Here is a 223768-nt window from a genome sequence, read left to right as displayed (position 1 = left end):
TAAGGGTGGTTGGCGGGCCTAATCGGTGTCAACTTTCGGCAATGCGCAACACTCTGATTATCCTCTTTCTGGTTGCGCTGGCGAGTTGTTCTGAACCATCGCCCGCGCCAGATTTTGAACCAGCACCCAGCCGAATCGCCGCCTCCTTTGATGTGGCTTACCAAGTCACGGAGGGCGGGTTCCTGGGCATGTATCTTTTCGCTGATCCGAGGTTGGGTGAAACATGGTCTGAGTACAGAGACGATCGAGAAGCCATAGCGAAGGGCGGGTTCGGCGATCCTCTGACACCATGCAGCCGAGGTTCGATCAGTTGCTATCGGACGTGGGGTGGGCAACCGCTATTGTCGTCACTGCCACCGCCCGATTTTTTGAACGGCGAGTTTCGCTACTCCGCCCGCCCCAGGACATATTGGACGTGGTCGTGCAACGAGATTAGCGCCACTTCCGAACGAGGCACAACGACAAGCGTGGTCTGCCCGGTTGTGGGCTTGGTAGAGTTTTCCATTCCCACAACCGGCGGCCCTAGTTCAGTTGAGCGTTTTGAACTGAGGAGTTTTAACGGCCTCTTCGCTCAACGCTGAAGGTCCGCAATGGGGCGTCAACCGAAGTTCGTTTATGGGGAGTTAGCGGACGTGGGCCATGCTCTCTGACGGCATGACAGCTTGGATAGAAGTTTACCGCCCCGTCTTGGGGGAGGAAATCGCGGGTTTGGTTTGGATGCCGATCACCGCCGATACGGCGCAACTGGCCTCAGAACTGCAAATGGCGTCGTATTCGTTTTCCGGTGCGGCGTTTATCCGCTTTACCAATCAGGATGCCATCAACCTTTCTTGGCAGCAGGTAGAGGATCGTTTCGTTCTGGCGACAGCAAAGGATGCTGCATGGGGCGCGCATTCATTGGATCGCGTTCAGGCTGCTGGTGATTGTTGGATTGGTTTGATCGGCTCGACGCTCACGTCGGTTGAATTTTTTACCTTGCCTGACGACGAACATCAGCGGGTTGTCGGGGTCAAACACGGAACGACCAACGGCTCCTTCTGGGTAGGGACGGGGGACAAAGACTTCGTCGGCGACCAAGATGACCTGTGGGTTGGGGTAGATTGCGACCCGCCCAATTACAGCGACCTCGTCAGCTTAGGTGTTGTCGAGCCCGAGGTCCGCAACGGGTCGTGAAGTGAAGTTCGCTTAAGGGTGGTTAGTGGGCATCGGTATGTTAGTGTTGATGCATCGTCGAGAAACGTCCTGACGCCACAATGCGCAAACATCTGCTTTTGTTATTTGGGATTGTCGCGCTCATTGTCGCGGGATGACTGCTCACTGACGCCCGTAATCGATTGACTCTCTTTCAGCCGAACGGGTTTATTCAGTCTGGTAGTGTATTGGGTGTGGAGGTTGGCGACGCTCGATCAAGCGCGCAGTCAAAGCTGCGAAGCCAGGGCATGACCTTCAGTGCAACGAAGAACGGCGGAACGTGCTTTTTCCGTCCGGTGAAGCCGGATCGCCAGCTTGATATCTTCTTTGTCCAATCGTGGCACGGCGACATGATATGTATCGTATCGCGGAATGAACACGTTGAAGAGTTGATCTGGGCTTTTCAACCCGTGTCGTTCTGAAGTCACCAATGTCCGCAACGGGTCGAAAGCGGCCAACTGCAGGTGGCGGAAATCAGACGTTGGGATATCCATCAAGCTGAACCTCTCCATGCCGGAAGCACGTCGTCTGGTGGTCGTTCACCATGCCCACCGCCTGCATGAAGGCGTAGGTGATGACCGGCCCGCAGAACTTGAAACCGCGCGCCTTCAGGGCCTTGGCCATGGCGAGGCTTTCGGCGGTCTGGGTCGGGGCCTCGCGGAAATGGTCCCACTGGTTCACCAGCGGTTTGCCGTCGACGAAGGACCACAGCCAGGCCGAGAAGTCCTCGCCCTTGTCGCGCATCTCCAGCCAGATGCGGGCGCCGTTGACGGCCGCGTCGATCTTGGTGCCCGAGCGGATGATGCGCGGGTCGGCCAGCAGGCGCGCGCGGTCCGCCTCGCCGTAGCGGGCGACGATCTCGGGATCGAAGCCGTCGAAGGCGTCGCGCATCCCCTCGCGCTTTCGCAGGATGGTGATCCAGGCCAGCCCGGCCTGAAACCCGTCCAGCACCAGCTTCTCCCACAGGGCGCGGGGATCGTATTCCGGCACGCCCCATTCGGTGTCGTGATAGGCGATGTAGAGCGGGTCCGTCGTCCCGCACCAGCCACAGCGCCCTTCGGCCTTTTCGGATTCGGTCATGGCGCGATGTTGCTGGAATGTTCTAGAGGCGCAAGCGAAAAGGCCCGACGTTTCCGCCGGGCCTTCATGGGATGCCGCAGGGCGTCCTACAGCCGCTCGACCGTGAACCCGCGCGCGGTCAGCATGTCGATCACGCTGTCCTGATCCATCAGATGGGCGGCGCCGACGGCGACGAAGGCCGTGCCGGAGCCTTTCATCATCGTCTCGATCTGGTTGGTCCAGTCGGCGTTGCGATCGATCAGGGCGGCGCGGTGGATGTCCTCGTGAATGTCGCGGGTGTTGGCGCGGTTGAGGCGGCCCGTTTCGGCGGCGTCGCCCTCCAACCAGGCGGTCACGGTTCCATCCAGGTTGGCGACGATGCGATCGGTGTTGCGGACATAATGGTTCAGATAGGCGATCTGGGCTTCTTCGCTCATGCCCGCGATCAGGCGCACCTGGATGTCGGCGGTCTCGAAGCCGTGCAGCGCCTTGCCCTGGGCTCTGGCGCGATCCATCAGCGTCTTGTCGACGCCCGCTTCGGGCCGATAGCCCGCATCGGTCGGGCCGGACATGGAGATCATGAAGGCCGCCAGCCAGGGACGATAGGCGTCCAGGGCCGCGCCCGACGCGCCGTTGGCCTGGGCGATCTTGTCGAAGGCGGCGAAGTCCTCCGCCGACAGGACCGACGACAGGGGGCGGGACGGATCGACGCCGTGCTGCTGGATCACCGGCATGACGACGGCCTGGTCGTCCTGATCGGCGATCTCGACCCAGATGTCCGAGGCGCTGGCGAAGGCGGCGTCCACCTTGTCGGAGCTCCAGGCCGTGCCGGGACGCAGCAGATGGACAGTGCCGAACAGATAGACGGTGGAGTCCGCATCCTTGACCACCCACAGCGGCGGGCCGGCGCCCTCGGCGCGGGGGATGGGGGCGACGGCCGGGACAGGGATCGTCGGTTCGGCGTGGGCGGCGCCGGGCGCGGCGGCCAAGGCGGCGGAGGCGGCCAGCGCCGCCAGAAGGCCGGCGGCGAAGCGCGAGACATGGTTGGCCGATTGGCCCATGCGGTGAGCGAGGGTCATTGCAAAGTCCTTGGTTTTGAGAGGTTTGTCTGAAGGAGGGGGCGATCAGGCGATGAAGATGGCTTCGATCGGCCGGCCGAACAGGCGGGATATGCGGAAGGCGAGGGGCAGGGACGGGTCGTAGCGACCCTTCTCCAGCGCCTGGACGGTCTGGCGCGAGACGCCGAGGCGTTCGGCCAGGTCGGCCTGGGTCCAGTCGCGTTCGGCGCGGAAGACCTTGAGGCGGTTGATGAAGGCGCTGGTCATCGGCGGGCGATCCACCAGCCGCACCAGGCGATCAGGGCGGCATCCGTGTGGGGCAGGGCGGCGGGCAACAGGTTCACGCCGGCCAGGGCGGCGATGACGACGGCCGCGCCGCCGGCGACGAGGCCCAGGTTGCCGCCCCACCACCAGGCCCACTTGTGCGCCTCTCTGGCGGCCTCATCCAGGCTGCGCCACCAATAGAGCGTGTGCAGGGCCAGGAAGACGGCCAGACCGGCGGCCAGGATGACGACGCCGATCGACGGCGCGCGGCCCCAGGCTTCGGGCCAGAACGGCGTGGCGGCGGTAGCGCTGACCCCGACCACGGTCAGGGCGCACAGGCCGACGGTCAGGTCGTCCATCGTCTTCTTGTTGCGGGCGGCGGCTGCGCCGGCGGTTATGATTTCGGTGTTCATGACAAGCTCCCCTGTCGTGTTGACAAGTGAGCTTTACCAACAGTGTCGCGTTTACGTCAAGTAACTTTTACATCGCGACAAGCAGGTTTTCCGTTTTGCCGGATTTAACCTTGCCAATCAGGGATCCAGTCGGGCTTCTCGACCCGCACGGGGCGGCCCTCGACGGTCAGGCCGCCGTCCATGCGGTCCAGCCGCATCAGGGCGATGGCGCGTCCTTCGGCGCCGGTCATGACTTCGCCCGCCCGCAGGTCGCCGTTCAGCACCTCGGCGCCGCGCTCGGGGGCGGGGCCGTCGAAGGCGATGGCCATCATGCGGTTCTTGATCGTGCCGCGCCGCTTCATGCGCGAGGTCGTCTCCTGGCCGATGAAACAACCCTTGTGGAAGTCGATGCCGTTCAGCAGGTCGAAGTCCGCCTCGATCGGATAGGTCTTGTCCATCAGGGCGTCCTGGGTCGGATCGGGCACGCCCAGGGCCAGGCGGCGGGCCTGCCAGTCGCTCTCGGCGGCGTCGATCTCGCTCTGATCACCCCAGCGGCGGCCGCCCAGGGCGGACAGGCGGGGATCGGCGACGAAGCCGTCGGGAATATCTGCGCCCCAGGCGACGAAAACCGCGTCGGGGATGGGCATGATCTCGACCTGGGCGCGCAGCCTGTAGAGCGTCAGCCGCTGCACCAGGGCATCGCGCCGCTCGGCCGCGACATCCAGGATGACGCCGTCTTCCTCGCCCCAGATGAACAGATCGAACAGCAGCCGCCCCGGCGGCGACAGCAGGGCGCCGAAGCGAAGCTCGCCCGGCTGCAGGGTCTCTACGTCCTGGGTCAGAAGATTGTGCAGGAAGGGGCGGGCGTCGGGGCCGCTGACGCGGATCAGGGCGCGACTGTCGAGACGAGCGATGGACATGAGGCCAAGATAGGCAGGCGAGGCGACGTCCTCCAGTGCGGCAGGCGTCTAAGTCGGGCGAATGCGAAAAAGGGCTGCGGGACCTCTCCCGCAGCCCTTCACGATCAACGCTTGTCCAGCTTACCAGCGGCGGCCGTTGTGGTCGCGGCGCTCATAGCGGACCTTGGCCGACAGGGCGTCATAGCGGCGATCCAGCTCCATGCGCTCCCGGCGGTTCAGGCCGTTGCGCTGATAGGCCCGCTCCAGCCGCACCAGCTGGTTCAGCTCGTTCTTCAGGCGGCCGGCCTCGCGGACGCTGAGCTGGCGGGTGCGGACGCCCTGGTCGATACGGCGGTCCAGATTGTATTTGCGCTGGCTGATCGACTGCCAGCCGCTGTGGTTCTGCTGATAGGCGGGGGCGTGGCGATAGGTTTGAGCGGCGGCCGGCAGGGCGGCGCCGAGTGCGGCGGCGGCCGTCGTCGCGGCCAGGACGGGGATCATCAGCGTTTTGAACTTGGCCATGGTCGGGCTCCTTTGACTGGACGCAACCGGCGGGCTGCGTTGACGTCAGATGACCCTCCTGCGCCTGAGCCGCGTCTGAACGACGCGTTTCAGATAGGGTTCATCAGGATGACATCGGCGTCATGCGCCTCCTTTTCTCTCGCCGGCATGCGACGGAGATTTCATCTCCCGGCGTTCCTCTTTGGACTGAACGCCGATAGACTGCGTTCAGCCGCTGTTCAGAGGCCCTGGTTTAAACCGCGATCCATGATGCGTATTCGAGCCCTTCTTTTGGCCGGCCTGATCGCCCTCGTCCCGTTGACGGACGCGGCGGCTCAGTCGCGCGGCCGCGACCGGGATCGCGATCAGGATCGCCGGGAGCAACCCCGCAGCTATCCAGGCCAGGGACTGCGCGACGCGCCGCGTCGCGACAGCGGCCCGCGCGCCAACCCCGGCGACGTGGCGCGCCGAGTCCAGTCGGGCCGTCCCGGTCGGATGTTGGGCGTGCGCGAGCGTGGCGACGACTATGTGGTGCGCTGGGAATATCCCGGCGGCCGCGTCTCGGATATCCAGGTCGACGGCCGTTCGGGCCGGGTTCGCGGGGACGACTGAATGCGGGTTCTGCTTGTCGAGGACGACGTCGATCTGTCGCGCCAGTTGAAGACCGCCCTGACCGACGCCGGCTACGCCGTGGATCACGCGCCCGACGGCGAGGAAGCCTGGTTCTTGGGCGACACCGAACCCTATGACGTGGTGGTGCTGGATCTGGGCCTGCCCAAGATCGACGGCGTCTCGGTGCTGGAGCGCTGGCGCCGGGAAGGCAAGGCCACGCCGGTGCTGATCCTGACGGCGCGCGGCGCCTGGTCGGACAAGGTGGCGGGCTTCGACGCCGGGGCCGACGACTATCTGACCAAGCCCTTCCACACCGAGGAGTTGCTGGCGCGCCTGCGCGCCCTGCTACGCCGCTCGGCCGGCCATGCTGCGGCGACGTTGAGCTGCGGCGGTCTGAGGCTGGACCCGCGCGCGGCGCGGGCCACGGTCAACGGCGAGCCGCTGCGCCTGACCAGTCTGGAATACCGCCTGCTGCACTATCTGATGATGCACCAAGGCCGGGTCATCAGCCGCACCGAACTGGTCGAACACCTCTACGATCAGGACTTCGATCGCGACTCCAACACCATCGAGGTCTTCGTCGGCCGCCTGCGCAAGAAGATCGGCGCCGACCGCATCGAGACCGTGCGCGGCCTGGGCTATCGCCTGTCGCCGCTGGCCGGCGAGAGCGACGCGGCCTGAGCGCCGCATGACGGACCCGTCCGAAGGTCAGTCCGAAGGCCTGTCCCAGCCTGATCGACGCCAATGGGGCCGGTGGTTCGGCCGGCCGGGCCGCTCGCTGACGCGGCGGCTGATCTGGCTGGCGGCGGCGTGGATCCTGATCGCCCTGGCGGCGGCGGCCCTGGTGCTGACCGCCGTCTTTCAGGAATCGGCCCTGCGCCGACTGGGCAACATCCTGAGCGACACCATCGACGAGGCCGTGGTCGCCGCGACCATCACGCCCGAGGGCGAGGTCTTCGTCGGCGAGATTCAGGACGCCCGAACCCAGCGCCTGCTGTCCGGCAAATACTGGATGGTGGCCGAGCCCACGCCGCAGGGCGACCTGCAGGTCCTGGCGCGTTCGGCCTCCCTGGGGCCGGCGGAGCTGGAGTATGGCGCGGACCTGCTCAACCGCCTGCGCGCCGCCTTCGGCCAGACCATCAGCTACAACGCCGACGACGGCCCCAAGGGCGAGCCCTTGCGCATCGCCGCCAGCATGAAGCAACTGCCCGGACGCGACCGGCCCGTGGTCTTCTTCGCCGGGATCGACCGCTCGGACGTCGACGCCGACACGCGCCAGTTCGCCACCGTCACCTGGATCGCCATGCTGTTGCTGGGGGCGGGGCTGGTCACGGCGGTCTTCATCCAGGTGCAGGTGGGGCTGCGCCCGCTCTACGACCTGAGGGACGAGATCGCCGACGTTCGTCAGGGCCGTTCGCACCGGGTCGGCGGCGTCTATCCGGTCGAGATCCAGCCCCTGGCCGAACAGGTCAACCGCCTGCTGGCGCATAATCAGGAGACGGTGGAGCGTCAGCGCACCCACGTCGGCAACCTGGCCCACGCCCTGAAGACGCCCCTGGCCGTCATGCTGGCCGAGGCCGGGACGAAGGAGGGGCCGCTGCCGGACCTGATCCGCCGCCAGACCAAGGTGATGCAGGACCAGGTCGACCACCACCTGCGCCGCGCCCGCGCCGCCGCCCGCGCCGCCCATGGCCTGGGCGAGCGCACGGACATAGGCGAGGTCCTGGACGAACTGGCGGTCATGCTGGAGCGGGTGTTCGAGGAGAAGGGCGTCGAGATCGACTGGCGGGCTCCCGACGGCCTGGCCTTCCTGGGCGAGCGCCAGGACCTGCAGGAGATCTTCGGCAATCTGATCGAGAACGCGGCCAAGTGGTGCAAGCGCCGCGTCCGCATCTCGGCCGGGCCGTCCACGCCGGGCCAGATGATCGCCGTGGTCGAGGACGACGGTCCCGGTCTGCCCGCCGACCAGCGCGACACGGCCCTGAAACGCGGCACGCGCATGGACGAGGACACGCCCGGCACGGGCCTGGGGCTGTCGATCGTCGACGAACTGACCCGCGCCTACGGCGGCCGCGTCACCCTGGGCGACAGCGCCATGGGCGGGCTGAAGGTGGTGCTGGAGCTGCCGGCGGCGGAGGGGTGAGCATGGCCCTCTAGGGGCGGTGTTTCAGTGCGCCGCGCCCGCCGGCAAGTGGCTCTTGTCGTGCTTGCCGACTTGGCTGACGAGCGTTCGCGCGGCCTCGTTCATGCCGACCACCTCGACTGTCGCACCTTGCCGGCGATAGCGGAAGACCACCTTGTCGACGGCGGCCACCCCCGTCAGGTCCCACAGGTGGACGTCGGTCATGTCTATCTCGACCTGCGTCGGTTGGCCGTGGTGTTCGAAACTGGCGGCGAAGACGTCGGCCGAGGCGAAAAACAGGTTGCCGGACACGCGGTAGCGCAGGCGCCCTTCCTCAGGCGTTTCAATCTCCTGGACGACGATCGTCTTGCCGACCTTTCGCATGAAGAAGACGGCGGACAGAACGACGCCGAGCAGCACCCCCTTCGACAGGTCGTGGGTCAGAACGACGGTCACGGTGGTGGCGATCATGACGATGGAGGACTGCAGCGGCGTCGCGGGCAGGTTCCGCACCGATTTCCAGTCGAAGGTGCCGACGGAAACCATGATCATCACCGCCACCAGAGCCGCCATCGGTATGCGCGCGACCCAGTCCTGGAGCACCAGGATCAAGAATAGCAGGAAGAGGCCCGCCCACAGGGTCGACAACCGTCCGCGGGCGCCGGAGGTCACGTTGATGATCGACTGGCCGATCATGGCGCACCCGGCCATGCCGCCGAACAGGGGCGACAGGATATTGGCGATCCCCTGGCCCCGCGTCTCGCGATCCTTGTCCGACGGGGTATCGGTGATGTCGTCGATCAGGTTGGCGGTCAGCAGGCTTTCCAGCAGGCCGACGAAGGCCAGGGTGGCCGACACCGGCGCGATGATGGCGAAGGTCTCCCATGTCAGAGGCACGGCGGGCAGATGGAACATCGGCAAGGTCGTGGGCATCTGACCCATGTCGCCCACCGTGCGAACGTCCAGTCCCGTGGCCATCACCACGCCGCTGATGACGACGATGGCGACCAGGGGAGAGGGGACGGCTCGGGTCAGTCGCGGAAAGCCGTAGATGATGGCCAGGGCGGCGACGACCAGGGCGTAGGTCTGCCAATTGGCGCCGACGAGTTCGGGCAGCTGGGCCATGAAAATCAGGATCGCCAGCGCGTTGACAAAGCCCGTCATGACGCTGCGGCTGACGAACCTGATGTACCGGCCCAGCTTCAGCAGGCCTATGCCGATCTGGAAAACGCCGCACAGCAGGGAGGCGGCGAACAGGTATTCCAGGCCGTGCTCGCGCACCAGGGTGGCCATCAGGAGCGCCATGGCGCCGGTGGCGGCCGAGATCATTGCAGGCCTGCCGCCCACAAAGGCGATGGTCACCGCGATGACGAAGCTGGCGTAGAGGCCGACAGCGGGGTCGACGCCGGCGATAATGGAGAAGGCGATAGCCTCGGGAATAAGGGCCAGGGCGACAACGGTTCCCGCGAGCAGGTCGCGGCGTGGATTGCCGAGCCATTGCTGGCGTGCGGAAGCAATGATGGACATTCAGGATTCATCTGGGTGAGCCGCCAAAAATGCGGGCTCGGTTTCCTGACGGATCGGCGGTCAGGATAGCCACCCGCGTCCTGAAGCCAGGTGCGAGTCCAGGGTGATGGGCGCCTAATGCCTGCTGACGGCCGACGGAGCAAGTCTTGAAGACGGCCAAGGTTCGTTGTCGAAAAATCCCCTGTTAACCCGCAGCGGGGCACCCTCGGCGTCTTGGCCGGGAATCGGTTCGGTCGGAGGAGTGGGGATGGCGGACCTGTCGGTCGCCCAGAGGGCCGCCCTGGCCCAGCTGATCGAACGGTGTCCGGACCGGGTCCTGTCGCAGCTTTCGGGGCTGGCGGGGACGATGGCGGGGGACCGGTCGGCGGCCTTGCGCGACATGATCGAGGTCGAGGCGCTGGACCGGCGACGCCGGAACATCGCCTTCGGGCCCCTGCTGCCCATGTTCCAGCCGCGCGCCGACGGTCTGCCGGGGTTCGGCTTTCCGCCCGTCGTGCTGGGACGGTTGTGGCGCAGCGCCACCCGCAATGAGCCGGAGCTTCTGCCTCAACTGGACCGGGACGATGACCTGTCGCGCATGATCGCAGACCGTCTGTGCCTCAGCGCCGCCTTCGCCCTGCGCGACCGGGCGGCCGAGGTCTGGCCGGAGGCTGCGTCGGCGGAGGCGACAGCGCAGGCCCAGGAGCTGGCCGCCTGCCTCGACCTGGCGGCGACGGCGCGGCGGGCCTTGCCGCATCTGCCCGACTGGATCAATCGCTCCGGCCCCGAGGCGGCGGCCGAGTTGAAGCTCGCCCTGCGTCAGGCCGCCGGGATCGCGCCCGAAGGCGCCAGCCGCCTGCTGGAGATCATCTTCGCCCATCTGGAGGATGCGCGGCTGATCCTGCGCATCGCCGCCCTGGCCGCGCCGGGCGGGCGGGAGCTGAGCGTCGAGACGGCTCTGGGCGAAAGCGAACTGGGCCTGTTCGTCGACCGCATCCTGTTGGCGCTGGCGCGGCGAGCCGCCCAGGCCGCCGCCTTCGACCCGACCGGGAGCGGGGCCGATCTGGACGTCTTCAAGGCCGATCTGGACTGGTGCGCCGAGACGCTGGCCGAGATCGACGTCGTCCTGCCGCTCAAGGCCGACAGCGCCTGGGGCAAGGCGGTGCGACAGGCGCGGCTGAAGATGGCGCTCAGCCTGTCCGAACGCTTCAGCGCCGCCGAGCGGGCGGTGGACGCCGTCCTGCCGGTCGAGCGGACCGCCCTGGTCGGGCGCATGACGCGGCCGGCGCCCCGGCTGGACGGAGCGGTCGAAGCGGCCGCCGCTGATCGGGCGCGCGCCCTGGCGGCGCTGGTGGGGCTGGTGCGCGGTCCGGCGGCCGTGTTCGGCTGCGAGGCCGAGCGGCGCCAGACGGCCGAGGCCCTGACCGGCCGCCTCGCCGCCTGGGCCGATGAAGCGATGGAGCGGCTCAACGACGGCCAGGCCGCCGATGAGGCGGCGGCGCGCAAGCGCATCCTCCTGACCGCCGAACTGTTGGGCCTGATCGGCGCGCGCGAGGCCGCCCGCACGGTGCGGCGGCGGTTGATGGCGTCAGGTGCGGCGTCGCGCGCCTCGCCTCCGGCCGCCTGATCCGCTACAGCGACGACCATGACGATCTTCTGGATCATGACGGCCATGGCGACGGCGCTGGCGGGGCTGGCGGTGCTGTCCGCCGCCCGACGCGGAGCCGACGCCGAGAGCGTGGCGGATCGCGACGCCGGCGTGCGCGAACTGGCCGAACTGGACCGGCTGAAGGCGCGCGGCCTGCTGGACGAGGCGGGCTGGACCGCCGCCCGGGCCGAGGCGGGGCGTCGCCTGCTGGCCGCCCGTCGTGCGGATCGCCGCCCGGTCGCGGGTTCGGCCGATCGCTATTGGGTGCTGGGCGGGATCGGAGCGACGGCCGCCGTGTCGCTGGGCCTCTACGCCGTCTTCGGCGCGCCGGGCATGAAGGATCAGGCCTATGAGACGCGCGTGCGCGAATGGGCCTCGGCGCCCGAGACGCTGGAGCCGGCCCAGGTCGCGGCCGTGCTGGGACAGGTGGTCAAGGACCGGCCCGACGACCGTCTGGCCCTGACCATGCTGGGCGCCGCCCGGTTCGAGGCGGGCGACCCCATCGGCGCGGCCTCGGCCTTCCGCCGCGCTCTGGCGATCCAGCCGGACGACGCCCGCAGCTGGGCGCGGCTGGGCGAAAGCCTGGTGCGGGCCAACGGCGGCGCGGTCGACGGCGACGCCGAGGCGGCCTTCCGTCAGGCGATCAAGCTGGACCCGGATCAGCTGGGCGCGCGCTTCTATCTGGGCGAGGCGGCCCTGGCGCGCGGCGACCGGGCCGAGGCCGAGGCCATGTGGACGCCTCTGATCGCCATGCTGGACGCGGCCGATCCGCGCCGCGCCGACCTGCAGCAACGTCTGGCCGGGGCGGGGCGATGAGCCGTTGGCCCGCCCTGGCTCCCGCCCTATACGCGGCGATGTATTCCGCCGTTTCCGGATCGTCGACATGAGTTGGTTGCCCAAATCGCCCAAGGCGCGCCGTCGCCTGTGGGTCGTGATCGCCGCGGCGCCCGTGCTGGCGCTGGCCGTCGGCCTGTCGCTGTGGGCGATGAAGGACAATGTGACCTTCTTCTACTCCCCTTCGGAAGTGACGCCGCAGAAGGTGCCTGCCGGTCAGATGATCCGTCTGGGCGGTCTGGTCGAGGCGGGCAGCGTGACCAAGGCCGCCGACGGCTCGGTCGTCTTCGTCGTCACCGACAACGGGGCGACGGCGCGGGTGATCTATCACGGCGACCTGCCGGACCTGTTCCGCGAGGGGCAGGGGATCGTGGCGCAGGGCGCCTTCCGCCCAGACCGCACCTTCGAGGCCAGCCAGGTGCTGGCCAAGCACGACGAGACCTATATGCCGCGCGAAGTCGCCGACCGGCTGAAGGAAAAGGGCGAGTGGCGGCCTGACGATGCGACGGCGTCCGCCGTCGCCGCGCAGCAGGGGGCCTAAGCCTTGGTCGTCGAACTGGGCGCCTTCGCCCTGATCCTGGCGCTGGCGCTGTCGGTGCTGAGTCTGGCGCTGACCACGGCGGGACGTCTGCGGCTCAGCCCAGTGCTGGCCGGGGCAGGGGGCGGCGCCATGCTGGCCTCGGCCGGGGCGATCGCCCTGGCCTTCGCCGCCCTGATCTACGCCTTCGTGGTCTCGGACTTCTCGGTGTCGAACGTGGCCATGAACAGCCACACCGACAAGCCGGTCTTCTACAAGGTCGCCGCCGCCTGGGGCAGCCATGAGGGCTCGCTGCTGCTGTGGTGTCTGGTGATGACGGTCTTCGGCGGGGCGCTGGCGCTGGCGCGCGGCCTGCCGTTCGGGCTGAAGACCTCGGCCGTGGCGGTGCAGGCGGGCCTGTCGAGCCTGTTTCTGGCCTTCGCCGCCTTCACCTCCAACCCCTTCTTCCGGCTGGAGCCGGCGCCGGTGCAGGGCGCGTCGTTGAACCCCTTGCTGCAGGACCCGGCGCTGGCGGTGCATCCGCCGCTGCTCTACGCGGGCTATGTCGGGTTTTCGGTCTGTTTCTCGCTGGCGGTGGCCGCCCTGATCGAGAAGCGCGTCGATCCGGCGTGGGGGCGCTGGGTGCGGCCGTGGGCGCTGGCGTCGTGGGCTCTGTTGACCGTCGGCATCGCACTGGGGTCGTTCTGGGCCTATTACGAACTCGGCTGGGGCGGCTGGTGGTTCTGGGACCCGGTCGAGAACGCCAGCTTCATGCCGTGGCTGGCGGGCGCGGCCTTGCTGCACTCGGCCATCGTGACTGAGCGGCGCGGGGCGTTGGCGGGCTGGACCGTCTTCCTCGCCATCCTGGCCTTCACCTTCTCCATGCTGGGCGCGTTTCTGGTGCGCTCGGGCGTGCTGACCTCAGTCCACGCCTTCGCCGTCGATCCCCAGCGGGGGATGATGCTGCTGGCCATTCTGGGGCTGGCGGCGGGCGCGGCCTTCATCCTGTTCGCTCTTCGCGCCCCGGCCATCCGTTCGAGCGCCGCCTTCGCTCCGGTCAGCCGGGAGGGGACGTTGGTGCTGAACAACCTGTTCCTGACGGCCGCGGCGGCCACGGTGCTGCTCGGCACCCTCTATCCGCTGATCCTCGAGGCGGCGACGGGGGCGACCATCTCGGTCGGTCCGCCCTATTTCAACGCCGTCTTCAATCCGTTGATGATCGTCGCCTGTCTGATCCTGCCCGCCGGGCCGCTGCTGGCGTGGAAGCGCGGCGATCTGAAGGGCGCCTTGCAGCGCCTGTGGCTGGCCGCCGCCCTGGCGATCGTCGCCGCCTTCGTCGCCTTCTTCCTGTTCGAGCCGCAGAAGGCGCTGGCCGCCGCAGGGCTGGGCGTCGGGGCGTGGCTGATCTGCGGCGCGCTGGCGGAGCTTGGCGTGCGGACCAAGGCCTTTCGCGCGCCTTTGCCTGAGACCCTGCGCCGGGCCAAGGGATTGCCGCTGGGCGCCTGGGGCATGGCGCTCGCCCACGCCGGTCTGGGCGTCTTCATCCTGGGGGCCGTGGTTGAGACCAGCTTCAAGGCCGAGGCCGCCGCCGCCCTTCCGCTGGGCGGCGAAGTCGCCGCCGGGCCGTGGAAGGCGCGGCTGGACGCGGTGCAGGTCATCGAGGGGCCGAACTATCTGGCCGAGCAGGGCCGTCTGACCATCATGTCGGCGGACGGCCGCGCGCCCGAGCGCGTCATCACCGCCGAGCGCCGCTTCTTCCCGGCGGGCGGCCAGACGACGACCGAGGTCGGCCTCGACTTCCGCGGGCTGGACGACGTCTACGCCGTCATGGGCGATCGGGCGGCGACGGACACGGGCGAGCGCGCCTGGATCGTGCGCATCTATTATAATCCCTGGGCGCGGTTGATCTTCCTGGGACCGGCGCTGATGGCGCTGGGCGGGTTGATCTCCCTGCTGGACCGGCGTCTGCGCGTCGGGGCGGGCTCGCGCGTGAAGAAGGCCGCCAAGCGGGTCGAGCCCGTGGAGGCGCAGACATGAGGCGCGCCGCCGCCCTGTTCGCCGCCGTCCTGCTGGCCGGCGCCGCCGCGCCCGCCTTGGCCGAGCCGCCGCCCGCGCCCGACCGGCCTTTGGCCGACCCGGCCCAGGAGGCCCGCGCCCGCGCCCTGTTCGGCGACATCCGCTGCGTCGTCTGCCAGCATGAGTCGATCGCCGACAGTCCGGCCGGCATCGCCGCCGACCTGCGCGGCCTGGTGCGCGAACAGATCGCCGAGGGGAAGACGGACGCCCAGATCAGGGACGATCTGATCCGCCGCTACGGCGACTATGTGCTGTTCAGGCCGCCGGTGCGGATCGGCACCTGGCTGTTGTGGTTCGGCCCGTTCGCCCTGGCGGCGGGGGCGGGCGTGGTGCTGGTTCTGCGGTCGCGTCGTCGCGGGGCAGGGGAGGCCGCTCCCCTGACGCCCGAGGAAGAACGCGCCCTGGCCGCCCTGACGGCGGAAGACGAAGCTGAGCGCTGAGAAGGGGCTTGCTCCTGTCCGTCTGGAAAGCCTTTCGCCGTCTTCCTGACGCAGACGCGCCACACGCCGAACGATGATCAGGAACAATCATCTCGACGGCGTGCATTGGCTTGAGCCGTAACGCCCTATATCCATGGGCGAACGGAGCTTTCCGTGAACGCCAGTAAAAGACTGCAAGGACGACGATGCTGAAACGCAAGGAGTTCATTCTGGGGGCCGCTGTCGGCCTGACCTTCGCCGCCGCCGCGACGGCGGGCGGGGTCATCACCTGGCCGGGCGCCGAGGCTGCGCCCGCCGCCAAGGTCGGACAGCTGGTTCCTTCGGCCGGAGCCGGGGCGTTGGCTTTCGCCCCTCCGCAGGGCGCGCCGCTCAGCTTCGCCGACATCTTCCAGCAGGTCGCGCCCGCCGTGGTGCAGATCGACGTGAAGACCCGCGTCCAGCGTCCGCGCGGCGTGTTCCAGATTCCGGGCTTCGGCGCCGTGCCGATTCCCGGCGCGCCGGGCGGTTCGGGCGAGGGCGAGGAGGCGGACACCCAGTTGGCCGCCGGCGCCGGTTCGGGCTTCTTCATCTCGGGCGACGGCTTCATCGTCACCAACAACCACGTGGTCGAGAACGCCGAGGAAATCTCGGTCAAGCTCAGCGACGGCCGCGAACTCAAGGCCAAGCTGATCGGCCGCGACGAAGGCACGGACCTGGCCGTCATCAAGGTCGAAGGTTCGGCCTTCCCCTTCGTCAGCTTTGAAGAAGCCGCCGAGCCGCGCGTCGGCGACTGGGTCATCGCCGTGGGCAACCCCTTCGGTCTGGGCGGCACGGCGACGGCGGGCATCGTCTCGGCCAAGTCGCGCGATATCGATCCGATCGGCTACAACGAGTATCTGCAGATCGACGCGGCCATCAACCGGGGCAACTCGGGCGGTCCGACGTTCGACATCTATGGTCGCGTGATCGGCGTGAACACGGCGATCTTCTCGCCGTCGGGCGGCTCGGTGGGCATCGGCTTCGCCATTCCGGCGACCACGGCCAAGGCCGTCACCGACAAGCTGATGCGCGGCGAGACGGTGGAGCGCGGCTATCTGGGCGTGCAGATCCAGACCCTGTCCAAGGACGCGGCCGCCGCCCTGGGCCTGAGCGAAGACGTCAAGGGCGCCTATGTCGCCGAGGTGACGGCGGGCGCGCCCGGCGATCGCGGCGGGATGCAGATCGGCGACGTGGTCGTCAGCGTGAACGGCGAGGCGGTCGACAGCTCGACCGAACTGACCCGCCGCGTGGCGCGAGCCAAGCCCGGCGATACCCTGCGGCTTGAAGTCCTGCGCGACGGCAGGCGCCAGACGCTGAACATCCGCGCGGGCACCCGTCCGTCGGAAGCCGAGCTGAACGGCGATCAGGATTCGGGCACCCAGCAACCCGGCGAAGACGGCGCGGCCGTCGGCCAGTCGATCGAGGGCATGACGGTGGCGCCGATCACCTCGGCTCTGCGTCAGCGTTACTCGATTCCTGAAGATATGCAGGGCGTGGTGGTCACCGCTGTCGCTCCGCGTTCGGAAGCGGGCAAGATGCGGATGCCAGTCGGCACGGTGATCCAGCGCGCGAACAATCGCGTGGTCCGCTCCGAGGCCGATCTGAAGGCGGCCGTGGACGAGGCGCGGTCGGCGGGACGGCCGGGGGTCTTCCTGCTGATCCGGGTGCAGGGAACCAACTCTTCGGTGGTTCTGCCCTTCGCCAAGTCTGAATAAGGCGTAACTCACAGGATCGGCGGCGATGCGCTAACATCGCCGCCGAATCTTTTTTGGGAGGCTGCATGCGTATTCTGGTGGTTGAGGACGACGCCGAGGCCGCGACCGCCATGGTGCGCGGCCTGAGCGAGGCCGGGCACGAGGTCACCCACGCCGTGGACGGCGCCTTCGGCCTGCTGGAGTCGCAGAAGGGCGGCTACGACGTCTATGTCGTGGACCGGATGATGCCGCGCCTGGACGGCGTCGGCATGGTCGAGACCATCCGCAAGGGCGGCGATCAGACGCCGGTGCTGTTCCTGTCCGCCCTGGGCGAGGTCGAGGACCGGGTCACGGGCCTGAAGGCCGGCGGCGACGACTATCTGGTCAAGCCCTACGCCCTGGCCGAGCTGGTCGCACGGGTAGAGGCCCTGTCGCGTCGCCGCGAGACGGGCGGGGTCCAGACCGTGCTCAAGGTCGGCGACCTTGAGATGAACCTGATCGCCCGTACGGTCCACCGCGACGGGCAGGAGATCGACCTGCAGCCGCGCGAGTTCCAGCTGCTGGAGTTCCTGATGCGCCACGCGGGCCAGTCGGTGACGCGCACCATGCTGCTGGAGAAGGTCTGGGAATACCACTTCGACCCTCAGACCAACGTCATCGACGTCCACATCAGCCGCCTGCGCTCCAAGATCGACAAGGGCTTCGACAAGGCCATGCTGCAGACCGTGCGCGGCGCGGGGTACCGGCTGGAGGCGTAAACCGCGCCATCGTTCTCCCTCCCCTTCATGGGGAGGGTGGCCGGCGCAGCTGGTCGGGTGGGGAGGGCCTGCAGACCATGGCGATCATCGCCCGAGCCCGCGCCATGCGAAAAGCGCTGACGCCGCCAGAGGCGCGTATGTGGGTACAGTTGAAGCTATTGCGCGCTCAAGGGTTTCATTTTCGGCGGCAGGCGCCGTTTAGAGGCTATTATCTCGACTTCGTCTGCTTCGATCGACGGTTGGTCATAGAGATTGACGGCGTCACCCATGCGATCGAGGCGCGGGCGAACAGAGACAGGGTGAGGGACGCCGTGCTGGCTGGCGAAGGGTTCACGACGCTGAGGTTCGACAACGCCGCCGTTTGCGATGATCTCGATGGCGTGATGGCGGGGGTAATGAGCGCACTTGAAGCCCTCCCCACCCGGTCGCTGCGCGACCACCCTCCCCATGAAGGGGAGGGAGAAAGCTGAAGTGAAACTGCCCTCGCTCTTTCGGCGGACGCCCTTTCGGCTGACGCTGCTGTTCCTGGCGCTGTTCGCGGCGACGGCCAGTGCGGTGCTGGCCTATGTCTACGTCGCTTCGGCGTCCGAGGCGCGGGCGCGGGCCGAGGCCAGCGTCAAGGCCGAGGTCGAGGGCCTGACCGCCGTCTATCGCACGCGCGGCCGCGACGCCCTGAACCAGGTGCTGGTCGAACGCACGCTGAAAGGCGGCCCCTACCTCTATCTGCTGATGGCGCCGGATCGTTCGGTGATCACCGGCAATGTCTCGGAATCGCCGCTGGACCCGCCCAAGGCGGGCGCGCCGCCGTCGACCGCGCGCTGGGACGATTTCCGACTGACCGACACGGACGAGGATGGACGCGTGCGGCGGCGCGGGGCCATCGGCGTCGAGATGACCCTGTCGGGCGGCGAACATCTGTTCGTCGGCGAGGACATCGGCGACATCGAGGCCTATCTGGCTCGCCTGACCCAGGCCCTGTGGGGCGCCATGATCATGGTGTTGTTGCTGGGCGTCGGCGGCGGTCTGTGGATCAGCCGGGGGGTCGAGCGGGCCATGGGCGGGCTGAATCGCGTGGTGACGGCGGTGCAGGAGGGCGATCTGAAGGCGCGCGTTCCGATCCGCCATTCCGGCGATGAACTGGACGAACTGGGCGAGGGGCTGAACGGGATGCTGGACCGGTTGGAAGGCTCCATGGCCTCGATCCGCCACGCCGGCGACGCCATCGCCCATGACCTGCGCACCCCGCTGAACCGGATGAAGGCCAAGATGGAGGTCGCGCTCATCGACGCCGAAGCGGGACGGACGTCGGGCGTCGACGCCCTCAGCGTGGCGCTGGACGAGGCGGACGCCCTGCTCAAGACCTTCAATACCGTGCTGGCCATCGCCCGGTTGCAGGCGGGCGGGGCGCCCGATCCCAAGGTGTTCGACGCCGCCGACCTGGCCGCCGACATGGCCGAGCTCTACGAACCGGCCGGCGAGGACAAGGGGTTGGAGTTCGCCGCCGAGATCGAGAAGGGGCTGATGATCGAGGGCAACCAGCCCTTCCTGGCCCAGGCCCTGGCCAATCTGATCGACAACGCCATCAAATATACGCCCGAAGGCGGGGCGGTGATGTTCCGCGCCCGACGCCGCTCGTCGGGCGATGTGGAGTTTTCCGTCACCGACAACGGGCCGGGCGTACCGGACGAGGATCGCGAACGCGTGCTGCAACGCTTCGTGCGGCTGGACAACAGCCGCACCGAGCCGGGTTCGGGGTTGGGCCTGTCCCTGGTCACGGCGGTGGCCGAGGCGCATGGCGGCCGCATCCAGCTGGACGAGGGACCGGGCGTCTATGACGGACGCGGGCCGGGCCTGCGCGTGGCCCTGATCCTGCCCGCCGCCAGCCGGACGCCCGAGGCGTGAGCGACGCTCTGGCGAGGCGATTGCAGCCGTGCGGCCCCGTACGCGACGCGGAGGCGGCAGGGCGTCTGCATGAACGGCTGATCGAGGCGGCGGACGCCGACGGCTGGCGCGCCACGCTGGATGCGGCGTGGGCGGCGTTGACGCCGGTCTTCGCCGCCTCGCCCTATCTGGCGAGGCTGGCGCGGCGCTGGCCTGAGCGGCTGCGCCGGACGCTGGACAGCGACCCCGAGGCGCGGCTGGCGGAGATACTGACGGCGACTGACGCCTTGGCCGGGGCGCCGGACGAGGCCAAGGCGCCGTTGCGTCGACTGAAGGCGGAACTGCATCTGCTGACGGCGCTGTGCGACCTGGGCGGGGTCTGGGATCTGGATCAGGTGACGGGCGCCCTGTCGCGCTTCGCCGATGCGGCGGCGCGGGCGGCGCTGAGAATTCTGGCCGACGACTGGCGCGGGCGCGGGCGGCTGACCTCGGCGGCCGATGATCCGCGCGGGCCGGTTCCGGGCCTGTTCGTCCTGGCCATGGGCAAGGGCGGGGCGTTCGAGCTGAACTATTCCTCGGACATCGACCTGTCGCTCTTCTATGAGCCGGAGGTGCTGGAGACCGCCCTGGCCGAAGGCGTTGAGGCGCAGGGTTTCGTCAACCGCCTGGCCCAGGGGCTGACGACCCTGCTCGCCGAGCGGACGGCCGACGGTTACGTCTTCCGCGTCGATCTGCGGCTGAGGCCCGATCCGTCCTCGACCCCGCCGGTCGTCGCAGCGCCGATGGCCTTGGCCTACTACGAGTCCGTCGGCCAGAACTGGGAACGGGCGGCCTTCATCAAGGCTCGTGTCTGCGCCGGGGACGAAGCGGAGGGCGCGGCCTTCCTGAAGGCCCTGGTCCCCTATGTCTGGCGCCGCAGCCTGGACTACCAGGCCGTGCTCGACATCCAGTCGATCAAGAAACAGATCCACGTCCACAAGACCGGCGAGGGGCTGGAGGCGGCGGGGGCCAATCTGAAGCTGGGCCGGGGCGGCATCCGCGAGATCGAATTCTATGTCCAGACCCAGCAACTGATCCTGGGCGGACGGAACCGGGCCTTGCGCTCGCCGCGTACGCTGGAGGCGCTGGACGCCCTGACTGTTGCGGGCCATGTGGCGCCCGACGCACGGGACGAACTGCGCGCCGCCTATCTTGAGCTGCGTGCGCTGGAGCATCGAGCCCAGATGCTGGCGGACGAACAGACCCATATTCTGCCTGTCGATCCAGAGCGCCGCGCCGATGTGGCGGCCCTGGCGGGACAGGGCGATCTGGCCGCCTTCGACGCCGGGATCGAGCGCCTGCTGGTGCGGGTCAACGCCCGCTATGGCGAACTGTTCGAGGGCGGCGAAGACCTGTCCTCGCCCTACGGAAGTCTGGTCTTCACGGGGGTGGAGAACGACCCCGGCACCCTGGAGACCCTGGCGCGCATGGGCTTTTCCGAGCCCGCCGGCGTGTCCGACACGATCCGCAGCTGGCACCACGGCCGCATTCAGGCGACGCGCACGGCGCGGGGGCGCGAACTGTTCACCCGACTGGCGCCGCAACTGCTGACGGCGGTGGCCAGGACGGGGGCGCCGGATGCGGCCTTCCGCCGTTTCGCCGTCTTCTTCTCGGGCCTCAGCGCCGGGGTGCAGGTGCAGGCCCTGTTCCTGAACCAGCCGAAGCTGTTCGATCTGGTGGTCGAGGTCATGGCCTTCGCGCCGCGTCTGGCGCGGATGCTGGGGCGGCGGCCGCAGGCGCTGGACGGGGTGCTGGACGCGCGCTTCATGACGGCGCTGGGCACCGACACCGGCGTGGCCGAGCAGGTGGTGCGCGAGGCGGGCGAGGCCGGCGACTTCGAAGGGGCCATGAACGCCGTTCGCCGTCTGCACCGCGAACAGGCCTTTCGTATCGGCATGCACGTCATCACCGGCCGGACCACAGCCGAGCAGGCGGGTTTGACCAACACCTCCCTGGCCGACGCCTGCATGAAGGGTCTGGCCCCCGCCGCGCTGAAGGAGGCCGAGCGCATGGGCGGCGCCTTCGACGGGGCCGTCGCCGTCGTCGCCCTGGGCAAGACGGGCTCGCGAGAGATGTCGGCGGGTTCGGATCTGGACCTGATGACGGTCTATGCGGCGGCGCCCGACGCGGTTTCGGCCGGGCGCGGCTGGAGCGCCGAGACCTTCTATGGCCGTTTCACCCAGCGGTTCATCGCCGCCCTGTCGGCCCACACGGCGGAAGGCGGGCTGTACGAGGTGGACATGCGGCTGCGGCCCACGGGCTCCAAGGGGCCGGTGTCGGTCCGGCTGGAAGCGATGGAGGCCTACTACGCCGAGGAGGCCGACACCTGGGAGTTCATGGCCCTGACGCGCGCGCGACTGGTCTGGGCCAGCGACGAAGCGTTCGGCGCGCGGGTCGAGACGGCGCTGGAGGCGGCGTTGCGGCGGCCCCGCCCCGGCGTCGACCTCGCCGAGGACGTGCGGGCCATGCGCGATCTGATGGATCGCGAGCGGCGGCCCAAGGGCTTCTGGGACCTGAAGCTGTCGCCGGGCGGTCAGGTCGACGCCGAGTTCACGGCCCAGTATCGTCAGTTGACGGCGGCCCAGGCCGGGGCGCCCCTGACGGTCTCGACGCTCGAGGCGCTGGCCGCCGATCCGGTGCTGGCCGAAAGCTGGCGTCTTCATCAGCGACTGGGGCAGTTGATGGCCTGCGCCTTTGAGGGGGCAGGCGATCCGGATCAGGAGCCGTCGGGTTTCCAGATGCGGCTGGCCCGCGCGGCCGGGGCGCCTGATTTCGATACCCTGAAGGCCCGCCTGATCGACCTGCGGCTGCAGGCGAGGCGGGCGTTCGACGCCGCCTTGCCGCCATTGAGCGACGGAATCTGATCCGGGCGCCGTTCTACTTCTCGACAGGGTTGCTTCTTGGCCTTCGGGCCAGATGGAGAACATCGAGATGAAGATGACTTTCGGCGGCGTGGCCGTTCTTGCACTGACGCTGGCGGTCGGCGGGACGGCGATCGCCCAGGACTCCTCCGCTGCGTCGCATCGCGCCCGGACGGCCGAGCCGGTCAGCCAAGCCGATTTCGTGCAGCGTCGGGTCGAGCGCCTGCGCGTGGCGGACGCGAACGGCGACGGTCAAGTGACGGCCGAGGAGATGCGCGCCTACGGCCAGGCGCGCCGCGCTGAACGCCTTTCAGCCCGGTTCGACCGGCTGGACGCCAACAAGGACGGCGCCCTCAGCCGCGCCGAGTTCGAGGCGCCTCAAGCCCGCGGCGACCGTATGGGCGGGGGCCGTCACGACGGCGCGCGCATGATGCGCGGACATCGGGGCCAGGGTGCTCGGGATCGGGGCGGCCGGATGGGAGCGCAGCGCGCCGAGAGCCGCTTCCCCATCGTCATCGCAGAGTCCGAGCGCAAGGCGACCGAGGCCTTCGCGCGAATGGATGCGAACCGCGACGGCGTGCTGACGGTTGAGGAGCGTCGCGCCGCCATGCAGGCCGGCCGCGCCGAGATGCGTCAGAAGCGCGAGCAGCGTCGTTCGAACCCGGCGTCGCCTTCGGCGCCCGCTTCGGAGTAGGGTGATGTCGGGGAAGGCGGTCCGACCGCCCGACCTTTCTGGATGGAGCCAAAGAGGCTGGATTGGCGACAAGCGTCGACCCCGACGAGGATCTGGTGCGCCGCGTGGGCGAAGGCGACCCCGCGGCCATTCAGGCCATGGTCGCGCGCAAGCTGCCGCGCATGCTGTCGCTCGCCCAGCGGATGCTGGGCGATGCGGCGGAGGCTGAGGACGTGGCCCAGGAAGCGATGCTCAGAGCCTGGAGGCAGGCGCCGCGCTGGACCCCTGGCCAGGCGCGCTTCGACACCTGGCTGCACCGGGTGGGGCTCAACCTCTGCTACGACCGTCTGCGGCGCCGGCGCGAGATCGCGACGGACGCCATCCCCGACAGCATCGACGACGGCCCGGCGCCGGATCGGGGCCTGCTGGCCGCCGAGACGGGCGCGCGGGTCGAACAGGCCCTGACGCGCCTGCCGGAGCGGCAGCGCGAGGCCATCGTCCTTTGCCACTATCAGGAGCTGGGCAATATCGAAGCCGCCGCCCTGATGGAGATCAGCGTGGAAGCGCTGGAAAGCCTGTTGTCGCGGGGCCGTCGCGCCTTGCGGACCGCCCTGGCGGACATCGCGCCGCATCCAGGCGCGGGGCGTGATGGGCGACAGGGCATGCGAGGCGGCGGCGCTGCAGCGCGCGCCGAACCACTATGGCGGGGGACGAGATGACGACGATGACCCGAGAACGGTTTGAACACCTGGCCGACGCCTATGGCGGCGACCTGCGCCGCTGGCCGCAGAGCGAGCGCGAGGCGGCGCGCGCCCTGGTCGCGACGGATCTTCAGGCTGCGGCCTTGCTGCGGGATGCGGACGGGCTTGACGCCCTGCTGGACGCGGCTCCGCGCGTGGTCGCATCCCACGCCTTGCGCGAACAGGTGATCGCTGCGGCGGCCGGCGCGGGTCTGGGCCGTCGGCGCGGCGGCATCGGCGTCATGGCCTGGCTGTCGGGCGCCGGCTGGGCGGCGGCCGCCTGCGCCGGGGCCGTTTTCGGCGTGGTTCTGACTGGCCAGATGACGGCCGACATTCGCGCCGACGCGGTGTTGTATCAGGCCAGTCTGACCAGCACTGACGATACGGAGGTTTTGGGCGGATGAGCACGAAAGGCTTGAGGATCGCCCTGGCGGCGTCCGTCGCTCTCAACATCTTCGCCGTCGCCGGAGCGGGCGCGGCCTGGATGGCGGCCAGGCAGGTCCAGGAGGTGGCGACCGAAGCGCGCCGGCCGGGCCGCAGCGAGCCCGTCTGGTCAGTGGTCGAGACGCGCCCCCCCGCCGTGCGCGATCAGGTCAAGCGTGAGCTGCGCGCCACCGCCCTGCAGGCTCGTCCGGATTTCGAAGAGGCGCGGGCGGCCCGTCGCGAGGCCATCGCCCTGACCCGTTCGGATCAGTTCGATGCGGTGGCGGTCGCCGCCTTGCTGGAACGGTCGCGCGCGTCTGAAATGCGAGGGCGGGCGCGGCTGGAAGCGGGGGCGGTCGAGACGCTGAGCCGTCTGGGCCCGACGGACCGTGAGGCCCTTGCGCCGATCCTGTCGCGTCACCGTTCCAAGCCGAAGGACGGGCAGGGCGGAGAGAAGGGCCCGACGGAAGGCGCCGAAAAGCCGGCGGTCTAAGGTCGGGCTAAGCGGCGCGCGGCTGGACCCGCTGGACGGGCGCGCCGACGGGGGCCACGGCCCCTTGGGGCGCGCGAAGCGGCAGGTCGAACCAGACGGTGGTGCCGCGTCCCGGTTCGCTGTCGATGGTCATGGCGCCGCCGTGCAGTTCGATCAGCGACTTGGTCAGGGCCAGGCCGAGACCCGTGCCCTGGGTCGACTTGGAGTGCTGGCCCTCCACCTGCTCGAACGGCTGGGCCAGCCGCTCCAGATCCTTGGCGGAGATGCCGATGCCGGTGTCGGCGACCGATACGCGCACCGTGTCCGCATCCCGCGGAGCGACGATCACCGACACGGCGCCGCCTTCGGGCGTGAACTTCACCGCATTGGAGATCAGATTCAGCAGCACCTGTTTCAGGCCGCGCTGGTCCGCCTCTATGCGCAGGGCCTCAGGACAGTCCAGCGTGAGGGCCAGCCGCGCCTCCTGCGCCTTGCCCCGCATCAGCCGCACCGCCTCGGCGCACAGCACGTCCAGCGCCATCGGCTCATAGTGCAGCGTCAGCTTGCCCGCCTCGATCTTGGCCATGTCGAGGATGTCGTTGATCAGGCTGAGCAGGTGCTGGCCCGAGCCGTGGATGTCGGCGGCGTAGCCCTTGTAGCGGCGGTCGCCCAGGGGGCCGAACATCTCGGCGGCCATGATCTCTGAGAAGCCGTTGATGGCGTTCAGCGGGGTGCGCAGCTCATGGCTCATATTGGCCAGGAACTCGGACTTGGCCTGGTTGGCGGCCTCGGCGCGGGTCATGGCGACCTCATACTTGCGCGCCAGCAGGGCCAGGTTCGCCTGGCTGGCCTCCAGTTCGGCCACCATGGCGCGCAGTTCGTCGGCGGCGCGGCGGCGCTCGGCCTCCTGGCGGCGGATGACGGTGATGTCGGCGCAGATCACCACCGTGCCGCCGTCGCCGGTGAAGCGTTCGGCCATCTGCAGCCAGCGGCCGTCCTTCAGCTCGACCTCACGCACTCCGGCGCGGCCCCCGGCTGACGGATGTTCGGCCTTGATCGCCTCGGCGGCGATGCGGTTCAGTTCGTCCTTCTGGGCGCCGGGCCGAACCACGCCCTCAGGGAAGGCGAAGGCGTCCTGGAATCCCTGATTCCACAGGATCAGCCGTCCGCGCCGGTCGAACAGGACGAAGGCGTCGGACACGCTTTCGATGGCGTCGCGCAGGCGGCTTTCGGCGGCCTGGGCCTGGGCCTTGGTGCGGCGAGCTTCGGTGACGTCCAGCGCCACCCCCATCAGGCTGTCATAGCCGCCGTCGCGACGCGGCTGGCGGGACTGACCGCGCGCGTCTATCCAGCGGACGCCGCCGTTGCTCAACGGCACGGGAAAGGCCGCTTCGAACACGCCGTCGGCCATGGCCTTGTCCAGGGCCTGGACCATCAACTGGCGATAGCGGGGATGGACTCGCTCGACCATGGCTTGGGTGGTCAGGACGGTTCCCGTCTCCACCTCCAGCAGGGCGGCCATGTAGTCGGACAGGGTCGCCTCGCCCTTGGCCAGATCCCATTCCCATACGCCGCAGCGCGCGGCCTCGACGGCCACACGGAAACGGCGCTCGGTGTCGGCCCATCGTCGGCTCGTCCGCATCTGGCGCCAGTTCTGCACGGCGATCACCGCCAGCATCAGCACCACCATCAGCAGGGGCGCGGCCAGCATCCAAGCGTCGTCCAGCCAGGCGGCGAAGGCGTCCGGGCGAGGCAGGGCCGCCACGACAGACAGGCCGGTGTCGCCGATGGGGGCCACGGCGGCGGTCTGAGGGCGTCCGTCCGGCCGCTTGACCGCTTGGTCCGGCGTGGCGGGGGCCTGACCGGACGGCAGGATGCTGAGGCTGGCCTGGGCGAGCGTCGGTTTCAGGGTCGGCAGGGGCGTGCGTGCGACCAGGACATGGCCGTCCGGCGTCGTCCGGCGCGTGGTCAGGCCGTCCTCGCCGACCGATAGGCCGGCCGCCGCGTCGGAGCCCAGACGGGCGCCTTGCGCCGCCAGGACGCGGCCGTCCGCATCGGCGATCAGCAACGCGGCTTCGGGATCTTCCAGGCGGGCGCTGTCCAGGGCCTGGACCGGCTGGTTCGGCGTCTGAGCCAGAACGCGGGCGGCGGCGTCCAGGGCGCGATCCGTCCGCGCGGCGCGGGCTTCGACCTGGGCGGCGGCGAGCCTCGCCTCAAGCGTCAGGGTCTCCAGTCGGGCGGCCTCGACTTCGCGGCTGGGACGGCTGTTCTCGCGCGCGAACAGCATGACATAGGCCGCCAGGGCCAGCGCCACGGCGAGCGCAAGGATACGGACCCAGGGCGCGGAGCGCGCGGCCTGATGATCCGTGGCCCGACGGCCGGGCCCGTAACTGCGGCGCTCGGTGCCCCGCAAGGGCGACCCTCCTGTCCCGATTCACTCGGGAATCTAGGCTGCGTCGCGGAATCCGTCGAGGGGTGGCGCCTAGGATGAGCGTCGGCGAGTCTAGGCGTCCGTCTCCGCGTCCTCATCCGGCCGGGGCGCAGGGGCCGGTGCGGCGATCTCGGTCATGCGACGCAGGATGGACTGGGCCTTGCGGGCCAGGCGCTGGGTTTCGGGCGGGGCGTCGTCCGGAGCCTCGGCCACCGAGGCCATCAGTTCGCGCGCCAGGTCCATCAGGTCGGGCCCTGCCGCGATCAGGCGAGCCTGGAATTCGATGCGCTGCGGGTCGCGATCGTATTCGGCGCCGGGCACGCGCCAGCCGCCCCAGTCGGTCTTGTCGGTGACCACCACCGGGTAACTGCCGGGGTAGGGATGGTGGACGCAGTCGGCGGGGTCCTGCCACTTGTTGCGCGCGCGCAGGATGCGCCAGTCGCCTACGGCGCCGGCGGCGGGATTGTCCGAGGGAACCTGCAGTTCCGCTGCGGCGAACTCGCGGCCCAGGCCCACGTCGTAGGTGATCCGGACCGGCTCGTCGAAACCCTTGGCCCAGACGGGCATGACCTTTTCGACCTGGGCCCAGACGCCGACGCTCTCGACCCAGACCTTCTGGCCCTTCTGGAACTGGGCGCGCGCCATTCCGGACTTCCCTCTTGCAAAGAGGGGAAATGATGCGGCCCGGGCCGTTATCGTCGGGTTCCGTGACGTGGTTAGCGGCGGATTAACCCTGAGGGCGGGAAATCTCCTCCAGCGCCTCGCCGGCGTAGCGTTCCTTGACCCGGGTCGACAGGTCGCCCAGCGAGACGACGCCGACCAGGCGGCCGTCCTTGTCCACCACCGGCAGGCGGCGGATCTGGCGCGACGACATCAGATCCAGCGCGACCTTCAGGTCGTCGTCGGCCCGCACCACCAGAGCGTCGCGCGACAGCACGTCCAGCACCCGCGCTTCCGGTCCGGCGCCCGAGGCCACGCCGCGCACGACGATGTCGCGATCGGTCAGGGCGCCGATCAGCCGGTCGCCGTCGGCCACGGGGATGAAGCCGAAATCGCCCGCGGCCATTCGACCGGCGACGTTCTGCAGGGTGTCTTCCGGACGGGCGACCTGCACGTCCTTGCTCATCACGTCGCGAATCTTCATGGCCTTCTCTCGTGTAGGGGGGGCGCCTGGCGGCCCAGCTTGAGAAACCCGCGCACGGCGTCCGGGGTTCCGGCCGCCGCCAGGACGCGACGCCGCCGAACCTTCCCCCTCGCAATCGATCGTGTTCGCCCCCACTATGAAAAGACAAACGCAAGGGTGAGCGATGGCCGAGGCTGCAACGGGACTGGAACTGGGCCATGTAGCGGCCCTCTTGGCGGCGGGCGTGGTGGCCGTGCCGGTATTCCGCAAGATCGGGTTGGGCTCGGTGCTCGGTTATCTGGCGGCGGGCGTCGCCATCGGTCCCTTCGGCCTGGCCCTGTTCCGCGAGCCTGAAGTCATCCTGCACGTCGCTGAGTTCGGCGTGGTCATCTTCCTGTTCATCATCGGCCTGGAGATGCGGCCCAAGCGCCTGTGGGGGATGCGCAAGGAGATTTTCGGTCTGGGCTCGGCCCAGGTCGGGCTGGCGGGGCTGGCCCTGACCGGCGTCGCCATGGCGGCGGGAGTTTCGGCGCCGGTGGCCTTCGTCGGAGCCATGGGCTTCGTCATGTCCTCAACGGCCGTCATCGTGCAGATGCTGGAGGAGCGCGGCGACCTGCCCACCCCCAGCGGCCAGAGGGCGGTCAGCATCCTGCTGTTCGAGGATCTGGCCATCGTCCCCCTGCTGGCCATCGTCGCCCTGCTGGGCGCCTCCCTCGGCCATGCGGCCGAGAGCACGACGCCGTTGTGGCGGTCGATCGGTCTGGCCCTGGCGGCCCTGGCGGGCGTGCTGGCGGTCGGCGTCTACGCCATCAATCCGGTGTTCCGCTTCCTGGCGCGCAACGGCGGGCGCGAGGTGATGACGGCCGCCGCCCTGCTGGTGGTGGCGGGCACGGCCTGGATCATGGACGAGGTCGGCCTGTCGATGGCCATGGGCGCCTTCCTGGCCGGGGTGCTGCTGTCCGACTCGACCTTCCGGCACCAGTTGGAAGCCGACGTCGAGCCCTTCCGCGCCATCCTGCTGGGCCTGTTCTTCCTGTCGGTCGGCATGGCGCTGGACATCGGCGTGGTCATCAGCGACTGGCGCATCGTCGTCGCCGGGCTGGCGGCCTTCATGGTGGTGAAGGCCCTGGTCATCTATGTCGTCGCCCGCCTGTTCAGGGCGCGTCATCATGAGGCGCTTGAGCGGGCGGCCCTGTTCGCCCAGGGCGGCGAGTTCGCCTTCGTCCTCTACGGCGCGGCGGCCGGCGCCGGGGTGATCGACGCCCAGGCCAGCGCGGCCCTGACGGCCATCGTCATCCTGTCCATGGCTCTGACGCCGCTGACGACGCTGGCGTTGAAGCGCTTCCTGCCGAAGGAGGCGGGCCTGTCGCCGGAAGAGGCCGAGGGCGTCGACGCCGCCGAGGGTCTGGGCGGCCAGGTGTTGATCATCGGCTTCGGCCGCTTCGCCCAGGTGGTGTCCCAGCCCCTGCTGGCGCGCGACGTGGACGTGTCGATCATCGAGAACGACGTGGAGATGATCCAGGCCGCCGGGAACTTCGGCTTCAAGGTCTATTACGGCGACGGCACGCGGCTGGACACGCTCAGGGCCTCGGGCGCGGGCAAGGCCGAGGCGGTGCTGGTCTGCGTCGACAAGCCCGAGACGGCCGACCGCATCGTCCAACTGGTCAAGTCCGAGTTTCCGGGCGTGAAGCTGCTGGTCCGCGCCTTCGACCGGGGCCATTCGCTGCGCCTGATCCAGGCGGGCGTGGACTATCAGGTGCGCGAGACCTTCGAATCCGCCCTGAAGTTCGGCCAGGCGGTGCTGGAGGAACTGGGCTTGCCGCAGGACGAAGCCGCCGAGGTCATCGCCGACGTGCGCCGCCGCGACGAGGCGCGGCTGGACCTGGAGGTCACCGGCGGCCTGGGGGCCGGGCGGGCCATGATGCGGGGCAATATGCCCACGCCCAAGCCGACTCCCTATATCAAGCCCCACCGCGAGGGACGCCTGGTCAACGAGGACGAGGCCCCGGTGGAAGCGGTTCTCGAACCGGCGGAACGAAAGGCGGACTGATCCGGCATGGCGAGCATCGACCTGGCCAAGCGGGCCTATGACCACGGCTGGCGACTGGACCCCATCGTCCGCAGCCTGTTGGACACCGACTTCTACAAGCTGTTGATGCTGCAACTGATCTGGCGCCGATTCCGCGATGTGCCGGTGACCTTCTCTGTCATCAACCGCACCACCTCCGTTCGCTTGGCCGAAGAGGTGGACGAGGCCGAACTGCGCGCCCAACTGGACCACGCCCGGTCCCTGCGTTTCACCAACCGCGAACTGATCTGGCTGGGCGGCAACACCTTCTATGGGGTGAAGTCGATCTTCAGCCCGGACTTTCTGGCCTGGCTGGCCGATTATCGCCTGCCGGACTACGACCTGTCTCGCAGCGCCGACGGACAGTACCGGCTCGAGTTTTCCGGAAGCTGGGCGGACGTCACCCTGTGGGAAATCCCCGCCCTGTCGATCCTGAACGAGCTGCGCAGCCGCCGCGCCTTGCGCCGCATGGGGCGCTTCGAACTGGACATCCTCTATTCGCGCGCCAAGACCAAGCTGTGGAGCAAGATCGAGCGGCTGAGAAAGCTGGAGCCGCTGGCCCTGTCCGACTTCGGCACGCGTCGCCGCCACGGCTTCCTGTGGCAGGGCTGGTGCGTCGAGGCGCTGAAGGAGGGGCTGGGAAGCGCCTTCATCGGCACCTCCAACGTGCTGCTGGCGATGAACAACGACCTTGAGGCCATCGGCACCAACGGCCACGAACTGCCGATGGTGCTGGCCGCGATGGCGGGCGAGGACGAGGCGGCCTTGCGCGCGGCGCCCTATCGGGTGCTGGAGGAATGGCGCGCGGCCTATGATGGTAATCTGCTGATCGCCCTGCCGGACGCCTTCGGCACCGAAGCCTTCCTGAATGACGCGCCTGACTGGCTGGCCGACTGGAAGGGCTTCCGTCCCGATTCCGCTCCGCCGATCGAGGGCGGCGAGATCATCATGAAGTGGTGGGCGTCCAAGGGGCGCGATCCGCGTGAGCGCCTGCTGGTTCTGGCCGACGGGCTGGATGTCGACGGCATCGAGGCGGCCCACGCCCACTTCAAGGGGCGGGTGCGGACCAGCTTCGGCTGGGGCACCAACCTGACCAACGACTTCCGCGACTGCGCCCCCGTAGAGGCGCCCGAATTGCTGCCCCTGTCGCTGGTCTGCAAGGTGACGCAGGCGGCGGGCCGCCCGGCGGTCAAGCTGTCGGACAACGTTGAAAAGGCCACCGGCGACCGAACCGAGATCGAGCGCTATCTGCGGGTGTTCGGCGAGGCGGGGCGAAGTCGCCAGGCCGTGCGCGTCTGATACGGAACCGCCAAGCTTGCTGGGGCATTTCCTCGCCAGCGGCGGCGCACGCCGCCCTCATTCAGCGGGACGCCTATCATGACCACCTACAACGTCGGCTACATCATCGGCAGCCTGGCCAAGGGTTCGATCAACCGCAAGCTGGCCAAGGCCCTGGTCAAGCTCGCGCCCGAGAAGCTGCAGTTCCACGAGATCGGCTTCAGCGAGCTGCCGCTCTATTCCTATGACTATGACGCCGACTATCCGGCCGTCGCCAACGACTTCAAGGCGGCGATCAAGCGCTCCGATGCGATCCTGATCGTCACGCCGGAATACAATCGCTCCATGCCCGGCGGGCTGAAGAACGCCATCGACTGGGCCAGTCGCCCCTATGGAAGCAACGCCTTCAAGAACAAGCCGACGGCGGTGATCGGCGCCTCGATCGGGGCCATCGGCACGGCCCTGGCCCAGCAGGCGCTGCGGCCGGTGCTGGGCTTCCTCCAGGCCCCGCAGATGAATGCGCCCGAAGGCTATATCCAGCTGACGCCGGGCCTGATCGACGACGACGGCAACGTCACTGTGCCCTCCACGGAACAGTTCCTGCGCGACTATATGGAGGCCTTCCACCAGCATATGGCGCGGGTGCTGACCGTCCTGCCCCGGGACGCCTGAGGCGGGCTATAGGTCCAGCGACCAGACCCGCGTGCGTTTGACCTGCTGGTCCTCCAGTTCACGCGTGGTCGGCACGCGGTATTCAGCCAGCAGGCTGAGCCCCTCCTTCGGGAAGTAGGTCCGGCCGGGATCGCCGACCAGCACGCTTGTCCCGGCCGCCCGCGCCTGCTTCAGCCAGGCCAGGACCGCCTCGGCCATCGGCCCTTCATAGAAGACGTCGCCCGCGCAGATGACGTCGAATGCCGGGGGCGGGGCCTCAAGCAGATTGTCCGCGGTGAAGGCGATCTCGACGCCGTTGGCTTCGGCGTTGGCGGCGACGGCGGCGGCGCAGAAGGGGTCGATGTCGGCGGCCAGCACCGACGCGGCGCCCGCCTTCATCGCCGCGATCGCCACCAGTCCCGAGCCGGTCGCGAGATCCAGCACGCGACGCTCCGTGACTTCGTCGGGGTGATCCAGCAGCCAGCGCGCCAGCGCCTGTCCGCCCGCCCAGGCGAAGGCCCAGAAGGGCGGCGGCAGGCCCATCTCGCCCAGTTCTTCTTCGGTCAGCCGCCAGATGGGCGTGACTTCGTCGGCCAGCCACAGGGAAATTTCGGGCGTGTGCGAGACGGGCTGAAGGCGGGTGTTGTCGCGGATGAAACGGACTGGATCGGCGATCCGTCTACTCGAGCTCACGGGCGCCCTCGATCACGGCCTGATAGACCAGCGACCGATCCGGTCCGCGCGTCATGTGCAGCAGCACCCAGGTCGCCCCCTTGCGCGCCACGACCACCCGCAACTGATCGTTGAAGACGCCGTCGGCGAAGCCCGCAGGCGCCACCGTGTCGCTCAGCAGGATCAGCGCTCCCATGCCCGAGCCGCAGCGGGCGATGCCGGTGCAGGCGAAGACGGTCTCATAGCCCCCCTCGCGAAGCGCTTCTTCATAGTGGCGCGCCATGTCGATCGGCGCGACGGCCGGGCGGATGACATAATCCAGATGGCTGATCTGACCCTGAAGCCGCAGAGCGCTCTGCGGCGTGTCGCCTTCGGCGACCGCGCCGGTCGGCAGGGTGATTTCGGCGACGGACAACTGGCGCCAGGCGCGGATGCGCGCGCCGTCCATGCGGGGCAGGTCGTCATGGTCGCGCGCGCCGCGAACATCCTGTTGGACCAGGAAGGGCGGAGGCGGCGAAGCAAGCGCGGCAAGAGGGGCGGCGGCCGTCAGGAAGGCGACGACAAGGGCGGGAACACTACGCATGACTTCAAGCTAGGGGCGGTCGAAGCGGCTGGCAATAATGTCAGGACATGCTGATAAAAAGTAAGGTTGACATGACATGATGGCGTTGTAAGGTTTTCCTTACATAAAGTCAGGAGCGACTGTCATGATGACCCTTTCCAGACAACAGACGCCGTCAGGGCGTCGCTACGTCCTGCGGACGTTCGCCTTCATGGCTCCCTATGTGGCGATCTGCGTGGCGATGATGACCACGGACGCCTTTGACGGGGTCATGGGAAAGCCTGCGGGCTGGGTCCTGGCGGCGGCCGTCTCTGCACCGGTGATCGGTCAGATCTGGGCCACGCTGGCCCTGATGCGTGAAAGCGACGAGTTCGTGCGCATGGTCACGGCCAAGCAGTTCATCATCGCCTCCGGCATGGCGATGGCGGTCGCGACCTTCTGGGGCTTCGGAGAGAGTTTCGCCGGGGCGCCGCACCTGCCGGCTTGGCTGATCTATCCGCTGTTCTGGGCGGCGTTCGGCCTGACGGCGCCCTTCATTCGGACCTCGAACTGATGAGGAACCGGCTGAAGCTGCTGCGCGTCGAACGCAACTGGACCCAGGAACAGCTGGGACAGGCGCTGGGGGTTTCCCGCCAGGCGGTCAACGCCCTGGAGACCGAGAAACACGACCCCTCCCTGGATCTGGCCTATCGCATCGCCGCCCTGTTCGAGCGGCCGATCGAGGACATTTTCGACAACCCGCACATCTGACTCCGACGCAGGGCGGCCGGATCAGAGGGCGCCCGTCACAAAGGCTGCGAATCCCGCCTCATCCTCGAACCGGGCGGCGACGGGCCAGGCGGCGACGGCGGCGCGCTGTTCGGGCGTCAGGCGCACCCAGTCCTTTTCGGTGGTGACGAGGCCTGCGTCGTAGACGGCGGCGCGGTCGTTCAGGAAGGCGAAGTCGCGGTCGGACAGGGCGGCGTGGTCGGGGAAGGGGACGAAATCCTTGAGGTCGCAGCCTGCGGCGATCAGCGACCGCTCGACCTTCCACGGCTTGGCGATGCCCGCGAAGCCGACCTGTGGGCCGGGCGGCGGCGGGGCGGCGGGTTCCAGCCGGGCGATGAAGACGGGCAGGTCGCCGAAGACCTCCAGCAGTTCGGGATCGGCGGCGTCCATGTCGGTCGGCAGCATGACGACCACGCCGTCGGCGCGGGCCAGCCCGGCCTTCAGCGGCTCGCGCATCGGGCCGGAGGGGAAGACCGAGCCGTCGCCGAAGGGCCATTCGTCGCCGCGCGTCTCGCCGTCGACCACGATCAGGCTGAGGGTCTTCTTCAGCGCCGGGTTCTGGTGGCCGTCGTCCAGAACGAGGGCTTGCACGCCCTCTGCGGCGGCGGCGCGGGCGCCCGCCACGCGGTCGCGGGCGATCCATGCGGGGGCGTCCTGCGCCAGCATCAGGGGTTCGTCGCCGACATCGGCGGCGGTGTGTTGGTTCAGGTCGACGTGGACCGGGCCCTCCAGCCTGCCGCCATAGCCGCGCGACAGGGCGGCGGCGTTGACGCCCTGGGCGCGCAGCAGGCGCAGAGTCTCGCGCGCGACGGGGGTCTTGCCCGATCCGCCGACCGTCAGATTGCCGATGGAGATGACCGCTGCGCCCGGATCGACCGGCGTGGCGCGGGCGATCTTGCGCGCCGTCACGCCCGCCCACAGCCATGAGGCGGGCTTCAGCATCATCCGCGTCATCGGGGCGTGGCGACGGTCGCGGCTGTACCACCAGCGGGGGGTGTTCAGTTTCACGGGCGCCTCCGTGACGGGGCGGCGGGCAGGTGGGTCTGAAGCGCCAGCCACAGGCGGTCCAGCCCGGCGGCGGCGGCCTCTGCGGATCGCCGCGCGCGCTCGCCCATGTCGCGGGCGGCCTCGGGGTCGGCCAGCATGGGGCCGACGACCGAGGGCAGTTCGGCGGGCGACAGGACGGAGACGAGGCCGCCCGCCTGCTTCAGCATCCGGGTCACGGCCTGCCAGTTGCTGGCGTCGGGGCCGGTGACGATGGGCTTGGCGAGACGGGCGGGCTCCAGCGGGTTGTGGCCGCCGACCGCGCCGCCGCCCAGCGCCGGGGCGAAGGAGCCGCCCATGACCACCACATCGGCCAGCCGCAGGAACAGCCCCAGCTCGCCCAGGGTGTCGGCCAGATAGATGTCGGTCTGGTCGCAGATCGGCTGGCCCTGACTGCGCCGGGCGAAGCCGTAGCCGTCGTGGCTCAGGGCCTCGGCGATGGCGTCGCCGCGTTCCGGGTGGCGCGGCACGACGATCAGGAACAGGCGGTCGGCCAGATGGTCCAGCGCGCCGACGATGGCCATTTCCTCATGCTCATGGGTGCTGGCGGCGACGACGACGGGGCGGTCGTCGATCAGGGCCGACAGGCGAGCGAATTCGCCCTTGTCATAGGGCAGGGGTTCGCCGGACAGCTTCAGGTTCACCTGACCGTCGACGCGGGCGCCCAGCGCCGTCAGCCGGTCGGCGCTGTCCTGGTCCTGAGGCCAGACGTGCGAAAAGCCGTTCATCAGGGCGCGGGCCATGCCGGGCGCCTTCTTCCAGCCCTGCGCCGTCTTTTTGGTGATGCGGGCGCTGACCAGAGCCAGGGGCACGCCGCGTTTTTGCGCCGTAGTCAGCAGGTTGGGCCACAGCTCGCTCTCGACGAAGACGCCGACGTTGGGCCGCCAGTGGTCGAGGAAGGCCGCGACCGCCGAGGGGGCGTCCACCGGGGCGAACTGGTGGATGACGCCGCGCGGCAGGCGGCTGGCCAGCACCTGGGCTGAGGTCAGGGTGCCGGTGGTGACCAGCACCGTCACGTCGGGCCGATCCTTGCGGATACGCTCGGCCAGCGGAAGGATCGACAGGGCCTCGCCGACGCTGACGCCGTGGATCCAGACCAGAGGGCCGACGGGGCGCGCCATGCCGGGCAGGCCCAGCCGTTCATCGACGCGGGCGGGGTCCTCCTTGCCCTTCTTGACGCGGGCGTCCAGCAGGCGCGGGGCCAGCGGCTCCAGCAGGCGGGTCAGCAGCTGATAGGCGATCAGGGCGGGGCTGAAGGACACGCTCAGACGCGCTCCAGACCGGTGAGAGCGTCGGCGCGGGCCTCGACGGCGGTCAGGCGCTCGCCCCACTCGGCGGCGACGGCGGCCAGATCGCCGCCTTCAGGCCAGTCGACCCGGTCCCAGACCACGGCGCCCTTGCCGAAGGGCAGGGGCAGCAGGGCGCGGTCCCAGCTGTTCAGTCGGATCGCCGGATTGCACGACATGCCGATCAACAGCACGGGCGCGCCCGAGATCTTCGCCATCAGCGGCAGGCCCTCGGCCATCTGACGCGCCGGACCGCGCGGGCCGTCAGGAGTCAGCGCCAGAGCGCCGAGCTTCAACTGCTTCAGACCGTCGCGCAGGGCCTGTGTCCCGCCCTTGGCCTGCTTGGCCTTGTCCTTATTGGCCGAGGAGCCGCGCACGGCGGGGAAGCCCTGGCGTGCGATCGCCTTGGCGATGAACTCGCCGTCAGCGGACAGGGAGATCAGGGCCTTGGCGGGCTGAGCCCGATCCTGGGGCCAGCAGGACGGGGCCAGGGCGATGCGCGAGTGCCAGAAGGCGCACAGCACCCCGCCGCCGTCGCGCCAGACTTCTTCGGCCGCGGCCTCGTTCTCATGGGTCCAGCGGATGGTGGCGATGCAGAAGCGCATCCATTGGGCCAGGGTCCAGGCCATGGCGTTCTGGATGGCGGGGTTGCGCAGCGGCCTCATGCGCCGGTCTCGTCGGGAAGCTCGACCAGAGGCGGCAAAGTCGAAAGAGGCGAGGGGGCGACCGGGTCGCTGTCCAGCGACTGCTGCCGGGCCAGGCGGGCGTAGAGACCGCCGCGCGCCACAAGCGCGTCGTGCGAGCCTTCCTCGACCACGCGGCCGCCGTCGATGACGTAGATGCGGTCGGCGTTCTTCACCGTGGACAGGCGGTGGGCGATCATCAGGGTGGCGCGGCCGTTCATCAGCCGCTCCAGCGCGGCCTGCACCAGGGCCTCGCTCTCGGTGTCCAGCGCGCTGGTGGCCTCGTCCAGCAACAGGATGGGCGCGTCCTTCAGAAAGGCGCGGGCGATGGCGATGCGCTGGCGCTGGCCGCCGGACAGGCGGGCGCCGGCCTCGCCCACGCGGGTGGCGTAGCCGTCGGGTAGGGCGGCGATGAAGTCGTGGGCGGCGGCGGCGCGGGCGGCGGCCACGATGTCCTCGGCCGTGGCGCCGGGGCGGCCATAGGCGATGTTGGCGGCGATGGTGTCGTCGAACAGGAAAGGCTCCTGCGTCACCAGGGCGATGTGGTCGCGTAAGGAAGGCAGGCTCAGCTCGCGGATGTCGCGGCCGTTCAGCGTCACCCGGCCCGCCGTCACGTCATAGAAGCGCGGCAACAGGCTGAGGATAGTCGACTTGCCCCCGCCCGACGGGCCGACCAGGGCGATGGTCTCGCCCGGCGCGACGTGCAGGCTGACGTCCGACAGGGTCGGGGCGGACCCGTCCTCGTCTGCATGATAAGCGAAACTGACATGGTCCAGGGCGACGGTGACGGGGCCGGGCGCGACCACGGCCGCGTCATTGGCCTCGCGAATCTCGGGTTCGATGTCCAGGGCGGCGAACAGGCGGCGGGCGGCCGTGAACCCCTCGCTCAGCACCGTTGTGAGGTTGGTCACCTGGCGCAGGGCCTGGCCGGCCAGCAGCAGCATGCCGATGAAGGAGGCGAAGGCGCCGACCGTCATCTCGCCCTGGCTGGCGCTCCATCCGGCATAGGCCATGACGGCGGCGACGACGCCGTAGGCGACGATGTCGCTGGCCGGGCCGGAGAAGGCGCGGCTGTCGGCGCCCTTGATGACGTGGCGCTGGCGGCGGTCGATGACGGTGGAGACGCGGGCTTCCTCGGCCGCCTCGCGGTTCTCGATCTTGATGACGCGGACGCCGTCCAGGTTCTCCATCAGGGCGCTGGACAGGGCCTCGGTCTCGACCATGGCCCCGCGCGCGGCCTTGCGCGACTTCTTGCCGAAGCGACGGATGATCCAGCTGACGACCGGCACGCCCAGCAGGACGATCAGCGTCAGCGGCAGGTCGATGAAGCCCATGGCGACTATGACGCCCAGCAGCATCAGGGCGTTCTGGGTGTAGTTGACCACGCCCGAGGTGAAGGCTTCGCGCACCAGGTTGGCGTCGAACAGGACGGAGGAGACGAAGGTCCCCGAATGCTGGCTGCGCAGGCGCGACAGGTCGGCCCGGATCATGCCCGAGAACAGCTGCTTCTGGATGTCGCCGACGATGCCGTGACCCAGCCGGTTCACCAGCGCCGCCTGGCCGGCCATGCTCAGCGAACGGATCACCGCCACGACGATGATGAACAGAGGGATGGCGATCAGCACCTTGTCCGCCGGGATGGTGATGGTCTTCCAGATCGTCACGGGCCCTGCGTGCTGGCCGAACAGCAGGTCGATCGCAGGCTCCAGGAACTTGAGCAGCAGGGCCGTCAGGCCGCCCGACACGCCCGCCAGCAGCATGGAGGTGAAGAAGGCCGGCTTGTGCCGCGACAGATACTCGCGCCAGATGCGGGCGAGCAGGGGCCGCAGCGGCTCGCGGGCGTCGGCATGGGGAGCGGGAACGGTCATCGGCCTTCGGTCGAACGGCTGGGGCGTCAAGTCAAGCGGCCGCGCTCAGGAGAGGCGGCGCCGGACGGGTGACGCCGGGTGCAAACGGCGCTATCTGGCCGTCATGGGGCGCTACGATCTGACTACGCCATTCGGCCGTTTCAAGGCGCGCTGGTCCTATTTCTGGAAGGATCACGCCTTCCTGCGCACGGCGTTCACCAACGCCCACTGGCTGGGGCCGGATCTGGTGCGAACCAACCAGCCCTCGCCGCGCCAACTGGCCTGGTGGAAGCGGCAGGGGATCAAGACGGTCGTCAACCTGCGCGGCCAGAGGGACGAAGCCTATTACTGGCTGGAGAAGGACGCCTGCGAACGGCTGGGCCTGACCCTGATCGACGCGCCGCTGGATTCGCGCGACCCGCCGGGCAAGGACCGGGTGCGCCGGGCCAAGGCCCTGTTTCAGACGATGGAGTATCCGGCGCTGATCCACTGCAAGTCGGGCGCGGACCGGGCGGGGATGATGGCGGTCTTCTATCGCCACTTCCACCTGGGCGAGCCGATCTCGGCGGCCATGTCCGAATTGAGCAAGCGCACCCTGCACAGCCGCGAGGGGCTGACCGGCGTGCTGGATTATACGCTCGAGAAATATGTCGCCGAGGTCGAACCCACGGGCGTCAGCTTCGAGGATTGGGTCGAGAGCGACGCCTATGACCCCAGGGCGATCCGCGCCGAGTTCAAGGCCGGATGGTGGGGTAAGCTGGTCGTCGATCGCCTGTTGAGGCGCGAATAGGGCTCAGCCCCAGGGGCCGCGTCCGGCGGCGGGCGGCGGGGTCTTGCGCGTCTGGTTCTTCTTCCACCGCTTGATCTGGCGGACGTGATCGCGCTGGCGCGCCAGAACGACCAGCCACAACGCCAGCACGGCGATCAGGGAGATCAGGCCGAAAATCTGCTGGCCGTCCAGCGTCTGGCCGAACAGCGTCAAGGTCGCGGATCCCGGTCAGCGGGGGTGATGGGGTCGTTCCAGGCGGTGTCCTGGTCCTCGCCGGGGCGGGGGATGTGTTTGGGTCCCTTGCGCACGACCCAGACGATCGCCGCCACGGCGACGACCACCAGAAGCAGAACGATGAGGGTCGGCAGCATGGCGAATCCTGTTCATGAACAAAGGCGGCTGATGGGAAAGCGCATCAGCCGCCCCTGCGGTTCCTGAACAGCGGCCTGACCAGGCCGTGAACGCCGATCAGCCGTCGGTGCGCGGATCGATCAGCTTGTGCGCGTGCAGGATGAAGTAGCGCATGTGGGCGTTGTCGACGGTCGCCTGGGCGCGGGCCTTCCAGGCCTTCTTGGCTTCTTCATAGTTGCCGAAGGCGCCGACGAACTCGACCTGGGACAGGTCGCGGAAGACGGGCTCGGCCGGGTGGCGCATCTCGCCGCCGATGACGAGGTGAAGCAGTTGGGGGTCGTGGGGGGCGTCAGCCATGGAGAGGGGATCCATTGCAGGGGAGATCAGATGGCCAGCGGGATAGGCGCTGTGCGCCTCACGATCAACGGGTGAAGGGCCGGCGCGGCGCATATCAGGCTGGTTTGACGCGGATCGGGGCGATTAAATCGCCATTGACGGCCCATATGGTCGCTGACCCTGGCTCCGGCTTCCTCGGCGATCAGGCAGCCGGCGCAGACGTCCCAGTCCCATTTGGGGCTGATGGCGATGGCGGCATCGAAGGCCCCGGCCGCCACAAGCGCCATGCGATAGGCCAGGGCGTTGCGCTTGGAAAAGCGCATCGGGGGCCAGGGCTCGTCCCATTCGCGGGCCTCCATCAGCCGGGCGTCGGCCAGAAGCTCGGCGTCTTCCAGATCGTCGGTGTCGGACGCGCTGATGGGGCGGCCCTGCAGGCGCGCGCCGCCGCCGAGGGTGGCCTCGAACACCTCGTCCATCATCGGGGCGTGGATGACGGCGGCGACGGGGCGGCCGTCCTCGACCACGGCGATGGGCACGCACCACCACGGCTTGTTCTTCATGAAGGCGACGGTGCCGTCGATCGGATCGACGACGAAGATGCGCTTCTTCGACAGGCGTTCGGTGCTGTCGGCCGTTTCCTCGGACAGCCAGCCGTAGTCGGGACGGGCGGTCAGAAGCGTGTCGCGCAGCAACTGGTCCACCGCCAGATCGGCGCTGGTGACGGGCGAGCCGCCGTCCTTGGACCATACCTTCAGCCCAGCCTCGCGGTGTTCGAGCGCCAGCCGACCCGCAGCCAGCGCCGCGTCGCGGATCAAATCGAGGTCGGCGCTGTAGTCGCTCATTTGCCCGCGATCGCCACCTTGTCGAACAGCAGGGAGGGGCTGTTGAACGCGCCGCGGAACTCCAGATCCCCGGCGCGTTGCAGGCGGGCGTAGAGGTCGATCAGATTGCCCGCCACGGTGACTTCGCTGACCGGATAGGCGCGCTGGCCGTTCTCGAACCAGAAGCCTGACACCCCCGCCGACCAGTCGCCGGTGTTGCCGTTCAGCGAGGGGCCGAACATGGAGGTGATCAGCAGGCCGGTCCCGGCCTGCGCCATCAGGGCGTCCAGATCGCCTTCGCCCGGCGCCAGATGCAGATTGTGGGTCGACACGCCCGACGGTCCCGCCAGCCCGCGCGAGGCGTGGCCGGTGGTCTGCAGACCCAGCTGCGCCGCCGAGGCGGTGTTGAGCAGCCAGGTGGTCAGGACGCCGTCCCTGACGATCTCGCGCCGTTCGACGGCCACGCCCTCGTCGTCGAAGGGGGTGGAGCCGAGGCCGCGCGGGCGGAACGGGTCGTCGATCAGGTCGACGCCGGTCGGCAGGACCGCCTTGTTCAGCTTGTCCTTCAGGAAGGAGCTGCCGCGCGCGATCGACGGGCCGGAGATGGCGCCCAGCAGCGGCGACAGCACCTGCGTCGCCACGCGGTTCTCGAAGATGATGGGGGCGGTGGTCGAGGCGATCTTGCGCGGGCCGACGCGGGCGACGGCGCGTTCGCCCGCCTTCAGGCCGATGGAGGCGGCGTCCGGAAGGTCGGACAGGTGGCGGACGGCGCGGCTTTCGCCGCCGCGCTCCATGGCGCCGTCCTTTTCGGCGATGACGCCGACGCCTAGGGAGAAGGCGCTGCCGCGATGGCGGCCGTCGAAGCCGTGCGAGGTGACGAGGCGCCATTCGCTGGCCGACCATGAGGCGTGGCCGCCCTCGGACTTGGACACGCCCGATACGGCCAGGGCGGCGGCCTCGGCTTCGGCGGCGGCGGCTTCCAGCGCCTCGGCCGAGCGTTCGGCGGGGTCGTAGAGGTCGAGGTCCGCGTGCGGCGCGGCGGCCAGCCGGTCCTGCGGCGCTAGAGAGGCATAGGGGTCTTCCGGCGCCAGCTTGGCCATCGCCACGGCGCGCTCGACCAGACGGGCGCGGGTGGCGTCGGACAGGTCGGAGGCGGATACGGTCGCCTGACGCCGCCCGATGAAGACGCGCAGGCCCAGATCGCGGGCCTCTTCACGCTCGACGTCTTCCAGCGCGCCGTTGCGCACGCCGACGGACAGGGAGGCGCGATGGGCGGACACGGCCTCGGCCGCATCGGCGCCGGCCTTCAGCGCGGCGGAGATCAGATCGTTCAGGATGTCGGGGGGAGGCGTCTTATCGGACATGCCCCGATATGGCGGAGGGGACGCCGGGCTGCAACAGCATACCCTCTCCCGGCGGGAGAGGGCTTGAGCGCACGAGAGCGTTAGCGATCGTTCTTGCGCGAAAGGGTGAGGGGCTTGTCCTGTCCGTCGGCGTAAGCCGTCGCACCATGGCCTTGCGGCCGACTTCACCCGCGAACCCTCACCCTTTCGCCTGTTCCAATCGCTTCGCTCTTGGAGGCTCAAGCCCTCTCCCATCGGGTGAGGGCTTACAGGATCGACCAGGCGATCAGGCTTAGCGCCGCCACCAGAAGCGCCAGCCATGTCAGGATCATGCCGACCGAACGGCCCAGCGACGGGCCTTCCTGGAACAGCAGGCCCAGGGCGTGGATCACCCGTCCGGCGAACAGCATTCCGCCGACCGCATGAATCAGCATGGCCGGGGCGCCGAGGAAGGCCAGCAGGATCAGGCCGCACATTCCGGCGGGGATGTATTCCGCCGCATTGGAGAAGGCGCGGCTGGCGCAGACCAGTTCGCGCACGCCCCCGTCGCCGAACTCGACCAGATGCTGACGACGCCGCCGCACCACCACGCCCGACAGGACGAACAGCAGCAGGATCAGCAGACCGCCCCACAGGGCGGCGGCCTGAATGGTCGGGATCAGGCTCAATTTTCACGCCCCACGGGATAGAGGCGATAGCGCTGATCGTAGAAGGGCGTGCGCTCATAGAACCAGGCCAGACGCGCGTCGCCGTCGGCGGCGAAGGCGGGATCGGCCGCCAGCTTGGCCTCGAACTCGGCCTTTAGCGCCGGGGCGGCGGCCAGCATCTTTTCCGCCAGCGGGGCGATGGCGTAGGCCTCGATGTATTCGACGCGGTTCAGCACCTCGGGGAACAGGCCCCAGGCGAAGAAGCTCTCATTCGACTGCGGCTCCAGCAGCAGGATGGCGACGTCGCCCATCGGCTGATCGGTCGGCACGCGCACCGAACCGACGGGGAAGGTCCAGTCGTGGGCCTCGGGACGGACTTCGCCGACCGAGATCGGCACATGGCCTTCATTGGTGCGGCCCGACACCTTGGGATCGACCAGACGCAGTATGTCGACGGCGACGGTGCGCGGGGCGTCCAGCGTCTCCATCTGCACGCCGTGGACGCGCAGGCGCTCGATCACGTCCTGACGATAGGACGGCACCCAATAGGCGGTCGGCCGCTTCAGCGTCAGCGTGGGGTGCGAGCCGTAGAAGGGCATCTGCCACAGCTCGGCGTCCGGCTGGCCCAGCCAGCGGATCTCGGGGCGGCCCGAGGCGACGCTGTCGAAGGTCTCATAGCGGATGCCCTTGAAGGGGCGGGTGCGCGTGGGCGTGTCGTCGCTGTCGAAATTGGCGGGCAGTTCGGTGGGGCGCAGGGCGCGGTCGGCCGCGATGGCGGCGCGCAGGTCGCCGGACTTTTCGGCCAGCAGCTTCAACGCCTGTTCGAGGAAGACATAGGTGCCCAGCACCCGCTGCTCGTGCGGTTTCAGGCTGTGGTTCTCGATCAGGATGGTCGGGATGTGGGCCGCCGAGCCCCAGCCGTTGGAGAAGCGCTCGCCCAGGCCGCCGTCGTTCAGACCCTTCTTCGGATCGCGGTCGTCGATGGCGAAGACCAGTTCGCCGGGGATGTGGCCTTGAGCCTCCAGCGCCTCATAGATGGCGGGCTTGAAGGCGGCGTCCAGCCATGAGGCGATGGCCGGGCTACGGCTCCAGACGCCGTCCTCGCCGTTGTAGCCGAAGGTGACGTCATACTGATAATCGATGCCGTCGGTGACGTGGATGTCGACGTAGAGGTCCGGCTGATATTTGTGGATCAGGCCCATGACGGCCTGCATCTCGGTCTGATCCAGCTTCATGAAGTCGCGGTTCAGGTTCTGGTTCGTCGCCGTGTGGCGCCAGCCCTGATTGCGCGGCCCGCGCTGATTGGGGCGGGAATAGGGGCCGGTCCGCTCATGCCCGTCGACGCTGAGGATCGGGATCAGGATGAGGTTGGCCCGGTCCAGCAGGCCGTCTTTTCCGTAGAAGGCGATGTCGCGCAGCAGCATCATGCCCGCGTCCTTGCCGTCGATCTCGCCCGGATGGATGCCGGCCTGGGCCAGCAGGACGGGCTTGGACGGATCGAAGGCCGCGCCGTCCTTGGACGCGATCACGGCGTAGATCGGGCGGCCTTCCGGCGAGGTTCCGAACTGTTCGATGCGGATCAGGTCGCTGGCGGCGTCCAGCCGGTCGAACCAGGCGCGGGTGTCGGCGTAGTTGGGCGAGAAATCGTGCGCCGCATCGGCCTCGAACCCCGTGACCCACGGATCGGAAGCGTCGCGCAGCAGGGCGCGGCTGGCGCCGTTCCACGCCGGGGCGGGCGGCAGGAAGGCCTGGTCCCACGGGGCTTCGTTGGGAACGGAAGCGGACGGGGTCTGGGACATGGCGGGGCTCGCGAAACAAACCAGGGCGGCGACGGCCGCTGTGACGAAACGGTCAAGGCGCATAGGCCCTTCGTGATCCGATCACAGCCGTCTGGCAACCCCGACCCACTTCGCGAGGAGCGCGTCCGGCCGCTCGTGACGGCCGGACGCAGGGTCGTCAGGCGGGCAGTTCCACCCGGTTCATGTTGCCGATGGCGCTGTTGTAGCGGTCCACGACCTGCTCGCGGTAGCCGTCCGAGTTGGACTGCTTGAAGTCGCGATAGGCGCCGACCATGCCGCTGAGGTTGTCGGCGATGCTGGACAGGTAGGACTTGTTGCTGTTGTCCGCCGGCATCTTGGCCTGCTCTTCGCGCAGTTTGGCGATGGCGGCTTCCATCGCCGGCAGCTGGGCGTCGGCCTCGGCCTTGTTGTCCTCCATCACCGCATTGGTGAACAGGTCGGCCTTCTGCATGGCGTCCAGCAGGCTGGCTTCCGCGGCGTGGCCGCCCTTGCGCATGACTTCCAGCTTGGCCGCGTTGCTGGCGCGCTGATACTCGCTCAGGGCGACGTCCAGTTCTTCGATCCCGGCGACGCTGCCCTGATAGGCCTGCGTCTGGGCGTCGTGGGCCGCCTTGGCCTTGGCCAGGGCGTCGTCGCGATAGGCGCGGGACTCGAAATAGGGGTCGAGTGCCTGCCACTGGGCCAGCAGGGCCTCCAGTTGCGGGATCAGCTTGTCGGCCGCTTCATCGGCCTTCTTGCCCTGATTGCCGCCGTTCAGCGCCCGGCCTTCCTTCAGCTTCGCGATCGCGCGTTCCAGATGCGAGATGTTCTCCGGGAAGTGCAGCGTCGCCGTCGCGGAGGCGTTCGGGATGTCCAGCTTCTGATAGTCGCCGAAGTATTTCGACACGCCCCAATGTTCGTCGATCAGCGCGTTGAAGGCGTCGATGTAGAGGCTCATCTTCTCCTGGGTGGCCTCGTTGCCCGCCGCCTGGGCGACCGACTTGGGCGCCGGGTTTTCGGCATTGCCCTTGCTGTCGCCGCACGCCGAAAGGCTGAGCGCGGCGGCGAGTGCGAGCGTGGCGACGCCGGCGCTGGTGCGTGAAATCATATGGATTCCCCTAAGCCGATCAGCGCGCCCCAAGCGTCGCCGTTCCTTCGGCCGGGAAACTGAACGCCGATCAGCCTATAGGGTTCTCTCGCGAGACGAGTTTTTGCAAACGGCTCACAGGAACCGCGTCAGGCCTTCCAGATTGGGGACCCATCGCCCGGCAGGCCCAGCGAGGCCCACTTCTCGGAGACACGGTCGATGACGTCCTGCTCCATGCGGATTTCCTCGCCCCATTCGCGCTTGGTTTCCGGCTCCCACTTGTCGGTGGCGTCCAGACCGATCTTGGAGCCCAGCCCGCTCTCGGGAGAGGCGAAGTCCAGATAGTCGATGGGGGTGTTCTCAATCACCGTGATGTCGCGCGCCGGGTCCATCTTGGTCGAGACGGCCCACATGACGTCCCTCCAGTCGCGGGCGTTGATGTCGTCGTCCACGACGATGATCCACTTAGTGTACATGAACTGGCGCAGATAGCTCCAGCAGCCCATCATCACGCGCTTGGCGTGACCCGGATAGGCCTTCTTCATCGACACCACGGCGATGCGATAGCTGCACCCTTCGGGCGGCAGCCAGAAGTCGGTGATCTCGGGGAACTGCTGGCGGATCAGGGGGATGAAGACCTCGTTCAGCGCCTCTCCCAGCACCGACGGTTCATCCGGCGGGCGGCCGGTGAAGGTGGTCAGATAGATGGGGTCCTTGCGCATGGTGATGGCGCTGACCTGGAAGACCGGGAACTTCTCGACCGAGTTGTAGTAGCCGGTGTGGTCGCCGTAGGGGCCTTCGTCCTCGAACTCGTCCAGCAGGACGTGGCCTTCTAGCACGATCTCGGCGTTGGCCGGCACCATCAGAGGCACGGTCTTGCACGGGACCAGTTCAGCCTTGGAGCCGCGCATCAGGCCGGCGAACTGATACTCCGACAGGGTTTCCGGCACCGGGGTCACGGCGGCCAGGATGGTCCCCGGATCGGCGCCGAGCACGACGGCGCAGGGCAGGGGCTCTCGCTTGCCCGCCTTCTTGTGCCGGGCGTAGTGCTGGGCGCCGCCGCGGTGGGCCAGCCAGCGCATGATGGCCTTGTCCTTGCCCAGGACCTGCATCCGATAGATGCCTAGGTTGAAGTCGTCCTCGCGCTCGTCCGACGGCCCCTTGGTCACGACCAGACCCCAGGTGATCAGGGGCGCAGGCTCGCCCGGCCAGCAGCCCTGTATGGGCAGGGCGGTCAGGTCGATCTGATCGCCCTTCAGCACCACGTCCTGAACCGGGGCCTTCTTCACTGTCTTGGGCCGCATGGACATGACGGTCTGGGCCAGCGGCAGCATCTCCATCGCGTCGCCCAGCCCGCGCGGCGGCGTTGGATTGCGCAGGAAGGCCAGCAGTTCGCCGACCTCGCGCAGTTCGCCCGCCGTGGTGCGCTGTTTGCCCTCAAGCGTCACGCCCATGGCGACGCGCTTCACCGTGCCGAACAGATTGGCGAGGCAGGGGATGGGACTGATCGTGCCGTCGGGCATGACCGGCTTTTCGAACAGGACCGCCGGGCCGCCGTTGCGCAGCAGCCGGGTCTGGATCTCGGTCATCTCCAGACGGGTGGAGACAGGCTCGGACACGCGGACCAGTTCGCCGTCGGCTTCGAGGGTCGCAAGAAAATCGCGCAGGGACTTGTAGGCCATGCGCTGACGCTTAGGCGGACGCGAGCCGTCTGTCACGCCGTCCGAACGCGCGATCGATCGCCACGACGACAAGGCCCAGCAGCAGGAAGAAGATCAACAGGCCCGCGAAGCTCGCTGCGGCCCGAGCGAGCCCCAACTCGTCCACATTGATGAACCAGTAGGGCCACCAGCCCGTCATCGCCCCGTGCGCCAGGGTCCAGCCGCCGTAGACCAGCGGAAACGTCAGCCACTTGATCGCGTCGATCCAGCGCAGCCGCCCCTTGGCCGTGAACAGCAGCCAGTCGCCGACGAAGGCCAGCGGCATGACGGTGTGCAGCAGGGTGTCGGCGACCTTCTGCCAGCCCTGCGGATTCCAGGTCTGGGCCAGCAGCAGGTGATAAACGACGCCGACCACGACGATGTACATGGCGACGGCGGCCCGCACGCCCTCGCTTCGGCTCCACCGGCCCAAGGCGCCGTCGGGCGCCAGCGCCGGCCCCGTCAGGGCCAGCGCCGCCAGCAGATTGGTCAGGATGGTGAAGAAGCTGAAGAAGTTCAGCGTCAATATGCCTGCGCCGACACCGGGGTTGTTCTGCAGCAGCAGGGCGTACTGCAGGCCCAACGCGCCCCAGCCGATCACGGCGAACAGCGCGCGATACAGACGCGCGCGCATCAATAGGCCGGGGCGTCCGACACCAGCGCCCACACCGGCAGGCGCAAGACGCGGGTGGCGGCGTCCAGGCGGGCGGAATCCAGCCGCTCGCGTCCCGCCTCGACCCGTCGCAGGGCTTCCGGCGTCAGGTCGATGGCGGCGGCCAGATCAAGGAAGGCGACGCCGCGCCGGTCGCGCCAGCGGCGGATGCGGGCGCCGACGACGGCGTCCTGTGGATCAATCGCCGGAAGGCCCAGAACCGAACCCAAGACCGCCTCCTTCTCGAAGCGCCTGAAACCGTGTCAGATCAGGCATCCTGATCCCATTGGAAAGCCTCGTCCAGCCAGTCGCCGATACGGCCGTCCGGGCGGGCCAGGCCGTGGATGCGCGCCATCTCATCGGCCGACAGCGCGAAGTCGAAGATGCCGAAGTTCTCGGCGGCCCGGCTTTCCCTGGTGGTGCGCGGAATGGCGACGACGCCCTGCTGGATGATCCAGCGCAGGGTGATCTGGCCGTTGGTCTTGCCGTGCGTTGCGGCGATCTCGCCGATCACGGCGTCGTCGGCGATCCTGCCCTGGGCCAGAGGCGACCAGGCGGTGATGGACGAGCCGAGCTCGCGCGCCGACTCGATCAGCGTCTTCTGCGACAGATAGGGATGATACTCGACCTGGTTGGTGATCAGCGGCGCGGTCGACAGGGCGACGGCTTCGCGGAACAGGGCCGAGGGGAAGTTGGACAGGCCCACGTGCTTGGTGAAGCCCTTCTCCTGAGCCTCGTTCAGGGCGCCGATGGTTTCCGACAGCGCCGGCGTCGGCTTGGGCCAGTGCAGCAGCAGCAGGTCGGGCGTCAGGCCCAGGCTGATGGCCGATTCCTCGGCCTGACGCAGCAGGGCGTCGCGATGGAAATGCTCGACCCAGATCTTGGTGGTGACGAAGATGTCGTCACGCGTGACGATCCCTTCAGCCACGGCGTCGGCGATGCCGTCGCCGACCGCCTTCTCGTTCTTGTAGATCCAGGCGGTATCGATGTGGCGATAGCCGATGCGCAGGGCCTCGCGCACCATGCGGCGGGCGTCCTCGGGCTCCAACTGCCAGGTGCCGAATCCGAGCAGCGGAATCTCGACGCCTGAGGCGGTCACGGTCGGCTGGTCGGAATAGGGCATGGGGAGGCTCCGTAAGGGGGGAGCCCTGGATATAGGCGCGCGCTCAGGCCTCGCCATTGTCCAGCCAGTGGAAAATCCGCTCCCACAACGGCTCCATCCCCTTGCGGAAGGCGCCCTCGTGACCGATGCGGCGGACGCCGAAGTCGCCGGGCGCATGGACGCTGATGTCAGAGGGGGCGTGGGGATAGACGCTCAGCAGATCGCGCGCCGTGCCGGGCGTGGCGATGGGGTCGTCGGTGAAGATCCACGACCGGATCGGGGCGGTCACGGCCTCATAGTGATGGGGCCGCAGGCTGGTCTCCAACTCCCTGGAGAAATATTCGCGCTTCATGCACCAGCGCCGCCAGGTGGTGAAGACTCCGCGCGGCAGGTCGGTCCCGGCCCACAGGCCGCCGCCCTTGATATAGCCGTGCCGCATCAGGCTGAACGGCCCGAAGCCCAGCCAGAAGAATAGCTCCGCCGGATTGTAGCTGCGGTGGTGCCCGCCCCACCAACCCGTGCCGACCGAGACGAAGGCGTGCCGCTCGATCCGATCCTGATTGGCCATGAAGCCCAGGAAATGCCCGCCGACGCTGTGGCCGACATGGACGACGGGCAGGTCCGGCGCCGCCTCGATCAGGGCGTCGAGGGCGGCGGGCATGTCCAGACGGCCCCAGTCCGGATAGTCCATCCGCATGGCTTTCAGATCGTCTGGCCGCGACCCGGCGATGCCCCGGAAGTCATACGTCAGCACCGCCGCGCCCCGGCCCGCCAGATAGCGGGCGAAGCGCTCGTAGAAGCCCTTGGGAAAGCCCGTGCCCGAAGAAACCAGCACGGCGATCCGAGGCTGGGCGGCCGAAACCAGCCGCATCGACAGCGGATAGCCGTCGGCGGCCGGGGCGGTGAAGTCGCGCGTGACGAGATCGGTCATCAGGTCCGTCCAGATTGGAAACGAACCCTAGCCGGTTGACGTGGCGTCAGGTCAAGGCTTGGCCGGTGTGTTCAGAGGGGCGCCGATGTGTGCTGCTTTCAGAAGACCCGGTTCACACCGGATGTTCGTCGTCTCCTGCTTCCCGCTCATCCCGGCGGACGCCGGGATCCAGTGCTTTGGCATCAATGCGCACGGCTCAGCGGCAAAGCTTCTGCCCGGCGCTCGTACTGGGTCCCGGCGTCCGCCGGGATGAGCGGGTGTTAACAGCCTGCAACAACATTCAAAGGGAAGTCAGCTGGATCAATAGGCCAGGGCGTTGCCGTCCTTGCGCATCTCGGTCGCCGCGCCGTAGGTCCAGCGGCCCTGTTCGTTGATCTGCTTCATCACGTTCTGATAACCGCCGAAACCGCCGTCGGGCGGGCCGAGGTCCCAGCCCATGGCGGTCAGTTGCTGTTTGGTGGCTTCGGGCACGCCGGATTCGAGGTGCAGCTTGCCGACGCCCTCGGCCGGTTGGCCGGTCGGTTCGGAGGAGCCGTAGTGCTGCCAGCGCGGGCTGTCGCCGGCCTCCTGCGGGTCGAGGCCGTAGTCGACCATGTTGATGATGATTTGGGCCTGGCCCTGCGGCTGCATCCCGCCGCCCATGACGCCATAGGCCAGCCACGGCTCTCCATCCTTGCAGGCGAAGCCGGGGATGATGGTGTGGAAAGGGCGCTTGCCGGGGGCGTAGACGTTCGGGTGGCCGTCGGTGAGGGAGAACAGCTCGCCGCGGTTCTGGAACATGAAGCCCAGCGTCCGGCCGTCCGGGCCGTCCGGCGTCAGGCCGCCGCCCATGCCGCGATAGTTGGACTGGATCCAGCTGACCATCATGCCGTCGCTGTCGGCCACGCTGAAATAGGTGGTGTCGCCCTGCGTCGGCGCGTCGCCGGGGAAGACGCGGTCCATGACCCGGTTGGGGTTGATCAGCTTCGCTCGTTCGGCGGCGTACTCCTTGGAGTTCAGCCAGGCGGTCGGGGCCTTGGCGAAGCGCTCGTCGGCGAAGTAGCGGGCGCGGTCCTCGAAGGCCAGGCGCTTGGCCTCGGCCTGGATGTGGATGGAGGCGGCGGACTGGAAGCCCATCGCCTTCAGGTCGAACTGTTCGCAGATGTTCAGGATCTGGTTGGTCGACAGCCCTTGCGTGTTCGGGCCCAGCGAATAGACCTCGACCCCGCGATAGGTGGTCATCAGCGGCTCGACCCATTCGGTGCGGTGGGCGGCCAGATCGGCGCGGGTCATCCAGCCGCCGATGCGCTTGAAATAGCGCTCGATGTGGTCGGCGATCACCCCGTCGTAGAAGGCGTCGCGGCCCCCCTCCGCGATCAGGCGCAGGGTGCGGCCCAGGTCGGGGTTGGCGAAGATCTCGCCCGTCTTCGGCGTGCGGCCGCCGGTCAGCCAGACCTTCTTGCGGTTGTCGTTCTCCTCGATCGTCGGGGCGCTCCGGTCGAAGTTGGCCATGCCGCGCTCGAGGTAGTAGGCCACCACCTGCGGCACCGGCACGCCCTGTTCGCACAGTTCGGCGACGGGCAGCAGGACGTCCTTCCACGGCAGCTTGCCGTAGCGCTGGTGCGCGCTCCACCAGGCGTCGACCGTGCCGGGCACATTGACCGTCACCGCGCCGTAGCGGGGCAGGTAGCCGTCGGCTCCGGCCCTGGATCGCGCCGTTTCAAGCGACAGGCCGCGAGGGCTGTTTCCTGAACCGTTGAAGCCGACGACCTTCTTCTGGGCCGGGTCCCACATCAGGCAGAAGGCGTCGCCGCCGATGCCGTTGGCGGTCGGCTCCAGGAAGCCCAGGGCGGCGTTGATGGCGATGGCGGCGTCGATGGCCGAGCCGCCGCGCCGCAGGGTGTCCAGGCCGATCATCGTCGCGGCCGGGTGGGCGGTGGCCGCGGCGCCGCTCGCGCCCCAGACGGTCGAACGGCCGACGAAACGCGGCCCGGTGATGCGGTCGCCGATGCCGACGCCGGCGTAGGGATCGGGCGTGGGCGCAGGCTGGACGGAGGTTGCGGCGGGAGGCGGGACGGCGGCGCTTTGCGTCTGCTGGGCGTTGGCGGCCCCCGCCATCAGGGCTCCGGCCGGCAGGGCGGACAGGAAGGTACGACGACGCATGATGATTTACTCCCCCTCAATCGAGGCGCGCATTGAGGCCGGAACGCGGGGAGGGCGCAAGCGCCGAAAAGCCGGACGGGCAAAGAAAAAGGGCCGCCCGAGGGGGCGACCCTTTTCCGTATCCGGCTGAAGACCCGATCAGGTGATGTCTTCGTTCAGCAGGCCGACCTTGAAGTAGCCGTTTTCCTGCAGGGTGTTCATGACTTCCATGAACTGGTTGTATTTCACTTCCGGCTCGGCGCGGACGAAGACGCGCTCGTCACGGCAGTCGGCCACGGCGCCTTGAGCGGCGCAGACGTCAGCGGCCAGCTTGGAGAGGTTGGTTTCCGTTTCGGCGATGTAGAGCGAGCCGGATTCCTGGATGGTGATGTAGACCGGCTCTTTCGGCTCGGCGTCGGCGGCCGGCGGCGTGGCCGGCGGCAGGTCCAGGCGGATCGACACGGTGGCCATCGGGGCCGCGACCATGAAGATGATCAGCAGCACCAGCATGATGTCCACGAACGGCGTCACGTTGATGTCCGCGTTCTGTTGCGCCAGCTTGCCGCCGCCGCCGCCGCTCGAAGAAAGTTTCGCGCCCATTACGCCCTCGTCTCCATCAAGGCCCGCACCCTCCGGCGGACCACACTGAAAGTCTCGCTCGTCTCTTGGCGTCCTGAAGCGGGCTTGTAAAGCCGTCGAATGCGAGGAAATGACGCCGCCGGGGGAATAAGATTGCGAATTCGGCGCAAAGCCGCCTTGGCCGCGATCAATTCAGCCCCGGTTCAACCCCGGATTTCAGCCTCGGGCCAGTTTGAGGAATCGCTCGGCCAGCGCCGGGTCGTCCTTGAAGGCGCCGGTGAAGCGGGTGGTGATGGTCGAGACGTGGCGGTGATGCACGCCGCGCGTCGTCATGCACTGGTGCGCCGCATCGACCAGCACGGCCACGCCCTTGGGCTGCAGGTGCGATTCGATGGCGTCGATGATGTCGTTGGTCAGGGTCTCCTGGTTCTGGAGACGACGGGCGAAGATTTCGACCACCCGCGCCAGCTTGGAGATGCCCACCACCTTCTCGCCCGGCAGATAGGCGACGTAAGCCTTGCCCAGGAAGGGAGCCAGGTGGTGCTCGCAGTGGCTCTCGACCTCGATGTCGCGCAGGATGACCATGTCGTCATAGCCGGTCACGTCCTCGAAGGTGCGGCTCAGCTCCTTGCCCGCGTCGGCGTCATAGCCGTCGAACCACTCGCCATAGGCGTCGACCACGCGCTTGGGCGTGTCCAGCAGGCCGGGGCGGTCAGGGTTGTCGCCGGCCCAGGCGATCAGGGTGCGCACGGCCTCCAGCGCCTGTTCGCGGCTGGGGCGCTTGGACGCCTCATTGGCGACGAGGACGGGCTTGGCGGGGGTGCTGCTCATGAAACGATCCGGCGGCGACGAGAGCGCCTGTTCAGAATACTATTATATAGGGACTTGGGCGCGCGGCCCCGACTGTCTATCAGGCCGCTATATGGGACACCTCGTCCGTCCCGCAAGAAAACTCGCAAAAGACCTGAGCCATGGCCCTGCACATCCACGACACCCTGCGCCGTGAAAAGCGCCTGTTCGCGCCGCGTGATCCGAACCGGGTGAGCCTCTATGTCTGCGGCCCGACGGTCTATGACTACGCCCATATCGGCAACGCGCGGCCGCCGGTGGTGTTCGACGTGCTGGTGCGCCTGCTGCGCCGCACCTATGGCGCCGACAAGGTGGTCTACGCCCGCAACGTCACCGACGTGGACGACAAGATCAACGCCAAGGCCGCCCGTGAAGGCGTCGCCATCGGCGAGATCACTGCCCGCTATGAAGCCGCCTATCTGGCCGACATGGGCCTGTTGAACGTCTCGCCGCCCGATATCGCCCCGCACGTCACCGACTACATCGAGGCGATCACCAAACAGATTCAGGCCATCATCGATTCAGGCTGCGCCTATGCCGCCGAGGGCCATGTGCTGTTCGACGTGTCCTCCTATCCGTCCTACGGCGCGCTGTCGGGGCGCAATCTGGACGACATGATCGCCGGCGCCCGCGTCGAGGTCGCGCCCTACAAAAAGAACCCGCACGACTTCGTGCTGTGGAAGCCGTCCAAGGCGGACGAGCCGTCCTGGCCGTCGCCGTGGGGCGAAGGACGCCCCGGCTGGCACATCGAATGCTCGGCCATGATCGAGGAGACGCTGGGCCTGCCCATCGACATCCACGGCGGCGGCATCGATCTGGTCTTCCCGCACCATGAGAATGAGATCGCGCAGGGCGTTTGCGCCCACGGCCACGCGCATGGCGATGAGGCGCACGACGAATACGCCCGCTACTGGATGCACAACGGCTTCCTGACCGTGGACGCCGAGAAGATGTCCAAGTCGATCGGCAATGTCCTGCTGCTGCACGATCTGGTGCAGGCCATGCCGGGCGAGGTGGTGCGCTGGGCCCTGCTGAGCGCCCACTATCGCCAGCCGCTGGACTGGAACCAGACCCTGCTGGAGCAGAGCCGCAAGAACCTGGACCGCCTCTACGGCGCCCTGCACCGCGCAGCCGGGGTCGAGGCGGCGGACGTTGAGCCGCCGGTCGAGTTCATGAAGTCGATCGAGGACGACCTGAACACGCCGGGCGCCATGGCGGCCCTGTTCGCCCTGTCCAGCGACATCGAGCGCGGCATGACGGCGGGCGACACGGCGGCTGTGGCGACGGCCAAGGGCCAGTTGATCGCGGCGGCCTCGATCCTGGGGGTGCTGCAGGCCAACCCGGCCGAGTGGTTCTCGGGCGTCGACGAAGGGCTGAAGGCCGAGGTCGAGGGCTTGCTGGAGCAACGCGCCGCCGCCCGCACGGCCAAGAACTGGGCCGAGGCCGACCGCATCCGCGACCGGCTGAACGAGCTGAACGTCGTCGTCATGGACGGCCCGCAAGGCGCGACCTGGCGCATGAAGGGCTGAGGCTTCCTTCTCCCCTTGTGGGAGAAGGTGGCAGGCGTAGCCTGACGGATGAGGGGTTGCGGGACGTTAGCCTTGCCACCCTTCATTCGATTTCGGAGAGACCCCTCATCCGGCCCTGACGGGCCACCTTCTCCCGCAAGGGGAGAAGGAAGCGGTCAGCGCGCCCGCCTGATCAGCTCATCCGCCAGCACGTCCGTCAGATAACCGTCGGCCGTGCGCCCGTTCGCCTGTTGCCAGCGGCGAAGGGCGGCGCGGGTGTTGGCGCCGATGACGCCGTCGACGCCTTGCGTGTCGAAGCCCATGCGGGTCAGGGCCTGCTGGGCGCCGACGCGCTGATCCCGCGTCAGAGGGCCGTCGTTGGGCCAGGAGTCCTTCAGCGCCGGCTTGCCCGCCACGCCGTCGGCGATCATGCCGATGGCGAGCGCATAGCTGACCGAGTTGTTGTAGCGGCGAATGACGTAGTGGTTGGGCAGGGCCAGGAAGGCCGGGCCCTTGGCGCCCTGCGGCAGCAGGATGGCCGCGCCCTCGGCCGCCTCGGCGCTGTTGGGCGAGGAACCGTCGGCCAGGCGCACGCCGCGCGCGACCCAATAGGCCCAGGGGTGCTTCGGCCCCTCCGCTTCGGCGAAGTCGAAGTTGGAGGGCAGGGTGACTTCATAGGCCCAGCCCTGACCGCGCTTCCAGCCCGCCTGGGCCAGCAGATTCGCGGCCGAAGCTAGGGCGTCGGCGTCCGAGCCCCAGATGTCGACTTTGCCGTCGCCGTTCTGATCGACGCCCAGCTTCAGATAGTTGTCGGGCATGAACTGGGTCTGGCCCATGGCTCCGGCCCAGCTGCCCTTAAGCCCTGCGCGGTCGCGCTTGCCCGTGACCACGATGTCGAGGGCGTGCTTCAGCTGCTCCTCGGCCCAGGCGCGGCGGCGGCCGTCATAGGCCAGGGTCGCCAGGGAGCGGATGACGTCGAAATCGCCCTGAACCTGGCCGAAGGCGCTTTCCTGGGCCCAGACGCCCAGCAGGATCTCGGTCGGCACGCCGTATTTCTGGGTCACGTCCCATGGCACGCGGTCGACGCGCTGGCGGGCCATGGCGATTCGCGCCGGAGTGGTGGCGTTCTGGATGTAGACCCCGGCGGGGCGCGAGAATTCGGGCTGGTTGCGGTCCAGGCGCACGACGCTGGGGTTGGGCGTCACGCTCTCCAGTTCGCGGGCGTAGTCCCATTTGCGGGCGCCGCCGTGGCGCTCCAGGAAGCTCTGCTTCCAGGCGTCGAAGCTGGCGTGGTCATAGGCGTCGCTGAGATCCGTCTGGGCGGGCGGAGGCGCCGGGACGGGCGTGGCGGGCGCTGGCTCGACCACGGGCGGCGGCGCAGGCTGGGGCTGCGGCGGCGTGGGAACCATGGGGGTGCAGGCGGCGACCGACCCCAGCAACAGAAGGCGATAAGCGATACGCATAAACATAGGCTAACGCCCCCGAATTCCACGACCAATCACAAGCGCGCGAAGGCTCGATCAGTTTCCGTGATAAGGATGAAGGCGCCGTTAACCCTTTTCGGCAGTAGGCGGTTAAGGGGCGACAATTTACATTGCGCCGTTCCCTGAGCACGGCCTGGTGGCGGAGGGGCGACGCGTCGGACGTGCATGTCCGAAGACCCTCCGTTCGACTCGGAGGCCAGGCCTCCAGCGGATTCCCCGCGCGGAATGTTGACGAAAGGCCATGGCCTCTCTATACGACCGCCTCCGCCGCAGGTTCGCCCGCGGCTCTTTTGTTTTACCCGCCCTCACGGGCCTCCAAATCCGGGACGTCCGACCATGAAGGTCCGTAGCTCGCTGAAGTCGCTGAAGGGTCGCCACCGCGACTGCAAGATCGTTCGCCGCAAGGGCGTTCTGTACGTCATCAACAAGACCGACCCGCGCTTCAAGGCCAAGCAAGGCTGATCAGGCGCGCCCGGCGCGCCCTGCCTCTTGCAGGCGAGGCGCGCGCCGACCGTCGGTGGATGGGATGACTATCCACAGGGCCGCGGGCGTTGTCCGCGGCTTTTTCGCGTCCGGCGTTGAGCGCAGGCTCGCGCCTGACTAGTGATTCTTTTTTAGTCGCCCTAACGGCCTTCGGCCTGCTTGAGGGCGTGGTTCTTTCCTGCCCTGACGGCCGTCCGGCCTGATTGAGGGCGCAGCCTGATTTGAGTTCTGGAGTTCAGTCATGGACGACGCTTCCTTCGACGCCAGCCCCGACGTCCTGACCGCCACGGCCCAGGGCCGCTTGCGCTCCATCATCGAACGCCTGGAGCGCCTCGAAGAGGACAAGCAGGCGGTGATGGCCGACATGAAGGAGGTCTTCGCCGAGGCCAAGGGCGAAGGCTATGACGTCAAGGTGCTGCGCAAGGTCATCCGCATTCGCAAGCAGGACAAGGCCAAGCGCCAGGAGGAGGAGGCGATTCTCGACCTCTATCTCTCGGCCCTCGGCGAGGTCTGAGGCGGCCGGCTTGAAGCGCACGCCCTTCAAGCCTCCCAGCGACGGCCCTTCAGGCTCGAGCAGCGTGAAGGGCGGCGGCGCGAAGCTGCGTTCCAGCGGTTTCAAGCCGAAGAGCGGTGGCACCGCTAAACCGCGCTCAAGCAGCCCGAAGGGCGATAGCGCCGCTAAAACCAAGCTGTTGAGCCCCTGGGAGCAACAGCGCGAGGCGGCAAGGCGCTCTGCGCTCAACGCCCTGAAACGCGCCCGCCGCTCGGCAGAGAAGGCAGGCGTTTCCCTGTCCGACTGGGAGGGCGAGTTCCTCGATTCGGTCGGGGAGCGGGTTCGTGAACACGGACGCGCCTTCGCCGATCCGGAAAAGGGCGCGCCGGGCCAGGCCCTGTCGGCCATGCAGGGCCGCAAGCTGAAAGAGATCACCGCCAAGGCCAAGGGCGAGCCGCGTCGATTCGGCCGACGGCCGGGGAGGGCGCCGGAGCGCGAGGCGGACGAATGAGGCAACCGCCTTGCTGGGCCGGACGTTGCGCCTGCGGATTTCCGCCCTTTGAGAGGGAAGACCGATGAAACGCTTCGTTCCCGCCGCCCTGACCGGCGGCCTTATGAGTCTGAGCCTGGCGCTGGCGGCCTGCGGGGACCGGCCGGGCGCTGCGCCCGAGGCCGCATCCGAGGCGACGCCGGATCTCAGCGGCGGCCCAGCGGCCGCGCCCCAGGCGGTCGCTCCGGCGTCCGGGACGACCCAGGCCCTGCCCGCCGTCGACGAGGCGGCGGCGCGCGCCTTCGTCCGCGAGGAAGGCTCCACGTTGGAGACGCTGACCTTCGAGCGGGTCGGGTCGGTGACGAAGGAAGGGATGGTGAAGGGCTATGCGGCGCCGGTTTACGCCGTGCCCGTCGCGTCCGGCCAGACGTTGAGGGTCGCCTTCAAGCCGTCGAACGCCAACCTGTACTTCAACATCAGCGACGCGGCGGATCAGAGCGGCGCCGCCGTGTTCCGGGGCGAGGTCGATGGTGAAACCGCCGAGTTGAAAGCCTCGAAGGACACGACCTACGTCATCACCCCCTATCAGCCTCGCGCCATGGCGCGGCGTGATGAGACGGGCTCCTATACCCTGACGGTCAGCCGAAGCTGATGAGGAGGGGCGGCGAGCGAGATTGCCGCCCTTTCCTTCCTTATGGCAGGGCGTTCAGGCGCATGGCCGACAGGTAGGGCTGATAGGCCGTGCGGGCGGCGGCGGCGCCGGACAACTCATCCTGTTCGATGTGGATGGTCAGGCCGTAGCGGCCCTTGAGCGCGCTCATCAGCGAGCCGACGCGGCCGCCTGAATCCTTGGGTTCGACGCCGATGACGACGGTCTCGCCGGTCGGGCTGTCCATGACCACGGCCAGGTAGTCCTCGCCGCCGATCGAGGCCAGGGCGGGGGGAGACGACAAGGCCATCTCACGCACGCCCTTGGTCATTTCCACGCCTGCGACGACGCTCTTGAAAGCGGTCTCCTGCGCTCCGGCGAGCAGGCCGGAGAGGGGGCCGCTTTCCTCCGGAACGGGCGCCTTGGAATCGATCAGCAGGATTTCGGCGCTGGTTCCCGGCTCGCCATAGGTCATGGAGACGGAGAAGGCCTGGCACTCGATTTCCGTCAGGGGTTTGCCGGCGATGGTCCCGGCCGCGGGCATGGCGGCCAGCAGGGGATGATTCTCGCATTCGGGCGGCAGGACGACCCTGGACGCGGCGGAGGCGGCGGCCTCGGCCTTCGCCGGCGCTTCCGCATTGGAGCAGGCGGCGGTCAGGATGGCGACGGACGCCAGGCTCAAGGCGATGGCGGCAGGACGAAACATGATGGCACGCTCCCCTACGTGAACAGGACGACGAGGTGTGGCCTGTAAAGCTCGCCGTTAAAACCCCGGAAGGGGATCGGTCAGTCCAATTCCTGAACGCCGCCGCCGGAAACGGTCAGGATCTGGCCGCTGATCCATGACGCGGCGGGGGAACACAGGAACAGCGCCGCGCGGGCGATGTCGTCGGGTTGGCCCAGACGGCCCAGAGGCGTGTGTTTCAGCATGGCCTCTTCGATCTCGGGCGTCAGAACGCTGGCCAGGGCGTCGGTCTTGATGGCGCCCGGCGCGACGGCGTTGACGCGAATGCCCCTGGGGCCCAGGTCGAACGCGACGTTGCGGGTCAGATGACTGACCGCCGCCTTGGACGATCCGTAGGACGCCATGCGGGCGTTCTTGTTGTCGCCGGCCATCGAGGTGATGTTGAGGATCGCCCCGCCGCCCGCGTCCTGCATGTGCGGCGCGGCCAACTGCATGAAGCGGAAGGGCGCGAAGACGTTGAGCTGATAGGCGCGCTCGAAATCGCTCATCGGCATGTCGAACGGCTTGGGCCCGCCGCCGCCCGCATTGTTCACCAGCAGGGTCAGCTTGCCGAAGGCCGCGACGACCGCCTCGACGGCGGCGATGCGCTGGGCTTCATCGGTGACGTCGCAGGCCAGGCTGACGGCATGTCCGCCCGCGCGGACCACGCCGTCCGCCACGGCCAGGGCCCTGGCCGCGTCCAGATCGGTGACGGCCACCGCGGCGCCCGCCGCGGCGAAGGTCTCAGCGATGGCGCGGCCGATGCCCGCCCCTGCACCCGTCACCAGGGCGACCTGTCCGTCCAGTCGGAAATGCGCGTCCATCGTCTGCATCGCCTGTTGCTGTTCGTTGCGTTCAGCCAGCAAGCGTGGATCGGCTGCGCACGGTTCCATTCTCAGGGGAATGGCATGACCTTCGCCCCTGGCTGGCGTACCCCTGTGCGTCGAGTTGATTCTGGCAAAGAAGGGGGCGCGCGTGTGGACGATACTGGACGGTTTCAGGCGATTGACGGATTTCAGCGGGCGCGACCGGCGCGGGCGTTTCTGGCCCTATGCCCTGGTGGTCCTGGCGTTGGCCTATGTCGGAATGGCGGCGGTGATGGTTCCGCTGATGGCCGGTGTCTTCGCCGAGGCGACAGCCTATGCCGCTGCAAACCCTGATCAGGCCACGGTGGTGAGCGGGCCGGGCTATTACTCGGTGCAGATCCACGACCCCGAGGCGATCGCCATGCCGGATTTCGGCCTGGTCTTCACGGCGGTCGGCATCGCTGCGGCGCTGACGGTGATCCTGCTGGCGGCGGCGGTGACGCGGCGGCTGCATGACACCGGCCGGGCTGGATGGTGGGGGCTGCCGCCGGTGGTTTTTCTGACGACGGGACTGCTGCTGTTCCCGCGCATGATGGATCAGATGATGCAGTCGGAAGCGGAGGCCCCGTCGATGGACCTCTTCTTCCTGCTGTTCGCCAACAACCTGATCTACATCATCTGTCTGCTGGGGCTGATCGTCCTGTTGGTGCTGGACGGGACGAAGGGGCCGAACCGCTATGGCCCTCCGTCCGACTGACCCGTTTGACCGAGGACGACGTCCTCAGCCCGCTTCCTTGACCTGCTCTTCCAGCCCCTGTTCGCGGACCTTGCGGTAGAGGGTGGAGCGACCGATGCCCAGGCGGCGGGCGATCTCGGACATGTGGCCGGAATAGACCTCGATCGCGTGCTGGATCAGGTCGCGTTCGATCTGCTCCAGGGTGCGGACGTGGCCGCGATCATCGGTGATGCGGACCGGGCTGTCGTGCAGGCCGTCATCGTCGGCGGAGGCGGAATGCGACGCCGCGGCCGAGGCGCTGTCGCCGGCCGGCGCTGCGGCCATGTCGTCCAGCGGCACGGCGACGCCCGAGATGGCCGGGAAGTCGTGCGGCTGCAACAGGGGCGAGTCGGCCAGGACCAGGGCGCGATAGACGGCGTTCTCCAACTGGCGGACGTTGCCGGGCCAGTCGTGGCCCTGCAGCAGGGCCAGGGTCTCGGGCGAGCAGCCGGCGACCCGCTTGCCTTCCTCGACGTTGAAGCGGGCGATGAAATGCTCGACCAGGGCCGGGATGTCCTCGCGCCGTTCGCGCAGGGCCGGGGCCTCGATCGGGAAGACGTTCAGGCGATAGAAGAGGTCTTCGCGGAAGGCGCCTTCCTTCACCTGCTGGGCCGGGTCGCGGTTGGTGGCCGAGACGATGCGGACGTCGACCTTGACCGGGCGTTTGCCGCCGACCGGATCGACCTCGCCCTCCTGAAGGGCGCGCAGCAGCTTGACCTGCATGTCCAGCGGCAGTTCGCCGATCTCGTCCAGGAACAGGGTGCCGCCGTTCGCCTCGACGAACTTGCCGGCGTGTTTCTCATGAGCGCCGGTGAAGGCGCCCTTCTCGTGGCCGAACAGGATGGATTCGACCAGATTGGCGGGCAGGGCGCCGCAGTTGACCGCGACGAAGGGCTTGCCCGCCCGGTCCGAGGCGCCGTGCAGGGCGCGGGCGATGACTTCCTTGCCCACGCCGCTTTCGCCGGTGATCAGGACGGGGATGGAGGACTTGGCCGCCCGCTGGCCCAGCGCCTTGACCATGCGCATGGGCTCGCTGTCGCCGACCATGTCGTCGAACGAGGAGCGGCCCGTGGCCCGCTTCTTCAGACGGCCGATCTCGGCGGTCAACTGGGTCATCTGCAGGGCGTTGCGCACGCCGACCAGCAGGCGTTCGGGGCCGACCGGCTTGACGAAGAAATCCTGGGCCCCGGCCTGCATGGCCCGGACCACCGTCTCGATGCCGCCGTTGGCCGTCAGCACGATGACGGGGGTCGTGACGCCCGCCGTGCGCATCTCGGCCAGGGCTTCCAGGCCCGACAGACCCGGCATGACGAGGTCCAGCAGAACGACGTCGGCGCCGCCGCCCTTGGTCAGGCGGTCGATGGCCTCGCCCCCGCTCTCGGCGTGGACGACCGCATAGCCTTCGCGGTCCAGCACCGCCTGGATCAGGCGGCGCTGCGTGGGATCATCGTCGACGACCAGAACGGTCTTGGCCATAGGAACACACCCTTCAACATCACCATCGAACGGCCGTCCTCGTTAGGTCGGGACTGGCTCGTTTCGACACAAACCTAGAACGGAGGGAATGAAGATGGAGTTTCGGAGACCTGAGTCAGGGGTTAACGGCGACAGGCTTTGGACAGACGGTTTCCGGCTGCAGCCGCCCGGTCACGGCGCCCATGTTCAGATCGGGCCAGGGTGAGGCGGCGGCCTTGAGGTCGGGATGCTTGAGCGCCTCGCGCAGGTCGCGACGGCCGGGGCCGGGGCAATGCGGAACCTGATAGTCGCCCTGATGGACCCAGCGGCCGTCTGCGTCCTGTGCGAACAGAGCGATGTTGTAGGTGGTCGCCAGCAGAATCTCATCGCGGCCGTCGCCGTTCAGGTCGCGCTGCGCGGCGAGGCAGTTGTCTTCGCTGTTGCAGACGTAGCGCGGATCAGGGGGCGCTGTCGGGGCCAGGAAGGCGGCAGGCAGGGGCTTGTCCGCCGGCCAGGGGGCGATGTTCGGCGCGCGCGCGGGCAGGGCGGCTTCCTCGACGTCATAGCGCGAGGTCGAGGTTTGGGCCGCCTTGGCGCGGCGGGCGATCTCTGCGTCGGAGGATTTCGCCAGCTCGGCCAGGGCGGCGCGTCCCGTCTTGCCCGCGCCGAAGCGCAGGAAGGCGTAGTCGAACTGGGCCGCGCTGACGGCGCCGCGCTTCAGCCGGGCCATCTGGTCGTTGACGGACAGGCGGGCCGGGTCGGCCAGGGGGCTGAACAGGGCCAGGATGACCAGCACCGTCAGCACGGCGGCCAGGACGTTGGTGCGCTCCAGCGGCTTCATCCAGGCGCTCTTGCGCCACAGGGGCGACAGGGCGGCCCATCCGTATCCGGCGGCGTAGAGGACGCCGACCAGGGCGCAGGCCGAAGCGATGATGCGGTCGGGCGTCAGGCCGTGCTGGCCGATGCGCAAGGACAGACCCCAGAGCGCGATCAGGATCAGCGGCGTCAGCAGCACTGAGGCGACCCGCACCGCCGCGCGCAGGGCGGCGGGCGGCAGATTGTCCTCGCGCCCGTCCTGATAGGCCGTGTTGATCAGCACGATCAGGGCGGCGGCGGCCGACAGCACCAGGGCCGTGGCGCTGCCCGTCTTCCACAGCCCGTCCAGGCCGGTGAAGGGCAGGGCGGCCAGGAAGCCCGCCACCAGCACGGTGATGACCAGCAGCAGCCAGGACAGCAGCATCAGCGCCACCGTCCGCACGCCCCGGATCAGGCCGCCGCGCGCGTCGGTCAGCTGCACCGCCACGGCGAAGACCAGGCAGGTGACGGGGATGGAGAACCATTCCTCGCCCAGCAGATCGGACAGGAAGCTGAGACCGATGACGCGGAACAGGGCCGCGCCCAGGAACAGCAGCAGCCAGAAGGCGCCGGTGAACCCCAGAGACAGGACCAGTTGCACCCCGGCCTTCCACGCCGTGTCGAAATAGTCGTCGTAGTCGGCGACCCAGCGCCGCCCCTCGACCGCCGGAACGATCAGGTGATGGGCGATGAAGAGGGCCGCCGCCGCGAAGGCGACGACCGGGAAACGCAGATAGGGCGGGCGGAAATAGTCGCTGGCCTGCTGGGCCGCGTCGTGCCAGCCCAGCAGCGCCAGGACCGCCGCCGCGATCGCGCCCCACAGCGCCAGCGCCTTCCATCCCATCCGCCCGACGCCCGCCAGCAGCATGATCGGAGCGAACGTCGCCGCCAGCACCAGGGCGGCGAACAGCGAAGGCTGGGTGGCAGGCCAGGCCAGGGCCGCGTTGTCCGACGCCGAGCGATACAAGAGATAGAGGATCAGCCCCTGGATCAGGCCGATCCCGATACGGACGGCTGCGAGCCCGCGCGCGCCCTCGAGCGAGGCGCGGCCGGTGATGTCGTGGGTGGGGTAGGTCATGGGGCGCCTCTGCTGAGCCTTCGCAGGCAGGGTGACGCTGGATTACGAGGATGGAAAGCCCCGCCTGTTCCTTCTCCCGCAAGGGGAGGAGGAAGAAGAGCGGCTTGCATCGCGCGGCTGGCCTCCCCACAACCAAGGGCATGAACGCCCCTGTCAAACCGACCGAATTCGCTGACGCCCCGCTGTGGGATCTGTCCGACTTCTACGCCTCGCGCGAAGACCCGCGCATCGCCGCCGACCTGGAGCGGGCCAGGGGGCTGGTGGAGCAGATGAACGGATTTCAGGGGCGGCTGGCAGCCCTGTCGGGCGCCGAGCTGGGCCGAGCGCTGGATGAGGCGATCGGGCTTTATGAGCAGGCGGCGGATGTGATGGGGGGGCTGGGCGCCTACGCCTTCCTGGCCGCCTCGACCAACCGCGAGGATGCGGCGGCGCAAGGGTTCGAGGCCGATGTACGCGAGAAGCTGACCGTCATCGCCACGCCGACCGTCTGGCTGACACTGGAGATCAATGCGCTGGACGAGGCGGCGGTGGAGACGGCCCTGACGGCCCATGGGCCTGCCGCGCGCTGGGCGCCGTGGCTGCGCCGGGTGCGGGCGATGAAGCCGCACGAACTGTCGGCCGAGCTTGAGACCTTCATCGCCGAGCGCGGACCGATCCAGGCCCAGTGGCCGCGCCTGTTCGACGAGACCCTGGCCGTGCTGCGCGCACCCGTAGGCGATGAGGAACTGACCCTCGCCGAGGGCCTGAACCGTCTCAGCGACCCCGACGCCGCCAAGCGTCAGGCGGCGGGCCAGGGCCTGTCGACGGCCTTTTCCGGCATCGCCCGGACCATGGCCATGGTGCTGAACACCGTCGCCGCCGAGAAGGCGCTGGAGGACAAGAAGCGCGGCTTCAAACGTCCCGCCGACAGCCGTCATCTGGGCAATGAGGTCGACGGCGAGAGCGTGGACGCCATGGCCGAGGCGGTGGCTGAAGCCTATCCGCGTCTGTCGCATCGCTATTATGCGCTGAAGGCCAGGGCGATGGGCAAGGACAGGCTGGCCCACTGGGACCGCAACGCCCCGATCGAGGCGGCGGCGTCGCGCGCCTATGACTGGGCGGCCGGGCGCGAGGTGGTGCTGTCCAGTTTCGCCGATCTGGGCGGGGATTTCGCCGAGCGGGCGGGCTGGTTCTTCGACCGGCCGTGGATCGACGCGCGGGCGCGGGCGGGCAAGCAGTCCGGCGCCTACGCCCACCCGGTGACGGCGGACCGCCACCCCTATGTCTTCCTGAACTGGATGGGCGAGCGGCGCGACGTGCTGACGCTGGCTCACGAACTGGGCCACGGGGTCCACCAGACGCTGGCGGCGGGGCAGGGCAGTCTGCTGGCCGATACGCCGCTGACGCTGGCCGAGACGGCGTCGATCTTCGCCGAGGGGCTGACTTTCGACCGCCTGCTGGCCGAGGCGACGCCGGACGAACAGCGCGCTCTGTTGGCGGGGCGGATCGAGGACGGGCTGAATACGGTGGTGCGTCAGATCGCCTTCCACCGCTTCGAGACGCGCTTCCACGACGAGCGGGCGGCGGGCGAGGTTCCGGTCGAGCGCATCCGTGAAATCTGGATGGAGGAACTGGGCGCCAGCCTCGGCCCGTCGGTCGACCTGACCGGCTATGAAGACTGGTGGGCCTATGTCAGCCACTTCGTCCACGCGCCCTTCTATGTCTACGCCTATGCGTTCGGCGACCTGCTGGTCGCGGCGCTGATGGAGACGCGGGCAAAGGATCCGGCGGCCTTTACGCCCCTGTATCGCGAGCTGCTGTCCGGCGGCGGGGCGCGGACCTATGTCGAGGCGCTGAAGCCGTTCGGCCTGAACCCGCGCGACCCGGTCTTCTGGACCATCGGGACCAAGCGGCTGGAAGGCCTGATCGACCGGTTCGAGGCGCTGGGCTGACGACTATGCGTTGACAGGGGCGCGTGCGGCGTTGAAGCGTGGCCGCATGAAAATCGCGTCCCGTGTTCTTGTTCTCGCCGCCGTTCTCGCCCTGCCGACGACGGTTCTCGCCCAGACCGAGGCCTCGGCCAACCACCGCGCCCTGGCGGCGGGCTACAAGGCGCTGACGGTGTGCAGCGCCGTTCATTCGGCGCGAGCCGCAGGGGCCGAGCGGACGGTCGCCAGCGTCGAGGCGAACGAACTGGTCGGCATCTATCCTGAACTTCAGTCGCTGGTCGGCGCCATGAAGGTTGAGATGGCGGGCGACCTCGTCACCGTCGCCTGGGATCAGGCCGCGCCGCCGCGTGTCGCGACCTGGACCGACGGACGCGGGTGCGTCATCGAGCCGATGGGCTATGTGCAGGGGAGCGCGCCTGAACGCGCCTCGCTGGCGCGCCGGGGCTCGGCGCCGGATCTGCCGACGGCGCGGCCCAAGGGGAACGCCCGGGCGCTGGAGGCCGCCGTCGGCCGCGCCTTCGATCAGGGCTTCGGCGAAGGAACCAACACCACCGGCGTGGTGGTGATGCAGGGCGGCAAGCGGGTGGCGGAACGCTATGCCCCCGACTTCGGGCCGAACACGCCCCAGCGCACATGGTCGGTGGCCAAGAGCCTGGCCGGAACCGTCATCGGCGCGGCGGTCCAGCGCGGCGAACTGGATGTGAAGGCCCCCGCCGCCATCGCCAATTGGAGCCGCCCCGGTGACCCGCGCGCGGCCATCACGGTCGACGCCCTGATGCGGATGTCTTCGGGCCTGACCAGCGACACGGCGGGCAATCGCACCGACGCCCTCTATTTCGGCGGCACGGCGGCGGACGAGCAGGCGCCGGGCTGGCCGCTGCTGGCGCCGGTCGGGACGGTCTATCGCTACGCCAACAACGACACCCTGCTGGCGGTCATGGCGGCGGCGTCGACGTTCGAGGCCCATCCGCCCGCCGAACTGTTCGACACGCTGGGCATGACTCACACCTGGGCCGAGACCGACTGGCGCGGCAACTACATCCTGTCGAGCCAGGTCTGGACGACGGCGCGCGATCTGGCCCGCTTCGGCCAACTGTATCTGCAGGACGGGATGTGGGAGGGCGAGCGCCTTCTGCCGCAGGGCTGGCGCGACTACGTCACGGCTCCTGCCGGGCCTCAGCCGCCGACGGGCGACTTCGGCTATGGCGCGACCTTCTGGCTGCTGAACCGATCCGAGGGCGTGCCGGCCGACGCCTTCGCCGCCTTCGGCAATCGCGGGCAGTATGTGGTGATCGTGCCCAGCCGTCAGGTGGTCATCGTGCGGCGCGGCGAAGACCCTGCGGGCAAGCCGTTCGACATCGCAGCCTTCGCCCGCTCGGTTCTGGAAAGCCTGGACTGAGGCGCTTGTGGCCGCGACGGGCTTGAGCCGCGCGCAGGCCTCGCTATAAGAGCCGTCGAAATCCCGACTCTTTTTTGGAAGACCCCATGGCCGACCAGCACGCTGAAGCGACCGCCCCCCACGTCCACGGGGAAATGAACATCTCGGAACAGGCCTGGACCTGGAGCCTGTTCATGGGCCTGACCAAGTGGCTGTCGCTGGCCATGGCCGTGCTGATCCTATTCCTGACGGTGTGGTTCGGCGTGGGAGCGGGCTTCGTTCCCGCCTTCATCAGCTCCGCCGTGATGGCGGTGGTCGGCTTCTTTGTTCTGAAGAACAAGGTTTCGGCCTAGGGAGCGCCTTTCTCCCAGATCGGTTTGCACGAGGCCCGTCGGCAGGTTCGGCGGGCCTTTTGCTTGCGCGGATTGCGGCGAAGTGAGCAAGAACCTTGCGACGGCGGGCGGTGAAGCGGCGAAGGTCGCGAAAAAATCGCCTTATCGAGACGACTTGGCTTTGACGCCTGCTCCGGCTTCGGCCTAACGTCGGTTCGACCCTGGGGAGTGGGAGGGATTCGCTTGGCTGTCGCCATCGCCGTCACCCGTGAACGCCGTGAAGGCGAGACGCGTTGCGCTGTAACGCCCGAAACGGTGAAGAAGCTGGTCGCCCTCGGGGCGACGGTGAGCGTCGAGGTCGGGACGGGCCTGGGCTCCTCCCTGCCGGACGCCGACTACGCCGAGGCGGGGGCCAGCGTGAAGCCCGACCTGTCGGCGGCGCTGGCCGGTGCGGACGTCCTTCTGAAGGTGCGCGGCCCGACGGCGTCGGAAATCAGCGCCCTGAAGCCCGGCGCGGTCGTCGTCGGCCTGCTGGACGCCTGGCGCGACAAGGCCACGGTCGAGGCGTTGAGGGGCGCGAACGCCACCGCCTTCGCCATGGAATTCGTGCCGCGCATCACCCGCGCCCAGGTGATGGACGCCCTGTCGTCCCAGGCCAACCTGGCCGGATATCGGGCGGTGATCGAGGCGGCCTACGCCTATGGCAAGGGCTTCCCCATGATGATGACGGCCGCCGGGACGGTGGCCGCCGCCAAGGTCTTCGTCATGGGCGCGGGCGTCGCGGGGCTTCAGGCCATCGCCACCGCGCGGCGTCTGGGGGCGGTCGTCACGGCTACCGACGTACGCCCCGCCGCCAAGGAGCAGGTCGAGAGCCTGGGCGCCAAATTCGTCGCCGTCGAGGACGAGGAGTTCAAGGCGGCAGAGACGGCGGGGGGCTACGCCAAGGCCATGTCGGCCGAATATCAGGCCAAGCAGGCCGACCTGACCGCCGCCCACATCATCAAGCAGGACGTGGTCATCACCACGGCCCTGATCCCCGGCCGCCCCGCCCCGAAGCTGGTGACGGCGGCGCACGTCGGCTCGATGAAGCCCGGCTCGGTCATCGTCGATCTGGCGGTCGAGGCAGGCGGCAATGTCGAGGGCTCCAAGCCGAACGAGGTCGTGACCACGGCCAATGGGGTGAAGATCGTCGGCTGGAGCAACATGCCCGGCCGCATCGCGGCGGACGCCAGCGCCCTTTACGCCCGCAACCTGGTCGCCTTCCTGGGGTTGATGATCAAGGACGACGCCCTGTCGGTCGACCTGGAGGAGGAGATCCTCAAGGCCGCCGTCGTCACCCACGGCGGCGCCGTGGTGCATGAAGGAGTGAGAGGCTGATGGAACACGTCGATCCCACTGTCTTTCGCCTGGCGATCTTCGTCCTGTCGATCTTCGTCGGCTACTATGTCGTCTGGAGCGTGACGCCGGCGCTGCACACGCCGCTGATGGCCGTCACCAACGCCATTTCCAGCGTCATCATCGTCGGCGGCCTGATCGCGGCGGCGGCGCTGAGCGCCCAGGCGGGCGGGCCGAACGCCTGGATCGCCAAGGGCGCGGGCGTGGCCGCCGTCACCTTGGCCAGCGTCAACATCTTCGGCGGCTTCATGGTCACGCGACGGATGCTGGCCATGTACAAGAAGAAGGAAAGGCCCAAGGCCTCGTGATCCTGTCTCCCGTATCGCTGGCCTTCTACCTGTCCTGGGGCGTCACCGTTCTGGGCGTGGCGCTGTGGGTGTGGAGCTGGGTGCGGGTTCGCGACCCGATCGACCGGCTGCGTTTCCAGGATTGCGGCATCGTGCTGGTTTTCGCCGCGATCCTGACCCGGGTCATCATTCAGGATCGGGAGATGACGGTCTTCGACTGGGCGATGATCCTGCTCGGGCCGCTGTTCATCGCGGCGGCGCTGTGGCGTCTGTCGCGTACCCAATCCGTCAAACGCTAACCCCGAAGAGTATCGCGTGATGAAAGCTTCCCTGATTTCCGTCCTGGCCCTGTCGGCCGCCGCCGTCGTCGCGGGCGCCGCCTCGGCCCAGTCCGCCCGCGAGGTGGGCCAGGACCCCTATAGTGGCCTGCACTGGTCGGTGGTCGCGCCGCAGGGCGCCAGCTGGGCGCTGGAATGCGGGTTCCGGCCGGTGACCATTCGCGGCGTGCACATGAACCGCATCAGCCACACGGGCGCCGGTCGGATGGCGGGCCGCCTGCCGGGCGACAACGCGCGTTGCAAGGTGACCAAGACCGGGGGCGACGGCGCGGTCGGGCTGGCCGTGGTCAAGAACGGCGTGGCCACGGCGTCCGGCGCCAACGGCGAGGCGCCCGCCGTCGTGAACGTATTCTGATCTGAGACTGAAAAGAGGGGGAGGGGATGAACGCATCGATCGCGGCGCTGGCCTATCTGGCGGCGGGGGTTCTGTTCATCCTCTCGCTCAGGGGGCTGTCCAGCCCCGAGACCAGCCGCAGGGGCAATACGCTGGGCATGGTCGGCATGGCCCTGGCCGTCGGCGTCACCTTGCTGACGCTGGGGACCAGCGGGGCGCTGGACCCCGTGACCCTGGCCCTGATTGCGGGCGGGGTCGTGGTCGGCGGCGGCGCGGGCGCGGTGATCGCCAACCGCGTGCCGATGACCGCCATGCCGCAGCTGGTCGCGGCGTTTCACTCCCTGGTCGGGCTGGCCGCCTGTCTGGTGGCGGTGGGGGCGGTCTATGCGCCCGACGCCTTCGGCATCATGACGGCGACGGGCGGGATCAAGACCCTGTCCATCGTCGAGCTGAGCCTGGGCGTCGCCATCGGGGCCATCACCTTCACCGGCTCGGTCATCGCCTTCGCCAAGCTGGACGGGCGGATGAGCGGGGCGCCGATCCTTTTGCCCGCGCGGCACCTGATCAACATCGCCCTGGCCCTGGCCCTGGTCTTCCTGATCGGCGTCCTGATCGGGACGGGGGGGACGGCGGTCTGGGCCTTCTGGGGCGTGTTCGCCATCGCCCTGATCCTGGGCGCGACTCTGATCATCCCCATCGGCGGAGCGGACATGCCGGTGGTGGTGTCCATGCTGAACTCCTATTCCGGCTGGGCGGCGGCGGCCCTGGGCTTCACGCTGGAGAACATCGCCCTGATCATCACCGGCGCCCTGGTCGGATCGTCGGGGGCCATCCTCAGCTACATCATGTGCAAGGGGATGAACCGCAGCTTCATCAGCGTCATCCTGGGCGGCTTCGGCGCCGAGGCGGGCGCGGCGGCGGGCGGCGGGGCGGTCGAGACGCGGCCGGTCAAGCAGGGCTCGGCCGAGGACGCCGCCTTCATCATGAAGAACGCCTCCAAGGTCATAATCGTGCCCGGCTACGGCATGGCGGTGGCCCAGGCCCAGCACGCCCTGCGCGAAATGGCCGACACGCTGAAGGAAGAGGGCGTCGAGGTGAAATACGCCATCCACCCCGTCGCGGGCCGGATGCCGGGGCACATGAACGTCCTGCTGGCCGAGGCCAACGTCCCCTATGACGAGGTGTTCGAGCTGGAGGACATCAACAGCGAATTCGCCTCGGCCGACGTGGCCTTCGTCATCGGCGCCAACGACGTGACCAATCCGGCCGCCAAGACCGATCCGCAGTCGCCCATCTACGGCATGCCGGTCCTGGACGTGGAGAAGGCCGGCACAGTCCTGTTCATCAAGCGGTCGATGGGCAGCGGCTACGCCGGGGTCGAGAACGAGCTCTTCTTCCGCGACAACACCATGATGCTGTTCGCCGACGCCAAGAAGATGGTCGAAGGGATCGTGAAGGCCCTTTGAGTTCGCGCAAGAGAACCCATCGCGCCGTGGTGCGTTGGTTGCGACGCTCAACCTGAGCCGTGGAGAGATGATGACTGCATTCCAAGGACTGAAAACGGTCGTCCTGCTGGGCGCCCTTGCGGGACTGTCGGCCTGCGGCCAGGCGGACAAGACGGCTGAAAAGGTCGATACCGCCCCGGCTGAGGCACCCACGGCGGCGGCGTCCGAGGCCGCGCCTGTGGCGGGCGGCGCGCCGACGATCGACCAGATGATGGGGGTGCAGGTCGCCTATCTGGAATCCAAGCTGGGCCCGGCCCGCACGGTTCAGGACAAGGAACGCACCTATGAGATCGGCGACTGCACGGTCCGCGTCAGCGCTGACGGCGGCGAGGTCGTCGGCTACGCCGTGCCGATGACCCCGGCCTGTTCGACCCAGGCCCTGGCGGCGCTGAAGGACTATGACCTGCCGCAGAAGATCGACCTGACGATGGGCGAGTTCGCGGCGGCGCGCGGCAACGTCGACTTCAAGGCCGACTGCCTGACCCTGTGCGGCAATGCGGCCGATCCTTGGGTCCATCTGGAGAGCCCCGGCCCGCGCGCCTTCCCAGGCATCCGCGCCTCGGCCGTGATGGTCAGCGACGCCACCATTGACGCCTCCTTCCGCATCCGCGACGCCATCAAGGCGGCCAAGGGCGAGGACTACGTCATCGACACGACCTTCAATTGCAGCGCCGAGTTCGACCAACTGGCGATCCGCGAACTGAAGACTGTCCGCATCGACGAGATCGAGGTCGGCTACGTCCCCTACGGCGGGTGCTGAGGGCGAGGTGGTGAAGCACGGCGCGGTTCTGCGCGTCGGGGCGGCGCTGGCGGCGGTCGCCGCCGCCCTGGCCGCCTGTTCGGCGATGATCCCGGTGAACATCAGCGGCGACCTGGAGCAGCCGATCGCGACCTTCGGCGTCGATCCCGCAACGCCCGAGAAGGCCTGTCTGGGCGGCCTGGCCGTGCATGAGCGGTCGGACGCCATGATGCGTCCGGTCTGGTTGATCGAGGCGCGCGGTCGCAACTGCCGGGGTCTGAGACAGGTCGTCTACGGCCAGGCGCCCGAGGGGTTCGAGACGACGGTGGAGGCTGCGCCGCTGAAGCCCGGCGAGCGCTACGCCGTGGTCGGCTACGGCTTGACCGGCGGGCCGCTGAGCCGCGTGCCCTGGCGCGGCGGCGGCGAAGTGATGTTCGAGGGCGGACGCTGGCGTCTCGTCCCGCCGCAGCAGCGCGGCCCGCACATGGACGCCGAGGGCGAAGCAGCCCACTAGCGGCCGGATGGAAGGCGCGGATTTCACGCTCGAGGAGGTTGTCGAGAGCCTGGGGTTGCGGCCGCTGGGCGACGGCGGCTGGGGTCGTCTCATGGGCGCCGGGACGAGCGAGCCGGGCGAGACGGTCGGGGCCTATCGCCTGCTGACCCCCGATGCGCCGTCCGACTGGCGCGCGATCGAGGTCGAGGAGCTGTGGACCGCCTATATGGGCGCGCCGCTGGAGGTCGAACTGGCCGCTGAGACGGGCGTGCGACGCGAAACCCTGGCGGCTGGATCGGGTCTGTGGATCACCATTCCGCCCGGCGGCTGGCTGCGGACGCGGGCGGTCGGCGGGTGGTGTCTGGCGGGACGGATCGGGACGGAGCAGAGCCGCCGCGGATGAGGCTTTCCCGTCGGCGGGACATGAAACGCCGCTATTCCTGATGGGCTTGCTGACGGCGGCGAAGAGATTATAGCGGATTCATGCGCACCTTCCTGATCGCCGCCTCCGCCCTGCTGTCCGCCTGCGCCCTGGCGCCGCTGGCCGCCGCCCAAACGCCCGTCCAGCCGGTCGACCTGCTGCTGACCTCGGCCACGGTGGTCGACGTCGAGAAGGGGACGACGACGCCGGATCAACTGGTGGCCGTACGCGGCGGCGATATCGTGGCCGTGGGCCCCGAGGGCGAGGCGGGCCGCTATCAGGCCGCGCGCACCCAGGATCTGGGAGACCGCTACGTCATGCCGGGCTTGTGGGACATGCACGTCCACTTCGGCGGCGGCGAAGCCCTGATCGAGGAGAACGCCGAGCTGATGCCGCTGTTCGTGGTCAACGGCGTGGTCGCGGTGCGCGACGCGGCGGGCGATCTGGCGCAGCAGGTGCTGGACTGGCGCGCGTCGCCGCCGACCGCCGATGCGCCGCGCATCTTCACCTCCGGCCCCAAGATCGAGGGCATCGCCCCCGTCTGGAAGGGCGTGATCGAGACCGGCAGCGAGGCGGACGTGGACGCCGCCCTGGACCGGCTGCAGGCCCTGCGCGTCGACTTCGTCAAGATCACCGACAACACGCTGAAGCCCGAGCTTTTCCTCTACGCCGTGCGTGAGGCGAAGAAGCGGGGCATGAAGACCTCGGCCCACATCCCGGCCAGCATCACGGTGCTGGAGGCCGCCGAGGCGGGCCTGTCGTCGATCGAGCACCTCGACTACGCCATGAAGGCGGGTTCGCGCGACGAGGCGGCCATCGCCGCCGATTATCTGGCGGGCAAATACACCTACGCCCAGACCATGCGCCGCTATGCCGACACCTTCGACGTGGAGACGGCGCGCCGGGTCTATGCGCGTCTGGCGGAACTGGGCACGGCGGTGTCGCCGACGCTCTATGGCTCGACCACTCTGGCCAATCTGGATCTGGACGACCATTCGCATGACGAGGGCCTGGCCTATGTCGGTCCGGGCATCCGGGCGACCTATGACTGGCGTATCCAGCGCGCGGCTCAGGCCACGCCGCAGCAGGTCGAGGACCGTCACTTCGTCAAGGACGTCACCGCGCGCACCCTGCCCATGCTGCGCGATGCGGGCGTGACGATCCTGACCGGGACGGACGCGGGCTTCCTGAACTCGTTCAACTATCCGGGCTTCTCGCTGCACGATGAGCTGGAGCTCTATGTGAAGCTGGGCCTGACGCCGCGCGAAGCGCTGATGGGGTCGGTCGTGGACGGGCCTCGCTTCCTGAACCAGGGCGAACGTTACGGCGCCGTGGCGGCGGGCAAGTCGGCTGACTTGCTGGTGCTGGAGGCCGATCCCCTGAAGGACGTCAGCGCCACGCGCGACGCCGAGGCGGTGGTGCTGCGCGGCCGCCTGATCGATGCGGCGGAACTGGAGCGGATGCGCGCCGAGATCCGCGCTCGGGTCGCGGCGCGCAACGCCAGCTTTACGCCTTCGCCAGCGTCCTGACCTTGAAGGCGACCCAGATCAGCAGCAGGCCGAACAGCACGGCCCACGCCGCGATCAGCCACAGCAGGCCCAGGGCGCCCGCGCCCGGCATGAAGACCAGGATTAGGCCGAAGATCACGGACAGGGCGCCGGCGGCGCCCAGGCTCCACTCATTGGCGATCTCGTTGCGCAGGCGAATGGCGCCGACGATTTCGAGCACGCCGCGCAGGATCGACCAGAAGCCGATCAGATAGACCAGGACCAGGGCCGTCAGTCCCGGCCAGGCGAAGGCGACTCCGGCGGCCAGGATGCTGATCACGCCGCCCAGCGCCAACCACCAGCGCGGGGCGAAGCCGCCGCCCCGGATCGCCGCGATCAGGGCCAGAACCCCATCGACCAGGGCGTAGATCCCATAGACCAGGATCAGGGACACAAGGCTGATCTGCGGCCAGATGAAGGTCAGGACGCCGAAGGCCACGGCGGCGATCCCGCGCAACAGCAGCAGCCACCAGGATCGATGCAGGGCGGATTTCACGAGGCCTTCCAGCGAAGGCGCGGCGGTGTTGGACGAGGACATGTTTGCAACTCCCCTTTGGCGTGGCGGCGTACGGCCACGCTGGGCCAACGCGGCCGCGCGGGGGAGGGTTCCCTGATCCGCCCTCCTGCCCAGTACTGGTCTCAGGCCGCCGCGCGCCAGTCGGAACGGGCGTTGAACGGCGGGGTGTGGAACTCGTCCCACAGGGCGTCTTCGTTGGTGTAGCGGCTGGTCGAGGCGCTGATCACGTCCACCACCTGCTCCTCCTGACGGTCCCAGATGACGGCCAGGTCGCTCTCGGTTTCGCACGGCACGATCATGTAGCGATCGGCGAAGGTCTTGCGGGCGGGCTTCTGGACGGTGGGGGTGCGGACGAAGGCCATGGTGAAAACTCCTGGTGCGAAAGGCGTCGCCTCTTGCTGACAGGATGAATATGAGACAGCATTACGCCAGTTTCGGACGTATCTCTGTGGAGAAGACATCTTGCGGCACGACAAGGCGGCCATGGTCATCGATCTGGCGCGGGGCATGGCGGCCAGTGCCGAGGGGCTGACGCTGAACGAGATGGCCGCCCAGCTGAACGTCGGCCGCCGCACGGCCGAGCGGATGCGCGACGCCGTGCTGATGCTGTTTCCGCAGATCGAGGAGGTGTCCGACCCGCCGACCAAGCGCTGGCGCATCCGCGGCGGGCTGTCGGCCTTTGAACAGGCGCCGACGGCGACCGAGATGCTGGAGCTGACCAAGGCGGCGGCCGCCCTGCGCGCGGCGGGTGAACCGGCGCGGGCGGCGGCGCTGGAAAGCCTTGAGCGCAAGGTGAAGGCGGCGATGCGCTCGACCACCCTGAACCGCATGGCGCCGGACCTGGAGGCCCTGGTGCGGGCCGAGACCATCGCCGTTCAGGCCGGGCCGCGCCCCAGCGCCGACGAGACGGTGCTGGCCGAAATCCGCGGGGCGGTGCTGGCGGAGCGGCCGCTGAACTTCATCTACGCCCGGCCCGGCGCCGAGGCTCGGACCCGCACCATGACGCCGTGCGGCCTGATGTTCGGGCGCGCCAACTATCTGGTGGCCGCCGACCGCGAGAGCGGGCGCATCCAGACCTTCCGCCTGGACCGGATGAGCGCGGTCGAGGCGGGCGAAGGCACGGCGCGTCCGCCTGAAGACTTCGATCTGGGCGCCTTCGCCAGCCAGTCCTTCGGCATCTATCAGGACGAGATCGAAGAGGTCGCCCTGCGCATTGCGCCCGAAGGGGCGGACGAGGCGCGCGGCTGGCGTTGGCACCCGACCCAGACGATCGAGGATCAGGCCGACGGCTCGGTCGTGGTGCGGTTCCGCGCCTCGGGGATGCGCGAATTGGCCTGGCACCTGTTCACCTGGGGCGAGCAGGCGACCATCCTGGGACCGGACCGGCTGAAGGCGGTGATGGCCGAGGCGCTCGCGGCGGCGGGCCGCGCCCTCGAACGGGCGTAAAGCTGAGCAAACCGTAAGGTGACGGGCCGGGTTCGGCCCCCTTAAGCTGCGCCGTTCACTGTGGGAGACTGCTCTTCGTGCGTCTGAAAGTCCTGTCCACGGCGGCCGTTGCAGCCGCCATCCTGCTGACCGCCTGCGCCGCGACGCCGGCGCCCGGCCCCTGGAACGTCGAGGCGGCGCCGCAGGTGACGGTGACGAGTGAGGACGGGCGGCTGACGGTCGACTATGTCTTCAACCGCGACGCCGTGGTCTGGGCCTTCATGGATTCGGCGCTGATCTCTGACGTGCGCGAGCCGTGGCGGCCGCGCCAGTGGACGGTTCAGACGCCCGGCGTGGTGATGGAGCGACGCGGCCACTACGACATCATCCGCAGCACGGACGGCGGTCCCGTGCCGCGCCATGTCCGCTTCAGCGTCCAACCGAAGGCGGTCGAGTTGGAGGCGGAATACAAGACCCTGGTCTTCTCGGACGGGGCGGTGGCGTTGCCGACGCGGCAGATGGACGTCTTCGCCCTGGGCTCGCCCGAGGCGGCGGAGGCGATGCCGGCGGACCTGAACGGAGTCGATCTGGACGGCGGGGCCTCGCGCGTGACCTGGCGCGACCTGGACGGACCGGTGCTGTTCAACGGCGAGCGCCACGCCGAACTGACGACGACGGGCGAGCGGTCCTATGTCCTGCTGGGACAGGCGCGGGTGACGCCGGGCGAGGGGTTGACCACCGTCATGGACCCCAATCTGCCGCCGTGGATCGGCGAGAAGATTCGCGACTTCGCCCCGCGCGTGGGGGAGTTCTACCTGCAACGCCTGGGACGCCCCGGCTCGGGCGGGGACAACCCCGTCGTCATGGTGTCGTGGAATGGCCCGACCGAGCGGATGACCAGCATGGGCGGCAGCGTCCTGCCCGGCCTGATCGTCATGTCGTTCGAGGGGACCGGCGTGACCCGGCCGACGGCGGAGATGGAGCGGGTGTCGCGGTGGTTCATCGGCCATGAGAGCGCGCACTTCTGGCTGGGCCAGACGGTGCGTTACGAGTTCGCGCGCGACGCCTGGATCACCGAGGGCGGGGCCGACCTGATGGCGGTGCGGGCGCTGAAGGCGCTGGACCCGGCCTATGACGACCGCAAGGCCCTGCAGGAAGAGGTCGACGACTGCGTGATCCTGAGCCAGGGGCGCCGCGTGGCCGAGGCGGGCGGACGCGGCGAGCACCGCGCCTATTACGCCTGCGGCGCCGTCTTCGCCATGACGGCCGAGGGCGCGCAGAAACGGCGCGACGGCGGCGACTGGTTCGGCTTCCTGCGGCCCCTGCTGGACGCCAACCGCAGGGACGGGGTGCTGACCCGCGCCGAATGGCTGGACGCCCTGACGCGCGTGTCGGGCGATCCGACGCTGGCGGCCGACATCGGGCGGATGCTGGATCAGGGCGCGGCCGATCCCGCCGCCGAGATCGCCAGTCTGTTCCGGCGGACGGGCGTGCCGCATCGGGTCGAAGGCGGAAGCGTCATCCTGATGAATTGATCCGGCTCAAGGCGCCGAACGGCGGTTTGTGCGTTGATGGCGCATAGTCTCAAGCAGGAGGCGCGCCATGCCCTGGACCAGTCTGATCGTCTATGTCGATGACGAAGTCGACAACCCCGCTCGCCTGACCGAGGCTTGCGCCCTGGCGAAGGCGCACGGGGCGCGGCTGATCGGAGTGTCGGGCTGCGCGCCCGAGACGCCGATGGCCGACGCCTATGGGGCGGGCATACTGCTGGGCGAGGTGATCGCGGCCCAGCAGGCGCGCAACGAAGCCATGCTGAAGACCGCCAGGCAACGGTTCGCCGCCGCCGTCGATACGGCGCAGGTGGCGGGCGAGTGGCGCGGGGATATCGGCGATCCCACGGGGCTGACCTTGCGGCACATGCGGGCGGCGGACGCGGTCCTGGTCGGGCGTGACGCAGGCGGGGCCAGCGCCTGGCGGGCGCCGCACCCGGCGGATCTGGCCATGCGCTCGGGGCGGCCGGTGGTGGTGCTGCCGCCCGATCCGATCCGTTCGATGGTCGATGCGCCGGCGCTGCTGGCCTGGACCGATACGCGCGAGAGCCGCCTGGCGGCGCAGGCCGCCCTGCCTCTGCTGAAGCGCGCCGCCGGGGTCCGCGTGGTCGAGATGTGTCATCCTGAAGACACGGACGGGGCCGGGCTGCGCACGCAGGACGTCGTGCGCTGGCTGGCGGGGCACGGCGTGGCGGCCGAACCGGACGTGCGCGCCCATGACGACCGTATGCACGGCCTGCGCCTCATCGACTGCGCCGAGGAGATGCAGGCGGGACTAATCGTGGCCGGTGCCTGGGGCCACGCGCGGATGCGACAGTGGATTTTCGGCGGCGTGACGCAGACCCTGCTGACCGAGACGCCCGTGGCCGTGATGCTGGCTCATTAGTTCCCTTCTCCCCTTGGGGGAGAAGGTGGCCGAGCGAAGCGAGGTCGGATGAGGGGTCTCTCAACCGACAGCGCTACCCCTCATCCGTCGGCCTGCGGCCGCCACCTTCTCCCACAAGGGGAGAAGGAAGAGCTACGCGAACGGATAGGGGCTGACCGACTTGGACCAGTCGTCGACCGTCAGCGCTCGCCCGACCGGCGGAGCGGCGCGCTCGGCGCAGGGGTGGCGCTCGCACAACCGGCAGGCCGGGCCGATCGGCGTGACCTCCGGCTTCTGAAGGTCCAGGCCGCGCGCGTAGATCAGGCGGTGAGCGTGGCGCAGTTCGCAACCCAGGCCGATAGCCAGGTCGTGCCCCTCGGTGAAGGCGTCCTGACCCTGGCGGTCGACGGTGCGGGCCAGGGTGAACCAGCGGCCGCCATCGGGAGTCTCGATGATCTGGGTGACGATGCGGCCCGGCGTGCGGAAGGCCGAGTGCAGCCGCCAGCGCGGACAGGCGCCGCCGAAGCGCGAGAAGGGGAAGGCGCCCGAGGCGTATCGCTTCGACACATTACCGGCCTGGTCCACCCGCATCAGGAAGAAGGGGACGCCCCGCGCCGTCGGCCGCGACAGGGTAGTCAGCCGGTGCGCGACCTGTTCGAAGCCGACGCCGAAGCGAGCCTGAAGCCGGGCCAGGTCATAGCCGGTGTCCTCCGCCGTGCGCTGGAAGGCGGCGTAGGGCATCAGCACGGCGGCGGCCAGGGTGTTGGTCAGGGACGCCTTCAGCAGATTGCGCGTAGGGGCGTCGGGCGCGTTCGCCGCCTCGGTCAGGGCCTGAAGCTCCGACCCATGCTCCATCAGAACCAGCTGGTTGGCGACGGCGAAGGCGCGCGACGACGGCCCCAGCGCATCGGACAATAGCAGTCGCCCCCGGTGCGGGTCGAAGCGACGGGTCCACTCGACCATGACCTCGGCGGGCAGGGTGCGGACCGTCAGGCCGTGGCGGGCGAACAGGCGCGCGCGGGCCAGGGCCTCGAAGCCTTCGTCGGGGGCGGGGGCTTCGGCGCGCAGGGCGTCATGCAGGCCCTCGCCGAGCGCATCGAGGTCGGGGAAGTGGTTGTGGCGCGCCTGAACGTATTCGCGCACCCACTCCGACGGGCTGTCGGTCGGGGCCGCGCCGCCGCCGGCCTCGACCTCAGCGCGGTCGCGCACGCGACGGTCGGTGAAGGCGCGGTAGAGGCGCAGCACGGCGTCGGCGGCGGCGGGCTGATCCTCGGCCAGTTGCATGATTTCATGGCGCGGCACAGTCAGGCCCTGGAACAGGGGATCGGCGAAGACCTCGGACAGTTCGGCCTCTGACGCCGGGCCGCCGGACTGGCCGAGGTTGCGAAGGTCGACGTCATAGGTCTCGGCCAGGCGCAACAGGAGCTGGGCCGAGACGGGGCGCTGGTTGCGCTCGATATGGTTCAGATAGGAGGGCGAGACGCCCAGGTCCGCCGCCATCGCCGTCTGCGACAGGTCGAGGTCGCGCCGCAGCCGCTTGAGGCGGCCGCCCAGGAACAGCTTGCGGTCAGCGGAGGCGTTCATGGCATGATCATGTCACATCATGACTTCATGACAAGTGTCATGATGTGACTGTTTGACTTGAATGATGTGGCTATGGATGTGTCAATCGTGACGATGACGTGTTCAGGTTTCCGGGACAGCGGCTGCGGCCGCGCCTTATCGAGACCGAGACGAGACATGACGACCTTCGCCGATCTGGTTCCCTCGCCCGCAGGCCGTTTCGACGGCATCGAGCGCCCCTATTCGCCTGAAGACGTCCTGCGTCTGCGCGGGTCGGTGCCGGTCACCCATACGCTGGCCGAGCGCGGCGCCAACCGCCTGTGGGAACTGCTGCATTCCGAGCCCTACATCAACGCCCTGGGCGCCGTGACCGGCAATCAGGCGATGCAGATGGTCCGCGCGGGTCTGAAAGCCATCTATCTGTCGGGCTGGCAGGTCGCGGCCGACGCCAATACGGCCGGCGCCATGTATCCGGACCAGTCGCTGTATCCGGCCAACGCCGCGCCGGAGCTGTGCCGCCGCATCAACCGCACCCTGCAACGCGCCGACCAGATCGAGCACGCCGAAGGCGGCGCCAAGCGCGACTGGTTCGCCCCCATCGTCGCCGACGCCGAGGCCGGTTTCGGCGGGCCGCTGAACAGCTTCGAGATCATGAAGGCCTTCATCGAGGCGGGCGCCGCGGGCGTCCACTTCGAGGACCAGCTGGCCAGCGAGAAGAAGTGCGGCCACCTGGGCGGCAAGGTGCTGATTCCGACCCAGGCGCATGAGCGCAATCTGATCGCAGCGCGTCTGGCGGCCGACGTCTGCGGCACGCCGACCCTGACGGTGGCGCGCACGGATGCGGAATCGGCCCAGCTGATCACCTCGGACATCGACGAGCGGGACCACCCCTTCATCGACCGTGAGAACCGCACGCCGGAGGGATTCTATCGCCTGAAGGCGGGCACGGGTCTGGACCACTGCATCGCGCGGGGCCTGTCCTACGCCAAATACGCCGACCTGCTGTGGTGGGAGACGTCGCATCCCGATCTCGACGATGCGAAGAAGTTCGCCGAGGCCGTTCAGAAAGAGCATCCGGGCAAGCTGATGGCCTACAACTGCTCGCCCTCGTTCAACTGGGAAGCCAAGCTGGACAAGGACACCATCGCCAAGTTCCAGCGCGAGCTGGGGGCCATGGGCTACAAGTTCCAGTTCGTGACCCTGGCGGGCTTCCACAGCCTGAACAACGGCATGTTCGAGCTGGCCAGCGGCTATCGCGACCGCGGCATGGCGGCCTATTCGGAGCTGCAGCAGCGCGAGTTCGCCAATGAGGCGACCGGCTACAACGCCACCCGCCACCAGCGCGAAGTCGGCACCGGCTATTTCGACGATGTCGCCACGGTCATCTCGTCGGGTCAGTCGTCGACCACGGCGCTGAAGGACTCGACCGAGACGGCCCAGTTCCACGCAGCCTGATCACAGGAGATGAACTCATGGAGCCTTTGACCCGACCGCAGGCCATCATCGACTTCTGTCTGGCCCCGCTGGGGCTCGACGGATCGGGCGAGGCCGAACGTGAGACCCGCCGTCGTCTGGAGCATGTCATCAAGACCTTCCAGACCAAGGCCGCCCGGCCGGTGAGCGTGGACTTCTCGTCCATGCCCAGCCAGGTCATCAATGAAGCGGCGCACGGCTACGAATAGGCGGCGCGCCTTCACAAGGACGAAATCTCAGGCCGCGGCTTCTGCGGCCTGAGGCGTTTGCGCCGTCAGGTCGGCGACCATAGCCAGAAGATCCTCGACGCTGAAGGGCTTGGCCATGTGGCGGTCGGCGCCGGCGGCCAGAGCCTCGTCCAGATGCTGGGTCAGGGCGTTGGCGGTCAGCATGACGATGGGAACGCGCGGCAGGCCCAGGACCGCTTCGTGCAGACGGATTTCGCGCACGGCGGTCAGACCGTCCATGACCGGCATCTGCATATCCATCAACACCAGGTCGAAGGTCTGGGCGCGGTAGGTCTCGACCGCCTGGGCGCCGTTCTCCACCGACATGAGATCGAAGGCGGCCCCGTCCAGGATCAGCTCGACCACGCGGCGGTTGGTCGGGTGATCGTCGGCGGCCAGGATACGCAGACGGCGCGGCGCAGCCTCTGCATCGGCCTCGACCGGAGCGGCCACGGCCGGGCGGCTCGGGCGAAGGGGGGCGGCCGGCGCCTGGGCCGGTCTGAGCGGCAGGCTGAGGATGAAGGCGGCGCCCGCGCCGGGCTCGCTTTCGCAGCCCAGGTCGCCGCCCATCATGGCCGCCAGTTCGCGGCAGATCGCCAGGCCTAGGCCCGAACCGCCGTAATGGCGGGTGATGTCGCCGTCGGCCTGTTCGAAGCGGTTGAACAGCCGGGCCTGCGTCTGGGCGTCGAAGCCGATGCCGGTGTCCTGGACGACGAAGCGCAGGGTCTGGGGCGCTTCGGCCGGGACCGCGTCGACGGTCAGGCTGACGAAGCCCGAGGCGGTGAACTTCACCGCATTGGAGACCAGGTTGGTCAGCACCTGTTTCAGGCGGACGACGTCGCCCTGAATCCAGACCCGAGCCTCGGGAGCGACCTCGACCAGGAACTGCAGCCCCTTGTCCCGCGCGGCGGCGGCGTAGAGCAGGGCGGCTTCTTCCACCGTGCGCGCCAGGTCCAGAGGCTCGTCGTTCAGCTCCAGCCGCCCGGACTCGACGCGCGCCAGATCCAGGATGTCGCTGAGCAGGGTCTGGAGGGTGCGGCTGGAGGAGTGGATCAACTCCAGCATGTCCTGCTGCTGCGGAGACAGTTCGGTACGGGCCAGGGCCTGGGCCACCCCGATGACGCCGTTGAGCGGAGTGCGGATCTCGTGGCTCATATTGGCCAGGAAGCGGCTCTTGGCGCGGTTGGCGGCGTTGGCGGCGTCGCGCGCCTCGGCCAGGGCGTCGGCGTTGCGTTTCAGGTCGCTGATGTCCGAACAGACGGTGACGGCGCCGCCGCCGACGGTGGGGCGGTCCTGGACGCGCAGCCAGCGGCCGGCCACCTGCAGTTCTCGCGGTTCTATGGGCGTGCGATGGCTGGCCAGTCGCTGCGTGATCCACGCTTCTTCGCGACCGACGGCGTCCTGATAGACGCCGGCCTTCAGGCCGACCTGCAGGATTTCGCGGAAGGTGACGCCAGGGCGCAGCACCGGGGCGAGGTGGGGGTGAATTTCGCCGTATTGCCTGTTCCACAGGATCAGGCGGTCATCGGCGTCATAGACGCCGACGCCGTCGGGCATGGCCTGGACCGCTTCCAGCAACTGACCCAGGACGCTGCGACGCGACCACCAGATCATGCCGGTGAAAAAGGCGCCCACGCTCAGGGTCAGGGCCACGCCCAGGGCGACCCACAGCGTGACGGCGGCGACGCCGGCGCCCTGGGCTAGGAGCACGCCCGGCGCGGGAGTCAGGCTGACGGCGGTCATGGCGATGAAGTGAAGCCAGGCGACGGCGCCGGCCGACAGGGCCGTGGCGACGGCCAGGCTCAGCCGCTTGTTCATCTCCGGCAGCAGGGCGACCGCGCCGAACAGGACGAAGGCGCCCGTCACGGCCATGGCGACGCGTGGCGCGTTCCAGGTCAGGATCGCTCCGGACAGGCGCATGGCGTCCATGCCGACGAAGTGCATGGCCGCGACACCGGCCGTCACCACGGCGGCGGCGGCCAATCCCGAGCGGCGGCGCCAGCGGCCTTCGGTCGCCCCGGCCAGGTGCAACTGCATGGCGACCCAGAAGGCGGCCGTGACGATCACCAGCGACAGGAAGGTCTGCAGCGGGTCGTAGCGGATATCCGTTCCGGCGTCGTAGGCCAGCATGGCGATGAAGTGGGTGATCCAGACGCCCAGTCCGCCCACCAGCGGCGCCGACAGGGTGTAGGTTCGGCGCGCTCGCGGCGACAGGTGGCGCGCGCGTTCGGACAGAAGCAGGGCGATGCCGATGCTGAAGACGCAGGCCAGCAGGGCGAAGGAGGCGATCCGCCAATCGTGGCGCTCGACCAGGCAGCTCAGGACGCCCCCCATCATGATGCTCCGCCCGCCTCCTGAATTGTTCCGCCGTAAATCCGTGAAGAAACCAAGCTACACATCCCCTGGCGTCGAACCGGCCGACTCAGCGGGCTGTCGACGGACCAGACTAGGTCGCGCTGCTGAACAATGAGATAACGCCGGTCGAAATGCCTTACGATCACTCTCCGTCCCCCGTCGCTCCCACCGCTTCGTCCCGGCTGTGGACGGCCGGCGCCAGCGGCGGCGTGGCCATCCTGGTGATGGCCGTCCTGGCGGTGATGAAGCCGGAGCTGGCGGGGTGGCTGGCGGCCGGGGCGGTTGCGGTTGCGCTGGCGACCTGGCTGGTGAACCGAAATCCGCCCGCGGCCGCCGATGAGACGGAGTTCGATCAGGGGGCGGTCGATCTGGGGCCTGACGCCGCCCTGCTGGGCGATGTGTTCGAGGCGCTGGACGATCCGCTGCTGATCGTCAGCGGCGGGGAGGCGGACGACATCGCCGGGCGCCGCATCGCCCTGGCCAATGCGGCGGCGCGCGATCTGTTCAAGCTGAACGGGGCGGGCGGGGGGCTGCTGGTCTCGGTGCTGCGTGAGCCTCGCGTGCTGGAGGCGGTGGACGAAGCCCTGTTCGGCGCCGTCGGGACCGAGGTCGACTATGTCGGGGGCGGCGTTCAGGAGCGGCATTGGCGGGCCTTCGTCCGACCCTTGCCCGCGCGGGAGAATTCGAACTGGGGCGGCGGGGCGCTGGCCCTGCTGGCCCTACGCGACGAGACGGACGTGCGTCGCATGGAGAAGATGCGGGTCGACTTCCTGGCCAACGCCAGCCACGAGCTGCGCACGCCGCTGGCCTCCCTGTCGGGCTTCATCGAGACGCTGAAGGGTCACGCCAAGGACGATCCCAAGGCGCGCGACAAATTCCTCGACATCATGGCGGTTCAGGCGGACCGGATGCGGCGTCTGGTGGCCGATCTTCTGTCGCTGAGCCGGATCGAGCTGAACGAGCACATCGCGCCCCTGGGCCGGGTCAATCTGGCGCGGGCGACGGCGGATGTGGTCGATGCGGTCAGCGTCATCTCGCACGAGCGGCAGGTGACGATCCATGCGGAGCTGCCGCACGGCGGCGCGGCTGTGACGGGCGACCGGGACGAGATCGCCCAGGTGGTGCAGAACCTGATCGACAACGCGCTGAAATACTCCAGCGCGGGCGGGACCATCGAGGTCGGCATCGAGATCGACCGCACGCTGGACGAGGCCATGGCGGCGCGGATGGCTGAGGGCAACCGTCTGTCCCTGGCCACGCCGGATCGCGAGACGGGCCAGCGCTACGCCGTCGTCACCGTGCGCGACCACGGGCCGGGCATGGCGCGCGAGCACCTGCCGCGCCTGACCGAACGCTTCTATCGCGTCGAGGGCCAGAAGAGCGGCGAGCGGCAGGGCACGGGCCTGGGGCTCGCCATCGTCCGTCACATCATCATCCGTCACCGGGGCGGCCTGTCGGTGGACAGCGCGCCGGGTTGCGGGGCGATCTTCGCGGCCTGCTTTCCCCTGGCCCCGGCGTCGGACGCCTGAACTCCGGGTTCTGAACGATCGTCATGGGCCTGCGACATTGCGGACGGGCGCCGTAACAGAACTGTCATCCAGCCGTCTTAATCCGCTGACGTATCGCAGGCAGTTTCCCGGCCGGAACGCACCGAGCCTGGCGCGTTGCTGATTCCTGCGCTGATCGGACCGGATGATCTGGATTTTCCTGCTGCTGCTGATCGCCTTCGCCGTCCTGGCCTATGTGGCCGGGCGGGCCTTGGCCGTTCGTCGGAGCCGAGGCGCGAAGTCGCATTCGCGTCCCGGTCAACACGGGCTCTACGCCTTCATCTGGGTCGGAGCGCCGGCCCTGGCCATGCTCATCGCCGCCTCGGTCTTCTCGACCTCGATCGAGCAGCAGATGATGCGGGCGGGGGCGCCTGACAGCGTCGCCCAGCTGGAGCCGTTCCGCCGCGAGGCCTTCTTCGCCGACGCCCGACTGGTCGGGGCGGGGCAGGAGGCGCGTCAGATCTGGCCCGCCCCCTACGCCGAGGAACTGCCGGCCGAGGGCCGCCGCGCTCACCGCATCGCCTCGACCCTGAACTGGGGCGGGGGCGTCGCCGCCCTGATCGCCGCCGTGCTGGGCGGCCTGTTCGTCTTCACCCGCATCCGTCCCGACCTGCGCGCGCGCAACAAGGTCGAGGGTTGGATCACCGGCGTGCTGTTCGCCTGTTCGGCGGTGGCAGTGCTGACCACGCTGGGCATCATCTTCTCCCTGGTCATCGACTCCTTGCGCTTCTTCAGCATGGTGCCGATCACCGAGTTCCTGTTCGGAACCAAATGGAGCCCGCAGATCGCCATCCGCGCCGACCAGGTCGGGTCGTCGGGCGCCTTTGGGGCCGTGCCCTTGTTCGCGGGCACCTTCCTGATCATGGCCATCGCCATGGCGGTGGCGGCGCCCATCGGCCTGTTCTCGGCCGTCTATCTGTCGGAGTATTCGGGCAAGAAAACCCGCGCCATGGTCAAGCCGGCGCTGGAGGTCCTGGCCGGGGTGCCGACCGTGGTCTACGGCTTCTTCGCTGCCCTGACGGTGGGGCCGGCGCTGCGCGTCTTCTTCAACGGCATCGGCGACATGCTGATCGGCGGACCGCTGAACGGCCTGGGGATTTACCTGTCCCTGGTGCAGAACCAGATGGCTCTGGTGGCGGGCGCGGTCATGGGGATCATGCTGATCCCCTTCGTCAGCTCCCTGTCCGACGATATTCTGAACGCCGTGCCGCAGAGCTTGCGCGACGGCTCCTACGCCATGGGCGCCACCAAGTCCGAGACGATCAAGAAGGTGCTGCTGCCCGCCGCCCTGCCGGGCGTCGCCGGGGCGCTGCTGCTGGCCGTGTCGCGCGCCATCGGGGAGACCATGATCGTGACCATGGCGGCCGGCCTGGCCGCCAAGCTGACCCTGAACCCGCTGGAGACGGTCACGACCGTCACGGTGCAGATCGTCACCCTGCTGACCGGCGACCAGGAGTTCAACAGCCCCAAGACCCTGGCCGCCTTCGGCCTGGGGCTGACCCTGTTCGTCGTCACCCTGCTGCTCAACATCGTCGCCATGCGCATCGTGCAAGCCTATCGGGAACAGTATGACTGACGCCGCCCAGAACTTGACCGAGCAGGGCACGACCGGCGTCAGCCCGCGCACCCAGCGCCTGAAGGCCCGCCTGCGCGCCCGCTATGCGCGCGAAACCCGCTTCCGCTGGTACGGCCGCGCGGCCATCGGCGTGGCCCTGGCCTTCCTGGTGATCCTGCTTGGCAGCATCATCACCCAGGGCTACACCGCCTTCTACGCCCATACCGTGACCCTGCCGGTCTATATGGACCCGGCGCGGATCGACCGTTCCTATCCGCAGGGCGCCAATTTCGAGCAGATCGTCGCCGAACAGCAGATCCGCCGCCTGGGCGTCCAGGACGACGAGCAGGGGAGCAAGGCCTCGGCCATGAAGGCCCTGCTGTCCTCGGAGCTGAAGTTCCAGGCCGCCAAGATGATCGCGCGCCAGCCCAGCCTGCTGGGTCAGACCGTGCCGGTCGCCGCCCCCCTGTCCGACGACGCCGAGATGTATCTGAAGGGCAAGATCACCCGCGATCAGCCCGAGGACCAGCGCCGCGTCTCCAATGCGCAGATGGACTGGCTGGACCGGATGAAGGCCTCGGGCGCGGTGCGCGCCCACTTCAACTCGGCCCTGTTCACCAAGGGCGACTCGACCCAGCCGGAACTGGCGGGTCTGCTGGGCGCCGTGGTCGGTTCGGCCCTGATGCTGATGGTGACGGCCCTGATCGCCATCCCGGTCGGCGTCGGCGCCGCCGTGTGGCTGGAGGAATACTCCCCGCGCAACCGCATCACGGCGATCATCGAGGTCAACATCAACAACCTGGCCGCCGTGCCGTCCATCGTCTACGGCCTGCTGGGTCTGGCGCTGTTCATCAACTTCATGCACCTGCCGCGCGCCAGTCCGCTGGTCGGGGGTCTGGTGCTGGCGCTGATGGCCCTGCCGACCATCATCATCGCCACCCGTTCGTCGCTGAAGGCGGTGCCGCCGTCGATCCGCGAGGCGGCCCTGGCCATGGGCGCCAGCCGCACCCAGACGGTGTTCGGCCACGTCCTGCCGCTGGCCATGCCCGGCGTGATGACCGGCGCCATCATCTCCATGGCCCACGCGCTTGGCGAGACGGCGCCGTTGCTGCTGATTGGCATGATCAGCTTCGTGCCGGGCGTCCCGCACGCCATTGATGAGCCCGTCGGCGCCCTGCCGTCGCTGATCTACATCTGGGAGAACGCGTCCGAGCGCGCCTTCCACGAACGGACGGCGGCCGCCATCCTTGTCCTTCTCGCCTTCATGATCGTCATGAACGCCGCCGCAGTCCTGCTGCGCCGTCGCTTCGAACGCCGGTGGTAAATCCTATGAAGTCCCGCATCTTCCGCGCTCCCGAAGGCTCGTCGACCGGCGGCGCCTCCGAGGCCGCCACCCTGTCGACCGCCCCGGCCGTCGGCGCCCACGCCTCGGCGCCGCTGGGTCCGATCAAGATCGCCGCGCGCGACGTCAGCGTCTTCTACGGCGAGAAGCAGGCCCTGTTCGACGTCTCGCTGGAGATTCCGGACAAGACGGTGACGGCGCTGATCGGCCCGTCGGGCTGCGGCAAGTCGACCTTCCTGCGGACGATGAACCGCATGAACGACACTATCCCCGGCACCCGCGTGACGGGCCGGATCGAGATGGACGGCGAGGACATCAACGATCGCAAGATCGACCCGGTGCTGCTGCGCGCCCAGGTCGGCATGGTGTTCCAGAAGCCGAACCCCTTCCCCAAGTCCATCTATGAGAACGTGGCCTATGGGCCCAAGATTCACGGCCTGGCCTCGACCAAGGGCGAGATGGACGAGATCGTCCAGAAGTCGCTGAAGCGCGCCGGTCTGTGGGACGAGGTCGCCGACCGTCTGCACTCGCCGGGCACCGGCCTGTCGGGCGGCCAGCAGCAGCGTCTGGTCATCGCCCGCGCCATTGCGGTCGAGCCGGAAGTCATCCTGATGGACGAGCCCTGCTCGGCGCTGGACCCGATCGCCACGGCCAAGATCGAGGAGCTGATCGACGAACTGCGCGAGCGCTACTGCATCGTCATCGTCACCCACTCGATGGCGCAGGCGGCTCGCGTGTCGCAGCGCACGGCCTTCTTCCACATGGGCAAGCTGGTCGAGACCGGCGACACCGAAGAGATCTTCACCAATCCGCGCGAACGGCGCACCCTCGACTACATCACCGGCCGCTTCGGCTGAGGACGCGACGATGAACCAGCATACGGTCAAGGCTTACGGCGACGAGCTGAACCAGTTGACGGCCGAGGTGGTCCGCATGGGCGGCCTGGCCGAAGCGCAGGTGGCGGACGCCATCGAATCCGTCGCCCGCCGCGACGTGGCGCTGGCCAAGGCGGTGGTCGAGCGCGACAACCGCCTGGACGCCCTGCACCGCGATATCGAGAAGAAGGCCATCCGCCTGATCGCCCTGCGCCAGCCGGTCGCCAGCGACCTGCGCCGGACGCTGGGGGCCATGAAGCTGGCCTCGGATCTGGAGCGGACCGGCGATCTGGCCAAGAACATCGCCAAGCGGGCGCTGATCCTGGCCGAGGCCGAGCCGATGCAGCCGCTGACCCGCTCGATCGAGCGCATGGGGCGGCTGGTGTCGAACCGTCTGCGCGACGTGCTGGACGCCTATACGGCGTCTGAAATCGAACGCGCCCTGTCGGTCTGGCAGACCGACGACGAGGTGGACGAGCACTACAACGCCCTGTTCCGCGAACTGCTCACCTATATGATGGGCGACCCGCGCACGATCACGGCCTGCACACACCTGCTGTTCATGGCCAAGAACCTGGAGCGGATCGGCGACCACGCGACCAATATCGCCGAGACGGTCCACTATGAGATCACCGGCGAGGAAATGCTGGGCGAGCGGCCCAAGGCCGTTCCCGGTCCCGGCGAAGAGCCGACGCCGACCCCGCATCTGAACGCCTCGCCCGACGCGGCGGACGACTGAACCCTTCTATTGCTGACGACTTCGACGAACCGGAGAGGCTGACGTGCAACCCTATATTCTGGTGATGGAAGACGAGGACGCCCTGGCCACCTTGCTTCAGTATAATCTGGAGAAGGAAGGCTATGACGTGGCCGTCGCCTCTGACGGCGAGGAAGGGATGCTGCAGGTCGACGAGCGCACGCCCGACCTGATCCTGCTGGACTGGATGCTGCCCAAGCTGTCGGGCATCGAGGTCTGCCGCCGCATCCGCGGCCGGGCCGAGACGCGCAATCTGCCGATCATCATGCTGACCGCGCGCGGCGAGGAGACGGACCGCGTGCGCGGTCTGGACACCGGCGCCGACGACTACATGACCAAGCCCTTCTCGATGACGGAGCTGACCGCGCGCATCCGCGCCGTGCTGCGCCGCATCCGCCCGGGTCTGGCCGACGACCGGGTCAACCACGCCGACATCATCATGGACCGCGTCGCCCACCGCGTCAGCCGCGCGGGCAAGGAGGTGCACCTGGGCCCGACCGAGTTCCGCCTGCTGGACCACTTCCTGAAGCATCCGGGCCGGGTGTTCAGCCGTGAGCAGCTTCTGGACGCGGTCTGGGGCTCGGACGTCTACGTCGAGGCCCGCACCGTGGACGTCCACGTCGGCCGCCTGCGCAAGGCGCTGAACGTCGAAGGCACGGTCAACCCGATCCGCACCGTGCGCTCGGCGGGCTATTCGCTGGACCTGAATAACTGAGCCGATGACCCCTGCGGCGTGGGCTACGGCGCTCTACGACGCTCCACGGCGCCCCACCCCCCGCCGTCATCCTCGGGCTTGACCCGAGGATCCAGCCGTCCGCCTGCACGGCGTTGAACGGGTGAGCGCGCCCTCGCCCTGGATCCTCGGGGCAAGCCCGAGGATGACGGCGTGTAGAGGCGGGCAACGGCCCGTATGGGGCGAGGTTCGAGCGTGTGGGGGCGGTGAGCAGGGAAGCTTAACTTTTCTTCATCTGCATCCGCAGACCCCTCCGGCCGCCTCTGAACGACGACGTCGCATCGGGGGAGGGAAGTCATGCCGGACGCCATTATCGCCATGTCGGGCTGGGTCGGGGCGGTCGCGCTGGCGGGCGGGGCGGTCGCCGTCCTGTCGCGCGGCAAGGTGCGCTGGGGCTGGCTGGCGGCGGCTCTGCTGCTGATGGCCGTCTATGACGCCGTGCTGACGCGCGGCTATGGCCACATCCCGCTGGATTTCGGGCCCTCGCGCTGGAACTGGGAAGGCAAGACGCTGGCCGTGCTGCTGTCCCTGGCCGTCGCCAGCCTGCCCATCGTCGGATGGCGGCGCAGCGGGCTGACCCTGCATCAGGACCGGCAGGGGCTGAAGGGGGCGCTGATCCTGTCGGGTCTTCTGGTCCTGCTGTTCCTCGGCCTGGCGATCTGGGCGCCGGGCGAAGGGTTCGACGCCGACAGCCTGACCTTCCAACTGACCATGCCGGGGCTGGACGAGGAGATCTTCTATCGTGGCGTGCTGCTGCTGATGTTGAACGAGGCGTTCGGGCGGCCGGTCCGCGTGCTGGGCGCGCCGATGGGCTGGGGCGCGGTGCTGACCGCGCTGGCGTTCGGCCTGGCCCACGCCCTGGGCTATCAGGACGGCGGCTTCACCTTCGACTGGACGCCGATGGCGACGACGGGGCTGGCGGGCCTGTTGCTGGCGTGGTTGCGCGAAAAGACCGGCAGCGTGCTGCTGTCGGTCCTGCTGCACAACTACGGCAACGCCGTCTTCATGCTGATCTGAGGGATCAGACCTCGGTCGTCTCCAGCTCGGCCGGGTCGATCTCATAGGCGGTCGAACAGTATTCGCACGTCACGCGGATCTTGCCGTCGTCCTCGACCATCTCGGCGCGCTCCTCGGCGGGGAAGGACTGCAGCACGGTGGCGATGCGGTCCTTCGAGCAGCGGCAGACGGCGACCAGGGCCTTGGCGCCTTCCAGCCGCACGCCGTCCTCGTGGAACAGGCGATACAGCAGGGTCTCGGCGCTGATGGTCGGGTCGATCAGCTCGTCGTCGCCCAGGGTGGCGAATAGGGCGCGGGTGCGCTCCCACACCTCCTCGGTCGAGCCGCGCGACTCGTCGCCGGCGATGACCTGGATCATCGCCCCGCCCGCGCGCCAGGCGCGGCCCGCGTCGGTTTCGACCTCGCCGACGGCCAGGCGCACCTTGGTCGGCACCTGCTCGGACTGTGAGAAATAGTGTTCGGCGCACAGCGACAGGCTCTCGCCCTCGATGGGGGTCACGCCCTGGGTGCGTTCGAAGTCGGCGCCGCGGTCCACCGTCATGATGAAGACGCCGCCGCCCAGCAGGGTCTTGGCCCCCGGACGGGCGAAGCCTTCGGACGCCTTGGCCACTTCTTCCGGGTCGAAGCGGCAGAAACCGCGCAGATGGCCGTCCGTGCCGTAATCGGCGACGACATAGCGCACCGGGCCGTCGCCCTGGGCCTGAACGATCAGGCGGCCGTCGAACTTCAGCGCCGAACCGACGATGGCGGCCAGGACGCAGGCCTCGCCCAGCAGGGCGGCGACCGGCTCGGGATAGGCGTGGGCCGACAGGATCTTGTCGACCGCTTCGCCCAGGCGGACCAGGCGGCCGCGCACCGGCCAGCCTTCGATCTGGAAGGCGGCGGCGAAGTCGTCCGTCGGGGCGGCGATGGGGGCGTCGGGCGCGTGATCGGTCACGGCGTGAAATCCTGAAAACTGTCGGAAGCGGCGCAACATAGGGAGCCGAAGCCCGCTTGGTAAGGGGAGGGCGTGTCGCCCGCGCCACGAGCGAGCGCGGTTCGGCAGGCTTGACCGGGACAAGGGAACTCTTTGTGCTGAAGCTCGCTCCCTTAGCTGAAAATCCGCTTCCTTCCCCATCCGCTTACCAGAGGTCTGACATGATGGATCGTGAGTTCAACGTCGTGGACGAGGTCCGCAAGCACCCAGGCGTCGTGGCGGGCGTCGTGGCCGTCCTGGCGGGCGTGGGTCTGGCGACGATCCTGCTGAACCAGCGCAGCGGCCCGACCCGCTATGAGCGGATCAAGACGCGCATCGACCCGCGCGGCTGGTTCGACGCCGAGGCCCTGCGTCACCGCTTTGACGACATTGCGCGCGGCGTGCGTCACGGGGCGGACGACCTGACCCATCGCGCGGCCGACCTGGGCGACTACGCTCATGAACGGGCCGGACGTTTCGGCGCCGACGCCCGCGATCGGGCCGACCAATGGTATCGCCGGGCCAGGAAGAAATCGCGCCGTCCGATGCGCCGCTACACCAAGCAGGCGCGCCGCTACGCCGAGGACGCCGGAGACTTCGCTCGCGATCACGCCAAGGAAGGGAGCGCCCTTCTGGCCGTGGCCACCATCGCCGCCGCCATCGGGGCCGCGGCTCTGGAAAGCCGTCGTCGCGCTGGAAACAGCGGCCGCTGAGCCGGTTTCGGGGCTTAACTGGAAAAATCGTGCGGAAAGGGGCGCTGCGGCGCCCCTTTTTATTGCTGCGGATGCGAAGAGGGGCTAGAGGCCGCGCATGATCTCGCCCGTCTTCATCTTCGACTTCGATTCCACCCTGGTTCGCATCGAGACGCTGGAGGCTCTGGCCGACCTCGCGCTCAAGGACGCCCCGGACGCCGCCGAGCGCAAGGCCCGGATCGCGGCCCTGACCGACGACGCCATGAACGGCCGCATCGGCTTCGGCGAGGCGCTGAAACAGCGGCTGGAACTGTTGGCCCTGCGTCGTGAACACGTCGAGGCTCTGACCGACCGGATTCTGGACGAGGCGACCGTCTCCATCCGCCGCAACGTCGACTTCTTCCAGCGCCACGCCGAGCGCATCTACATCCTGTCCGGCGGCTTCCGCGAAGTGATCGCGCCCCTGGCCGAGCGGCTGGGCGTGCCGGCGGATCATGTGCTGGCCAACGACCTGATCTATGACGACGAAGGCCGGGTGACGGGCGCCGACGAGGCCAACCCCCTGTCGCGCGAGAACGGCAAGCCGGAGGTGATCCGCGCGCTGAACCTGGAAGGCCCCGTGGTCATGGTCGGCGACGGCTGGACCGACGCCGAGGTCAAGATTCAGGGCGCGGCCGATCGCTTCTACGCCTTCACCGAGATCGTCAGCCGTCCCAAGGTGGTCGAGGCCGCCGACGCCGTCGCCGCCTCTCTGGACGAGGTGCTGTATGCCGAGGGCGTGGCCGGTCGCTGGTCCTATCCGCGCAACCGCATCCGCATGTTGCTGCTGGAGAACGTCCACCCCGCCGCCGTCGAGCGGCTGGAAGAGGCGGGCTATTCCGTCGAGACGATGAAGGGCGCGCTGGATGAGGACGACCTGATCGAGGCGATCAAGGGCGTGCACGTTCTGGGCATCCGCTCCAAAACCAACGTCAGCCGCAGGGTGCTGGACGCAGCGGACCGGCTGATGGCCGTGGCGGCCTTCTGCATCGGCACCAATCAGGTCGATCTGGACGCGGCGGCGGACAAGGGCGTGGCCGTGTTCAACGCCCCCTATTCCAACACGCGCTCGGTGGTCGAACTGGCCATCGGCATGATGATCGTCCTGATGCGAGACGTGGCCGACAAGTCGCGCGAGATGCACAAGGGCAAGTGGAACAAGTCGGCGACCGGATCGCGCGAAGTGCGCGGCAAGACGCTGGGCATCGTCGGCTACGGCGCGATCGGCAGCCAGCTGTCGGTGCTGGCCGAGAACCTGGGCATGAGGGTGCTGTTCTACGACCTGTCCGAGCGGCTGGCGCTGGGCAATGCGCGGCGGATGCGCTCGCTGGACGCTCTGCTGGCCGAGGCGGATGTGGTGACGATGCACGTCGACGGCCGCAAGGATAACACCGCCATCATCGGCGCCGACCAGTTCGCCAGGATGAAGCCGGGCGCCCTGTTCCTGAACCTGTCGCGCGGCCATGTGGTCGACGTGGACGCCATGGCCGAGGCGCTGAAGTCGGGCCGTCTGGGCGGGGCGGCGGTCGACGTCTTCCCCGAGGAGCCGCGCACCAACGCCGACCCGTTCGACAGCCCTCTGGTCGGCCTGGACAAGACCATCCTGACCCCGCACATCGGCGGCTCGACCGAGGAGGCGCAGGAAGCCATCGCCGAGTTCGCGGCGGAGCGCCTGCTGGGCTATCTGAACCGGGGCGACACCACCTTCTGCGTCAACCTGCCGAACGTGCAACTGGCCGAGGTGACGCGCGCGCACCGTCTGCTGCACATCCACCGCAACCAGCCGGGCGTGTTGGCCGAGCTGAACCGCGCCCTGTCGGATGCGGGCCTGAACATTCTGGGCCAGCACCTCAAGACGGACGAGCGGACGGGCTATGTCATCACCGACGTGGACCGCGACTATGACCGCGAGGCGCTGACGGCGCTGAAGCAGCTTCCGGGCACGATCCGCTTCCGGCGGTTGCACTGATCGTCGATCACCTTCCCCGACGTCATCTTTGCGTCCTGACAAAAGCGGCGCAGAGTGGCGGATAACGACCGCATACGGACGGTCGATGGGAGGGAAATCGATGTCTCGTCTTCTTCGCAGTGCGGCGCTGGCCGCCCTGACGCTCGCCGCCGCGTCTGTCGCCGGGGCCGCCTCGGCCCAGACCTATGATCGGCTGGTGGTGTTCGGCGACAGCCTGTCGGACAACGGCAACCTTTATCTGGCGACGGGCGGGTCGACGCCGCCCTCGCCGCCCTTTGGCGCGGGACGATTCTCCAACGGGCCGGTGTTCACCGAGCGGCTGGGCTTCGACGCCGCCAACTTCATGGGGCCGGTGACAGGCAGCATCAACTACGCCTTCGGCGGGGCGCGTACCGACAGCCAGGCCTCGCCGCCGGGAATGCGCGCGCAACTGGGGCAGTATCTGCAACGCGGCGGGACCTTCGGATCGAATGATCTGGTCAGCGTGCTGGGCGGGGCGAACAACATCTTCCAGGGGCTGCCTGTAGCGGGGGCGTCGGCCAATCCGACAGCCGCCATCGCACCGGTGGCGCAGAGCGCGGCGGCGGACATCAACTTCATCGTCAACGGCATCGCCCAGGCCGGGGCGGGAACGGTGCTGGTCACCAACCTGCCCAAGCTGAGCATCACGCCCCAGTTTCGAGGCACGCCGGCCGCGCCGCTGGCCGATTACGCCGTCACCACCTTCAACGGCGCCCTTCTGACCGGACTGACCGCGACGGCGGCCGCCCAGCAGGGGACCAACATCATCCTGATGGATCTGTTCAAGGTCGGGGACGTGGTGGCCGCCAATCCCAGCGCCTTCGGGGTGTCGAACGTGACCCAGGCCTGCTTCGACGGCGCCAGCCTGTGCTCGAACCCGGACGACTACTTCTACTTCGACGGGGTGCATCCGACGGCCAAGGGTCATGCGGTGATCGCGCAACTGGCCAATGACTACCTCTACTACGGCGATCTGGGCAGCCAGACGGCGGTGCTGGGCGAGACGGCCTGGCGTCACCGCGAGGACGCGCTGGACGGCTCGACCGCGGCCCTGTCAGGGCGCGAGGCGTGGACGGGGGGAACTTCGATCTCGGTCGAGGGTCTGGCCGACAAGACCGAGACCGATGCGCGCGGCGCCATCGGCAAGGCGACCTCCGACGGCTACGGCGTGCGCATCGCCCTGGAGTCGGGAACGGACAGCCTGCGCTTCGGCCTGGCCGGCTCCTATCGCAACGCCGACGTGGATGCGGGCGCCCTGCGCGCCGACGTCGACAGCTTCGGGCTGGACGTCTACGGCGGCTGGCGCTCGGGCGACGTCTTCGTCAATGCGGCGGCGGGCGTGGCGCAGGACGACTTCAACGACATCAACCGCCTGACCAGTCTGGCGCCGATCGTCCACAGCGGTTCGACGCGCGGGGTCTCAACGGGCGCACGGCTGCAGGGCGGGATGTGGTTCGACCTGGGCGGCTTCGCCCTGTCGCCTCGCGCGGCGGTGGCCTGGATCAACGCCGATGTCGACGGCTTCCATGAGCAGGGGCCGGCGGCGCAATACGCCTATGCCGACCGCTCGGTGCAGGCGACGACGGCCGAGATCGCCCTGCGCGCCGAGGGCGGGACCGAGCGGGTGCGCTTCTATGCCGAGGGCGGTTATCGCGACAGCCTGAGCGACGACAGCGATGCGGTGCGCACCGGCATCCTGGGCAATCCGGCCCAGGTCCTGGCCCGCGACGTCGACCTGCCGTTCGGCGGGCAGGTGCTGGCCGCCGCCGGAATCGAGGGCACGGTCATGGAGCGGCTGAAGGTGTCGATCGGCTACAAGGGCCGCTTCGGCGACCATGCCGACAGCCATATGGCGGCGGTGAAGCTCAGCCTGCCGCTGTAGGCCGAGAAACGAAGGTTCCCGAGGTGCGACGCCGTGTCGCCCTCGGGGCGCCCCATTCATGTCCCGGTGAAATTGCAAAAGACGGTCAAGTCCGGCCGTCGGCGAACCCTGTTTTCGCCATCTGCGTGCGTATGCGCGCCTTCCTGACGGTTCTCCCGCGCTGACGAAGCGCTCAGAATGAGTCGTTAGAGTATGCGTTTAGTTCCCCCGGCCGTGCGGCCGCATGTGATCCGCTTCGGCCAGACGGGCGCCTTGGCCGGCCTGGCGGTCCTGGCCATGGCGGCTGCGCCCGCCGGCATGATCTCGGCCGCGCCCGAAAAGGTCGCAGAGGTCTCGGCCCCCATCGCCCCGCCGGTGAAGGCGGTGGCCGAGCCCGCCGGTCCCGTCACCCGCAAGATCGTCTTCGAGGCGCCGCTGAAGGGCTATCGCATCAACTCGCCCTTCGGCCTGCGCAAGCTGGCGATCGAGGCCAAGGCGCGGGCGCACAAGGGCGTGGACATCGCCGCCCCCACCGGCACCAGCGTCTTCGCCACGACCGAGGGCAAGGTGTTGCGCGCGGGCTATCAGGCTGGCGGCTACGGCAACTTCATCGAGGTGCAGCACCCCAACGGCATGACCAGCCTGTACGGCCATCTCAGCCGCATCGACGTCCACTCGGGCAAGGCGGTGGCGGCGGGCGAGCGCATCGGTCTGGTAGGTTCGACCGGCTATTCGACCGGCCCGCACCTGCATTTCGAGGTGCGCCGCAACGGCGGCCAGGTCGACCCCGCCAAGATCGTCGGCCAGAGCTTCGACATCCGGGTGAAGGCCCCGGCCTGACCGCATCAGGCGATGCGAGATCATGACCAAACCGTAATGTAAAATACCCTTTCCACAAGGCGCGCCCTGCCGTTAGATTCGATCCTTGGATTATCGCAGGGGGACCGAATGGTCGCGGCGCTGACGCTGGACGGAATCAGCAAGAGATACGGAGGCTTTCAGGCGGTCTCCGACCTGAGCTTTCAGGTCGAGAAGGGCTCGATCTGCGGCTTTCTGGGGCCGAACGGGGCGGGCAAGACCTCGACCCTGCGGATGATCCTGGGCCTGCAGCCGGCCACCAGCGGCCGCATCGACATCCTGGGCGCGGACGACGGGCGCAAGGTGCGCGACCGGATCGGCTTCCTGCCCGAGGAGCGGGGTCTCTACAAGAAGATGACGCCGGTCGACGCCATCGCCTTCTTCGGCGCCCTGAAGGGCCTGCCGCTGCCCGAAGGCCGTCGTCGCGGCCGCGAGATGCTGGAGCAGATGGGTCTGGGCGAGGCCAGCCGGAAGAAGATGAAGGACCTGTCCAAGGGGATGGCGCAGAAGGTCCAGTTGATCGCCTCGGTGGTGCATCAGCCGGAGTTCGTCATTCTGGACGAGCCGTTCTCGGGGCTGGACCCGATGAATCAGCAGGGGCTGGAGGCCATGATCCGCGCTCTGGCCGCCGATGGGGCGACGGTGCTGTTCTCGACCCACGTCATGCAGCACGCAGAGCGCCTGTGCGACAAGGTCGTGCTGCTGGCGCGCGGGCGTAAGGCATTCGAGGGCACGGTGGATGAGGCGCGGGCGACCTCGCCGCGCTTCCTGGAGTTGGAAGGGGCGCTGGATCGGACCGCCGTCGCGGCCCTGCCGGGCGTCAGCGGCATCGAGACCCTGGCTGAGGACGGCGCCGTCAGCACCCTGCGCGTCGGCCTGACGCCGGGAGCCGAAGCGCAAGGCGCCCTGCGCGCCGCCTTCCTGGGCGGACTGGACGTGCGGCGCTTCCAGATGAAGGAGCCGACCCTGCATGACGCCTTCATCGCCCTGACCGGCGACCACCCGGATGAGGACCAGTCCGTCGGCAAGGCTGACACGATGGAGGCCGCCCGATGAGCCGGATTCTTCTGATCGCGCGACGCGAGTTCCTAGCCTACGCCAAGACGGTCGGCTTCTGGCTGTCGTTGCTGGCCTTTCCGCTGTTCGCCGTCCTGGGCGGCGCCATTCCGGTCCTGATGAAGCACGCCGAGCCGGTGCGCGAGGCGGTCATCATCGATGAAACCCCGGCCGGGTCCGGCCTGGCCGCCGCCGTGCGCCAGGCGCTGGAGACGGAACGCGGGCGCGCCGACATCGCCGCCCTGCGCATGGCCGCCGTGCCCGAGGCCGGGACGGCGGGCGGCGACCGCGTGCGCGAGGCCGCCGAGAAGGGCGGTTTCGACGCCGGACTGGAGGCGCTGAAGAAGGAGGCTCCGCGCGCCGGGGCAAGCTTCAAGACGCCCAAGCGCGCGTTCGAACTGGTCGAGGCGCCTGCTGACCTGACGGCCGCCGCGCCGGGCGAGGCGCGCGACGCCTTGGCCCGCCGCTACGTCGACAAGGACGCGCCCGAGGGCGAGAAGCTGAACGCCGTGGTCTTCCTGACCGAGACCGAGGGCAAGCCCGGCGCCCGCGTCTGGACCGGCCGCGCCACCGACGACGTGGTCGAGGACGCCATCCGCGACGCCCTGAAGTCCGCCAACCGCAGCCGCGTCTTCGTCGCCAGCGGCATCGACCCGGCGGTGGTGTCGGATACGGAGACTTTCCGGCCGGAGGTCTCGGTCTTCTCGCCGCGCGCGGCGTCGGGGGGCGAGGTGTCGTTCCGTGACAAGCTGCCGGTCATCGTCGGCCTGGCCGTCGGCTTCATCCTGTGGTCGCTGATCATCACCGGCGCCTCCATCCTGCTGAACAGCGTGATGGAGGAGAAATCGAACAAGATCCTGGAGGTGCTGCTGTCCTCGGCCTCGGCGACCGAGATTCTGGCGGGCAAGGTGCTGGGCGTGGCCTTGCTGACGCTGGCCGTTCTGGGCGCCTGGGGCGGCATCGGCGCCGTCGGCCTGATCGCGACGATGCCCGACGTGGCGCGGGATATCGGCTCGGTGCTGCTGACGGACGGCCTGTTCGTCTACTTCCTGCTGTTCCTGGTCGGCGGCTATCTGATGTATGCGGTGCTGTTCGCCGCCATCGGCGCCTTCTGCGACACGCCGCGTGACGCCCAGACCCTGATGGGGCCGATCATGATGGTGCTGGTCGTGCCGATCCTGGTCATGCAGATGGCCATCCGCACCCCGGACGCCATGGTGGTGAAGGTCATCAGCCTGATCCCGCCCTTCACCCCCTTCGTCATGGCCGCGCGCGCGCCCAGCGGGCCGCCCCTGATCGAGATCATCGGCGGCCTAGTCGGGATGTTCCTGTTCGCGGCCCTGATGATCTGGGCGGCGGGCCGCGCCTTCCGCACGGGCGCCCTGTCGGACGTGAAGCTGAGCTGGAAGAGCTTCATGGGCGCCGTGACCGGACGGTGAGGTTCGGGGGAGGGAGGTCTTGCCCCTCTCCCGCTCATCCCGGCGGTTGCGGGGAGAGTGGAGGCAAACAGACAAAGAAAAAGGCCGCCCCGGCGATCCGGGGCGGCCTTTGATCTTTCAGGCGTCAGCGGGTCTTAGCGACCGCGACCCTTCGGAGCCGGCAGCAGGCCTTCGCGCTGGGCGCGCTTGCGGGCCAGCTTGCGGGCGCGACGGACGGCTTCAGCCTTCTGGCGAGCGCGCTTTTCCGACGGCTTTTCAAAGTGCACGTGACGCTTCATTTCGCGGAAGCTGCCTTCGCGCTGCATCTTCTTCTTCAGGGCTTTCAGCGCCTGATCGACATTGTTGTCGCGGACAAAAATCTGAACCAGGGGTCTCTCTCCTTTGGCCGCCCGCCGCGTCCTTTCCAAGGGAGACGGGCAGACAAAACAAAACCACGCTCGAGAGGAGGGCCTCTCAAGTGAAGGCGCGCTGATACATGATCGGGGGGGGCATGTCCAGATCGTCGCGCCCAATCGTGATGGCTCGAAACGCCCGCCGGATGGGCGTATCGTGCCGCCTATGACCGAGACAGCCGAGACCGCTCCGAAAGGCGATTGGGCCGACCGCACAGAACAGGCCGTTCTGGATGCGGCCATTGAACGCGCGCCCGCGCTGGGCTGGAACGCGCGCCTGACGCGCGCCGCGTGCGAGGCGTGCGGCCTGTCGCTGGGCGACCAGGAACTGCTGCTGCCCAACGGCCCGCGCGATCTGGCGGTCCTGCTGTCGCGTCGTCACGACGCCCGCGCCCTGAAGGCGCTGGAGGCGACGCCCGCCGCCACGATGAAGATTCGCGAACGAATCGCCGCCGCCGTCTCGGCGCGGATGGAGGCGGGGGCGCAGGATATCGAGGCGGCCAAGCGCTGCGCGGGCTTCCTCAGCCTGCCGACCAACGTCGACCTGGGCTTCAAGCTGGCGTGGGAGACGGCGGACCATCTGTGGCGCTGGGCGGGCGATACGGCGACGGACCAGAATCACTACTCCAAACGGGCGATTCTCGGCGGCATCCTGATTCCCGCCCTGACCATGCGCTGGTTCGACGGGCGCGATGCGGCGGAAGCCTTCGTCGCCCGCCGCATCGACAACGTCATGGCCTTCGAGAAGTGGAAGGCGGGCAAGGATTTCGACGCGCCGATCAATGCGATCACCGATGTGCTGGGTCGGCTGAGATACGGCGCGAAGGCATAGGCGACCCTCTCCCGATGGGAGAGGGCTTGAGCCTCCAAGAGCGAAGCGATTGGCAAGGCGAAAGGGTGAGGGTTCCCGGCTTGCCGTTCCCTCTCGTCGTCCGCACAGTCTTCTGATGGCGAACTCGCGAACCGACCATGCGCGGGCGTTGCGCCAGTCTTCAGGGCGCGCGGAGGAGCGTGTCTGGGCGGCTCTGCGCGGCGGAAAGATCGACGGACATAAGTTCCGCCGCCAGCACCCTGTCGGGCCGTATTTTGCGGACTTCGCCTGCGATCGGCTGCGCCTGATCATCGAGATCGACGGCGGGGTGCATCGTTTGGACGAAGTGGCGGCGCGTGATCTTGAGCGGCAGCGCGTGCTTGAGGCGCTGGGCTGGACCGTGATCCGGGTGACGAACGATCAGGCATATGAGGCGCCGGAGCGGCTGATCGAAGCCGTGAAGACGCACGTGAGGCGCCTCAACGGCTGAGCGTCGACCCTCACCCTTTCGCGCAAGAACGATCGCTGCGCTCTCGTGCGCTCAAGCCGTCTCCCATCGGGAGAAGGGTCAGAGAATGCGGTTGATGTGCGCCATCTTCCGCCCCGGCCGGGCGTCGTGCTTGCCGTAGAGGTGCAGGCGGGCGTTGGGCTCGGCGGCCAGCGTCCGCCATTGTTCGACTTCATCGCCCAGCAGATTGGTCATCTCGATGCGGGCGTGGGCGTTGCTCGGGCCCAGCGGCCAGCCGACGACAGCGCGGATGTGCTGCTCGAACTGGTCGCAGACGCAGCCGTCTTGGGTCCAGTGGCCGGTGTTGTGGACGCGCGGGGCGACCTCGTTCACCAGCAGTTCGCCGTCGCCCATGTCGAACAGTTCGATGCCCATGACGCCGATGTAGTCGAGGCCGTCCAGAACGGCGGCGGCGATCGCTTCGGCGCGTTCCTGCGTGGCCGGGTCGACGGCGGCGGGGGCGGTGGTGGTCTTCAGCACCCCGTTCTGGTGGACGTTCTCGCCCAGAGGATAGACGGCGACGGCGCCGTCGCGGCCGCGCGCGGCGATGACCGATAACTCGCGCTGGAACACGGCGGCGGCCTCCAGCACGGCGGGGCGGCGGCCGATGGCGTCGAAGGCGGCAGCCGCATCGGCGGCGTCGCGGATCCAGACCTGGCCTTTGCCGTCATAGCCCTCGCGCCGGGTCTTCAGCAGGGCGGGCAGGCCAAGCGTCGCGATGGCGGCGGTCAGGTCGTCCAGCGTCGTCACGGCGGCGAAGGCCACGGTCGGGGCGCCGACGGCGTTCAGGTAGGTCTTCTCGTCCACCCGGTCCTGGGCCACGGCCAGAGCCGTCGGTCCCGGCGCGACCAGGGCGCCCGCTTCGGCCAGGGTCTCGACCGAGGCGGCGGGGACGTTCTCGAATTCGAAGGTGACGACGTCGCACAGACGGCCCAGAGCCTGAAGCGCGTCGGGGTCGTCATAGGGGGCGGTGATCTGGGCGCGCGAGACGCGGGCGGCCGGGCTGTCGGGCTGGGGGTCGAGAATCACCACGTCGAAGCCGAGACGCGAGGCGGCCTGACTCAGCATCCGTCCCAACTGGCCCCCGCCAAGAATGCCGAGGGTCGAACCGGGAGGCAGAGGAAGATCGGGCATCAGTCCTCGACGCTTTCGGCGACGGATTCGGTCTGGGCGGCGCGGAAGGCCGACAGGCGCTCGGCCAGGGCGGGATCGGACAAGGCCAGGATCTGCGCCGCCAGGATGCCGGCGTTCGCGGCGCCCGCCTCGCCGATGGCCAGGGTGGCGACGGGCACGCCGCCGGGCATCTGGACGATCGACAGTAGGGAATCGAGGCCCTTCAGCGCCTTGGACTGGACCGGCACGCCCAGCACCGGCAGATCGGTCATGGAGGCGGCCATGCCGGGCAGGTGGGCCGCGCCGCCTGCGCCCGCGATGACGACCTTGAAGCCGTTCGCCTTGGCCGTGGTGGCGAAGTCATAGAGGCGGTGGGGCGTGCGGTGGGCGCTGACGACCTTGGCCTCCCAGGCGACGCCCAACTGGTCCAGGCGGTCGGCGGCCAGCTTCATCGTGGGCCAGTCCGAGCGGCTGCCCATGATGATGGCGACCGGAGTCGTTGAAACGGGCGGCGTGGAGGCGGTCATGCGCAAAGGCTCCCCAAGCGGAAAGCGGCCCGTTACAGCACCCGCGTTGCGCCCGCAACCGAGGACGCTAGACTCAGCTGCGTCGCGGGGGCTTGAGTCGGCCGGAAATGCGACGCCGGAGCCCGCCTTGAACCACCTGGCCGAACAGACGACCGCTGCGGGCGCCGATGCGGAATCGCAGGCCGAGATCGCGCGCCTGCGCGCCGAGGTGGCGGCCCTGACCGAACGGGCGGAGCGGGCCGAGGCCTTGGCGGACCACGACGTGCTGACGCCGGCGCTGAACCGGCGGGGCTTCATGGCGGTTCTGGCGCGCAACCTGGCCTATTGCCGACGCCACGGAGTCGAGGCGGCGTTGCTGTATCTCGACCTGGACGGGTTCAAGGGCGTTAACGACGCCTTGGGCCATGCGGCGGGGGACGCCGCCCTGATCGCCGTGGCCGAGCTGCTGCTGGCGAACGTGCGCGAATCCGACGCCGTGGGCCGGATGGGCGGCGATGAGTTCACCGTGGTGCTGATGAACGCAGGTGCCGAGGAGGGACGGGAGAAGGCGCGGCGGTTGAGCGAGGCCCTGAACAGCGACGGCTTTGTCTGGGAAGGCGAGCGTCTGCCCCTGGGCGGCTCGTTCGGTGTGCGCGCATTCGCCGGACAGGCGGACGCCGAGGTCTGGCTGTCTGAAGCGGACGCGGCCATGTGGCTGAGGAAGAAGGCGCGGCCGGAAGCGACCCGATGACGAATTGAAAAGGGCGCCGAGGTCAGCCTCGGCGCCCTTTTTTTCCTTAGACCATTTTCGGTTCAGTCGGGATCGACTGAACCCAGAACAATGGTCCAGAATTATCTGGGGCGAATATCTGAGTTGAGTTGGACATGGGTCCAACTCAACCGATTTCGCTCTAGCCGTTCAGCAGGCTGTTGCGTCGGCTGTAGAGCAGGTAGACGACCACCCCGATCACATTCCAGATGACGAAGTTGATCTGGGTCGAAGCGGGCAGGCTGAAGAACAGATAGACGCAGCCGGCGATGGCCACCGGCCCGACCAGCCACCAGACCGGGGCGCGGAAGACGCGCGGACGACCAGGTTCGCGACGGCGCAGCACGATCAGGCACAGACCCACCGAGGCGAAGGCGACCAGGGTCCCCGCATTGGCCAGGGCGGCCAGATCGCCCAGGGGGATGAAGCCGGCGATGATCGCCATCAGCACGGCGGTGCCGGCGGTGACGCGGACCGGCCCGCCCGAGCGCTTGGAGACATGGGCCAGGCTGCGGGGCAGCAGCCCGTCGCGGGCCATGACGAAGAAGATGCGGCTCTGGCCGAACATGAAGGCCAGGATGACGGTGGGCAGGGCGACGACCGCCGCGCCCGCGATCAGGGTGGCCCACAGGTCCGAGCCGACCGTGCGCGCGATGTGCGACAGGGGTTCGGGCGACTTCATGAACTCGGTGAAGGGCATGGCGCCCAGGGCGGCGATGGCCACGGCCATATAGATGGCGACGCAGGCCACCATCGAACCGATGATGCCGATGGTCAGGTCGCGGGCGGGATTGCGGGTTTCTTCCGCCGCCGTGGCCACGGCGTCGAAGCCGTAGAAGGCGAAGAAGATGATGGCCGCCGCCGCCATGACGCCCATCTGGCCCCCGACCCCGTGCGAGAAGCCGTAGGGCATGAAGGGCTTGAGGTTGTCCGGGTTGAAGTGGGGCAGGGCGATCGCCACGAAGGCGATCAGGGCCGCGATCTTGACCACCACCAGCACGGCGTTGATCGAGGCGCTCTCACGCGTGCCGGCGACCAGCAGGCCCGCCACGGCGGCGACGATGATCACGGCGGGCAGGTTGACGATGCCGCCCTGCGACGGCGCCGAGGTCAGCACGGCGGGCAGGCCCATGCCGATCCCCTCCATCATGCCGGAGAAGTAGCCCGCCCAGCCCACGGCCACTGCGGAGCAGACCACGGTGTATTCCAGGATCAGGCTCCACCCGACCATCCAGGCCGCTCCCTCGCCCAGGGTGGTGTAGGAATAGGTGTAGGCCGAACCCGATTCCGGGATCATGGTCGCCAGCTCGGCGTAGGCCAGGGCGGCGCAGACGCAGACGACGCCCGCGATGACGAAGGCCAGCATGACCGCCGGCCCCGCCCGTTCGGCCCCGACGCCGATCAGGGTGTAGATGCCGGTCCCCACGATGGCGCCGACGCCCAAGGCCACCAGGTGGGGCCAGGACAGGGTCGGCTTGAGCCCGTGGGCTTTGGGCGCTGCGCCCCCCAGCGCAGGCAGAGCCTTGCGGCGTGTCATGAAACTCATGCGTCTCCCCCGGACGATCCTTGGCGGCGATTGTAAAAATATTCGGAATAACGGCGTTTTTCCGTAGCATTATTGGCGATAACCTGGGGGCGCCAAGCTATGCCGCAACAGAAAAAACGACCCTGAAAGGCCGCTTTATATCCTGATCATTGGATCATAAATTCAGATTTACCGCAGAAACAACGCCTCTATCCCGCATTGCGCCTGAAATTGCGCATTTCGAAGATGGCTCAGTTTTTCGAAGCTCTTGTGAATTTTATTTCGTCATAACTGCAATATCCGAAGCTCATGCTTCCCTCGGAATGGTAGCGATTCAAGGAGCCGGCCAAGCGCCGGACAGACGCTTGCAGGGGCTGCGGCCCCCGATCTTGGGAGGGATTGCGGCTTGCGGACCACGACAGGGGCGAAGGCTGTCTTCAAGAGGGCGGGGGCTGTCTGCGCGGCTGCGCTGCTGCTGGCGGGTGCGCCGGGCGCGGTGCTGGCCCAGACCCAAACCCAGGCGGCGCCGGCGCGCGCTACGCTCAATCCGGCCCCGCCGCGGCGCGCCGACGAGGGCTTCGGTCCCTATCCGCTGATGGTGGTGCGCGGCGCCATGCTGATCGACGGCACGGGCGCGCCGCCGATGGGGCCGGTCGATATCGTCATCGAGAACGACAAGATCACCGACATCATCCAGGCGGGCTGGCCGGGCCTGCCGGAGCGCGAGGGGCGACCGCCGCTGAACGCGGCGCACGAGATCGACGCGCGCGGCATGTATGTCATGCCGGGCTTCGTCGACGCCCACGCCCATGGCGGCAGCCCGCAGAAGGCGCCGGACCTGGAGTATGTCTACAAGCTGTGGCTGGCCCACGGGGTGACCACGGTGCGCGGCGTCAGCCTAGCGCCGCAGGACATCGCCGTATCGGAAAAGACCCGCTCGGCGCGCGGCGAGATCGTCGCGCCGCGCATCTTCAACTATCAGACCCTGGGTTCGGGCTGGTCCCGCGGCCGCATCCGCAATGAGCAGATGGCGCGCGAATGGGTGCGCTGGGGCGCGGCCAACGGCATCGACGGGATCAAATTCTTCCTGCGCGGCGATGAAACGCCCGAGGTGGTCCTGGCCGCCATCGACGAGGCCAAGAAGAACGGCATGGGCACGGTGGCCCACATCGCCCAGCCGGGCGTGGCCCAGTTGAACGCACGCGATCTGGCCGAGGCTGGCCTCGGCACGGTGACCCACTTCTACGGCCACTTCGAAGCCCTGCTGGGCGGCCGCAGCATCCAGAACTATCCGACCGACTACAACTTCTACGATGAGCAGATGCGCTTCGGCGAGGCTGCGGAAATCTGGAAGGAGGTCGAGCCCGGCACGCCGCAGTGGTTCGAATACCTGGAGGAGCAGAAGGCGACCGGCGTCGTCTTCGACCCGACGATGACCATCTATGCGGCGTCGCGCGACCTGATGCGGGCGCGCAATGCGCCATGGCATCAGATCTACACCCTGCCGACGCTGGCGGACTATTTCCAGTCCACGCGCGACAACCACGGCAGCTACTTCTTCGACTGGACGACCTCGAACGAGGTGGCGTGGCGCCGCTTCTATGAGCGGTTCATGCGTCTGGTGAACGACTACAAGAAGATCGGCGGCCGGGTGACGGTGGGGTCGGATTCCGGCTTCATCTGGAAGCTCTACGGCTTCGGCTACATTGAAGAGTTGGAGCTGCTGCAGGAGGCGGGCTTCAACCCGCTGGAGATCGTGCGCGCCGCGACGATGGACGGGGCGACGACCCTGACCGAGCCGACGGGCAAGGCGCCGACCTTCGGCGTCGTGCGGCCCGGCATGAGCGCGGATCTGGTCATCACGACCGAGAATCCGCTGGCCAACTTCAAGACCCTTTACGGCACCGGACATGAGCGCCTGAGCCCCGAAAACCGCATCGAGACGGTGGGCGGGGTGCGTTGGACGGTGGCGCGCGGGGTCGCCTACGACGCTCCGGCCCTGCTGGCCGACGTCCGGGCCATGGTCGATCGGCAAAAAGCCGAACGGGGAGAGGCGTCCGCCGGGCGCTGATCCAAAAAAGAGCGACGCAGGCGACGCCGAAATGGGGACGGCGCGCCTGGGTTCAGATCAAAAAACGAGGGGTGATCCAATGAGACTGTCTGCGTATCTGAAGACCGGGACGATAATCGCCGGTCTGGCCGTCACGGCCGCCGCCGCCGCCCAGCCTGCCTGGGCTCAATCCGAAGCGCCGGCCGCCGAGCCGGAAGCCAGCGCCGTCGCCGATATCGTGGTGACCGGCTCGCGTATCCGGCGTCCGAACGTCGAGGCCGCGACCCCGGTCAACGTCGTCGACGCCCAGGAAATCGAGAACACCGGCGTCACCAATCTGATCGACGCCATGACGCGCCAACCGCAGGTCGGCCTGGGCTCCTCGGCCTCCAGCACGACCAACTCGGTGTCGGGCCAGGGCCTGGCCACCCTGAACCTGCGTAATCTGGGGTCGAGCCGCACCCTGGTGCTGGTCAACGGCCGCCGCCACGTCGCCGGTTCGGCGGGCACCAGCGCGGTGGACGTCAACTCCATCTCGAAGACCACGATCGCACGCATCGACACGGTGACGGGCGGCTCCTCGGCCGTCTATGGCGCCGACGCCGTGGCCGGGGTGGTCAACTTCATCACCAAGCAGGACTTCGACGGCGTCGCCTTCCAGTCGCAGTATGGTTCGGCCGACGGCCCGAACACCTACTACGGCTCGGTCGCGGTGGGGCGGAACTTCAACGATGACCGGACCAACATCATGGGCGCCCTGACCTATGACAAGTCCGAGGGCCTGTTCCGCCACGAGCGCGACTACGCCATGAGCGCCCTGGCCGAAATCCCGAACCCGAACAAGAAGAGCCCGGACGACGGCTTGCCTTCCTTCATCCAGGCGCGGGACGTCTACACCAACACCCAGAACAACTTCTTCACCCCGGTCATCGTCGATGCGATCGGCTCCAACAAGGCCTTCGCCCTGACCTTCACGCCGGACGGCAAGCTGGTTCCGTTCGACCGCGGCCAGATCCTGTATGACGGCGCCGGGCGCGAGCAGAAGCAATCGATCGGCGGCGACGGCTTCCAACTGCGCGACGACATGCTGCGCACGCCGGTCGAGCGTTTCGGCGGCGAACTGCAACTGCGTCACCAGTTCCAGCCTTCGGTCGACTTCATCAGCGAACTGAACCTGTTCGCCGAAGCCAAGTATTTCCACATGGAGGCCAGCAGCCAGGCGCGGAACGGCACCTTCGCCGACAGCTCGCCGGGCATGTCCACGGGCAACGCCTATCGCATCCAGGCGGACAACGCCTTCCTGCCCGATGAGCTGAAGACCATGCTGGCTCAGGCCAACATGAAGTTCTTCGACATCACCCGCATCGATACCGACTTCGGCATCCGTACCTCGCGCAGCGTGTACGACACCACCCGCTTCGTGACCGGCGTGGACGGCGCCTTCAGCAACGGCTGGCGGTTCGAGGCCTACGTCAACTACGGCCAGACCGAGTCGGAGTTCACCAACTTCGACCGCCTGCAGAAGGAGTTCTATGAGTCGATCGACGCTATTACGGAGAACGGGCAGATCGTCTGCCGCAGCGTGGATGCGCGGGCGCGGGGCTGTCAGCCGCTGAACCTGTTCGGGGCCTATCAGGGCTCCCCGGAAGCGATCGACTATTCCTACATCTACACCGTCCGCAACGACCGCATCCGCCAGTGGAACGCGGTGGCCAGCGTCAACGGCGAGCTGTTCTCCTATCCCTCGCTGTTCAGCGGAACCAGCCTGCCGGTCGCCTTCGCGGCGGGCGTGGAGTGGCGCAAGGAAGCCAGCAGCGCGATCCCGGACATCCGCTCGCAGCAGGGGCTGATCTTCCAGAACAAACAGGCCCGGACCGAGGGCGCCTATGAGTCCAAGGAAGTCTTCGGCGAGGTCAATCTGCCCCTGCTGGCCGATGTGCCGTTCATCCAATACCTGGATCTGACGGCGGCCTATCGCTACCAGGACTACACCACCACGGGCGGCGACAGCAGCTACGGCCTGGGCATGGAGTGGACGGTCGATCGCAACATCCGGTTCCGCGCCAACTACGCCAAGGCTGTGCGGGCGCCGAACATCAGCGAATTGTTCGACGGCGGCGGCGAAGGCTATAACCTGTTCGATGACCCTTGCGACGCGACGCGCCTGAACATCGGGAACTTCCCTGACAACCGCAAGGCGAACTGCGCGGCCCTGGGCATCGATCCGGGCTTCACCCAGTCGATCGCGACCAAGCCCGCTATCAGCAAGGGCAACCCCGACCTGCGGCCGGAAGAGGGCGAAACCCTGACCCTGGGCGTTGTCCTGACGCCGTCCTTCCTGCCGGGCCTGGCGGTCACCGTCGATCACTACGACATCAAGATCAGCGATGTGATCGCCTCGCTGGGCGCGCGCACCATCATCAACAACTGCGTCGACAGCCCGACCCTGGACAACCAGTTCTGTCCCAATGTCACGCGCGGCCCCGACGGCAACATCGCCAGCGTGGTGAACCAGGTCATGAACGTCGCCGAGTACACCAACTCGGGCTGGGACGTGACTGCGTCCTACCGCACGGATCTGGCGAAGCTGGGTCTGCCGGACTACGGCTCGCTGTCGCTCAGCGCGGCCGCCGGCTTCCTGGACGAGTTGACCTATGATCCGGTTCCGGGCGACGCCAGCGTGCGCGACGAGCAAGCGGGCGAGGCGCCCAATCCCAAGCGCCGGATCAACTTCCGCGTGTCCTGGGACTATGACCGTCTGTCGCTCTCCTACGCCAATCAGTATCTGAGCAGCGTGCTGCGGAGCAACCAGGACAAGGTAGGCGCGTATGAAGTGTGGAAAGCCCCGTCGTGGCTGACGCACGACATCCGGGCTGAATACCGCTTCGACCGCTACTCGGTTTTCGCCGGTGTGAACAATTTCACCAATGAAGCGCCGCCGCAGACCGCATTCACCTGGACCGGGACGGGTCTGTACAATGGCTTCAACGCCAGCATTTACAACAACCTGGGTCGTTACGTTTACGTTGGCGTGAACGCCCGATTCTGATCCAGAGTAGTGAAGCCGCCCGGTGACGGGCGGCTTCTTGCCTTATCGGACGCCGCCCGGCGTCCCTGTGTTTTTCGGGGGGAAAGACGATGAAGTCTCTCACTGCTTTCGGGGCCATGGCGGTCGCTGTCGGGATTCTGGCCGTAGGGGGCCTAGCCGCTCCGCAACAGGCCCGGGCCGCTTCGGCTTCGGCCGCCGCCGCCGCGCCCTCGGCCCTGGACGCCCGGTTCGAGGCCATCGCCGCCGAGGAGTGGGCCTGGCGTCAGAAAGAGATTCCGTCGCGGGCGTCCAAACCCAGCACTCTGCCGGACGTCAGCGCCGCCACCCAGCAGCGTCGTCTGGAATACTGGACGGCCGTGCAGCGCCGTCTCGAGGCCATCTCGCCCGAGCAGTTGTCGCCGAACCAGCGCACCAACTACGCCGTCTACAAGCATCAGATCGACAACTTCGTCGATGACGGCCGCCACCGGCTGTATGAGATGCCGTTCAACTCGGACAGCTCGTTCTGGTCGTCGCTGACGGGGATGGGCAATGCGACCTTCACCTCGGTCGAGGACTATGAGCGCTATCTGTCCCAGATGCGGGACACGCCGCGCTATTTCGATCAGCAGATCACCAGTATGCGCGCCGGCCTGGCGCGCGGCTTCACCCAGCCGAAGGCCTCCCTGGTGGGCCGCGACGTGTCGATCCTGGCGGTCACGGAACCGACGGACGTCACGCAGAATCCTTTCTACAAGCCCTTCCTGACCATGCCCGCGACCATGGCCGAGGCGGACAAGGCGCGTCTGCGCGCCGCTGCCGTTCAGGTGATCCAGCAGCAGGTCGTGCCGGCGCACCGCACCCTGCTGAGCTTCATTCGAGACGAATATGTGCCGGGCGCGCGCGACACCCTGGGCGCCAACCGCCTGCCGGATGGGGACGACTTCTATCAGACGCAGATTCGCCAATACACCAGCGTCAACCTGACGCCGGATCAGATCCATCAGATCGGCCTGGCCGAGGTCGCTCGCATCCGGGCCGAGATGGAGACGGTGATGCGCAGCACCGGCTGGACCGGCGACTTCGCGGGCTTCATCCACTTCCTGAAGACCGACCCGCAGTTCCACTATGACAAGCCGGAACACCTGCTGTGGCACGGCGCCTGGGTCATCAAGAAGGTCGACGGCAAGATCGGCCAGTATTTCAACCTGAAGCCGCGCGACACCTTCAGCCTGATCCCCGTGCCGGACGCCATCGCGCCCTATTACACGGCCGGTCGGGGCGGCAACGGCGTCTGTCTGCTGAACACCTACGACCTGCCGTCGCGGCCGCGCTACAACATCCCGGCGCTGACGGTGCACGAGTGCAACCCCGGCCACGCCTGGCAGGGCAATCTGCGCCGCGAGCATGAGCCCATGCCCGACTATCGCGCCCAGACCTACATCTCGGCGTTCGGCGAGGGCTGGGCCCTCTATACCGAGAAGCTGGCGGTGGAGATGGGAATCTATGAAGACGCCTATGAGGACTTCGGCCGCTTGACCTATGAGATGTGGCGCGCGGCGCGTCTGGTCATCGATACCGGCGTCCACTCCAAGGGCTGGACCCGCGAACAGGCGGTGGCCTTCCTGAGCGAGAACACCGCCCTGTCCGACCATGAGGTCGGCACCGAGATCGACCGCTACATCACCTGGCCGGGTCAGGCTCTGTCCTACAAGCTGGGCGAGATCGAGATCGTGCGCTTGCGCCGTCTGGCCGAGGCGGAACTGGGGGCCGACTTCGACATCCGCGCCTTCCACGACCATCTGCTGGCCATCGGCGTCGCCACCATCCCGGCCATGACCGCCGAGATGGAGGCCTTCATCGCCCAGAGCAAGCAGGCTGCGGCGGCGACCCGTTCTGGACAATAATCGAGACCGGGCCGACGTCGACAGACGTCGACCTTCCGACACTGACAGACGCGTTGCGGATCACGCGCGGCTTTGTCAGTGTCGGGATTCTGTAAAGCGTAGAGGGGGAGAGCGCATGAGCGCTGGGGAATACAAGCTGGACGACGCCGACCGCCGCATCCTGCGGGTGCTGCAGCAGGACGGACGGATCACCAATCAGGATCTGGCCGCCGCCTGCAACATGTCGGCGTCATCCTGTTTCGAGCGGGTGCGCCGCCTGCGCGAGCGCGGCGTCATCACCGGCTATACGGCCCTGATCGACCCGAAGTTCGCCGAGCGCGAACTGCTGATCTTCATCGAGGTGCTGCTGGACCGCACGACCTCGGACATCTTCGACCAGTTCGCCGAGCGCATCCGCCGCTCGCCCGAGGTGCTGGAATGCCACATGGTGGCGGGGGGCTTCGACTATCTGGTCAAGGTTCGGATGAGGGACATGGCCGCCTACCGCGTCTTCCTGGCCGACACCCTCATCGTCATGCCGGGCGTGCGCGAGACCCGCACCTATGCGGTGATGGAAGAGGTCAAGGACACCTCGGTCCTGCCGCTCTAGGGCAAGGGCGCGCCTCAGAGCGTCGCGCGAATTCTCTGCGCCAGTTCCAGGGCGGCGGTCTGGACCTCGGCGGATCGGTTGCTCCAGTCGACCGACCGCGCGCCAAGGTATTCCTCACGAGCCAGGGCGAGCGCGTCAGAGGCGGTGCGCGACAACTGAAGCCGAGCCCACTCTGCCGCCCTTGCCTTGGAGACGAAGGCCCCGTCCTTCGCGGTCCGCCACATGCGCGCGAGCGTCAGCAGCCCGTTGCGTTCATCCTCAGCCAGGGCGGCGAGCAAGATCGGCAGGCTGTCGTGGATGGCGCGCCTTATGTCCTGTCGAGTTATAGCGGGCAGCAGGTCGGCGGCGGGCGGTCCGAAAAGCGGGCGGGCCTCCAGACGGGCCTGGGCCAGCATGAGGGTGAACTCAGGATCCGCCCCGCCTTCGGGCAGACGGCCGGCCTCGAAGGCTTCGCGGAGCCATTCTCCGAAGACGAGCTCGGCGCGGGCGGGGTAGGCGGGGAGATCCAGCTCTCGAAGCAGGAATGCGATGACTTCCAGAGGTCGAAGTCGGGAATCGCCGGGCGGCGCCGAGACGGCGCTCAGATCTTGCAGCAGTTCGCGCCGGGTCTCGTTTGCAATGGGCGCGTTGACGACGATAAGCAGATCGATGTCGCTATGGGCGTGCAGGCCCTGGCTCACCGCCGAGCCATGCAGATAGACAGCCTTGAGAGAGACGCCGAGGCGTTCGCGCAGGAGGGTCAGGGCTTGATGGGCCTGCTCCGGGGCGTCGACGACAATCACGCGATGATGTCGGGCAGGATCTGGTCCTGAAGTTTCACGATGTCGTCGCGCAGGGCCAGCTTCTTGCGCTTCAGACGGGCGATCATCAGCTGATCCGGGGCGGGCATGTGGCCGAGCGCCTCGATGGAGGCGTCCAGGTCGGCGTGCTCCTGGAGCAGGCGGGCCAGTTCGGCGCGCAGCGCCTCGTCTTCTTCGGACAGGTAAGGTTCGTCGTCGTTCATCGTCAGGCCCCGGACCGGGGGATTATAGCTGAGCTGGCGTCAGGTCGGAAGCAGGTCGGACAGGGTTCTGAGCGCCGGACGCGGCACGACGCGATCCCACAGGCGCGCCGTTTCGGCCATGGCGTCGACGGGCGGGCGAGGCGCGCCGGTCGGAGCGGGCGACAGGGCTTCGAGCCCGTTCAGCAGATGGCGCTCGGCGGCCAGTTCGATGGCCTTCACCTGTTCGCGCACGGCCAGGCGAGCGTCGGTCTCCAGGTCCGGCACGGGCGTCTTCAGCGTGCGGCGCACGGCGCGCAGGGGGGCGATGGTCGTGGTCTGCCAGGCGCGGGCGGTGTCGCAGGCGGCCTCGATGGTCTCCTCGTCGGGGCGACGCCCTGTGACGGCGGTCCAGGCGGCCCACAGCAGCAGGGGCACGTTCTGCTCGTGATAATCCTGAAGCGACAGGCAGGCCTCGGCCGCGCCCGGCGCGGCGTAGGCGGCGCAGGCCCAGGTCCACAGATCGTCGCTCATGCCTCGCTCCCGCCTTTCAGGCCTTCCCAGCGGCGCACGGCCGACCAGTCCAGGCCGAAGACGTCCAGCGCCCGCCCGACCGACTGGTCGACCATCTGCTCCAGACTGTCGGGACGGGCGTAGAAGGCGGGCAGGGGCGGGGCGATGACGGCGCCCATCTCGGCCAGGGCCGTCATGGTGCGCAGATGACCCAGGTGCAGCGGCGTCTCGCGCACCATCAGCACCAGGGGGCGGCGCTCCTTCAGCGTCACATCGGCGGCGCGGGTCAAAAGGGTCGAGGTCACGCCGGTGGCGATCTCGCTCATGGTCCGCACCGAGCAGGGCGCCACGATCATGCCCAGGGTGCGGAAGGAGCCGGAGGAGATGGTCGCCCCCACGTCGTTCAGCCGGTGAACCACGTCCGCCTTGGCCGTCAGCTCGTCGGGGGTGAGATCCGTCTCCTGCGACAAGGTGAGCAGGGCGGCGCGGGTGACGACCAGATGGCTCTCGACGCCCAGTTCGCGCAGGGCGTCCAGCACGCGCGCGCCATAGACGACGCCTGAAGCGCCAGAGATTCCAACGACTAGCCGAGAGGGCGCCGGCGCCCGAACGGTCGTGTTCACAACATCGGCCAATTTCGTCTCCAACCTGTCCGTGTTCGGAGCGGCGAGGGTCACTGCAATGTGATTCCACACCTCGCCGAACCGGGCGCTCAGTGTAGTGGTCCCTTAGACATGGAGGCGCAAGCCATGACCATCGAGGCTCGTATTCGCGAATTGGGTAATCGCCATCGGTCGCTGGATGAGACCATCCAGCAGGAGATGCGCCGGCCCACCGCGGACCCGACACACCTCAGGGAGCTGAAGCAGCGAAAACTGCGACTTAAGGAAGAGATCAACAGTCTGGAATCCCGAACCCACTAGCGGGCTTCCCACCTGAAATGACGACGGCCCCGGAAGATCGCTCTTCCGGGGCCGTTTTGTATCCGTCGATCGATAGGAGATCAGTCGCGCGAACCGAACACGGACTCGGCCGTGGGCTCGGCGCCCGAGCCATAGTCCGGCTCGGCCTCTTCCTCAGCGACGACTTCCGGCTCGACCTCAGGCTCGACGGGCTGGAGGACGCCGTTCTTGGCGTCGTCCTTGGCCTTCTTGTCGGCGGCCTTGCGGACCACCTCGTCCAGCTGCAGCTGGCCGGTCAGGCCCAGGGTCACCGGATCGACCGGCTTGATGTTGGCGGAGTTCCAGTGGGTGCGGTTGCGCACGCTCTCGATCGTGGCCTTGGTGGTGCCCAGCAGCTTGGCGATCTGGGCGTCGGTCACTTCCGGGTGGTTGCGGACGAACCACATGATGGCGTCCGGGCGGTCCTGACGGCGCGAGACCGGCGTGTATTTCGGTCCGGACTTGGCCGGCTTCAGCAGTTCGGCGTGGCGGCTGACCACGGCCTTCATGCGGTAGTTCTCGTCGTTCTGGGCCTTGTCCAGCTCTTCGCGGGTCAGCTGGCCGTTGACGATGGGGTCGGCGCCGCGGATGTCGCGCGCCACGTCGCCGTCGGCGATGCCGCGCACCTCGAGCGGGTGCAGGCCGCAGAAGTCGGCGATCTGCTCGAACGAGAGCGAGGTGTTGTCCACCAGCCAGACCGCGGTGGCCTTGGGCATCAGGATGTCGGTCATGGGCATGGATCCCGGCGGTTGCGGCCCAAAAAACGGGCGTTTGAATCGACGGCGCCCGACCTTTTCGGCCGGGCGCGAGAAGACCTTTATAGGTGATTTCAGTTGAAATGAAAACGTCGTCTGTCGCCCTCATACAGCGAAGGTTCATCTGGCATGATGAACATTCAGGGCCAGGGCGCGTTGTGCGCCGGGAGAGATCTCGAAGGAGACCGTGTCATGAAGAAGTTCGTGGTTGCAGCGGCAGGTTTGGTCATGGCGGCGGGCGGTTTCTCCGTCGTGAACGTGAGTTCGGCGGAAGCCCAGGTTCAGGCGCGCGGCGCGCCGCGCGGGTCCTACGCCCAGAGCTGCTCGGGGGCCTATGTGAATCGCGGCCGCCTCTATGCGGATTGCCGCGACATGCGGGGCAATATGCGCGAAACCTCGATCGAACTGGCGCGCTGCTCCAGCGAAGAGATCGTCAACCGCGACGGCCGCCTGGCCTGCGGCCGCTTTCAGGGCGATTTCGAGAACGGCGGCCGTCCGGGGCGTCCGGGCGGCGGGTGGAACGACGGCCGGCCTGGCAACGGCGGTTGGGGCCAGTCCTCGATCACCGTCTATCGCGACGCCGACTATCGCGGCCAGTCGATGAGCTTCCGCAACGAGGTCCCGAACCTGCGCAACCTGGGCATGAACGATGCGATCAGCTCGATCCGCCTGTCACGGGGAAGCTGGGAGGTCTGCGAGGACGCCAACTATCGCGGTCGCTGCGAGATCGTGCGCGGCGATATGCGCGACCTGCGCAATACGGGGATGAACGACAAGATCTCGTCCCTGCGTCCGGCCCGCAGCGGCGGCCGCTGGTAGGCTGTAGAGACGGTTGACGGATAGGGCGGGAGGCTTCGGCTTCCCGCCTTTTTCCTTTTTAGGGCAGCAGCACGACCTTGCCGACGTGGGCGCCGGCCTCCAGATGGGCGTGGGCGGCGGCGGCCTCGGCCAGGGGGAAGGTCGCCTCGACCTGGGCCCGCACGGCGCCGGAGGCGATCCAGGGCCAGACCGTAGTCTCGACGGCGGCGGCCAGGCGGGCCTTTTCGTCGGCCGAGCGGCTGCGCAGGGTCGAGCCGGTCAGGACGATCCGCTTCAACATGATCCGCATCAGGTCGACCTCGGCCCGCGCGCCCGTCAGGGTCGCGATCACCACCCAGCGTCCGCCGGGCTTCAGGGCGTTGAGGTTCAGTTCGGCGTAGGCGGCCCCAACCATGTCCAGCACCACGTCGGCGCCGCCTGCTTCCTGGATGGCGGCGGCCAGGTCGTCCTGGGTGGCGTCCAGGCTGACGTCGGCGCCCAGGGCGCGGGCGGCCTCGGCCTTGGCGCCGCCGCGTGAGGTGGCGATGACGCGGGCGCCCGCCGCCTTGGCCATCTGGATGGCCATGACGCCGATGCCGCTGGTGGCGCCGTGGATCAGCAGGGTTTCGCCCGACTTCAGCCCGCCGCCCTCGAAGACGTTGGCGAAGACGGTGAAGGCGGTCTCGGGCAGGGCGGCGGCCTGGATGAAGTCGAGGCCGTCCGGGATCGGCAGGGCGTGGCGGGCGTCGACCGCGGCGTATTCGGCGTATCCGCCGCCCCCCAGCAGAGCGCAGACCTGGTCGCCGACAGCCCAGCGCGTCACGCCCTCGCCCAGGGCGTCGACCTCGCCCGCGACCTCCAGCCCCAGAATGCCCGAGGCGCCCGGCGGGGGCGGATAGCGGCCCTCGCGCTGGACGATGTCGGGGCGGTTCACGCCCGCTGCGCGCACGCGGATGCGGATTTCGCCAGGGCCCGGAACGGGCAGGGGACGCGTCGTCAGGCGCAGGGCGTCGGCGGGGCCGCGTCCGTTTTCGATCTCTATGGCCTGCATGGTGCAGCCTCTCTTGCTTGCATTCCGGTTCAATGCGGCGTTCACATAGGAGGTCGTGCCCGTAATGGCCAAGGAGGCGAGGATGAGTTTCGAAGATCTGGAGCCCCGGCCGCAGCGCGGCGAGGCCATCGCCGCCCTGGGGCGCGAAGACCTGGACCTCTACGCTGTGGATGAACTTCAGGAGCGGATCGGGGCCCTTGAGGCCGAGATCGCCCGCGCGCGCGCCGCCATTCAGGGCAAGTCTTCACAGCGCAGCGCCGCCGATGCGCTGTTCAACTTCCGCTGAGGCGCGCGGGTTGGGGACGGTTTCGGCCGCCCCCTCCCGTCGGATCAGCTTCCGTGGCATGACGATTGCAGCGAGCGAATGCATGAGATTCGTGGATATACGCCTGTGACCGCCATCGAAGCTGAACCGAGCCCGGCGCGCCTTGTCGGCGCCGAAGTGCTGGACTTCGCGCGCTCCGAGCTGTTCGAGCGCACCTTCCGCGAAGGCATGGAGTTGGTCGAGGAGACCGCCGCCTATCTGGATGGCGACGGACGCCAGGATTCGCGCCTGCTGTCGCGGGCGGCGGCCCTGTCCTATGCGGGCGAGAGCATGAAGCTGACCACGCGGCTGATGCAGATCGCCTCGTGGCTGCTGGTTCAGCGCGCCGTGCGGGAAAAGGATATGAGCGCCGAGGCGGCGGGCGACCCCCGCTACCGCCTGGCCGATCGCCGCATGGAGACGGAGCCGCGTCGCGGCGACCTGCCGATCGCCCTGATCGAATACGCCGTGCGGGCCGAGAAGCTCTACGACCGCGTGCTGCACCTGGACCGGCAGATGTATGTGGAGCCGGCGACGGCGCCCGCCAATCCGGTGCAGAGTCAGATGGATCGTCTGCGCGCCGCCTTCGGCTGAGCGCCTCGCTTACGGCGTCACTTCGTCCGGATCGATCGGGGCGTCGGCCACCACCTGCGGCAGGTTGACGGCGATGCCCAGGGCGTCGGCCAGCTTGGCGTCGCGCTTGTAGACGTCTTCGCGGAAGGCGACGCGGCCCTGACCGTCGACGAAGGCGGTCCAGTAGAGCAGGCGCACGCCGATGTTGCGGCCGGTGGTCACGCGCTTGGTCTCGCCGCTGGCCTGGGCCGCGTCGAACACGGCCAGGCGTTCAGGGTCGGGCGACAGCAGCAGGCGGGCGAAGCCGATGGCGTCCTGCACCCGCACGCAGCCGTGGCTGCGCTGGCGCACCGACAGGTTGAAGGCCCCCCGCGCCGGGGTGTCGTGCAGGAAGATGGCGTAGCTGTCCTGCAGCTCGAACTTCACATTGCCCAGCGACGACTTCGGCCCGGCGCGCTGCACCACCCAGCCGTCGGCATTGACGTACATGTCGTTGGCGGCGAGGTAGCCGGGGCCCTTGGGCAGGATCTCGCGCCGGGCGATGCCCATGGGCACGGTCCACGGCGGATTGGCCACGACCGAGGCGAACGGCTTCTCAAGGCTGGGGGTCTGGTTGGCGGCGGTGCCGACGATGACGCGGTTGGAGTGAACCGGCTTGCCGTCCTTCCAGTAGACCATGATGGCGGCGGCGGTGTTGACCTCGATCCGCTCGGGGTTGAGTTCGCGCTTCAGCCAGCGGCGACGCTCCAGGTTCAGGGCGATCTGGCGGGCTCGGTCCTCGGCCGTGGCGGTCAGGGAGCGCTGGGTCGCAGGGCCGACGCGGCCGTCGGAGCCCAGGCCGTGACGCGTCTGGAAGCTGCGAACCGCCTGCTGAAGCTCGGAGCCATAGGCCAGGTTGCCCTTCAGCCGCTCGGCGGCGGCGGCGCTCAGGTCGCCCTCGGCGGCGAGGCGCGCGGTCAGGGCGGGGATGCGTGGGTCGCTGCTCCCCGGCTCGATCGTGCCGCTGCTCAGGCGGAAGGCGGGCCAGCCGCCCTGACGGGCGATGCGGCGATAGCGGGCGTAGCCGGCCGACAGATTGGTGTAGCCCAGGTCCGTGGGGGGCAGGGCGTCGAACCACTGGCTCAGCGTGTTGGCGGCCACGGCGTCGACCAGGCCGCGCGGCAGGTCGACGCTGTTCTTCTGCATCTCCCACAGCTCTTCGACCGTCTCGGGCCGGATGCGGCCCTCGGCCAGGACACGGGCGTAGGCCAGGGCGGCGGCGGTGGTGCGGATCTCGGCCGTCTCGCGGTCGGCGGCCAGGCCGACGAAGTCGAAGAAGTCTCCCGCCGGCAGGCCGTGGCGCTCGGCGCCGACGGCGACTTCCTGCAGCACGCGCAGGCGATCGGCCGTCCAGATCGGCTTGCCCTGGGTCAGTTGGTAGACGGCGCGGACCTCGGCCTGCTGGGCGGCGGGCAGGCGCCCGGCCTGGGCGTCGAAGCCGGCGATGAAGATCTGCGGATCGGTGGTGCGCGTCTGGGCCAGCGCTCCGCTCGCCGCCGCCAGCGTCAGGCTCGTCGTGGCGACGCCAAGGCCCAGTTCCCGTCGGTTCATCGTCTGCAACTCATGTGGTCCGATCAGGCCCGGACCCAGCGTCCACGCCCCAAATGATCGAACGCGTTCATATTATCGGCGTTCCGGGCAACAAAAAAGCGCCGGCCCTCGGACCGGCGCTTTTGTGGCGAACTTGTCGCACCAAGCGTGGCTTACTTCTTGATGAAGCCGCCGAACTTGTTGTTGAAGCGCGACACGCGGCCGCCGCGGTCCATCAGGTGCTGGTTGCCGCCGGTCCAGGCCGGGTGAGACGTCGGGTCGATGTCCAGGTTCAGCGTGGCGCCTTCCTTCCCGTAGGTCGAACGGGTCTGGTAGGTGGTGCCGTCGGTCATCACAACAGTGATGAAGTGGTAGTCGGGGTGCGTGTCCGCTTTCATCGATCTTGTCCGTCTCTGCGCGACGACGATGCCGACCGTCACTGCGCGTAAATAGAGAATCCCGCCGCAGGGCGCGACGGGAGCGAGGGGCGGCGTTTACACCGGGGGGCGTTCCGGGGCAAGAGCGCGGCCATGACCCACGCAGAACCCCAACGCCACGCTCAACCGACAGGCCGCCCCGGCGCCGGGGCCGTTCTGGCCGAGCAGATGGAAGAGGCGGGCGGCAAGCGCGCCAAGAGCCGCAACATTCGTCCCCTCGGGCGGCTGCTGCCCTTCCTGGGGCGGCACAGGATGGACGCAGGCATTTCGGCGATCTGGCTGATCGGTTCGACCGTCGCCTCCCTGGCCCTGACGGCGACGGCGCGCGGGGCCATCGACCAGGGGTTCGAGAGCGGCGGCGCCCATATCGACAAGTGGTTCCTGATCCTGGGCCTCAACGCCGTGATCCTGGGGCTGGCGACGGCGCTGCGCTATTTCTACGTCACCAAGACGGGCGAGCGGATCATCGCCGATCTGCGTCAGGCGCTGTTCCAGCGCATCCTGACCCTGGACCCTGTCTTCTTCGCCCATATGCGCACGGGCGAGGTGCTGTCGCGCCTGACCACGGACATCCAACTGGTGGACACCCTGCTGACCACCTCGATCAGCTATGCGCTGCGCAACCTGCTGACCCTGATCGGCGGGGTGATCCTGCTGTTCTTCGTCAGTCCGAAGCTGACGGCCTTCGTCCTGCTGATCGTGCCGCTTCTGATCGTGCCGCTGTTCCTGTTTGGCCGGGTAGTGCGACGTCTGACGGTGAAGTCGCAGGACACCTTCGCCGGGGCGGTGGGCTTCGCCGGGGAAAGCGTGGACGCCATAGAGACGGTTCAGGCCTTCGGTCGTGAAAGGAGCGCCATCGGCCGTTTCGGCGCGGCGGTGGAGGAGGCGTTCGGCGTCTCCCTGAAGCGGATGCGGGCGCGGGCGGTGATGACGGCCATGATCATCGTCGTCATGTTCGGCGGCGTGACCCTGGTGCTGTGGCTGGGCGCGCAGGACGTGATCGCCGGGACCATGACGCCGGGCGCTCTGTTGCAGTTCGTGCTGCTGTCGGTGTTCGCGGCGGGCGCCGTCGGCGCGCTGGGCGAAAGCTGGGGCGACGTGCAGAAGGCCGCCGGGGCCATGGAGCGGATCGACGAGTTGATGCGCGCCACGCCCGCCATCGCGCCGCCCGCCAGCCCGGTCGCCCTGCCGCAGCCGCCGCGCGGCGAAGTGTCGATGTCGGCTGTGGACTTCGCCTATCCGGGCCGCCCCGACCTGCCGGCGCTGAAGGGCTTCAGCCTGACCGTGCGGCCGGGCGAGACGGTGGCCCTGGTCGGGCCGTCGGGGGCGGGCAAGTCGACGGTCTTCCGCCTGCTGCTGCGTTTCTATGACCCGCAGTCGGGCCTGGTGTCGGTGGACGGCGTGGACGTGCGCGCGGCTGATCCGGTCGATGTGCGCAACCGCTTCGCTTGGGTGTCGCAGGAGGCGCCGCTGTTCTCGGGCTCGGCGCTGGAGAACATCCGCTTCGGCCGCGAAGCGGCTACGCTGGAGGAAGCCCGGGCCGTCGCCGCCGAGGCTCAGGCGCTCGGCTTCATCGACGCCCTGCCGGAAGGCTTCGACACGCCGCTGGGCGAGCGCGGCAAGAGCCTGTCGGGCGGGCAGCGCCAGCGTCTGGCCATTGCGCGCGCTCTTGTGCGCGAGGCGCCGATCCTGCTGCTGGACGAGGCGACCAGCGCGCTGGACGCCGAGAACGAGCGTCTGGTGCAGGCCGCGCTGGATCAGGCGATGTCCGAACGCACCACCCTGGTCATCGCCCACCGTCTGGCGACCGTGCTGAGGGCCGACCGCATCGTGGTGATGGACGGCGGTCAGGTGGTCGAAGAGGGCACGCACGCCGAGTTGACGGCCAAGGGCGGCCTGTATGCGCGGTTGGCGAAGCTGCAGTTTCAGGGAACCTAGGGAGCAACCCCCTCCCGGCGGGAGAGAGAGTAGGTTAGCGTGCGTCTACAGCCGCTGCGGGATAATCGCTGAACACGGCGTCGACGCCCAGTGCGTAGACCGTCTTCAGCCAGCCCGCCAGATCGCCGTGGTCGGCCGGCGCTTCGCCGATGCGGTATTGGGCGGGCAGGAACAGGTTCTCCGCCCGGAAGGTCCAGACCACGACCTTCAGTCCCGCCGCATGGGCGTCAGCCGTGAGGCTGGAGGCGTCCAGCGCCCGGCCCGCGTCGTCACGCGGCACGACCATCAGATCCTGCACTCCGATCGCGGCGGCATGGCGGGCGATCTCGGCCAGACCCTCTGACGTCGCCATCTCTGCATAGGTCGCGCCCGGCCGGTCGGCGGGGCCGCCGCCCGCCTGCATCAGTTGCAGCAGGGGGGCGTCGATGCGCGCGGCCAGTCGCTCCAGAGTCCCGACCTCGAAGCACTGGATCAGGATGGGGGCGTCGGCGCCGGTCAGGCTGTGGCGCTCCAGCGCGGCGACGAAGGCGTCCTCCATCGGCAGGCCCAGAGCGGCGAAGTGGGACGGGTGCTTCAGTTCGGGCGCAACGCCGATGACGCGGCTGGTGCGGGCGCTGGCGTCACGGGCGATCTCGACCACTTCGTCGAAGGTCAAAATCGGCTCCTGGCCGTCGAAGGCGGCCGAGGCGGGGCGCAGGGCGGGCAGGCGCTCGCGGGCGCGCAGGGTCTTTAACTCGGCCAGGGTGAAGTCTTCGGTGAACCAGCCGGTGATGGGAACGCCGTCCACGTCGCGGGTGGTGCGGCGCGCAGCGAACTCCGGACGGTCGACGACGTTGGTGGTCTCGCCGATCTCGTTCTCGTGGCGGACGACCAGATGACCGTCGCGGGTCATGACCAGATCCGGTTCGATGAAGTCCGCGCCCTGTTCGATGGCCAGATCATAGGCGGCGCGGGTGTGCTCAGGGCGCTCGCCCGAGGCGCCGCGATGGGCGATGACGGTCGGCTTGGCGGGGGGAGCGGACATGGCCGGTTGGCTCGACGACAGGAGGACGGCGGTCAGGATGGCGGCGATCATGCGCGAAGGGTAGGGGGCGGACGTGACAGGCGCGTGATCACGTGACCCTCTCCCGGCGGGAGAGGGCTTGAGCGCGCGGCGGCGCAGCCGTCGCCCTTGCGCGAAAGGGTGAGAGGCTTGTCCTGTCCGTCGGCGTGAGCCGTGGCGCGGCGGCTCACGCCGACTTTCGCCGTGAACCCTCACCCTTTCGCCTTGGCCAATCGCTTCGCTCTTGGAGGCTCAAGCCCTCTCCCATCAGGAGAGGGCTGCATGCCTTACGCCTCGCGCAGGATCTTGCGCAGCTTGGCCTGGATTTCCGGGTTGCCGGCGACGATCTGCTTGCCGCTCATGGGGTCGCCGTCCTGGTCGATGGTGGTGACGACGCCGCCGGCCTCGGTGACCAGCAGGATGCCCGCCGCCACGTCCCACGGCTGCAGGTTGCGCTCGAAATAGGCGTCGTAGCGGCCTGCGGCGACCCAGGCGAAGTCCAGCGAGGCCGCGCCCAGGCGACGGATTCCTGCGACGCGCTGGCCGACGGCGTGGATGTCCTTGATGGCCTGACCGTGGCCCGTCTTGCCGATGAAGGGCAGGCCCGTGGCGATCAGGCACTCGGCCATGTCGGCGCGTCCGGCGATGCGGATGCGGGTGTCGTTCAGGTAGCAGCCCTTGCCCTTTTCGGCCCAGAACATCTCGTTCATGACCGGGTTGTAGGTGACGCAGGCCACGATCTCGGACGTGCCGTCGGGATGCTTGCGCTCCAGACCCACCGTGATGGCGAAGTGGGGCATGGCGTGCATGAAGTTGGTGGTGCCGTCGATCGGATCGACGATCCAGGTGTGGGTCTTGTCGGTGCCCTCGACCATGCCGCGTTCCTCGCCCAGGAAGCCGTAGCCCGGGCGGGCCTTCAGCAGCAGTTCGAACAGGGTCTGCTCGGCCTTGACGTCGGCGGCGGTGACGAAGTCGCCGGGGCCCTTGCGGGACACCTGGAGCTGGGACACCTCGCCGAAATCCCGGAGCATCGGGCGGGCGGTCTTGCGGACGGCGTCCATCATGACCTGGAGCAGGGCGGAAGCGAGGGCCATAGGCGGTTCTCCTGATCCGTCGATCCTCGAAAGGCCTGCGGCCCGGATGGACGGAGAAGCAAAAGGGGCGCGGACCATCCGCGCCCCTGTAGTCTTTACAGCGCCCGGCCTTGGCCGGGAATGACGGCGTTTGTTAGTCCGCGCGGCGGACGTATTCGCCGGTCGAGGTGTCGACGATGATCTTCTCGCCCGTCGACATGAAGGGCGGGATCATGACGCGGATGCCGTTCGAGGCCTTGGCGGGCTTGTAGGACGACGAGGCGGTCTGGCCCTTCACGGTCGGCTCGGTCTCGACGACTTCAAGAACGACCTGTTCCGGCAGTTCCAGGCCGATCGGACGCTCTTCGTGCGACTCGATGATGACCTTCATCCCTTCCTGCAGGTAGGGGATGCGGTCTTCGCCGACCCAACCCTTTTGCAGTTCGATCTGCTCATAGGATTCGTCGTCCATGAAGACGAGGGTCTCGCCGTTGTCGAACAGGTAGGAGTAGTCGCGCTGTTCCAGCGTGACGCGCTCGACCTTGTCTTCCGAGCGGAAGCGTTCGTTCAGCTTGTTGCCGGTTTCGAGGTTCTTGGCCTCGACGTTGGCGAAGGCGCCGCCCTTGCCGGGCTTGACGTGGCTGGCCTTGGTGACGACCCACAGGCCGCCGTTGTGTTGCAGGACCATGCCGGGCTTGATGGTGTTGGCGTTGATTTTCATGAGAACCGTAGGGCTCGTTGCTGGGGGGCGGCAGGCGCCGACCGCCAGGGCGTGGCGCGCCAAATCGCCGGGAGCCCTAGAGGATAAGCCGAAAAAGGGCAATGGCGCTGCTCGGCGACTCGCGGATTCAGGCCGCGTCGTTCAGACCGCGTTCCGCCTGATTGGCCAGGCGCACGCCCATGCCGGTGGGGGCGGCCAGCTTGCCCGCGCCGGGGTCAAGTTTGCGCGCCTCATGGGCGAAGGCGGCGGCCAGACCCGCCGAGGACATGGCGGCGAGAATCTGGGTCCAACGTCCTGTGGGCCGCGCGGCCAGCCAGACGGCGTTGACCGTCTGGGCGACGGCCCACAGGCCCATGGCGGCGTTGCGTCCGGGCCTCGCGGGCGCGTTCCACACGCGCAGGGCCGACAGGGTGGTGGCGGAGAAGACGGCGGGGAGGATCAGGCTGAACGGTCCGCGCGGCCGCTCGGTGATCGGACCCTCGCGTTTTCGGGCGCCGGTCAGGCCGCGTGTCTGCGGGGGAACGGCGCGGGTCGCCACGGCTGTCGCCGCCAGGGCGAAGCCGACGGTCAGCGCCGCGCCCAGGGCGACGTGGCGCCAGTCGCGGCCTTCGGCGTTGAGGAAGTCCGCCGCGTGGTCGCGGGCGGCGTCGAGGGCGTCGTCCATGCTGCTCATGCAGCCAAGAACAACCGGGCGCGGCGGACGTTCCCGCCTTCTGAGGCCGCGCCCGACCTTGGATCAGTTCCCCGTGGCGGCGCCGTCGGTGACGATTTCCTTCATCGCCGACTGCAGATAATTCTGCGCGCCCATCAGTTGGATCAGGCTGTGCTGGTTCTCGAGGAAGTCGACGTGCTCCTCGGTGTCGGCCAGGATCTTCATCAGCAGGTCGCGGCTGACGTAGTCGCGGGCTTCCTCGCACTGGGTGACGGCGTCGCGGGTCGTGGCGCGGCTGTCGATCTCCAGCTGCAGGTCGGCGCCCAGGCATTCGATCGGGTCTTCGCCGACCTTCAGCTTGTGCAGATCCTGCAGATTGGGCAGGCCGTCCAGGAAGAGGATGCGCTTGATCAGCATGTCGGCGTGCTTCATCTCGCCGATCGATTCCTCGTAGATGACGTTGCCGAGGTGGGCCAGGCCCCAGCTCTCGAACATGCGGGCGTGCAGGAAGTACTGGTTCACCGCCGTCAGTTCGTTGGTCAGCACCGCATTGAGGGTGCGGATGATCGCGGGATCGCCCTTCATGGTCGTCGTCCTTCAAAAAGCAGCGGCGGAGACGGCCTCGACGCAAGGCCGAGCCTCCTGACCGCCCGTGACGACCTTCATATCACGGCTTTGCAGCCGCTGATTATTTGCGAGTTTTTATCACTGCATTGATAATGCGAGTGAAATCCGCTTTCAAAACCGTCTATTCGGCGGCGATGGCGAAGGCGGTCTGGGTTTCCTGGATCATCTGGCGCATCTCGCACACGCATTTGGCGCACTGGGGCGCGCACTGGTGGCTGGCGAAGATGTCCTTCGGGCGGCTGGCGCCCGCCTCGATGGCGAGGGCGACGTCACGCTGGCGAAGACCGTTACAATTGCAGACGTACAAGGCGAGGCACCCGGAACACTGAGAATGGCTCGCTATAGCACTTATTAAGGCGGGTGCAAATCATTCGCATGCACATGCGACATTGACGGCGCCGACGCCGACGGGCAGGGCTCGGCCATGGCTCGTCAACCGCAAATTCCCGCCCGTCCGCCTTGCCGGCTGTACCTGATCACCCCGGCCGCCATCCCGGATCTGGACGCTTTCGCCGCCGATCTGGAGACCGCCCTGGCGTCTGGCGACTGCGCCGCCCTGCAGATCCGCCTGAAGGAGGCCTCGGACGAGGAGATCCGGGCCGCCGTCGCCCGGCTGAAGCCGATCTGCCAGGCGCACGACGTGGCTCTGATCCTGAACGACCGTCCGGATCTGGCGCGCGCCACGGGCTGCGACGGCGTGCATGTGGGCCAGGAGGACGCCTCCCTGGCCGAGGCGCGTCGCATCATGGGCGAGGACGCCATGATCGGCGTCACCTGCCACGACAGCCGCCACCTGGCGATGGAGGCGGCCGAGGGCGGGGCGGACTATGTCGCCTTCGGCGCCTTTTTCCCGACGGCGACCAAAGAGGTGCTCCATCACGCCGAGCCCGAGATCCTGACCATCTGGCAGGAGACGATGGAGGTTCCCTGCGTCGCCATCGGCGGCGTCACGGCCGAGAATGCGGGCGGACTGGCCGCGGCGGGCGCGGACTTCGTGGCCGTCAGCGCCGGGGTCTGGGCGCATCCGCAGGGGCCGGCGGCCGCCATGCGGGCCTTCGACGCGGCCCTCGCGGCGGCTTCGGCGACCGTCGCCTGACTTCAGAGGATGTTTAGGAAGCTGGGGCAGGGTGCGAGGCCAGTGTCGCATCGTGGACCCGATCATGACGATGAGCCGCGCGCTCGAAAGGACTGAAGCCGTCGTAGAGCCGTCGGGCCTGGCGCCCGTCGCGCCCCCGTCGTCGCAGGCGAACGCCGCCTTCTTTCGACAGCCTCTGCTGCCGATCCTGACCGCCGTGGGGGTGACGATCCTCGTGGTTCTGGCGATCAGCTTTGCCCGGGCCAATGGCGTGGTCGCGGCCCTCTGGGGCGCCGGCGGCCTGGCGATGGCCCTGTGGCTGCGCGGCGGTCGGGGAGCCGCCTATGATTGCGGCTTCGCCGTGCTGATCGCCGCGGGAGTCCTGGCGGGCGAGTTCCTGAGCGGCAATGGGCCGACCCTGGCTCTGCTTTTCACCGTGGCCAACCTGTTGGAGATCGCCCTGGCGGTGGTCCTGACACGACGGCTGGTGACGGGACTGCACGTCGACAGCGTCGAAGGATTGGCGCGGTTCCTGATGGTTTGCGCCATAGCGCCGCTGCCGTCCGCCGTGTTCAGCGCCGTCGCTCTGCACATGATGATCGGCGTGGATCTGCTGGATTCGCTGCGGATCTGGTGGAGCGGGCACGCCCTGGGCTTCGCTGTCCTGGGCGTGTTCGGTCTGACCCTGCGCCGAAAGCATCTGGATATTCTGCGCCAGCCCGCGCGTCTGGCCGAGGGCGTGGCGCTCAGCGCTCTGATCCTCGGGGCCTGCTACGCCATCTTCTCGCAGTTGAGCCTGCCCTATGGGTTTCTGCTGCTGCCGCTGCTGGTGCTGATGGCGGTGCGCTTCCGCGTGGTCGGCATCGCCTGGGCCCTGGTGATCGTTTCGATCATGGCCATCGGCGGCACCATGGCCGGGAACGGCCCCTATCACGCCTTCGCACCCGAGCAGCGGGCGATGCTGGGCCAGCTTCTGGTGCTGCTGGGCTATATGCCCATCGTCATGGTCGCCGCCCTGCTGGAGGAGCGCGACCGCCTGACCGAGCGGGCTCGCGAGGGCCGGCTGCGGGCCGAACGCGCCTCGGCGGCCAAGTCGCGCCTGCTGGCCAATGTGGCTCATGAGATCAAGAGCCCGATCGGCGGCGTCATCGGCATCGGCGAACTGTGGGCCGGAGGGCACCTGGGCGCGACGACGCCCAATCAGGTCGAGATGGCGCAGATGCTGGTCAAGACGGCCCGCCAGGTCGAGGCCCTGACCCATGATCTGCTCGACGTGGCGCGGGCCGAGGCGGGGGCGGTCAAGGTCGATCTGAGGCCCACCGACGTCACCGGGGTGCTGGAGGACGTGCGCCGCAGCCTGCTGCTGAATCCTGAGGCGGCGGCGGTGAAGATCGACGTCGTGGCCGCCGGCGATCACCTGGTGGCGCGGGCCGATTCCCAGCGCCTGACCCAGGTGGTGGGCAATCTGGCGAACAACGCCGTCAAGTATGGAGCGGCGGGCGGCCTGGTCGTCCTGCGCGCTGCCTGGAGCGGCGACCGCGTGCGCATCGAGGTCGTCGATCGCGGGCCGGGGCTGTCGGCCGAGAAGCAGGCCCAGTTGTTCGAGCCCTTCAATCGCCTGGGGCTGGAGCGTTCGGCCATTGAGGGGCACGGCGTCGGCCTGACCCTGGCCAAGCGGCTGGTGGAGCTGCAAGGCGGCGAGATCGGCGTGACCTCGGCGCCGGGCCAGGGCGCGACCTTCTGGGTGGAGCTGCCCGGCGCCTGATCGTGAAGGGCGAGATGGCCGCTTGACCCGGCGCGGCCCTCGCCGCCAATGTCGACGCCATGAAAACCCTGATCGTCGCCCTGTCGCTTGTCGCTCCGCTGGCTGCGGCGGCGACGCCCGCATCCGCCCAGCAGGACCCGGAGGAGCGCGCCCGCATCGAGGATCTGACGCGTCGGTTGAACGGCGCGCCGCCCGCGCCCCAGAGAGCCGCGCCCGAGAGAGCCGCGCCGCCGACAGCCCAGGCCGCGCCTCAAGCTTCGCCGTCAAGATCGACGCCTGCGCCTGCCGCATCCCCGCCTGCGGCCGCGCGCCAGGACCCGGCCGAACGGGCGCGGATCGACGACTTGACCCGCCGCCTGAACGGCGCGCCCGCTTCGCCGACGCCGGCCTCGCCGACGCCGTCATCCGCAGTTCCCCCGCCGACCCCCCAGCCTCAATCGCCGAGGCCGACGACGCAGCCGCAGGCCGCCCCGCGCACGCCGTCCGCTCCGCCCTCTGCGGCGCCGGTGCGCTCGCCGCAGCCCGCCCCCGCGCCCGCGCCCGCGCCTCAGGGCCTGAGCGCGGCCGAGCGGGCGGCCCTGCCGTTCCGCATCGACCTGCCGCCGGGCTTCCAACTGGTCGAGGGACGGGCGGCGCCGGGCGCTCACGTCTATTCGGCACGCAAGGCGGGCAAGACCTATCTGATGATCTACGCCGGGCCTTCCTCGCAATTTCCGATCTATGACGGGGAACAGATCACGGTCGGCGGCCGCGTCTCGGTGGTGACGACCGAAGGCCAGCGTCGCATCGCCATGGAGCACCTGTTCCAGCGTTCGGCCGAACCGGCTGAAATTCATGTCTGGCTGATGGCCCAGGACGGCGCCGACCGAGACGAGGCCGAGCGCATCGCCCAGACCGTCGACCCGAAGTAGAGCCTTACTTTTCGGACCAGACGGCCAGTTCGTTGCCGGACGGGTCGCGGAAGTGGAAGCGTCGCCCGCCGGGGAAGGCGAAGATGGCGTGGGTGATCGCGCCGCCCGCCGCCTCGACCCTGGCTTGCATGGCCTCCAGATCGTGGGCGTAGAGAATGGGCAGGGGCTTGGGCGTCATGGCGTCGGGGGTGAAGCCGCCGTCCAGCCCTTCGCTGAACGCCGCATAGGCGGGTCCGTAGTCCTGGAAGCTCCAGCCGAACGCCTGGGCGTAGAAGGCCTTGTGCGCCGCCAGATCCGTCGCGGGCAGTTCGAGATAATCCAGCTTGCCGTCTTCGCGCATGGCGACTCTCCGAGAGAAATGGAGACGGACGCTTGCACGACGGCCGACTCTGCGCAAACCTGCAAATGGTTCGCAAATGCAGGAGTCGGCCTATGATCGTCCTGAGCGCCGGATGCGCCTCCCTGGCCTCGCTGATGCAGCGGGATGCGGATGGAAGACGTGGGCCTGATACAGAACGGGCGCCGATCGAATCCGACCGACGCCCGCGTCTGATTTCAATGAACGGCGGCGATCAGCGCGCCGTCTGGGTCTCGCCTGCACGCCACACGCGATAGCGCACCTCGACGTCCGACGGCGTGTAGACCACCACCGGCAGGCGCGAGTTGTAGCGGATCAGCGGCTGCTCCTGCGTCGTCACGAAGGCTTCGCGCTCCGAGCCCGGAGGGCAGCCCATCAGGGTGCTGGCCGCGTTCCCTAGGGCGGGCAGGATATAGTAGTCGTAGCCCCAGCCCTCGGCGGTGCGGGTTTCAAGACGGCCGCCGAAGAACTGGCGGTTGCAGTCGACCGTCTGGGTCTTGCCCAGGATCAGCTCGACCTTCAGCGCATCCTCGTCCGACTGGGTCGGCAGGTTGATGACGTGGCGGGTCTGGCCCGCCGTTGCGGCCGGGAAGGCCTTGAGGTCAGCGGAACCGGCCTGGCCGGTCACGGAGTCAGCTTGGGTCATGGCGCCTTCGGCCTGGGCGGTGGCGCAGGCGGTCAGGCTGAGGGCGGCGACGCCGACGGCGAGCAGGGCGGGGAGTTTCAAGGGGGAGGTCTCCGTAGTCAGTAAGCTAGGCCGCCGACAACGCCGCAGGCTCAGACGAGTTCCACCGCCATGGCCACGGCCTCGCCGCCGCCGATGCACAGCGAGGCCACGCCCTTCTTGCCGCCACGCGCCTGAAGCGCCGCCAGCAGGGTGGACAGGATGCGCGCGCCCGAGGCGCCGATGGGGTGGCCCAGCGCCGTGGCGCCGCCGTTGACGTTCAGCTTGGCGCGGTCGATGCCCAGTTCCTGCTGGGCGATCATGGCGACGACGGCGAAGGCCTCGTTGACCTCCCACAGGTCCACGTCCTCGACCGACCAGCCGGCCTTCTTCAGGGCCTTCTGCATGGCCGGGACCGGGGCGGTGGTGAACAGCGCCGGCTCGTGCGCGTGGGCGGTGTGGCTGACCACGCGAGCCACGATCGGCAGGCCCAGCGCCTTGGCCGTGCTTTCGCGCGTCATGACCATGGCGGCCGCACCGTCGGAGATGGAGCTGGAGTTGGCGGCGGTGACGGCGCCGTCCTTGACGAAGGCGGGCTTCAGCGTCGGGATCTTGGCGGGGTCGGCCTTGCCGGGCTGTTCGTCCTCGCTGACCGTCACCGGGCCCTTGCGGGTGGCGACCTCGACCGGGACGATCTCGGCCTTGAAGGCGCCCGAGGCGATGGCAGCCTTGGCGCGGGTCAGGCTTTCGATGGCGTATTCGTCCATCGCTTCGCGGGTGAACTGATACTGGGCGGCCGCGTCTTCGGCGAAGACGCCCATGGCCTTGCCGGGGGAATAGGCGTCTTCAAGGCCGTCCATCATCATGGAATCGACGATGACGTCGTGGCCGATGCGGGCGCCGCCGCGGTGCTTGTTCATCAGATAGGGGGCGCCGGTCATCGACTCCATGCCGCCCGCGACTATGACATCAGCCGTGCCCGCCAGCAGGGCATCGTGCGCCATCATGGCCGATTGCAGGCCCGAGCCGCACATCTTGTTCACCGTCGTCGCCTCGACGTGCTTGCCCAGGCCGGCGCCGATGGCGGCCTGACGCGCGGGCGCCTGGCCCAGGCCGGCGGGCAGGACGCAGCCCATGAAGATCTGCTCGACCTTTTCAGGCGCGACGCCCGCGCGCTCGACGGCGGCCTTGACGGCGGCGGCGCCCAGATCGGTCGCCTTGACCGGCGACAGTGCTCCCTGGAAGCCGCCCATCGGGGTGCGGGCGAAGGAGCAGATGACGACGGGATCAGCAGCGGCGGTCATGACAGGCGTTTCCGTAAGTGAATCGTTTCGAGGGGGGATTAGGGGAGGCGAAGGCCCGCTGGCAAGCGGCGCCTCACAGCAGCTTGCGACGCTGGCGGGCGAGGGCCAGCGGGCGGCCGTCCGCGCCCCAGGCGATCGCCTCATCCACCGACCAGCCCAAGCCGTGGTCCAGCAGGCGGTATTCGAAGAAGGCCCAGCCGTCGGGCGCGCTGTCCGGTGTCGGATCGGCCAGGAAATCGCAGCGCAGGTCCACCGTCGTCATCATCGGCGGCACCTTGAAGGCCGTCCAGGCGGGCGGATACAGGGCGTCGAGCAGGTAGCACATCCGCAGTTCGTCCAGCGGCGCGCCGTCCTTCACCCGCATCCACACCCGCTCGACGACAGGCTTGCACTCATTGCCGCCCAGGATGTTGGGGCCGCCGTCGAAGCGATAGTCGACGTGCTGAGAGAAGCGCGGGGCCATCGGACCGCTGATGCCCGGCGCGTCCTTCAGGCTGTCCAGTGAGGGCGGCGACGCCAGCAGGGGCGTCAGCGGCGTGGGCGTCGCGCCGTCGGGGCCGTAGGTGGCGCTGGCGTGGTGGGTCAGCTTCGAGCCTTGGCCGCCCTCGACCACGGCATAGGCGACGTTGCGGCCGCCGCGCAGCATCCGGGGCCGGAAGTGCAGGGACTGACCATAGCGGGCGGCGGCCAGATACTGGACCGTCAGGCTGCGCAGCGGCGCCTCGATCCCCAGACCCTGGCGCATGGCTCCGGCGCACAAGGCCGCCAGCAGGCCGCCGAAGGGGAAGCCCGCCTCGGGCGGGGCGCTGATCGGGCCGTTGGAGAACTCGCCCGACAGATGGGCGGCCAGGACGCCGTCATCTTCGGGCGTCAGGCGGAAGGCGGCGTGGATCAGCTCGGGTTCGGTCATGGCTCTCATCGAAAAGCGGAGGCGGAACCTGCGACGGCGCCGCCTCCGAGTCGAGGGAAGGAAACGGCCGGGGAGCGGCCATGTCCGTTGCAAATAGAAACTGACTTACTCCGTCGCGATTGGCAACCCTTGTCAAAAGCCTGACGCGAGGTCACTTTCCGGTCATGGGACGCACCGCCGACTATTCGCGCCAGAGCTGCTCGGTCGCCGCCACCCTCGAGGTGATCGGTGATCCGTGGACCATGCTGGTCATCCGCGACGCCTTCAACGGCGTCCGTCGCTTCGAACAGTGGCAGGAGCGGCTGGGCGTCGCGCGCAACGTCCTGGCCGCGCGCCTGAAATCCCTGGTGCATCACGGCGTGCTGGAGCCGCGCCCCTATTCCGAGCGCCCGCCGCGCAACGAATATGTGCTGACCGCCAAGGGCAAGGATCTGTACGGCGTCCTCGTCACCCTGCACGCCTGGGGCGAGAAGCACGTCTATGGCGACGAGGCGTCGGGCATCGTCCTGCGCCACAAGACCTGCGGCCATGACCTGAAGCCGCGCATCGCCTGCGGCTGCTGCAATGAGATGGTTCGCCCGCGCGAGGTGGAGGTGGTCTTCACCGAGAACCGACCGACCGTCGGCGAGGTCATGCCGACCAAGGACGAAGCGGCCTGAGGGTTTGCGTCGGTGCAGGCTGGCGGATAGCCGATCAGCCTGTCTTGTGCTGCGAGACGTCGTCCGAGCCGCCCATGCCCATCCCCATGCCCATGCCGCCCCCTCCGCCGCCGGAGCCGCCGCCCTTGGCGTCGTCGCGGCCGCTCTTGCTTCCTGACGGGCGGGCCGGACCTTGCGGCGGAATGTCGAGGCCGCGCGGGACGGGGGTGAGGTCCAGAGCCTTGCGGATGAAGTCTCGCAGGGAGACGACTAGGGCGTGGGTGCGCACCGGCCGTCCGGCGACGAGGTCGCGCGCGGCCTGTTCGGCCAGGCGCACCTGGTCTTCCGTCCCCAGCAGGATGATGTCGGACAGGGCAGATTCAACGCATCGCGGATGCGGCGGGCGCGGTCCGAGCGTGCGTGAGCGGCGGCGTCGTCGTCGCCGGCGCCGCCGCGCCGGATGTCGCGCATGTGGCGAGGATCGACGCTTAGATCGCCGGTGAAGGATCCGCCCAGCACCTTATAGGCGGCGATCAGGGTGCGCAGGCGCTCGTTGATCTGGCGGTTCATCCGTTCGCGCCGCTGCTGGATGGCGAACATCATCATCAGCCGTATGCCCATCCCGATCAGTGTGACCAGGGCCAGGCCCAGCAAGGTGGCGAACAGGCTCTGCCATGAGCTGAAGTCGATGCCGCGCAAGGGCGTTCTCCCGTTGGAAATCCATCATGTCCGCTCAGGCGGGGCGGGAGCAAGAGCGTCTCTGTCCGACCCATGCTGCCGCTTTCTGACAGCAAGTCTGTTAAGCTTGCGGGGTGTCGCGCTCCGAACGTCTTCTTGATCTTCTCAACACCCTGCGGCGACATCGTCGGCCCGTCAGCGGCCGCGCGCTGGCGGAGGAGACGGGCGTTTCCCTGCGCACCCTCTATCGCGACATCGCCAGCCTGCAGGCGCAGGGCGCGACGATCGAGGGCGAGCCGGGCGTGGGCTATGTGCTGAAGCCCGGCTATCTGCTGCCGCCGCTGATGTTTACGCCGGAAGAGATCGAGGCCCTGGCCCTGGGCTCGCGCTGGGTGGCCGAGCGGGCGGATGCGCGGCTGCGCGATGCGGCGCTGAGCGCCCAAGCGCGGATCGCGGCGGTGCTGCCGCCGGACCTGCGTGATGAGATGGAGGCCTCAGCCCTGTTCATCGGGCCGGGCGCGCCGATCCCGGCCGATGCGGTCGATCCGGCCCTGCTGCGCAAGGCGATCCGCATCGAGCGCAAGCTGAGGCTGAACTATCGCGACGAGGCGGGCGCGGCGTCGGACCGGGTCGTCTGGCCCTTCGCCCTGGCCTTCTTCGACCGGGTGCGGCTGCTGATCGGCTGGTGCGAGCTGCGCGGCGACTTCCGCAGCTTCCGCACCGACCGCATCGTCGAGGTCGAGGTGCTGGAGGCCCGCTATCCCACGCGCAAGGCGGTGCTGCTGAAGCGATGGCACGAGGCCTGCGACCGTCAGGGGCCGCCGCGATGATGCTGACAGAAACTGGCGGCAGGTCCGGCTAGGTTCTCTTTCTGTTCAGGCGGAGGGACCTTGACCATGAGCGACGACATTGTGCTGAACGTGGCCGATCCGGACGCCAGCGCGCGTTTCTACGCCGGGCTGCTGGGCCGACGACCGGTCGAGGCGGGGCCGGACCATGCCGTTTTCCTGCTGGCGCCGGGGCGGAGACTCAGCCTGTGGCGCGGTCGAGGCGGAGCGCAGGCGGACCTGCGCATGGAGGCGCCCGGCGTGGTCGATGAACTGCACATCGACTGGTGGGACCGGGGCGCGCGCATCGTCCTGCCGCCGACGGACATGGACGGCGGCCACGGCTTCGTGGCGCGCGACCCGGACGGCAACTGCCTGCGGGTCTATGCGGCGGCGTAAGCCGTCTCAGACTGCTACGGCTTCGGTCGACTGGATGAAGCCGCCGCCCAGGACCCGCTCGTCGTCGGCTGGATCGTAAAGGACGCAGGCCTGACCGGGGGCGACGCCTTCCTCGCCCTGATCGAAGACGACCTGAACCGCGCCATCGATAAAGGCCAGATGGGCGGGGGAGGGCTGGCGAGTCGAGCGGACGCGGGCCAGGACCGGAGCGCCGTCGCGGGCGGCTTCCTCGATCGTGGCCTGATCGCCCAGCCAGTTGGTTTCCTCCAGCGTCAGGCGGGCGGTCAGCAGAGCTTCGCGCGGGCCGACGATGACGCGGCGATGGTCGGGGTCCAGCTTGACCACGAACAGGGGCTCGCCCACGGCGACGTTCAACCCCCGGCGCTGGCCGATGGTGTAGTCGGTGATGCCCGAATGGCGGCCCAGAACCCGGCCGTCCATGTGAACGATCTCACCCGCCTCCCGCCCCTGCGGCCGCAGACGGTCGATCAGGGTGCGATAGTCGCCGGTCGGCACGAAACAGATGTCCTGGCTGTCCGGCTTGGCGGCGATCCTCAGGCCCAGCGATGCGGCGACGCCCCGCACCTGCGGCTTTTCCAGGTCGGCGAGCGGGAAACGCAGATAGTCGAGCTGATCCTGCGTCGTGGCGAACAGGAAGTAGGACTGGTCGCGCGAGTGGTCGACCGCCTTGCGCATCTGCGAGCGGTTGCCGTGGGTGGCGCGGCGGACGTAGTGGCCGGTGGCCATCGCCTCGGCGCCCAGGTCGCGGGCGACGTCCAGCAGGTCGCGGAACTTCACCGTCTGATTGCAGCGGATGCAGGGGACCGGCGTCTGGCCCTTCAGATAGGAATCCGCGAACTGGTCGATCACCGCGTCCTTGAAGCGGTTCTCATAGTCGAGGACGTAGTGCGGAATGCCGATCAGGTCGGCGGCCAGACGGGCGTCGTGAATGTCCTGACCCGCGCAGCAGGCGCCCTTCTTCTTCAGCGCCTCGCCGTGGTCATAGAGTTGAAGCGTCACGCCGACGACGTCATAGCCCGCCTTGTGCAGCAGGGCGGCGACGACGGTGGAATCCACCCCGCCCGACATGGCGGCGACCACGCGCGCGCCCTGCGGCAGGCCGACGGCCTGTCGCACGCTCTCGATCGCGGCGTCCAGGTCGGCTTGCGACATGGGGGCGATGTCGGGAACGGGGCAGAGGATGTCGTCGGTCAGGGCGTCCATGGTCATCGCCGCCATTTAGGCCCTGATGCGCGCGATTTCGAGGCCTGGATCGAAACGAAGGCGGGCCCAATGAAAAAGACCGCCCCGTTCTGGAGCGGCCGTGATCATGCGTTCAGGCGAAAAGCCTAGTCGCGGTAGCTCTGGATGCGCGTGGTGCGCAGACCCTGCATGCCCCATTTGTCGATGGCCTTCTGCCAGGCCATGAACTCCTCGGCCGTTAGACGGTACTTCTCCAGGGCGTCCTCCAGGCTGATCAGCCCGCCGCGCACGGCGGCCACGACCTCGGCCTTGCGGCGGATGACCCAGCGGTTCGTGTCCGAGGGCGGAAGATCCCGCAGGGTCAGGGGCGTACCCGTCGGGCCGACCACGTACTGTTCGCCGTTACTGTTAAGGCGTCGCTCTTGCAGCATGGGCTTAAGCCTCTCTCACCACCACCATAGACGCGCAGGCTAGGCCCCCGCCCGCTAAAAGGCTTTTAAGCGTCGTGGTGAAGGAATGGCTAAGACGCATCCGGCCGGTCCGGCGCCTTCTGCGCCGGCTAAAGGAAGGATTCATCGAGTCTAACGAGACCTTGCTCATGGAGTCCTGTTGGCCGATCAGCGCTTGATGTTGATCAGCTCCGCCAGCATCTCGTCGGCGGTGGTGATGATCTTGGACGAGGCCGAATAGGCGCGCTGGGTGGTGATCAGGCCGGTGAACTCGGTCGACAGGTCGACGGTCGAGGCTTCCAGCTGCTGGGCGCCCAGCAGGCCCGCGCCGCCGGTGCCGGGGGCCTTCAGGTTGAAGGTGCCGGAGTTCTGGCTGACACGGAAGGCGTTGCCCGACACCTCGGTCAGGCTGTCGGCGCTGGGGAAGGTGGCCAGGGCGACCTGGGCGATCTTGCGCATGACGCCGTTGTCGAAGATGGCGGTGACGAAGCCCGCCTCGTCGATCTTCACCTCGGTCAGGTTTCCGAAGGCGGTGCCGTTCGTATAGGTGGCCTGGACGATGGAGGTGCTGTCGTACTGCGTCAGGCCGCCCGCCGAGGCGTTCAGGTCGAAGGCGATGGTCTGGGCCGCGATGCCCAGGTCGGCGGCCCAGGCGCCGTCAGCGCCCGCCGTCGCGCCGTCCGACGAGCCCAGCGACAGGCTGGCGTTGGTCGGGTCGTCGAACAGGCCGGTTCCGGCCGCCCAACCCTGCATCTTGGCCACGTCGAGGCGGCCGTCCTGGGTGAAGGCGATGCGTCCCGACTTCAGCAGGCCGTCGGTGTTGGTGACCATGTCCGCGGGCGCGCGGATCTCGGCGTACCACTCGTTGGCGTCGGCGCTCTTCAGGAAGGAGACGGTGATGTTGCGCTGCCCGCCCTTGGAGTCGGACACCGGAATGGTGATCTCGAAGTCCGGCTTCACGCCCGTAGCCGGGTCGTTGGCGTACATGGACATGGAGTTGGCGGCGGGGTCATAGGCCGTGACGCCGGCCGGCGGGGGCGTCTGGGCGGCTTCATTGACCGGCTGGCTGGACTTCAGGTTGGCGTTCAGGCCGACGCGGGTCGTGGGTTCGGCCGCGCCGCCGACCGAGCCGACGTTGATGGTGCGCAGGCGGCTCATGTCCGACGGGTCGCTGTTGACCACGCCGTCGGCGTCGACCGGCCAGCCCTGCAGATACAGGCCCGAGGTGTTCTGCAGATAACCCAGGTCGTCGATCTTGAACGCCCCGGCGCGGGTGAACAGGCGCGCGTCCGAAAGGGTCAGGTTCTCGGACTTCTCGGTGACGACGAAGAAGCCCTGGCCGGCGATGGCCAGGTCGGTGCCCGAGGTGGTGCGCTGAAGCTGGCCCGCCTGGCTGATGAAGTGGCGGGCGGCGGCTTGGACGCCGCCGGCGGAGTAGCTTGCGCCGGCCGTCTGGGCGTTGACGACGGTCGAGAACTCGGTCGACGCGCGCTTGTAGCCGACGGTGTTCACGTTGGCGATGTTCTGCGAGATCGTCGAAAGGGCCGCGGCGTTGGCGGTCAGACCGGACACGCCGGCCATCATGGCGCCGTTGATGCTCATGACTGGGGTTCCTTACGAAAGAAGATTGAGAGGATTGAGTTTCGAGGCGAGGGCGCTGAGCGCGCCGGCGTCCTCTTCGGGATCGGGCTGGGCGGCGGCCTTCTGCTCTTCCAGCGCGATCAGGCTGGACACCGGCATGATCGACTTGCCGATGATGACGAAGGGGGTGTTGTCGTACATCTCGACGCCGGTGACGCGGCCGCGGATCAGCACCTGGCTGTCGACGTCCTTGCCCGCGCCGTCCTTGGCGAGGACCTTCAGCGTATAGACGCCGCCGTCGTCCACCTGACCGCCGCCGGTCGTGGCTCCGTCCCACTTGAAGTCGTGCATGCCGTTGGTCTTGTCAGGAGCCGGGCCGCTCCAGACCACCTTGCCCGAGGCGTCCAGCACCTGAAGCGTGACGTCGGTCGCGTCGGCGGCCAGCTCATAGCTCCAGCTGGCCTCGCCGTCCTCGAAGCGGGTGGCGGACCAGACGGCGGTGGCGTCCTTGCCGATATACTGCGAGGCGCCGGTCAGGCCGTCGCCCTGCTGGGCCCTCAGCAGGCTGGTCAGCAGATCGTTGGTCAGAAGCTGCTGCTCGACGCCCGCCATCTGGGTCAGTTGGGCGGTGAATTCGTTGGAATCGACCGGCGACAGCGGGTCCTGGTTCCTCAGCTGGGTGGTCAGCAGCGACAGGAAGGTCTGGAAGTTGGAGGCCAGCATCTGGCCCCCGGCGTTCACCCGGCCTGCGGCGTTGTTGGTGGAGACGGCGTCAACCATCGTCAGACTTTCAGATCGACGCGGTCAGGCGTCAGGGAAAGGGAAGTCCAGGCGCCCGGCGGCGGAACGGCGGCGTCGGCCTCGGCGGCCAGGCGGGCCGCGCCGGCGAAGGCGCGACGGTCAGGCTGGCGTTCAAAGGCGCCGTCGCCGAAGCCGGAGGACGGGTCGCGCTCGGCGAACTCCAGATCGTCGGGCGACACCTGCAGGCCCGCATCCAGGAGCTGGCGGCGCAGTTCGTCAGCGCGGGCGCGCAGGTCGGCCGCCGCCGCCGGATTGTCGAAGGCCAGGCGGGCCGTGACCTGGCCGTCGGATTCGATCTCCAGGCTGACGTCGACCCGGCCGAGGCCCTCGGGCGTCAGGGCCATGTCGAAGCGGGTCGAGCGGCCGTCCAGTTTTCGGATGATCTGGGCGGCGATCTGGGCCGTGGTCTCGACCGTGGCGCGCGACAGCTGGGACAGGCCCAGGTCGCGGTGCGCGCTCGGCGCCTGGGGCGCGGCGGCCTCCGCAGGGGGCAGGGGCGCGGCGGCGGGATCGGCCTCAGGAGACGGAGCCGCCGGCGAAGACGCGGAAACCGCCACGACGGGCGCCGGAGCGACGGCCGGGCGGGCGGCGGACGCTGATGCGGTGTCGGCGTCGGCGGGCGCGTCGGATGGAGAGGTGCGGGCGGCGGCGGAGGTTTCGGCTCCATCCGTCGCCGCCATCGCCGCCTGAAGCGCGTCCCTGGCCGAGGCCAGGCGCTCGCCCGCGCCCGATCGGACGCCGGTCAGGGTCTGCAGGGCGGCCGTCTGAGCCGGAGGGGCGAGCGGCGTCGGTCGCGGGGGCGCCGGGGCGTCGCCCTCGTTCTCGCCTTCAGCGGCCGAGGCCTCAGGCGGAGCGTCGGTCTGCGCAGAGGCGGCTGGAAGCGCCGCCTTAAGGGGGACGACGGGCACCGGGGCGGCGGCCTTGGCCGCATCTGCGGCCGTGACGAGGGTTGCGGAAGGCGCGGGCGGAGCGACGGCCTCGGCCGAGGGAGCGGTTCCGGAGAGATCGGTCGGGGCGCCCGCTTGTGCGAGACGGTCGAAGGTCGGGGCCGGTTCTGCGACCTCATGATCGGCCGGCGGGGCGGGCGTCGTCGCGCCGACGGCGGGAGGCTCCGCCGCCCATTCGGCGGCGGCCGGGGCGGTGTTCGTCTCAGGCGCGGGCGAAGAGGGGGCGGCGGCGGGCTGGAGCGGCTCCGGTTGCGGCGTCGGCGGAGGCGCAAACCAGATGGGCGGGGCCGGGGCGACGGCGGCGTCGTCCCTGGCGGGCTCGGCGGCGACGATGATCTCGAGACCTTCAGCCGTTCGGGCGGTCGGGGCCGACGTCGGCGCGTCCTCCTTGAGCATCAGCTCTGCGAAGACGGCGCTGTCCGTCGCCGCCTCGGCGGAGGCGTCGAGGCTCGCGCCGGCGGGGGCGGCGGGCGTCAGGACGGACAGGAGGGTGACGGCGGACATGCGGACGGCAGGCGCTTTCGGTCGGTGAGGGCGGCGCCTGCTGCGCCTGGGTCATTCGGCAGAGCCTCCGCAAACGCCGGGCCAAGCGCAGGTGTTCAATTTAAAATATTGAATTATATATATATTTATAGATTTCTCGCCCTGGGCGCCGACGTGTGAAGCCGGGCGCTTCTTGCCGCGCCTGTCGCTTTTTGCCGGGCGCGGGCGGCGCCTGCGGATTTGGCCCGCCGCTTGCCTCCTCTGTCTTCGAATGCACAGGGGCTGAACGCCGATGTCGAGGAAAATCAAAGAGATGGTCAGAAGACCTGCTCAATTCGCCGGGCAAGATCTGCACGCTCGCCTGCAAGGCTTGCCGAGCGGGCGCATGCGTCTGGGCGTGGGAGGCGTCTGATGTCCCTCAACTCGATCATGAACATCGCCACCTCGGGCATGAATGCGGCCCAGACGCAGCTGCGGGTGGTCTCGGACAACGTCTCCAACGTCAACACGCCCGGCTATGTCCGCAAGATCGCCGACCAGCAGTCCTGGGCCAGCCAGGGCGTCGGGGCGGGGGTGGAGATCGCCCGCATCCGCCTGGCCACCGATCGCTTCCTTCAGGCCGCCAGCCTGAACGCCAGCGCCGACGCCGGGCGCCAGACGGTGCGCTATGAGCTGTATGACCGCATCCAGTCGATGTTCGGCGATCCCGGCGCGAACAGCGGCTTCTTCTCGCAGATCGACAGCGTCTTCGCCGCCTTCGCGGCCTCGGCTCAGGACGCGACGTCCGGCCCTGCGCGCCAGGAGGCCATCTGGAAGACGCAGGGCCTGTTCGACGAAGCCGCCCGCATCAACGCCCAGATCCAGTCTGTGCGCGAAGACGCCGACGCCCGCATCAAGAGCGCGGTGGAAACGGCCAACAGCCTGCTGGAGCAGATCGAGAAGCTGAACGTCGAGATCGCCAAGGCCACGGTGGTCAACGCCGACTCCTCGGGCGCCCAGACGGCCCAGGCGGCCCTGATCGACCAGCTGTCCGGCCTGATGGACGTCCGCATCACCGGCCGCGCGGTCGGCGGGGTCGAGATCCGCACCGGCGCCGGCATCCTGCTGGCGGGGCAGGGGGCGGCCAAGCTGGACTATGTGCGCGCCGGCGCCGTCTCGGCCGAGACGGTGTTCTATGAGGTCATGGTCATCGAGCCGCCCGCCGGAAAGGCGCGCTCCCTGGCCGAGGGGCTGAGCTCGGGCGAGATCAAGGGCCTGCTGGAGCTGCGCGACGGCGAGGCCCCGGCGACGGCGGAGCGTCTGGCCGAACTGATGTCGCGCCTGGCCGACGAACTGAACCGGGCGCACAACGCCTCCTCAGCCGCGCCGCCGCCGAACAGTTTGACCGGCCGCAACGTGGGGCAGTCGCTGGAGACCGCTTTGCAGGGCTTCACCGGCCGGACCTCCATCGTCATCACCGACGGCCAGGGCGTCGTCGTGCAGAAAGTCGATCTGGATCTGGCGACGTTGAACCCGGCGACCTTCCTGGCCGATCTGAACGCCCAGCTTGGCGCGAACGGCAGCGCCAGCTTCGTCGACGGACGGCTGAAGATCGAAGGCGCGGCCGGCACGGGCGTGGTGGTGCTCGACGATCCGGCCGCGCCCTCGAACAAGGGCGGACGGGGCTTCTCGCACTTCTTCGGCCTGAACGACCTGATCGCCAGCGAGCAGCCGACGATCTATGAAACCGGCATGACGGGGGCGTCGCAGCACGGCTTCACGCCGGGCGACGCCATCACCTTCCGCTTCAGCGACGCGGCGGGCGCCAAGCTGCGGGACATCGAGGTGGCGGTCCCGGCCGGCGGCGACATGACCAGCCTGCTGGCCGCGCTCAACGATCCGATGACGGGCGCCGGGCGGATGGGGACGTTCAGCCTCAGTGCGGCGGGCGAGATGACGTTCACGCCGCGCCCCGGATCGGGCGCGACCCTGTCGGTGCTGCAGGACCGCACGACCCAGGTTCCGTCGGGCGTGTCGATGAGCGAGCTGTTCGGCCTGGGCGGCGCGCGCGCCTCGCGGGCGGACGCCTTCTCGATCAGGGCCGATATCGCGCGCGACCCAGCCCTCATGGCCTTCGCCCAGGCCGATTCTGCGGCCGGGGTCGGCGCGGCCGTGGTCAGCAAGAACGACGCGCGCGGGGCGCGGCTGTTGGCGAGCGCCGGCGAGAACGCGGCCTCCTTCTCGGCGGCCGGCGGGGCGGCGGGCGGCTCCATGTCGCTGTCGCGCTATGCGTCGGAAATGTCAGGCGAGATCGGCAGCCGGGCCGCCATGGCCAAGAATAACGCCGCCAGCGCCACGGCCCTGGCCAAGGAGGCGACGGCGCGCCGCGTCTCCGTCGAAGGCGTCAACCTGGACGAGGAGCTGGTGCTGATGACCACCTATCAGCAAGCCTTTAACGCTTCCGCCCGCATGGTTCAGGCCGCCAAGGACATGTACGACATCCTGCTGGGAATGGTGCGATGACCCGCGTTTCGACCTACGGAAACTATCAGTCGGCCCTGCTGGACCTGATGTCGGCCCAGTCGCGGGCCGACGCCGCCCAGAAGAAGGTCAACACGCAGAAGAACGCCACCGATCTGGTGGGCTTCGGGCGCGGGTCGGAGACGGTCAGTGCGCTGAAGTCCAGCCAGACCCGCATTCAGACCTTCATCGACACCAACAAGGCCGTCGCCGCCCGGCTGGAGACCCAGGACCTGGCCATGGAGCGCGTCGCCGACGCCGCGACCGCCGCGCGGCAGGCGATCGCCGACGCCATCGCCGCCGGGCGGATGGATGCGCTGATGGGCTCGCTGGAAAGCCTGTTCGCCGAGGCCCAGGACGGGCTGAACATGAAGCATCAGGGCAAGTATCTGTTCGGCGGCGGCGTCATCGACCGCGCGCCGGTGGACCTGCCCGAGATTCCCGGCCAGCCGGGCGCGACCATGATGGCCAAGCTGGCGGCCCTGCCTGACGAAGGGGCGGCCTTCCGCAACGATCAGCTGAAGCAGTCGTCCTGGCTGGACGAGAACGTATCGATGGACACGGGCTTCCTGGCGGACGCCATGGGAACGGAGCTGTTCGCCATCTTCCGCGACATCCAGCTGGAGCACGAGGCGACGCCGCTGGAGGGGCAGATGACGGACGCCCAGAAGGCCTTCCTGACCACGCAGATGGGCCGCTTCGAAGCGGCGGCCAAGGGCATGGTGGAACTGCAGGCCGCCAACGGCGGGATGCAGAATCGGGTGGATCGCCTGCTGGAATCCCAGGAGACGCGGAAGATCTCCGTGGACACCATTCTGGCCGGCAAGACCGACGCCAACATGGCCGAGGCGGTGGTCGAACTGGAGATGGCCCAGATCGCCCTGCAGGCGTCGGCCCAGGTGATCAGCCAGCTGCGGCAGGTCTCCCTGCTGGACTATCTGAGATAGGTCTTTCGCCTTCCGGCGGTGCTGAACGAAAATCGCCCGACGACGTTCACAAAGCTGCGCCGTGACGGGAGGGCTTGGCTTGCGCCCAGCAAAGCCGGAAGAGATCGAGGTTTGTCATCCGTCGTTGACGCGGCGCGAAAAGCATAGCTTTAACCGCCGTATGCGTGCAGGCGGGCCTGTGTCAGTGTCGGACTCATGAATCGGGCGGACTTCCAGATTGACGAGCATCAGGACGGCCAGGCGCGACTGCGGCTGGCCGGCGACTGGTCGACGGTGTCCGTGGGCCGCCTGGGCGATCGGCTGAAGGCCGAGCTGGACGGCCGGCCGGTGACGGCGCTTGATCTGGAGGACCTGGGCCGCTTCGACACCGCCGGCGCCCTGGCCGTGGCTCAGGCGATGAGCCGTCCCATTCCCGAAACCGCCTGGTCGGCCCGGCCCGAGGCGGGGCGTCTTTACCGCATGGTGGCCAAGCTCGACTGCATGACGGCCGAGCCGCCGCGCCGTTCGGCCTCGATGACGCGCGGCTTCGCCAAGGTCGGGCGCGGGGTCTATGACTTCGGCGCCGAGGCCATGCTGTCCCTGGCCTTCCTGGGCCGGTTGATGGCCGCCGTGGTGACGGCCCTGAGGAACCCCGGCCGCATCCGTTGGGCCGCCTGGTTCAGCCAGGCCGAGCGCACCGGCCTGGACGCCATCCCGATCGTGGTGGTGACCAACTTCTTCATCGGCGCCGTGGTGGCCTTCATCGGCGTGGACCTGCTGACCCAGTTCGGGGCGGGGGTGTTCTCCGTGCAGTTGATCGGCGTGGCCGTCTTCCGCGAGTTCGCGGTGGTGATCACCGCCGTTCTGCTGGCGGGCCGCTCGGCCTCGTCCTTCGCCGCCGAGATCGGCTCCATGCGCATGACGCAGGAGGTGGACGCCATGCGGGTGATGGGCGTCGATCCGTTCCAGGCCCTGGTGATCCCGCGCCTGGCGGCGCTTCTGGTCATGCTGCCCCTGCTGACCTTCCTGGCCATGGTGGGCGGGTTGCTGGGCGGGGTCATGGTGTCGTGGAGCCAGCTGAACCTGGGCCCCGTCTTCTTCTTCCAGCGGCTGGTCGAGGACGGCTACATGCCGACCCACATGATGGTGGGCCTGATCAAGGCGCCGGTCTTCGCCCTGGTGGTCGCGGCCATCGGCTGTCGTCAGGGCATGGCCGTGGCGGGCGACGTCGAGAGCCTGGGCCGTCGGGTGACGGCGGCGGTGGTGCAGGCCATCTTCGCCATCATCCTGCTGGACGCCGTCTTCGCCCTGATCTTCATCGAGCTGAACATATGACGGGCGAGACGCGCAAACCCGACGACGGCGAGGCCCTGATCCAGGTGCGGGGCCTGCTCAGCCAGTTCGGCGACCGGGTCATCCATCAGGACCTCGACCTGGACGTGATGCGCGGCGAGGTGCTGGGCGTCGTCGGCGGCTCCGGCACCGGCAAGACGGTGCTGTTGAACTCCATCATCGGCCTGAAGGAGCCGGAGGGCGGGGAGGTGCGCCTGTTCGGCCAGGACCGCAGCGCCATGACCAAGGAAGAGGCGGCCGCCGTCGAACGCCGCACCGGGGTGCTGTTCCAGCAGGGGGCCCTGTTCTCCGCCCTGACGGTGCTGGACAATGTCGCCTCGCCCCTGGTCGAGCACACGAAACTGCCCAAGAGCACGATCCGCGAACTGGCGGAGATGAAGGTGGCCATGGTCGGTCTGAAGCCCGAGGCTCTCTATCTGAAGCCGGCGGAGCTGTCGGGCGGGATGCGCAAGCGCGTCGGCCTGGCCCGCGCCCTGGCGCTTGATCCCGAACTGGTTTTCTTGGACGAGCCGACGGCGGGGCTGGACCCCATCGGGGCGGCGGCGTTCGACGATCTGATCCGTCAGCTATCGGATGACCTGGGGCTGACCGTCTTCATGATCACCCACGACCTCGACAGCCTTTACGCCATCTGTGACGAGGTGGCCGTCCTGGCGGACAAGCATGTGGTGGCCAAGGCGCCGGTCGCTGAGCTGGAACGCTCGGACCACCCCTGGATCAAGGAATACTTCCTGGGGCCGCGCGGACGCGCCGCCCACAAGACCGCGGCCTGAGGAGGGCGCGAAACGATGGAAAGAGACGCTCATTACGCCGCCGTCGGCATCGCCACCGTCGCCCTTCTGGTGGCCTTGGCCGTGTTCACGATCTGGCTGGCGCGGCTGCAGTTCAACAAGGACTACGATGTCTATGACATCGTCTTCTACGGACCCGTGCGCGGCCTGTCCGAAGGCGGAGAAGTCCATTTCAACGGCATTCGCGTCGGCGAGGTCACTGATCTGAACCTGGATCCCAAGAAGGCGGATCAGGTCATCGCCCGCGTGCGCCTGAACGGCACGACGCCGGTGCGGGTGACGTCGCGGGCGCAGTTGGAGCCGCAGGGCATCACGGGCCTGAACTACATCCAGATCACGGCGGGCGACCCCAATAGCGCTCTGCTGAAGACGCAGTATCCCGAAAACGTCGTGCCGGTGATTCAGAGCCAGCCCAGCCCCATCGCCGAGCTTCTGAGCGGGTCGGGCACGGTGTTGGCCCAGACGGTGGACGCGCTGAACCGCATCAACCGCGTCATGTCGGACGACAACATCCGCAGCTTCTCGACCAGCGTGAAGAACGTCGAGGCCCTGACCGCCGAACTGGAAGCCCGCAAGGGCATGTTCCAGCAGTTGGAAGAGACGATCACCAAGGCCAACGCCGCTGTCGGCGAATATCAGGCCTTGGGCGCCAGCGCGCGCCAGATGGTCGACACCGACGGCAGGCAGGCCATCGCCAACATCAACAAGGCGACTGAGGAGGCCCAGGCGGCCATCGCCTCGATCAACCGCTCGGCCAGCGGCCTGGAAGGTCCGCTGGGCGACTTCGGCACGCAGACGGTGCCGCAGTTGAACGACACCATCCGCCAGCTGGATCGGGCGACGCGCTCGCTGCAGTCGCTGATCGACAATGTCCGCGAAAGCCCGCGCGACTTCATCGCCAAGGCGCCGTCCAAGGAAATCGAGGTGCAGCCGTGATCCGTTCCACACTGATGATTGCGGCGGCGTCGGTCGCCCTGTCCGGTTGCGCTCTGCTGTCGTCGCCGGACCCAGTCCAGCTGTATCGCTTCGGCGGGGCCTCGGCCTTCGCCGGGACGGGGGCGACCTCGGCCTGCCCGGACGTCCATGTCTCCATGCGCAGGGTGGACTTCCCCGAGGCGGCGCGCGGCGATCGCCTGCTGGCCGTGACCGGGGCGGAGGCGGCCTACATCAAGGGCGCGCGCTGGGTGTCGCCGGCCGAGACCCTGTTCGAGGAAGCACTGCGCAACGCCTTCCTGGACGGCGGAACCTGCACGGTGCTGAGCAGCGGCCCTCTGACGCGCGACGGCCTGCTGCTGAGCGTGGACGTGCGCCGGTTCGAGGCCGCCTACGCCGCGCCGGGCGCCGTGCCGGACGTCAACATCGTGGTGCTGCTGCGCCTGGTCCGGCCGGGCGACCGCTCGATCGTGGCCGAGGATCGCATCTCGGTCAGCGAGGGCGCGGGCGAGAACCGCCAGTCGGCCATCGTCGCCGCCTTCGATCGCGCCACCGCCGAGGCCAGCCGCCAGATCGTCCTGTGGACGGACCAACAGGGCTTCCAGGCGATGCGGGACTAAATACCCTTCTCCCGCAAGAGGAGAAGGACGACATGAAAAACCCCGGCGACCGCGAGGCCGCCGGGGTTCTGCGTTTCAGGCGGGGCGGGCGGTTCAGCCCAGGTTCGCCGCCACCGTGTAGTCGGCCTCGGTCTTGGCCGCGACTTCATCCAGCGAGACGCCCTCGGCCAGTTCGATCAACTCCAGCCCCGAGCCGTCCGGCTTGACGTCGAAGGTCGCCAGGTCGGTGATGATGCGGCTGACCACCCCCGTGCCGGTCAACGGCAGACTACATTCCTTCAAAACCTTGGACTGGCCGTGCTTGTTGGCGTGCTCCATGACCACGACCACGCGCTTGACGCCCGCGACCAGGTCCATCGCGCCGCCCATGCCCTTCACCAGCTTGCCGGGGATCATCCAGTTGGCGATGTCGCCGTTCTGGGCCACCTCCATCGCGCCCAGGATGGACAGGTTGATGTGGCCGCCGCGGATCATGGCGAAGCTGTCCGAGGAGCTGAAATAGGCGCTCTCGGGGATTTCGGTGATCGTCTGCTTGCCGGCGTTGATCAGGTCGGGATCTTCCTCGCCCTCATAGGGGAAGGGGCCCATGCCCAGCATGCCGTTCTCCGACTGCAGGGTCACGACCATGCCGTCGGGGATGTAGTTGGCCACCAGGGTCGGGATGCCGATGCCCAGGTTCACATAGAAGCCGTCCTGCAGCTCCTTGGCGGCGCGTTCGGCCAGTTGTTCGCGAGTGCGGGCCATTATGCGGCGCTCCTTTGACGAACGGTGCGCTGTTCGATGCGCTTTTCGGACACGGTCTGGATCAGGCGGTCGACATAGACGCCCGGCGTGTGGATGTGGTCGGGGTCCAGCGAACCGACGGGGACGATCTCTTCCACTTCGACGACCGTCACCTTGCCGGCGGTCGCCATCATCGGGTTGAAGTTGCGGGCCGTCTTGCGGAAGACGAGGTTGCCGCGCTCATCGGCCTTCCACGCCTTGACGATGGACAGGTCGGCGATCAGGCCGGTCTCCATGATGTAGCGGCGGCCGTCGAACGCGCGCTCTTCCTTGCCCTCGGCGACCAGGGTGCCGACGCCGGTGGCGGTGAAGAAGGCCGGGATGCCGGCGCCGCCGGCACGGATGCGCTCGGCCAGGGTGCCCTGCGGGTTGAACTCCAGCTGCAGTTCGCCGGCCAGATACTGGCGCTCGAACTCCTTGTTCTCGCCGACGTAGGACGAGATCATCTTGGCGATCTGGCGCGTCTCCAGCAGCTGGCCTAGGCCGAAGCCGTCCACGCCCGCGTTGTTGGAGATGACGGTCAGACCCTTCACGCCCGTGTCGCGCAGACCCGCGATCAGGTTTTCGGGGATGCCGCACAGGCCGAAGCCGCCGGACATGACGGTCATGCCGTCGAATGTCAGCCCCTCCAGCGCGGACTTCACGTCAGCGTAAATCTTGCCCATCGGACTCCCTTTTTCACCGTCTGATGAATATCGCGGTCTCCTCCGTCCTTAAAGCGGGCGGGGAGGAGGGGCAAGCGGCAAGCGCGACGCAGACGGCGGCAGGGCGACAAGCCTGACGGTTGACCCCGGACGAAGGGGGTTTCACACCTAGGGCCGCTTAAGACTCGTCTCAGTGGGGAAACTCCATGCGCCATCGACTGTTGCGGGCGGCCTTGCCCGCCCTCGTGCTCGCCGCCGCCGTTCCGGCCCTGGCCATGCCGGTCGTCGCGGTCGCCCAGGACGCCGCGCCGACCTATCAGCAGCCGCCGGCGCCGATCGCCCAGATTCTGGACGCCAAGCCCAATCCGGGCGTCATCATCAGCCCGGACCGCAAGACCCTGCTGCTGACCGATCGCGCCAATCTGCCGGCCATCGCCGAACTGGCCGAGCCGATGCTCCGGCTGGCGGGCTATCGCATCAATCCCAAGAACAACGGACCGGCCAACAGCCGCGTCTCCTGGCTGACGGGCCTCAACTTCCAGTCGGTCGACGGCGGCGCGGCGCGGCCGGTGACGGGCCTGCCCGCCAATGCGCGCCTGACCAACGTCAGCTGGGCGCCGAACGGTCAGACCGTGGCCTTCCTGGTCAATGTTCCCAACGGTCTGGAACTGTGGGTCGCCGACGTGGCCCAGGCCAAGGCGCGCAAGCTGAACGGGCCTATGGTCAACGCCGCGGCGGGGTCGGGCTTCTCCTGGCTGTCGGACTCCTCGGGCCTGCTGGTTCTGGCGGTGCCGGCCGGGCGGGGCGTGGTCCCGAACGTGGATCATCCGCCGGAAGGCCCGATCATCACCGAGACCGGCGGGCGCGCCGCCCCGGTGCGGACCTATCAGGACCTGCTGTCCAACGTCGGCGACGAGGCCCTGTTCGACTACTACTTCACCAGCCAGCCGACGGTGGTGTCGCTGAACGGCCGCGCCCGCTCCGTGGGGCAGCCGGGCGTCATTCTGGGGGTCTCGACCTCGCCGGACGGGCGCTACATCCTGCAGACGCGGGTGAAGAAGCCCTATTCCTACGTCGTGCCGGCCAGCCTGTTTCCGTCGGACGTCATCGTCACCGACATGAACGGCCGCGAGGTGCACCGCGTGGCCGACCTGCCGCTGCGCGATAACGTGCCCACGCCGTTCGACGCCGTGGCGCCCGGTCCGCGCGCGGTCCAGTGGCGGGCCGACGCAGACGCCACCCTGGTCTGGGCTGAGGCTCAGGACGGCGGAGATCCGCGCAACGCCGCCGAGGTGCGCGACCGCGTCTTCATGCTGCGCGCGCCCTTCAACGACCGGGTGCAGACCCTGGCCGACCTGAAGGAACGCTACGCGGGAACGACGTGGGGCCGCGACGACGCCGCCATCGTCAACAGCCGCTGGTTCAACACCCGGCACGAGACCCGCACCCTGGTCGATCCGTCGAACCCCGGCGCGGGCCGCGTCCTGGTCGATCGCAACTATCAGGACCGCTACAACGATCCGGGCTCGGTGGTGACCGAGCCGAACGCGCGCGGCCGTTCGGTCATGCGCTTCAGCGCCGACGGCTCCAGGGTCTTCGTCGAGGGGAATGGGGCGACACGCGAGGGCGCCTACCCCTTCCTCGACCTTCTCGACCTGGAAAACGGCGAGACCGAGCGCGTCTGGCGCTCGGCCCAGGGTGAATATGAGACGGTCGTCGGCGCTCTGGACGAGGCGGGCCGCAAGCTGGTCACCTATCGCGAGAGCCGGGTCGATCCGGCCAATCTGCGCATCCGCGACCTGGACGGCGGCGTCACCCAACTGACCAACTTCCCCGATCCGGCGCCGCAACTGGCCGAGGCCACGCGCCAGCTGATCACCTACACCCGCGACGACGGGGTGGAGCTGTCGGGGACGCTGTATCTGCCCGCCGGTTACGACAAGGACCGCGACGGTCCGCTGCCGCTGCTGATGTGGGCCTATCCGGCCGAGTTCACCGACGCAGCCGTCGCCGGCCAGGTGGTGGACACCGACAACCGCTTCGTGCGTCCGTCGGGATCGAGCCACCTGTTCCTGTTGACCCAGGGCTACGCCATCCTGGACAACCCGACGATGCCGATCATCGGCCGCGACGGGGCCGAGCCGAACGATACCTACATCGAGCAACTGTCGGCCAGCGCCAAGGCGGCGGTCGACGCCGTGGTGGCCCTGGGCGTGGCGGACCGTGAGCGGATCGCCGTCGGCGGCCACTCCTACGGCGCCTTCATGACGGCGAACCTGCTGGCCCACACCGACCTGTTCAAGACCGGCATCGCGCGTTCGGGCGCCTATAACCGCACCCTGACGCCTTTCGGCTTCCAGGCGGAGCAGCGCTCCTATTGGGAGGCGACCGAGACCTATACGGAGATGTCGCCCTTCACCTACGCCAACAGGGTGAACGAGCCGATCCTGCTGATCCACGGCGAAGCGGACGACAACTCGGGCACCTTCCCGGTGCAGACCGAACGCTTCTATGCGGCGCTGAAGGGCAATGGCGCGACGGCGCGTTATGTCGTCCTGCCGCTGGAAGCCCACGGTTACCGCGCGCGGGAGTCGGTGGGGCACGCCCTGTATGAGATGTCGTCCTGGCTGGATCGGTGGCTGAAGCCGTAAGACGGCCTATTTGTCCCATTCTGGCACATCGCCATACAGCCCGCTCAGGAAGTCGATGAAGGCGCGGACGCGGGTTTCGGCTCGCGCCCGCCCGGCCGTCAGGGCGAAGATCGCCACGTCCGACGACCCCGCATATTGCGGCAATACGACCTGCAGACGCCCGTCGCGCAGTTCGTCCCCGACATCCCATGTCGAGCGCAGGGCGACGCCGACGCCCGCCAGGGCCAGTTCGCGCGCCACTTCGCTTGAGTTGGTCCGCACCCGGCTGCGGGCGCGGAAGACGACAGGGCCTTCGGGACCTTCCAGCCGCCAGGTCGACTGGTTCTCGGCCGCCAACTGAGCGTGACGGCGCAGGTCGTCCAGGCTCTCCGGCGCGCCGTGCTCGGCCAGATAGGCGGGGGACGCGCACAGCACCCGCCGGTTCGGCGCGAGGCGGTGCATTAGCGGGTCAGCCGCCTCATACCCGCCGATCCGCACCGCCACGTCGACGTCCTCGGCCATCAGGTCCACGAAGGCGTCGGTCAGGTTCAACTCCAGCGTCAGGCGGGGCTGCGCCGCCAGGAAGGGCTGCAGCAGCGGCGCCAGCCGTCGCCGCCCGAACGAGGTCGGCGCCGAGACGCGCAGCAGGCCGCGTGCCTGCGTCGTGCGGCGCGACACCACGGCCTCCAGATCCTCGACCCCTTCCAGCAGTTGCGCCGCGCGGTCATAGACCAGCCGTCCGGCCTCCGTCGGGGCCAGGCGGCGCGAGGTGCGCTCGATCAGCCGCACCCCCAGCCGGTCCTCCAACCGCGCCAGCCTGCGCGAGGCCACGGCGGGCGACAGGTCCAGCCGACGCGCGGCGGCGGACAGGCTGCCTTCCTCCAGCGCACGGACGAAGATTTCATACTCGGCCAGCATGGCGGGCTCTCATCATTGCAGATTTTGCAAAGATAAGCCGCTTTCTTCGCCGTGGATAGCGGCGGCCATTAGGGCGTAGTCTTCAGGCTGAAGGAGACCGCCATGTTCGACGCCCCCACGACTCCCGCCGACGCCTATGTCCGCCACGGCAGCCTGAAGGTCGCCGCCGAGCTTGACGCTTTCGTGCGCGATCAGGCGACGCCGGACACGGGCGTGAGCGCCGAGGCCTTCTGGGCCGGGGTCGAGGGGCTGCTGGCCCGCTTCGGCCGCCGGAATCGCGACCTGCTGGAACGTCGCGATGAACTGCAGCGCAAGCTGAACGACTGGCACCGCGCCTATCCGGGCCAACCGGATCAGGCGGCCTATCAGGCCTATCTGCACGAGATCGGCTACATCGAGCCCGAGCGCGACAGCGTGCGGGCCGAGACGGCGAACGTCGACCCCGAGATCGCAACCCTGGCGGGGCCGCAACTGGTCGTCCCCCTGACCAACGCCCGCTATCTGCTGAACGCCGCCAATGCGCGCTGGGGCAGCCTGTATGATGCGCTTTACGGCACCGATGCGCTGGGCGAGGCGCCCAGGGCGGGCGGCTATGACGTCGAGCGGGGCGCTCGCGTCATCGCCCGCGCTCGCGCCTTCCTGGATCAGGCCGCGCCGCTGGCTGCGGGCGGTCATGGCGAGGCGGTCGGCTATCGCGTCGAGGACGGGCGGCTGGTCGTCGCCCTGTCCGGGGGACGTGAAACAGGGCTGGCCGATCCGGCCGTCTTCGCCGGTCATGCGGGGGAGGCGGCGGCGCCGTCGGGCGTCCTGCTGCGCCACAACGGCCTGCATCTGGAGATCGTCATCGACCGCGCGCACCGCATCGGCCGCGACGACCCGGCGGGCGTCGCCGATGTCGTGGCCGAGGCGGCCCTGTCGGCCATCGCCGACGCCGAGGACAGCGTCGCCGCCGTCGATGCGGCGGACAAGCGGCTGGTTTACGCCAACTGGCTGGGCCTGATGCGCGGCGATCTTCAGGCCGATTTCGAAAAGGACGGCCGCACGGTCGAGCGGCGCCTGAACCCGGACCGCCTCTATACGGCGCCGGACGGATCGACGCTGGCCCTGAAGGGGCGCAGCCTGATGCTGGTGCGCAACGTCGGCCTGCACCTGACGACCGACGCCGTGCTGGACGCGCACGGGCGCGAGACGCCCGAGCATCTGCTGGACATCGCCATGACGGGCCTGATCGGCCTGCACGACCTGCGCCGTCCGGCCGAGGCGCGCAACAGCCCGGCGGGCTCGGTCTATGTGGTGCGGCCCAAGATGCACGGCTCGGACGAGGTGGCCTTCGCCGACGACCTGTTCGGCGCGGTCGAGACCATGCTGGGCCTGCCCGCCCTGACGCTGAAGATGGGCATCATGGACGAGGAGCGTCGCACCAGCGTCAACCTGATGAACTGCATCGCGGCGGCGAAGGGCCGGGTGGTCTTCATCAACACCGGCTTCCTGGATCGCACGGGTGACGAGATCCACACGGTGATGGAAGGCGGGCCGGTCGTCCGCAAGGAGGCGGTGCGCGAGACCGGCTGGATCAAGGCCTATGAGGATCGCAACGTCGACATCGGCCTGAAGGCGGGCCTGTCGGGCCGGGCGCAGATCGGCAAGGGCATGTGGGCCGCGCCCGACCGCATGGGCGACATGCTGGCGACCAAGGCGAGCCATCCGCGCGCGGGCGCCTCGACGGCCTGGGTTCCGTCGCCGACGGCGGCGACCCTGCACGCCCTGCACTATCACGAGGTCGACGTCTGGGCGCGTCAGGTTGAGATCGCGACGCGCGCGCCGACCGGCCTGGCACCCCTGCTGACCCCGCCGTTCGCGATCGCGACGCCGGGCGCCGACGAGATCCGGCAGGAGCTGGACAACAACGCCCAGGGCATCCTCGGCTACGTCGTGCGCTGGGTGGATCAGGGCGTCGGCTGCTCCAAGGTGCCGGACATCCACGACGTGGGCCTTATGGAGGACCGGGCGACGCTGCGCATCTCCAGCCAGCATCTGGCCAACTGGCTGCGCCACGGCGTCACGACCGAGGATGAGGTCCAGGAGGCGTTGAAGCGCATGGCCGTGGTGGTGGATCGTCAGAACGCGGGCGATCCGGCCTATCGTCCTCTGGCGCCCGCCTATGACGGTCCGGCGTGGCAGGCGGCCTGCGATCTGGTGTTCAGGGGGGCGGAGCAGCCCAACGGCTATACCGAACACCTGCTGACCCACTGGCGGCGCAAGGCCAAGGCGGGCTGACACAGGGAAGTACCCTCACAATCCCAAAATGAAACATTTGCTTGCCCGCGCCAGAGCTTCGCACTAGAGAGCTTGGCGTTAACGTTTCATTAACCTTTGCTGGCAGGGCGCGTTCGTCGCTCGTCCGGTTGGTTGTGTGCCAAAATGGGATGGCACGCCTCTTGGAACGCTGACCAGCGAACTCTGTCTGTGTGGACGGGGCGGCCGCAGGGGCGGCCACGGGAGGCGAACGTTGGGTGGGACCGCAAGGACAAGAAGTGCGCGCCGGGCGACGGCTGGTCGGCGTCTGATGCGTATCGGCGCCTTGGCGGGCGGCATGCTCGTCGCTCTTTCGGCGGCGGCCGCCCAGGCGGATTCCATCGAGAGCGCGACGGGATTCGACGTCCTGGTGACCGGGCGGATCGTCGCCGACTGCCGCCTCTCCGGCGGGGGCGTCATCGACTTCGGGGAACTGACCGGCAATGAGGTCGTGACGGCGGACCTGGGTCTCCGTTGCAACGTGCCCTTCGATCTGAGTTTCGAATCCGCCAGCGGCGGGTTGGCTCATGTGGCCAAGCCTCGGGGCGAGGGGCCTTTCGCCGGGACCCTCCGCTACACCCTGAATGTCGCCGTTCCGACCCTTGCGCCGCAAGACGGCATGATGAGCGCGGCCTATTCAAGCGCCGAGCTGACGGCCCGCAAGACCTTGAGCAGCGGCGACGCGATCGCTGCGGGCGGCGGTCGGCTGCAGATCCGAACTCAGCCGCCCGAAGGGGCCGGTCTGCTGGCTGGTGATTACGCTGAGACTCTCAGCGTTACAATTCAGCCTAGAGTTTAGTAAAAACGCCTAAGTTAACGTAAGTAATATTCGACCTTATTGGTCGTATAATGCGGCAATTTGCTTTCGCCTTAGAAGAGAAATTCAAAAATCGACTACAGAACGTCGATTTTTTTCTTGACCTAGTCCTTTACAGTTCGTTACCATCCAGGGCAGATCGAGGGCGCTTTCAGTCTCGGTCGCTGGAATTTCAAAAACCTCGCTTGGAGAAATCATCATGAAGATCGCTACCCTGCTGGCCGGCGTCGCCGCCGTCGCCCTGACCGCCTCGGCCGCTTCGGCCGACACCATCAACCACGGCCAGACCACCCTGCCGATCGTTGGTACGCAGAATGTCGCTGGCGGCGGCTTCTTCGAAAACATCGCTGCCGGTCTGAACCGCGCGAATGCTCAGAATGGCGACTCGGCCATTTCGTCTTGGCACGCCTTCGGCGGCGCGCAGGGCGACAACGGCACGGCCGCCGGCGATGACGGCGCGACCTTCACCCTGAAGGGCATGGTGTCGACCGACTGCGCCTACTACTCGGGCAGCAGCACTTCGCAGACGATCGATTTCGGCACCATCGGCATCTACGCCTCGGACAACACGGGCCCTGCGGCCGCCTTTGACATGACCGCCCCGGCCAATGTCACGATCGACAGCAACCTGGCGGGCTGCAACACCTCAAACACCGTCACCCTGTCGAAGTCGGACATCCGCGGCCTGGTGAACAACAGCTCCGCCGGCTACGACACCAACGTGTTCCAGGCGAACCTGCCCTTCTCGGTGACCGCCAACTACACCGCCGGCGACGTCGGCGTGGCGGGCTCGGCTTCGGCGACCTCGCTGGTTCTGCCGACCGGCTCGAACTCGGTCAGCAAGCAGCACGGCGCCTGGAAGTCCGCCATGGCTCTGAACGTCAACATCCCGGTCCCGTCCAAGTCGCTGCTCGCCGGCAGCTATGAAGGCGATCTGACCGTCAACATCGCCGCCTTCTAAGCGACGACGTTCATACCGATTGCGCGCGGCGCGGCCTGGCCGCTCCGCGCGTTTTCTTTTCAGTGATCAACGGTTGTTAGGCTGCTTCGATGTCGCCCCAAGGCGCGGCATGGCGGGCGGTTTTGCTTGGGCGGCCGAAAGCGGACGCCTTTGGATGGGGTTTGGGGAGCGTCGGTGATGGTGCGATTGAGCATACGTATGCCGCAGCTGGGACGGTTGCTCCGGGGCGCTGCGGTCGTGATCGCGGGGTTCCTGGTCGTGACGTCGGCCTGGGCCATGCGGGTGTCGCCGATGGTGTCGGAGCTGACGACGTCGGGCGCAGGGTCCGCTGCGCGCATCGAAGTGGGCAATGTCGGCTCGGCCGCCCTGCCGTTCGAAACCCGCATCACGCGCATGGACATCGACGCCGACGGCAATATCGTCGAGACGCCGGCGGATGAGGACTTTCTCGTCTTTCCGCCTCAGGGCGTGGTGCCCGTCAGCGGTCGGCAGGTCGTTCGCGTCCAGTGGATCGGCGATCCGGCGATCGACGTATCGCGCGCCTATTATCTGTGGGTGAAGCAACTGCCCGTCGCCACCGACCCGGACGTGGCCGAGGGGGGCGGCGCGGTGGCCGTCCAGGTGCTCTACACCATGAAGGCCCTCATCGTGGTGGCGCCCCCGGGCGCCCAGCCCAAGGTCGAGATCGTTTCGGTCAGGCCCGCGATGGTCACGCCTCCTGCGCCTGAGATCGATCCTTCGCTCACGGGCGGCCAGCCCGTCGCGGCGCCTCCGGCGGAGCCGGGCGTCGAGATCGTCGTCGCCAACAGCGGCAAACGCTACGCCCTGATGAGCGGCGCCACCTGGATCGTCGAAGGGACGGACAAGGCCGGTCAGCCGTTCCGTCGCGAATACAACAGCGATGAAGTCTCCCAGACCGTCGGCGTCGGATATCTGGCGCCCGGCGGGGGCCGTCGCACGTTCAAGCTGCCGACGGGCGTTGAGCTGGACCCGGCGAAGCCTGTGACCCTTCGGTTCGGGCGCTGACCATGAGGGGGGCGAGGATCAGGGGGACGGCGTCGCGCCTGGCGCTGATCGCAGCCATGCTGGCGGCGTCGACGGCTGCGGCCCAGGAAGGGCAAGCCGAGGACGGGCAGGCCGTCGCTGCAAGCCAGACGACCGGCGCTGGGCAGCCGCGACCCAACATCAACCCCTACGACCGCGACATCGCCATGACGGTGCCGCTGAACTTCAACAGCCGGGTGCTGGGCGAGATGCCGGTCCTGCTGACTCGCGACGACCGCTTCATCGTCGAGAGCGCGGGGTTCCAGCGTCTGATCAACCCCTTGCTGACGCCCGAGGCCCAGGCGGAACTGGCGGCGCGGCTGGAAGGCGTGGAGTCTTTCGCGCCCGAGGAAATCAACACGACAGGCATTCGCCTGGAATACGACCCCGATCAGTTGGCGGTGCTGGTGCTGCGCATCGATCCGACGAAGCGCTCGGTGGAGTCGCTGTTCCAGGGCGGTCGACCCGACGATCCCGGCGTCGCGCCCGAGGACTTCTCGGCCTATCTGAACACCAACATGTTGGTGCAGCGGCGCAATTCGACCGGCGAGGTCGGAACGCCCAGTCTTTATCTGAATGGCGCGATGCGCTTCCGGAACCTGGTCTTCGAAACCGACGTCCAGGGACGAGAGGACCTGCTCACCGGCGATTACGAGGTCGACCGGCGCTACGCGCGCTTCGTCTACGATCAGCCCGAAGCCTTCCGTCGCTGGTACCTCGGCGACCTGGATCCCGAGACGCGGGGCCGACAGGGCTACGTCCAGATGGGCGGCGTCGGCGTGGCGCGCCAGCGGCAGCGCTTCGAGAGTTTCCGCAACAACGTCCTGGCGGGCGGGCGGCAGCTGGTCCTGCAGGAAGCCTCCACGGTCCGTGTCCTGCGCAACGGCGTCTTCGTCCGCGAGTTTCGCCTCGATCCGGGCCAGTACGACCTCTCCAACCTGCCGCTCGAAACCGGCTCGAACGACGTCCAGCTGGAGATTCAGAATGAATCGGGGCGGATGGAGACCGTCTCCTACAGCGCCTATCTGGACGCCATCGACCTGGAGCCGGGCGACTATGAATACGGCGCCTATCTGGGGGTGACGAACTCCGGACTGTTCGGCACGCCGGACTACAGCGACGGGGAGCTGGCCTTCACCGGCTACTGGCGCAAGGCGTTCGAGAACCGCCCGGCGCTGGGCATAGGGCTGCAGGCTTCGGAAGAGGTGCAGAACCTGACCGGCCAGACGCAGGTGATCCTGAAGAACGGCGCGCGAGCGCGTCTCGACCTGTCGGTCAGCAACAGCGACTACGGGCAGGGCTATGCCTATGCCCTGAGCTATGACCTGGCCGTCGACCGGGGCGATACCTACGACAGCTGGACCTTCGTGGCGGACTATACCTCCGAGGACTATTCGAGCTTGGGCAACGCCTCGGGCCAGAACCCGATTTCGTGGATCTTCACGGGGGCCTATTCGCACCGCTTCTCTGCGGACTGGCTGGCGAACGCGACGGCCTCCTACCGCATGAGCCGCAGCACCTTCATGGACGATTCCTACACGCTGTCGGCCACGACCACCTATCGGGTGACGCCCGCCTGGGGGCTGCAGTTCGGGACGGAGTATACGGACTACGGCAACCGCTTCGGGACGACCCGCGACGGCTTCGGCTTCACCATCGCCCTGATCTGGTCGCCGCGATACGATCGGCGCGGCGAGGCGCGTTATAATTCGGCGCGCAATTCCGGCAGCATGCGCTTCCAGCAGTCGAGCGAGAACCGCGTGGGATCGTGGGGCTACTCGGTCCAGTCCACCTATGACGACGGTCCCGGCACGGTCTCGGGCCAGCTGGACTATGTGGGCAACCGTTTCGACGCCAGCCTGTCGCACACGGCGTTCGGCGAGAGCTTCAGCAGCATCTCGGACGAGCAGGTCACCACCCTGCGCATCGGCAGTTCGATCGCCACGACCGGCGGTCGGGCGGCGATCGGGCGGAACATCTACGACAGCTTCGCCATCGTTTACCCGCACGAGACGCTCGGGGATCACCCGGTGATCGTCGGCGAGTCCTTCCAGGGCGGGGCCTATACGTCGCGCAGCGGCGCCCTCGGGCCGGCGCTGTCCAACACCCTGACCTCCTATGTGAACCAGTCGGTGCGCTACGACGTGCTGGACGTCCCGCTAGGCTATGATGTCGGCGACGGCGTGCTGCGCGTTCGGCCCGCCTACAAGAGCGGCTATTCCATCCAGGTCGGCAGCGACGCCTTCGTCTCCGCCCTGGGACGGATCGTGGGCAACGGCGGCCGGCCGGCGGCCCTGCTCTCGGGCCGCGTGCGTCCCGCAGACGAGCCGAACGCCGAGCCCGAACTGTTCTTCACCAACTCGGTCGGCCGTTTCGCCGTCCAGAAACTGAAGCCGGGCAAGACCTATCGCGTTGAACTCTTCACCAGCCCGGCGGCGGGTTTCGAGTTCACCGTGCCGGCCGACAACGAGGGCTTGCTCGACATGCAGACCGTAACCCTGCCGATCGACGTGCCGGAAGAATAACGGGAAGGAAGAAGAACATGATCGCCGGAGATGCTCGTAAACTGGCTGTCGCCGCCGTGGGCGCCCTGGGCGTTCTGGGGCTGGCCGGCCAGGCTTCCGCCCAGGCCAAGTGCAACCTGAGCCTGGACCCCGCAGTCGACCAATGGGTCATTCGCTATAACCCGCTCGAGGACGACGCCGCGTACCGCACCTTCGACATGGCGCTGGTCAACACGGGTCAGACGCCGTGCAACGGGCGCTTCAGCGTGTCCCTGCGCGGTGAGCTGTTCGGCCTGGGAAGTCCCGGCAGCAGGGTGCGCGTGCCCTACGCCATGCGCGATGAGCAGAGCACCGCCGATATCACGCCCCGTTCGGGGGTGAGCGGCATCGTCACGGGGGCTCAGATCCATGTGCCCAAGGAAGGGCGCGAACTGGCCCGGATCGGCGTGGCCGTCCGCCCTCCCGCCAATCTGCCTTACGGGCGCTACAGCCAGGTCGCCTACATCGCCCTGCAAGCGGCCAACGGCGAGGTCCATGCCGAACGGCCCGTGACCATCGTTCTGGAGATGGCCGCGGCCGCCATGATCGGCCTCAAGGGCGAGTTCACCCGACAGAACGGCGTGCCGACGATCAATCTGGGCGAACTGAATGAGGGGACGCGGGCGCTCAACACCTCGGTTTACGTCCACAGCACGGGCGGATATCGCGTGTCCGTCACCTCTCAGAATCTGGGCAAGCTGCGTCAGGCGGGCACCGCCTGGTCCATCGACTATGGGCTGCAGATGGGCTCCCGGCAGGTCAATCTGACGGCGCCGTACAGCTTCGACGTGGCCTCGGCTCAGGCGCGTAACGACGACTATCCCCTGACCGTCCGCATCGGCGATACCTCCGGCAAGCGGGCGGGGGACTACAGCGACACCCTGACCTTCACCGTCGCGGCGATCTGATCAGCGGGGGCGAGGCCGTTCGCCCCTGAGCCGCAAGTGAAAACGCCCCGCAGAGCAATCTGCGGGGCGTCATCGTTTGAGGACTATGAGCCTGTCAGATCGGCTGGATCGTCAGGGCGAGGATCAACGGCTCGTCCAGTTGAACGTCGTCGAAGCGGTAGTCGACGGTCCGAATGGTCGCCATGCTGGAGCGGCGCAGCTCCAGAAGGCCGGTCCTGGTCAGATCCAGCGAGCGGTCGCCGTAGATGATGCGGGCCTTTTCGGTCTCCGCCAGGGGGCGGTACTGGGCCGAAACGGTGAAGCCGCCGGGGCTGTTGCAGGCCTCGACCACCGAGCCCATGCGGCCGGTTTCGGCCATGACGGTCCGATCGGGGCGCACCCAGCAAGCGACCGGCACGGTGGCGCGCAGCTTGTAGGAATGTCCCGCTGTCGGACCTGCGACCGCGATCTGGGGCGCCGCCGCCATTGTAAGGCCGGCGGCTATCGCCAGAAGCGCACGGCGTTTTGCCTGCATCAGCTTGGTCATGACGTCCTCATCACCCTTGATTTCCAGGTGACGATACTCGGCCGCTGTTAACGTCAGGCGATCAGACAGACTTAGCGGGCGCTTAAGTCCTATCGTAAACGGCCGATAACCTTATCGAGGCGAAGAGACCCGCAGATGTCACAAGGGCGGCGCGCTCCTCCGAGCGCGCCGCCCTTGATCATGAGGCGACGTCCGATCCGGCGGTCAGGCCTTGGAGCTCGCGCGCTCCTTGGCCAGTTCGCGATTCAGCCACAGGGCCAGAAGGGTGCAGATCGCGCCCGACAGCAGATAGGCGCCGCCCGCCACCAGGCCGAACCGGCCCGACAGGGCCAGCGCCGCCAGCGGGGCGAAGCCCGCGCCGAACAGCCAGGCCAGGTCCGAGGTCAGGGCCGAGGCGGTATAGCGGTTGGCCAGGCTGAAGCTGGAGGCGATGGCGCCCGAGGCCTGGCCGAACGACAGGCCCAGCAGGATGAAGCCCAGGATCATATAGGTCAGCTCGCCCGCCGGGCCGCCGTCCAGAAGCTGGGGCGCGAAACCCGAGAAGGCGGCGATGCCCGCCGCCGTGACCGCCAGCAGGGCGCGGCGGCCGTAGCGATCGGCCAGCCAGCCCGAGGCCAGGATGGCGAACAGGCCGAAGACGGCGCCGATCAGCTCGATCATCAGGAAGCGGCTGGGCGCCTCGTCGGTGTAGAGAAAGACCCACGACAGCGGGAACACCGTCACCATGTGGAACATGGCGAAGCTGGCCAGGGGGGCGAAGGCGCCGATGATGATGTCGCCGCCTTCCTCGCGCACGGCCTTGGTCACGGGCGCGGGGTGCAGCTCCAGAGTCTCGAAGGCCGCCTGGAAGGTCGGCGTCACCACGATGCGCAGGCGCGCGAACAGGGCCACGACGTTGATGGCGAAGGCCACGAAGAAGGGATAACGCCAGCCCCAGTCCATGAAGTCGGCCGCCGACAGCTTGCTGAGGAAATAGGCGAACAGGGCGCTGGCGACCATCAGGCCGATCGGGGCGCCCAGCTGCGGCACCATGGCGTACCAGCCGCGCCGCTTCTCGGGCGCGCTGACGGACAGCAGGGAGGCCATGCCGTCCCAGGCGCCGCCCAGGGCCACGCCCTGACCGATCCGCAGGGCGATCAGCATGGCGGCCGACCAGTGGCCGACCTGCTCATGTCCCGGCAGGAATCCCAGGCAGACGGTCGAAAGGCCCAGCAGGAACAGGGCGATGGTCAGCTTGGTCCCGCGCCCGAAGCGCCGGTCGATGGCGATGAACAGGGCCGTGCCGAACGGCCGGGCGATGAAGGCCACGGCGAAGACGGCGAAGGACAGCAGCGTCCCGACCAGCGGTCCCGCATAGGGAAACACCAGCTGTGGAAACACCACGACCGAGGCGATGGCGTAGACGAAGAAGTCGAAGAACTCCGACGTCCGGCCGATGATGACGCCGATGGCGATTTCGCCCGCGTCGATTTTGCCGTCTCGCGCGTTGATCCGGCTGGCGTCCCGCTCGAGGGGCTCTGAAGAAGGCGCGCCGCTGGCTGCGTTCATGACCGATGAGGCTCCAGGAACCGGGGCGCACGCGCGCCCGCGACAATAGAATGTTGGAACGGCCCCTTTGCTCCCGATGGTCGGCGCAAGGGATAGGGCAGATTGTCCAATGTCGCCTGTTCGGGGGCGGGGCTACGGGGCCTGCACGATGACCGCGACCTCGCCTCGAACCTCGACTGGAGCCGCCGTGCGCCGACTGCGCCCCCTGTTGCTGTTGCCTCTTCTGGCCTTGCTGCCCGGCTGCGAGGCCGTGGTGCTGTCGCCTGCCGGCGACATCGCCGCCCAGCAGCGCGACCTGCTGGTCATGTCCGTCATATTGATGCTGGTCATCATCATTCCGGTGATGATCCTGACCGTCTTCTTCGCCTGGAAATACCGGGAATCGAACAAGGAGGCCCGTTACGAACCGGACTGGGACCACTCGACCCATCTGGAGCTCGTGATCTGGGCCGCGCCGTTGCTGATCATCATCTGCCTGGGCGCCATCACCTGGGCCGGGACGCACCTGCTGGACCCCTATCGCCCGCTGGACCGCGTGGCGGCGGGGCAGGCCGTGGCCGAGGATCACCGCCCGTTGCAGGTCGAGGTGGTGGCCATGGACTGGAAGTGGCTGTTCATCTACCCCGAATACGGCATCGCCACGGTGAATGAGCTGGCTGCGCCGGTCGATCGGCCGATCCGCTTCCACATCACCTCGACCGGGGTGATGAACTCCTTCTACATCCCCGCCCTGGCCGGTCAGATCTACGCCATGCCGGGCATGGAGACGAAGCTGCACGCCGTCATCAACCGTCCGGGCGAATACGTCGGCTTCTCGGCCAACTATTCCGGCGACGGCTTCTCGAACATGCGCTTCGCCTTCCACGGCCTGGACGAGGCCGGCTTCGACCAATGGGTCGCGGGCGTGCGCGCTGCCGGCCAGGGGCTGGACCGCGAAACCTATCTGGAGCTGGAAAAGCCCAGCGAGAAGGTGCCCGTCATCCACTACGCCTCGGTCGACGATCGCCTGTTCAACGCCGTGGTCAACATGTGCGTCGAGCCGGGCAAGATGTGCATGGGCGAGATGATGGACATCGACCGCAAGGGCGGCCTGGGCCTGACGGCGGTCAAGAACACCCTGCCGCTGGTCTATGACAAATACGCCCGTCGCGGCGACGCCGTCTTCGGCGCGGGCGAGTCCTATGTGCTGACGATCTGCACTCCGCTGGAGGCCGAGGCCGCCGCCGTCGAGGCCGCCCGTCGCCGTCAGGCCTTCGGCGAGGACGTCGCCCGCGACACGCCTCTGAACCGCGTCATGGGGCAGGGGCTGGAGCGTCCCGGCCGCGCCGGTTCTTCGTCCGGCGAGCGGTTCGCCTCCCTTTTCACCGCGCCTTCCACGGCGTCCGCGCCCGCCGCGTCGCAATCCTGAGCGCCTGAACGATCATGACCGTCGAACATTCCACATCGCCGCTTCTGGGTCGGTTGAACTGGGAGTCGCTTCCGTTCCACGAGCCCATCCTGGTCGCCACCTTCGCCGTCGTCGTCATCGGCGGTCTGGGGGTGCTGGGCCTGATCACCCGCTACAAGCTGTGGGGCTATCTCTGGAAGGAGTGGTTCACCACCGTGGACCACAAGAAGATCGGGATCATGTACATGATCCTGGGCCTGATCATGTTCCTGCGCGGCTTCGCCGATGCGGTGATGATGCGTCTGCAGCAGGCGATGGCCTTCGGCGGGTCCGAGGGCTACCTCAACGCCCACCACTATGATCAGATCTTCACCGCCCACGGCGTGATCATGATCTTCTTCGTGGCCATGCCCCTGATCACCGGCCTGATGAACTATCTGGTGCCGCTGCAGATCGGGGCGCGGGACGTCTCCTTCCCCTTCCTCAACAACTTCAGCTTCTGGATGACCACCATGGGGGCCGTGCTGGTCATGGCCTCGCTGTTCATCGGCGAGTTCGCGCGCACGGGGTGGCTGGCCTATCCGCCGCTGTCGGGCATCGGCTACAGTCCGGGCGTCGGCGTCGACTACTACATCTGGGCGCTGCAGATCGCGGGGGTAGGGACCACCCTGTCCGGCATCAACCTGATCGCCACCATCGTGAAGATGCGCGCGCCGGGCATGGGCCTGATGAAGATGCCGGTCTTCACCTGGACCTCGCTGTGCGCCAACATCCTGATCGTGGCGTCCTTCCCGATCCTGACGGCGACGCTGGTCCTGCTGTCGGCGGACCGCTACATCGGCACCAACTTCTTCACGAACGACTTCGGCGGCAACCCGATGATGTACGTGAACCTGATCTGGATCTGGGGCCACCCCGAGGTCTACATCCTGATCCTGCCGCTGTTCGGTGTGTTTTCCGAAGTCACCTCGACTTTCTCGGGCAAGAAGCTCTTCGGCTACACCTCCATGGTCTATGCGACGGTGGTCATCACCATCCTGTCCTACCTGGTGTGGCTGCACCACTTCTTCACCATGGGCTCGGGCGCGTCCGTGAACTCCTTCTTCGGGATCACGACGATGATCATCTCGATCCCGACAGGGGCCAAGCTGTTCAACTGGCTGTTCACCATGTACCGCGGCCGCATCCGGTTCGAGCTGCCGATGATGTGGACGGTCGCCTTCATGCTGACCTTCGTGATCGGCGGGATGACAGGCGTCATGCTGGCGGTGCCGCCGGCGGACTTCGTGCTGCACAACTCCCTGTTCCTGATCGCCCACTTCCACAACGTCATCATCGGCGGGGTGCTGTTCGGCCTGTTCGCCGCCATCAACTTCTGGTGGCCCAAGGCCTTCGGCTTCCGGCTGGAGAAGAAGTGGGGGCTGGTCAGCTTCTGGTGCTGGGTGGTCGGCTTCTGGATGGCCTTCATGCCGCTGTACGTCCTGGGCTTCATGGGGGTGACGCGGCGGATGCGGGTCTTCGACGACCCGGCCTATCAGATCTGGTTCGTCATCGCGGGCGTCGGCGTGGCCGTCATCGCCGTCGGCATCCTGGCCATGCTGATCCAGTTCGCCGTCAGCATCATCCATCGCGACAAGCTGCGCGACGAGACCGGCGACCCCTGGCTGGGCCGCACGCTGGAGTGGGCCACCTCGTCGCCGCCGCCGGACTACAACTTCGCCAAGACGCCGATCATCCACGACAGCGACGCCTGGTGGGACATGAAGACGCGCGGCTATGAGCGTCCGACGGAAGGATTCAAACCGATCCACATGCCCGCCAACACCGGGGCCGGCTTCATCCTGTCGGCGCTGTCGCTGATCGTTGGCTTCGCCCTGATCTGGTATATCTGGTGGCTGGCGGCGGCGGGCTTCGCCGCCCTCATCGCCTACACCATCTTCCACACCTTCAACTACAGGCGCGACTACTACATCCCGGCCGAGACGGTTCAGGCGACCGAGGACGCGCGCACCCAGGCCCTGACGGCCGCAGCAGCGACGCAGGGGTGATCCGATGAGCCACGCACCAACCCTCAACCCCGACTATGTCGACGAGGCCGGGCGGCCGATCTTCCACCCGGTCGAGGAGCCGCACCACCCGGAAGGCCACAGCACCATGCTGGGCTTCTGGATGTATCTGATGAGCGACTGCCTCATCTTTGCGATCCTGTTCGCCGTCTACGCCGTGCTGGGCGGCAACTATGCGGCCGGTCCGGCGCCCAAGGATCTGTTCGACCTGCCGCTGGTGGCGCTGAACACCTCCATGCTGCTGTTCTCGTCGATCACCTACGGCTTCGCCATGCTGGCGATGTACCGCAACAAGGTGGCGCAGACGCAGGTCTGGCTGGCGGTCACCGGTCTGTTCGGCCTCTGCTTCCTGGGCATCGAACTCTATGAGTTCGCCCACATGATCCACCTGGGCGCCACGCCCCAGCGCAGCGGCTTCCTGTCGGCCTTCTTCATCCTGGTGGGCACGCACGGCCTGCATGTCACCTTCGGCTGCATCTGGCTGGTCACCCTGATGGTGCAGGTGGCGCAGAAGGGCCTGATCCAGGCCAACCGGCGCCGCCTCATGTGCCTGAGCCTGTTCTGGCACTTCCTGGACGTCATCTGGATCGGCGTCTTCACCTTCGTCTATCTGTTCGGGATGCTGCGATGAGCGCCGAAGCCCACAACGAGCACGCCGTGACTCACGACGATCACCACGGGGACGACCATGATCACGGCACCTACAGGAGCTATCTGATCGGCTTCGCCCTGTCGGTCGTGCTGACCGCCATTCCCTTCTGGCTGGTCATGGCCGGGGTGCTGGCGCCGCAGCTGACGGGGCTGATCATCACCGCCTTCGCCGTGGTGCAGATCGTGGTCCACATGATCTTCTTCCTGCACATGAACCACAGGTCCGAGGGCGGGTGGAACATGCTGGCGCTGATCTTCACCCTGGTGATCGTGGTCATCGCCGTCGCCGGGTCGGTCTGGGTCATGTATCACCTGAACACCAACATGATGCCCGTCCACGACATGCAGGGGATGGGCTGAGCCCTCTCGCACGCGGAGACGCCGCTTGACGTCATCTTCGGCCCCTGAACCCGCCGCTCGTCCGGCGTCCCGCCGTCGAACGGTCGCGGGACTGGCGGCCTTCGCCGTGCTGATCGCGGGCTTTTCGGCGTTGGGCGTCTGGCAGGTGCAGCGCCTGGCGTGGAAGCAGGGCCTGATCCGCCAGGTCGACAGCCGCATCCACGCGGAACCCGTTCCCGCGCCGGGACCTCAAGGCTTCGACGCCGTGACGCGCGAGGCGGACCAGTACCGCCGCGTCACGGCCAGCGGCCGGTTCCTGCATGACCGCGAGGCGCGGGTGAAGGCGGTGACGGACCTGGGGCCGGGCTTCTGGGTCGTCACGCCGCTGGAGGATGCGCGGGGCTTCACCGTCCTGATCAACCGGGGCTTCGTCCCCGCCGAGCGAACGGCCCCTGAAACCCGCGCCGAAGGTCAGGTCGACGGCCCGGTTCCCGTCACCGGCCTGTTGCGGATCACCGAGCCCAAGGGCGGCTTCCTGCGCGACAACGATCCGGCGTCTGATCGCTGGTTCTCGCGCGACGTGGCGGCGATCGCCGAGGCCAAGCGGCTGGAGGGAGCCGTCGCGCCCTACTTCATCGACGCGGACGCGACGCCCAATCCCGGCGGCTGGCCCCGCGGCGGGCTGACGGTGGTGCGGTTCGCCAACAGTCATCTGGTCTACGCCCTGACCTGGTTCGGGCTGGCGCTGATGTCGGCGGGCGGCGCCGTTCTGTGGCTGCGCGACGAGCGGCGGCGCAGGAGGGGAGGGCGATAGTGCAGACCCAGACTCTCAGCCGCTTCGCCCGCACGGTTCTGGGCATGGACGCCAACGCCGAGACGCCGGTGTCGCCGGGTGCGGCCGGACGGCGCAACATGCTGCTGCTGATCCAGTTGAGGTGGCTGGCGGTGATCGGCCAGGTGGCGACCATCGTCATCGTCCATTGGGGACTGGGGATCAGCCTGCCGTTGGGGTCGCTGCTGCTGGCGCCGACGGCTCTGGCGGTGATGAACCTGGTCAGCGCGCCCGTCACCCTTCGGCGCAAGGTGGTCACCGACCCCGAGATCCTGCTGGCCCTGTGCGTCGATGTGGCGGCGCTGAGCTGGCTGCTCTACTTCAGCGGCGGAGCGACCAATCCGTTCGCCGCCCTTTACTTGATGCAGGTGGTGCTGGCGGCGGTGTTGCTGCGCCCGGTCTACGCCTGGGGCTTCGTGCTGGCGACCGGCGCCTGCCTGGCCTTCCTGGCGATCTGGCGTCAGCCGCTGGACCTGCCCGCAGGGGCCGATGCGCGGCTGGGCCTGATCCAGCAGGGCGCCCTGATCAACTTCATCCTGATCGCCGTGCTGCTGGTGGCCTTCGTCACCCGCACCAGCCAGAACGTGCGCGCCCGCGACGCCTATCTGGCCGAGGCGCGACAGCAGGCGGCGGAACAGGACCACATCGTGCGCATGGGGCTGCTGGCTTCGGGCGCGGCGCATGAGCTCGGCACGCCCCTGGCCTCGCTTTCGGTCATTCTCAGCGACTGGCGGCGGATGCCCGCCCTGAACCGCGACGAGGATCTGGCGCATGACATCGAGCAGATGCAGGCCGAGGTCGAGCGCTGCAAATCCATCGTCACCAACATTCTGATGTCGGCGGGCGAGGCGCGGGGCGAGGCGCCGACCGTCACCACCCTGAAGGCCTTCCTGCAGGAGATCATCGCCGAATGGTCCGACAAGGCGGGCGACGCCCTGGGCGTGACCCTGGACGGCCCGGCGCCCGGCAACCCGCGCATCATCGCCGATCCGGCCCTGAAGCAGGTGTTCAGCGCGCTTCTGGACAACGCCCATGAGGCCGGGGCGCGAAATCTGGAGGTGCGGGCCGCCGCCGACGCCGGCGGTCTGTTCATCGCCTTCGAGGATGACGGCCCCGGCTTCCCTGCGGCCATTCTGGAGAAGCTGGGCCAGCCCTATCAATCGACCAAGGCGCGCGCCGGGGCGGGGCTGGGGTTGTTCCTGCTGGTGAACGTGGTGCGCAAGCTGGGCGGCACGGTCGTGGCCGCGAACCGACCGAGGGGGCAGGACGGCGCTGCGGGCGCCATGGTGCGTCTGACCTTGCCGATCGACGCCCTGGCCCCGAGATAAGGGGTCTGGAAAGAGGGAATGAGATGACCGACGAGCCCCGCCAGCTTCTGATCGTCGAGGACGACGAGTCCTTCTCCCGCACCCTGCGCCGGTCGTTCGAGCGGCGCGAATATCAGGTCGTGTCCGCCCACAGTCACGACCAGATGGTCGAACTGCTGAAGACGCATCATCCCGACTACGCCGTGGTGGACCTGAAGCTGGGAACGGCGTCGGGCCTGACCTGCGTGCAGACGCTGCACGCCTTCGATCCCGACCTGGTGATCGTGGTGCTGACCGGCTTCGCCAGCATCGCCACGGCGGTCGAGGCCATCAAGCTGGGCGCGCGCCACTACCTCGCCAAACCGGCGGGCACGGACGACATCGAGGCGGCCTTCGGTCGCGAGGCGGGCGATCCCGATGCGCCCCTGACCGCACGCCCGACCTCGATCAAGACGCTGGAGTGGGAGCGCATCCACGAAGTCCTGGCCGAGACCGACTTCAACATCTCCGAGACGGCGCGCCGCCTGGGGATGCACCGCCGCACCCTGGCGCGGAAGCTGGAGAAGCGGCAGGTGAGCTGACTTTTCGGTTTCCGCTCATCCCCGCGGAAGCGGGGACCCAGTAAGAGCTTCATATTCGGAGAGTGGATCGGGGAGCCAAGCATTATACGGCTGCGCTTGCAGTCAAAGCACTGAGTCCCCGCCTCCGCGGGGATGAGCGGGAGGATAGGCTCAGTCCTCTGACATGAGCTCGCGCAACACCGCCAGCGTATCCTGCCCGAGCCTCGGCGGCGGGGCGTCGTATCGCACGGGCGTCTTGGACAGGCGGATAGGCGAGGCGACGGTGCAGACGGGATCGGCCAGGTCGGCCCGGGTCTGCTCGACCGTCAGGCCGCGATGGATCGCCTGAGGCTCGGCGAACACCTGGTCGATGGTGTTGACCGGGCCGCAAGGCACGCCCGCCGCCTCCAGCGCCTGCATCAGACCCTGCATGGTGAAGCCTTCCGTCTTCGCGGCGATCAGCGGCCCCAGCGCCTCGCGCTCGGCGACCCGCAGGGCGTTGCTGGCGAAGCGGTCCTCGATCTCCAGCCCCAGGGCGGCGCACAGGGCGCGGAACTGGCCGTCGTTGCCCACGGCGATGATCACCCTGCCGTCCGAGCACGAGAAGGGCTGATAGGGGGCCAGGTTGGGGTGGGCGTTGCCCATCCGCGTCGGCGTGGTCCCTGAGACGAACCAGTTTGTCGCCTGATTGGCCAACATGGCGGCCTGAACGTCGAATAGGGCGATGTCGACATGCTGGCCTTCGCCGCTCGCCCGTGCGTGCCACAACGCCGCGAGGATGGCGTTGGAGGCGTAAAGGCCGGTGAACAGGTCCACGACCGCCACCCCGACCTTCATCGGCTCGGCGCCCGGCGCGCCGTCGGGCTGGCCTGTAATCGACATCAGCCCGCCCATGGCCTGGATCATGTAGTCGTAGCCGGCCCGGTGCGCGTCCGGCCCATCCTGGCCGAAGCCGGTGATGGAGCAGTAAACCAGCTTCGGATTGATCGCCGCCAGCGAGGCGTAGTCGAGGCCGTACTTCTTCAGCCCGCCGGTCTTGAAGTTCTCGACCACCACGTCGCAGGTCGCGGCCAGGCGACGCACGGCCTCGGCGCCGTCTGGGCTGGCGATGTCCAGCTCGACCGACTTTTTGCCTCGGTTGGCGCACAGGAAATAGGCGGCGTCGCCCGGTTGTCCGTCTGCCGTGGTGGTGAAGGGCGGACCCCAGTGGCGGGTGTCGTCTCCAGCGCCCGGTCGTTCGATCTTGATGACTTCGGCCCCCAGGTCCGCCAGCGTCTGCGTCGCCCACGGCCCGGCCAGAACCCGCGACAGGTCCAGCACGCGCACCCCGTGAAGCGGGCCATAAGAGGAAGGGGCGGGGGGAATCGAGGCGGCGTCAGACATGCCCGCCTTCTAGCAGAAACCGGGCGCAGCCGGATGGCCTCGCGCCGAGGCGCGACGATCATTCAATGCATGAAAAGCAAGGAGACGATGGTGGGTGATCACAGGTTCGAACTGTGGACCCGCTGATTAAGAGTCAGCTGCTCTACCAACTGAGCTAATCACCCGTACCGTCGTCTGCGCCCTTGGTGTGGCGCCGGTCCTTCGCTGCGGCGCTGATGGCCTCGGCGAAGGGCGCTCCTATTACTCGCACCCGGGGGGAGGCGCAAGCGTCAAATGCGTCTTTTATCGTGATTGCATCGCGCGCTAAGGTCGCGCCTTGAATCAGCCGCCGGAAAGACGCGGCGAGGGGGAGTAAAAGATTATGGCGTTCTGGAACCGTCGTCGCTCGATCGACGCGATGCTGGCCCCGCATTCGGGACCGGGGCTCAAGAAAACCCTGAGCTGGCCGCACCTTATGGCGCTGGGCGTCGGCGCTATCGTCGGCACCGGCATCCTGACCTTGATCGGGGTCGGGGCGGGTCTGGCGGGTCCGGCGGTGCTGATCAGTTTCGCCCTGGCCGGTCTGGTGTGCGCCTGCGCCGCCCTGGCCTACGCCGAGTTGTCGACCATCATGCCCGCCTCGGGCAGCGCCTATACCTATTCCTACGCCGCGTTGGGCGAGATCTTCGCCTGGGTCGTGGGGTGGAGCCTGATCCTGGAATATTCGCTGGTCGTGTCGACGGTGGCCGTCGGCTGGTCCGGCTACGCCGTGCCTTTCCTGGCGGGACTGGGCGTCGACCTGCCGTTCGCCCTGACCGTGGGGCCGCACGTCGAAGGCGGGCTGATCAACCTGCCGGCCATCTTCATCATCGCCGTGGTGACGGGCCTGCTGCTGCTGGGCACGCGCGAGAGCGCGACGCTGAACGCCATCCTGGTGTTCGTGAAGATCGCCGCCCTGGTGGTGTTCGTGGCCATCGCCATGCCGCACTTCGACACGGCCAACTTCACCCCCTTCATGCCCAACGGCTTCGGCGCGCCCTTCGTGCAGACGGGGGTGATGGCGGCCGCCGCCATCATCTTCTTCGCCTTCTACGGCTTCGACGCCATCGCCACGGCGGCCGAAGAAACCAAGAAGCCCGAGCGCGACCTGGCCATCGGCATCGTCGGCTCGATGGTGATCTGCACCGTCCTCTATATCGCCGTCGCTGCCGCCGCGATCGGCGCCGCCCCGGTCGCCAGCTTCGCCGACAGCCCCGAGCCTCTGGCGCACATCATGCGCGGCCTGGGCCAGGGCGTCGCCGCCCAGTGGATCGCCGCCGCCGCCGTGATCGCCCTGCCGACCGTGCTGCTGGCCTTCCTGTTCGGCCAGAGCCGCATCTTCCTGGGCATGTCGCGCGACGGCCTGCTGCCCAACCGCCTCGCCAAGATCTCCAAGCGCGGCGTTCCGGCCGTGGTGACGGTGTTCACCGCCATCGTCGTGGCCTTCCTGGCCGGCATCATGCGCCTGGACGAACTGGCCTCCCTGGCCAACGCCGGCACGCTGATGGCCTTCATGGCCGTGGGCGTCAGCCTGATCGTGCTGCGCGTGCGCGACCCGAACCGCGAGCGCAAGTTCAAGGCGCCGCTGTGGCCGCTGGTCGGCGGCATCGCCATCATCGGCTGCATCGTCTTCTTCTTCAGCCTGAAGAGCTCGACGCAGATCTACTTCCTGCTGTGGAACCTGTTCGGCCTGGCTGTTTACCTGATCTGGTCGTCGCGCAACTCGCGCCTGGCCAAGGGTGAAGAGGCTGAGGCCTGATGGCGAGACGCGACCTGTCGGGGGCGGTGGATTTCACCGTCCTCGAAGCCATGACGGCGGGCATGGATGATGTGACGGACGAAGTGCTGGGCCTGTTCGCCGAACAGGCCCGCATGTGGTCCGCCATGCTGGACGCATCCAGCGAAGGCTGGCGCGACGCCGTCCACACGATCCGCGGCGCCGGAGCGGGCATCGGGGCCAAGGCCCTGGCCCAGGTCTGCGAAGAGGTGGAGTTCGGCGAGCAATCCGCCGCGCCCGCCGGGCTTGAGCGTGTGAAGACGGCGCTGGACGCGGCCCTGGCCGATGTCGCCGCCTATCGCCACGAACTGGCGTTGAAGAGCCTGAAGGGCTGAGGGCGACTGTCCTTCTCCCCTTGTGGGAGAAGGTGGCCCGCCAGGGCCGGATGAGGGGTTTCTCGACAATTGATCGTGAATCCGACAGATGCGTGGGCGTGACCCCTCATCCGTCCGGCTTCGCCGTCCACCTTCTCCCGCAAGGGGAGAAGGAAGCTCAGACCCGCGTCTGGTCCCAGGTTCCGAATTCGTGAGCGATGCAACGGTCGATGAGCAGGCGCCAGACCGGCTCGGCGATGTCCGGCGACAGGCCGGCGGGTTCGGCCGCCTTCAGCACCTTGGCCACCACGTCGTCGATACGGGCCTGATCGAAGACGGCGTCGCGGTTCGGCTTGATGCGGGCGGCGGCGTCCATATAGCGCTGACGCTCGGCCAGCAGGGTGACGAGCGCCCGGTCCAGCGCATCCACGCCCTGACGCACGTCCAGCATGGTCGCGCAGTCTTCCGGGGCCTTGCGTTCGTCGATGGCGACGGCGGCGGGAGAGGTCATCAGGTCAGCCGACAAAGGCGCGCTCCAGAACATAGTCGCCGGGTTCGGCGTTCGAGCCTTCTTTCAGGCCGTAGGATTCCAGCAGTTCGCCGGTCTCCTTGATCATGGCCATCGAGCCGCACAGCATGACGCGGTCGCTGTTGGGCGAGAAGCCGATGGGCAGTTGCAGGTCGGCGAAGACGTCGCCCGACTTGATGCGGTCGGTGATGCGGCCCGGCGTCTCGAAGCGCTCGCGCGTCACGGTCGGATAATAGGTCAGCTGGGCCTTGGCCTCGTCGCCGATCAGCGGATCGTCGTGGATCTCGTGGCTGAAGAAGTCGCGATAGGCCAGGTCGGCGACGTTGCGCACCGTGTGGCAGACGATGACCTGCTTGAAGCGGGAATAGGTCTCGGGATCGCGCGCGACCGACAGCCAGGGCGCCAGGCCCGTGCCGGTGCCGATCAGCCACAGACGCTCGCCGCCGGTCAGGGCGTCCAGCACCAGGGTGCCGGTCGGCTTCTTGCCCATCAGGACGCTGTCGCCCGCGACGATCTTCTGCAGGCGCGAAGTCAGCGGCCCGTCCTCGACCTTGATGGAGAAGAACTCCAGCTCCTCGGCCCAGAAAGGGCTGGCGATCGAATAGGCGCGCAGCACGGGTTTGCCGCCGTCTTCGCCCGGCAGGCCGATCATGACGAATTCACCCGAGCGGAAGCGGAAATCCTCGGGCCGCTTCACGCCGAAACTGAACAACTGGTCGTTCCAGTGGCGGACCCACAGGACTTCCAACTCATGGAACGGACTGGCCTTGACGGGCGGCGCGGAGAGGGAGGCGTCGGACATGGCGACTACCTAGGCCGTCAGGGGCGGTTGCGAAAGGGCGCCGCGGCGATCCTTCCGCTCCATGGGGAACAAGGGACCGATCACAATCGGCCAGCCTACCTATAAGCCTGTGCCATACTGCGCTTCGGCCCAGGAAGATGCGGCCGCAAGCCGCAGGGGATTTCAGACGATTCAGACGAATTGGACTCTCTTTTTCTCCCTTCTCCCACAAGGGGAGAAGGACGAATTGCGGATGACGGCGGAAGATTCCGCCTCTAGCTTCACCGCCATGCGCACTTTTCTTCTCGCCTCGACGATCCTGATGGCTGCGACCCCGGCGTTCGCACAATCAACCCCCCAGCCCGCAAAGCCCCCCGCTACGCCTCCCGCCGCCACGGCGCCCGCGTCCTCGATCCTGACGGTCGAGCGGGTGTTCGCCAATCCGTCGCTGGCCGGGCCGGTGGCCAAGGGCGTCAGCCTGTCGCCCGACGGCGAACTGGTCGCCTTCCTGCGCTCGCGCGAGGACGACGTGGACGTGCTGGACCTGTGGGCCGCGCCGGTGAAGGGCGGCGAGCCGTTCAAGCTGATCGACGCCCGCGCCCTGGTTCCCGACGCGGGCGAACTGTCCGAGGCCGAGAAGGCGCGGCGCGAGCGGATGCGGATTTCGCAGCGCGGCGTGGTCGAATATTCCTGGGACGAACAGGGCCGCTACATCCTGGCGCCGCTGGAGGGCGACGTCTTCCTAGCCAACCGCGCCGACGGCAGCGTGCGGCGCCTGACCGAGACGGCGGCGGATGAGATCGACGCCAAGGTCTCGCCCAAGGGCGCCTTCGTCAGCTTCGTGCGCGATCAGAACCTGTATGTGGTCAATCTGGAGACGGGCGCCGAACAGGCGATCACCACCGACGGCAAGGACCTGATCACCTGGGGCGCCGCCGAGTTCATCGCCCAGGAAGAACTGGACCGCGACACCGGCTATTGGTGGAGCCCGAACGAGCGCTACATCGCCCTGCAACGCACGGACGAAAGCCCGGTCGACGTGATCCCGCGTCTGGACATCACCGGCGGCGGCGCCTCGGTGGCCCAGCAGCGCTACCCCCGCGCCGGACGGCCCAACGCCGTGGTCGAGCTGTATGTTCAGGACGTGCAGGGCGGCCAGCGGGTCAAGGTCGATCTGGGCGCTGACACGGACATCTATTTGGGCCGGGTCAACTGGGCGGCGGACGGCTCGGTCGCCTATGTCCAGCGTCTGTCGCGCGATCAGAAGCGGCTGGACCTGCTCAGCGTCGATCCGGCCACGGGCGCCAGCCGGGTGATCGCCAGCCAGACCTCGAACGCCTGGGTCAACGTCACCCATGACTTCAAGGCGCTGAAGGACGGCAACTTCATCTGGTCCAGCGAGGAGAGCGGGTGGCGTCAACTGTATCTCTACAACAAGGACGGGCGTCAGCTGCGGGCCGTCACGCGCGGCGACTATCCGGTGAAGTCGCTGGACGGCGTCAATCAGGACACGGGCGAGGTCTTCTTCACCGCCTCCATGCGCGACGGCAAGGAATATCCGATCGAGCAGCAGCTGTTCCGGACCAGCTACAGGCGGACGCTGAACCCGACCGAAGTCACCCCGCGCGGCGGCTGGTGGAGCGCCTCGGTCAACACCACCGGCACGGCCTATGTCGGCAACTATACCGACGTGAACACCCCGGCGCAGTCGGCGCTGTATTCGATCAACGGCCAGCGCGTGCGCTGGATCGAGGAGAACAAGCTCCAGCCCGGCCACCCCTTCTGGCCGTATGCCGAACGCCAGCAGAAGCCGAGCTTCGGCACGCTGCAGAGCCATGGCGAGACGCTGATGTGGCAGATGACCACGCCGCCGGGCTTTGACCCGTCCAAACGCTATCCGGTCGTCATGCAGGTCTATGGCGGCCCGTCGGGCGGCGGGGTGAAGAACGCCTGGCAGCCGGCGACCAACCAACTGCTGACCGAGGCGGGCTACATCGTCTTCCGCCTGGATAACCGGGGCGAGGGCGACCGTTCGGCCGCCTTCAAACAGGCCCTCTATCTGAAGATGGGCCAGCCCGAGATCGAGGATCAGGTCATCGGCGCCGACTATCTGCGCTCGCTGCCCTATGTCGACGCCGACCGCATCGCCATCATGGGCTGGTCCTATGGCGGGTTCATGAGCCTGATGGCGCTGACCGAGCCGAAGATGGGGCTGGCGGCGGCTCTGGCAGGGGCCCCGCCGACGGAGTGGAGCCTGTACGACACCGCCTATACCGAGCGCTATATGTCGACGCCGCAGGGCAATGTGGCGGGCTATGCGGCGTCTGACGTGCTGGGGCGTCTCGACAATCTGACCGGGCGGCTGCTGCTGATGCACGGCATGGCCGACGACAACGTCATCTTCGAGAACACGACGCGGGTGCTGAACGCCCTGCAGGAAAAGAGCATTCCGTTCGAGACCATGCTCTATCCGGGCCAGCGCCACGGCATCCGGGGCAATGACCGCCAACTGCACCAGTGGCGGACCTATCTGGACTTCCTGGATCGCACCATCGGGACGCGTGCGCCCGCCGCCAGCGAATGAGTCTGTCCTGATCCGGCGGAACCCGGCCCTGCGGCCGCCGTTCCGCCGGAATGGAAAAGCTGTTCAACCATCTGGCGAACACGACGGCCAAGCTGGCGGGACGGCCGTGGACCTTCATCATCTGCCTGGCGGTGGTGCTGTTGTGGGCCGTGACCGGGCCGCTGTTCCACTTTGACCAGACGTGGCAGCTGGCCATCAACACCGGCACCACCATCGTCACCTTCCTGATGGTTTTCCTGATCCAGAACACTCAGAACCGCGACGCCGCCGCCATGCACGCCAAGATGGACGAGCTGATCTATGCGGTGAAAAAGGCCGACGCGGGCTTCATCGGCATCGAACATCTGACGGACAAGGAACTGGCGGTCATCCTGCGGGAGGTCGAACGCCGCGGGCGCGACATCCATGCCGGACAACCCGCGCGGGCGGTCAGGGGCCGCCCGGCGCCGCGCCTCGAGACCGACGCCAAGACGTGAAGACGCCGGGGCCGACGGGGCGAGACACGGCTGCGCGCCTGGCGGAGATTTTCGGCGGCTGACGATCAAAAGTCTGTCAGCGCAACGGTTTGCGCATAGGCGGATTAATCGTCCATGCGCGGCGAACTGAAGACCTATCAGGCCAAGCGGCGTTTCGAGGAGACGCCGGAACCCAAGGGCGCTCGCCGAACCGGGGCCAAGGGCGCGCGGCGGTTCGTGATCCAACGCCATGCGGCGACGCGGCTGCACTACGACTTCCGCATTGAGGCGGACGGCGTGTTGAAGTCCTGGGCCGTGACCAAGGCCCCGTCGCGCGACCCCTCGGTCAAGCGCCTGGCGGTCGAGGTCGAGGATCATCCGCTCGACTACGGCGGCTTCGAAGGCACGATTCCGGCGGGCAACTATGGCGCGGGTACGGTGCAGTTGTGGGACGTTGGAACCTGGGAGCCGCAGGAAGCAGACCTCGCAGCCGCCTGGGCGCGCGGCCAGATCAAGATGATCCTTCACGGCGAGCGGCTGAAGGGCAAATGGGCGCTGATCCGGCTGAAGAGCGACCGCGGCAAGCCGTCCAAGCGCAACAACTGGCTGCTGCTGAAGGAGAAGGACGAGCACGCCGTCGCCGGCGAGGGCGACGCCCTGGCCGAGATCGACGTCTCGGTGACGACCGGCCGCTCCCTGGCCCAGATCGCCGAGGGCGACGCGCAATGGACGTCCTCCAAGCCGACCCGCCGCAAGGCGCCGCCCAAGCCTGCATCGTCGAAGGCGGCGACCAGGGCGAAGCGGCCGCACGCCTTCGTCCCGATCCAGCTGTGCAAGGCGGTCGATCACCCGCCCTCGGCGGCCGGTTGGGCGCATGAGATCAAGTTCGACGGCTATCGGCTGCAGATCGGGGTCGGCGGCGGTCAGGCGGTGCTGCGAACCCGCAAGGGCCTGGACTGGACCGATCGTTTCCCTGAGCTGGCGGCGGATGCGGCCAGATGGCCCGATGCGGTGATTGACGGCGAACTATGCGCCCTCGACGACGACCACATGCCGGACTTCAGCGCCCTTCAGGCGGCGATATCCGAGGGGGATACGGGGCGACTGGTCTACTTCGCCTTCGATCTGCTGTTCGAAGGGGCGGAGGACCTACGCAAGCTGCCTCTGTCGCATCGCAAGGCGCGGTTGCAGGCCTATATCGACCGGATCGGCGCAAAGGGCGCCGGGCGTCTGCGTTACGTCGAGCATTTCGCCTCTACGGGGCAGGCCGTGCTGGAAAGCGCCTGCCGGATGCATCTGGAGGGCGTGATCTCCAAGAAGCTGGACGCGCCCTATCACGCCGGACGCTCCTCGACCTGGGTCAAGTCCAAGTGCCGGGGGCGCGACGAGGTCATCATCGGCGGCTGGTCGTCGGAGGGCGGCCGTCGGTTTCGGTCGCTGCTGGTCGGGGTGCGCGAGAAGGGCGGGATGAGATACCTCGGCCGGGTGGGAACGGGGTTCGGCGAGACGGCGACGCGGTTGCTCATCCCGGCGCTGAAGGCCGAGGCGGCGGACAAGAGCCCCTTTACCGGGGCAGGCGCGCCCGAAGTCGGCAAGGATATTCACTGGGTGAAGCCGAGGCTGGTCGCGGAGATCGAGCACGGCGGCTACACCGAGTCCGGGTCGCTGCGGCAGGCGGCCTTCAAGGGCCTGCGCGACGACAAGACTGCCGAGGACGTCACGGCCGCGCCCCAGTCGCCCGCGTCGCCGCCGGCTTCGAGGAAGGGCGAAAAGGTCGCCGTGGCGGGCGTCGTCATCTCCAGCCCTGACAAGGTGCTGTGGCCGGCGAGCGAAGGGCGTCCGCCCATCACTAAGGCCGACTTGGCGCGTTATTACGAGGCGGCGGCCGAGCGTCTGCTGCCTCACGTGGCGGATCGGCCCGTCTCCATCATCCGGGCGCCGGACGGCATAGAGGGCGAGACCTTCTTCCAGCGCCACGCCATGGCGGGCTCCAATCCCCGATTGAAGCTGATCGACGTCAAGGCGCGCACCCCATACGTCGCCGTGGTTGATGTCGGCGGCCTGGCCGCAGTCGCCCAGTCGGGCGGACTGGAGCTCCACCCCTGGGGCTGCAAGCCGGGCGATCCCGAGACGCCGGACCAGATCACCTTCGATCTGGACCCCGACGTGGGGCTGGACTTCGACGATGTGATCGCGGCCTCCGGCGTGGTGAAGGCGAAACTCGAAGGGTTGGGCCTCACCCCCTTCGTCAAGACGACGGGCGGCAAGGGTCTTCATGTGGTCGCGCCGATCCGCGCCGACGGGCGTTCCCGCGTGACCTGGGAGCAGAACAAGGCCTTCGCCAAGGCCGTGTCCGAGGCGATCAAGGCCGAGGCGCCGGACTGCTTCACCACCACCCTGGCCAAGAAGGCGCGCGGCGGAAAGATCTTCATCGACTATCTGCGCAATGGCCGGATGGCGACCGCCGTGGCGCCCTGGTCGCCGCGTGCGCGGCCGGCGGCGGGGATCGCCTTTCCCCTGTCGTGGGATCAGGTGAAGCCGGGACTGAGGCCTGCGGACTACAACCTGTGGGTCTGGCCCGAACTGCTTGAGCGGCCCGATCCCTGGGCCGATTTCCGCGCCGCCGCCGTCAGCCTGAGACCCGCCCTGCGCAAGATGGGCGTGGAGTGACGCTCAGGCCGTCTTCTTGCGCGGCGCCGGCTTCTTCGCCGCCGGCTTGCGGGCCCCGACCGCCGAACCCTTCAGGCTGTTCTTCAGCGCCGCCATCAGGTCGATGACGTTGGTGTCGTCGGGCTCGGCCACGTCGACCAGGCCCTTGCCGCCCTTGGTCTTGGCCTTGATCATCTCGCGCAGGGCGTCGTCGTAGCGATCCTTGAAGGCGGTCGGGTCGAAGTCGGCCTTCTTCTGGGCGATGATGCGGGCGGCGATCTCGACCATGTCGGCGTCGGCCTTCACCTGGGGAATGTCGTCGAAATAGTCGTCGGCGTCGCGCACCTCGTCATGGGCGCGCAGGGTGTAGGCCAGCAGGCCCTTGCCGCGCACTTCCAGCGCCAGCTGGCGCTCCTTGCCGCGCAGGACAAGCTGGCCCAGCGCCACCTTGCCCTGTTTCTGCATGGCGTCGCGGATCACCGCGAATGCCTCGACCCCGGCTCCCTTCTCCGGGACGACGAAGAAGGGATCGTCCCAATACAGGCGGTCGATCTCGGCCTCGTCCACGAATTTGTCGATGGCGATGGTCTTGGTGCTGTCCAGCCGCACCTTGTCGAAATCGGCGTCGTCGAACAGGACGTATTCGTCCTTGGACACCTCATAGCCGCGCACCAGATGGCTGCGCTCCACCGGACCGGCGTCGGGGTCGGTCGGCACCATGCGGATGCGGTTGTGGGTGTCCGGATTGATCAGGTGGAAGCGCACGTCGGCGGCGCTGGTCGTCGCGGTGTAGAGCGCCACAGGGCAGGTGACGAGCGACAGCTTCAGATGTCCTTGCCATGTCGGGCGAGCGGCCATGTCGGTTCTCCTCGACAGGCTAAATGCCCGGCGCGGAGATATGTTCGCGCTCAGGCGGAACGGTCGCGATAGGCCAGCAGGCGCAGGGCGTTGAACACCACCAGCAGGGTCGAACCCTCATGCAGGGCCACCGCCGGGCCGATGCCGAGGCCGAAGATGGTGGCCGGCACCAGGAAGGCGACCACGCCCAGGCTGACGACCAGGTTCTGACGGATGACCGCGCGGGTGCGGCGGCTCAGGCCCACGGTGAACGGCAGGTGCGACAGGTCGTCCGCCATCAGCGCCACATCGGCCGTTTCCAGCGCCACGTCCGACCCGGCCGCGCCCATGGCCACGCGACCGTGGCCGTGGCCATGGCCGGGGCGTCGTTGACCCCGTCGCCGACCATGGCGACCTTGGACTCGGCGCGCAGGCGCTTGATCGCCTCGACCTTGTCGTCGGGCATCAGGTCGCCCCAGGCCTCGGTCAGGCCGACCTGGCCGGCGATGGCCTCGGCCGCCTTCTGATGGTCGCCCGAGATCATGATCATGCGCTTGACGCCCAGACGGCGCAGCCGCTCCAGCGCATCGCGCGCGGCGGCTCGCGGCGTGTCCAGCAGGCCGATGACGCCCAGATCGCGGTCGCCCTGCCGCACGACCATCAGGGTGCGTCCCTGATCACGCAGCCGGTCTACGGCCATCGCCGTCGAAGAGGCGAGGGGAGCCGCGCCGTCGGCGCCGAACATCTCAGGCTTGCCGATCAGAATGGTCTGGCCGTCCAGTTGGGCCGAGACGCCCTTGCCGGTCAGGCTGTCCAGACTGGAAGCGGTCTGGGTCGCGGCGCCGTTCATGCTGGCATTCAGGCGTTCGGCGCCGTCGCGGGCGATGGCGGCGGCCAACGGGTGGTCGCTGAGGCGCTCGACCGCCACGGCGACCGACAGCAGCGTCGTCTCGTCGACGCCGTCGACCGGGACGACGTCGGTGATGCGCGGGCGGCCCTCGGTCAGGATGCCGGTCTTGTCGAAGGCGATGGCGTCGACCGAGCCCAGATTCTCCAGCGGGGCGCCGCCCTTGATCAGCACGCCGGCGCGCGCGGCGCGGGCGACGCCGGACAGGACGGCGCTGGGCGTGGCGATCGCCAGGGCGCAGGGGCTGGCCGCGACCAGCACCGCCATGGCGCGATAGAAGCTGTCGTGGAACGGCTCGTCCACCACCACCCAGGCGAACAGCAGCACGACGGCGGTCGCCAGCACCACCGGGACGAAGATGCGCTCGAACCGCTCGGTGAAGCGCTGGGTGGGCGACTTCTGGGCCTCGGCCTCGCTGACCATGCGGACGACCTTGGCCAGGGTGGTGTCGCTGGATTTGCGGGTCGTCTCGATCTCGATGGCCCCGGCGCCGTTGATGGTTCCGGCGAAAACGGCCGAGGCGGCGGCGATGGAGGCCGGACGGGCGCGCGCCTCGGCCGGATCGACGACCGGCTGTTTGTCGACCGGCATGCTTTCGCCGGTGACGGGGGCCTGATTGATGCTGGTGGCGCCGCTGATGACGAAGCCGTCGGCGGGCAGGCGCTCATTGGGGCGCACCACGACCACATCGCCGATCTGAAGGTCTTCGACGGGCAGTTCGACGATGTCCTGACCGCGCCGCACATGGGCCGTGCGCGGCGCCAGTTCGGCCAGGGCCTCGATGGCCTTCTTGGCGCGGCCCATGGCGTAGTGTTCCAGCGCATGGCCCAGGCTGAACAGGAACAGCAGCAGGGCGCCCTCGGCCCAGGCGCCCAGGGCGGCGGCCCCGGCGGCGGCCACCAGCATCAGGGTGTCGATCTCGAACCGCTTGCGCTTCAGATTGTCGATCGCCTCGCGCACGGTGAAGAAGCCGCCCAGCCCATAGGCGGACAGGTAAAGCGCCAGCGGAATCCAGCCGGGCAGGCCGGTCGCCAGCTTTTCCAGCACGAAGCTGACGCCCAGGGCGCCGCCGGCCATAAAGGCGAAGATCAGCTCCGTATTGGAGCCGAAGACGCCGCCGTGCGCGTGGTCGTGTTCGGCGTGATCCTCGCCCTCGACGTGGCGATGGGCCTTCTTCTCCGGGGCGGCCGGGAAGGGCGTGGAGGAGAAGCGCAGGCCGTGCGCGCCCAGCCGCTGGATCAGGTCGTCGCGGTTGATCCGGGCCTGGTCGAACTCCAGGCTGACGGCGCCGGAGGCGTCCAGCCCCGCCTCCAGCACGCCGGGCTCATCTTTCAGCGCCGCTTCCAGCGTCAGGGCGTGGCGGGCGTGGCGGACACCCTCGACCCAGCCGACCAGATGGCCGAACTGCTGGCTGATGTCGGCCCCGGCCTGCCGCGCCTTGCGCTTCACTTCGGCGGGGGACAGCAGCGCCGGATCGTAGTGAAGACACAACTGGGCGCCCTCGGGGGCCTCGATCACGTGGGCGTGGGACAGGCCAGGAACGCCGCTCAACGTCTTGATCAGGCGGTCCACGCAGGCGTCCGCAGCGTCAGGCGCATCGGGCAGCAGGACAGGAATGTCCAACCTGATGGTGTTAGGCATGATGGCGGTCCTCTGACCTGTTCCCGTTCATCAGTTCTCGATTCCTTCAGCCTTGCGATGCCGGACCGCCCTGGCGGCGAAGGTCGGCAGCACCAGAAGCGTCAGGGCGGTGGCGGTCAACAGGCCGCCGATGACCACGGTGGCCAGCGGCTTCTGCACCTCGGCGCCCGCCCCGGTGGCGATGGCCATGGGGATGAAGCCGACGATGGCGACCAGGGCCGTGGTCAGCACCGCACGTAGGCGGCTGAAGGCGCCCAGCAGGGCGGCGTCGCGCGGCGTCTGGCCCGCCTGCAACCGCTCGCGGATCGCCTGCATCAGCACCAGTCCGTTCAGGGTCGCGACGCCGGATACTGCGATGAAGCCGACCGCCGCCGAGACCGAGAAGGGCATCCCCCTCAGCAACAGCGACAGCGCCCCGCCGACCAGCGCCAGCGGCACGCAGGCGAACACCAGCCCCGCCTCCGCGAATGATCCCAGCGCCATGAACAGCAGGATGCCGATCAGGACGAAGACCACGGGGATGACCAGGCCCAGCCGCTGCTCGGCCCGCTTCAGGTTCTCGAACTGGCCGCCCCATTTGAGCGAATAGCCTGCGGGTAGTTGGACCTGTTGATCCACCTGCTTCTGGGCGTCGGCGACGAAGCCGCCCAGATCGCGGCCGCGCACATTGGCCTGAACCACCATGCGGCGGCTGCCGTCGTTGCGGCTGATCTGGTTCTGGCCCTCCTTCACCTGAATGCGGGCGACCGAGGACAGGGGGATGGCTGCGCCGCTGGCCGTGGTGACGGGCAGGGCGTTCAGGGCGGCGGGGTCGTTGCGTTCGGCGTCCGACAGACGGACCACCACGTCGAAGCGGCGGTCGCCCTCGAAGATCTGCCCCGCCTCGGCGCCGCCGATGGCCGCCGAGACGGCTTCGGACACGTCGGCCGCCGACAGGCCGTAGTTGGCGGCGGCGAAGCGGTCGACGCTGACCGTCAGGGTCGGCAGGCCGGACGCCTGCTCCACCCGCACGTCGGCCGAACCGGGCGTGTCGCGCAGGGCGTTGGCGACCTCATCCGCCGTCTTCTGAAGCTGGGCGAAGTCGTCGCCATAGACCATGACCGCCAGATCGGTGCGAACGCCTGAGATCAGCTCGTTGAAGCGCAGTTCGATCGGCTGGCTGAACTCGAAGGCGTTGCCCAGCTGGGTCGAGGCGGCCTTCTCTATCCGGGCGATCAACTCTTCCTTCGGCAGGCGCGGATCGGGCCATTCCTTGCGTTTCTTCAGCACGATGACGGCGTCGGAAATGTTCGGCGGCATAGGGTCCACCGCCGCCTCGGCCGTGCCGGTGCGCGAGAAGACGGTCTTCACCTCGGGCTGGGCCTTGATGGCCCGCTCCAGCGCCATCTGCATGGCGAGGGATTGCTCCAGCGAGGCCGAGGGCACGCGCAGCGCCTGCATGGCGATGTCGCCTTCGTCCAGCGTCGGGATGAACTCCCGCCCCAGCAGGGTGAAGGCCAGGGCGCCGACCAGCAAGGCGCCGAAGGCCGAGGCCAGCACCGTCTTGGGATGCGAGACGGCGGCGCGGATGGCCGGTTCGATCCAGCGGCGCGCGTGGCGCAGAAGGAAGGTTTCGTGCACCTCCGCCTCGCCGTTCTCATCGACGTGGACGGTCCTGGGCTCTTTCACCAGCAGGGCGGCCATGGCCGGGACGAAGGTGAAGGAGAAGATGAAGGCGCCGACCAGGGCCAGCATGACCGTGGCGCCCATGGGGATGAAGGTCTTGCCCTCGACCCCTTCCAGCATCAGCAGGGGGGTGAAGACCAGCAGGATGATAAGCTGACCGAAGGCGGCGGGCTTGACCATCTGGCGGGCGGCGCTGGCGGCGACGCCAAGGCGTTCGTTGCGGGTCAGGGCGCGGCCCAGATCGGCGCGCTTCTGGCCCAGTCGCAGCAGGGTGTTCTCGACCACCACCACGGCGCCGTCGACCAGCAGGCCGAAGTCCAGCGCCCCCAGACTCATCAGGTTTCCGCTGATGCCGAAGCGATTCATGCCGATGACCGCGAACAGGAAGCTGATCGGGATCATCAGGGCCGTGATCGTCGCCGCGCGGATGTTCCCCAGCAGCAGGAACAGCACGACGATGACCAGCAGGGCGCCTTCGGTCAGGTTCTTGGCCACCGTCTTGATGGTGGAGTTGACCAGGGCGCTGCGGTTCAGCACCGGCTCGGCTACGATGTCGGGCGGCAGGCTGGCGCTGATCTGCTCCAGCCGTTCGGCGGAGGCCTGGGCCACGGTGCGGCTGTTCTCGCCCGCCAGCATCAGGGCGGTGCCGATCACCGCCTCATGGCCGTCGCGGCTGGCCCCGCCCAGACGCGGCGCCTGGCCGATCTCGACCACGGCCACATCGGCGACGCGCACGACCAGGCCGTTGCGGTTGACCACGGGCGCCTGAGCCAGATCCTCGACGGTCTGGGCCAGGGCGTCGGTGCGGACGGTCAGGGCCTCGCCAGCGCGCTGGATATAGCCCGCGCCGGCTTGGGTGTTGGCGCGGTCCAGCGCCTGAACAAGATCGTTCAGGCTGAGGCCATAGCTGGCCAGTCGCGCCGGGTCGGGGCGGACGGCGTATTCCTTCACATAGCCGCCGTTGACGTCGACGCCCGCCAGACCGGGCGCCGTCCGCATCCGGGGCGCGATGATCCAGTCCTGCACAGTGCGCAGATAGGTCGCCCGCGCCTGCGGCGTATCCAGCCGCTTGCCCTCGGGCGTCAGATAGGCGCCGTCGGGTTGCCAGCCGGGACGACCCGCCCGCGCCGCCTTGGCGTCGAAGGGCTTCAGGTCGACGGTCCACATCAGGACTTCGCCCAGGCCGGTGGTGATGGGCGACAGGGCTGGTTCGACGCCCTCGGGCAGGGTCTCGCGCGCCTGCGCCATCCGTTCGGCCACCTGCTGACGGGCGAAATAGATGTCGGTGGCGTCGCTGAAGATGACCGTCACCTGACTGAAGCCGTTGCGGGTCAGGGAGCGGGTGCTCTGTATCCCCGGAATGCCCGCCATCGCCGTTTCCAGCGGGTAGGTGACCTGACGCTCCATCTGTTCGGGGGCCAGGGCCGAGGCCACGGTGTTGATCTGCACCTGACGGTTGGTGATGTCCGGCACGGCGTCGATCGGCAGCTTGGTCAGCTGGAACAGGCCCCAGGCCGCGACCAGGGTCGTGGCCAGGACGATGAACCAGCGGAAGCGGACGGACGCCTCAATGATTGCTTTGAACATGATCGCCCTCCCTTAGTGGCCGTGCTCGGCTTCGCCCTTGGCCAGTTCGGCCTTGAGCAGGAAGGCGTTGGCCGAGGCGACTTTCTCGGTCCCGGTCAGGCCGCGCAGGATCTCGGTGGCGCCCCCGGCCTGACGACCGGCCAGCACGGGCTGGGCGCGGAAGCCTTCGCCTGTCTGGACGAAGACCACCGTGGCGCCGTCGACTGTCTGCACCGCCTCGGACGGCACGGTCAGGGCGCCGCCGGACTGGCCCTCGGTGACGACGGCTCCGGTGACGGGCGAACCGGCGGGCGGCAGGCGGCCGCCTTCGGGCCGGGCGCGGATCACGGTCGCGCCGCTGTCCTGCAATCCGGCGTCGGCCGCGACGCCCGTGACCAGGGCGTCGAACTCGCCCTGCGGGCCGGTGACGCGAACGTGGGAGCCGAGGCGGACCTGAGCCGCCAGTTGCGGCGGGGCGTTGAAGACCAGCTCGACCCGCGCGGGGTTGGTCACTTCGGCCACGACCGCGCCCTGAGCGACGAAGCCGCCTGGGCCGACCTGAACATTGGTCACGACGCCGGAGATGGGGCTGACCACGCTCATGCGGCCGGACGCATTGGGCGAGCCCGCCGCCGCCGCTCGCGCCCGCGCGGCGCGGGCCATGGCCTCGGCGCTGGCGGCTTGAGCCTGCGAGGCCTCGACCTCCTGACGCGCGACGACGCCCTGATCGGCCAGGTTGCGGTTGCGCTGGTGGGCCTGACGCGCGGCGGTCGCTGCGGCCGAGGCCGCGTCGATCTCGGCGCGCAGCGCAGCGCCGTCGCCGCTGATCAGGCTGACCAGAGGCTGGCCTGCGCGAACCGTTTGACCCGGCGCGATCAGCACCCGCTCGACTGTGCCGCCGACCACGGCGCCGACGGCGGCGCGCGCGTCCACCATGGCCTCGACCCGGCCGGACAGGCGCGTCTCGCTGCCTCCGCCGCGCGAGACGGCGACGACGGAAATACCCGCCGCCTTGAGCTGTTCGGCGGTCAGTTCGACCACGCCCTCGGGCGCTTCTGCGGCTTCGCCTTCCACCTCGGTCTTCTTGGCGGCCGGCGCGGGCGGATCAGACCGCGTGAGCGTCAGGGCCAGTGCACCGCCGCCCAGCAGGACGACAGCGGCGACGCCCGCGATCAGGACTTTCTTGTTCGATGACAGGGTGGACATCAGCGGCTTCCTTCAAAAGGGGCGCGGCCTTCCAGGCGCGCCAGATCGATCTCGGCGCGGACGCGCGCCATGCGGGCGTCGACGGCGGCGGATCGGGCGTTGATCAGGGCCGCGCGTCCGGTGCGCAGCTCCAGTTGCGAGATGCGTCCCGCCTCGGCGCCGATGCGCGACAGGCGATAGGCCTCTTCGGCCGAGCTCACGCCCGCATCGGCGGCCGACACCCGGCTGGCCGAAGACGCCAGGCGCGCGACGGCGGCGGATCGCTCGGCCCCGGCGTCCTGACGCGCCTGCATCACCCGCGCCTCGGCGGCCCGGTGTTCGGCGCGCGCGGCGTCGATGTTCCCCCGGTTCCGGTCGAACAGCGGCAAGGGCAGGCTGACGCCGAAGGTTAGAGCCGTCTGGTCTTCGGCGCCGAAGCGGATCACGCCGACGCTGGCGGTGACGTCAGGACGTCCGTTGATGCGCTCGACGTCGATGCGGCGTTCGGCCGCCGCAGCCTCGGCCTTGGCTGTTCGCACCGTCGGCGCGTCGCGATCGGACCGGGCCGAGGGCGTCGTCGGCGCGTCCAGCAGCCCGGCCGCGATCGAGGTGGCGGGCGTCGGCAGCATGGCGACGGCGGTGAGGCGGGCGAAGGCGGCGTCGCGCTCGGCCTTGGCTTCATCCAGGCCGGCGCGGGCGGCGGCGGCCTCGCTCTCGGCCTGAATGCCGCGCAGCAGGGGTTCGCGCCCTTCCTCCACCAGAGCCAATGCCGCACGGGCGTCGGCCACGGCCAGGGTCAAGGCTTCCTCGGCGAGGGTCGCCCGACGCTGGGCCGCTTCGGCCTCGGCATAGATCAACGCCAGTCGCCCGGCGGCGTCGATCACGGCCATGTCGCGGCGCAGGGCGGCGGCGCCCGCCTCGGCGCGGGCGGCGTTCACCCGTGCGGGGCGGCGGCCCCAAAGCTCCAGATCCTGGCTGAACGACAGGCTGAGGTCGCCGTTGTCGAAACCGGAATAGGGGCCGGAGCCGGCGACGTTCTCAAGGTCGACGGACAGGTTGGGATTGGGGCGGACGCGGGCCTGACGGACGCGCGCTTCGGCGGCGTCGCTCAGAGCCTCGGCTTCGACGGCGACGGGGGTCTGGCCCAGTCGGGCCAGCAGTTCGCCATAGGCGGGCGCGGGATCAGCCCACGCCGGGGCGGCGCCGAAAACGGCGGCCACGGCGAGCGCGCAGCCGGCCGCCAGACGCGGCCGACGACGATGTGTCGGAGACATGGTTCATTTCCAGAGATGATCAGAAGAAGGGCGCGCGAAGGCGCAGGCTTCCGATCAGCCTCTGGGGGGCCGCATCAGTCCGTCGGCGACAAAGGACACGGCGCCGTCGTCACGCAGGAGATAGCGGCTGGCGGCGGATGCGGGCCTGGCGATCTGCATATCGCCGCAAGCCTGGGGTTCGCCGGGATGGTGGCAGTGGCCGTGTATGTCTCCGCCCACGTCGCCAGGGACGTGCTCGGCGCCGTCCTGGGCGTGGTCTTCGGTCAGGATCTGATACGCGACGAGGGAGTCTGGGGCGCAGGCCGCCGCGTCGGCTGCAGGCGCGATCACCAGGGCGGCGATGATCAGCGTCAACGTCGCAAACAGGTTCGCCAATGTCATCACCGACCGAGGCATGGCCGTCTAGGTAGGAGGCGGTCCGATCCAAGGCAATCTGTTATAAGGTTCATGGGATAAGGCGACTTTACGACGGTCTCCGCGGCGCTGGCGCGGGGGAGGACCCGGCGTTTCAAGGCGCAGCCTTGCCGTCTGGCCTCGGCCATGAAAGAAGTCGCCGTATCATATATATTATACGATATATCCCATGACGTTCCTTCCTCCCGCCGCCGCTCCCATCACCGCAGATGAACGCAGCGCGCGCATCCAGGCCCTGGCGGCGCGCTTGAAGGCCGAAGGTCTGTCCGCCCTGCTGGTGGGACCGACGACGTCCCTGCGCTACTATACGGGGCTGGACTGGCATCCGTCAGAGCGGCTGACGGGAGCTCTGATCCACGCTAACGGGCGCGTGGAATACATCTGCCCTCGCTTCGAGCTGGACAAGGTGGCGGGTCTGACGGCGGCGCCGAACGCGATCACCGGCGACATCCTCACCTGGGAAGAGGAGGAGAGCCCCTATGTCCTGGCGGCGGGGCGTCTGGCCGATGGCGGCGTCCTGGCGGTCGACGACCAGGCGGCGGCCTTCATCTGGCTGGGCCTGAGCCGGGCGTTGGGGCCGGATCGTGTTACGGACGGCGGCCCGCTGATCCTGGCCCAGCGCAGCCTCAAGTCACCCGCCGAGATCGCGCTTCTGACCCGCGCCAAGGCCATCACCCTGGAGGTCCAGCGCCGCACCCGCCGCTGGTTGAAGGTCGGCGTGCGCACGTCCGAGGTCATGGCCTTCATCGACGCCGAGCACCGCACCCTGGGCGGGGAAGGGGGCTCGTGGTTCTGCCTGGTCTCCTTCGGCGACGACACCTGTCTGCCCCACGGAGGCGAGGGCGACCGCGCCCTGCAGACAGACGACGTGGTGCTGATCGACACCGGCACTCTGGTCGACGGTTATCACTCCGACATCACCCGCACCTATGTCTTCGGAGAACCGACCGAGGACTTCCGCCGCGTCTGGACGCACGAGAAGGAAGCCCAGGCCCGCGCCTTCGCAGCGGCTCGCCTCGGCGCGCCGTGCCACAGCGTTGATGACGCCGCGCGCGACTATCTGACCGGCCTCGGCTATGGCCCGGACTACCGCCTCCCGGGTCTGCCGCACCGCACCGGACACGGCATCGGACTGGACATCCATGAGGCGCCCAATCTGGTGCGCGGGGACGTCACGCCGCTGGCCCCCGGCATGTGTTTCTCCAACGAGCCGATGCTGGTCATTCCGGGCCGGTTCGGCGTGCGTCTGGAAGACCATTTCTACATGACCGAGAGCGGACCGGTCTGGTTCACCGAGCCTTCGCACAGCCTGGACGATCCCTTCGGCGAGGGTGCCTCTGCATGAGGACGCCCCGGCGCTGGGCGATCGTCGGCGGCGGCCTGATCGGGACGGCGACGGCCCTCAGGCTTCAGGCGGCGGGTCTTGAGACGACGCTGATCGACCGGGGCGACGCCCGGCGCGGCGCCTCCTTCGGCAACATCGGCCATATCGCGGCCGAGCAGTGCGAGCCCATGCCCTCGCCCGCGACGCTGAAAAGCGCCTTCGGGCGGTTGTTCGCCTTTGGCGGGCCGCTGGACTTCCGCGCACGGGACGTCGCCCTGTGGGGGCCGTGGGCGTTGCGCTGTCTGGCGGCCTCGCGCCCGGTTGCGGCCGCGCATGGGGCCGAGGTTCTGGCGTGGCTGCTGGACGATCCTCTGGGCGCGTGGGCGCGACTGGCGGCGCTGGCCGAGGCGCCCGGCGACCTGATCCGCCCCACGGGCCACGCCGTCGTGTGGTCCACGCCCGAGGCGGCGCGGAAAGGTCTGGAGGCCTGGCGCGGGGCGCGCACGGGGAACGCCGGCTTTCGGCCCATGGAGGGCGAAGAACTGGCCGCCTACGACGCGGTGCTGAAGGCGCGCCCCGCAGGCGGCGTCCGCTTTACCGGCACGGGGCAGGTCAGCGAGCCCCAGCGCGTGCGCGACGCCCTGTCGGCGGCGTTCACAAGACAGGGCGGGACTGTAATTCAGGCCGACGTGCGCCGACTGCGGCCCGTGGCTGACGGCGTCGACATCATTCTGGAGGACGGCGCGGTCGTCGACGCCGAGCGGGTGGTCGTGGCGTCGGGCGCCTGGTCGGCCGAGCTTCTGGCGCCGCTCGGCCTGACGGTTCCGCTGATCGGAGAGCGCGGCTATTCGGTCCAGTCCGCCCGGCATGAATGGCCGGAGGACCTGCCGCTGACGGTGTTCGAGGATCGGGCCCTGGTGGTGGCGCGTTTCAGCGGCGGCCTGCGCGCGTCCAGCCACGTCGAGTTCGGCGCGCCCTCCGCGCCGCCCGACCCGCGCAAATGGCGACGGATCGAGGCCCAGTTGCAGGCGCTGGGCGTCGTCTTCGCGGAGACGCCGGATCGCTGGTGCGGGCCGCGCCCGACCCTTGCGGACTATCTTCCGGCGATCGGCAGGCTGCAGGCGCACCCGGCGATCCATTACGCCTTCGGCCATCAGCACCTGGGCCTGACGCTGGCCGCCTTCACGGCGGAGACGATGGAAGGGCTCGCCCTGGGGCGGCCGGCGCCGGCGTGGCTGGACGCGCTGAGGATCGAGCGCTTCGCGCGCTAGGTCCCCGGCTGGATGTAGGGGATGGCCGAGAAGAATTCGCGCTCGTCTCCGCGCGGATCGTCGGCCTGACGCGACACGACATCGAACAGCATGGTCTGCCGCCTCGGCAGGTCGTAGCGCTCCCAGCGCGCCAGGCCGGCGTGGTTCGGATCTCCATCCCGCGCCAGGGCGATGAAGGCGTCGCTCATCGTATCCGCCACCGTCTGAGCGCCGGGTTCTGAGGCGCCTGCGGCCACATTGTCGAACACCAGCGGAATGTCGGCGGTATGGAAGGCGCCCTTGCGCCCCGAAGCCATCGCGCCGGCGAAATCCAGTTGATAGACCCAGGCGGGGGCGCCGGCCTTCGCCCGTTCCTCGGCCTCGATCACAGCTCCGCGCCAGGACCGGCCGGCCGTGGTCGCGGCGATCAGGACCTGATCGGGCGACCAGTCGGGATGCATCCGGCGATAGCCGGCGATCACGGCCTCGGGCGTGATGTCGATCCGCATGACGGCGGGCGTGATGCGATCGACCAGAGTGTCCCAGGTCAGGCCGGCGTTGGCCGGATCGTCGCCCATGAAACCCAGGGTCTCTTCGCGGGTGTTGCCGATGATCATCGGAATGGTCAGGCCCTGCGGGGCAGCGTCCGGATAGAAGGGATGGCGCGGCAGGTGGCGGAAATCCAGCACGGGGCCGAAGTAGACGCCGCCGAAGCCCAGGACGGGATCCGTCTGCGTCTGCGCCTCGAGCAGTCGCTCGACCGGCAGGGTCGCGGCCTCTTGCGCCCGGTCGGGCGTCAGGCCCAGCGCCTTCAGCCAGGCCTCGGCGCGTGCGGTGGCGTTGAGCGGGCCGGACGCGGTGACCTGCTGGCCGCTCATGGTGGCGGCGCGGTGGAACAGGCCTCGGGCCGCCGGCATGGCCATCAGGGTGGCGATCTTGGCGCCGCCGCCCGACTGTCCGAACAGCATGACGCGGTCGGGGTCGCCGCCGAAAGCCGCGATGTTGTCACGAACCCAACGCAGGGCCAGGATCAGATCCAACTGGCCGACGTTGCCTGAATCCTCGAACCCGTCGGCCAGACGCGCCAGATAGGCGTAGCCCAGGGCGTTCAGCCGATGGTTCAACGTGACGACCACGACGTCGCCGCGCGTGGCCAGGCGCGTTCCGTCGTAGAGCGCCGCCGATCCCGAGCCGCTCGAATAGCCGCCGCCGTGGAAATAGACCATCACGGGGCGTCGTCCGGCGTCGACGCCGGGCGTCCACACGTTCAGGAACAGGCAGTCCTCGCTCTGGTTCGGCTCCCGCCCTCGCTGAGGGCTGGCGGCGCCGAAATCGCGAGCCGGCGCCGGATCGCGCCACGGCGTCGGCGGCTGAGGGGCCTGGAACCTGCGCGTCGGGGCGCCATAGCGGATGCCCTTGAAGACGTTTACGCCGCTTTGGCGCAGACCCGTGACGGGCCCGGCGGTCGTATTCACGCGCGGGTCGCCCCGATCGGGCGCCATAGCCAGGCCAGACGTGGGAAGCCCGGCGAGCGCCAGGGTTGAGAGGCAGGCCGCTCTTCGTGTGATCATCGTCGCTTCCCCCTAGGAAACCGGTATCATCACCCCATCAGGATAAACTTGACCAGCTCCAGAGTTGCGAAGAGACAAGTCGGTTCATCCATTCAGAGCTGATTGCGAACTATCGAGGAGGCCGAAAGGTGAAGACCAACCGTGTGGCGATCGTGACGGGCGCCGCAGGCGGCATCGGCGAAGGCATCGCCGAGCGGCTCGCCAGGGACGGGTGCGCGGTTGCGCTTATCGATGTCGACGGCGACCGGTGCGCGGAAGCCGCCGCCCGGCTCGGCGCGTTCGGTCAGACGATGGCCGCCCAGGCCGACGTGAGCGATCCGCAAGCGGTGGCGAACGCCGTTGATCGCGTGGTCGAGCAATTCGGCGCGCCTACGATCCTGGTCAATAACGCGGGGTTGGCGCGCGACAAGCCCTTCGACCAGATGAGCCTGGAAGAGTGGGATCTCGTTCAGGGGGTGGTTCTGCGCGGCTCCTTCCTGATGTCGCGCGCGGTCGTGCCCTATATGAAGGCGCAGCGCTGGGGACGGATCATCAACATCTCCAGCATCTCGGCGTCCGGCCATCCGGAACGCGCGAACTATTGCGCCGCCAAGGCGGGCGTGGAGGGCTTCGTGCGGTCTCTGGCCGTGGAGTTGGGGCCGCTGGGGATCACGGCCAATGCGGTGGCCCCCGGTCTGGTCGTGACGGCGATGACCCACGCCACCGCGGCCAGGCGCAAGCTTTCCCTGGAAGATCATCTGGCGGACACGGTGAGCCGCATTCCGGTGAAGCGCCCCGGCACGCCTGGAGACATCGCCCATGCCGTGGCCTATTTCGCCAGCGAGGAGGCCGGCTTCGTCACAGGTCAGGTGCTGACGGTGTCCGGAGGGGTGATCGTCTGACGCCTTCTTCGGGGAGCGGCCGAGCTCGGGACCGCCGGGCTGTGAGCAGGACCATGCCGAAGCCGGCCGCCGCCAGCAGGCCGCCCGCGACGGGCACCGTGGCATAGCCCAGGTTCAGGCTGATGACGGCGGCGCCGACGGCCGCGCCCAGGGCGTTGCCCAGGTTGAACGCCCCCACATTGATGGAGGAGGCCAGGCCCGGCGCCTCGGACGCCGCTTCCATGACGCGCATCTGCACCGGAGGGACGATGGCGAACGCCGCGCCGCCCCAGAGCAGCAGGCCGATCGCGACGCCGACGTGGCTGCTGAACACGAACGGCAGGACGAACATGATGAGAGCCAGGGCGCCGAGGAAGATCTTGGTCGCGCCGTCCAGCGACCAGTCGGCCAGTCGTCCGCCCAGCCAGTTGCCGATGGTGAAGCCGACCCCGATCAGGGCGAGGCTTAGCGTGACGAAACCGTTCGAGGCGCCGGTCAGGGTCTGAAGGGTCGGGGCGACATAGGTGTAGAGGGTGAACATGGCGCCGGCTCCCATGACGGTCGTCGCCATGGCCAGAAGCACAGGGCCGCGGGTGAGAACGCGCAGTTCGTGTCGCAGGTCCGGCATGGCGCCGCGCTCGCCCTTGGGCAGGGCGAACCACAGGGCCGCGATGGCGAGGACGCCGATCAGGGCCGTGCCGGCGAAGGCCATGCGCCAGCCGATCTGCTGGCCGATCCATGTCGCGGCGGGCACCCCTCCGATATTGGCGATGGTCAGGCCCATGAACATGGCGGCGACGGCGCTCGCCTGCTTGTCCTTGGGAACGACGCTGGCCGCCACGACGGCGCCCAGGCCGAAGAAGGCTCCGTGGTTGAGGCTTGTCACCAGACGCGCGGCCAGCAGGGTGAAGTAGCCGGGCGCCATGGCCGACATCAGGTTGCCGATGGTGAAGATCGACATCAGCAGGATGAGGGCCGTTCGCTTGCCGAAGCGGGTGAAGGCCAGCGTCATGATCGGGGCGCCGATCATGACGCCCATGGCGTAGGCGCTGATCAGCAGGCCGGCCTTGGGGATCGAGACGTCGACCCCCTGGGCGATCACGGGCAGCAGGCCCATGGGCGAGAACTCGGTGGTGCCGATGCCGAAGGCGCCCACGGCGAGCGCCAGCAGGGCCCAGCGGGCGTGCGCGGGTTGGGCGGCCGGCGTTGCGGTCGCGGAAGCGGTCATGTCCATCTTCATCTTCCTCAGGGCCCGGATTTCCTAGGCGTCCCAGGCGGGGGCGAGGCCGGCGGGGCTGACGAGGCGGCCGTCGGGCCGAGCCAGGGCGGCGATGGCGGCCATGTCGGCGTCGTCCAGGGCGAAGTCGAAGATGGCGATGTTCTCGGCCGCGCGCGCCGGGTTCGCGGTCTTGGACAAGGCGATGTAGCCCTGCTGGATCAGCCAGCGCAGGCCGACCTGGGCTGCGCTCTTGCCGTATCTGGCGCCGATCCGTTGCAGGAGCTCGTCCTTGGGCACGGCGCCGTCCGCCATGCTGTAATAGGCGGTGACGGCCACGCCGGCTTCCTTGGCGGCGGCGGTCAGGGCGTGCTGCGGCAGATAGGGATGCAGTTCGACCTGGTTGGTCACGATCGGGGCGGCCGAGCGTTCGATCGATTCCCGCATCTGCGCGATGTTCTGGTTGGAGACGCCGATGAAACGCGTCTTGCCGGCCGCCTGGACGGCGTTCAGCCGTTCGATCTGTTCGGCGATCGGAACCTGATCGGCAGGCCAGTGCAGCAACAGGAGGTCGACCTGATCGACCTTCAGTCTGTCCAGGCTCTCGTCGACCGAGGCGGCGAAGGCGTCGGCGCTGTAGTTGTCGACCCAGACCTTGGTGGTCAGGAACAGGTCGTCGCGACGGGCTCCGGCGGCCTGCAGGGCGCGACCGAGCGCGGCTTCGTTCTGATAGATCTGGGCCGTGTCGAAGTGGCGGAAACCGGCTTCGAGCGCGGCGGGAACGACGCGTTCGACCTCCGCGTCGGACATGCGGAAGACGCCGAAACCAAGGGCCGGAACGGCGGCGCCGTGAGCGGTGACGGTCTGCATCTGAAGCTCCTCGCTGTTTCTGAAGGTGCCGCGGAAGTAGGGTTTCGGTTCAAACTTGATAATCGCGCCGAAATTCCCATCATCTGTGAAATAAAATCATGGATGATGCGGCGATGGATAACCGAGCCGGCGAAATGCAGGTCTTCCTGCGCGTGGTGGAGAGCGGCAGCTTTTCGGAAGCGGCCCGCCTGCTGGGCATGACGCCCTCCACCGTCAGCAAGCTGATCTCGCGCGTGGAGGATCGGCTCGGCGTTCGCCTGATCGAGCGCTCCACGCGACGCCTGTCCCTGACCGCTGAGGGCGAAATCTACTACGAACGCAGCCAGACCTTTTTGCAGGATCTCGACCAGATCGAGCAGGAGTTGTCGCAGGGCGCGGCCGCCACGGGCGGGCGAGTTCGGGTCAACGTCTCGGTGGCGCTGGGCGTCCTGGGTCTGGAGCCGCTGCTGCCGGAGTTCTGGAAGGCCTATCCGAATATCGTGGTCGATCTGTCGCTGTCGGACGAGATCGTCGACCTCTATCTCGACCGCACCGATATCGCCTTTCGGGTCGGCCGACTGCCGGATTCAGGCATGGTCGCGCGTCGGATCGGGACGGCGCATCGCAAGATCGTCGCTTCGCCCGCCTATCTGGCGCGTCATGGCGCGCCCCGGACGGTCGATGATCTATCCCGACACAACTGTCTGGGCTTCAACTTTCGTCGGGCCGTGCCCGTCTGGCCGCTCAAGGAACGAGGCCGTGTGGTCGAACGCGTCGTCCACGGCTCCTTGCTCGGCAACAATGGCGAGACGGTCCGGCGCATGGCCCTGGCCGATGTCGGATTGGCCCGCATGGGCGACTACCACGTCCGGGCCGATCTGGCCGCGGGCCGCCTGGTGGAGGTCCTGGGCGACGTGATCGAGCGGGACGAAGAAGAAATCCACGCCGTCTTTCTGGGCGGACCGCGCATGCCGGAGCGAGTTCGGGTCTTTCTCGACTTCGTCGTGCCGCGACTCCAGCAGTTCCTGAACGGCTGAGGCCGGGACGCCGATCACCAGGCGTCGGGTTCGCGCACCATGTGGACGATGTTGGCGGGATTCATGATCCAGCCGCCGCGAAACGCTTCCCCGAGCGGCTCGATCGGATCGCAGCGTACGGCGCCGCCGTCTTCCAGTCGTTTCAAGGCGGAGGCGTGGTCCGGCGTGAACAGTTCCAGCCAGACCTCGGCCTGGGTCATGGTCTCGGCTTCGTCGATCCAAAGTTGGTTCGGGCCGAGCTTGAAACCGACCGCCGGCGCCTTTTCCGCGATGGGCTCCAGGCCGACCACGTCCCGGTAGAAGGCGATGACGGCCTGATATTGATGACTCGGCACCTTCATGGCGATGTTGACGCCGCCTTCGATCTTCACACTCATCCGGGAATCCTCGCTTATCGGGTGCTGCGGGTGGAGGGGACGGGGGGCTCTGCTTCTGCGGCGGACGGCGCTGCAGACTCAGCATGAGGGCGCACTTCATTGATCAGGGTGAGGAAGGCCTTGCCAGGCTCCTCGACCAGCATCTCGTGCGCTGAATGCTCGAACCAGACGAGTTGTTTGTGCGGCGCGTCGAGTCTGGCGAACCATTCCGCAGCAACTCCCGCCGAGACATTGATGTCGTGCCGACCCAGCAGCAGGAAGGTCGGAACCTCGAGTTCGGCCAGGGATGACATGGAGGTCTCCATGATTGCGGGCATCAAGCGTTCGACTGAAACGTCCTGGGCTTTCCAGACCTGCTTTACATCCTGATCCGTATAGTCGGGAGACAGGGCCATGGCCGCCCCTTCGAAGCTGGCGTCCGGGCGATTGTAGGCGGCGCCGCCGAAGGCGTTGACCCATTTGCGTTGCAGGTACAGCGACGATGTCGGGACCGGGGTTCCGCCCTCAGCGTAGGGCGCGATGGACTGGAGTTCGGATATGGCTGTCTCATTGCCCGTGTCGCGAGCGCGAGCCATCGCCCAGGCCCAGCCCCGGCGTTCGCTCTCACGCATGTCGATGACCTGGCCCGCGCCGATGTAGGCATGGAGCCATTCGGGATGACGACGCGCGACATCAAGACCCAGCCAGCTTCCCCAACTGTGGCCGAGCAGGAAGATCTTGTCCTGTCGCGTCTCGGAACGCACCCAGCCGATGACGGCGTCGATATCCTGTTTCATCTGATCGATGGTCAGGTCGGCGACGGGATGGTCCGGGTTGTAGGATTTTCCGGCTCCGCGCTGATCCCATTGCACGACGGTGAAGTATTCGTCCCAACCCTGGGCGAAATACCAGGAGGTCGGCATGGCGACCCAGCCGGGACCGCCGTGAACCACCAGCAGGACCGGATTGCCGGGATTGCGGCTCCGCACGGAAATCCACTGATCGACGCCGTTGATGCTCACGGCCTCCAGTCGTTCGATCCCGTCTGGCGTCACGATCTGTCTCAGGCCGGCGATGATCCTGACCGCCTCCGCACGGTTGCGCGGCGCCGTGTCGGATTCGGCGTGGGCCGGGAGGGAAGAGAGCAGTAACGATACCGCCGCCAAGATCGGAAATGAGAAACGCAGCACAATATTCTCCCCAAGAAGGCGATACGCCAGATCAGTCGGTCGGCCAGGCCAGCATGGCGGCGTCGATGATCATTCGGAGCTTCTCTGCAGAGGCGCCGTCCCGCGCCTGGATCGATAGGCCCTCCAGCACCGTGGTGTAGAAGGCCGCCAGGCGGTCGAGGTCGGCGGAGGGCGCCAGGTCCCCCTGCGCGACGCCCTCGGCGAGGCGGGCTCTGAGGGCGGACTCGCCGTCCAGTCGATTCTTGGCGAGGAAGTCGCGCACGCCCGCATTTTCCGGGGCGCCGAGCAGGGAGGACAGGACGATCATGCACCCGCGCGGGCCTTCGGTCTCCGTATAGGCGCGCGCGTTCGCCAGCAGCATGGCCTCGACCGCTTCGCGAGCGGTCGCCGCCTCGGCGAGGCTTTGCGTGGTCGCCCGACCCTCAAGGCGGTCGTAAAGCTCGACGGCTTCTCGAAAAACCTCTTCCTTGCAGCCGAAGGTCGCATACAGGCTCGGCTTGTTGATGCCCATGGCGGCGACAAGGTCCTGAATCGACGTCCCTTCATAGCCCTGCGCCCAGAAGGTCCGCATGGCGGCGATCAAGGCGGTTTCCCTGTCAAAGCGTCTCGGTCGCCCGAGCGGCGGGCGCGGGGTCTTCTGCGGTTCGTCGAGAAGCGTCATGTTTCCATCACCCGCAGCCCTGCCACGCCGATCATGATCAGCGCCAGAAAGATCAACTTCGTCCCTGAGAGGGGCTCGCCGAGGAACAGCGCCCCGAACATCGCGACGCCGAAGACGCCTATGCCGACCCAGATAGCATAGGCGATGCTAACGGGCAGACTCTTCAGGGCGACGCCAAGCAGAACCAGACTCAGCAAGGCGACGCCGACGCCGATCAGGCTCGGCCACAGCCTTGTAAAGCCGTCCGCCTGTTTCAGCGCGAGGGCCCAGACAATCTCCAGCAGGCCGGCTACGGCCAACAGTCCCCAGGCCATCGGATGTCGTTCTCCCTTGGGCGGCGGCATTGGTGCTGGCGAGCAGGGGCTAGGCCGTAAAGCCCCCGTCGATCGCCAGCGAGCTTCCAGTGATGAACCGGCTTTCCTCCCCCGCGAGGAAGCCGACGGCTGCGGCGATTTCGGCGGGCTGGGCGTAGCGCTTGACCGCCATCAACTCCAGTTCCGCAGCAACGGTGGGGCCGTCGATGGGGTTCATGTCGGTCTCGGTGGAGCCGGGGTCGACAATGTTGACGGTGACGCCGCGTTCTCCGACCTCGCGCGCCAGGCCTTTGGTGAAGCCGATGAGGGCGGATTTGCTCATCGCATAGAGGGTCACGCCGCCATACGGCACGCGCTGGGCGAAGCAGGACCCGATGGAGATGATCCGTCCGCCGGCCCTCATGTGCGACAGCGCCGCTTGCGAGGTGATGAAGACGGCTCGTGCGTGGATCGCCAGAGTATCGTCAATCTCCTGAAGCGAAACGTCTTCGATCGGCCCTGCGGGGAAAACGCCGGCGTTGTTGACGAGTATGTCGAGGCGTCCGAACGTTTCCGCCGTCTGGTCCACGGCGTGACGGATCGCGGTCGGATCCCGGCTATCCGCCTTGAGACCGAGAAGCCTGCCGCCGTGAACCGTCAGGGCGTCAATTAACGCCTCGGCCGACTGGTCGGAGGTCGCATAGGTGAAGGCGACGTCAGCGCCTTCGGAAGCCAGGTGTCGAACGATTGCGGCCCCGATGCCGCGCGCGCCCCCGGTAACAAGCGCGGCTTTGCCTTGGAAACTCATGCCTTCACCATTTTGTACCAATAGGTTCATTTATGGCTGTAGGCGAAGATCCGGCCCCCATCAAGTTTTTTGTACCGAATGGTATGGTTGAGTTGAGGCGTCGGGATAGAGGCGTGAGGGCGCGGCTCCGCCGCCGTGCCCTAGTGAGGACGACGAAGGCCCTCGGGACGAGCCCGAGGGCCATGACGGGTCAGTCGCGGTAGTTCAGCGCCGGAGCGCGGTCGCCCAGCAGGGCGCGGTATTCGAAGTTCGGACCGCGACGCTGCTCGAACTCGGCCTTGGCGGCGGCGATGGTGTCCGGGCTCTGGAACAGTTCGGCGGTGGTCAGGGCCAGGGTCTTGGCCGCCAGGTGCGCGCCCTTCAGACCGATGGTCGTGCCGGCGGCCACCACGTTCTGCCACGAGTGGCCTGCTGAACCGGGAACGAAGGTCGCCGTCGACAGCCCCACCGTCGGCGTGACCCAGGACACGTCCGAAACGTCGGTCGAGCCGCCGAAGTCGCCGCCGATCACGGCGTCCTCGATCTGACCGACCGAGGCCAGGTCAGGCTGGGTGGTCAGGGTCTTCTGGATCTCGGTCGCCAACGCGATCTCTTCGGGCGTCCAGGTGATGCCGCCGACGCTGCGCAGGTTGCGGTCCATGACATGCATCAGGGCCTCGTTCGGCAGCATGGAATAGACGCCGCCGATGGCTTCGAACTCGACGCGGGTGCCTGTGCCGAGTGCGGCGCCGTCGGCCGCCAGCTTCACCCGCTCCAGCACGTCGCGCACGATCTCCGGATCGTTGTGGCGGACGTAGTAGTAGGCTTCGGCATAGGCCGGGACGACGTTCGGCGCCTTGCCGCCGTCGGTGATGGCGTAGTGAATGCGGGTGCGGTCGGGCACGTGCTCGCGCATCATGTTGACCATGTAGTTCAGGGACTCGACGCCATCGAGCGCCGAGCGGCCCTTGTCGGGCGCGGCGGCGGCGTGGGAGGCGGTGCCGTAGAAGCGGAACTTGCCCGAGACATTGGCCATGGTGTCGCCCTGGCGGGCCGAGTTCACATTGCCGGGGTGCCAGTGCAGCGAGACGTCGACGTCATCGAAGAGGCCGTCGCGCACCATATAGACCTTGCCCGAGCCGCCTTCCTCGGCGGGCGTGCCGTAGACGCGCAGTTCGCCCTTGATGTTGTTGGCCTCCATCCAGGCCTTCACGGCGATGGCGGCGTGGACCGAGGCGGCGCCGAAGAGGTTGTGGCCGCAGCCGTGGCCCGCGTGGCCGCCCGCCGATTCTTGGACCGGGCTCAGGGTCTGCGATAGGCCGGGCAGGGCGTCGTATTCGGCCAGGACCGCGATGACCGGGCCCTCGCCGGTCTTGAAGCTGGCGAGGAAGGCGGTCGGCTCATTGGCGATGCCGGGGGTCACGGTGAAACCCGCGTCGCGAAGTTGGCCCTGGAGCAGGGCCGAGCTCTGGGTCTCCTGATAGCCTAACTCGGCGAACTTCCAGATTTCCAGCGCGGCGCTGTCGAGGGCGGCCTGGTTGCGGTCGACGGTCGAGGTGATCTGTTGTTGCGCCTGGGGCGACAGTTCGGCGGCGACGGCGGGCGAGGCCAGCGGCAGGGCCAGGGCGGCGGCGAGCGCCAGGACGCGCATCGAAACGGGCTTCATCGGGAACTCCAAACGAACATCAAAAGTAGAAAGGGCGGGGACGATCATCGCCCCCGCCCGAAAAGGCCTCAAGACCGGATCAGAAGGTCTTGCGGATGCTGCCGTACCAATAGCGGCCATAGGGTTGGTGAACCGTGCCCAGGTAGCCGTCGGCGGCCAGCGGCGGCTGCTCGTCGGTCAGGTTGCGCACGCCGAGGCGGATCGCGGCACCCTCCAGCAGGCCGTTGTCGAACTCATACTCGCCGTAGAGGTTGGCGGTCATCAGCGAGTCCACGACCCAGGCCTGATTGGCGCCGTTCAGCAGGAAGTCCTGATAAACGCTGCCGGTATAGGAGGTGTAGGCGCCGACGGTGACGTTCTGATAGCGCCACGTCGCCGAGGCCGACCATTTCCATTCCGGGCGGCCGTTGTCGCGGATCAGATCGCCCGCCGCGCCGCTGAACGAGATGGTCGGGTCGATCTCGCCCTTGGCCTTGGCGTCCATCAGCGCCTGAACGGCGGGAGACGGCTCCAGGTAGTATTTCAGCAGGTGCGAGAGGTTGAAGTTGGCGCTGAAGTCGCCGAACCGCGTGCCGCGCTGGCTCCACATGACGCCCAGGTCGATGCCCTGGACTTCCTGCGGCTGCAGGTTGTCGTAGAGGTCGCGCACATAGAGAATCTCGCCCGCCGGAGTCAGGCCCGTTCCGGCGTAGATGGCGATGTCCTCAGCCGTCGGATCGGCGCGGACGACGTTGGGGTTGGAACTGCCCTGCTTGCGCAGCAGATAGTCCAGCGTCAGGGCGTTCTGGCCGCGGAAGACGCCGACCATGCCTTCCTGCTGAACGTTCCACCAGTCGACCGTGATGGTGAAGTCGCCCAGGTTGGCCGGGGTGAAGTCCGGCTGAAGCACCACGCCGAACGACATGGTTTCCGACTCTTCCGGCTTCAGGTCAGGGTTGCCGGCGCGCTGTTCGGCCACGTTGCGGCGGATGCGGGCGGTGTTGACCGAGGAGGCGTCCGGGAAGGTGTTCGGCACAGTGGCGCCGACACAGCTGTTCAGCCCGGCGATGGCTCCGCGGCGCGACAGGGCCTCGCAGTAGGCCCAGTCGGTGCTGCTGTTCGAGCGGGTCACGACGGTGGCGTTGATCTGCTCCAGGTTCGGGGCGCGGAAGCCCTGGGCCCAGGAGCCGCGAATCCGCACGCCTTCGGCTAGGTCCCAGGCCACGGCGACCTTGGGCTTGGCGACGTCGCCGAAGTCCGAATAGTGCTCGTAGCGGCCGGCGATCTGGGCTTCCAGATTGTGGACGAACGGGATGTTCATCTCAGGCGAGACCAGCGGGATGGCGAACTCGAGGTAGGCCGAATAGACGTCGCGCTTGCCCTCGGTGTCCGGGTTCATCGAGGAGTTGATCAGGTCGCTGTAAACCGCGCCCGACACGTCGGTGAAGGTGGTCGTGCCGTCGATGCGGTGGTCGCGGTCGTCCAGTTGGGTTTCGTGGCGCGCCTCGATGCCCGCCGCCATGCCGACCGGACCGCCGGGCAGGGTGAACAGGTCAGGACGCGAGACCTTGAAGTCCCAAAGGGCCAGGCTGGTCTCGGTATAGCGCCGCATCTTGGTGCGGATGGCGTCCAGGGCGGCCTGGTTGCTAGGCGTGCCGTCGCCGACCCGCGGATTGGACAGGTCGCCGCCGTTGAACGGGTTGTAGGCGTCGGGCGTCGACAGGGCGAGCTGCTTCTGAAGCGCGCTGGTGACGACGTTGTCGCTTAGGTCCTCGGCGTTGGCCTCGGAGTAGAGCAGGGCGGTTTCCCAATTCCAGCCGTTCCAGTCGCCGCGCAGGCCGCCCAGGGCGCGATACTGCTTGTTGGTCACGTCCACCTGGATCGGACCCAAGTCGCTGAAGCGATAGCCGCTGAGCAGGAGGTCGACGCCTTCAGCCGGGGCGGTGATGCCGGGCATACGGTTGGGGTTGACCGAGCCATCGGCGAACAGGATCGGGCCGAAGGGGTTGTAGTAGTTAGTCTTGGGGATCGTCAGAACGATGGACGACAGGGTATTGATCGGGGCCTGGCGGGCCGAGGTCTCGGCGTAGTAGCCGCCCAGTTCGCCGAAGGCCTCGACGTTGTCAGTCAGCTTGTAACGGCCGGTCATGAACAGGTTGTAGCGATCAACCTCGGGCATGACGGTAAGGTCCTCCGCAGCCAGATCGGACTGGATGGCGGGATCGACCGAGACGCCGGACTTGACGCACAGGCCGTCGCCCAGGCTGGCGGCGCAGTTGCCGAGGCTGTCGGGCTGGATGCCGAAGGCGGTGAGATTGTCGGTGGCGCCCGGCAGGCGGACGCTGCCGCCTGCGGTGCGGAAATAACCCCAGGGGCTGAGCGACGACAGGCCGTTCAGCGAGGTGCTGGTCTCATAGCCCGTGCCCGCGAACAGGGGCCGACGGTCGGACGAGGCGGTGTAATCCTGATCCAGCGTCGAAAGCTCGTCGCGGTGGTCGTAGTTGAAGAACACCGACAGGTTGCCGCGCCCATCGGCGAAGTCGTGGCCGCCATAGACGGACAGGTTGGTCTCCCACATGTCGGTGCCTTCGGCGACGCCGTACTGGGCCGAGACGGTCCAGTTGTTCATGTCGTCGCGCAGGACGGTGTTGACCACGCCGGCCACCGCGTCGGCGCCGTAGATGGCGGCGGCGCCGTCACGCAGGACTTCCAGACGCTTCAGGCCCGACACCGGAATGGCGTTGGTGTTGTAGGTCAGGACCGGCACCAGGTGCTCGTTCGCCTGCGACGTCGGGTGGCCGACGACGCGGCGGCCGTTCAGCAGCACCAGAGTGTTGCCGATGCCGAGGTTGCGCAGGTTGACCGAACCGGTGTCGCCGCGCGCCGAGTTGGAGGTCGCCGGCAGATAGGCCGAGTTGAAGGTTACATCGCCCATCTGGGGGATGGAGCGCATCAGCTCATCGCCCGAGGTGGCGGCCGACGACAGGATCTGTTCCTCGCCGATGTTGGTGACCGGCAGAGCCGCCGTCACCTTGGCGCCCCGGATCTGCGAGCCGACGACGACGATCTCGTCGACCTGGGTGGCTTCCTGCGAGGCGTCCTGGGCCGTTGCGGCCGTAGCGCCCAACAGGGCGGTGGTGGCCAGCAGGGCCGTTTTCATGCTGTGACGCGCAAAGATTGAACTCATGACATCTGCATCCCCGTTTTGCGGTCAGTGCGGCGCCCTTTGATGAGGCGGCCTGTTCCCCCGACCAATTTTTTCGAAGAGGCGAATCCTTGAGCGCCATCTGGATGGAATCCTGCGCGCGCGGCGATTTGCCTCGGTTCGGACTAAAAGCGGCCATAGACGAGGCGTCAACCTCTGCAGAATAAATATTGCCGATATCCGAGATATTGAGCGCGATAATCGCTAAGAATCACCCTTGAGGTGCGCTTTTCAGCAATGCTATCGCTATGGATATTGACAAGGTTGTCCTGTCGTCAGCGCCGAGGCTGTTTTGTCGGCGGCTGCGGACGGGATTTGCGGCGGGGGAACAGGATGCGTTTTGGTTTCACGAGAGCGGCGACGGCGGTTTCGGCGGCGGCGCTCATGCTGCTGGCCGGGCCCGGCCTGGCGCAGCAGGCGGCCCAGGTTCGTCCGACGACGGGCAGCGGCGGCGACATCGTCAACTATGGCCAGATCCACAGCCCGGTGGTCGGACGGGGCGGCATGGTGGTCAGCCAGAGCGATCCGGCCACCCGCGTCGGCGTCGAGGTCCTGCGCCAGGGCGGCAATGCGGTGGATTCGGCCGTGGCCGTGGCCTTCGCCGAGGCCGTCACCCTGCCGCGCGCGGGCAACATCGGCGGCTCGGGCTATATGATCGTCCACATGGCCGCCACGGCGGACCGGCCGGCGCAGGACATCGCCGTCAACTATTACGGCGCGGCGCCCGCCGCGACGACGCCTGAGCTTCTGCTGGGGCCGGACGGCAGGTTCGACCGCTCCAAGCCGTCGGGCTTCATCAACGTCTCGGTGCCGGGCACGGTGATGGGCCTGTGGGAGGCGCATTCGCGTTTCGGCTCCATGCCCTGGGCCGATCTGGTCGCGCCGGCGATCCGTCTGGCCGAGGAGGGCTATGTCCTGTCGGACGGAGAGGCGGACGCGACGGCGGGCCGGGCGCGGGTGCTGGCGACGGATCCGGGCGCGCGCGAGGCCTATCTGAAGCCGGACGGCTCGGTCTATCGCGCGGGCGAGACCTTCCGTCAGCCCCTGCTGGCCGAAAGCCTGCGCAAGGTGGCGCGCGGCGGGGCGGACGAATTCTACAAGGGCGAACTGGCGCGCCAGATCGTGGGCGGCATCCAGGCCCAGGGCGGCGTGATCACCCTGGAGGACATGGCCGCCTATCGCGCCGACGTGTCCGAGCCGATCTGGGGCAGCTATCGTGGGAATCGCATCTCCTTCATGCCGCCGACGGCTTCGGGCGTCAGCGTCGCCGAGGCGCTGAACCTGCTGGAGCATTTCGACCTGAAGGCCATGGGCTGGGGCAGCGTCGACAGCCTGCACCTGATCTCGGAGGCGATGAAGATCACCTCGTCGGACCGTCGCCTGATCGGGGGCGCGCCCCAGTGGACCACTCCGGCTCACGGCCTGGCCAGCAAGGAATTCGCTGCTGAGCGCGTCAAGCTGATCGCCCTGGACCGCACGCTGAAGGCGGCGGACATCCCCGAGGGCAATCCCTATCCCTATGAGAGCCAGGACACGACCCACTATTCGGTTGCGGACGCCTTCGGCAATGCGGTGTCGAACACCTACACCCTGTCCAACTCCTACGGCGCGCACGTCGCTCCGGTCGGGACGGGCATCCTGCTGAACAACCACTTGGACAACTTCTCCTGGGGCACGCGCGGGGAGCCGAACTCGCCCGCGCCGGGCAAGCGTCTGGGCTCGACCATCACGCCGATGATCGTGTTCAAGGACGACAAGCCCTGGCTGATCACCGGCACGCCCGGCGGCGGCTACATCATCGCCACCATGGTTCAGCTGATCTCCAACGTCGTGGACCACAACCTGAACGTGGCCGAGGCGGCCATGCGTCCGCGCCTGAACCAGGGCGGCGGCGACAGCCCGCTGGAGCTGGAAGGCGGCTTCTCGCCCGACGTGGAGCGCCTGCTGCGCGAGCGCGGCCATACGGTGCGTCCGTCGATGACCATGGGCAGCACCCAATCCATCATGGTGGACGGGGATCGGTTCCTGGGGGCCGCCGACACCCGGCGTCCGGACGCCCTGGCCCTGGGCGTCCGCTGAGCCACCGCTTGCCGTTCGAGGCGTTCGATGGTCTGAACGTCCGCTGTTGAGTCTGTCGGAGGGGGAAGCCGATGTTGCGCAAGGTTCTGCTGGCGGGCGCCGCCGGCCTGGTGTTGGCCGGAGCTGCGGCTCCTGCGGGGGCGCAGTCCGCGCCGACGGCGACGGCGTCGCCGGCGGTCTGGCAGGACGGCCTCTTCGGCGTCCGCCAGGACAGCCGCAAGGGCAAGGTTTCGGTGCGCCTGCCGGCGCCGGGCGCGGACGGGGTGCTGGGACGGTATCTCTATCAGCCGGGTCTGTCGGCGGGCCTCGGCATGGACGGAGCGGGACTGGACCGCTCGGGCCTGGGGCAGGCTCAGATCGTGGTGTTTCGTCAGGTCGGAGACCGCGTCTTCGCCGCCTTCGAGAACCATCGCTTCCGCGCCGTCGACGCTGATCCCGATCAGGTCAATGCGGTCGCCGCCTCCTTCGTCTCGCCGGTCGTGTGGTCGGGCGAGGTGGCGGAGACCGGAGCCGACGGGTCCGTCACGGTGGATCTGTCCGGTTTCCTGGAACGGGACGCCGTCAACGCCGTGGGGCGGCTGAAGCGGGCCAAGCTGGGCAGTTTCAAGCCGGCGCCCAATCTCGGCTATGTCGACGTCGCCGAGACTCTGGTCTTCCCCGACAACGTCGAGTTCCAGACGGTCCAGACCTTCACCAGCGACGAGCCGGGCGGCGAGCTGTCGCGCGTCTCGCCCGAAACACGCTCGGTCACCCTGGCGGTGCGTCACTCCTTCATCCGCCTGCCGGACGATGGCTTCACCCCGGTCCTGCATGATCCGCGTTCGGGCACCTCGGCTCAGGTGATGGTGACCGACTTCGCCGCCGATCTGGACACGCCGGTGGTCAGCCGTCTGGCCCGGCGCTTCCGGCTGGAAAAGACCGATCCGACGGCCGCCCGTTCGCCGGTGAAGAAGCCCATCGTCTTCTACGTCGATCGCGCCGCCCCGCCGGCCATCCGCGAGGCCCTGATCGAGGGCGGCAATTGGTGGGCGCAGGCCTTCGAACAGGTCGGCTATCTGAACGCCTTCCGGGTCGAACTGCTGCCCGAGGGGGCGCATCCGATGGACGCCCGCTACAACATCATCTCCTGGGTTCACCGCGAGACGCGCGGCTGGTCGACGGGGACCAGCGTCAACGACCCCCGCACCGGCGAGATCGTGCGCGGCGTGGTGCAACTGGGTTCGCTGCGCGACCGTCAGGACAAGATGATCATCGAGGGACTGGTCGGCGCCGCCCGCGCCGGGACGGGCGGCGAGGACGATCCCGATCGTCTGGCCTACCACCGCCTGCGCCACCTGTCGGCGCACGAGATCGGCCACGCCCTGGGCATTTCCCATAACTTTGCGGCCTCGACGTATGAGGACCGCGCCTCGGTCATGGACTATCCGGCGCCCTGGGTCATCGCGGACGGCGATCGTCTGGACTTCAGCCGCGCCTATACGACGGGCGTCGGCGCCTGGGACCGCTATGTCGTGGACTGGCTCTATGGCGACACGCCGGGCCAGAACCCGGTGTCGCGCCGCGCGGCCCTGGCGGCCGAGGCGCAGGCCAGGGGCTATCGCTTCGTCTCGGACGGCGACACCCGGCCGCTGGGCAGCCTTCAGGCCTATGGCGCCATGTGGGACAACGGCGAGGACCCGACGGCCGAGTTCGCCAATACCCTGGCCGTGCGCCGCATCGCCCTGTCGCGCTTCGGGTTGGACAATCTGCCGGACGGAGCGGCGGCGGCCGACCTACGTCGCGTGATCGTGCCCATCTATCTGTATCACCGCTATCAGACGACGGCGGTGGGGCGTCTGGTCGGCGGCGTCGACTACGCCTATGCGGTCAAGGGCGACGGCCATGAGCGGGCGGAGGCCATTACCGCCGACCGTCAGCGCGGCGCGCTTGAGGCCTTGATGCAGGCCCTGTCGCCTGAGGTGCTGGACATGCCGGACCGGGTCATCGACCTGCTGTCCTCGGTGCAGTCGGGCAGTTCTGACCGGCAGATGCAGATCGAACTGTTCGAGAGCAAGACCGATGCGGTCTTCGATCCCTCCTCGGCCGCCGCCTCGGCGACGGAGGTGGTGTTCGAGACCCTGCTGGCGCCCGAGCGGCTGAACCGTCTGGTCGAGCAGGAGCGTCGTGATCCGGGGCAACTGGGTCTGGTCGAGACGCTGGACCGGGTGGCCGTCGCCGTCGGTCCGGGCGCGGCGCTGAACCCGCGTCAAGCCGAACTGCGCCGCGTCGCCCGCGCCCGCTACGCCGCCCATCTGGCTGCGCTGATCCAAGGCAAGGACCTGTCCTCGACGGCTCAGGGCGCGGTGCGCGACAGCGCGCGGCGGTTCGGCGAGCAGTTGAAGCGCTGTCGCGGCGACCGGCTGGAGACGGCGCAGTGCGCCTATCTGGCGGAAGCTCTGACCGGCCCGGTCGAGGGGCTGAAGACGCTCAGCGAGACGCTGCCTGTGGCGCAGGCGGTCCCGCCCGGCGCGCCGATCTAAGCCGGCCAAAAGTTCAACCCTCTCCCGGCGGGAGAGGGCTTGAGCGCACGAGAGCGCAGCGATCGTTCTTGCGCGAAAGGATGAGGGGATTGTCCTGTCCGTCGGCGTAAGCCGTCGCGCAACGGCCTTTCGGCCGACTTCGCCCGCGAACCCTCACCCTTTCGCCTTAGCCAATCGCCTCCGGCTCTTGGAGGCTCAAGCCCTCTCCCAACAGGAGAGGGTTACATCTCCCGCCAGGTCTTGCCCGTCACGCCTTCATAGTTAGTCGCGTGATAGACGCCGCGCGCCACGGCGCGAGCCAGCACGTCGGCGGCGACGTTGCCGAGCTGAGCGACCACGACCTGACGCAGGGCCGGGTTGTCGATGGTCTTCTTGCCGGTGGACAGGCTGAACAGGGTGTCGCCGTCGAAGGGCGCGTGGGCGGGGCGGATGGCGCGGGCCATGCCGTCCTGAGCCATGATGGCCACGCGCTGAAGCTCCACGCGGGTCAGGGCCACGTCGGTGGCGATGCAGGCGATGGTGGTGTTCTCGCGCGGCTGGGGCCGGAACTTGGACAGGCCCCAGTCCTCTGCCGAGGCGTGCAGGCCGGACGACCCGAGGCCCCCGAACTCGTCGCCGATCTCATAGGGGGCGGCCCAGAAGCTCTTGCCGCCCGGCGCGATGACCGAGCCGACGCTGTTGACCGCGACGATGGCGCCGACCGTCCAACCCGCCTCCATGACCGCTGAGGCCGAGCCGATGCCGCCCTTCAGCGCGCCCGCTTCGGCGCCATAGCCCGCGCCCGCCGTGCCGAGGTCGAAGCGGTCGCCCGCCGCCTCCAGCGCCTGAACCGACAGGCGGCGATAGGGCGGCTCCATCTCCCACGCCTTGTTCCCGCCGTTGGCCAGATCATAGAGGCAGGCGGTCGGGATGATGGGCGAGGGGGGCACGCCCGGCGCCCCGCCCATGCCGTAGCCGCGCCCGCGCATCCCCATCCAAGCCGCCACGCTGTCGGCCGAGCCGAGGCCATAGACCGAGCCGCCCGACAGGATGATGGCGTCCACCTCCTGCACCAGGTTCTCGGGGCGCAGCACGTCGGTCTCGCGCCCGGCGGGGCCGCCGCCGCGCACGTCCACGGCGGCCGTGGCGGGCTTTTCGGCCAGGATGACGGTGACGCCGGTGCGGACGCCCGCGTCATGGGCCTGACCCACCTTAAGGCCCTCGACGTCGGTGATGAGGTTCAGCGGTCCGGTGCGACCGGACGCTCGGGCGGCGGACTGGGCGGCCGGTTTGGCGCTGGCGGCGCCGGCGGCGGAGGCTGCGGCGCCGATCAGGGCCGAGCCGAGGACGGTTCTGCGGTTCATCCGGCGGTTTCCTTTTCCAGAGCTTTATTGCGGACCAGATCCGGCGTCGCCGCCAGAAGTTTCTGCGTATAGGGGTGCGAAGGGGCGGCGAAGACGGCGGCCGTTTCGCCCTGTTCGACGATCTGTCCGGCCTGCATGACCAGCAGGCGATCGCTCACCGTGCGCACGACGCTGAGGTCGTGGGTGACGAAGAGGTAGGACAGGCTTAAGCGATCCGACAGGTCGGCCAGCAGGTCCAGCACCTGCGCCCGCACAGACACGTCCAGCGCCGAGACCGCCTCGTCCAGACAGATGACCGAGGGCTCGGTGATCAGGGCGCGGGCGATGGCGATGCGCTGGCGCTGACCGCCCGAGAACTCGTGCGGATAGCGGTCGGCGGCCGCGCTGTTCAGGCCGACGCGCTCCAGCATTTCATCGACGCGACGGCGGGCCTCGGCCGGGCTGGGGCGGGCGTCGAGCAGGTGGAAGTTCTCGGCCACCAGATCACTGACCTTCCAGCGCGGGTCGAAGCTGCCGTAGGGGTCCTGAAACACCACCTGAATGTCGCGGCGGATGGACTTCAGCGCGGCGCCGCGCGCGGCGGTGATGTCGCGGCCCTTGACCCGGACGCGGCCGCCTTGCGGCGTCTCCAGCGCGAGGATGGCGCGCAGCAGGGTGGACTTGCCGCAGCCGCTTTCGCCGACGAGGCCGACGCTCTCGCCGGGCTGGATCGACAGGCTGACCTGATCGACGGCGCGGAAGGCTTTGGACTTGCCGAACAGGGCGGGCGCGCCGCCGTATTCGCGCACCAGACCTTCGACCTGAAGCACGGGCGCGGCGTCGGCCTGCGGGACGCTGTGACGGGTCGGGGCGTGGGTGGCGTTGGCCAGCAGGCGCTGGGAATAGGCGTGGGCCATGCCGGTGCGGATGCGGTCGACGGGCGCTTCCTCGACCAGTTCGCCGTCCTTCATCACCGCCAGCCGGTCGGCGGTTTCGGACACGACGGCGAGGTCGTGGGTGATGAGAATCAGGCCCATGCCGTCCTCGCGCACCAGCCGCTTCAGCAGGTCCAGCACCTGAGCCTGCGTCGTCACGTCCAGCGCTGTCGTCGCTTCGTCGGCGATCAGCAGTTTCGGCGTCAGGGCGATGGCGATGGCGATGGCGACGCGCTGTCTCTGGCCGCCCGAGAGTTCGTGCGGAAAGCGGCCGAGCGGGAATTGTTCGGCGGGCAGGCCGACCCGATCCAGCACGGAACGGGCGACCGTCAGGGCCTCCTTGCGCGAGGTCTTCTTGTGCAGGCGCACTGTTTCGGCGACCTGATCGCCGATGGTCATGACAGGGTTTAGGGCCGTCATCGGCTCCTGGAAGATGATGCCCACGTCGCGGCCGCGCACCTTTTGCAGGGCGGCGTCGGGGGCGTTGGAGATGATCTGGCCGTTCAGGCGGATCTCGCCCGTCATGGTCGCGCGCGGCGGCGTCAGGCCCAGAACGGCCAGAGAGGTCATCGACTTGCCCGAGCCGCTCTCGCCGACAAGGCCGAGGATTTCGCCGGGGGCGACGGACAGGCTGACGGTCTTCAGGATCGGCGTCGAACCGATCGACAGGCTGAGGTCGCGGATATCGAGGACGGTCATGCTCAACGCTCCCGCCGCACGCGCGGGTCGAACAGGTCGCGCAGGCCGTCGCCGGTCAGGCTGAGGCCCAGCACGGTCACGAAGATGGCGAGGCCCGGCATGATGGCCAGCCACGGCGCGAAACCAATCATGGTCTGGGCCTCGGCCAGCATCCGGCCCCAACTGGGCGCGGGCGGTTGGGCGCCCAGTCCGACATAGGACAGGCCCGCCTCGGCGACGATGCCGACGGCGAATTGGATCGCCGCCTGCACGACCAGCAGGCTCATCAGATTGGGCAGGATGTGCTGGATCGAGATCAGGGCCCTGGACTTGCCCGCTGTGCGGGCGGCCAGAACATATTCGCGGGTCCACAGCCCTTGCGCCGCGCCGCGCGCCACGCGGGTGAAGACGGGGATGTTGAAGACGCCGATGGCGATGACGGCGTTGATCGCGCCCGGCCCCATGACGGCGGTGATCATCACGGCCAGCAGCAGGGCGGGGAAGGCGAAGATCAGGTCGTTGCCGCGCATGACCAGTTCGTCGATCCAGCCGCCGCGCGCCGCTGCGGTCAGGCCCAGAGGCGTGCCGACGCCGACGCCGATGCCGACGGCGACGAAGGCCACGATGAGCGAGTTCTGCGCCCCCGCCATGATCATCGACAGCACGTCGCGGCCGAAGTGGTCCGTGCCCATCCAGTGGGCGGCCGAGGGGGCGGTCAGCTTGGCGGCGATGTCCACCGCCTCGACGTCATAGGGCGTCCAGACGAGGGCCAGCAGGGCGGTCGCCAGCACCACGGCGGTCAGCGTGGCGCCGACGATCAACGACAGGGGCCAGCGCACGCGAGGCTTGGTTGGGGCGGTGATGGCAGGGGCGTCGGTCATGCGCGGCGTCCCCTCAGGCGCGGATCGGCGAACAGATAGGCCAGGTCGATCAGGAAGCTGACCAGAACCACGGCGAAGACCAGCACCACCACCACGCTCTGCACCACGATCAAATCGCGTTGGGTGATGGCTTGGAAGACCAGTCGGCCGAGGCCGGGCAGGGAGAAGACGTTCTCGATGATGATGCCGCCCGCCAGCAGGAAGGGAAACTGAAGGCCGAGGATGGTCAGGACCGGGATCCAGGCGTTGCGCAGGGCGTGTCGCCACAGGGCCTGGTTGACGCTCAGGCCCTTGGCGCGGGCGGTGCGGACATAGTCCTCGTTCATGGTGTCGAGCAGGGCGGTGCGCAGGACGCGCGCCAGAATGGCGGCCTGCGGCGCGGCCAGAGCCACGGCGGGCAGGATCAGGGCCTTGAAGGCGGGCCAGAAGCCGGCGCTCCAGCCGGGGAAGCCGCCCGCCGAGAACCAGCCCAGGTTCACCGAGAACAGCAGGATCAGCAGCATGGCGATCCAGAAGTTGGGCAGGGCGACCCCGACCTGGGTCACGCCGATCAGGCCGGTGTCGACGGCGGTTCCCCGGCGGCTGGCGGCGGTGACGCCGATGGGCAGGGCGACCAGCAGCGACAGGACGGTGGCCATCAGGGCCAGCGGCGCCGATACCGCCAGACGTTCGGCGATCAGGCCGCCGACCGGCACCTGATAGGTGTAGCTGGTCCCGAACTTTCCGGTCAGCAGGTCGCCGAGCCAGGCGAAGTAGCGCTCAAGGCCCGAGCCTTCGAGGCTCATCTGCTGACGCAGGGCGGCGATGCTCTCGGGGCTGGCGTTCAGCCCCATCATATAGCTGGCTGGATCTCCCGGCACGACCTGCAGCAGCAGGAAGATGACGATGGTCGCCGCCAGCAGCGTCAGCGCATGGCCCCCCAGCTTCTTCAGCAGCCAGGCCGCGCCGAAGCGCCAGGCGACGAAGGCGAGGAGCGCCGCGCCCGCGATCAGGCTGATCCACTCCCAGGGCAGGCCGCCGCCTGTGCGTTCGGCAGTCGCTGCGCCCGCTGCGCCTGCGCCGGTCCAGTAGGCGCCGGTGATGTCGTTGGCGGCGATGGGGCCGTTGATCCACAGGCCGTTGACGTCCGCCTTCCACACGCCGATGCGCGAGGACTGGAACAGGAAGCCGTTGACCGCATCATCGGCGATGCGGCGTTGCAGATCGCCCAGCAGGCGATTGCGCGTCGGCTCGTCGGGGGCGGCGTTTACTTCGGCCAGCAGGGCGTCAAAGGCGGGGCTGTCGTAGCCGAAATAGTAGTCCTTTCGGCCGTAGATGTCGTAATCCATCGGCTCGACGTGCTCGACGATGGTCAGGTCGAACTGGCGGCGCTTGAACACCTGATCCAGCCACTGGGCCCATTCCAGATTCTCGATCTTCGCGCGGATGCCCGCCTGCGCCAGTTGCGAGATCAGCACCTCGCCGCTGCGCCGGGCGTAGGGGCGCGGCGGCAGGCGCAGCGTCACGTCGATGCCGTTTGGATAGCCCGCCTCGGCCAGCAGGGCGCGCGCCTTGACGGGGTCGTGGGGATAGAGGCCGGTCAGGTCGACATAGCCCGGCGCCTGACGCGAATAGTGGCTGCCGATAGGCTGGCTGAAGCCGAACATGGCGCCCTGGATCAGGGCTTCGCGGTCGATGGCGTAGGACAGGGCGCGGCGCACCCGCACGTCATTGAATGGCGCCTTGGTGTTGTTGATCCCCAGAATGACCTTGCCCTCGGACGCGCCGACGACGACGCGAAAGCGCGGGTCGCGCTGGAACTGGGCCACGTTCTCGGGCGCAGGATAGTTGGGGAAGGCGTCCACGTCGCCCGCGCTGACGGCGGCGAAGGCGGCGGTCGGGTCGCTGATGAAGCGGAAGACGACGGTGTTCAGGCGAGGCGCAAGCCCCCAGTAGCCGTCGCGGCGGATCAAGGTCAGCTGGCTGCCGCGCTGCCAGCTCTGCAGCTTGAACGGGCCGGTGCCAATGGGGGTGACGGCGTTGGTCGCGGCGCTCTTGGGCGAGACCATGACCGCGTCGCCCCATGCCAGAACGTAGGGCAGGGTCGCCATCGGCCGCGACAGGTGGATGCGCAGAGTCGCCGGATCGACGACCTCGACGTTGCGGATCGGCTCGAACAGGGCCTTCTGGGCGTTGGTGGAGCCTTCGGCCGTGATGCGGTCGAGAGAGAATTTGGCGACGACGGCGTCGAACGGCGAGCCGTCCGAAAATGTCACGCCGTGCCGCAGGTGGAAGGTCCAGGTCAAGCCGTCGGGGGCGGCTTCCCACGACTCGGCCAGGGACGGGGCGACGGCGCCGTTTTGGGTCAGCCGGGTCAGGCCCTCAAACACGTTGGCGTAGACGACTTCGTCCACCGCCGCCGCTGCGCCCGAGGTCGGATCGAGGTTCGGCGGCTCCAGCGGCAGGCCGAGGATCAGACGGTCACGCGGCGCTTGCGCCTGAACCTGTTGCGCCGTCAGGCCCCAGACGAGGCACAGGGCCAGCGACAGCGCGAGCGTGATCAGGCCGGGCCGAAGCCCGCCGTTCCGGCCACGCCGTCGGGATGCTGTCGCGACGCGTGTCGCCCCTGTCTTCGTCACCTTCCCTCGATCCCCCCTTGCGACGTGGCTGATCTGCGTCAGCCTACGTCATGGCTTTCCCCTCACGCCATTGATTAAGCGCGTCTCACCACGGCTGGCGCGCCAGAGAGGCGGGGCAGGCGGCGGTCGCCTCCGTCGCGGCGGCGCGGGCGGCGTCGAACTCTTGCTTTGCGCGGGCGAAGTCGGCCTGGAACGCCGGGTCGGCCTTCAGCCGGGTGACGATGGTCGCGCCGACGATCCGGCCCGCCTCGACGTCGCTGGGATAGTGGACGCCGCAGACGGCGCGGCTTTCGCCATAGGCCAGGCCGCGACGCAGGATGGCATCGGCGCGGTCGGGCGCCAGTTCCGCCAGCACCAGCGCCCAGGCCCAGCCCAGCGCCGAGTGACCCGACGGATAGGAGCCGCTGGCGCCCAGCCAGCTTTCCGGCGCGATGCAGGTCGGCAGGGGCTCGACCACGAAGGGGCGCTTGCGGAAGTAACCCTTCTTGGCCGGGGTCTGGATCATCTCCAGATCGCCCAGCATCTTGCCCATCAGCAGGGTGAGCGTCGGCATCTTCTCCGGCTCGAACTTGAAGCCGAGGGCGCAGTCGAAGGCGCGCGGGGCGCCGGGCGTTTCGATCTCATTGTCGGCGCGGGCGATGGCCCAGCGTTCGGTCCCTTCCAGCGATCGCATGGCTCGATAGGCGGCGATGTCGGCCTGTTCGCGCAGGGAGCCTTCGGCAGGCGGCGGCGGCAGGAAGTTGGCGGCGTTGGGCGTATTCTCGGCCGTCAGATAGCCGTGCGGGTGGTCGCGGAAGCCTTGCCAGAAGGTTGTGGGCGCCGGCGCGACGACCGCCGCCGTCTGCGTCGAAACCGCGCCGGCGCAACCGCCCAGGGCGAGAGCGAGGCTCATCGCGATGAGAGAGGACGCAAGGCGCGGCGTGGTCATGGGGAAACTCCGGTGGAAGAGGATCATGCGGCGACGGCGCCGGGGCGGCCCGATTCAACGGTCCAGGATTTTAGGGTCGACAGGCTGGCCTTGGGATCGCGCACGTCGCTGATGACCTGATAGCGCGTATCCATGCGGTCGGGGCGCACGTCGATCGACATATAGCCGCGCGGGCGGCTGTCGAAGAATTTCACCTGCGGATTATTGGGCATGACGGCCATAAGCCCGTCGTAGCTGGGGCCGGTCGAGGTGATGGAGGTTCCGACGAACTCGGTCGCCACGGTGGCCGATGACGGGTCGCGGCTGTCCAGCTTCACGTCATTGGTCCAGAAGGAGTGGTAGTCGCCGCTGAGCACCACCGGGTTGGACGGCTTCAACTCGGACAGGGCGCCGGTCAGGCGGTCGCGCGCGGCGGGGAAGCCGTCCCAGGTGTCGGTCCAGTAGCGGTTTTCCTCGGCCGGGCTGCGGGCCAGACGCAGGCCCGCCATGACCAGATTCTGGCCCAGGATATTCCAACGCGCCTCGGCGCGGGCCAGGCCGTCATAGAGCCAACGCTCCTGCTCGAAGCCGAGGAAGGTGCGCGACGGGTCCAGCCGGTCGGTGCAGGTCGCGTCGGTGACGATCTGGCCCTTGCCGCCGTTCTCGCTATCGCTGCACGGCTGTTTCGAACGGTATTGGCGGCCGTCCAGCATGAAGAACTCGGCGAGGTTGCCGTAGCGGACGCGGCGATAGATCGGCATCTGCAGCGCTGCGCTCAGGCGCGTGCGGCGGATCGGCATGGCCTCATAGAAGGCCTGATAGGCGGCGGCGCGACGTTGCAGGAAGTCGTTGGGCGACACCCCCGACACCTTGGACCAGACGCCGGAATAGTCGTCCTGAACCTCGTGGTCGTCCCACACGGCGATACAGGGGGCGACGGCGTGCAGCCGCTGCAGGTTGGCATCCGTCTTGTGTAGGGCGTAGCGGTTGCGATAGCCCGCCAGCGATGTCGCTTCCTCGAGGTTGTAAGGGCGCACCACCTGGTCGGCGCGGTCCGGCCCCAGGCTGTATTCATAGATGTAGTCGCCCAGGAACAGGGTCAGGTCGGGCTGCTCGTCGGCCATATGGCCATAGGCGCTGAAATAGCCGCGCTCCCAGTGCGAGCAGGAGGCGACGGCCAGACGAAGCTGGTCGGCGGCGGCGTTGGGGGCGGGCG

212 protein-coding genes, 1 tRNA gene and 1 other annotated feature (1 of these 214 running past the window's edge) are annotated in these 223768 nt (G+C 68.3%); of the genes, 109 read left to right on the top strand and 104 right to left on the bottom strand.

Annotation, left to right across the window (positions count from 1 at the left end):
- The first annotated feature begins 639 nt into the window (after positions 1–639).
- Positions 640–1173, top strand: a complete 534-nt coding sequence (locus ACWIDZ_RS03945) for a hypothetical protein (RefSeq protein WP_453988847.1) — start codon at positions 640–642, stop codon at positions 1171–1173.
- 245 nt (positions 1174–1418) lie between these two features.
- On the opposite strand, the gene ACWIDZ_RS03940 is transcribed toward ACWIDZ_RS03945, so the two are convergent.
- The 7 genes from ACWIDZ_RS03940 to ACWIDZ_RS03910 form a co-directional block, all read right to left on the bottom strand.
- Positions 1419–1685: a hypothetical protein gene (locus ACWIDZ_RS03940; protein WP_454077656.1), complete on the bottom strand. Its 267-nt coding sequence runs from the start codon at positions 1683–1685 to the stop codon at positions 1419–1421.
- On the bottom strand, positions 1666–2271 hold the full coding sequence (locus ACWIDZ_RS03935; RefSeq protein ID WP_453988844.1) for a DNA-3-methyladenine glycosylase I: 606 nt from the start codon (positions 2269–2271) through the stop codon (positions 1666–1668). The genes ACWIDZ_RS03940 and ACWIDZ_RS03935 overlap by 20 nt, the downstream gene beginning before the upstream one ends.
- Before the next feature lie 86 nt (positions 2272–2357).
- The gene (locus ACWIDZ_RS03930) at positions 2358–3329 is read right to left on the bottom strand and encodes a TraB/GumN family protein (protein ID WP_453988843.1); all 972 of its coding nucleotides are present in this window, start codon (positions 3327–3329) and stop codon (positions 2358–2360) included.
- Between the two features lie 45 nt (positions 3330–3374).
- Entirely contained in the window at positions 3375–3575 is a 201-nt protein-coding gene (locus ACWIDZ_RS03925; protein WP_453988842.1) for a helix-turn-helix transcriptional regulator, read from the bottom strand.
- Positions 3572–3985, bottom strand: a complete 414-nt coding sequence (locus ACWIDZ_RS03920; protein WP_453988841.1) for a hypothetical protein — start codon at positions 3983–3985, stop codon at positions 3572–3574. Before ACWIDZ_RS03920 ends, ACWIDZ_RS03925 begins: the two co-directional genes overlap by 4 nt.
- Positions 3986–4089: 104 nt before the next feature.
- Positions 4090–4884 (bottom strand): CAF17-like 4Fe-4S cluster assembly/insertion protein YgfZ, encoded by a 795-nt coding sequence (gene ygfZ, locus ACWIDZ_RS03915; protein ID WP_453988840.1) that lies wholly within the window; start codon positions 4882–4884, stop codon positions 4090–4092.
- A 120-nt stretch (positions 4885–5004) separates the two neighbouring features.
- Positions 5005–5385 carry a hypothetical protein gene (locus ACWIDZ_RS03910; protein ID WP_453988839.1) on the bottom strand — a complete coding sequence of 127 codons (381 nt, stop codon included), beginning with the start codon at positions 5383–5385 and terminating at the stop codon, positions 5005–5007.
- Positions 5386–5631: 246 nt separating this feature from the next.
- Here ACWIDZ_RS03910 and ACWIDZ_RS03905 point away from each other — a divergent pair, with 246 nt between their 5' ends.
- Genes ACWIDZ_RS03905 through ACWIDZ_RS03895 form a run of 3 tightly spaced genes read left to right on the top strand, consistent with a single transcriptional unit; the run spans position 5632 to position 8119 of the window.
- A complete protein-coding gene (locus ACWIDZ_RS03905) occupies positions 5632–5976 on the top strand; it encodes a hypothetical protein (RefSeq protein ID WP_291776833.1) in 345 nt (114 codons plus the stop codon).
- Positions 5977–6657 carry a response regulator transcription factor gene (locus tag ACWIDZ_RS03900; RefSeq protein ID WP_087141003.1) on the top strand — a complete coding sequence of 227 codons (681 nt, stop codon included), beginning with the start codon at positions 5977–5979 and terminating at the stop codon, positions 6655–6657. It begins immediately after the preceding gene.
- A gap of 7 nt (positions 6658–6664) precedes the next feature.
- Complete coding sequence (locus tag ACWIDZ_RS03895) at positions 6665–8119, top strand: sensor histidine kinase (RefSeq protein ID WP_453988838.1); 1455 nt, start codon at positions 6665–6667, stop codon at positions 8117–8119.
- A 24-nt stretch (positions 8120–8143) separates the two neighbouring features.
- Here the strand turns inward: ACWIDZ_RS03895 and ACWIDZ_RS03890 are convergent, their stop codons facing one another.
- Positions 8144–9625 carry a SulP family inorganic anion transporter gene (locus ACWIDZ_RS03890; protein ID WP_453988837.1) on the bottom strand — a complete coding sequence of 494 codons (1482 nt, stop codon included), beginning with the start codon at positions 9623–9625 and terminating at the stop codon, positions 8144–8146.
- Positions 9626–9664: 39 nt separating this feature from the next.
- Positions 9665–9728: a sequence feature (sul1 is cis-regulatory element that is thought to sense ions involved in sulfur or methionine metabolism; They are found in Alphaproteobacteria), on the bottom strand.
- 144 nt (positions 9729–9872) lie between these two features.
- Between ACWIDZ_RS03890 and ACWIDZ_RS03885 the strand changes: the two genes are divergently transcribed.
- From ACWIDZ_RS03885 to ACWIDZ_RS03820, 14 genes are all read left to right on the top strand, one after another.
- Positions 9873–11231: a hypothetical protein gene (locus tag ACWIDZ_RS03885; RefSeq protein WP_453988836.1), complete on the top strand. Its 1359-nt coding sequence runs from the start codon at positions 9873–9875 to the stop codon at positions 11229–11231.
- A gap of 18 nt (positions 11232–11249) precedes the next feature.
- A complete protein-coding gene (ccmI, locus tag ACWIDZ_RS03880) occupies positions 11250–12068 on the top strand; it encodes a c-type cytochrome biogenesis protein CcmI (protein ID WP_453988835.1) in 819 nt (272 codons plus the stop codon).
- 67 nt (positions 12069–12135) lie between these two features.
- A complete protein-coding gene (ccmE, locus tag ACWIDZ_RS03875) occupies positions 12136–12627 on the top strand; it encodes a cytochrome c maturation protein CcmE (RefSeq protein ID WP_343828766.1) in 492 nt (163 codons plus the stop codon).
- 3 nt (positions 12628–12630) lie between these two features.
- Positions 12631–14640: a heme lyase CcmF/NrfE family subunit gene (locus ACWIDZ_RS03870; RefSeq protein ID WP_453988834.1), complete on the top strand. Its 2010-nt coding sequence runs from the start codon at positions 12631–12633 to the stop codon at positions 14638–14640.
- Positions 14637–15119, top strand: a complete 483-nt coding sequence (locus ACWIDZ_RS03865) for a cytochrome c-type biogenesis protein (protein WP_453988833.1) — start codon at positions 14637–14639, stop codon at positions 15117–15119. The genes ACWIDZ_RS03870 and ACWIDZ_RS03865 overlap by 4 nt, the downstream gene beginning before the upstream one ends.
- 185 nt (positions 15120–15304) lie before the next feature.
- Positions 15305–16852 (top strand): Do family serine endopeptidase, encoded by a 1548-nt coding sequence (locus tag ACWIDZ_RS03860; protein WP_453988832.1) that lies wholly within the window; start codon positions 15305–15307, stop codon positions 16850–16852.
- Positions 16853–16917: 65 nt separating this feature from the next.
- Positions 16918–17589, top strand: coding sequence for a response regulator transcription factor (locus ACWIDZ_RS03855; protein ID WP_046651685.1), 672 nt, complete (start codon positions 16918–16920; stop codon positions 17587–17589).
- A 77-nt stretch (positions 17590–17666) separates the two neighbouring features.
- Positions 17667–18059 (top strand): endonuclease domain-containing protein, encoded by a 393-nt coding sequence (locus tag ACWIDZ_RS03850; RefSeq protein ID WP_453988830.1) that lies wholly within the window; start codon positions 17667–17669, stop codon positions 18057–18059.
- Position 18060: 1 nt separating this feature from the next.
- Complete coding sequence (locus ACWIDZ_RS03845) at positions 18061–19491, top strand: sensor histidine kinase (RefSeq protein ID WP_343828772.1); 1431 nt, start codon at positions 18061–18063, stop codon at positions 19489–19491.
- Entirely contained in the window at positions 19488–22373 is a 2886-nt protein-coding gene (locus tag ACWIDZ_RS03840; RefSeq protein WP_453988829.1) for a bifunctional [glutamine synthetase] adenylyltransferase/[glutamine synthetase]-adenylyl-L-tyrosine phosphorylase, read from the top strand. Before ACWIDZ_RS03845 ends, ACWIDZ_RS03840 begins: the two co-directional genes overlap by 4 nt.
- Before the next feature lie 67 nt (positions 22374–22440).
- Positions 22441–23064 (top strand): EF-hand domain-containing protein, encoded by a 624-nt coding sequence (locus tag ACWIDZ_RS03835; RefSeq protein ID WP_453988828.1) that lies wholly within the window; start codon positions 22441–22443, stop codon positions 23062–23064.
- Between the two features lie 62 nt (positions 23065–23126).
- Positions 23127–23762 (top strand): RNA polymerase sigma factor, encoded by a 636-nt coding sequence (locus tag ACWIDZ_RS03830; RefSeq protein ID WP_291776800.1) that lies wholly within the window; start codon positions 23127–23129, stop codon positions 23760–23762.
- On the top strand, positions 23759–24187 hold the full coding sequence (locus ACWIDZ_RS03825) for a hypothetical protein (protein ID WP_453988827.1): 429 nt from the start codon (positions 23759–23761) through the stop codon (positions 24185–24187). The genes ACWIDZ_RS03830 and ACWIDZ_RS03825 overlap by 4 nt, the downstream gene beginning before the upstream one ends.
- Positions 24184–24699, top strand: coding sequence for a periplasmic heavy metal sensor (locus ACWIDZ_RS03820; protein WP_453988826.1), 516 nt, complete (start codon positions 24184–24186; stop codon positions 24697–24699). Before ACWIDZ_RS03825 ends, ACWIDZ_RS03820 begins: the two co-directional genes overlap by 4 nt.
- Positions 24700–24706: 7 nt before the next feature.
- Here the strand turns inward: ACWIDZ_RS03820 and ACWIDZ_RS03815 are convergent, their stop codons facing one another.
- The 3 genes from ACWIDZ_RS03815 to ACWIDZ_RS03805 form a co-directional block, all read right to left on the bottom strand.
- On the bottom strand, positions 24707–27091 hold the full coding sequence (locus tag ACWIDZ_RS03815) for an ATP-binding protein (protein WP_453988824.1): 2385 nt from the start codon (positions 27089–27091) through the stop codon (positions 24707–24709).
- A gap of 90 nt (positions 27092–27181) precedes the next feature.
- A complete protein-coding gene (locus tag ACWIDZ_RS03810) occupies positions 27182–27754 on the bottom strand; it encodes a hypothetical protein (protein WP_453988822.1) in 573 nt (190 codons plus the stop codon).
- A gap of 82 nt (positions 27755–27836) precedes the next feature.
- Complete coding sequence (locus tag ACWIDZ_RS03805) at positions 27837–28253, bottom strand: CBS domain-containing protein (RefSeq protein WP_087141056.1); 417 nt, start codon at positions 28251–28253, stop codon at positions 27837–27839.
- 163 nt (positions 28254–28416) lie between these two features.
- Here ACWIDZ_RS03805 and ACWIDZ_RS03800 point away from each other — a divergent pair, with 163 nt between their 5' ends.
- The 3 genes from ACWIDZ_RS03800 to ACWIDZ_RS03790 all read left to right on the top strand — a co-directional run bounded on the left by ACWIDZ_RS03800 (position 28417) and on the right by ACWIDZ_RS03790 (position 32250).
- Entirely contained in the window at positions 28417–30282 is a 1866-nt protein-coding gene (locus tag ACWIDZ_RS03800) for a monovalent cation:proton antiporter-2 (CPA2) family protein (protein WP_291776784.1), read from the top strand.
- A gap of 6 nt (positions 30283–30288) precedes the next feature.
- Positions 30289–31599 (top strand): nicotinate phosphoribosyltransferase, encoded by a 1311-nt coding sequence (locus tag ACWIDZ_RS03795; protein ID WP_453988820.1) that lies wholly within the window; start codon positions 30289–30291, stop codon positions 31597–31599.
- Between the two features lie 78 nt (positions 31600–31677).
- Entirely contained in the window at positions 31678–32250 is a 573-nt protein-coding gene (locus ACWIDZ_RS03790; protein WP_291776781.1) for an NADPH-dependent FMN reductase, read from the top strand.
- A 6-nt stretch (positions 32251–32256) separates the two neighbouring features.
- Here ACWIDZ_RS03790 and ACWIDZ_RS03785 read toward each other — a convergent pair whose 3' ends face one another.
- Positions 32257–32922, bottom strand: a complete 666-nt coding sequence (locus tag ACWIDZ_RS03785; protein ID WP_453988819.1) for a class I SAM-dependent methyltransferase — start codon at positions 32920–32922, stop codon at positions 32257–32259.
- On the bottom strand, positions 32909–33484 hold the full coding sequence (locus tag ACWIDZ_RS03780) for a hypothetical protein (RefSeq protein ID WP_338578170.1): 576 nt from the start codon (positions 33482–33484) through the stop codon (positions 32909–32911). Before ACWIDZ_RS03780 ends, ACWIDZ_RS03785 begins: the two co-directional genes overlap by 14 nt.
- Positions 33485–33608: 124 nt before the next feature.
- On the opposite strand from ACWIDZ_RS03780, the gene ACWIDZ_RS03775 reads away from it, so the two are divergent.
- Entirely contained in the window at positions 33609–34016 is a 408-nt protein-coding gene (locus ACWIDZ_RS03775) for a hypothetical protein (RefSeq protein WP_343828785.1), read from the top strand.
- Complete coding sequence (locus ACWIDZ_RS03770) at positions 34016–34213, top strand: helix-turn-helix transcriptional regulator (protein WP_343828786.1); 198 nt, start codon at positions 34016–34018, stop codon at positions 34211–34213. Before ACWIDZ_RS03775 ends, ACWIDZ_RS03770 begins: the two co-directional genes overlap by 1 nt.
- A gap of 21 nt (positions 34214–34234) precedes the next feature.
- Here the strand turns inward: ACWIDZ_RS03770 and lpxK are convergent, their stop codons facing one another.
- The 4 genes from lpxK to ACWIDZ_RS03750 are packed head-to-tail and all read right to left on the bottom strand — an operon-like array spanning position 34235 to position 39112.
- Positions 34235–35239 (bottom strand): tetraacyldisaccharide 4'-kinase, encoded by a 1005-nt coding sequence (lpxK, locus tag ACWIDZ_RS03765; protein ID WP_453988818.1) that lies wholly within the window; start codon positions 35237–35239, stop codon positions 34235–34237.
- On the bottom strand, positions 35236–36537 hold the full coding sequence (locus ACWIDZ_RS03760; RefSeq protein ID WP_453988817.1) for a 3-deoxy-D-manno-octulosonic acid transferase: 1302 nt from the start codon (positions 36535–36537) through the stop codon (positions 35236–35238). Before ACWIDZ_RS03760 ends, lpxK begins: the two co-directional genes overlap by 4 nt.
- Before the next feature lie 2 nt (positions 36538–36539).
- The gene (locus ACWIDZ_RS03755) at positions 36540–37226 is read right to left on the bottom strand and encodes a lysophospholipid acyltransferase family protein (RefSeq protein WP_453988816.1); all 687 of its coding nucleotides are present in this window, start codon (positions 37224–37226) and stop codon (positions 36540–36542) included.
- Positions 37223–39112, bottom strand: coding sequence for an ABC transporter ATP-binding protein (locus tag ACWIDZ_RS03750; protein ID WP_453988815.1), 1890 nt, complete (start codon positions 39110–39112; stop codon positions 37223–37225). Before ACWIDZ_RS03750 ends, ACWIDZ_RS03755 begins: the two co-directional genes overlap by 4 nt.
- A 103-nt stretch (positions 39113–39215) precedes the next feature.
- Between ACWIDZ_RS03750 and ACWIDZ_RS03745 the strand changes: the two genes are divergently transcribed.
- Complete coding sequence (locus tag ACWIDZ_RS03745) at positions 39216–39881, top strand: fused DSP-PTPase phosphatase/NAD kinase-like protein (protein WP_291776764.1); 666 nt, start codon at positions 39216–39218, stop codon at positions 39879–39881.
- Positions 39882–39884: 3 nt separating this feature from the next.
- On the opposite strand, the gene ACWIDZ_RS03740 is transcribed toward ACWIDZ_RS03745, so the two are convergent.
- The 16 genes from ACWIDZ_RS03740 to folE form a co-directional block, all read right to left on the bottom strand.
- Complete coding sequence (locus ACWIDZ_RS03740) at positions 39885–40073, bottom strand: hypothetical protein (RefSeq protein ID WP_453988814.1); 189 nt, start codon at positions 40071–40073, stop codon at positions 39885–39887.
- The gene (locus ACWIDZ_RS03735; RefSeq protein WP_291776759.1) at positions 40070–40231 is read right to left on the bottom strand and encodes a hypothetical protein; all 162 of its coding nucleotides are present in this window, start codon (positions 40229–40231) and stop codon (positions 40070–40072) included. The genes ACWIDZ_RS03740 and ACWIDZ_RS03735 overlap by 4 nt, the downstream gene beginning before the upstream one ends.
- A gap of 97 nt (positions 40232–40328) precedes the next feature.
- On the bottom strand, positions 40329–40583 hold the full coding sequence (locus ACWIDZ_RS03730) for a DUF4170 domain-containing protein (protein WP_409450040.1): 255 nt from the start codon (positions 40581–40583) through the stop codon (positions 40329–40331).
- 11 nt (positions 40584–40594) lie between these two features.
- Positions 40595–41389: a 3'(2'),5'-bisphosphate nucleotidase CysQ gene (locus tag ACWIDZ_RS03725; RefSeq protein ID WP_312219074.1), complete on the bottom strand. Its 795-nt coding sequence runs from the start codon at positions 41387–41389 to the stop codon at positions 40595–40597.
- Positions 41386–42732, bottom strand: coding sequence for a TldD/PmbA family protein (locus ACWIDZ_RS03720; RefSeq protein WP_453988813.1), 1347 nt, complete (start codon positions 42730–42732; stop codon positions 41386–41388). Before ACWIDZ_RS03720 ends, ACWIDZ_RS03725 begins: the two co-directional genes overlap by 4 nt.
- A 245-nt stretch (positions 42733–42977) precedes the next feature.
- Positions 42978–43379: an MAPEG family protein gene (locus ACWIDZ_RS03715; protein WP_291776752.1), complete on the bottom strand. Its 402-nt coding sequence runs from the start codon at positions 43377–43379 to the stop codon at positions 42978–42980.
- Entirely contained in the window at positions 43376–45157 is a 1782-nt protein-coding gene (locus ACWIDZ_RS03710; RefSeq protein WP_453988812.1) for a M14 family metallopeptidase, read from the bottom strand. The genes ACWIDZ_RS03715 and ACWIDZ_RS03710 overlap by 4 nt, the downstream gene beginning before the upstream one ends.
- 157 nt (positions 45158–45314) lie before the next feature.
- Positions 45315–46244: a DUF3829 domain-containing protein gene (locus ACWIDZ_RS03705; protein ID WP_453988811.1), complete on the bottom strand. Its 930-nt coding sequence runs from the start codon at positions 46242–46244 to the stop codon at positions 45315–45317.
- Between the two features lie 128 nt (positions 46245–46372).
- Positions 46373–47905, bottom strand: coding sequence for a UbiD family decarboxylase (locus tag ACWIDZ_RS03700; protein WP_453988810.1), 1533 nt, complete (start codon positions 47903–47905; stop codon positions 46373–46375).
- A 10-nt stretch (positions 47906–47915) separates the two neighbouring features.
- Entirely contained in the window at positions 47916–48557 is a 642-nt protein-coding gene (locus ACWIDZ_RS03695) for a Pr6Pr family membrane protein (protein WP_453988808.1), read from the bottom strand.
- The gene (locus ACWIDZ_RS03690; protein WP_453988807.1) at positions 48557–48805 is read right to left on the bottom strand and encodes a helix-turn-helix domain-containing protein; all 249 of its coding nucleotides are present in this window, start codon (positions 48803–48805) and stop codon (positions 48557–48559) included. The genes ACWIDZ_RS03695 and ACWIDZ_RS03690 overlap by 1 nt, the downstream gene beginning before the upstream one ends.
- Positions 48806–48843: 38 nt before the next feature.
- Positions 48844–49698 (bottom strand): aldo/keto reductase, encoded by an 855-nt coding sequence (locus tag ACWIDZ_RS03685; protein WP_453988806.1) that lies wholly within the window; start codon positions 49696–49698, stop codon positions 48844–48846.
- 43 nt (positions 49699–49741) lie between these two features.
- Positions 49742–50608: an alpha/beta hydrolase family protein gene (locus ACWIDZ_RS03680; RefSeq protein ID WP_453988805.1), complete on the bottom strand. Its 867-nt coding sequence runs from the start codon at positions 50606–50608 to the stop codon at positions 49742–49744.
- 300 nt (positions 50609–50908) lie between these two features.
- A complete protein-coding gene (locus tag ACWIDZ_RS03675; protein WP_453988804.1) occupies positions 50909–52750 on the bottom strand; it encodes a gamma-glutamyltransferase family protein in 1842 nt (613 codons plus the stop codon).
- Between the two features lie 138 nt (positions 52751–52888).
- Positions 52889–53329, bottom strand: coding sequence for a biopolymer transporter ExbD (locus ACWIDZ_RS03670; protein ID WP_291776734.1), 441 nt, complete (start codon positions 53327–53329; stop codon positions 52889–52891).
- A gap of 195 nt (positions 53330–53524) precedes the next feature.
- Entirely contained in the window at positions 53525–54139 is a 615-nt protein-coding gene (folE, locus tag ACWIDZ_RS03665; RefSeq protein WP_338578186.1) for a GTP cyclohydrolase I FolE, read from the bottom strand.
- A 140-nt stretch (positions 54140–54279) separates the two neighbouring features.
- On the opposite strand from folE, the gene cysS reads away from it, so the two are divergent.
- On the top strand, positions 54280–55686 hold the full coding sequence (cysS, locus tag ACWIDZ_RS03660; protein WP_453988803.1) for a cysteine--tRNA ligase: 1407 nt from the start codon (positions 54280–54282) through the stop codon (positions 55684–55686).
- A gap of 155 nt (positions 55687–55841) precedes the next feature.
- On the opposite strand, the gene ACWIDZ_RS03655 is transcribed toward cysS, so the two are convergent.
- Complete coding sequence (locus tag ACWIDZ_RS03655) at positions 55842–57128, bottom strand: lytic murein transglycosylase (protein WP_453988802.1); 1287 nt, start codon at positions 57126–57128, stop codon at positions 55842–55844.
- A 357-nt stretch (positions 57129–57485) separates the two neighbouring features.
- Here ACWIDZ_RS03655 and ykgO point away from each other — a divergent pair, with 357 nt between their 5' ends.
- The 4 genes from ykgO (at position 57486) to ACWIDZ_RS03635 (ending at position 59267) form a co-directional block, all read left to right on the top strand.
- Complete coding sequence (gene ykgO, locus ACWIDZ_RS03650; RefSeq protein WP_003165750.1) at positions 57486–57611, top strand: type B 50S ribosomal protein L36; 126 nt, start codon at positions 57486–57488, stop codon at positions 57609–57611.
- Between the two features lie 262 nt (positions 57612–57873).
- Positions 57874–58146, top strand: a complete 273-nt coding sequence (locus ACWIDZ_RS03645; RefSeq protein WP_121482427.1) for a DUF2312 domain-containing protein — start codon at positions 57874–57876, stop codon at positions 58144–58146.
- 175 nt (positions 58147–58321) lie between these two features.
- A complete protein-coding gene (locus tag ACWIDZ_RS03640; RefSeq protein WP_346521312.1) occupies positions 58322–58636 on the top strand; it encodes a hypothetical protein in 315 nt (104 codons plus the stop codon).
- A 64-nt stretch (positions 58637–58700) separates the two neighbouring features.
- Positions 58701–59267 (top strand): hypothetical protein, encoded by a 567-nt coding sequence (locus tag ACWIDZ_RS03635; protein ID WP_453988800.1) that lies wholly within the window; start codon positions 58701–58703, stop codon positions 59265–59267.
- A 40-nt stretch (positions 59268–59307) separates the two neighbouring features.
- Here the strand turns inward: ACWIDZ_RS03635 and ACWIDZ_RS03630 are convergent, their stop codons facing one another.
- Together ACWIDZ_RS03630 and hdhA are read right to left on the bottom strand one after the other, a co-directional pair.
- A complete protein-coding gene (locus ACWIDZ_RS03630) occupies positions 59308–59970 on the bottom strand; it encodes a hypothetical protein (RefSeq protein WP_453988798.1) in 663 nt (220 codons plus the stop codon).
- A gap of 80 nt (positions 59971–60050) precedes the next feature.
- Positions 60051–60854, bottom strand: a complete 804-nt coding sequence (hdhA, locus tag ACWIDZ_RS03625) for a 7-alpha-hydroxysteroid dehydrogenase (protein WP_453988797.1) — start codon at positions 60852–60854, stop codon at positions 60051–60053.
- Between the two features lie 139 nt (positions 60855–60993).
- On the opposite strand from hdhA, the gene ACWIDZ_RS03620 reads away from it, so the two are divergent.
- A complete protein-coding gene (locus ACWIDZ_RS03620; protein WP_454071086.1) occupies positions 60994–61551 on the top strand; it encodes a DUF805 domain-containing protein in 558 nt (185 codons plus the stop codon).
- A gap of 24 nt (positions 61552–61575) precedes the next feature.
- Here the strand turns inward: ACWIDZ_RS03620 and ACWIDZ_RS03615 are convergent, their stop codons facing one another.
- Both ACWIDZ_RS03615 and ACWIDZ_RS03610 read right to left on the bottom strand, forming a co-directional pair.
- A complete protein-coding gene (locus ACWIDZ_RS03615; protein ID WP_343828809.1) occupies positions 61576–63045 on the bottom strand; it encodes a sigma-54-dependent transcriptional regulator in 1470 nt (489 codons plus the stop codon).
- Between the two features lie 115 nt (positions 63046–63160).
- Entirely contained in the window at positions 63161–64957 is a 1797-nt protein-coding gene (locus tag ACWIDZ_RS03610) for a DUF4153 domain-containing protein (RefSeq protein ID WP_453988795.1), read from the bottom strand.
- Between the two features lie 140 nt (positions 64958–65097).
- Between ACWIDZ_RS03610 and ACWIDZ_RS03605 the strand changes: the two genes are divergently transcribed.
- From ACWIDZ_RS03605 to ACWIDZ_RS03550, 12 genes are all read left to right on the top strand, one after another.
- Positions 65098–66888 carry a M3 family oligoendopeptidase gene (locus ACWIDZ_RS03605; protein ID WP_453988794.1) on the top strand — a complete coding sequence of 597 codons (1791 nt, stop codon included), beginning with the start codon at positions 65098–65100 and terminating at the stop codon, positions 66886–66888.
- A 46-nt stretch (positions 66889–66934) separates the two neighbouring features.
- Complete coding sequence (locus ACWIDZ_RS03600; protein WP_453988793.1) at positions 66935–68284, top strand: serine hydrolase domain-containing protein; 1350 nt, start codon at positions 66935–66937, stop codon at positions 68282–68284.
- Positions 68285–68370: 86 nt separating this feature from the next.
- Positions 68371–68616, top strand: coding sequence for an aa3-type cytochrome c oxidase subunit IV (locus ACWIDZ_RS03595; RefSeq protein WP_291776698.1), 246 nt, complete (start codon positions 68371–68373; stop codon positions 68614–68616).
- 222 nt (positions 68617–68838) lie between these two features.
- Positions 68839–69972, top strand: coding sequence for a Re/Si-specific NAD(P)(+) transhydrogenase subunit alpha (locus ACWIDZ_RS03590; protein WP_453988792.1), 1134 nt, complete (start codon positions 68839–68841; stop codon positions 69970–69972).
- Positions 69972–70298, top strand: coding sequence for an NAD(P) transhydrogenase subunit alpha (locus tag ACWIDZ_RS03585; RefSeq protein ID WP_338578202.1), 327 nt, complete (start codon positions 69972–69974; stop codon positions 70296–70298). Before ACWIDZ_RS03590 ends, ACWIDZ_RS03585 begins: the two co-directional genes overlap by 1 nt.
- Positions 70295–70576, top strand: a complete 282-nt coding sequence (locus ACWIDZ_RS03580) for a hypothetical protein (RefSeq protein WP_291776692.1) — start codon at positions 70295–70297, stop codon at positions 70574–70576. The genes ACWIDZ_RS03585 and ACWIDZ_RS03580 overlap by 4 nt, the downstream gene beginning before the upstream one ends.
- Positions 70577–70595: 19 nt before the next feature.
- Entirely contained in the window at positions 70596–70970 is a 375-nt protein-coding gene (locus tag ACWIDZ_RS03575; RefSeq protein WP_291777091.1) for a hypothetical protein, read from the top strand.
- 26 nt (positions 70971–70996) lie between these two features.
- Positions 70997–72415: an NAD(P)(+) transhydrogenase (Re/Si-specific) subunit beta gene (locus tag ACWIDZ_RS03570; protein WP_453988791.1), complete on the top strand. Its 1419-nt coding sequence runs from the start codon at positions 70997–70999 to the stop codon at positions 72413–72415.
- Between the two features lie 70 nt (positions 72416–72485).
- A complete protein-coding gene (locus tag ACWIDZ_RS03565; protein ID WP_453988790.1) occupies positions 72486–73214 on the top strand; it encodes a hypothetical protein in 729 nt (242 codons plus the stop codon).
- Positions 73215–73221: 7 nt separating this feature from the next.
- The gene (locus ACWIDZ_RS03560) at positions 73222–73707 is read left to right on the top strand and encodes a hypothetical protein (protein ID WP_453988789.1); all 486 of its coding nucleotides are present in this window, start codon (positions 73222–73224) and stop codon (positions 73705–73707) included.
- Between the two features lie 7 nt (positions 73708–73714).
- Positions 73715–74089, top strand: coding sequence for a cupin domain-containing protein (locus ACWIDZ_RS03555; protein WP_453988788.1), 375 nt, complete (start codon positions 73715–73717; stop codon positions 74087–74089).
- Between the two features lie 80 nt (positions 74090–74169).
- Positions 74170–75636: an amidohydrolase family protein gene (locus tag ACWIDZ_RS03550; RefSeq protein ID WP_291776684.1), complete on the top strand. Its 1467-nt coding sequence runs from the start codon at positions 74170–74172 to the stop codon at positions 75634–75636.
- Here the strand turns inward: ACWIDZ_RS03550 and ACWIDZ_RS03545 are convergent.
- Together ACWIDZ_RS03545 and ACWIDZ_RS03540 are read right to left on the bottom strand one after the other, a co-directional pair.
- Complete coding sequence (locus ACWIDZ_RS03545) at positions 75614–76192, bottom strand: HdeD family acid-resistance protein (RefSeq protein ID WP_312219186.1); 579 nt, start codon at positions 76190–76192, stop codon at positions 75614–75616. The genes ACWIDZ_RS03550 and ACWIDZ_RS03545 overlap by 23 nt on opposite strands.
- 101 nt (positions 76193–76293) lie before the next feature.
- Positions 76294–76533, bottom strand: a complete 240-nt coding sequence (locus tag ACWIDZ_RS03540; protein ID WP_123154955.1) for a hypothetical protein — start codon at positions 76531–76533, stop codon at positions 76294–76296.
- A gap of 100 nt (positions 76534–76633) precedes the next feature.
- Here ACWIDZ_RS03540 and ACWIDZ_RS03535 point away from each other — a divergent pair, with 100 nt between their 5' ends.
- The 3 genes from ACWIDZ_RS03535 to ACWIDZ_RS03525 all read left to right on the top strand — a co-directional run bounded on the left by ACWIDZ_RS03535 (position 76634) and on the right by ACWIDZ_RS03525 (position 80032).
- Positions 76634–77617 (top strand): helix-turn-helix transcriptional regulator, encoded by a 984-nt coding sequence (locus tag ACWIDZ_RS03535; protein ID WP_453988787.1) that lies wholly within the window; start codon positions 76634–76636, stop codon positions 77615–77617.
- A 77-nt stretch (positions 77618–77694) separates the two neighbouring features.
- Complete coding sequence (locus ACWIDZ_RS03530; RefSeq protein ID WP_453988786.1) at positions 77695–79131, top strand: hypothetical protein; 1437 nt, start codon at positions 77695–77697, stop codon at positions 79129–79131.
- Between the two features lie 67 nt (positions 79132–79198).
- Positions 79199–80032, top strand: coding sequence for a universal stress protein (locus ACWIDZ_RS03525; protein WP_453988784.1), 834 nt, complete (start codon positions 79199–79201; stop codon positions 80030–80032).
- Between the two features lie 132 nt (positions 80033–80164).
- Here ACWIDZ_RS03525 and ACWIDZ_RS03520 read toward each other — a convergent pair whose 3' ends face one another.
- Positions 80165–81595 (bottom strand): helix-turn-helix domain-containing protein, encoded by a 1431-nt coding sequence (locus ACWIDZ_RS03520; RefSeq protein WP_453988783.1) that lies wholly within the window; start codon positions 81593–81595, stop codon positions 80165–80167.
- A 156-nt stretch (positions 81596–81751) separates the two neighbouring features.
- Between ACWIDZ_RS03520 and aceA the strand changes: the two genes are divergently transcribed.
- On the top strand, positions 81752–83029 hold the full coding sequence (gene aceA, locus ACWIDZ_RS03515) for an isocitrate lyase (RefSeq protein ID WP_453988782.1): 1278 nt from the start codon (positions 81752–81754) through the stop codon (positions 83027–83029).
- A 17-nt stretch (positions 83030–83046) separates the two neighbouring features.
- Positions 83047–83256: a hypothetical protein gene (locus tag ACWIDZ_RS03510; protein WP_291776671.1), complete on the top strand. Its 210-nt coding sequence runs from the start codon at positions 83047–83049 to the stop codon at positions 83254–83256.
- A gap of 27 nt (positions 83257–83283) precedes the next feature.
- Here the strand turns inward: ACWIDZ_RS03510 and ACWIDZ_RS03505 are convergent, their stop codons facing one another.
- A complete protein-coding gene (locus tag ACWIDZ_RS03505) occupies positions 83284–85611 on the bottom strand; it encodes an ATP-binding protein (protein WP_453988781.1) in 2328 nt (775 codons plus the stop codon).
- A gap of 149 nt (positions 85612–85760) precedes the next feature.
- Here ACWIDZ_RS03505 and ACWIDZ_RS03500 point away from each other — a divergent pair, with 149 nt between their 5' ends.
- The 7 genes from ACWIDZ_RS03500 to ACWIDZ_RS03470 all read left to right on the top strand — a co-directional run bounded on the left by ACWIDZ_RS03500 (position 85761) and on the right by ACWIDZ_RS03470 (position 93455).
- Positions 85761–87158, top strand: coding sequence for a sensor histidine kinase (locus ACWIDZ_RS03500; RefSeq protein WP_453988780.1), 1398 nt, complete (start codon positions 85761–85763; stop codon positions 87156–87158).
- Between the two features lie 163 nt (positions 87159–87321).
- On the top strand, positions 87322–88752 hold the full coding sequence (pstC, locus tag ACWIDZ_RS03495) for a phosphate ABC transporter permease subunit PstC (RefSeq protein WP_453988779.1): 1431 nt from the start codon (positions 87322–87324) through the stop codon (positions 88750–88752).
- Positions 88745–90055, top strand: coding sequence for a phosphate ABC transporter permease PstA (gene pstA / locus ACWIDZ_RS03490; protein ID WP_453988778.1), 1311 nt, complete (start codon positions 88745–88747; stop codon positions 90053–90055). Before pstC ends, pstA begins: the two co-directional genes overlap by 8 nt.
- A 5-nt stretch (positions 90056–90060) precedes the next feature.
- A complete protein-coding gene (gene pstB / locus ACWIDZ_RS03485; RefSeq protein WP_291776659.1) occupies positions 90061–90930 on the top strand; it encodes a phosphate ABC transporter ATP-binding protein PstB in 870 nt (289 codons plus the stop codon).
- 10 nt (positions 90931–90940) lie between these two features.
- Complete coding sequence (phoU, locus tag ACWIDZ_RS03480) at positions 90941–91687, top strand: phosphate signaling complex protein PhoU (RefSeq protein WP_453988777.1); 747 nt, start codon at positions 90941–90943, stop codon at positions 91685–91687.
- 43 nt (positions 91688–91730) lie between these two features.
- A complete protein-coding gene (gene phoB / locus ACWIDZ_RS03475; RefSeq protein WP_291776656.1) occupies positions 91731–92420 on the top strand; it encodes a phosphate regulon transcriptional regulator PhoB in 690 nt (229 codons plus the stop codon).
- A 315-nt stretch (positions 92421–92735) separates the two neighbouring features.
- Positions 92736–93455, top strand: coding sequence for a CPBP family intramembrane glutamic endopeptidase, BDIM_20840 family (locus ACWIDZ_RS03470; RefSeq protein ID WP_453988776.1), 720 nt, complete (start codon positions 92736–92738; stop codon positions 93453–93455).
- A gap of 4 nt (positions 93456–93459) precedes the next feature.
- Here ACWIDZ_RS03470 and ACWIDZ_RS03465 read toward each other — a convergent pair whose 3' ends face one another.
- Complete coding sequence (locus tag ACWIDZ_RS03465; RefSeq protein ID WP_453988775.1) at positions 93460–94392, bottom strand: Hsp33 family molecular chaperone; 933 nt, start codon at positions 94390–94392, stop codon at positions 93460–93462.
- A gap of 200 nt (positions 94393–94592) precedes the next feature.
- Here ACWIDZ_RS03465 and ACWIDZ_RS03460 point away from each other — a divergent pair, with 200 nt between their 5' ends.
- From ACWIDZ_RS03460 to ACWIDZ_RS03435, 6 genes are all read left to right on the top strand, one after another.
- Entirely contained in the window at positions 94593–95123 is a 531-nt protein-coding gene (locus ACWIDZ_RS03460) for a hypothetical protein (protein ID WP_453988774.1), read from the top strand.
- A 97-nt stretch (positions 95124–95220) separates the two neighbouring features.
- Positions 95221–97110, top strand: coding sequence for a phosphoglycerate dehydrogenase (gene serA, locus ACWIDZ_RS03455; protein WP_453988772.1), 1890 nt, complete (start codon positions 95221–95223; stop codon positions 97108–97110).
- A gap of 100 nt (positions 97111–97210) precedes the next feature.
- Complete coding sequence (locus ACWIDZ_RS03450) at positions 97211–99013, top strand: autotransporter domain-containing protein (protein ID WP_453988771.1); 1803 nt, start codon at positions 97211–97213, stop codon at positions 99011–99013.
- A 192-nt stretch (positions 99014–99205) separates the two neighbouring features.
- A complete protein-coding gene (locus ACWIDZ_RS03445; protein ID WP_453988770.1) occupies positions 99206–99832 on the top strand; it encodes a M23 family metallopeptidase in 627 nt (208 codons plus the stop codon).
- A 108-nt stretch (positions 99833–99940) separates the two neighbouring features.
- Entirely contained in the window at positions 99941–100906 is a 966-nt protein-coding gene (locus tag ACWIDZ_RS03440) for an ABC transporter ATP-binding protein (protein ID WP_343828888.1), read from the top strand.
- Entirely contained in the window at positions 100903–102345 is a 1443-nt protein-coding gene (locus ACWIDZ_RS03435) for an ABC transporter permease (RefSeq protein WP_453988769.1), read from the top strand. Before ACWIDZ_RS03440 ends, ACWIDZ_RS03435 begins: the two co-directional genes overlap by 4 nt.
- A gap of 134 nt (positions 102346–102479) precedes the next feature.
- Here ACWIDZ_RS03435 and rpsU read toward each other — a convergent pair whose 3' ends face one another.
- Positions 102480–102713: a 30S ribosomal protein S21 gene (gene rpsU / locus ACWIDZ_RS03430; RefSeq protein ID WP_087139870.1), complete on the bottom strand. Its 234-nt coding sequence runs from the start codon at positions 102711–102713 to the stop codon at positions 102480–102482.
- A gap of 190 nt (positions 102714–102903) precedes the next feature.
- Between rpsU and ACWIDZ_RS03425 the strand changes: the two genes are divergently transcribed.
- On the top strand, positions 102904–103569 hold the full coding sequence (locus ACWIDZ_RS03425) for a COQ9 family protein (RefSeq protein ID WP_346521022.1): 666 nt from the start codon (positions 102904–102906) through the stop codon (positions 103567–103569).
- 49 nt (positions 103570–103618) lie between these two features.
- A complete protein-coding gene (locus ACWIDZ_RS03420) occupies positions 103619–104038 on the top strand; it encodes an endonuclease domain-containing protein (RefSeq protein WP_453988768.1) in 420 nt (139 codons plus the stop codon).
- A gap of 78 nt (positions 104039–104116) precedes the next feature.
- Here the strand turns inward: ACWIDZ_RS03420 and ACWIDZ_RS03415 are convergent, their stop codons facing one another.
- On the bottom strand, positions 104117–105190 hold the full coding sequence (locus ACWIDZ_RS03415; protein WP_453988767.1) for a 5-(carboxyamino)imidazole ribonucleotide synthase: 1074 nt from the start codon (positions 105188–105190) through the stop codon (positions 104117–104119).
- Entirely contained in the window at positions 105190–105696 is a 507-nt protein-coding gene (gene purE / locus ACWIDZ_RS03410) for a 5-(carboxyamino)imidazole ribonucleotide mutase (protein WP_453988766.1), read from the bottom strand. The genes ACWIDZ_RS03415 and purE overlap by 1 nt, the downstream gene beginning before the upstream one ends.
- Positions 105697–105823: 127 nt before the next feature.
- On the opposite strand from purE, the gene ACWIDZ_RS03405 reads away from it, so the two are divergent.
- On the top strand, positions 105824–106426 hold the full coding sequence (locus ACWIDZ_RS03405) for a GGDEF domain-containing protein (RefSeq protein ID WP_453988764.1): 603 nt from the start codon (positions 105824–105826) through the stop codon (positions 106424–106426).
- A 160-nt stretch (positions 106427–106586) separates the two neighbouring features.
- Here ACWIDZ_RS03405 and ACWIDZ_RS03400 read toward each other — a convergent pair whose 3' ends face one another.
- Complete coding sequence (locus ACWIDZ_RS03400) at positions 106587–107990, bottom strand: amino acid permease (RefSeq protein WP_291776626.1); 1404 nt, start codon at positions 107988–107990, stop codon at positions 106587–106589.
- Positions 107991–108375: 385 nt separating this feature from the next.
- On the opposite strand from ACWIDZ_RS03400, the gene ACWIDZ_RS03395 reads away from it, so the two are divergent.
- The 4 genes from ACWIDZ_RS03395 (at position 108376) to ACWIDZ_RS03380 (ending at position 115543) form a co-directional block, all read left to right on the top strand.
- Positions 108376–110040: an amidohydrolase family protein gene (locus ACWIDZ_RS03395; RefSeq protein WP_343828895.1), complete on the top strand. Its 1665-nt coding sequence runs from the start codon at positions 108376–108378 to the stop codon at positions 110038–110040.
- A gap of 79 nt (positions 110041–110119) precedes the next feature.
- Positions 110120–113068 carry a TonB-dependent receptor domain-containing protein gene (locus tag ACWIDZ_RS03390; RefSeq protein WP_453988763.1) on the top strand — a complete coding sequence of 983 codons (2949 nt, stop codon included), beginning with the start codon at positions 110120–110122 and terminating at the stop codon, positions 113066–113068.
- Between the two features lie 89 nt (positions 113069–113157).
- Positions 113158–114954 carry a DUF885 domain-containing protein gene (locus ACWIDZ_RS03385; RefSeq protein WP_453988762.1) on the top strand — a complete coding sequence of 599 codons (1797 nt, stop codon included), beginning with the start codon at positions 113158–113160 and terminating at the stop codon, positions 114952–114954.
- Positions 114955–115069: 115 nt separating this feature from the next.
- Positions 115070–115543, top strand: a complete 474-nt coding sequence (locus tag ACWIDZ_RS03380; protein WP_291776619.1) for an Lrp/AsnC ligand binding domain-containing protein — start codon at positions 115070–115072, stop codon at positions 115541–115543.
- Positions 115544–115557: 14 nt separating this feature from the next.
- Here the strand turns inward: ACWIDZ_RS03380 and ACWIDZ_RS03375 are convergent, their stop codons facing one another.
- From ACWIDZ_RS03375 to ACWIDZ_RS03360, 4 genes are read right to left on the bottom strand one after another with little or no spacing between them, the layout of a single operon-like run.
- A complete protein-coding gene (locus ACWIDZ_RS03375; protein ID WP_453988761.1) occupies positions 115558–116325 on the bottom strand; it encodes an aminoglycoside adenylyltransferase domain-containing protein in 768 nt (255 codons plus the stop codon).
- Positions 116322–116546 carry a YdcH family protein gene (locus ACWIDZ_RS03370; RefSeq protein ID WP_025978184.1) on the bottom strand — a complete coding sequence of 75 codons (225 nt, stop codon included), beginning with the start codon at positions 116544–116546 and terminating at the stop codon, positions 116322–116324. The genes ACWIDZ_RS03375 and ACWIDZ_RS03370 overlap by 4 nt, the downstream gene beginning before the upstream one ends.
- A 39-nt stretch (positions 116547–116585) precedes the next feature.
- Positions 116586–117056: a TIGR02444 family protein gene (locus ACWIDZ_RS03365; RefSeq protein WP_452111548.1), complete on the bottom strand. Its 471-nt coding sequence runs from the start codon at positions 117054–117056 to the stop codon at positions 116586–116588.
- Positions 117053–117670 carry a UbiX family flavin prenyltransferase gene (locus ACWIDZ_RS03360; protein WP_312219875.1) on the bottom strand — a complete coding sequence of 206 codons (618 nt, stop codon included), beginning with the start codon at positions 117668–117670 and terminating at the stop codon, positions 117053–117055. The genes ACWIDZ_RS03365 and ACWIDZ_RS03360 overlap by 4 nt, the downstream gene beginning before the upstream one ends.
- A gap of 114 nt (positions 117671–117784) precedes the next feature.
- On the opposite strand from ACWIDZ_RS03360, the gene ACWIDZ_RS03355 reads away from it, so the two are divergent.
- Entirely contained in the window at positions 117785–117958 is a 174-nt protein-coding gene (locus tag ACWIDZ_RS03355; protein WP_291776611.1) for a YdcH family protein, read from the top strand.
- A gap of 80 nt (positions 117959–118038) precedes the next feature.
- Here the strand turns inward: ACWIDZ_RS03355 and ACWIDZ_RS03350 are convergent, their stop codons facing one another.
- Positions 118039–118707: a DUF1013 domain-containing protein gene (locus ACWIDZ_RS03350; RefSeq protein WP_343828899.1), complete on the bottom strand. Its 669-nt coding sequence runs from the start codon at positions 118705–118707 to the stop codon at positions 118039–118041.
- A gap of 216 nt (positions 118708–118923) precedes the next feature.
- Between ACWIDZ_RS03350 and ACWIDZ_RS03345 the strand changes: the two genes are divergently transcribed.
- Complete coding sequence (locus tag ACWIDZ_RS03345; RefSeq protein ID WP_312219873.1) at positions 118924–119550, top strand: beta/gamma crystallin-related protein; 627 nt, start codon at positions 118924–118926, stop codon at positions 119548–119550.
- Positions 119551–119608: 58 nt separating this feature from the next.
- Here ACWIDZ_RS03345 and ACWIDZ_RS03340 read toward each other — a convergent pair whose 3' ends face one another.
- Positions 119609–120580, bottom strand: coding sequence for an NAD(P)H-quinone oxidoreductase (locus ACWIDZ_RS03340; protein ID WP_453988760.1), 972 nt, complete (start codon positions 120578–120580; stop codon positions 119609–119611).
- Between the two features lie 82 nt (positions 120581–120662).
- Between ACWIDZ_RS03340 and ACWIDZ_RS03335 the strand changes: the two genes are divergently transcribed.
- Both ACWIDZ_RS03335 and rcdA read left to right on the top strand, forming a co-directional pair.
- Positions 120663–120866: a DUF1192 family protein gene (locus ACWIDZ_RS03335; RefSeq protein ID WP_453988759.1), complete on the top strand. Its 204-nt coding sequence runs from the start codon at positions 120663–120665 to the stop codon at positions 120864–120866.
- Between the two features lie 207 nt (positions 120867–121073).
- Entirely contained in the window at positions 121074–121478 is a 405-nt protein-coding gene (rcdA, locus tag ACWIDZ_RS03330; RefSeq protein WP_453989146.1) for a protease adaptor protein RcdA, read from the top strand.
- Between the two features lie 9 nt (positions 121479–121487).
- Here the strand turns inward: rcdA and ACWIDZ_RS03325 are convergent, their stop codons facing one another.
- Together ACWIDZ_RS03325 and rpmE are read right to left on the bottom strand one after the other, a co-directional pair.
- A complete protein-coding gene (locus tag ACWIDZ_RS03325; protein WP_343828901.1) occupies positions 121488–123047 on the bottom strand; it encodes a L,D-transpeptidase family protein in 1560 nt (519 codons plus the stop codon).
- 152 nt (positions 123048–123199) lie between these two features.
- Complete coding sequence (gene rpmE / locus ACWIDZ_RS03320; RefSeq protein WP_003168899.1) at positions 123200–123424, bottom strand: 50S ribosomal protein L31; 225 nt, start codon at positions 123422–123424, stop codon at positions 123200–123202.
- A 132-nt stretch (positions 123425–123556) separates the two neighbouring features.
- Here rpmE and ACWIDZ_RS03315 point away from each other — a divergent pair, with 132 nt between their 5' ends.
- Positions 123557–125401 (top strand): ABC transporter transmembrane domain-containing protein, encoded by a 1845-nt coding sequence (locus ACWIDZ_RS03315; RefSeq protein ID WP_343828902.1) that lies wholly within the window; start codon positions 123557–123559, stop codon positions 125399–125401.
- Between the two features lie 34 nt (positions 125402–125435).
- Here the strand turns inward: ACWIDZ_RS03315 and ACWIDZ_RS03310 are convergent, their stop codons facing one another.
- From ACWIDZ_RS03310 to ACWIDZ_RS03285, 6 genes are all read right to left on the bottom strand, one after another.
- Positions 125436–126476: a glycerophosphodiester phosphodiesterase gene (locus ACWIDZ_RS03310; protein WP_453988758.1), complete on the bottom strand. Its 1041-nt coding sequence runs from the start codon at positions 126474–126476 to the stop codon at positions 125436–125438.
- A 254-nt stretch (positions 126477–126730) separates the two neighbouring features.
- Entirely contained in the window at positions 126731–127537 is an 807-nt protein-coding gene (locus tag ACWIDZ_RS03305; RefSeq protein ID WP_125900056.1) for an inositol monophosphatase family protein, read from the bottom strand.
- A gap of 133 nt (positions 127538–127670) precedes the next feature.
- On the bottom strand, positions 127671–128237 hold the full coding sequence (efp, locus tag ACWIDZ_RS03300; protein ID WP_200167699.1) for an elongation factor P: 567 nt from the start codon (positions 128235–128237) through the stop codon (positions 127671–127673).
- A gap of 127 nt (positions 128238–128364) precedes the next feature.
- Complete coding sequence (locus tag ACWIDZ_RS03295) at positions 128365–128901, bottom strand: tryptophan-rich sensory protein (RefSeq protein WP_453988757.1); 537 nt, start codon at positions 128899–128901, stop codon at positions 128365–128367.
- 72 nt (positions 128902–128973) lie between these two features.
- Entirely contained in the window at positions 128974–129474 is a 501-nt protein-coding gene (gene bfr / locus ACWIDZ_RS03290) for a bacterioferritin (protein WP_291776578.1), read from the bottom strand.
- A 163-nt stretch (positions 129475–129637) separates the two neighbouring features.
- Complete coding sequence (locus tag ACWIDZ_RS03285; RefSeq protein WP_291776575.1) at positions 129638–129823, bottom strand: (2Fe-2S)-binding protein; 186 nt, start codon at positions 129821–129823, stop codon at positions 129638–129640.
- Positions 129824–129940: 117 nt separating this feature from the next.
- Between ACWIDZ_RS03285 and thiE the strand changes: the two genes are divergently transcribed.
- From thiE to ACWIDZ_RS03270, 3 genes are all read left to right on the top strand, one after another.
- The gene (thiE, locus tag ACWIDZ_RS03280) at positions 129941–130612 is read left to right on the top strand and encodes a thiamine phosphate synthase (protein ID WP_453988755.1); all 672 of its coding nucleotides are present in this window, start codon (positions 129941–129943) and stop codon (positions 130610–130612) included.
- A 64-nt stretch (positions 130613–130676) separates the two neighbouring features.
- Entirely contained in the window at positions 130677–132356 is a 1680-nt protein-coding gene (locus ACWIDZ_RS03275; RefSeq protein WP_346487383.1) for a sensor histidine kinase, read from the top strand.
- A gap of 59 nt (positions 132357–132415) precedes the next feature.
- Complete coding sequence (locus tag ACWIDZ_RS03270; protein ID WP_453988754.1) at positions 132416–133267, top strand: hypothetical protein; 852 nt, start codon at positions 132416–132418, stop codon at positions 133265–133267.
- A 4-nt stretch (positions 133268–133271) separates the two neighbouring features.
- On the opposite strand, the gene ACWIDZ_RS03265 is transcribed toward ACWIDZ_RS03270, so the two are convergent.
- The 4 genes from ACWIDZ_RS03265 to ACWIDZ_RS03250 form a co-directional block, all read right to left on the bottom strand.
- Positions 133272–133607 (bottom strand): VOC family protein, encoded by a 336-nt coding sequence (locus ACWIDZ_RS03265; RefSeq protein WP_291776567.1) that lies wholly within the window; start codon positions 133605–133607, stop codon positions 133272–133274.
- A 232-nt stretch (positions 133608–133839) separates the two neighbouring features.
- A complete protein-coding gene (gene eco / locus ACWIDZ_RS03260) occupies positions 133840–134352 on the bottom strand; it encodes a serine protease inhibitor ecotin (RefSeq protein WP_453988753.1) in 513 nt (170 codons plus the stop codon).
- Between the two features lie 50 nt (positions 134353–134402).
- Entirely contained in the window at positions 134403–135593 is a 1191-nt protein-coding gene (locus ACWIDZ_RS03255) for a thiolase family protein (protein WP_453988752.1), read from the bottom strand.
- Positions 135594–135666: 73 nt separating this feature from the next.
- The gene (locus ACWIDZ_RS03250) at positions 135667–136503 is read right to left on the bottom strand and encodes an acyl-CoA thioesterase (RefSeq protein WP_453988750.1); all 837 of its coding nucleotides are present in this window, start codon (positions 136501–136503) and stop codon (positions 135667–135669) included.
- A gap of 164 nt (positions 136504–136667) precedes the next feature.
- Between ACWIDZ_RS03250 and ACWIDZ_RS03245 the strand changes: the two genes are divergently transcribed.
- A complete protein-coding gene (locus ACWIDZ_RS03245) occupies positions 136668–137162 on the top strand; it encodes a winged helix-turn-helix transcriptional regulator (protein WP_024353273.1) in 495 nt (164 codons plus the stop codon).
- Between the two features lie 34 nt (positions 137163–137196).
- Here ACWIDZ_RS03245 and ACWIDZ_RS03240 read toward each other — a convergent pair whose 3' ends face one another.
- Both ACWIDZ_RS03240 and ACWIDZ_RS03235 read right to left on the bottom strand, forming a co-directional pair.
- Positions 137197–137430, bottom strand: coding sequence for a hypothetical protein (locus ACWIDZ_RS03240; protein WP_453988749.1), 234 nt, complete (start codon positions 137428–137430; stop codon positions 137197–137199).
- Positions 137412–137840, bottom strand: a complete 429-nt coding sequence (locus ACWIDZ_RS03235) for a hypothetical protein (protein ID WP_453988747.1) — start codon at positions 137838–137840, stop codon at positions 137412–137414. The genes ACWIDZ_RS03240 and ACWIDZ_RS03235 overlap by 19 nt, the downstream gene beginning before the upstream one ends.
- Positions 137841–137953: 113 nt before the next feature.
- Between ACWIDZ_RS03235 and ACWIDZ_RS03230 the strand changes: the two genes are divergently transcribed.
- Both ACWIDZ_RS03230 and ACWIDZ_RS03225 read left to right on the top strand, forming a co-directional pair.
- Positions 137954–138649 carry a helix-turn-helix transcriptional regulator gene (locus ACWIDZ_RS03230; RefSeq protein ID WP_453988746.1) on the top strand — a complete coding sequence of 232 codons (696 nt, stop codon included), beginning with the start codon at positions 137954–137956 and terminating at the stop codon, positions 138647–138649.
- A gap of 66 nt (positions 138650–138715) precedes the next feature.
- Complete coding sequence (locus ACWIDZ_RS03225) at positions 138716–139045, top strand: VOC family protein (RefSeq protein WP_453988745.1); 330 nt, start codon at positions 138716–138718, stop codon at positions 139043–139045.
- Between the two features lie 6 nt (positions 139046–139051).
- Here the strand turns inward: ACWIDZ_RS03225 and mnmA are convergent, their stop codons facing one another.
- The 5 genes from mnmA to ACWIDZ_RS03200 all read right to left on the bottom strand — a co-directional run bounded on the left by mnmA (position 139052) and on the right by ACWIDZ_RS03200 (position 144530).
- Positions 139052–140284, bottom strand: coding sequence for a tRNA 2-thiouridine(34) synthase MnmA (mnmA, locus tag ACWIDZ_RS03220; protein WP_453988744.1), 1233 nt, complete (start codon positions 140282–140284; stop codon positions 139052–139054).
- Positions 140285–140394: 110 nt separating this feature from the next.
- The gene (gene sciP / locus ACWIDZ_RS03215; RefSeq protein WP_024353268.1) at positions 140395–140679 is read right to left on the bottom strand and encodes a CtrA inhibitor SciP; all 285 of its coding nucleotides are present in this window, start codon (positions 140677–140679) and stop codon (positions 140395–140397) included.
- 186 nt (positions 140680–140865) lie between these two features.
- The gene (gene flgE / locus ACWIDZ_RS03210) at positions 140866–142299 is read right to left on the bottom strand and encodes a flagellar hook protein FlgE (RefSeq protein WP_291776546.1); all 1434 of its coding nucleotides are present in this window, start codon (positions 142297–142299) and stop codon (positions 140866–140868) included.
- Between the two features lie 12 nt (positions 142300–142311).
- Positions 142312–143058 (bottom strand): flagellar hook assembly protein FlgD, encoded by a 747-nt coding sequence (locus ACWIDZ_RS03205; protein ID WP_291776544.1) that lies wholly within the window; start codon positions 143056–143058, stop codon positions 142312–142314.
- A 2-nt stretch (positions 143059–143060) separates the two neighbouring features.
- Positions 143061–144530: a flagellar hook-length control protein FliK gene (locus ACWIDZ_RS03200; RefSeq protein ID WP_453988743.1), complete on the bottom strand. Its 1470-nt coding sequence runs from the start codon at positions 144528–144530 to the stop codon at positions 143061–143063.
- A gap of 390 nt (positions 144531–144920) precedes the next feature.
- On the opposite strand from ACWIDZ_RS03200, the gene flgK reads away from it, so the two are divergent.
- From flgK to ACWIDZ_RS03170, 6 genes are all read left to right on the top strand, one after another.
- A complete protein-coding gene (gene flgK, locus ACWIDZ_RS03195; RefSeq protein ID WP_453988742.1) occupies positions 144921–147011 on the top strand; it encodes a flagellar hook-associated protein FlgK in 2091 nt (696 codons plus the stop codon).
- Positions 147008–147955: a flagellin gene (locus tag ACWIDZ_RS03190; protein WP_291776538.1), complete on the top strand. Its 948-nt coding sequence runs from the start codon at positions 147008–147010 to the stop codon at positions 147953–147955. Before flgK ends, ACWIDZ_RS03190 begins: the two co-directional genes overlap by 4 nt.
- 195 nt (positions 147956–148150) lie before the next feature.
- Positions 148151–149269, top strand: coding sequence for an ABC transporter permease (locus ACWIDZ_RS03185; protein ID WP_291776536.1), 1119 nt, complete (start codon positions 148151–148153; stop codon positions 149267–149269).
- On the top strand, positions 149266–150060 hold the full coding sequence (locus ACWIDZ_RS03180; protein WP_291776534.1) for an ABC transporter ATP-binding protein: 795 nt from the start codon (positions 149266–149268) through the stop codon (positions 150058–150060). Before ACWIDZ_RS03185 ends, ACWIDZ_RS03180 begins: the two co-directional genes overlap by 4 nt.
- A 15-nt stretch (positions 150061–150075) precedes the next feature.
- Entirely contained in the window at positions 150076–151014 is a 939-nt protein-coding gene (locus tag ACWIDZ_RS03175) for an MlaD family protein (RefSeq protein ID WP_291776532.1), read from the top strand.
- On the top strand, positions 151011–151631 hold the full coding sequence (locus ACWIDZ_RS03170) for an ABC-type transport auxiliary lipoprotein family protein (RefSeq protein ID WP_453988740.1): 621 nt from the start codon (positions 151011–151013) through the stop codon (positions 151629–151631). The genes ACWIDZ_RS03175 and ACWIDZ_RS03170 overlap by 4 nt, the downstream gene beginning before the upstream one ends.
- A 93-nt stretch (positions 151632–151724) precedes the next feature.
- Here the strand turns inward: ACWIDZ_RS03170 and ACWIDZ_RS03165 are convergent, their stop codons facing one another.
- Positions 151725–152375 (bottom strand): 3-oxoacid CoA-transferase subunit B, encoded by a 651-nt coding sequence (locus tag ACWIDZ_RS03165; protein ID WP_453988739.1) that lies wholly within the window; start codon positions 152373–152375, stop codon positions 151725–151727.
- Complete coding sequence (locus tag ACWIDZ_RS03160) at positions 152375–153079, bottom strand: CoA transferase subunit A (RefSeq protein WP_346487396.1); 705 nt, start codon at positions 153077–153079, stop codon at positions 152375–152377. The genes ACWIDZ_RS03165 and ACWIDZ_RS03160 overlap by 1 nt, the downstream gene beginning before the upstream one ends.
- A 185-nt stretch (positions 153080–153264) precedes the next feature.
- Between ACWIDZ_RS03160 and ACWIDZ_RS03155 the strand changes: the two genes are divergently transcribed.
- Entirely contained in the window at positions 153265–155709 is a 2445-nt protein-coding gene (locus ACWIDZ_RS03155; RefSeq protein WP_453988738.1) for a prolyl oligopeptidase family serine peptidase, read from the top strand.
- Positions 155710–155715: 6 nt separating this feature from the next.
- Here the strand turns inward: ACWIDZ_RS03155 and ACWIDZ_RS03150 are convergent, their stop codons facing one another.
- Entirely contained in the window at positions 155716–156606 is an 891-nt protein-coding gene (locus ACWIDZ_RS03150; protein ID WP_453988737.1) for a LysR family transcriptional regulator, read from the bottom strand.
- 102 nt (positions 156607–156708) lie between these two features.
- Between ACWIDZ_RS03150 and ACWIDZ_RS03145 the strand changes: the two genes are divergently transcribed.
- The 6 genes from ACWIDZ_RS03145 to ACWIDZ_RS03120 all read left to right on the top strand — a co-directional run bounded on the left by ACWIDZ_RS03145 (position 156709) and on the right by ACWIDZ_RS03120 (position 165174).
- Positions 156709–158883: a malate synthase G gene (locus ACWIDZ_RS03145; RefSeq protein WP_453988736.1), complete on the top strand. Its 2175-nt coding sequence runs from the start codon at positions 156709–156711 to the stop codon at positions 158881–158883.
- 316 nt (positions 158884–159199) lie between these two features.
- Positions 159200–159700, top strand: coding sequence for a hypothetical protein (locus tag ACWIDZ_RS03140; protein ID WP_278070671.1), 501 nt, complete (start codon positions 159200–159202; stop codon positions 159698–159700).
- 217 nt (positions 159701–159917) lie between these two features.
- On the top strand, positions 159918–160679 hold the full coding sequence (locus ACWIDZ_RS03135; protein ID WP_343831075.1) for a hypothetical protein: 762 nt from the start codon (positions 159918–159920) through the stop codon (positions 160677–160679).
- Positions 160680–160877: 198 nt separating this feature from the next.
- Positions 160878–161705 carry a hypothetical protein gene (locus ACWIDZ_RS03130; RefSeq protein WP_454077655.1) on the top strand — a complete coding sequence of 276 codons (828 nt, stop codon included), beginning with the start codon at positions 160878–160880 and terminating at the stop codon, positions 161703–161705.
- 2 nt (positions 161706–161707) lie between these two features.
- A complete protein-coding gene (locus ACWIDZ_RS03125) occupies positions 161708–164248 on the top strand; it encodes a hypothetical protein (RefSeq protein WP_453988734.1) in 2541 nt (846 codons plus the stop codon).
- Between the two features lie 17 nt (positions 164249–164265).
- Positions 164266–165174: a hypothetical protein gene (locus tag ACWIDZ_RS03120; protein ID WP_453988733.1), complete on the top strand. Its 909-nt coding sequence runs from the start codon at positions 164266–164268 to the stop codon at positions 165172–165174.
- 94 nt (positions 165175–165268) lie between these two features.
- Here the strand turns inward: ACWIDZ_RS03120 and ACWIDZ_RS03115 are convergent, their stop codons facing one another.
- A complete protein-coding gene (locus ACWIDZ_RS03115; RefSeq protein ID WP_453988732.1) occupies positions 165269–165700 on the bottom strand; it encodes a hypothetical protein in 432 nt (143 codons plus the stop codon).
- A 204-nt stretch (positions 165701–165904) separates the two neighbouring features.
- Positions 165905–167248, bottom strand: coding sequence for an MFS transporter (locus ACWIDZ_RS03110; RefSeq protein ID WP_453988288.1), 1344 nt, complete (start codon positions 167246–167248; stop codon positions 165905–165907).
- Between the two features lie 187 nt (positions 167249–167435).
- Here ACWIDZ_RS03110 and cyoA point away from each other — a divergent pair, with 187 nt between their 5' ends.
- Genes cyoA through ACWIDZ_RS03075 form a run of 7 tightly spaced genes read left to right on the top strand, consistent with a single transcriptional unit; the run spans position 167436 to position 174411 of the window.
- On the top strand, positions 167436–168656 hold the full coding sequence (gene cyoA / locus ACWIDZ_RS03105) for a ubiquinol oxidase subunit II (RefSeq protein ID WP_453988290.1): 1221 nt from the start codon (positions 167436–167438) through the stop codon (positions 168654–168656).
- 14 nt (positions 168657–168670) lie between these two features.
- Entirely contained in the window at positions 168671–170683 is a 2013-nt protein-coding gene (gene cyoB, locus ACWIDZ_RS03100) for a cytochrome o ubiquinol oxidase subunit I (RefSeq protein ID WP_453988291.1), read from the top strand.
- 4 nt (positions 170684–170687) lie between these two features.
- Positions 170688–171332: a cytochrome o ubiquinol oxidase subunit III gene (cyoC, locus tag ACWIDZ_RS03095; RefSeq protein WP_453988292.1), complete on the top strand. Its 645-nt coding sequence runs from the start codon at positions 170688–170690 to the stop codon at positions 171330–171332.
- Positions 171329–171712 carry a cytochrome o ubiquinol oxidase subunit IV gene (gene cyoD / locus ACWIDZ_RS03090; RefSeq protein WP_312218174.1) on the top strand — a complete coding sequence of 128 codons (384 nt, stop codon included), beginning with the start codon at positions 171329–171331 and terminating at the stop codon, positions 171710–171712. Before cyoC ends, cyoD begins: the two co-directional genes overlap by 4 nt.
- Positions 171713–171737: 25 nt before the next feature.
- On the top strand, positions 171738–172505 hold the full coding sequence (locus tag ACWIDZ_RS03085) for an SURF1 family protein (protein ID WP_453988293.1): 768 nt from the start codon (positions 171738–171740) through the stop codon (positions 172503–172505).
- Entirely contained in the window at positions 172505–173851 is a 1347-nt protein-coding gene (locus tag ACWIDZ_RS03080; RefSeq protein WP_453988294.1) for an ATP-binding protein, read from the top strand. The genes ACWIDZ_RS03085 and ACWIDZ_RS03080 overlap by 1 nt, the downstream gene beginning before the upstream one ends.
- A gap of 23 nt (positions 173852–173874) precedes the next feature.
- Complete coding sequence (locus ACWIDZ_RS03075) at positions 173875–174411, top strand: response regulator transcription factor (protein WP_453988296.1); 537 nt, start codon at positions 173875–173877, stop codon at positions 174409–174411.
- A gap of 150 nt (positions 174412–174561) precedes the next feature.
- On the opposite strand, the gene ACWIDZ_RS03070 is transcribed toward ACWIDZ_RS03075, so the two are convergent.
- Positions 174562–175773: a CaiB/BaiF CoA transferase family protein gene (locus ACWIDZ_RS03070; RefSeq protein WP_453988297.1), complete on the bottom strand. Its 1212-nt coding sequence runs from the start codon at positions 175771–175773 to the stop codon at positions 174562–174564.
- Positions 175774–175861: 88 nt separating this feature from the next.
- Positions 175862–175937 (bottom strand) — tRNA-Lys (locus ACWIDZ_RS03065).
- Positions 175938–176134: 197 nt separating this feature from the next.
- Here ACWIDZ_RS03065 and ACWIDZ_RS03060 point away from each other — a divergent pair.
- Positions 176135–177550 carry an amino acid permease gene (locus tag ACWIDZ_RS03060; protein ID WP_291776491.1) on the top strand — a complete coding sequence of 472 codons (1416 nt, stop codon included), beginning with the start codon at positions 176135–176137 and terminating at the stop codon, positions 177548–177550.
- A complete protein-coding gene (locus ACWIDZ_RS03055) occupies positions 177550–177903 on the top strand; it encodes an Hpt domain-containing protein (RefSeq protein ID WP_312218167.1) in 354 nt (117 codons plus the stop codon). Before ACWIDZ_RS03060 ends, ACWIDZ_RS03055 begins: the two co-directional genes overlap by 1 nt.
- Positions 177904–178060: 157 nt before the next feature.
- Here ACWIDZ_RS03055 and ACWIDZ_RS03050 read toward each other — a convergent pair whose 3' ends face one another.
- Positions 178061–178393 (bottom strand): chorismate mutase, encoded by a 333-nt coding sequence (locus ACWIDZ_RS03050; protein WP_453988298.1) that lies wholly within the window; start codon positions 178391–178393, stop codon positions 178061–178063.
- 4 nt (positions 178394–178397) lie between these two features.
- Positions 178398–179213: a ferredoxin--NADP reductase gene (locus ACWIDZ_RS03045; protein WP_046652027.1), complete on the bottom strand. Its 816-nt coding sequence runs from the start codon at positions 179211–179213 to the stop codon at positions 178398–178400.
- A 268-nt stretch (positions 179214–179481) separates the two neighbouring features.
- Between ACWIDZ_RS03045 and ACWIDZ_RS03040 the strand changes: the two genes are divergently transcribed.
- The 3 genes from ACWIDZ_RS03040 (at position 179482) to ligD (ending at position 184901) form a co-directional block, all read left to right on the top strand.
- Positions 179482–181776: a S9 family peptidase gene (locus tag ACWIDZ_RS03040; protein ID WP_453988299.1), complete on the top strand. Its 2295-nt coding sequence runs from the start codon at positions 179482–179484 to the stop codon at positions 181774–181776.
- A gap of 50 nt (positions 181777–181826) precedes the next feature.
- Positions 181827–182252, top strand: coding sequence for a low affinity iron permease family protein (locus tag ACWIDZ_RS03035; RefSeq protein WP_453988300.1), 426 nt, complete (start codon positions 181827–181829; stop codon positions 182250–182252).
- Positions 182253–182366: 114 nt separating this feature from the next.
- Positions 182367–184901 carry a DNA ligase D gene (gene ligD / locus ACWIDZ_RS03030; RefSeq protein WP_453988301.1) on the top strand — a complete coding sequence of 845 codons (2535 nt, stop codon included), beginning with the start codon at positions 182367–182369 and terminating at the stop codon, positions 184899–184901.
- A 3-nt stretch (positions 184902–184904) separates the two neighbouring features.
- Here the strand turns inward: ligD and ku are convergent, their stop codons facing one another.
- Genes ku through ACWIDZ_RS02995 form a run of 7 tightly spaced genes read right to left on the bottom strand, consistent with a single transcriptional unit; the run spans position 184905 to position 194330 of the window.
- Positions 184905–185738 (bottom strand): non-homologous end joining protein Ku, encoded by an 834-nt coding sequence (ku, locus tag ACWIDZ_RS03025; RefSeq protein WP_453988302.1) that lies wholly within the window; start codon positions 185736–185738, stop codon positions 184905–184907.
- Positions 185739–185788: 50 nt separating this feature from the next.
- Positions 185789–186073 carry a hypothetical protein gene (locus ACWIDZ_RS03020; protein WP_453988303.1) on the bottom strand — a complete coding sequence of 95 codons (285 nt, stop codon included), beginning with the start codon at positions 186071–186073 and terminating at the stop codon, positions 185789–185791.
- Positions 186016–188265: a heavy metal translocating P-type ATPase gene (locus tag ACWIDZ_RS03015; RefSeq protein ID WP_453988304.1), complete on the bottom strand. Its 2250-nt coding sequence runs from the start codon at positions 188263–188265 to the stop codon at positions 186016–186018. The genes ACWIDZ_RS03020 and ACWIDZ_RS03015 overlap by 58 nt, the downstream gene beginning before the upstream one ends.
- Before the next feature lie 30 nt (positions 188266–188295).
- Complete coding sequence (locus tag ACWIDZ_RS03010; protein ID WP_453988306.1) at positions 188296–191517, bottom strand: efflux RND transporter permease subunit; 3222 nt, start codon at positions 191515–191517, stop codon at positions 188296–188298.
- A 12-nt stretch (positions 191518–191529) separates the two neighbouring features.
- A complete protein-coding gene (locus ACWIDZ_RS03005) occupies positions 191530–192702 on the bottom strand; it encodes an efflux RND transporter periplasmic adaptor subunit (protein WP_453988307.1) in 1173 nt (390 codons plus the stop codon).
- Positions 192702–193955: a TolC family protein gene (locus tag ACWIDZ_RS03000; RefSeq protein ID WP_453988308.1), complete on the bottom strand. Its 1254-nt coding sequence runs from the start codon at positions 193953–193955 to the stop codon at positions 192702–192704. Before ACWIDZ_RS03000 ends, ACWIDZ_RS03005 begins: the two co-directional genes overlap by 1 nt.
- 54 nt (positions 193956–194009) lie before the next feature.
- Positions 194010–194330, bottom strand: a complete 321-nt coding sequence (locus ACWIDZ_RS02995) for a hypothetical protein (protein WP_453988310.1) — start codon at positions 194328–194330, stop codon at positions 194010–194012.
- A 208-nt stretch (positions 194331–194538) separates the two neighbouring features.
- On the opposite strand from ACWIDZ_RS02995, the gene ACWIDZ_RS02990 reads away from it, so the two are divergent.
- On the top strand, positions 194539–195714 hold the full coding sequence (locus ACWIDZ_RS02990; protein ID WP_453988312.1) for a M24 family metallopeptidase: 1176 nt from the start codon (positions 194539–194541) through the stop codon (positions 195712–195714).
- Positions 195711–196964 carry an NAD(P)/FAD-dependent oxidoreductase gene (locus tag ACWIDZ_RS02985; RefSeq protein WP_453988314.1) on the top strand — a complete coding sequence of 418 codons (1254 nt, stop codon included), beginning with the start codon at positions 195711–195713 and terminating at the stop codon, positions 196962–196964. Before ACWIDZ_RS02990 ends, ACWIDZ_RS02985 begins: the two co-directional genes overlap by 4 nt.
- Here the strand turns inward: ACWIDZ_RS02985 and ACWIDZ_RS02980 are convergent.
- Positions 196961–198514 (bottom strand): carboxylesterase/lipase family protein, encoded by a 1554-nt coding sequence (locus ACWIDZ_RS02980; RefSeq protein ID WP_453988316.1) that lies wholly within the window; start codon positions 198512–198514, stop codon positions 196961–196963. The genes ACWIDZ_RS02985 and ACWIDZ_RS02980 overlap by 4 nt on opposite strands.
- 128 nt (positions 198515–198642) lie before the next feature.
- Between ACWIDZ_RS02980 and ACWIDZ_RS02975 the strand changes: the two genes are divergently transcribed.
- Complete coding sequence (locus ACWIDZ_RS02975) at positions 198643–199395, top strand: SDR family oxidoreductase (protein ID WP_453988317.1); 753 nt, start codon at positions 198643–198645, stop codon at positions 199393–199395.
- On the opposite strand, the gene ACWIDZ_RS02970 is transcribed toward ACWIDZ_RS02975, so the two are convergent.
- Both ACWIDZ_RS02970 and ACWIDZ_RS02965 read right to left on the bottom strand, forming a co-directional pair.
- Positions 199352–200602 carry an MFS transporter gene (locus ACWIDZ_RS02970; protein ID WP_453988318.1) on the bottom strand — a complete coding sequence of 417 codons (1251 nt, stop codon included), beginning with the start codon at positions 200600–200602 and terminating at the stop codon, positions 199352–199354. The two genes, ACWIDZ_RS02975 and ACWIDZ_RS02970, sit on opposite strands and share 44 nt — an antisense overlap.
- Before the next feature lie 33 nt (positions 200603–200635).
- A complete protein-coding gene (locus ACWIDZ_RS02965) occupies positions 200636–201460 on the bottom strand; it encodes an aldo/keto reductase (protein WP_291776423.1) in 825 nt (274 codons plus the stop codon).
- A 113-nt stretch (positions 201461–201573) separates the two neighbouring features.
- Here ACWIDZ_RS02965 and ACWIDZ_RS02960 point away from each other — a divergent pair, with 113 nt between their 5' ends.
- Positions 201574–202476, top strand: a complete 903-nt coding sequence (locus ACWIDZ_RS02960; RefSeq protein ID WP_291776421.1) for a LysR family transcriptional regulator — start codon at positions 201574–201576, stop codon at positions 202474–202476.
- A 14-nt stretch (positions 202477–202490) separates the two neighbouring features.
- Here the strand turns inward: ACWIDZ_RS02960 and ACWIDZ_RS02955 are convergent, their stop codons facing one another.
- The 7 genes from ACWIDZ_RS02955 to ACWIDZ_RS02925 form a co-directional block, all read right to left on the bottom strand.
- On the bottom strand, positions 202491–202853 hold the full coding sequence (locus ACWIDZ_RS02955) for a hypothetical protein (protein WP_452111492.1): 363 nt from the start codon (positions 202851–202853) through the stop codon (positions 202491–202493).
- Positions 202854–202867: 14 nt separating this feature from the next.
- Entirely contained in the window at positions 202868–203887 is a 1020-nt protein-coding gene (locus ACWIDZ_RS02950) for an alpha/beta fold hydrolase (RefSeq protein WP_453988319.1), read from the bottom strand.
- A gap of 166 nt (positions 203888–204053) precedes the next feature.
- Positions 204054–204605, bottom strand: a complete 552-nt coding sequence (locus ACWIDZ_RS02945) for a TetR/AcrR family transcriptional regulator (RefSeq protein WP_453988320.1) — start codon at positions 204603–204605, stop codon at positions 204054–204056.
- A 74-nt stretch (positions 204606–204679) separates the two neighbouring features.
- Complete coding sequence (locus ACWIDZ_RS02940; RefSeq protein ID WP_291776412.1) at positions 204680–204997, bottom strand: DMT family transporter; 318 nt, start codon at positions 204995–204997, stop codon at positions 204680–204682.
- 49 nt (positions 204998–205046) lie between these two features.
- Complete coding sequence (locus ACWIDZ_RS02935; RefSeq protein ID WP_453988321.1) at positions 205047–205814, bottom strand: 3-oxoacyl-ACP reductase family protein; 768 nt, start codon at positions 205812–205814, stop codon at positions 205047–205049.
- A 160-nt stretch (positions 205815–205974) separates the two neighbouring features.
- Positions 205975–207429: an amidohydrolase gene (locus ACWIDZ_RS02930; protein WP_453988322.1), complete on the bottom strand. Its 1455-nt coding sequence runs from the start codon at positions 207427–207429 to the stop codon at positions 205975–205977.
- Positions 207430–207508: 79 nt separating this feature from the next.
- Complete coding sequence (locus ACWIDZ_RS02925) at positions 207509–210568, bottom strand: TonB-dependent receptor domain-containing protein (RefSeq protein WP_453988324.1); 3060 nt, start codon at positions 210566–210568, stop codon at positions 207509–207511.
- Between the two features lie 378 nt (positions 210569–210946).
- Between ACWIDZ_RS02925 and ggt the strand changes: the two genes are divergently transcribed.
- Together ggt and ACWIDZ_RS02915 are read left to right on the top strand one after the other, a co-directional pair.
- Entirely contained in the window at positions 210947–212692 is a 1746-nt protein-coding gene (gene ggt, locus ACWIDZ_RS02920) for a gamma-glutamyltransferase (RefSeq protein WP_453988325.1), read from the top strand.
- Positions 212693–212763: 71 nt separating this feature from the next.
- Positions 212764–215211, top strand: a complete 2448-nt coding sequence (locus tag ACWIDZ_RS02915) for a zinc-dependent metalloprotease (protein ID WP_453988326.1) — start codon at positions 212764–212766, stop codon at positions 215209–215211.
- A gap of 221 nt (positions 215212–215432) precedes the next feature.
- On the opposite strand, the gene ACWIDZ_RS02910 is transcribed toward ACWIDZ_RS02915, so the two are convergent.
- The 6 genes from ACWIDZ_RS02910 to ACWIDZ_RS02885 all read right to left on the bottom strand — a co-directional run.
- Positions 215433–216554 (bottom strand): P1 family peptidase, encoded by a 1122-nt coding sequence (locus ACWIDZ_RS02910; RefSeq protein WP_453988327.1) that lies wholly within the window; start codon positions 216552–216554, stop codon positions 215433–215435.
- Positions 216551–218167, bottom strand: coding sequence for an ABC transporter ATP-binding protein (locus ACWIDZ_RS02905; protein ID WP_343831133.1), 1617 nt, complete (start codon positions 218165–218167; stop codon positions 216551–216553). The genes ACWIDZ_RS02910 and ACWIDZ_RS02905 overlap by 4 nt, the downstream gene beginning before the upstream one ends.
- A 2-nt stretch (positions 218168–218169) precedes the next feature.
- Positions 218170–219027 carry an ABC transporter permease gene (locus ACWIDZ_RS02900; RefSeq protein ID WP_453988328.1) on the bottom strand — a complete coding sequence of 286 codons (858 nt, stop codon included), beginning with the start codon at positions 219025–219027 and terminating at the stop codon, positions 218170–218172.
- The gene (locus ACWIDZ_RS02895) at positions 219024–221645 is read right to left on the bottom strand and encodes an ABC transporter substrate-binding protein (RefSeq protein WP_453988329.1); all 2622 of its coding nucleotides are present in this window, start codon (positions 221643–221645) and stop codon (positions 219024–219026) included. The genes ACWIDZ_RS02900 and ACWIDZ_RS02895 overlap by 4 nt, the downstream gene beginning before the upstream one ends.
- 85 nt (positions 221646–221730) lie before the next feature.
- Complete coding sequence (locus tag ACWIDZ_RS02890; protein ID WP_453988330.1) at positions 221731–222573, bottom strand: acid phosphatase; 843 nt, start codon at positions 222571–222573, stop codon at positions 221731–221733.
- 23 nt (positions 222574–222596) lie between these two features.
- A protein-coding gene (locus ACWIDZ_RS02885) for an alkaline phosphatase D family protein (RefSeq protein ID WP_453988331.1) crosses the window boundary here: on the bottom strand, positions 222597–223768 show its 3' portion. 409 nt of this gene lie beyond the right edge of the window; 1172 of the gene's 1581 nt are visible here — the last part of the coding sequence; its start codon lies off the right edge, out of view; the stop codon is at positions 222597–222599.

It is taken from the genome of Brevundimonas sp. NPDC055311 (assembly GCF_053645695.1).
The sequence above is the reverse complement of the archived record's forward strand: the minus strand, read 5'-3'. Positions and strand labels throughout refer to the sequence as shown.

What these genes read in the sequence shown, in the direction of transcription:
- ACWIDZ_RS03945 (WP_453988847.1), top strand. Translation starts at nt 640, where the DNA reads ATGCTCTCTGACGGCATGACAGCTTGGATAGAAGTTTACCGCCCCGTC.
- ACWIDZ_RS03940 (WP_454077656.1), bottom strand. Translation starts at nt 1,685, where the DNA reads ATGGATATCCCAACGTCTGATTTCCGCCACCTGCAGTTGGCCGCTTTC.
- ACWIDZ_RS03935 (WP_453988844.1), bottom strand. Translation starts at nt 2,271, where the DNA reads ATGACCGAATCCGAAAAGGCCGAAGGGCGCTGTGGCTGGTGCGGGACG.
- ACWIDZ_RS03930 (WP_453988843.1), bottom strand. Translation starts at nt 3,329, where the DNA reads ATGACCCTCGCTCACCGCATGGGCCAATCGGCCAACCATGTCTCGCGC.
- ACWIDZ_RS03925 (WP_453988842.1), bottom strand. Translation starts at nt 3,575, where the DNA reads ATGACCAGCGCCTTCATCAACCGCCTCAAGGTCTTCCGCGCCGAACGC.
- ACWIDZ_RS03920 (WP_453988841.1), bottom strand. Translation starts at nt 3,985, where the DNA reads ATGAACACCGAAATCATAACCGCCGGCGCAGCCGCCGCCCGCAACAAG.
- ygfZ (WP_453988840.1), bottom strand. Translation starts at nt 4,884, where the DNA reads ATGTCCATCGCTCGTCTCGACAGTCGCGCCCTGATCCGCGTCAGCGGC.
- ACWIDZ_RS03910 (WP_453988839.1), bottom strand. Translation starts at nt 5,385, where the DNA reads ATGGCCAAGTTCAAAACGCTGATGATCCCCGTCCTGGCCGCGACGACG.
- ACWIDZ_RS03905 (WP_291776833.1), top strand. Translation starts at nt 5,632, where the DNA reads ATGATGCGTATTCGAGCCCTTCTTTTGGCCGGCCTGATCGCCCTCGTC.
- ACWIDZ_RS03900 (WP_087141003.1), top strand. Translation starts at nt 5,977, where the DNA reads ATGCGGGTTCTGCTTGTCGAGGACGACGTCGATCTGTCGCGCCAGTTG.
- ACWIDZ_RS03895 (WP_453988838.1), top strand. Translation starts at nt 6,665, where the DNA reads ATGACGGACCCGTCCGAAGGTCAGTCCGAAGGCCTGTCCCAGCCTGAT.
- ACWIDZ_RS03890 (WP_453988837.1), bottom strand. Translation starts at nt 9,625, where the DNA reads ATGTCCATCATTGCTTCCGCACGCCAGCAATGGCTCGGCAATCCACGC.
- ACWIDZ_RS03885 (WP_453988836.1), top strand. Translation starts at nt 9,873, where the DNA reads ATGGCGGACCTGTCGGTCGCCCAGAGGGCCGCCCTGGCCCAGCTGATC.
- ccmI (WP_453988835.1), top strand. Translation starts at nt 11,250, where the DNA reads ATGACGATCTTCTGGATCATGACGGCCATGGCGACGGCGCTGGCGGGG.
- ccmE (WP_343828766.1), top strand. Translation starts at nt 12,136, where the DNA reads ATGAGTTGGTTGCCCAAATCGCCCAAGGCGCGCCGTCGCCTGTGGGTC.
- ACWIDZ_RS03865 (WP_453988833.1), top strand. Translation starts at nt 14,637, where the DNA reads ATGAGGCGCGCCGCCGCCCTGTTCGCCGCCGTCCTGCTGGCCGGCGCC.
- ACWIDZ_RS03860 (WP_453988832.1), top strand. Translation starts at nt 15,305, where the DNA reads ATGCTGAAACGCAAGGAGTTCATTCTGGGGGCCGCTGTCGGCCTGACC.
- ACWIDZ_RS03855 (WP_046651685.1), top strand. Translation starts at nt 16,918, where the DNA reads ATGCGTATTCTGGTGGTTGAGGACGACGCCGAGGCCGCGACCGCCATG.
- ACWIDZ_RS03850 (WP_453988830.1), top strand. Translation starts at nt 17,667, where the DNA reads ATGGCGATCATCGCCCGAGCCCGCGCCATGCGAAAAGCGCTGACGCCG.
- ACWIDZ_RS03835 (WP_453988828.1), top strand. Translation starts at nt 22,441, where the DNA reads ATGAAGATGACTTTCGGCGGCGTGGCCGTTCTTGCACTGACGCTGGCG.
- ACWIDZ_RS03825 (WP_453988827.1), top strand. Translation starts at nt 23,759, where the DNA reads ATGACGACGATGACCCGAGAACGGTTTGAACACCTGGCCGACGCCTAT.
- ACWIDZ_RS03820 (WP_453988826.1), top strand. Translation starts at nt 24,184, where the DNA reads ATGAGCACGAAAGGCTTGAGGATCGCCCTGGCGGCGTCCGTCGCTCTC.
- ACWIDZ_RS03810 (WP_453988822.1), bottom strand. Translation starts at nt 27,754, where the DNA reads ATGGCGCGCGCCCAGTTCCAGAAGGGCCAGAAGGTCTGGGTCGAGAGC.
- ACWIDZ_RS03805 (WP_087141056.1), bottom strand. Translation starts at nt 28,253, where the DNA reads ATGAAGATTCGCGACGTGATGAGCAAGGACGTGCAGGTCGCCCGTCCG.
- ACWIDZ_RS03800 (WP_291776784.1), top strand. Translation starts at nt 28,417, where the DNA reads ATGGCCGAGGCTGCAACGGGACTGGAACTGGGCCATGTAGCGGCCCTC.
- ACWIDZ_RS03795 (WP_453988820.1), top strand. Translation starts at nt 30,289, where the DNA reads ATGGCGAGCATCGACCTGGCCAAGCGGGCCTATGACCACGGCTGGCGA.
- ACWIDZ_RS03790 (WP_291776781.1), top strand. Translation starts at nt 31,678, where the DNA reads ATGACCACCTACAACGTCGGCTACATCATCGGCAGCCTGGCCAAGGGT.
- ACWIDZ_RS03780 (WP_338578170.1), bottom strand. Translation starts at nt 33,484, where the DNA reads ATGCGTAGTGTTCCCGCCCTTGTCGTCGCCTTCCTGACGGCCGCCGCC.
- ACWIDZ_RS03775 (WP_343828785.1), top strand. Translation starts at nt 33,609, where the DNA reads ATGATGACCCTTTCCAGACAACAGACGCCGTCAGGGCGTCGCTACGTC.
- ACWIDZ_RS03770 (WP_343828786.1), top strand. Translation starts at nt 34,016, where the DNA reads ATGAGGAACCGGCTGAAGCTGCTGCGCGTCGAACGCAACTGGACCCAG.
- ACWIDZ_RS03755 (WP_453988816.1), bottom strand. Translation starts at nt 37,226, where the DNA reads ATGAGGCCGCTGCGCAACCCCGCCATCCAGAACGCCATGGCCTGGACC.
- ACWIDZ_RS03750 (WP_453988815.1), bottom strand. Translation starts at nt 39,112, where the DNA reads ATGACCGTTCCCGCTCCCCATGCCGACGCCCGCGAGCCGCTGCGGCCC.
- ACWIDZ_RS03745 (WP_291776764.1), top strand. Translation starts at nt 39,216, where the DNA reads ATGGGGCGCTACGATCTGACTACGCCATTCGGCCGTTTCAAGGCGCGC.
- ACWIDZ_RS03735 (WP_291776759.1), bottom strand. Translation starts at nt 40,231, where the DNA reads ATGCTGCCGACCCTCATCGTTCTGCTTCTGGTGGTCGTCGCCGTGGCG.
- ACWIDZ_RS03730 (WP_409450040.1), bottom strand. Translation starts at nt 40,583, where the DNA reads ATGGATCCCCTCTCCATGGCTGACGCCCCCCACGACCCCCAACTGCTT.
- ACWIDZ_RS03725 (WP_312219074.1), bottom strand. Translation starts at nt 41,389, where the DNA reads ATGAGCGACTACAGCGCCGACCTCGATTTGATCCGCGACGCGGCGCTG.
- ACWIDZ_RS03720 (WP_453988813.1), bottom strand. Translation starts at nt 42,732, where the DNA reads ATGTCCGATAAGACGCCTCCCCCCGACATCCTGAACGATCTGATCTCC.
- ACWIDZ_RS03710 (WP_453988812.1), bottom strand. Translation starts at nt 45,157, where the DNA reads ATGTCCCAGACCCCGTCCGCTTCCGTTCCCAACGAAGCCCCGTGGGAC.
- ACWIDZ_RS03705 (WP_453988811.1), bottom strand. Translation starts at nt 46,244, where the DNA reads ATGATTTCACGCACCAGCGCCGGCGTCGCCACGCTCGCACTCGCCGCC.
- ACWIDZ_RS03700 (WP_453988810.1), bottom strand. Translation starts at nt 47,905, where the DNA reads ATGGCCTACAAGTCCCTGCGCGATTTTCTTGCGACCCTCGAAGCCGAC.
- ACWIDZ_RS03695 (WP_453988808.1), bottom strand. Translation starts at nt 48,557, where the DNA reads ATGCGCGCGCGTCTGTATCGCGCGCTGTTCGCCGTGATCGGCTGGGGC.
- ACWIDZ_RS03685 (WP_453988806.1), bottom strand. Translation starts at nt 49,698, where the DNA reads ATGCCCTATTCCGACCAGCCGACCGTGACCGCCTCAGGCGTCGAGATT.
- ACWIDZ_RS03680 (WP_453988805.1), bottom strand. Translation starts at nt 50,608, where the DNA reads ATGACCGATCTCGTCACGCGCGACTTCACCGCCCCGGCCGCCGACGGC.
- ACWIDZ_RS03675 (WP_453988804.1), bottom strand. Translation starts at nt 52,750, where the DNA reads ATGCGTCGTCGTACCTTCCTGTCCGCCCTGCCGGCCGGAGCCCTGATG.
- ACWIDZ_RS03670 (WP_291776734.1), bottom strand. Translation starts at nt 53,329, where the DNA reads ATGGGCGCGAAACTTTCTTCGAGCGGCGGCGGCGGCGGCAAGCTGGCG.
- folE (WP_338578186.1), bottom strand. Translation starts at nt 54,139, where the DNA reads ATGAGCAGCACCCCCGCCAAGCCCGTCCTCGTCGCCAATGAGGCGTCC.
- cysS (WP_453988803.1), top strand. Translation starts at nt 54,280, where the DNA reads ATGGCCCTGCACATCCACGACACCCTGCGCCGTGAAAAGCGCCTGTTC.
- ACWIDZ_RS03655 (WP_453988802.1), bottom strand. Translation starts at nt 57,128, where the DNA reads ATGCGTATCGCTTATCGCCTTCTGTTGCTGGGGTCGGTCGCCGCCTGC.
- ykgO (WP_003165750.1), top strand. Translation starts at nt 57,486, where the DNA reads ATGAAGGTCCGTAGCTCGCTGAAGTCGCTGAAGGGTCGCCACCGCGAC.
- ACWIDZ_RS03645 (WP_121482427.1), top strand. Translation starts at nt 57,874, where the DNA reads ATGGACGACGCTTCCTTCGACGCCAGCCCCGACGTCCTGACCGCCACG.
- ACWIDZ_RS03635 (WP_453988800.1), top strand. Translation starts at nt 58,701, where the DNA reads ATGAAACGCTTCGTTCCCGCCGCCCTGACCGGCGGCCTTATGAGTCTG.
- ACWIDZ_RS03630 (WP_453988798.1), bottom strand. Translation starts at nt 59,970, where the DNA reads ATGTTTCGTCCTGCCGCCATCGCCTTGAGCCTGGCGTCCGTCGCCATC.
- ACWIDZ_RS03615 (WP_343828809.1), bottom strand. Translation starts at nt 63,045, where the DNA reads ATGGCCAAGACCGTTCTGGTCGTCGACGATGATCCCACGCAGCGCCGC.
- ACWIDZ_RS03610 (WP_453988795.1), bottom strand. Translation starts at nt 64,957, where the DNA reads ATGACCTACCCCACCCACGACATCACCGGCCGCGCCTCGCTCGAGGGC.
- ACWIDZ_RS03605 (WP_453988794.1), top strand. Translation starts at nt 65,098, where the DNA reads ATGAACGCCCCTGTCAAACCGACCGAATTCGCTGACGCCCCGCTGTGG.
- ACWIDZ_RS03600 (WP_453988793.1), top strand. Translation starts at nt 66,935, where the DNA reads ATGAAAATCGCGTCCCGTGTTCTTGTTCTCGCCGCCGTTCTCGCCCTG.
- ACWIDZ_RS03595 (WP_291776698.1), top strand. Translation starts at nt 68,371, where the DNA reads ATGGCCGACCAGCACGCTGAAGCGACCGCCCCCCACGTCCACGGGGAA.
- ACWIDZ_RS03585 (WP_338578202.1), top strand. Translation starts at nt 69,972, where the DNA reads ATGGAACACGTCGATCCCACTGTCTTTCGCCTGGCGATCTTCGTCCTG.
- ACWIDZ_RS03575 (WP_291777091.1), top strand. Translation starts at nt 70,596, where the DNA reads ATGAAAGCTTCCCTGATTTCCGTCCTGGCCCTGTCGGCCGCCGCCGTC.
- ACWIDZ_RS03570 (WP_453988791.1), top strand. Translation starts at nt 70,997, where the DNA reads ATGAACGCATCGATCGCGGCGCTGGCCTATCTGGCGGCGGGGGTTCTG.
- ACWIDZ_RS03565 (WP_453988790.1), top strand. Translation starts at nt 72,486, where the DNA reads ATGACTGCATTCCAAGGACTGAAAACGGTCGTCCTGCTGGGCGCCCTT.
- ACWIDZ_RS03555 (WP_453988788.1), top strand. Translation starts at nt 73,715, where the DNA reads ATGGAAGGCGCGGATTTCACGCTCGAGGAGGTTGTCGAGAGCCTGGGG.
- ACWIDZ_RS03550 (WP_291776684.1), top strand. Translation starts at nt 74,170, where the DNA reads ATGCGCACCTTCCTGATCGCCGCCTCCGCCCTGCTGTCCGCCTGCGCC.
- ACWIDZ_RS03545 (WP_312219186.1), bottom strand. Translation starts at nt 76,192, where the DNA reads ATGTCCTCGTCCAACACCGCCGCGCCTTCGCTGGAAGGCCTCGTGAAA.
- ACWIDZ_RS03540 (WP_123154955.1), bottom strand. Translation starts at nt 76,533, where the DNA reads ATGGCCTTCGTCCGCACCCCCACCGTCCAGAAGCCCGCCCGCAAGACC.
- ACWIDZ_RS03525 (WP_453988784.1), top strand. Translation starts at nt 79,199, where the DNA reads ATGCCCTGGACCAGTCTGATCGTCTATGTCGATGACGAAGTCGACAAC.
- ACWIDZ_RS03520 (WP_453988783.1), bottom strand. Translation starts at nt 81,595, where the DNA reads ATGAACGCCTCCGCTGACCGCAAGCTGTTCCTGGGCGGCCGCCTCAAG.
- aceA (WP_453988782.1), top strand. Translation starts at nt 81,752, where the DNA reads ATGACGACCTTCGCCGATCTGGTTCCCTCGCCCGCAGGCCGTTTCGAC.
- ACWIDZ_RS03510 (WP_291776671.1), top strand. Translation starts at nt 83,047, where the DNA reads ATGGAGCCTTTGACCCGACCGCAGGCCATCATCGACTTCTGTCTGGCC.
- ACWIDZ_RS03505 (WP_453988781.1), bottom strand. Translation starts at nt 85,611, where the DNA reads ATGATGGGGGGCGTCCTGAGCTGCCTGGTCGAGCGCCACGATTGGCGG.
- ACWIDZ_RS03500 (WP_453988780.1), top strand. Translation starts at nt 85,761, where the DNA reads ATGCCTTACGATCACTCTCCGTCCCCCGTCGCTCCCACCGCTTCGTCC.
- pstC (WP_453988779.1), top strand. Translation starts at nt 87,322, where the DNA reads ATGATCTGGATTTTCCTGCTGCTGCTGATCGCCTTCGCCGTCCTGGCC.
- pstA (WP_453988778.1), top strand. Translation starts at nt 88,745, where the DNA reads ATGACTGACGCCGCCCAGAACTTGACCGAGCAGGGCACGACCGGCGTC.
- pstB (WP_291776659.1), top strand. Translation starts at nt 90,061, where the DNA reads ATGAAGTCCCGCATCTTCCGCGCTCCCGAAGGCTCGTCGACCGGCGGC.
- phoU (WP_453988777.1), top strand. Translation starts at nt 90,941, where the DNA reads ATGAACCAGCATACGGTCAAGGCTTACGGCGACGAGCTGAACCAGTTG.
- ACWIDZ_RS03470 (WP_453988776.1), top strand. Translation starts at nt 92,736, where the DNA reads ATGCCGGACGCCATTATCGCCATGTCGGGCTGGGTCGGGGCGGTCGCG.
- ACWIDZ_RS03460 (WP_453988774.1), top strand. Translation starts at nt 94,593, where the DNA reads ATGATGGATCGTGAGTTCAACGTCGTGGACGAGGTCCGCAAGCACCCA.
- serA (WP_453988772.1), top strand. Translation starts at nt 95,221, where the DNA reads ATGATCTCGCCCGTCTTCATCTTCGACTTCGATTCCACCCTGGTTCGC.
- ACWIDZ_RS03450 (WP_453988771.1), top strand. Translation starts at nt 97,211, where the DNA reads ATGTCTCGTCTTCTTCGCAGTGCGGCGCTGGCCGCCCTGACGCTCGCC.
- ACWIDZ_RS03445 (WP_453988770.1), top strand. Translation starts at nt 99,206, where the DNA reads ATGCGTTTAGTTCCCCCGGCCGTGCGGCCGCATGTGATCCGCTTCGGC.
- ACWIDZ_RS03440 (WP_343828888.1), top strand. Translation starts at nt 99,941, where the DNA reads ATGGTCGCGGCGCTGACGCTGGACGGAATCAGCAAGAGATACGGAGGC.
- ACWIDZ_RS03435 (WP_453988769.1), top strand. Translation starts at nt 100,903, where the DNA reads ATGAGCCGGATTCTTCTGATCGCGCGACGCGAGTTCCTAGCCTACGCC.
- ACWIDZ_RS03425 (WP_346521022.1), top strand. Translation starts at nt 102,904, where the DNA reads ATGACCGAGACAGCCGAGACCGCTCCGAAAGGCGATTGGGCCGACCGC.
- ACWIDZ_RS03415 (WP_453988767.1), bottom strand. Translation starts at nt 105,190, where the DNA reads ATGCCCGATCTTCCTCTGCCTCCCGGTTCGACCCTCGGCATTCTTGGC.
- purE (WP_453988766.1), bottom strand. Translation starts at nt 105,696, where the DNA reads ATGACCGCCTCCACGCCGCCCGTTTCAACGACTCCGGTCGCCATCATC.
- ACWIDZ_RS03400 (WP_291776626.1), bottom strand. Translation starts at nt 107,990, where the DNA reads ATGAGTTTCATGACACGCCGCAAGGCTCTGCCTGCGCTGGGGGGCGCA.
- ACWIDZ_RS03390 (WP_453988763.1), top strand. Translation starts at nt 110,120, where the DNA reads ATGAGACTGTCTGCGTATCTGAAGACCGGGACGATAATCGCCGGTCTG.
- ACWIDZ_RS03385 (WP_453988762.1), top strand. Translation starts at nt 113,158, where the DNA reads ATGAAGTCTCTCACTGCTTTCGGGGCCATGGCGGTCGCTGTCGGGATT.
- ACWIDZ_RS03380 (WP_291776619.1), top strand. Translation starts at nt 115,070, where the DNA reads ATGAGCGCTGGGGAATACAAGCTGGACGACGCCGACCGCCGCATCCTG.
- ACWIDZ_RS03370 (WP_025978184.1), bottom strand. Translation starts at nt 116,546, where the DNA reads ATGAACGACGACGAACCTTACCTGTCCGAAGAAGACGAGGCGCTGCGC.
- ACWIDZ_RS03365 (WP_452111548.1), bottom strand. Translation starts at nt 117,056, where the DNA reads ATGAGCGACGATCTGTGGACCTGGGCCTGCGCCGCCTACGCCGCGCCG.
- ACWIDZ_RS03355 (WP_291776611.1), top strand. Translation starts at nt 117,785, where the DNA reads ATGACCATCGAGGCTCGTATTCGCGAATTGGGTAATCGCCATCGGTCG.
- ACWIDZ_RS03350 (WP_343828899.1), bottom strand. Translation starts at nt 118,707, where the DNA reads ATGACCGACATCCTGATGCCCAAGGCCACCGCGGTCTGGCTGGTGGAC.
- ACWIDZ_RS03345 (WP_312219873.1), top strand. Translation starts at nt 118,924, where the DNA reads ATGAAGAAGTTCGTGGTTGCAGCGGCAGGTTTGGTCATGGCGGCGGGC.
- ACWIDZ_RS03340 (WP_453988760.1), bottom strand. Translation starts at nt 120,580, where the DNA reads ATGCAGGCCATAGAGATCGAAAACGGACGCGGCCCCGCCGACGCCCTG.
- ACWIDZ_RS03335 (WP_453988759.1), top strand. Translation starts at nt 120,663, where the DNA reads ATGAGTTTCGAAGATCTGGAGCCCCGGCCGCAGCGCGGCGAGGCCATC.
- rcdA (WP_453989146.1), top strand. Translation starts at nt 121,074, where the DNA reads ATGGAGTTGGTCGAGGAGACCGCCGCCTATCTGGATGGCGACGGACGC.
- ACWIDZ_RS03325 (WP_343828901.1), bottom strand. Translation starts at nt 123,047, where the DNA reads ATGAACCGACGGGAACTGGGCCTTGGCGTCGCCACGACGAGCCTGACG.
- rpmE (WP_003168899.1), bottom strand. Translation starts at nt 123,424, where the DNA reads ATGAAAGCGGACACGCACCCCGACTACCACTTCATCACTGTTGTGATG.
- ACWIDZ_RS03315 (WP_343828902.1), top strand. Translation starts at nt 123,557, where the DNA reads ATGACCCACGCAGAACCCCAACGCCACGCTCAACCGACAGGCCGCCCC.
- ACWIDZ_RS03310 (WP_453988758.1), bottom strand. Translation starts at nt 126,476, where the DNA reads ATGATCGCCGCCATCCTGACCGCCGTCCTCCTGTCGTCGAGCCAACCG.
- ACWIDZ_RS03305 (WP_125900056.1), bottom strand. Translation starts at nt 127,537, where the DNA reads ATGGCCCTCGCTTCCGCCCTGCTCCAGGTCATGATGGACGCCGTCCGC.
- efp (WP_200167699.1), bottom strand. Translation starts at nt 128,237, where the DNA reads ATGAAAATCAACGCCAACACCATCAAGCCCGGCATGGTCCTGCAACAC.
- ACWIDZ_RS03295 (WP_453988757.1), bottom strand. Translation starts at nt 128,901, where the DNA reads ATGGACGACGCCCTCGACGCCGCCCGCGACCACGCGGCGGACTTCCTC.
- bfr (WP_291776578.1), bottom strand. Translation starts at nt 129,474, where the DNA reads ATGAAGGGCGATCCCGCGATCATCCGCACCCTCAATGCGGTGCTGACC.
- thiE (WP_453988755.1), top strand. Translation starts at nt 129,941, where the DNA reads ATGGCTCGTCAACCGCAAATTCCCGCCCGTCCGCCTTGCCGGCTGTAC.
- ACWIDZ_RS03275 (WP_346487383.1), top strand. Translation starts at nt 130,677, where the DNA reads ATGACGATGAGCCGCGCGCTCGAAAGGACTGAAGCCGTCGTAGAGCCG.
- ACWIDZ_RS03270 (WP_453988754.1), top strand. Translation starts at nt 132,416, where the DNA reads ATGAAAACCCTGATCGTCGCCCTGTCGCTTGTCGCTCCGCTGGCTGCG.
- ACWIDZ_RS03265 (WP_291776567.1), bottom strand. Translation starts at nt 133,607, where the DNA reads ATGCGCGAAGACGGCAAGCTGGATTATCTCGAACTGCCCGCGACGGAT.
- ACWIDZ_RS03255 (WP_453988752.1), bottom strand. Translation starts at nt 135,593, where the DNA reads ATGACCGCCGCTGCTGATCCCGTCGTCATCTGCTCCTTCGCCCGCACC.
- ACWIDZ_RS03250 (WP_453988750.1), bottom strand. Translation starts at nt 136,503, where the DNA reads ATGACCGAACCCGAGCTGATCCACGCCGCCTTCCGCCTGACGCCCGAA.
- ACWIDZ_RS03245 (WP_024353273.1), top strand. Translation starts at nt 136,668, where the DNA reads ATGGGACGCACCGCCGACTATTCGCGCCAGAGCTGCTCGGTCGCCGCC.
- ACWIDZ_RS03225 (WP_453988745.1), top strand. Translation starts at nt 138,716, where the DNA reads ATGAGCGACGACATTGTGCTGAACGTGGCCGATCCGGACGCCAGCGCG.
- mnmA (WP_453988744.1), bottom strand. Translation starts at nt 140,284, where the DNA reads ATGGCGGCGATGACCATGGACGCCCTGACCGACGACATCCTCTGCCCC.
- sciP (WP_024353268.1), bottom strand. Translation starts at nt 140,679, where the DNA reads ATGCTGCAAGAGCGACGCCTTAACAGTAACGGCGAACAGTACGTGGTC.
- flgE (WP_291776546.1), bottom strand. Translation starts at nt 142,299, where the DNA reads ATGAGCATCAACGGCGCCATGATGGCCGGCGTGTCCGGTCTGACCGCC.
- ACWIDZ_RS03205 (WP_291776544.1), bottom strand. Translation starts at nt 143,058, where the DNA reads ATGGTTGACGCCGTCTCCACCAACAACGCCGCAGGCCGGGTGAACGCC.
- ACWIDZ_RS03200 (WP_453988743.1), bottom strand. Translation starts at nt 144,530, where the DNA reads ATGTCCGCCGTCACCCTCCTGTCCGTCCTGACGCCCGCCGCCCCCGCC.
- flgK (WP_453988742.1), top strand. Translation starts at nt 144,921, where the DNA reads ATGTCCCTCAACTCGATCATGAACATCGCCACCTCGGGCATGAATGCG.
- ACWIDZ_RS03190 (WP_291776538.1), top strand. Translation starts at nt 147,008, where the DNA reads ATGACCCGCGTTTCGACCTACGGAAACTATCAGTCGGCCCTGCTGGAC.
- ACWIDZ_RS03185 (WP_291776536.1), top strand. Translation starts at nt 148,151, where the DNA reads ATGAATCGGGCGGACTTCCAGATTGACGAGCATCAGGACGGCCAGGCG.
- ACWIDZ_RS03180 (WP_291776534.1), top strand. Translation starts at nt 149,266, where the DNA reads ATGACGGGCGAGACGCGCAAACCCGACGACGGCGAGGCCCTGATCCAG.
- ACWIDZ_RS03175 (WP_291776532.1), top strand. Translation starts at nt 150,076, where the DNA reads ATGGAAAGAGACGCTCATTACGCCGCCGTCGGCATCGCCACCGTCGCC.
- ACWIDZ_RS03165 (WP_453988739.1), bottom strand. Translation starts at nt 152,375, where the DNA reads ATGGCCCGCACTCGCGAACAACTGGCCGAACGCGCCGCCAAGGAGCTG.
- ACWIDZ_RS03160 (WP_346487396.1), bottom strand. Translation starts at nt 153,079, where the DNA reads ATGGGCAAGATTTACGCTGACGTGAAGTCCGCGCTGGAGGGGCTGACA.
- ACWIDZ_RS03155 (WP_453988738.1), top strand. Translation starts at nt 153,265, where the DNA reads ATGCGCCATCGACTGTTGCGGGCGGCCTTGCCCGCCCTCGTGCTCGCC.
- ACWIDZ_RS03150 (WP_453988737.1), bottom strand. Translation starts at nt 156,606, where the DNA reads ATGCTGGCCGAGTATGAAATCTTCGTCCGTGCGCTGGAGGAAGGCAGC.
- ACWIDZ_RS03145 (WP_453988736.1), top strand. Translation starts at nt 156,709, where the DNA reads ATGTTCGACGCCCCCACGACTCCCGCCGACGCCTATGTCCGCCACGGC.
- ACWIDZ_RS03140 (WP_278070671.1), top strand. Translation starts at nt 159,200, where the DNA reads ATGCTCGTCGCTCTTTCGGCGGCGGCCGCCCAGGCGGATTCCATCGAG.
- ACWIDZ_RS03135 (WP_343831075.1), top strand. Translation starts at nt 159,918, where the DNA reads ATGAAGATCGCTACCCTGCTGGCCGGCGTCGCCGCCGTCGCCCTGACC.
- ACWIDZ_RS03130 (WP_454077655.1), top strand. Translation starts at nt 160,878, where the DNA reads ATGCCGCAGCTGGGACGGTTGCTCCGGGGCGCTGCGGTCGTGATCGCG.
- ACWIDZ_RS03125 (WP_453988734.1), top strand. Translation starts at nt 161,708, where the DNA reads ATGAGGGGGGCGAGGATCAGGGGGACGGCGTCGCGCCTGGCGCTGATC.
- ACWIDZ_RS03120 (WP_453988733.1), top strand. Translation starts at nt 164,266, where the DNA reads ATGATCGCCGGAGATGCTCGTAAACTGGCTGTCGCCGCCGTGGGCGCC.
- ACWIDZ_RS03115 (WP_453988732.1), bottom strand. Translation starts at nt 165,700, where the DNA reads ATGACCAAGCTGATGCAGGCAAAACGCCGTGCGCTTCTGGCGATAGCC.
- ACWIDZ_RS03110 (WP_453988288.1), bottom strand. Translation starts at nt 167,248, where the DNA reads ATGAACGCAGCCAGCGGCGCGCCTTCTTCAGAGCCCCTCGAGCGGGAC.
- cyoB (WP_453988291.1), top strand. Translation starts at nt 168,671, where the DNA reads ATGACCGTCGAACATTCCACATCGCCGCTTCTGGGTCGGTTGAACTGG.
- cyoC (WP_453988292.1), top strand. Translation starts at nt 170,688, where the DNA reads ATGAGCCACGCACCAACCCTCAACCCCGACTATGTCGACGAGGCCGGG.
- cyoD (WP_312218174.1), top strand. Translation starts at nt 171,329, where the DNA reads ATGAGCGCCGAAGCCCACAACGAGCACGCCGTGACTCACGACGATCAC.
- ACWIDZ_RS03075 (WP_453988296.1), top strand. Translation starts at nt 173,875, where the DNA reads ATGACCGACGAGCCCCGCCAGCTTCTGATCGTCGAGGACGACGAGTCC.
- ACWIDZ_RS03070 (WP_453988297.1), bottom strand. Translation starts at nt 175,773, where the DNA reads ATGTCTGACGCCGCCTCGATTCCCCCCGCCCCTTCCTCTTATGGCCCG.
- ACWIDZ_RS03060 (WP_291776491.1), top strand. Translation starts at nt 176,135, where the DNA reads ATGGCGTTCTGGAACCGTCGTCGCTCGATCGACGCGATGCTGGCCCCG.
- ACWIDZ_RS03055 (WP_312218167.1), top strand. Translation starts at nt 177,550, where the DNA reads ATGGCGAGACGCGACCTGTCGGGGGCGGTGGATTTCACCGTCCTCGAA.
- ACWIDZ_RS03050 (WP_453988298.1), bottom strand. Translation starts at nt 178,393, where the DNA reads ATGACCTCTCCCGCCGCCGTCGCCATCGACGAACGCAAGGCCCCGGAA.
- ACWIDZ_RS03045 (WP_046652027.1), bottom strand. Translation starts at nt 179,213, where the DNA reads ATGTCCGACGCCTCCCTCTCCGCGCCGCCCGTCAAGGCCAGTCCGTTC.
- ACWIDZ_RS03040 (WP_453988299.1), top strand. Translation starts at nt 179,482, where the DNA reads ATGCGCACTTTTCTTCTCGCCTCGACGATCCTGATGGCTGCGACCCCG.
- ACWIDZ_RS03035 (WP_453988300.1), top strand. Translation starts at nt 181,827, where the DNA reads ATGGAAAAGCTGTTCAACCATCTGGCGAACACGACGGCCAAGCTGGCG.
- ligD (WP_453988301.1), top strand. Translation starts at nt 182,367, where the DNA reads ATGCGCGGCGAACTGAAGACCTATCAGGCCAAGCGGCGTTTCGAGGAG.
- ku (WP_453988302.1), bottom strand. Translation starts at nt 185,738, where the DNA reads ATGGCCGCTCGCCCGACATGGCAAGGACATCTGAAGCTGTCGCTCGTC.
- ACWIDZ_RS03015 (WP_453988304.1), bottom strand. Translation starts at nt 188,265, where the DNA reads ATGCCTAACACCATCAGGTTGGACATTCCTGTCCTGCTGCCCGATGCG.
- ACWIDZ_RS03010 (WP_453988306.1), bottom strand. Translation starts at nt 191,517, where the DNA reads ATGTTCAAAGCAATCATTGAGGCGTCCGTCCGCTTCCGCTGGTTCATC.
- ACWIDZ_RS03005 (WP_453988307.1), bottom strand. Translation starts at nt 192,702, where the DNA reads ATGTCCACCCTGTCATCGAACAAGAAAGTCCTGATCGCGGGCGTCGCC.
- ACWIDZ_RS03000 (WP_453988308.1), bottom strand. Translation starts at nt 193,955, where the DNA reads ATGTCTCCGACACATCGTCGTCGGCCGCGTCTGGCGGCCGGCTGCGCG.
- ACWIDZ_RS02990 (WP_453988312.1), top strand. Translation starts at nt 194,539, where the DNA reads ATGACGTTCCTTCCTCCCGCCGCCGCTCCCATCACCGCAGATGAACGC.
- ACWIDZ_RS02985 (WP_453988314.1), top strand. Translation starts at nt 195,711, where the DNA reads ATGAGGACGCCCCGGCGCTGGGCGATCGTCGGCGGCGGCCTGATCGGG.
- ACWIDZ_RS02980 (WP_453988316.1), bottom strand. Translation starts at nt 198,514, where the DNA reads ATGATCACACGAAGAGCGGCCTGCCTCTCAACCCTGGCGCTCGCCGGG.
- ACWIDZ_RS02970 (WP_453988318.1), bottom strand. Translation starts at nt 200,602, where the DNA reads ATGACCGCTTCCGCGACCGCAACGCCGGCCGCCCAACCCGCGCACGCC.
- ACWIDZ_RS02965 (WP_291776423.1), bottom strand. Translation starts at nt 201,460, where the DNA reads ATGCAGACCGTCACCGCTCACGGCGCCGCCGTTCCGGCCCTTGGTTTC.
- ACWIDZ_RS02960 (WP_291776421.1), top strand. Translation starts at nt 201,574, where the DNA reads ATGGATAACCGAGCCGGCGAAATGCAGGTCTTCCTGCGCGTGGTGGAG.
- ACWIDZ_RS02955 (WP_452111492.1), bottom strand. Translation starts at nt 202,853, where the DNA reads ATGAGTGTGAAGATCGAAGGCGGCGTCAACATCGCCATGAAGGTGCCG.
- ACWIDZ_RS02940 (WP_291776412.1), bottom strand. Translation starts at nt 204,997, where the DNA reads ATGGCCTGGGGACTGTTGGCCGTAGCCGGCCTGCTGGAGATTGTCTGG.
- ACWIDZ_RS02935 (WP_453988321.1), bottom strand. Translation starts at nt 205,814, where the DNA reads ATGAACCTATTGGTACAAAATGGTGAAGGCATGAGTTTCCAAGGCAAA.
- ACWIDZ_RS02930 (WP_453988322.1), bottom strand. Translation starts at nt 207,429, where the DNA reads ATGAAGCCCGTTTCGATGCGCGTCCTGGCGCTCGCCGCCGCCCTGGCC.
- ACWIDZ_RS02925 (WP_453988324.1), bottom strand. Translation starts at nt 210,568, where the DNA reads ATGAAAACGGCCCTGCTGGCCACCACCGCCCTGTTGGGCGCTACGGCC.
- ggt (WP_453988325.1), top strand. Translation starts at nt 210,947, where the DNA reads ATGCGTTTTGGTTTCACGAGAGCGGCGACGGCGGTTTCGGCGGCGGCG.
- ACWIDZ_RS02915 (WP_453988326.1), top strand. Translation starts at nt 212,764, where the DNA reads ATGTTGCGCAAGGTTCTGCTGGCGGGCGCCGCCGGCCTGGTGTTGGCC.
- ACWIDZ_RS02910 (WP_453988327.1), bottom strand. Translation starts at nt 216,554, where the DNA reads ATGAACCGCAGAACCGTCCTCGGCTCGGCCCTGATCGGCGCCGCAGCC.
- ACWIDZ_RS02905 (WP_343831133.1), bottom strand. Translation starts at nt 218,167, where the DNA reads ATGACCGTCCTCGATATCCGCGACCTCAGCCTGTCGATCGGTTCGACG.
- ACWIDZ_RS02900 (WP_453988328.1), bottom strand. Translation starts at nt 219,027, where the DNA reads ATGACCGACGCCCCTGCCATCACCGCCCCAACCAAGCCTCGCGTGCGC.
- ACWIDZ_RS02890 (WP_453988330.1), bottom strand. Translation starts at nt 222,573, where the DNA reads ATGACCACGCCGCGCCTTGCGTCCTCTCTCATCGCGATGAGCCTCGCT.